215 protein-coding genes, 6 tRNA genes and 7 pseudogenes (2 of these 228 only partly in view) are annotated in these 223549 nt (G+C 67.7%); 127 read left to right on the top strand and 101 right to left on the bottom strand.

Features of this window, described 5'->3' with window-relative positions; translation table 11 throughout:
- The 3 genes in view from PARN5_RS21510 to PARN5_RS0103065 are tightly spaced (at most 21 nt apart) and all read left to right on the top strand, a layout consistent with a single transcriptional unit that may run on beyond the window.
- Positions 1-860, top strand: partial view of an ATP-binding cassette domain-containing protein gene (locus PARN5_RS21510; RefSeq protein WP_017998331.1) — the end only. The gene continues 1036 nt to the left of window position 1, outside the view; 860 of the gene's 1896 nt are visible here — the last part of the coding sequence; its start codon lies beyond the left edge, outside the window; it ends in the stop codon at positions 858-860.
- 21 nt (positions 861-881) lie between these two features.
- Positions 882-3119 (top strand): glycoside hydrolase family 3 N-terminal domain-containing protein, encoded by a 2238-nt coding sequence (locus tag PARN5_RS21505; RefSeq protein WP_017998330.1) that lies wholly within the window; start codon positions 882-884, stop codon positions 3117-3119.
- Positions 3107-4369, top strand: a complete 1263-nt coding sequence (locus PARN5_RS0103065; RefSeq protein ID WP_017998329.1) for a glucoamylase family protein — start codon at positions 3107-3109, stop codon at positions 4367-4369. Before PARN5_RS21505 ends, PARN5_RS0103065 begins: the two co-directional genes overlap by 13 nt.
- Here the strand turns inward: PARN5_RS0103065 and PARN5_RS0103060 are convergent.
- Complete coding sequence (locus tag PARN5_RS0103060) at positions 4351-5613, bottom strand: glycoside hydrolase family 15 protein (RefSeq protein ID WP_017998328.1); 1263 nt, start codon at positions 5611-5613, stop codon at positions 4351-4353. The genes PARN5_RS0103065 and PARN5_RS0103060 overlap by 19 nt on opposite strands.
- Position 5614: 1 nt before the next feature.
- Positions 5615-6358 (bottom strand): alpha/beta fold hydrolase, encoded by a 744-nt coding sequence (locus tag PARN5_RS0103055; RefSeq protein WP_017998327.1) that lies wholly within the window; start codon positions 6356-6358, stop codon positions 5615-5617.
- Positions 6359-6442: 84 nt separating this feature from the next.
- Between PARN5_RS0103055 and rnr the strand changes: the two genes are divergently transcribed.
- The gene (rnr, locus tag PARN5_RS0103050) at positions 6443-8707 is read left to right on the top strand and encodes a ribonuclease R (protein WP_026155135.1); all 2265 of its coding nucleotides are present in this window, start codon (positions 6443-6445) and stop codon (positions 8705-8707) included.
- 9 nt (positions 8708-8716) lie between these two features.
- On the top strand, positions 8717-9280 hold the full coding sequence (locus PARN5_RS0103045) for a DUF2585 domain-containing protein (protein WP_017998325.1): 564 nt from the start codon (positions 8717-8719) through the stop codon (positions 9278-9280).
- A gap of 87 nt (positions 9281-9367) precedes the next feature.
- Here the strand turns inward: PARN5_RS0103045 and PARN5_RS0103040 are convergent, their stop codons facing one another.
- On the bottom strand, positions 9368-10966 hold the full coding sequence (locus PARN5_RS0103040) for a phosphoenolpyruvate carboxykinase (protein WP_017998324.1): 1599 nt from the start codon (positions 10964-10966) through the stop codon (positions 9368-9370).
- Between the two features lie 227 nt (positions 10967-11193).
- Here PARN5_RS0103040 and PARN5_RS0103035 point away from each other — a divergent pair, with 227 nt between their 5' ends.
- The 6 genes from PARN5_RS0103035 (at position 11194) to PARN5_RS0103010 (ending at position 14461) form a co-directional block, all read left to right on the top strand.
- A complete protein-coding gene (locus tag PARN5_RS0103035; protein WP_017998323.1) occupies positions 11194-11622 on the top strand; it encodes an HPr kinase/phosphatase C-terminal domain-containing protein in 429 nt (142 codons plus the stop codon).
- A gap of 17 nt (positions 11623-11639) precedes the next feature.
- Positions 11640-12608 carry an RNase adapter RapZ gene (gene rapZ / locus PARN5_RS0103030; protein ID WP_017998322.1) on the top strand — a complete coding sequence of 323 codons (969 nt, stop codon included), beginning with the start codon at positions 11640-11642 and terminating at the stop codon, positions 12606-12608.
- Positions 12609-12624: 16 nt separating this feature from the next.
- Positions 12625-13050, top strand: coding sequence for a PTS fructose transporter subunit IIA (locus PARN5_RS0103025; RefSeq protein WP_017998321.1), 426 nt, complete (start codon positions 12625-12627; stop codon positions 13048-13050).
- The gene (locus PARN5_RS0103020) at positions 13047-13337 is read left to right on the top strand and encodes an HPr family phosphocarrier protein (RefSeq protein WP_017998320.1); all 291 of its coding nucleotides are present in this window, start codon (positions 13047-13049) and stop codon (positions 13335-13337) included. Before PARN5_RS0103025 ends, PARN5_RS0103020 begins: the two co-directional genes overlap by 4 nt.
- Positions 13338-13346: 9 nt before the next feature.
- The gene (locus tag PARN5_RS0103015; RefSeq protein WP_017998319.1) at positions 13347-13955 is read left to right on the top strand and encodes a TetR/AcrR family transcriptional regulator; all 609 of its coding nucleotides are present in this window, start codon (positions 13347-13349) and stop codon (positions 13953-13955) included.
- 86 nt (positions 13956-14041) lie between these two features.
- On the top strand, positions 14042-14461 hold the full coding sequence (locus tag PARN5_RS0103010; RefSeq protein ID WP_017998318.1) for a DUF2852 domain-containing protein: 420 nt from the start codon (positions 14042-14044) through the stop codon (positions 14459-14461).
- Positions 14462-14502: 41 nt separating this feature from the next.
- Here the strand turns inward: PARN5_RS0103010 and PARN5_RS0103005 are convergent, their stop codons facing one another.
- The 5 genes from PARN5_RS0103005 to PARN5_RS0102985 are packed head-to-tail and all read right to left on the bottom strand — an operon-like array spanning position 14503 to position 18800.
- Positions 14503-15882, bottom strand: a complete 1380-nt coding sequence (locus tag PARN5_RS0103005) for a glutamate--cysteine ligase (RefSeq protein WP_017998317.1) — start codon at positions 15880-15882, stop codon at positions 14503-14505.
- A 49-nt stretch (positions 15883-15931) separates the two neighbouring features.
- The gene (locus tag PARN5_RS0103000) at positions 15932-16447 is read right to left on the bottom strand and encodes a hypothetical protein (RefSeq protein WP_017998316.1); all 516 of its coding nucleotides are present in this window, start codon (positions 16445-16447) and stop codon (positions 15932-15934) included.
- Positions 16447-16863, bottom strand: a complete 417-nt coding sequence (locus PARN5_RS0102995; protein ID WP_017998315.1) for a GNAT family N-acetyltransferase — start codon at positions 16861-16863, stop codon at positions 16447-16449. Before PARN5_RS0102995 ends, PARN5_RS0103000 begins: the two co-directional genes overlap by 1 nt.
- Positions 16860-17999: a succinyl-diaminopimelate desuccinylase gene (gene dapE, locus PARN5_RS0102990; protein WP_017998314.1), complete on the bottom strand. Its 1140-nt coding sequence runs from the start codon at positions 17997-17999 to the stop codon at positions 16860-16862. The genes PARN5_RS0102995 and dapE overlap by 4 nt, the downstream gene beginning before the upstream one ends.
- A 27-nt stretch (positions 18000-18026) precedes the next feature.
- The gene (locus PARN5_RS0102985; protein ID WP_017998313.1) at positions 18027-18800 is read right to left on the bottom strand and encodes a sulfite exporter TauE/SafE family protein; all 774 of its coding nucleotides are present in this window, start codon (positions 18798-18800) and stop codon (positions 18027-18029) included.
- 210 nt (positions 18801-19010) lie between these two features.
- On the opposite strand from PARN5_RS0102985, the gene PARN5_RS0102980 reads away from it, so the two are divergent.
- From PARN5_RS0102980 to PARN5_RS0102970, 3 genes are all read left to right on the top strand, one after another.
- The gene (locus tag PARN5_RS0102980) at positions 19011-20666 is read left to right on the top strand and encodes an acyl-CoA dehydrogenase family protein (RefSeq protein ID WP_017998312.1); all 1656 of its coding nucleotides are present in this window, start codon (positions 19011-19013) and stop codon (positions 20664-20666) included.
- A gap of 76 nt (positions 20667-20742) precedes the next feature.
- Positions 20743-21165 (top strand): META domain-containing protein, encoded by a 423-nt coding sequence (locus tag PARN5_RS0102975; RefSeq protein ID WP_017998311.1) that lies wholly within the window; start codon positions 20743-20745, stop codon positions 21163-21165.
- A gap of 31 nt (positions 21166-21196) precedes the next feature.
- Entirely contained in the window at positions 21197-21580 is a 384-nt protein-coding gene (locus PARN5_RS0102970) for an META domain-containing protein (RefSeq protein ID WP_017998310.1), read from the top strand.
- On the opposite strand, the gene recO is transcribed toward PARN5_RS0102970, so the two are convergent.
- Positions 21549-22277: a DNA repair protein RecO gene (gene recO, locus PARN5_RS0102965; protein WP_017998309.1), complete on the bottom strand. Its 729-nt coding sequence runs from the start codon at positions 22275-22277 to the stop codon at positions 21549-21551. The genes PARN5_RS0102970 and recO overlap by 32 nt on opposite strands.
- 63 nt (positions 22278-22340) lie before the next feature.
- Here recO and ade point away from each other — a divergent pair, with 63 nt between their 5' ends.
- Positions 22341-24122: an adenine deaminase gene (ade, locus tag PARN5_RS0102960; RefSeq protein ID WP_017998308.1), complete on the top strand. Its 1782-nt coding sequence runs from the start codon at positions 22341-22343 to the stop codon at positions 24120-24122.
- Between the two features lie 53 nt (positions 24123-24175).
- On the opposite strand, the gene recF is transcribed toward ade, so the two are convergent.
- The 6 genes from recF to mutM form a co-directional block, all read right to left on the bottom strand.
- A complete protein-coding gene (gene recF / locus PARN5_RS0102955) occupies positions 24176-25255 on the bottom strand; it encodes a DNA replication/repair protein RecF (protein ID WP_017998307.1) in 1080 nt (359 codons plus the stop codon).
- On the bottom strand, positions 25252-26370 hold the full coding sequence (dnaN, locus tag PARN5_RS0102950) for a DNA polymerase III subunit beta (RefSeq protein ID WP_017998306.1): 1119 nt from the start codon (positions 26368-26370) through the stop codon (positions 25252-25254). The genes recF and dnaN overlap by 4 nt, the downstream gene beginning before the upstream one ends.
- 79 nt (positions 26371-26449) lie before the next feature.
- Positions 26450-27796, bottom strand: a complete 1347-nt coding sequence (gene dnaA, locus PARN5_RS0102945) for a chromosomal replication initiator protein DnaA (RefSeq protein WP_017998305.1) — start codon at positions 27794-27796, stop codon at positions 26450-26452.
- A 528-nt stretch (positions 27797-28324) separates the two neighbouring features.
- The gene (rpsT, locus tag PARN5_RS0102940; RefSeq protein WP_017998304.1) at positions 28325-28594 is read right to left on the bottom strand and encodes a 30S ribosomal protein S20; all 270 of its coding nucleotides are present in this window, start codon (positions 28592-28594) and stop codon (positions 28325-28327) included.
- A 148-nt stretch (positions 28595-28742) separates the two neighbouring features.
- On the bottom strand, positions 28743-29519 hold the full coding sequence (locus PARN5_RS0102935; protein WP_026155133.1) for an enoyl-CoA hydratase: 777 nt from the start codon (positions 29517-29519) through the stop codon (positions 28743-28745).
- A gap of 114 nt (positions 29520-29633) precedes the next feature.
- On the bottom strand, positions 29634-30476 hold the full coding sequence (mutM, locus tag PARN5_RS0102930; RefSeq protein WP_017998302.1) for a bifunctional DNA-formamidopyrimidine glycosylase/DNA-(apurinic or apyrimidinic site) lyase: 843 nt from the start codon (positions 30474-30476) through the stop codon (positions 29634-29636).
- Between the two features lie 76 nt (positions 30477-30552).
- On the opposite strand from mutM, the gene ubiE reads away from it, so the two are divergent.
- The 4 genes from ubiE (at position 30553) to PARN5_RS0102910 (ending at position 35593) form a co-directional block, all read left to right on the top strand.
- Positions 30553-31305 (top strand): bifunctional demethylmenaquinone methyltransferase/2-methoxy-6-polyprenyl-1,4-benzoquinol methylase UbiE, encoded by a 753-nt coding sequence (gene ubiE / locus PARN5_RS0102925; protein WP_017998301.1) that lies wholly within the window; start codon positions 30553-30555, stop codon positions 31303-31305.
- A gap of 2 nt (positions 31306-31307) precedes the next feature.
- Positions 31308-32846 carry a 2-polyprenylphenol 6-hydroxylase gene (ubiB, locus tag PARN5_RS0102920; RefSeq protein WP_017998300.1) on the top strand — a complete coding sequence of 513 codons (1539 nt, stop codon included), beginning with the start codon at positions 31308-31310 and terminating at the stop codon, positions 32844-32846.
- Positions 32847-32896: 50 nt separating this feature from the next.
- Positions 32897-33715: a TIGR00282 family metallophosphoesterase gene (locus tag PARN5_RS0102915; RefSeq protein ID WP_036744548.1), complete on the top strand. Its 819-nt coding sequence runs from the start codon at positions 32897-32899 to the stop codon at positions 33713-33715.
- 99 nt (positions 33716-33814) lie between these two features.
- Positions 33815-35593 carry an SLC13 family permease gene (locus PARN5_RS0102910; RefSeq protein WP_017998298.1) on the top strand — a complete coding sequence of 593 codons (1779 nt, stop codon included), beginning with the start codon at positions 33815-33817 and terminating at the stop codon, positions 35591-35593.
- Between the two features lie 144 nt (positions 35594-35737).
- Here the strand turns inward: PARN5_RS0102910 and PARN5_RS0102905 are convergent, their stop codons facing one another.
- The 3 genes from PARN5_RS0102905 to PARN5_RS0102895 form a co-directional block, all read right to left on the bottom strand.
- Positions 35738-36571: a lysophospholipid acyltransferase family protein gene (locus PARN5_RS0102905; RefSeq protein WP_017998297.1), complete on the bottom strand. Its 834-nt coding sequence runs from the start codon at positions 36569-36571 to the stop codon at positions 35738-35740.
- Positions 36568-37347, bottom strand: coding sequence for a GNAT family N-acyltransferase (locus PARN5_RS0102900; RefSeq protein ID WP_017998296.1), 780 nt, complete (start codon positions 37345-37347; stop codon positions 36568-36570). Before PARN5_RS0102900 ends, PARN5_RS0102905 begins: the two co-directional genes overlap by 4 nt.
- 135 nt (positions 37348-37482) lie before the next feature.
- Positions 37483-37662, bottom strand: a complete 180-nt coding sequence (locus PARN5_RS0102895; RefSeq protein WP_017998295.1) for a DUF3553 domain-containing protein — start codon at positions 37660-37662, stop codon at positions 37483-37485.
- 40 nt (positions 37663-37702) lie between these two features.
- On the opposite strand from PARN5_RS0102895, the gene PARN5_RS0102890 reads away from it, so the two are divergent.
- Complete coding sequence (locus PARN5_RS0102890; RefSeq protein ID WP_017998294.1) at positions 37703-38359, top strand: histidine phosphotransferase family protein; 657 nt, start codon at positions 37703-37705, stop codon at positions 38357-38359.
- Here the strand turns inward: PARN5_RS0102890 and PARN5_RS22790 are convergent.
- Together PARN5_RS22790 and PARN5_RS0102880 are read right to left on the bottom strand one after the other, a co-directional pair.
- Positions 38356-39288, bottom strand: coding sequence for a hypothetical protein (locus PARN5_RS22790; RefSeq protein ID WP_017998293.1), 933 nt, complete (start codon positions 39286-39288; stop codon positions 38356-38358). The genes PARN5_RS0102890 and PARN5_RS22790 overlap by 4 nt on opposite strands.
- Complete coding sequence (locus PARN5_RS0102880; RefSeq protein ID WP_017998292.1) at positions 39288-40559, bottom strand: glutamate-5-semialdehyde dehydrogenase; 1272 nt, start codon at positions 40557-40559, stop codon at positions 39288-39290. Before PARN5_RS0102880 ends, PARN5_RS22790 begins: the two co-directional genes overlap by 1 nt.
- Positions 40560-40689: 130 nt before the next feature.
- On the opposite strand from PARN5_RS0102880, the gene PARN5_RS21495 reads away from it, so the two are divergent.
- The 10 genes from PARN5_RS21495 to PARN5_RS21475 all read left to right on the top strand — a co-directional run bounded on the left by PARN5_RS21495 (position 40690) and on the right by PARN5_RS21475 (position 49179).
- Positions 40690-40941 (top strand): hypothetical protein, encoded by a 252-nt coding sequence (locus tag PARN5_RS21495; RefSeq protein ID WP_017998291.1) that lies wholly within the window; start codon positions 40690-40692, stop codon positions 40939-40941.
- The gene (locus PARN5_RS0102870; RefSeq protein ID WP_017998290.1) at positions 40938-41903 is read left to right on the top strand and encodes a hypothetical protein; all 966 of its coding nucleotides are present in this window, start codon (positions 40938-40940) and stop codon (positions 41901-41903) included. Before PARN5_RS21495 ends, PARN5_RS0102870 begins: the two co-directional genes overlap by 4 nt.
- Positions 41903-42418, top strand: coding sequence for a hypothetical protein (locus PARN5_RS0102865; protein WP_017998289.1), 516 nt, complete (start codon positions 41903-41905; stop codon positions 42416-42418). The genes PARN5_RS0102870 and PARN5_RS0102865 overlap by 1 nt, the downstream gene beginning before the upstream one ends.
- Before the next feature lie 292 nt (positions 42419-42710).
- Positions 42711-43025, top strand: a complete 315-nt coding sequence (locus PARN5_RS22785; protein ID WP_017998288.1) for a head-tail connector protein — start codon at positions 42711-42713, stop codon at positions 43023-43025.
- Positions 43026-43379: 354 nt separating this feature from the next.
- The gene (locus PARN5_RS0102855) at positions 43380-44987 is read left to right on the top strand and encodes a terminase TerL endonuclease subunit (RefSeq protein WP_017998287.1); all 1608 of its coding nucleotides are present in this window, start codon (positions 43380-43382) and stop codon (positions 44985-44987) included.
- A 91-nt stretch (positions 44988-45078) separates the two neighbouring features.
- Complete coding sequence (locus tag PARN5_RS0102850) at positions 45079-46323, top strand: phage major capsid protein (protein WP_017998286.1); 1245 nt, start codon at positions 45079-45081, stop codon at positions 46321-46323.
- A 1-nt stretch (position 46324) separates the two neighbouring features.
- Positions 46325-46837 carry an HK97 family phage prohead protease gene (locus tag PARN5_RS0102845; RefSeq protein ID WP_017998285.1) on the top strand — a complete coding sequence of 171 codons (513 nt, stop codon included), beginning with the start codon at positions 46325-46327 and terminating at the stop codon, positions 46835-46837.
- Positions 46834-48039: a phage portal protein gene (locus PARN5_RS0102840; protein ID WP_017998284.1), complete on the top strand. Its 1206-nt coding sequence runs from the start codon at positions 46834-46836 to the stop codon at positions 48037-48039. Before PARN5_RS0102845 ends, PARN5_RS0102840 begins: the two co-directional genes overlap by 4 nt.
- A 13-nt stretch (positions 48040-48052) precedes the next feature.
- Positions 48053-48565, top strand: coding sequence for a hypothetical protein (locus PARN5_RS0102835; RefSeq protein ID WP_036744678.1), 513 nt, complete (start codon positions 48053-48055; stop codon positions 48563-48565).
- Positions 48566-48834: 269 nt separating this feature from the next.
- Entirely contained in the window at positions 48835-49179 is a 345-nt protein-coding gene (locus PARN5_RS21475) for a head-tail adaptor protein (RefSeq protein WP_017998282.1), read from the top strand.
- Here the strand turns inward: PARN5_RS21475 and PARN5_RS23175 are convergent.
- From PARN5_RS23175 to lysM, 3 genes are all read right to left on the bottom strand, one after another.
- Positions 49098-49879, bottom strand: a protein-coding gene (locus tag PARN5_RS23175) for an IS5 family transposase (protein WP_085999836.1) whose coding sequence is annotated in 2 segments (ribosomal slippage) — positions 49098-49537 and positions 49537-49879 — 783 coding nt in all. Because the reading frame shifts where the segments join, the coding sequence is not laid out codon by codon here. The genes PARN5_RS21475 and PARN5_RS23175 overlap by 82 nt on opposite strands.
- 79 nt (positions 49880-49958) lie before the next feature.
- Positions 49959-51845, bottom strand: coding sequence for an acyl-CoA synthetase (locus tag PARN5_RS0102825; RefSeq protein WP_017998281.1), 1887 nt, complete (start codon positions 51843-51845; stop codon positions 49959-49961).
- Between the two features lie 130 nt (positions 51846-51975).
- Positions 51976-52485, bottom strand: coding sequence for a peptidoglycan-binding protein LysM (gene lysM, locus PARN5_RS0102820; protein WP_017998280.1), 510 nt, complete (start codon positions 52483-52485; stop codon positions 51976-51978).
- Positions 52486-52619: 134 nt separating this feature from the next.
- On the opposite strand from lysM, the gene PARN5_RS0102815 reads away from it, so the two are divergent.
- Positions 52620-53162: a CAP domain-containing protein gene (locus PARN5_RS0102815; RefSeq protein ID WP_232419290.1), complete on the top strand. Its 543-nt coding sequence runs from the start codon at positions 52620-52622 to the stop codon at positions 53160-53162.
- 24 nt (positions 53163-53186) lie between these two features.
- Here the strand turns inward: PARN5_RS0102815 and PARN5_RS0102810 are convergent, their stop codons facing one another.
- From PARN5_RS0102810 to tsaD, 5 genes are read right to left on the bottom strand one after another with little or no spacing between them, the layout of a single operon-like run.
- Positions 53187-54995, bottom strand: a complete 1809-nt coding sequence (locus tag PARN5_RS0102810) for an ABC transporter transmembrane domain-containing protein (RefSeq protein WP_017998279.1) — start codon at positions 54993-54995, stop codon at positions 53187-53189.
- Between the two features lie 57 nt (positions 54996-55052).
- Entirely contained in the window at positions 55053-55478 is a 426-nt protein-coding gene (locus tag PARN5_RS0102805; protein WP_017998278.1) for an EVE domain-containing protein, read from the bottom strand.
- The gene (locus PARN5_RS0102800) at positions 55478-55750 is read right to left on the bottom strand and encodes a YciI family protein (protein ID WP_026155130.1); all 273 of its coding nucleotides are present in this window, start codon (positions 55748-55750) and stop codon (positions 55478-55480) included. The genes PARN5_RS0102805 and PARN5_RS0102800 overlap by 1 nt, the downstream gene beginning before the upstream one ends.
- Positions 55750-56691: an NAD(P)H-dependent glycerol-3-phosphate dehydrogenase gene (locus PARN5_RS0102795; RefSeq protein ID WP_017998276.1), complete on the bottom strand. Its 942-nt coding sequence runs from the start codon at positions 56689-56691 to the stop codon at positions 55750-55752. Before PARN5_RS0102795 ends, PARN5_RS0102800 begins: the two co-directional genes overlap by 1 nt.
- Entirely contained in the window at positions 56688-57752 is a 1065-nt protein-coding gene (gene tsaD / locus PARN5_RS0102790; RefSeq protein WP_017998275.1) for a tRNA (adenosine(37)-N6)-threonylcarbamoyltransferase complex transferase subunit TsaD, read from the bottom strand. The genes PARN5_RS0102795 and tsaD overlap by 4 nt, the downstream gene beginning before the upstream one ends.
- Before the next feature lie 71 nt (positions 57753-57823).
- On the opposite strand from tsaD, the gene PARN5_RS0102785 reads away from it, so the two are divergent.
- The 5 genes from PARN5_RS0102785 (at position 57824) to PARN5_RS0102765 (ending at position 63074) form a co-directional block, all read left to right on the top strand.
- The gene (locus PARN5_RS0102785; protein ID WP_017998274.1) at positions 57824-58510 is read left to right on the top strand and encodes a uroporphyrinogen-III synthase; all 687 of its coding nucleotides are present in this window, start codon (positions 57824-57826) and stop codon (positions 58508-58510) included.
- Positions 58511-58627: 117 nt separating this feature from the next.
- Positions 58628-60055 (top strand): hypothetical protein, encoded by a 1428-nt coding sequence (locus PARN5_RS0102780; protein ID WP_017998273.1) that lies wholly within the window; start codon positions 58628-58630, stop codon positions 60053-60055.
- Positions 60056-60067: 12 nt separating this feature from the next.
- A complete protein-coding gene (locus PARN5_RS0102775) occupies positions 60068-61846 on the top strand; it encodes a heme biosynthesis HemY N-terminal domain-containing protein (RefSeq protein WP_017998272.1) in 1779 nt (592 codons plus the stop codon).
- Between the two features lie 51 nt (positions 61847-61897).
- Positions 61898-61973: transfer RNA gene (locus PARN5_RS0102770), tRNA-Thr, on the top strand.
- Between the two features lie 168 nt (positions 61974-62141).
- The gene (locus PARN5_RS0102765; RefSeq protein WP_081614911.1) at positions 62142-63074 is read left to right on the top strand and encodes a glycosyltransferase; all 933 of its coding nucleotides are present in this window, start codon (positions 62142-62144) and stop codon (positions 63072-63074) included.
- Here the strand turns inward: PARN5_RS0102765 and PARN5_RS0102760 are convergent.
- Entirely contained in the window at positions 63071-63985 is a 915-nt protein-coding gene (locus PARN5_RS0102760; protein ID WP_017998270.1) for a hypothetical protein, read from the bottom strand. The two genes, PARN5_RS0102765 and PARN5_RS0102760, sit on opposite strands and share 4 nt — an antisense overlap.
- Positions 63986-64237: 252 nt before the next feature.
- Here PARN5_RS0102760 and PARN5_RS24460 point away from each other — a divergent pair, with 252 nt between their 5' ends.
- The 7 genes and pseudogenes from PARN5_RS24460 to PARN5_RS0102725 all read left to right on the top strand — a co-directional run bounded on the left by PARN5_RS24460 (position 64238) and on the right by PARN5_RS0102725 (position 71174).
- On the top strand, positions 64238-65701 hold the full coding sequence (locus PARN5_RS24460; protein WP_017998269.1) for a hypothetical protein: 1464 nt from the start codon (positions 64238-64240) through the stop codon (positions 65699-65701).
- 26 nt (positions 65702-65727) lie between these two features.
- Positions 65728-66957 (top strand): hypothetical protein, encoded by a 1230-nt coding sequence (locus PARN5_RS0102750; RefSeq protein WP_017998268.1) that lies wholly within the window; start codon positions 65728-65730, stop codon positions 66955-66957.
- 122 nt (positions 66958-67079) lie between these two features.
- Positions 67080-68393 (top strand): MFS transporter, encoded by a 1314-nt coding sequence (locus PARN5_RS0102745; RefSeq protein ID WP_017998267.1) that lies wholly within the window; start codon positions 67080-67082, stop codon positions 68391-68393.
- A 199-nt stretch (positions 68394-68592) separates the two neighbouring features.
- Positions 68593-69201 carry a DUF6778 family protein gene (locus PARN5_RS0102740; protein WP_017998266.1) on the top strand — a complete coding sequence of 203 codons (609 nt, stop codon included), beginning with the start codon at positions 68593-68595 and terminating at the stop codon, positions 69199-69201.
- 72 nt (positions 69202-69273) lie between these two features.
- Positions 69274-70374: a cell division protein ZapE gene (zapE, locus tag PARN5_RS0102735; protein WP_026155129.1), complete on the top strand. Its 1101-nt coding sequence runs from the start codon at positions 69274-69276 to the stop codon at positions 70372-70374.
- A gap of 194 nt (positions 70375-70568) precedes the next feature.
- Positions 70569-70928: pseudogene (locus tag PARN5_RS23170) on the top strand (IS5/IS1182 family transposase); the annotation flags it as partial.
- Positions 70929-70985: 57 nt separating this feature from the next.
- Positions 70986-71174 carry a hypothetical protein gene (locus PARN5_RS0102725; RefSeq protein WP_017998263.1) on the top strand — a complete coding sequence of 63 codons (189 nt, stop codon included), beginning with the start codon at positions 70986-70988 and terminating at the stop codon, positions 71172-71174.
- An 18-nt stretch (positions 71175-71192) separates the two neighbouring features.
- Here PARN5_RS0102725 and PARN5_RS0102720 read toward each other — a convergent pair whose 3' ends face one another.
- A complete protein-coding gene (locus PARN5_RS0102720) occupies positions 71193-72461 on the bottom strand; it encodes a folylpolyglutamate synthase/dihydrofolate synthase family protein (protein ID WP_017998262.1) in 1269 nt (422 codons plus the stop codon).
- A 10-nt stretch (positions 72462-72471) separates the two neighbouring features.
- Positions 72472-73407 carry an acetyl-CoA carboxylase, carboxyltransferase subunit beta gene (gene accD, locus PARN5_RS0102715; protein ID WP_017998261.1) on the bottom strand — a complete coding sequence of 312 codons (936 nt, stop codon included), beginning with the start codon at positions 73405-73407 and terminating at the stop codon, positions 72472-72474.
- 82 nt (positions 73408-73489) lie between these two features.
- Here accD and cls point away from each other — a divergent pair, with 82 nt between their 5' ends.
- From cls to PARN5_RS0102695, 4 genes are all read left to right on the top strand, one after another.
- Positions 73490-74926 (top strand): cardiolipin synthase, encoded by a 1437-nt coding sequence (cls, locus tag PARN5_RS0102710; RefSeq protein WP_232419289.1) that lies wholly within the window; start codon positions 73490-73492, stop codon positions 74924-74926.
- Positions 74927-74936: 10 nt separating this feature from the next.
- The gene (locus tag PARN5_RS0102705; protein WP_017998259.1) at positions 74937-75260 is read left to right on the top strand and encodes a 4a-hydroxytetrahydrobiopterin dehydratase; all 324 of its coding nucleotides are present in this window, start codon (positions 74937-74939) and stop codon (positions 75258-75260) included.
- Positions 75261-75369: 109 nt separating this feature from the next.
- Entirely contained in the window at positions 75370-76155 is a 786-nt protein-coding gene (locus PARN5_RS0102700; protein ID WP_017998258.1) for a DUF6478 family protein, read from the top strand.
- A gap of 14 nt (positions 76156-76169) precedes the next feature.
- A complete protein-coding gene (locus tag PARN5_RS0102695; RefSeq protein ID WP_017998257.1) occupies positions 76170-76559 on the top strand; it encodes a hypothetical protein in 390 nt (129 codons plus the stop codon).
- Between the two features lie 4 nt (positions 76560-76563).
- On the opposite strand, the gene PARN5_RS0102690 is transcribed toward PARN5_RS0102695, so the two are convergent.
- Both PARN5_RS0102690 and PARN5_RS0102685 read right to left on the bottom strand, forming a co-directional pair.
- Complete coding sequence (locus PARN5_RS0102690) at positions 76564-77283, bottom strand: GNAT family N-acetyltransferase (protein WP_017998256.1); 720 nt, start codon at positions 77281-77283, stop codon at positions 76564-76566.
- Positions 77280-78020: a molybdopterin-binding protein gene (locus PARN5_RS0102685; protein WP_017998255.1), complete on the bottom strand. Its 741-nt coding sequence runs from the start codon at positions 78018-78020 to the stop codon at positions 77280-77282. The genes PARN5_RS0102690 and PARN5_RS0102685 overlap by 4 nt, the downstream gene beginning before the upstream one ends.
- A 108-nt stretch (positions 78021-78128) precedes the next feature.
- On the opposite strand from PARN5_RS0102685, the gene map reads away from it, so the two are divergent.
- Positions 78129-78932: a type I methionyl aminopeptidase gene (gene map, locus PARN5_RS0102680; protein WP_017998254.1), complete on the top strand. Its 804-nt coding sequence runs from the start codon at positions 78129-78131 to the stop codon at positions 78930-78932.
- 186 nt (positions 78933-79118) lie between these two features.
- Here map and PARN5_RS0102675 read toward each other — a convergent pair whose 3' ends face one another.
- Complete coding sequence (locus PARN5_RS0102675; protein ID WP_017998253.1) at positions 79119-80138, bottom strand: LacI family DNA-binding transcriptional regulator; 1020 nt, start codon at positions 80136-80138, stop codon at positions 79119-79121.
- 97 nt (positions 80139-80235) lie between these two features.
- Between PARN5_RS0102675 and PARN5_RS0102670 the strand changes: the two genes are divergently transcribed.
- The 7 genes from PARN5_RS0102670 (at position 80236) to PARN5_RS0102640 (ending at position 84951) form a co-directional block, all read left to right on the top strand.
- Positions 80236-80312: transfer RNA gene (locus PARN5_RS0102670), tRNA-Arg, on the top strand.
- Positions 80283-80816 carry a hypothetical protein gene (locus tag PARN5_RS0102665; RefSeq protein ID WP_232419286.1) on the top strand — a complete coding sequence of 178 codons (534 nt, stop codon included), beginning with the start codon at positions 80283-80285 and terminating at the stop codon, positions 80814-80816. The genes PARN5_RS0102670 and PARN5_RS0102665 overlap by 30 nt, the downstream gene beginning before the upstream one ends.
- Positions 80809-81984, top strand: a complete 1176-nt coding sequence (locus tag PARN5_RS0102660; RefSeq protein ID WP_232419284.1) for an AAA family ATPase — start codon at positions 80809-80811, stop codon at positions 81982-81984. The genes PARN5_RS0102665 and PARN5_RS0102660 overlap by 8 nt, the downstream gene beginning before the upstream one ends.
- Positions 81985-82157: 173 nt before the next feature.
- Positions 82158-82298 (top strand): hypothetical protein, encoded by a 141-nt coding sequence (locus tag PARN5_RS24010; RefSeq protein WP_017998250.1) that lies wholly within the window; start codon positions 82158-82160, stop codon positions 82296-82298.
- Positions 82299-82326: 28 nt separating this feature from the next.
- On the top strand, positions 82327-82590 hold the full coding sequence (locus PARN5_RS0102650) for a hypothetical protein (protein ID WP_017998249.1): 264 nt from the start codon (positions 82327-82329) through the stop codon (positions 82588-82590).
- Positions 82591-82685: 95 nt separating this feature from the next.
- Positions 82686-83180, top strand: a complete 495-nt coding sequence (locus tag PARN5_RS0102645; RefSeq protein ID WP_017998248.1) for a hypothetical protein — start codon at positions 82686-82688, stop codon at positions 83178-83180.
- Entirely contained in the window at positions 83167-84951 is a 1785-nt protein-coding gene (locus PARN5_RS0102640; protein ID WP_017998247.1) for a phage terminase large subunit family protein, read from the top strand. Before PARN5_RS0102645 ends, PARN5_RS0102640 begins: the two co-directional genes overlap by 14 nt.
- On the opposite strand, the gene PARN5_RS24005 is transcribed toward PARN5_RS0102640, so the two are convergent.
- Together PARN5_RS24005 and PARN5_RS23165 are read right to left on the bottom strand one after the other, a co-directional pair.
- Positions 84899-85318 carry a hypothetical protein gene (locus tag PARN5_RS24005; RefSeq protein ID WP_157403908.1) on the bottom strand — a complete coding sequence of 140 codons (420 nt, stop codon included), beginning with the start codon at positions 85316-85318 and terminating at the stop codon, positions 84899-84901. The genes PARN5_RS0102640 and PARN5_RS24005 overlap by 53 nt on opposite strands.
- The gene (locus tag PARN5_RS23165; RefSeq protein WP_232419282.1) at positions 85311-85562 is read right to left on the bottom strand and encodes a helix-turn-helix transcriptional regulator; all 252 of its coding nucleotides are present in this window, start codon (positions 85560-85562) and stop codon (positions 85311-85313) included. The genes PARN5_RS24005 and PARN5_RS23165 overlap by 8 nt, the downstream gene beginning before the upstream one ends.
- 58 nt (positions 85563-85620) lie before the next feature.
- Between PARN5_RS23165 and PARN5_RS0102635 the strand changes: the two genes are divergently transcribed.
- The 8 genes from PARN5_RS0102635 to PARN5_RS0102600 all read left to right on the top strand — a co-directional run bounded on the left by PARN5_RS0102635 (position 85621) and on the right by PARN5_RS0102600 (position 91594).
- Positions 85621-85815 carry a hypothetical protein gene (locus PARN5_RS0102635; protein WP_017998246.1) on the top strand — a complete coding sequence of 65 codons (195 nt, stop codon included), beginning with the start codon at positions 85621-85623 and terminating at the stop codon, positions 85813-85815.
- A complete protein-coding gene (locus PARN5_RS24000; RefSeq protein ID WP_157403907.1) occupies positions 85812-86138 on the top strand; it encodes a hypothetical protein in 327 nt (108 codons plus the stop codon). The genes PARN5_RS0102635 and PARN5_RS24000 overlap by 4 nt, the downstream gene beginning before the upstream one ends.
- The gene (locus PARN5_RS23995; protein WP_017998244.1) at positions 86129-86329 is read left to right on the top strand and encodes a hypothetical protein; all 201 of its coding nucleotides are present in this window, start codon (positions 86129-86131) and stop codon (positions 86327-86329) included. The genes PARN5_RS24000 and PARN5_RS23995 overlap by 10 nt, the downstream gene beginning before the upstream one ends.
- Positions 86330-86395: 66 nt before the next feature.
- Positions 86396-87001 carry a hypothetical protein gene (locus tag PARN5_RS0102620; RefSeq protein ID WP_017998243.1) on the top strand — a complete coding sequence of 202 codons (606 nt, stop codon included), beginning with the start codon at positions 86396-86398 and terminating at the stop codon, positions 86999-87001.
- On the top strand, positions 87001-88335 hold the full coding sequence (locus tag PARN5_RS0102615) for a phage portal protein (protein WP_017998242.1): 1335 nt from the start codon (positions 87001-87003) through the stop codon (positions 88333-88335). Before PARN5_RS0102620 ends, PARN5_RS0102615 begins: the two co-directional genes overlap by 1 nt.
- A complete protein-coding gene (locus PARN5_RS0102610; protein ID WP_017998241.1) occupies positions 88332-90065 on the top strand; it encodes a prohead protease/major capsid protein fusion protein in 1734 nt (577 codons plus the stop codon). Before PARN5_RS0102615 ends, PARN5_RS0102610 begins: the two co-directional genes overlap by 4 nt.
- Position 90066: 1 nt before the next feature.
- On the top strand, positions 90067-90285 hold the full coding sequence (locus PARN5_RS0102605) for a hypothetical protein (RefSeq protein WP_017998240.1): 219 nt from the start codon (positions 90067-90069) through the stop codon (positions 90283-90285).
- Positions 90286-90499: 214 nt separating this feature from the next.
- Entirely contained in the window at positions 90500-91594 is a 1095-nt protein-coding gene (locus tag PARN5_RS0102600) for a tyrosine-type recombinase/integrase (RefSeq protein WP_026155127.1), read from the top strand.
- 24 nt (positions 91595-91618) lie between these two features.
- Here PARN5_RS0102600 and PARN5_RS23160 read toward each other — a convergent pair.
- Both PARN5_RS23160 and PARN5_RS0102590 read right to left on the bottom strand, forming a co-directional pair.
- A protein-coding gene (locus PARN5_RS23160; protein ID WP_085999836.1) for an IS5 family transposase occupies positions 91619-92400 on the bottom strand; the annotation gives its coding sequence in 2 pieces (ribosomal slippage) (positions 91619-92058 and positions 92058-92400; 783 coding nt in all).
- Between the two features lie 206 nt (positions 92401-92606).
- Complete coding sequence (locus tag PARN5_RS0102590; protein ID WP_017998238.1) at positions 92607-92870, bottom strand: hypothetical protein; 264 nt, start codon at positions 92868-92870, stop codon at positions 92607-92609.
- Positions 92871-92991: 121 nt separating this feature from the next.
- Here PARN5_RS0102590 and PARN5_RS23990 point away from each other — a divergent pair, with 121 nt between their 5' ends.
- Together PARN5_RS23990 and PARN5_RS23985 are read left to right on the top strand one after the other, a co-directional pair.
- Positions 92992-93531 carry a hypothetical protein gene (locus tag PARN5_RS23990; RefSeq protein WP_157403906.1) on the top strand — a complete coding sequence of 180 codons (540 nt, stop codon included), beginning with the start codon at positions 92992-92994 and terminating at the stop codon, positions 93529-93531.
- Between the two features lie 3 nt (positions 93532-93534).
- Positions 93535-93705, top strand: a complete 171-nt coding sequence (locus PARN5_RS23985; RefSeq protein ID WP_017998235.1) for a hypothetical protein — start codon at positions 93535-93537, stop codon at positions 93703-93705.
- A gap of 143 nt (positions 93706-93848) precedes the next feature.
- Here the strand turns inward: PARN5_RS23985 and PARN5_RS0102570 are convergent.
- Together PARN5_RS0102570 and PARN5_RS0102565 are read right to left on the bottom strand one after the other, a co-directional pair.
- Positions 93849-93925, bottom strand: a tRNA-Arg gene (locus PARN5_RS0102570).
- 98 nt (positions 93926-94023) lie between these two features.
- Positions 94024-95448 carry a HAMP domain-containing sensor histidine kinase gene (locus PARN5_RS0102565; RefSeq protein WP_017998234.1) on the bottom strand — a complete coding sequence of 475 codons (1425 nt, stop codon included), beginning with the start codon at positions 95446-95448 and terminating at the stop codon, positions 94024-94026.
- A 250-nt stretch (positions 95449-95698) separates the two neighbouring features.
- On the opposite strand from PARN5_RS0102565, the gene rpmH reads away from it, so the two are divergent.
- The 10 genes from rpmH (at position 95699) to PARN5_RS0102510 (ending at position 104719) form a co-directional block, all read left to right on the top strand.
- Positions 95699-95836: a 50S ribosomal protein L34 gene (gene rpmH / locus PARN5_RS0102560; protein ID WP_017998233.1), complete on the top strand. Its 138-nt coding sequence runs from the start codon at positions 95699-95701 to the stop codon at positions 95834-95836.
- A gap of 32 nt (positions 95837-95868) precedes the next feature.
- Positions 95869-96291, top strand: a complete 423-nt coding sequence (rnpA, locus tag PARN5_RS0102555) for a ribonuclease P protein component (protein WP_017998232.1) — start codon at positions 95869-95871, stop codon at positions 96289-96291.
- The gene (gene yidD, locus PARN5_RS0102550; RefSeq protein WP_017998231.1) at positions 96288-96542 is read left to right on the top strand and encodes a membrane protein insertion efficiency factor YidD; all 255 of its coding nucleotides are present in this window, start codon (positions 96288-96290) and stop codon (positions 96540-96542) included. Before rnpA ends, yidD begins: the two co-directional genes overlap by 4 nt.
- Before the next feature lie 51 nt (positions 96543-96593).
- Positions 96594-97493, top strand: a complete 900-nt coding sequence (gene ttcA, locus PARN5_RS0102545) for a tRNA 2-thiocytidine(32) synthetase TtcA (protein WP_051070999.1) — start codon at positions 96594-96596, stop codon at positions 97491-97493.
- 60 nt (positions 97494-97553) lie between these two features.
- Positions 97554-98843, top strand: a complete 1290-nt coding sequence (locus PARN5_RS0102540; RefSeq protein ID WP_017998229.1) for an EAL domain-containing protein — start codon at positions 97554-97556, stop codon at positions 98841-98843.
- A 955-nt stretch (positions 98844-99798) separates the two neighbouring features.
- On the top strand, positions 99799-101718 hold the full coding sequence (yidC, locus tag PARN5_RS0102530) for a membrane protein insertase YidC (protein WP_017998227.1): 1920 nt from the start codon (positions 99799-99801) through the stop codon (positions 101716-101718).
- Positions 101715-102479: an MOSC domain-containing protein gene (locus PARN5_RS0102525; protein ID WP_017998226.1), complete on the top strand. Its 765-nt coding sequence runs from the start codon at positions 101715-101717 to the stop codon at positions 102477-102479. The genes yidC and PARN5_RS0102525 overlap by 4 nt, the downstream gene beginning before the upstream one ends.
- Complete coding sequence (gene yihA / locus PARN5_RS0102520; RefSeq protein WP_017998225.1) at positions 102476-103126, top strand: ribosome biogenesis GTP-binding protein YihA/YsxC; 651 nt, start codon at positions 102476-102478, stop codon at positions 103124-103126. Before PARN5_RS0102525 ends, yihA begins: the two co-directional genes overlap by 4 nt.
- A gap of 74 nt (positions 103127-103200) precedes the next feature.
- Entirely contained in the window at positions 103201-104100 is a 900-nt protein-coding gene (gene argB, locus PARN5_RS0102515) for an acetylglutamate kinase (RefSeq protein WP_017998224.1), read from the top strand.
- A 100-nt stretch (positions 104101-104200) separates the two neighbouring features.
- Positions 104201-104719 (top strand): histidine phosphatase family protein, encoded by a 519-nt coding sequence (locus PARN5_RS0102510; RefSeq protein ID WP_017998223.1) that lies wholly within the window; start codon positions 104201-104203, stop codon positions 104717-104719.
- A 96-nt stretch (positions 104720-104815) separates the two neighbouring features.
- Here the strand turns inward: PARN5_RS0102510 and PARN5_RS0102505 are convergent, their stop codons facing one another.
- Genes PARN5_RS0102505 through PARN5_RS0102465 form a run of 9 tightly spaced genes read right to left on the bottom strand, consistent with a single transcriptional unit; the run spans position 104816 to position 109453 of the window.
- A complete protein-coding gene (locus tag PARN5_RS0102505; RefSeq protein WP_157403905.1) occupies positions 104816-105385 on the bottom strand; it encodes a hypothetical protein in 570 nt (189 codons plus the stop codon).
- Between the two features lie 11 nt (positions 105386-105396).
- Positions 105397-106149, bottom strand: coding sequence for a flagellar basal body L-ring protein FlgH (flgH, locus tag PARN5_RS0102500; protein WP_017998221.1), 753 nt, complete (start codon positions 106147-106149; stop codon positions 105397-105399).
- 11 nt (positions 106150-106160) lie between these two features.
- Positions 106161-106577, bottom strand: coding sequence for a flagellar basal body P-ring formation chaperone FlgA (gene flgA / locus PARN5_RS0102495; RefSeq protein WP_017998220.1), 417 nt, complete (start codon positions 106575-106577; stop codon positions 106161-106163).
- Complete coding sequence (gene flgG / locus PARN5_RS0102490) at positions 106577-107362, bottom strand: flagellar basal-body rod protein FlgG (RefSeq protein WP_026155124.1); 786 nt, start codon at positions 107360-107362, stop codon at positions 106577-106579. The genes flgA and flgG overlap by 1 nt, the downstream gene beginning before the upstream one ends.
- A gap of 11 nt (positions 107363-107373) precedes the next feature.
- The gene (locus PARN5_RS0102485) at positions 107374-108090 is read right to left on the bottom strand and encodes a flagellar hook-basal body complex protein (RefSeq protein WP_017998218.1); all 717 of its coding nucleotides are present in this window, start codon (positions 108088-108090) and stop codon (positions 107374-107376) included.
- A 3-nt stretch (positions 108091-108093) separates the two neighbouring features.
- Positions 108094-108360 carry a flagellar biosynthetic protein FliQ gene (locus PARN5_RS0102480; RefSeq protein WP_017998217.1) on the bottom strand — a complete coding sequence of 89 codons (267 nt, stop codon included), beginning with the start codon at positions 108358-108360 and terminating at the stop codon, positions 108094-108096.
- A gap of 9 nt (positions 108361-108369) precedes the next feature.
- The gene (locus tag PARN5_RS0102475; RefSeq protein ID WP_017998216.1) at positions 108370-108648 is read right to left on the bottom strand and encodes a flagellar hook-basal body complex protein FliE; all 279 of its coding nucleotides are present in this window, start codon (positions 108646-108648) and stop codon (positions 108370-108372) included.
- Between the two features lie 11 nt (positions 108649-108659).
- Positions 108660-109052 carry a flagellar basal body rod protein FlgC gene (flgC, locus tag PARN5_RS0102470; RefSeq protein WP_017998215.1) on the bottom strand — a complete coding sequence of 131 codons (393 nt, stop codon included), beginning with the start codon at positions 109050-109052 and terminating at the stop codon, positions 108660-108662.
- Between the two features lie 11 nt (positions 109053-109063).
- On the bottom strand, positions 109064-109453 hold the full coding sequence (locus tag PARN5_RS0102465; RefSeq protein WP_017998214.1) for a FlgB family protein: 390 nt from the start codon (positions 109451-109453) through the stop codon (positions 109064-109066).
- Positions 109454-109561: 108 nt separating this feature from the next.
- On the opposite strand from PARN5_RS0102465, the gene PARN5_RS0102460 reads away from it, so the two are divergent.
- Positions 109562-110878, top strand: a complete 1317-nt coding sequence (locus PARN5_RS0102460; RefSeq protein WP_017998213.1) for a FliI/YscN family ATPase — start codon at positions 109562-109564, stop codon at positions 110876-110878.
- Positions 110879-111002: 124 nt separating this feature from the next.
- Entirely contained in the window at positions 111003-111734 is a 732-nt protein-coding gene (locus PARN5_RS0102455) for a Crp/Fnr family transcriptional regulator (RefSeq protein ID WP_017998212.1), read from the top strand.
- Here PARN5_RS0102455 and PARN5_RS0102450 read toward each other — a convergent pair whose 3' ends face one another.
- The 3 genes from PARN5_RS0102450 to PARN5_RS0102440 all read right to left on the bottom strand — a co-directional run bounded on the left by PARN5_RS0102450 (position 111735) and on the right by PARN5_RS0102440 (position 114854).
- Positions 111735-112553, bottom strand: coding sequence for an extensin family protein (locus PARN5_RS0102450; RefSeq protein ID WP_017998211.1), 819 nt, complete (start codon positions 112551-112553; stop codon positions 111735-111737).
- Position 112554: 1 nt separating this feature from the next.
- Positions 112555-114000: a L,D-transpeptidase gene (locus PARN5_RS0102445; protein ID WP_017998210.1), complete on the bottom strand. Its 1446-nt coding sequence runs from the start codon at positions 113998-114000 to the stop codon at positions 112555-112557.
- 104 nt (positions 114001-114104) lie between these two features.
- Positions 114105-114854, bottom strand: coding sequence for a GntR family transcriptional regulator (locus PARN5_RS0102440; RefSeq protein ID WP_017998209.1), 750 nt, complete (start codon positions 114852-114854; stop codon positions 114105-114107).
- A 250-nt stretch (positions 114855-115104) separates the two neighbouring features.
- Between PARN5_RS0102440 and PARN5_RS0102435 the strand changes: the two genes are divergently transcribed.
- The 4 genes from PARN5_RS0102435 (at position 115105) to PARN5_RS0102420 (ending at position 118687) form a co-directional block, all read left to right on the top strand.
- Entirely contained in the window at positions 115105-116295 is a 1191-nt protein-coding gene (locus PARN5_RS0102435) for an MFS transporter (protein ID WP_232419280.1), read from the top strand.
- 65 nt (positions 116296-116360) lie between these two features.
- Positions 116361-116840 carry an ureidoglycolate lyase gene (locus PARN5_RS0102430; protein WP_017998207.1) on the top strand — a complete coding sequence of 160 codons (480 nt, stop codon included), beginning with the start codon at positions 116361-116363 and terminating at the stop codon, positions 116838-116840.
- Positions 116837-117469, top strand: a complete 633-nt coding sequence (locus PARN5_RS0102425) for a ribonuclease HII (protein ID WP_017998206.1) — start codon at positions 116837-116839, stop codon at positions 117467-117469. Before PARN5_RS0102430 ends, PARN5_RS0102425 begins: the two co-directional genes overlap by 4 nt.
- Before the next feature lie 87 nt (positions 117470-117556).
- Positions 117557-118687, top strand: a complete 1131-nt coding sequence (locus PARN5_RS0102420; protein WP_017998205.1) for a site-specific DNA-methyltransferase — start codon at positions 117557-117559, stop codon at positions 118685-118687.
- A gap of 97 nt (positions 118688-118784) precedes the next feature.
- On the opposite strand, the gene PARN5_RS0102415 is transcribed toward PARN5_RS0102420, so the two are convergent.
- Together PARN5_RS0102415 and mutY are read right to left on the bottom strand one after the other, a co-directional pair.
- Positions 118785-119921 (bottom strand): alkane 1-monooxygenase, encoded by a 1137-nt coding sequence (locus tag PARN5_RS0102415; RefSeq protein WP_017998204.1) that lies wholly within the window; start codon positions 119919-119921, stop codon positions 118785-118787.
- An 8-nt stretch (positions 119922-119929) separates the two neighbouring features.
- The gene (gene mutY, locus PARN5_RS21460; RefSeq protein ID WP_017998203.1) at positions 119930-120994 is read right to left on the bottom strand and encodes an A/G-specific adenine glycosylase; all 1065 of its coding nucleotides are present in this window, start codon (positions 120992-120994) and stop codon (positions 119930-119932) included.
- An 84-nt stretch (positions 120995-121078) separates the two neighbouring features.
- Between mutY and PARN5_RS0102405 the strand changes: the two genes are divergently transcribed.
- Both PARN5_RS0102405 and PARN5_RS0102400 read left to right on the top strand, forming a co-directional pair.
- On the top strand, positions 121079-121618 hold the full coding sequence (locus PARN5_RS0102405; RefSeq protein WP_026155122.1) for a DUF721 domain-containing protein: 540 nt from the start codon (positions 121079-121081) through the stop codon (positions 121616-121618).
- Complete coding sequence (locus PARN5_RS0102400) at positions 121615-122283, top strand: DsbA family protein (protein ID WP_017998201.1); 669 nt, start codon at positions 121615-121617, stop codon at positions 122281-122283. Before PARN5_RS0102405 ends, PARN5_RS0102400 begins: the two co-directional genes overlap by 4 nt.
- 82 nt (positions 122284-122365) lie before the next feature.
- On the opposite strand, the gene lpxK is transcribed toward PARN5_RS0102400, so the two are convergent.
- The 15 genes and pseudogenes from lpxK to PARN5_RS23155 all read right to left on the bottom strand — a co-directional run bounded on the left by lpxK (position 122366) and on the right by PARN5_RS23155 (position 137067).
- Entirely contained in the window at positions 122366-123349 is a 984-nt protein-coding gene (gene lpxK, locus PARN5_RS0102395; RefSeq protein ID WP_017998200.1) for a tetraacyldisaccharide 4'-kinase, read from the bottom strand.
- Complete coding sequence (locus PARN5_RS0102390; RefSeq protein WP_017998199.1) at positions 123346-124578, bottom strand: glycosyltransferase N-terminal domain-containing protein; 1233 nt, start codon at positions 124576-124578, stop codon at positions 123346-123348. Before PARN5_RS0102390 ends, lpxK begins: the two co-directional genes overlap by 4 nt.
- A 21-nt stretch (positions 124579-124599) precedes the next feature.
- Positions 124600-124845 carry a DUF4170 domain-containing protein gene (locus PARN5_RS0102385; RefSeq protein WP_017998198.1) on the bottom strand — a complete coding sequence of 82 codons (246 nt, stop codon included), beginning with the start codon at positions 124843-124845 and terminating at the stop codon, positions 124600-124602.
- A gap of 297 nt (positions 124846-125142) precedes the next feature.
- Positions 125143-125228: transfer RNA gene (locus PARN5_RS0102380), tRNA-Leu, on the bottom strand.
- A gap of 45 nt (positions 125229-125273) precedes the next feature.
- Entirely contained in the window at positions 125274-125399 is a 126-nt protein-coding gene (locus tag PARN5_RS25055) for a hypothetical protein (protein ID WP_017998197.1), read from the bottom strand.
- Positions 125372-125644: a hypothetical protein gene (locus PARN5_RS23980; RefSeq protein WP_157403904.1), complete on the bottom strand. Its 273-nt coding sequence runs from the start codon at positions 125642-125644 to the stop codon at positions 125372-125374. Before PARN5_RS23980 ends, PARN5_RS25055 begins: the two co-directional genes overlap by 28 nt.
- A 1608-nt stretch (positions 125645-127252) precedes the next feature.
- Complete coding sequence (locus PARN5_RS0102365; protein WP_276269664.1) at positions 127253-127720, bottom strand: IS5 family transposase; 468 nt, start codon at positions 127718-127720, stop codon at positions 127253-127255.
- 56 nt (positions 127721-127776) lie between these two features.
- Positions 127777-128976 (bottom strand): IS256 family transposase, encoded by a 1200-nt coding sequence (locus tag PARN5_RS0102360; RefSeq protein WP_017998081.1) that lies wholly within the window; start codon positions 128974-128976, stop codon positions 127777-127779.
- A gap of 103 nt (positions 128977-129079) precedes the next feature.
- Positions 129080-129421, bottom strand: a pseudogene (locus tag PARN5_RS0102355) (IS5-like element ISPme2 family transposase); the annotation flags it as partial.
- A 337-nt stretch (positions 129422-129758) separates the two neighbouring features.
- Positions 129759-130166 carry a hypothetical protein gene (locus tag PARN5_RS0102350; protein ID WP_017998194.1) on the bottom strand — a complete coding sequence of 136 codons (408 nt, stop codon included), beginning with the start codon at positions 130164-130166 and terminating at the stop codon, positions 129759-129761.
- Positions 130157-132028: a hypothetical protein gene (locus tag PARN5_RS0102345; RefSeq protein ID WP_017998193.1), complete on the bottom strand. Its 1872-nt coding sequence runs from the start codon at positions 132026-132028 to the stop codon at positions 130157-130159. Before PARN5_RS0102345 ends, PARN5_RS0102350 begins: the two co-directional genes overlap by 10 nt.
- 1106 nt (positions 132029-133134) lie before the next feature.
- Positions 133135-133887 carry a phage antirepressor KilAC domain-containing protein gene (locus PARN5_RS0102330; RefSeq protein ID WP_017998190.1) on the bottom strand — a complete coding sequence of 251 codons (753 nt, stop codon included), beginning with the start codon at positions 133885-133887 and terminating at the stop codon, positions 133135-133137.
- A gap of 166 nt (positions 133888-134053) precedes the next feature.
- Positions 134054-134329, bottom strand: a complete 276-nt coding sequence (locus PARN5_RS0102325) for a hypothetical protein (protein WP_017998189.1) — start codon at positions 134327-134329, stop codon at positions 134054-134056.
- A gap of 149 nt (positions 134330-134478) precedes the next feature.
- Complete coding sequence (locus PARN5_RS0102320) at positions 134479-135417, bottom strand: hypothetical protein (RefSeq protein ID WP_017998188.1); 939 nt, start codon at positions 135415-135417, stop codon at positions 134479-134481.
- A gap of 889 nt (positions 135418-136306) precedes the next feature.
- Positions 136307-137067, bottom strand: a pseudogene (locus PARN5_RS23155) (IS5 family transposase).
- Positions 137068-137220: 153 nt separating this feature from the next.
- Between PARN5_RS23155 and PARN5_RS0102305 the strand changes: the two are divergent.
- The 3 genes from PARN5_RS0102305 to PARN5_RS0102290 all read left to right on the top strand — a co-directional run bounded on the left by PARN5_RS0102305 (position 137221) and on the right by PARN5_RS0102290 (position 139745).
- Positions 137221-138420: an IS256 family transposase gene (locus PARN5_RS0102305; RefSeq protein WP_017998081.1), complete on the top strand. Its 1200-nt coding sequence runs from the start codon at positions 137221-137223 to the stop codon at positions 138418-138420.
- 784 nt (positions 138421-139204) lie between these two features.
- Positions 139205-139462 (top strand): type II toxin-antitoxin system ParD family antitoxin, encoded by a 258-nt coding sequence (locus PARN5_RS0102295; protein ID WP_017998186.1) that lies wholly within the window; start codon positions 139205-139207, stop codon positions 139460-139462.
- Positions 139452-139745: a type II toxin-antitoxin system RelE/ParE family toxin gene (locus PARN5_RS0102290; protein ID WP_017998185.1), complete on the top strand. Its 294-nt coding sequence runs from the start codon at positions 139452-139454 to the stop codon at positions 139743-139745. Before PARN5_RS0102295 ends, PARN5_RS0102290 begins: the two co-directional genes overlap by 11 nt.
- A 212-nt stretch (positions 139746-139957) precedes the next feature.
- On the opposite strand, the gene PARN5_RS0102285 is transcribed toward PARN5_RS0102290, so the two are convergent.
- From PARN5_RS0102285 to PARN5_RS0102265, 5 genes are all read right to left on the bottom strand, one after another.
- Positions 139958-140524, bottom strand: coding sequence for a recombinase family protein (locus tag PARN5_RS0102285; RefSeq protein WP_017998184.1), 567 nt, complete (start codon positions 140522-140524; stop codon positions 139958-139960).
- A 1208-nt stretch (positions 140525-141732) separates the two neighbouring features.
- The gene (locus PARN5_RS21450) at positions 141733-143250 is read right to left on the bottom strand and encodes a DUF6538 domain-containing protein (protein WP_346420634.1); all 1518 of its coding nucleotides are present in this window, start codon (positions 143248-143250) and stop codon (positions 141733-141735) included.
- A gap of 406 nt (positions 143251-143656) precedes the next feature.
- Positions 143657-144502, bottom strand: coding sequence for a ParB/RepB/Spo0J family partition protein (locus PARN5_RS0102275; protein ID WP_017998182.1), 846 nt, complete (start codon positions 144500-144502; stop codon positions 143657-143659).
- Between the two features lie 94 nt (positions 144503-144596).
- Complete coding sequence (locus PARN5_RS0102270) at positions 144597-144860, bottom strand: hypothetical protein (RefSeq protein WP_017998181.1); 264 nt, start codon at positions 144858-144860, stop codon at positions 144597-144599.
- 697 nt (positions 144861-145557) lie between these two features.
- Complete coding sequence (locus PARN5_RS0102265; RefSeq protein WP_026155121.1) at positions 145558-146166, bottom strand: recombinase family protein; 609 nt, start codon at positions 146164-146166, stop codon at positions 145558-145560.
- 168 nt (positions 146167-146334) lie between these two features.
- Between PARN5_RS0102265 and PARN5_RS0102260 the strand changes: the two genes are divergently transcribed.
- Positions 146335-146580: a hypothetical protein gene (locus PARN5_RS0102260; RefSeq protein ID WP_017998179.1), complete on the top strand. Its 246-nt coding sequence runs from the start codon at positions 146335-146337 to the stop codon at positions 146578-146580.
- A gap of 95 nt (positions 146581-146675) precedes the next feature.
- On the opposite strand, the gene PARN5_RS23150 is transcribed toward PARN5_RS0102260, so the two are convergent.
- Both PARN5_RS23150 and PARN5_RS0102250 read right to left on the bottom strand, forming a co-directional pair.
- Entirely contained in the window at positions 146676-148325 is a 1650-nt protein-coding gene (locus tag PARN5_RS23150) for a site-specific integrase (protein WP_157403901.1), read from the bottom strand.
- Between the two features lie 79 nt (positions 148326-148404).
- Positions 148405-148479: transfer RNA gene (locus PARN5_RS0102250), tRNA-Thr, on the bottom strand.
- Between the two features lie 135 nt (positions 148480-148614).
- Between PARN5_RS0102250 and PARN5_RS0102245 the strand changes: the two genes are divergently transcribed.
- The 7 genes from PARN5_RS0102245 (at position 148615) to PARN5_RS21440 (ending at position 153639) form a co-directional block, all read left to right on the top strand.
- Positions 148615-148794 carry a hypothetical protein gene (locus PARN5_RS0102245; RefSeq protein WP_017998177.1) on the top strand — a complete coding sequence of 60 codons (180 nt, stop codon included), beginning with the start codon at positions 148615-148617 and terminating at the stop codon, positions 148792-148794.
- Complete coding sequence (gene murA / locus PARN5_RS0102240) at positions 148795-150078, top strand: UDP-N-acetylglucosamine 1-carboxyvinyltransferase (RefSeq protein ID WP_017998176.1); 1284 nt, start codon at positions 148795-148797, stop codon at positions 150076-150078.
- Positions 150071-150550, top strand: coding sequence for a DUF2948 family protein (locus PARN5_RS0102235; protein WP_017998175.1), 480 nt, complete (start codon positions 150071-150073; stop codon positions 150548-150550). Before murA ends, PARN5_RS0102235 begins: the two co-directional genes overlap by 8 nt.
- Before the next feature lie 218 nt (positions 150551-150768).
- Positions 150769-152079 carry a histidinol dehydrogenase gene (hisD, locus tag PARN5_RS0102230; RefSeq protein WP_017998174.1) on the top strand — a complete coding sequence of 437 codons (1311 nt, stop codon included), beginning with the start codon at positions 150769-150771 and terminating at the stop codon, positions 152077-152079.
- Positions 152076-152567, top strand: a complete 492-nt coding sequence (locus tag PARN5_RS0102225) for a UPF0262 family protein (RefSeq protein ID WP_017998173.1) — start codon at positions 152076-152078, stop codon at positions 152565-152567. The genes hisD and PARN5_RS0102225 overlap by 4 nt, the downstream gene beginning before the upstream one ends.
- A gap of 3 nt (positions 152568-152570) precedes the next feature.
- Complete coding sequence (locus tag PARN5_RS0102220) at positions 152571-153029, top strand: low molecular weight phosphatase family protein (protein ID WP_026155119.1); 459 nt, start codon at positions 152571-152573, stop codon at positions 153027-153029.
- A 79-nt stretch (positions 153030-153108) separates the two neighbouring features.
- Complete coding sequence (locus PARN5_RS21440) at positions 153109-153639, top strand: PAS domain-containing protein (RefSeq protein ID WP_081614908.1); 531 nt, start codon at positions 153109-153111, stop codon at positions 153637-153639.
- 31 nt (positions 153640-153670) lie between these two features.
- On the opposite strand, the gene edd is transcribed toward PARN5_RS21440, so the two are convergent.
- The gene (gene edd / locus PARN5_RS0102210; RefSeq protein WP_017998171.1) at positions 153671-155473 is read right to left on the bottom strand and encodes a phosphogluconate dehydratase; all 1803 of its coding nucleotides are present in this window, start codon (positions 155471-155473) and stop codon (positions 153671-153673) included.
- Between the two features lie 115 nt (positions 155474-155588).
- On the opposite strand from edd, the gene PARN5_RS0102205 reads away from it, so the two are divergent.
- The 5 genes from PARN5_RS0102205 (at position 155589) to pgi (ending at position 161173) form a co-directional block, all read left to right on the top strand.
- Entirely contained in the window at positions 155589-156785 is a 1197-nt protein-coding gene (locus tag PARN5_RS0102205) for a class I SAM-dependent rRNA methyltransferase (RefSeq protein WP_026155118.1), read from the top strand.
- Positions 156782-157369 (top strand): PIN domain-containing protein, encoded by a 588-nt coding sequence (locus tag PARN5_RS0102200; protein ID WP_017998169.1) that lies wholly within the window; start codon positions 156782-156784, stop codon positions 157367-157369. The genes PARN5_RS0102205 and PARN5_RS0102200 overlap by 4 nt, the downstream gene beginning before the upstream one ends.
- A 75-nt stretch (positions 157370-157444) precedes the next feature.
- On the top strand, positions 157445-158896 hold the full coding sequence (gene zwf / locus PARN5_RS0102195; protein WP_017998168.1) for a glucose-6-phosphate dehydrogenase: 1452 nt from the start codon (positions 157445-157447) through the stop codon (positions 158894-158896).
- On the top strand, positions 158893-159567 hold the full coding sequence (gene pgl / locus PARN5_RS0102190) for a 6-phosphogluconolactonase (RefSeq protein ID WP_017998167.1): 675 nt from the start codon (positions 158893-158895) through the stop codon (positions 159565-159567). The genes zwf and pgl overlap by 4 nt, the downstream gene beginning before the upstream one ends.
- A 1-nt stretch (position 159568) precedes the next feature.
- Complete coding sequence (gene pgi, locus PARN5_RS0102185; protein ID WP_017998166.1) at positions 159569-161173, top strand: glucose-6-phosphate isomerase; 1605 nt, start codon at positions 159569-159571, stop codon at positions 161171-161173.
- A 129-nt stretch (positions 161174-161302) separates the two neighbouring features.
- On the opposite strand, the gene PARN5_RS0102180 is transcribed toward pgi, so the two are convergent.
- Positions 161303-162364: an alkane 1-monooxygenase gene (locus tag PARN5_RS0102180; RefSeq protein WP_017998165.1), complete on the bottom strand. Its 1062-nt coding sequence runs from the start codon at positions 162362-162364 to the stop codon at positions 161303-161305.
- Between the two features lie 128 nt (positions 162365-162492).
- Here PARN5_RS0102180 and PARN5_RS0102175 point away from each other — a divergent pair, with 128 nt between their 5' ends.
- A complete protein-coding gene (locus PARN5_RS0102175; RefSeq protein ID WP_017998164.1) occupies positions 162493-163782 on the top strand; it encodes a sorbosone dehydrogenase family protein in 1290 nt (429 codons plus the stop codon).
- Here PARN5_RS0102175 and PARN5_RS0102170 read toward each other — a convergent pair.
- The 3 genes from PARN5_RS0102170 to PARN5_RS0102160 are packed head-to-tail and all read right to left on the bottom strand — an operon-like array spanning position 163779 to position 166548.
- Positions 163779-165062: an anti-phage deoxyguanosine triphosphatase gene (locus PARN5_RS0102170; RefSeq protein ID WP_017998163.1), complete on the bottom strand. Its 1284-nt coding sequence runs from the start codon at positions 165060-165062 to the stop codon at positions 163779-163781. The genes PARN5_RS0102175 and PARN5_RS0102170 overlap by 4 nt on opposite strands.
- Positions 165053-165928, bottom strand: coding sequence for a glycosyltransferase family 2 protein (locus PARN5_RS0102165; RefSeq protein ID WP_017998162.1), 876 nt, complete (start codon positions 165926-165928; stop codon positions 165053-165055). The genes PARN5_RS0102170 and PARN5_RS0102165 overlap by 10 nt, the downstream gene beginning before the upstream one ends.
- Positions 165925-166548 carry a hypothetical protein gene (locus PARN5_RS0102160; protein ID WP_017998161.1) on the bottom strand — a complete coding sequence of 208 codons (624 nt, stop codon included), beginning with the start codon at positions 166546-166548 and terminating at the stop codon, positions 165925-165927. The genes PARN5_RS0102165 and PARN5_RS0102160 overlap by 4 nt, the downstream gene beginning before the upstream one ends.
- A 197-nt stretch (positions 166549-166745) precedes the next feature.
- Between PARN5_RS0102160 and infC the strand changes: the two genes are divergently transcribed.
- The 6 genes from infC (at position 166746) to PARN5_RS22780 (ending at position 172409) form a co-directional block, all read left to right on the top strand.
- Positions 166746-167285 (top strand): translation initiation factor IF-3, encoded by a 540-nt coding sequence (infC, locus tag PARN5_RS0102155; RefSeq protein WP_026155116.1) that lies wholly within the window; start codon positions 166746-166748, stop codon positions 167283-167285.
- A gap of 2 nt (positions 167286-167287) precedes the next feature.
- Positions 167288-167749 (top strand): dUTP diphosphatase, encoded by a 462-nt coding sequence (gene dut / locus PARN5_RS0102150; protein WP_026155115.1) that lies wholly within the window; start codon positions 167288-167290, stop codon positions 167747-167749.
- A gap of 9 nt (positions 167750-167758) precedes the next feature.
- Entirely contained in the window at positions 167759-168883 is a 1125-nt protein-coding gene (moeB, locus tag PARN5_RS0102145) for a molybdopterin-synthase adenylyltransferase MoeB (protein ID WP_017998158.1), read from the top strand.
- Positions 168884-168913: 30 nt separating this feature from the next.
- On the top strand, positions 168914-170950 hold the full coding sequence (locus tag PARN5_RS0102140; protein WP_017998157.1) for a M3 family metallopeptidase: 2037 nt from the start codon (positions 168914-168916) through the stop codon (positions 170948-170950).
- 26 nt (positions 170951-170976) lie between these two features.
- On the top strand, positions 170977-171402 hold the full coding sequence (locus PARN5_RS0102135; RefSeq protein WP_017998156.1) for a hypothetical protein: 426 nt from the start codon (positions 170977-170979) through the stop codon (positions 171400-171402).
- Positions 171403-171599: 197 nt separating this feature from the next.
- Positions 171600-172409: a class I SAM-dependent methyltransferase gene (locus tag PARN5_RS22780; protein ID WP_017998155.1), complete on the top strand. Its 810-nt coding sequence runs from the start codon at positions 171600-171602 to the stop codon at positions 172407-172409.
- Here PARN5_RS22780 and PARN5_RS0102125 read toward each other — a convergent pair.
- Positions 172406-173011, bottom strand: a complete 606-nt coding sequence (locus tag PARN5_RS0102125; protein ID WP_026155113.1) for an SH3 domain-containing protein — start codon at positions 173009-173011, stop codon at positions 172406-172408. The two genes, PARN5_RS22780 and PARN5_RS0102125, sit on opposite strands and share 4 nt — an antisense overlap.
- Before the next feature lie 91 nt (positions 173012-173102).
- On the opposite strand from PARN5_RS0102125, the gene PARN5_RS0102120 reads away from it, so the two are divergent.
- Both PARN5_RS0102120 and PARN5_RS0102115 read left to right on the top strand, forming a co-directional pair.
- Positions 173103-174113 (top strand): D-glycerate dehydrogenase, encoded by a 1011-nt coding sequence (locus PARN5_RS0102120; RefSeq protein ID WP_017998153.1) that lies wholly within the window; start codon positions 173103-173105, stop codon positions 174111-174113.
- A 159-nt stretch (positions 174114-174272) separates the two neighbouring features.
- The gene (locus PARN5_RS0102115; RefSeq protein WP_017998152.1) at positions 174273-176768 is read left to right on the top strand and encodes an FAD-dependent oxidoreductase; all 2496 of its coding nucleotides are present in this window, start codon (positions 174273-174275) and stop codon (positions 176766-176768) included.
- A gap of 72 nt (positions 176769-176840) precedes the next feature.
- Here the strand turns inward: PARN5_RS0102115 and PARN5_RS22775 are convergent, their stop codons facing one another.
- The 5 genes from PARN5_RS22775 to lipB all read right to left on the bottom strand — a co-directional run bounded on the left by PARN5_RS22775 (position 176841) and on the right by lipB (position 183126).
- Positions 176841-179231, bottom strand: a complete 2391-nt coding sequence (locus PARN5_RS22775) for a calcium-binding protein (protein ID WP_157403899.1) — start codon at positions 179229-179231, stop codon at positions 176841-176843.
- Positions 179232-179464: 233 nt separating this feature from the next.
- Positions 179465-179959 carry a DUF2244 domain-containing protein gene (locus tag PARN5_RS0102105; protein WP_017998150.1) on the bottom strand — a complete coding sequence of 165 codons (495 nt, stop codon included), beginning with the start codon at positions 179957-179959 and terminating at the stop codon, positions 179465-179467.
- A gap of 4 nt (positions 179960-179963) precedes the next feature.
- Positions 179964-181640 (bottom strand): cytochrome c oxidase subunit I, encoded by a 1677-nt coding sequence (gene ctaD, locus PARN5_RS0102100; protein WP_017998149.1) that lies wholly within the window; start codon positions 181638-181640, stop codon positions 179964-179966.
- A 172-nt stretch (positions 181641-181812) separates the two neighbouring features.
- Positions 181813-182325 carry a cytochrome c550 gene (locus PARN5_RS0102095; RefSeq protein WP_017998148.1) on the bottom strand — a complete coding sequence of 171 codons (513 nt, stop codon included), beginning with the start codon at positions 182323-182325 and terminating at the stop codon, positions 181813-181815.
- A gap of 144 nt (positions 182326-182469) precedes the next feature.
- Positions 182470-183126: a lipoyl(octanoyl) transferase LipB gene (lipB, locus tag PARN5_RS0102090; RefSeq protein ID WP_017998147.1), complete on the bottom strand. Its 657-nt coding sequence runs from the start codon at positions 183124-183126 to the stop codon at positions 182470-182472.
- A 214-nt stretch (positions 183127-183340) separates the two neighbouring features.
- On the opposite strand from lipB, the gene metH reads away from it, so the two are divergent.
- The 3 genes from metH (at position 183341) to PARN5_RS0102075 (ending at position 188755) form a co-directional block, all read left to right on the top strand.
- Entirely contained in the window at positions 183341-187102 is a 3762-nt protein-coding gene (metH, locus tag PARN5_RS0102085; RefSeq protein WP_026155111.1) for a methionine synthase, read from the top strand.
- A gap of 92 nt (positions 187103-187194) precedes the next feature.
- Positions 187195-187281 (top strand) — tRNA-Leu (locus PARN5_RS0102080).
- A gap of 175 nt (positions 187282-187456) precedes the next feature.
- Entirely contained in the window at positions 187457-188755 is a 1299-nt protein-coding gene (locus tag PARN5_RS0102075) for an O-acetylhomoserine aminocarboxypropyltransferase/cysteine synthase family protein (protein WP_017998145.1), read from the top strand.
- A gap of 52 nt (positions 188756-188807) precedes the next feature.
- On the opposite strand, the gene PARN5_RS0102070 is transcribed toward PARN5_RS0102075, so the two are convergent.
- The gene (locus PARN5_RS0102070) at positions 188808-189671 is read right to left on the bottom strand and encodes an SIMPL domain-containing protein (RefSeq protein WP_017998144.1); all 864 of its coding nucleotides are present in this window, start codon (positions 189669-189671) and stop codon (positions 188808-188810) included.
- Between the two features lie 201 nt (positions 189672-189872).
- Between PARN5_RS0102070 and PARN5_RS0102065 the strand changes: the two genes are divergently transcribed.
- The 3 genes from PARN5_RS0102065 (at position 189873) to gatB (ending at position 196510) form a co-directional block, all read left to right on the top strand.
- On the top strand, positions 189873-192830 hold the full coding sequence (locus PARN5_RS0102065; protein ID WP_017998143.1) for a hypothetical protein: 2958 nt from the start codon (positions 189873-189875) through the stop codon (positions 192828-192830).
- On the top strand, positions 192830-194740 hold the full coding sequence (locus PARN5_RS0102060; protein WP_017998142.1) for a monovalent cation:proton antiporter-2 (CPA2) family protein: 1911 nt from the start codon (positions 192830-192832) through the stop codon (positions 194738-194740). Before PARN5_RS0102065 ends, PARN5_RS0102060 begins: the two co-directional genes overlap by 1 nt.
- Positions 194741-194995: 255 nt before the next feature.
- The gene (gene gatB, locus PARN5_RS0102055) at positions 194996-196510 is read left to right on the top strand and encodes an Asp-tRNA(Asn)/Glu-tRNA(Gln) amidotransferase subunit GatB (RefSeq protein WP_017998141.1); all 1515 of its coding nucleotides are present in this window, start codon (positions 194996-194998) and stop codon (positions 196508-196510) included.
- Between the two features lie 271 nt (positions 196511-196781).
- Here gatB and PARN5_RS23145 read toward each other — a convergent pair.
- Both PARN5_RS23145 and thyX read right to left on the bottom strand, forming a co-directional pair.
- A pseudogene (locus PARN5_RS23145) lies at positions 196782-197532 on the bottom strand (IS5 family transposase); the annotation flags it as partial.
- Positions 197533-197642: 110 nt separating this feature from the next.
- Positions 197643-198557, bottom strand: a complete 915-nt coding sequence (gene thyX, locus PARN5_RS0102045; RefSeq protein ID WP_017998139.1) for an FAD-dependent thymidylate synthase — start codon at positions 198555-198557, stop codon at positions 197643-197645.
- Between the two features lie 134 nt (positions 198558-198691).
- Between thyX and PARN5_RS0102040 the strand changes: the two genes are divergently transcribed.
- Positions 198692-199120 (top strand): VOC family protein, encoded by a 429-nt coding sequence (locus PARN5_RS0102040; RefSeq protein ID WP_020487198.1) that lies wholly within the window; start codon positions 198692-198694, stop codon positions 199118-199120.
- 172 nt (positions 199121-199292) lie between these two features.
- On the opposite strand, the gene PARN5_RS0102035 is transcribed toward PARN5_RS0102040, so the two are convergent.
- Both PARN5_RS0102035 and PARN5_RS0102030 read right to left on the bottom strand, forming a co-directional pair.
- Entirely contained in the window at positions 199293-199808 is a 516-nt protein-coding gene (locus tag PARN5_RS0102035; protein ID WP_017998136.1) for a winged helix DNA-binding protein, read from the bottom strand.
- A 60-nt stretch (positions 199809-199868) separates the two neighbouring features.
- Positions 199869-200180, bottom strand: a complete 312-nt coding sequence (locus PARN5_RS0102030) for a succinate dehydrogenase assembly factor 2 (protein WP_017998135.1) — start codon at positions 200178-200180, stop codon at positions 199869-199871.
- A gap of 84 nt (positions 200181-200264) precedes the next feature.
- Between PARN5_RS0102030 and PARN5_RS0102025 the strand changes: the two genes are divergently transcribed.
- Positions 200265-201467 (top strand): pyridoxal phosphate-dependent aminotransferase, encoded by a 1203-nt coding sequence (locus PARN5_RS0102025; protein WP_026155109.1) that lies wholly within the window; start codon positions 200265-200267, stop codon positions 201465-201467.
- A gap of 38 nt (positions 201468-201505) precedes the next feature.
- On the opposite strand, the gene PARN5_RS0102020 is transcribed toward PARN5_RS0102025, so the two are convergent.
- The 7 genes from PARN5_RS0102020 to PARN5_RS0101990 all read right to left on the bottom strand — a co-directional run bounded on the left by PARN5_RS0102020 (position 201506) and on the right by PARN5_RS0101990 (position 209652).
- Entirely contained in the window at positions 201506-202396 is an 891-nt protein-coding gene (locus tag PARN5_RS0102020; protein WP_017998133.1) for a LysR family transcriptional regulator, read from the bottom strand.
- Positions 202397-202452: 56 nt separating this feature from the next.
- Positions 202453-204261, bottom strand: coding sequence for an FG-GAP-like repeat-containing protein (locus tag PARN5_RS22770; RefSeq protein WP_081614907.1), 1809 nt, complete (start codon positions 204259-204261; stop codon positions 202453-202455).
- 161 nt (positions 204262-204422) lie between these two features.
- Positions 204423-205250, bottom strand: coding sequence for an alpha/beta hydrolase (locus PARN5_RS0102010; protein ID WP_017998131.1), 828 nt, complete (start codon positions 205248-205250; stop codon positions 204423-204425).
- Positions 205250-206038, bottom strand: coding sequence for an enoyl-ACP reductase (locus PARN5_RS0102005; protein ID WP_017998130.1), 789 nt, complete (start codon positions 206036-206038; stop codon positions 205250-205252). The genes PARN5_RS0102010 and PARN5_RS0102005 overlap by 1 nt, the downstream gene beginning before the upstream one ends.
- Before the next feature lie 19 nt (positions 206039-206057).
- A complete protein-coding gene (gene fabB, locus PARN5_RS0102000) occupies positions 206058-207287 on the bottom strand; it encodes a beta-ketoacyl-ACP synthase I (RefSeq protein ID WP_026155108.1) in 1230 nt (409 codons plus the stop codon).
- 21 nt (positions 207288-207308) lie between these two features.
- On the bottom strand, positions 207309-207818 hold the full coding sequence (fabA, locus tag PARN5_RS0101995) for a bifunctional 3-hydroxydecanoyl-ACP dehydratase/trans-2-decenoyl-ACP isomerase (RefSeq protein ID WP_017998128.1): 510 nt from the start codon (positions 207816-207818) through the stop codon (positions 207309-207311).
- Positions 207819-208161: 343 nt separating this feature from the next.
- A complete protein-coding gene (locus PARN5_RS0101990; RefSeq protein WP_017998127.1) occupies positions 208162-209652 on the bottom strand; it encodes a PLP-dependent aminotransferase family protein in 1491 nt (496 codons plus the stop codon).
- 210 nt (positions 209653-209862) lie between these two features.
- Here PARN5_RS0101990 and tauA point away from each other — a divergent pair, with 210 nt between their 5' ends.
- The 9 genes and pseudogenes from tauA to PARN5_RS24720 all read left to right on the top strand — a co-directional run.
- Positions 209863-210876, top strand: coding sequence for a taurine ABC transporter substrate-binding protein (gene tauA / locus PARN5_RS0101985; protein ID WP_017998126.1), 1014 nt, complete (start codon positions 209863-209865; stop codon positions 210874-210876).
- Between the two features lie 77 nt (positions 210877-210953).
- Positions 210954-211763, top strand: coding sequence for a taurine ABC transporter ATP-binding protein (locus tag PARN5_RS0101980; RefSeq protein WP_017998125.1), 810 nt, complete (start codon positions 210954-210956; stop codon positions 211761-211763).
- Positions 211756-212583 carry an ABC transporter permease subunit gene (locus tag PARN5_RS0101975; RefSeq protein ID WP_017998124.1) on the top strand — a complete coding sequence of 276 codons (828 nt, stop codon included), beginning with the start codon at positions 211756-211758 and terminating at the stop codon, positions 212581-212583. Before PARN5_RS0101980 ends, PARN5_RS0101975 begins: the two co-directional genes overlap by 8 nt.
- A gap of 91 nt (positions 212584-212674) precedes the next feature.
- Positions 212675-213070, top strand: coding sequence for a nuclear transport factor 2 family protein (locus PARN5_RS0101970; RefSeq protein WP_017998123.1), 396 nt, complete (start codon positions 212675-212677; stop codon positions 213068-213070).
- Positions 213071-213078: 8 nt separating this feature from the next.
- Positions 213079-214470, top strand: coding sequence for an FAD-binding oxidoreductase (locus PARN5_RS0101965; RefSeq protein WP_017998122.1), 1392 nt, complete (start codon positions 213079-213081; stop codon positions 214468-214470).
- A 12-nt stretch (positions 214471-214482) separates the two neighbouring features.
- Positions 214483-216264 (top strand): sulfoacetaldehyde acetyltransferase, encoded by a 1782-nt coding sequence (gene xsc, locus PARN5_RS0101960; protein WP_026155106.1) that lies wholly within the window; start codon positions 214483-214485, stop codon positions 216262-216264.
- 230 nt (positions 216265-216494) lie between these two features.
- Complete coding sequence (locus PARN5_RS0101955; RefSeq protein WP_017998120.1) at positions 216495-217511, top strand: putative sulfate exporter family transporter; 1017 nt, start codon at positions 216495-216497, stop codon at positions 217509-217511.
- Between the two features lie 3 nt (positions 217512-217514).
- Complete coding sequence (gene pta, locus PARN5_RS0101950) at positions 217515-218471, top strand: phosphate acetyltransferase (protein WP_017998119.1); 957 nt, start codon at positions 217515-217517, stop codon at positions 218469-218471.
- A 605-nt stretch (positions 218472-219076) separates the two neighbouring features.
- Positions 219077-219339, top strand: a pseudogene (locus tag PARN5_RS24720) (IS3 family transposase); the annotation flags it as partial.
- 18 nt (positions 219340-219357) lie between these two features.
- Here the strand turns inward: PARN5_RS24720 and PARN5_RS23140 are convergent.
- Together PARN5_RS23140 and PARN5_RS24715 are read right to left on the bottom strand one after the other, a co-directional pair.
- A pseudogene (locus PARN5_RS23140) lies at positions 219358-220118 on the bottom strand (IS5 family transposase).
- A gap of 97 nt (positions 220119-220215) precedes the next feature.
- Positions 220216-220415, bottom strand: a pseudogene (locus PARN5_RS24715) (IS3 family transposase); the annotation flags it as partial.
- A gap of 583 nt (positions 220416-220998) precedes the next feature.
- Between PARN5_RS24715 and tssI the strand changes: the two are divergent.
- Entirely contained in the window at positions 220999-223065 is a 2067-nt protein-coding gene (gene tssI, locus PARN5_RS21420) for a type VI secretion system tip protein TssI/VgrG (RefSeq protein WP_017998116.1), read from the top strand.
- Between the two features lie 14 nt (positions 223066-223079).
- Positions 223080-223549, top strand: the beginning of a protein-coding gene (locus PARN5_RS0101930; RefSeq protein ID WP_157403898.1) for a hypothetical protein. Its footprint extends 916 nt past the window's final position; 470 of the gene's 1386 nt are visible here — the first part of the coding sequence; it begins with the start codon at positions 223080-223082; the stop codon falls past the right edge of the window.

Here is a 223549-nt window from a genome sequence, read left to right as displayed (position 1 = left end):
TTTCCTGGTTCATCAACGTCATGCCGGCCATCGCCACGCTCAAGGCCAATGCCGGCCGGCTGACCGAACTGGCCCAGGCCATCGAGCGGGTGCGCGACCGCCAGGCCTTCTATGCCGAAACCGGCGTCAGCGCCTTCCAGCGCCGGCGCAGCGCGAAGGGTCCGGTCCTGGCGCTGGACGGGCTGCGGCTGCACCACCGCGGCCATATGACCGCGGCCTTCCTGACCGTGCCGGCGCTGCGGCTCTACCCGGGCGAGCGGGTCTATCTGGACGGCCAGAACGGCTGCGGCAAGAGCAGCCTGCTGAAGGCGGTGGCCGGGCTCTGGCCCTATGGCGCCGGCCGCATCATCCTGCGCGAGGGCGCGCGGCTTTTCTTTGCCGGGCAGGAGCCGGACCTGCCCGACCGGCTGTCGCTGAAGGCGCTCTTGACCTATCCCGACCACCCCGAGCAGCAGACCGACATCGCCGCCGCCTCGGTCCTGTCGCTGGTCGGCCTGGGCGAGTTCATCGCCTGTCTGGAGGATGAGCTCTACCAGGGCAAGAACTGGCGCAACGTCCTCTCGGGCGGGCAGAAGCAGCGGCTGGTGCTGGCGCGCATCCTGCTGGCCAAGCCCGATATCCTGCTGCTGGACGAGGCGACGGCGGCGCTGGATGCGGGGGCGGCGATCGACTTCCACCTGACGCTGGCCCTCTATCTGCCCGATGCGGCGGTGCTGTCGGTCCTGCATGGCGACAGCCTGCCCTATGGCCCGGACGGCGCGCCGTTCTATGGCGCGGTGCTGGAGATCCGCAATGGCCAGGGCCGCTTGTCGCCCGTCGATCCGCCGGATTACGATCTGGCCCGACACGCCGCCGAATGACGGCAGGGCAACGGGGGACGCATGGGACAGGGGGCTGCCGTCGACCGGCTGATGGCCGGGATGACGCTTCAGGAAAAGATCGGCCAGCTGAACCTCTTGCCGGCCGGGCAGGGGCTGGTCACCGGGGCGCAGGCCCCGACCACGCTGTCGCAGCGGCTGGACGCGGGGCAGGTCGGCGCGATCTTCGGCACCAAGTCGCTGGAATCGGCCCGGGCGATGCAGAAGCGCGCGCTGGCGGGCTCGCGCCTGGGCATCCCGCTGTTCTTTGCCGAGGACGTGATCCACGGCCATCGCACGGTCTTTCCACTGAACATCGCGCTGGCCTGCAGCTGGGACATGGCGCTGATCGAGGCAACCTCGGCCCATGCCGCGGCCGAGGCCTCTGCCGAGGGGCTGCACCAGGTCTATGCGCCGATGCTGGACATCAGCCGCGATCCGCGCTGGGGCCGGGTGGCCGAGGGGCCGGGCGAGGATCCGCTGCTGGCCTCGCGCATCGCCGCCGCCGCGACGCGGGGTTTCCAGGGCGCGGGGCTTGGCACGCCGGGACGGGTCGCGGCCTGCCTGAAGCATTTCGTGGCTTACGGCGCGCCGCAAAGCGGGCGCGACTATGACAATGTCTCGATGGCCTGGGAAGATCTGGTCGAGACCTATCTGCCGCCCTTTGCCGCCGGGATCGAGGCGGGCGCGGCCAGCATCATGGTCGCCTTCAACGCGGTGAACCGGCTGCCGATGCACGCCAACGCGCCGCTGGTCGAGGGCTGGTTGCGCGGGACATGCGGCTTCGACGGGCTGGTCGTCTCGGACTATACCGGCGTCAAGGAGCTGGTCGCGCATGGGCTGGGGCCGGCGCCGGTCGCGGTGGCGCGCGCGCTGCACGCCGGCATCGACATGGACATGGTAGGCGAGGACTACCTGCACGAATTGCCGGCGCTGGCCCACGCGGGGCTCGATGCGCCCGAGGCCGGGCTGGCGCTCTCGGCTGCGGATGTGGTGCGCCTGATCGACCGCGCCTGCCGCCGGGTGCTGTTGTTCAAGGCCCGGCTGGGACTGCTCGATGACCCGTTCCGGGGCATGGCGGACAGCGCGCCGCCGCGCGCCGAGGGCCGGGCCCTGGCGCGCAAGGCGGCGGCGCAATCGGCGGTGCTGCTCAAGAACGACGGGCTGCTGCCGCTGGCGCCGGGCAGCCGGGTGGCGCTGATCGGACCCTTCGCGGCGGATCGGGCGAACATGCTGGGCACCTGGGCGGTCTCGGGCCGGGCCGAGGACGTGGAGCCGCTGGACCGGGCCATCGCCGCGTTGACCGGACGGGCGCCGACCGTCTGCTGGGGCGCGAATATCGTCGACGAGCCCTGGCTCGAGGCGCGGCTGAACTGCCACGGCGTCACCGTGACCCGCGACCCGCGCGACGAAACCGAACTGCTGGCCGAGGCGGTCGCGGCGGCGCTGGCGGCCGACGTGGTCGTGGCGGCGGTGGGCGAGGCCAAGGAACACGCGGGCGAGTCCTCCTCGCGCCTGTCGGTGGACCTGCCCGCACCGCAGCGCCGGCTGATCGCGGCCTTGGCCGGGACCGGCAAGCCGCTGCTGGTCGTGGTCTTTGCCGGCCGGCCGCTGGCCCTGGGCGAGGTCGCGACCCAAGCCGACGCGCTGCTCTATGCCTGGCACGGCGGCATTGCGGGCCCCGAGGGCGTGGCCGACCTGATCTTCGGCGCGGCCGAGCCCTCGGGCCGGCTGGCGGTCACGCTGCCCGCGCATCCGGGCGAGGTGCCGCTGACCTATGCCTGCGACACCACCGGCCGGCCCTGGCCGGGCCGCTTCGGCAAGTTCCTGACCGGCTGGCTCGACCTGCCCGACGACGCGCCGCGCTTTCCCTTCGGCTTCGGCTTGGGCTATGGCGCGGTGCGCTATGGCGCGCCAATCCTGTCGCGGGATACGGCCCGTGCCGGCGAGACCGTCACCCTGCTTCTGGGGATCGAGAACACCGGCAACCGCCCCGCTTTCGAGACCGTGCAGCTTTACGCCAGCGACCCGGTTGCCCGCACCACGCGCCCCGGTCGCAAGCTGATCGACTTCCAGCAGGTCGCGCTGGCCCCGGGCGAGACCCGCGAGGTCAGGTTCACCATCACCGCCGACCAGTTCCGCTATCCGCTGGCCCCGACGCTGCAAACGGTGGAATGGGTGCGCGACCCCGGGCTGATCCGGCTGCATGTCGGCCCGAACAGCCGCGACACGCAGGAGGTGGAACTGGCATGGCTCGACTGACGGGGGCTCGACGGACCGGCCTCGACGATGCCGCCCTGCGCGACCGCGTGGCGCAGGCGACGGCGCTGTATTTCCTCGACTGGAGCCATCCGGTCAGCGGCATGGCGCGCGAGCGCAGCGCCGGCGCCTTCGGCTATGACATGGAGGAAACCTGCTGCACCGGCGGCACCGGCTTCGGCCTGCTTGCGCAGATCGTCGCGGCCGAGCGCGGCTGGCGTCCGCGGCGGCAGATCCTCGACCGTGTCGAGCGGCTGGTCGGTTTCCTGGAAGATGCCGACCGCTTCGACGGCGTCTTCCCGCATTTCCTGCATGGCACGACCGGCCGCGTGCTGCCCTTCATGGCCGGCGACGACGGCGGCGACCTGGTCGAAACCGCCTTCCTGATGCTGGGCCTCTTGGGCGCCGGGGCCTATTTCCACGAGGCGCCGGAGCTGGCCGCCCGCATCCAGGCGCTCTATGACGCGGTGAACTGGGCCGCGCATCTGCGCGAGGATGGCGCGGTCATGTGGCACCGCCACCCCGACCGGCCCTGGCCCGCCAATGCCCTGCCGATCCGCGGCTGGAACGAGGCGATGCCGGTCTTCGTCCTCGGTGCCGGCTCGGCCACGCATCCGATTCCGGCGCGGTCCTATCATGACAGTTGGGCGCAGACGCCGACCTTCCTGAACGGCCGCGATTACGGCGGCGTGACGCTGCCCCTGGGGCCGGATTGGGGCGGGCCGCTGTTCCTGTCGCAATATCCCTTCCTGGGCATCGACCCGCGCGGCTTGCGCGACGCCTATGCCGATTACGGCGTGCAGGCCCGGGCGCATGCGCTGGTCAACCGCGCGCACTGCCTGGCGAACCCGCAGGGCTGGGCGGGCTATGGCGAGAGCCTGTGGGGCCTGACCGCCAGCGACGACCCCTCGGGCTATGTTGCGCATTCGCCGGTCGAGGATACCGGGACGATCACCCCCACCGCCGCGCTGGCGTCGCTCCCCTTTGCGCCGGATGAGGCGATGCCGGTGCTGCGCCACATGCACGACGATTGGGGCGACCGGATCTGGGGCGAGGCAGGCTTTGTCGACGCCTTCTGCCCGGCCCGGGACTGGGTGGCCGAGAGCCGGCTGGCGATCGACCAGGCGCCGATCGTGATCGGCCTTGAAAACCACCGCTCGGGGCTGATCTGGCGGCTGGTCTCGGGCCGGGCCGAGGTGCGGCGCGGCCTGCGCGCCCTGGGCTTTTCGGCGCCCTATCTCGGCATGGCCTGAAGCGTGCTGTCACGCGCGGCGGCGGCTTCCAGGAAGGCCGCCGCCGACCAGGTCAGGTCCAGGCAGCCGGTCGGGGCGCCGGTCCGGCGGTCGAATTGCTCGGGCAGCGGGCCGGGGGTGGGCGCGACCTGCTGGATCAAGGCAAGCCAGCCCTCGGCCTTGACAAAGGCCTCGGTGTCGCCGGTCAGCGCGGCGATGCGGTAATGCAGCTCGGCAAGGCCCAGCGTGGTCGGATACCAGGGGTTGCCGCCGAAATAGACATCGCGGGCATTGCGGCCGATGGCCGGCGGGTTGCGGCCCCGGTTGATCGGGTAGAGCGCGGCGAATAGCGCCTCCAGCCCCGCCACGGTGGCACGGCTGCGCGGCGCGGTCAGGGCAAAGGGGCCGGCGCTGCGCCGGGCATGCAGGATGGCAAGGCAGGTCGCGGCATCGAGCGCGCCCGGCGCCGCCTCGATGCTGTCGCGCCAGCCGCCCGAGACCGGATCCTCCGCCTGTTCGATCAGCGCGGCCAGCCGGTCGGCCTCGGCACGGTGGCCGGCCCGGTCCAAGGCGTCCCACTGCACGATCAGGGTGAAACTGCTGCGGCGGGGCGGCGCTTCTTCCCAAGGGCCGATGCAGGGGCGGCCGGCGACGCGCAGCAGATGCGCGAGGTCGCGGGCGATCAGGGCGCGGGCCTGGGCGCTGTCGGCCTGCGGCAGGGCCTCGAGCACCGCCATCAGGCTGGATGCGCGCAGGGCGGGGCCGTCGTCCTGCGGCCGGCTCCATTGCTCAAGGTCCGGGCTGCCGTCGGGGCCGAAGCGGGGCTCCTCGAGCCAGGCCGTGCCCGACAGCGCCGCCAGTTCCGCATCGGGGCGCAGGAATTTCTTCAGCCCCGGCCGGGTGGTGGCGCGCAAGGGGTTCATCGGCGGTCCCCGGCGGCCCGGGTCCGACAGCGCCAGCGAGAAGCCGACGAAATCCGCGACGAAGCGCAGCCAGAAACCGCGCGCCTGCGGATCGGCCGCCATGGCCAGCGGCACGGCGCGCAAGACGATGGCGGAATCGCGGATCCAGTGGTGGAAGTAATCCGGCTCGGGATCCCAGCTGGCCATGCGGGGCGAGGCCAGCACCGAGCCGGGCGCCGGCCGCATCTCGCCGCCGAAGCCCTCGCGCCGCCGGATGAGATGCGTGGCCGAGCAAGCGCCGCGCATCGCCTGGGCCGAGGCGAGCCGCTGCGCCGCGATCCAGCCCGCGTCGGGGGCCTGCATGTCAGGCGCCAAGCGCGGCCAGCGCCACCGCCAGCATCGCTGCGCAGGCCGGTCCGGCCGGGCAATGATGCTGATCCGGCAGCGCGGCGAAGAAGCGCCCGTTCGGCGCGGCGGCGAAATAGGCCCGCGCATCGGCCAGCGGCACCAGCCCGTCGCAGGCGCCCGTCACCACCGCCAGCGGCGCCGTGACCCGGCGCAGCGCCGGCTCGGCATCGGCGGTCTGCATCTCGGTGAAATAGGCGGGCGCCTCGCGCCGCACCTCCTCGATGGCGGCGGCGCCCATCGCCTCGCGCGCGCGCATCAGCACCATCCCGGACATCGGCGGCGAAACGGCGAGGACGTGGTGGATCTCGGCCCTGTCGGCCGCCAGATGCGCCACGGCATAGCCGCCGATGCTGTGCCCGGCCAGCGCCAGCGTGCCCCCGGGCCATGCCCCGGCCAGCCAGTCGCGCACCCCCGCCGCCGCCCGGACATGGCGGGCAAAGCTGACCTCGGAGGCCGGGCCCGATCCGGGCGAGGCCGAGGAATTCGGCAGCGCCGGCGCCGCCACCCGCCAGCCGCGCGCCAGATAGGCCAGCGCGATCTCGGCGATCTGCGGCTGGGCCGGCGCGCCATTGCGGCCATGCGCCAGCAGGACCGTGCCCCGCGCATCCTCGGGGCCGGCGATCAGCACGGGAATGGTGCCCTCGGCCGTAGCGGCCTGAAGGCAAAGGGTGGTGTCGGTCCAGGCGGGCATCGTGTCCATGCCCCGATTCCTAGCCCAGCGGCCGCGCCGCTCCAACAGCTTTTGCCCCTGCCGCAGGGCGAGAGGCCGTGCTAGCGTGGTGTCATGGCACAGCTACCTTCCCGAACCGAAATTCTCGACTGGGTGAACGCCCATCCCGACGCCACCGCCAAGCGCGACATCGCCAAGGCCTTCGGCATCAAGGGCGCGGCCCGCATCGAACTGAAGCGCATCCTGAAAGAGCTCGAGACCGAAGGGCTGCTGGAGCGCCGCCGCCGGCATTACCACGATGCGGAACGGCTGCCGCCGGTCACGGTGCTGCAACTGCTGCCGCCCGACCGCGACGGCGACATCTTCGCCAAGCCGATGGAATGGCAGGGCGACGGTCCGGTGCCGCGCATCCTTTATGCCGCGCTGAAATCCGACCCGGCGCTGGCGCCCGGCGACCGCATCCTGGCCCGGCTGATCGAGACCAGGGGCGAGGATCACGACTACCAGGCCCGGCTGATCCGCCGCATCGGCACGGTCAGCCACAAGATCGTCGGCATCTACCGCGCCAGCTCCGGCGGTCCCGAGGCCGGCGGCCGCATCCTGCCGATCGACAAGGGCAATGACAAGGAATGGGTCGTCCCCGCGCGCGAAGTGCATGGCGCGCAAAGCGGCGAGTTGGTCGAGGCCGAGCAGACCGGCCCGCGCGGCCGCCTGGGCCTGCCGATGGCGCGGATCACCGAGCGGCTGGGCGACCCTTCGGCGCCGCGCGCCGTCAGCCTGATCGCCATCCACCAGCACGGCATCCCCGACGATTTCCCCGACGAGGTCATGGCCGAGGCCGATGCCGCGAAACCCGCGACCATGAAGGGCCGCGAGGATCTGCGCCGGCTGCCGCTCATCACCATCGACCCCTCGGACGCCCGCGACCGCGACGATGCCGTGGCGGCCGAGATCCGCGAGGACGGCGGCGCCGACATCTGGGTCGCCATCGCCGACGTGGCGCATTACGTCACCCCCGGCTCGGCGCTGGACCGCGAGGCGCGGAAGCGCGGCAACTCGACCTATTTCCCCGACCGGGTGGTGCCGATGCTGCCCGACATCCTGTCGGGCGACCTGTGTTCGCTGCACGAGGGCGTCGACCGGCCGGTGCTTGCCGTCCGGATGCGGCTGGACGCGCAGGGCAACAAGGTCTCGCACAGTTTCCGCCGCGCGATGATTCATTCCGCGGCGAGCCTCAGCTATGAACAGGCCCAGGCGGCCGCCGACGGCAACCCGGACGAAGTCACGGCGCCGCTTCTGGATGCGGCGATCCGGCCCCTGTGGCACGCCTATGGCCTGCTGAAAACCGCCCGCGCGCGGCGCCAGCCGCTGGAACTGGACCTGCCCGAGCGCAAGATCGTGCTGACCCCGGACGGCAGGGTGAAGTCGGTCAATTTCCGCGACCGCTTCGACGCGCACCGGCTGATCGAGGAATTCATGGTCCTGGCCAATGTCGCCGCCGCCGAGGAACTGGAACGCCTGCGCCGGCCGCTGCTCTATCGCGTGCACGAGGAGCCGACGGTGGAAAAGCTCGATGCGCTGCGCGAGGTGGCGGCGGCCTCGGGCTTCACCCTGGCCAAGGGCCAGGTGCTGCAGACCCGCCACCTGAACCGGCTGCTGGAACAGGCCCAGGGCTCGGATTTCGACGAGCTGATCAACATGACTGCGCTGCGCTCGATGCAGCAGGCCTATTACCACCCGGAAAACCTGGGCCATTTCGGGCTGGCGCTGCGCAGCTATGCGCATTTCACCTCGCCGATCCGGCGCTATTCCGATCTGATCGTGCATCGCGCGCTGATCCTCGGCCACAAATGGGGCAAGGACGGGCTGTCGGGATGGGACATCGAAAACCTGTCCGAGACCGCGCAGCAGATCTCGGAAACCGAGCGCCGCTCGATGGCGGCCGAGCGCGACACCACCGACCGCTATCTTGCCGCCTATCTCGCCGACCGGGTCGGGGCCGAGTTCTCGGGCCGCATCTCGGGCGTGCAGAAATTCGGCGCCTTCGTGCGGCTGGACGAGACCGGCGCCGACGGGCTGATCCCGATCCGCGAGATCGGCCGCGAATATTTCCACTACGATCCGGATGCGCAGATCCTGATGGGCGCGGAAACCGGGCTGGAAATCGGCATCGGCCGGCGCGTCACCGTGCGCCTGTCCGAGGCGGTGCCGCTGACCGGCGGGCTGCTGCTGGAGCTGCTCGAGGTCGAGGGCCGGCCGCTGCCGCAGGGCTTGGGCCAGCGCGGCAAGGGCAAGGGCCCGATGCGCAAGCGCGCCACCCAGGCCCGGCTGGCCGAGGTCAAGCGCGCCCAGAAGCGCCGCCGCATCCGCCGGAAATAGGATCCCGACATGCGAAACTCGCGCGCGCTGCCCCATGCGCTGACGGCGCTGATCGTGCTTGCCGCTGCGGCCTGGCTCCTGTGGATCGGGCGCGAGCCGATCTGCACCTGCGGCCATGTCAAGCTCTGGCACGGCCAGACCGTCAGCTCGGAAAACTCGCAGCATATTTCGGACTGGTATACGCCCTCGCACCTGATCCACGGCTTCCTGTTCTATGCCGCGCTGTGGCTCTTCGCCCGGCGCCTGTCCTTCGGCTGGCGCCTGACCATCGCCACGCTGGTCGAGTCGCTGTGGGAAATCGTCGAAAACTCCGATGCAATCATCGAGCGCTACCGCGCCGTGACCATCTCGCTCGACTATTACGGCGACAGCGTGCTGAACTCGGTCAGCGACATCCTGGTGATGATCCTGGGCTTTCTCCTGGCCAGCCGCCTGCCGGTCTGGGCCTCGATCGCCCTCGCCCTGGGATTCGAGATCCTGACCACCTGGCTGATCCGCGACGGGCTTGCGCTGAACGTGCTGATGCTGATCTGGCCGCTGCAAGCCGTCCGCGACTGGCAAGCCGCGCTATGAAAGACGGGCGGCCTAGCGACCGCCCGTGCTTCTTTGTTTCAGAAATACCCCGGGGGAGCCCCGCAGGGGCGGGGGCAGCGCCCCCATTCAGCCGATGGCCGCAGCCCGGACGTCCTCGTCGATCTTGTCGGCATATTGCGCGAAATTGTCGCTGAACATGCCGACCAGCTTCTGGGCCTGGGCGTCATAGGCGGCCGGATCGGACCAGGTCTGGCGCGGATCCAGCAGCTTGTCCTCGACGCCGGGGACCGAGACCGGGACCTCGAAGCCGAAGTTCGGGTCCTTGCGGAACTGCACGCCGTTCAGCGAACCGTCCAGCGCCGCGGTCAGCAGGGCACGGGTCGCCTTGATCGGCATGCGCTTGCCGGTGCCGAAGGCGCCGCCGGTCCAGCCGGTATTGACCAGCCAGCAATGCGCGCCGGTGGCGGCGATCTTTTCCTGCAAGAGCTTGCCATAGACTTCCGGCCGGCGCGGCATGAAGGGCGCGCCGAAGCAGGTCGAGAAGGTCGGGGTCGGCTCGGTCACGCCGACCTCCGTGCCCGGCGTCTTCGAGGTAAAGCCCGACAGGAAGTGATACATCGCCTGCGCCGGGGTCAGCCGCGCGATCGGCGGCAGCACGCCATAGGCGTCGCAGGTCAGCATGATGACGTTCTTCGGCATCCCGCCCAGCGAGGTCGGCGAGGCGTTCGAGATCTGCTCCAGCGGATAGGCGCAGCGCATGTTGTCGGTGATCGAGTTGTCCTCGAAATCCAGCTCCAGCGTGTCGGGATCGAAGACCATGTTCTCGATCACGGTGCCGAACTTGTAGCAGGTGGCGTGGATTTCCGGTTCGGCCTCGGCCGACAGGTTGATGGTCTTGGCGTAGCAGCCGCCCTCGAAGTTGAAGATGCCCTGGTTCGACCAGCCATGCTCGTCATCGCCGATCAGCATGCGCGAGGGATCGGCCGACAGCGTGGTCTTGCCGGTGCCCGACAGGCCGAAGAAGATCGCGGCGTCGTCCGGGTTGCCGATGGCGTGGTTGGCCGAGCAGTGCATCGGCATCACGCCCTTTTCCGGCAGGATGTAGTTCAGCAGCGTGAAGACCGACTTCTTGTTCTCGCCGGCATAGGCGGTGTTGCCGATCAGGATCAGCTTCTTCTCGAAGTTCAGCGCGATCACGGTTTCCGAACGGCAGCCGTGGCGTTCCGGGTCGGCCTTGAAGCTCGGGCAGTTGATGATGGTGAACTCGGGCGCGAAGCTGGCCAGTTCGGCCGCCTCGGGACGGCGCAGCAGGTTGCGGATGAAAAGCCCGTGCCAGGCCAGTTCCGTCACCACGCGCACGTCCAGCCGCAGCGCCGGGTCCGCGCCGCCGTAGAGGTCCTGCACGAAATAGTCGCGGCCCTTCATATGGGCCAGCATGTCGGCATGCAGGCGGTCGAAGGCCTCGGGGTCCATCGGCCGGTTGTTTTCCCACCAGATGGTGTTTTCCACGCCGGGCGTGCGCACGACATGCTTGTCCTTGGGCGAGCGGCCGGTATGGGCGCCGGTGGTGGTCAGGAAGGTGCCGCCCAGGCCCAGCTTGCCTTCGCCGCGCTGGATGGCGGCCTCGATCAGCGCCGGTTCGAGCAGGTTGTAGTAAACTTGGCCGAGCCCGGTGATTCCCTGGTCTTCCAGACGGCAGTTCGGATTGACGCGCGGTTCGCTCATGACAGCTTGGCTCCTGCAAGATTCCGGGCCGACAACCGGCCGTTGCGCGTCCTATAACACGCCCTTTTCCCGGGGAAAGCGCACATATCGTCAGGTTTAGCGCTACCAGGATGGTTTATCGCTATCAGTCGCCCGGACATGGCTTTGCCGTCGGGATTTCGTCACAAAGAGCGGCGGCCTCAACCTTTTGGCGGAATGATTCGAGGCCGTATCAGGAGGAAGTGACCATGATCCTGCACGCATCCTGCGTCGCGCATCGGGGCCGGGGACTGCTGATCCTCGGTGCCTCCGGTGCAGGCAAATCCGGCTTGGCGCTTGAAATGATGGCGCTGGGCGCGGCATTGGTCGCGGATGACCGCACGGCGCTGCGGTGCGAGGCGGGGGCGATCATCGCCGATGCACCCGATTCGCTGCGCGGGCTGATCGAGGCGCGCGGCGTCGGCATCCTGCGCGCCCGCGCGCATGGGCCGGTCGAACTGGCGCTGGCCGTCGATCTGGACCGGGCCGAGCCCGAGCGGCTGCCGCCCGACCGCCGCTTTGGCCTTTTCGACGGCGACCTGCCCCTTGTCCTTGGCGCCGGGCGCGTTCATCTTGCGTCAATGCTCTTGCAATATCTTGATTCCGGTAGGGCGGACACGGAGTTGCGCGACAGCTGAATCAAGGGCCGGAGGCGATGGACGATCTCGACAGCCAAGAAAAGGATGGCCGCGACGAAGGCGCGCAGCGGCTGGTCCTGATCACCGGGCCGTCCGGGGCAGGGCGCTCGACCGCGATCAACGTGCTCGAGGACCTGGGGTATGAGGCCATCGACAACCTGCCGCTGTCGCTGATCCCGCGGCTCCTGGACGGGCCGCCGCGCCCGGTGCCGCTGGCGCTGGGGCTGGACGTGCGCAACCGCGACTTTTCCGTCGCGAACCTGATCGAGCTGATCGACAAGCTGACCCGGCTGCCGGCATACGCGCCCGAGGTGCTGTTCCTGGACTGCACCACCGAGCAGCTTTTGCGACGTTTCAATGAAACCCGCAGGCGGCATCCCTTGCGGGGCGAGGCCTCGCCCCTGGACGCCATCCGGGCCGAGCGCGACATGCTGGCGCCGATCCGTGCCCGGGCCGACGTGCTGGTCGATACCTCGGAACTCTCGCCGCATGATCTGAAGGCGGAACTGTCGCGTTGGTTCGATGCCGAGCAGGGGCGGCGGCTGGCGGTCTCGGTGCAGTCCTTTTCCTATAAGCGCGGGGTCCCGCGCGGGGTTGACGTGATGTTCGACTGCCGCTTCCTCGCCAACCCGCATTGGGAGCCGGCGCTGCGCCCATTGGATGGCCGCGACAGCGCCGTTCAGGACTACGTTGCGTCGGATCCGCGATTCGCGCCCTTCTTCGAGCGGGTGCTGGATCTTGTGCTTTTCACCCTTCCGGCCCATCTAGAAGAGGGTAAGGCCCATCTGGCCATCGGCTTCGGTTGTACCGGAGGGCAACACCGTTCCGTCACAATGGCGGAAAAAATGGCTGATGCGCTTGCGAAAGCAGGTTGGCAAGTGTCAATTAGACATCGGGAACTTGAACGCCGCGAGAAGGCGCCGGCACCTGGTGATGATGGCCTCATTGGCCTCTCGCACAGCACGGGCGCGGGTTTTGGCGGCTGATGCGTGGTGGAGCGAATTGATCGGGATTGTCATCGTGGCGCATGGCGGCCTTGCGCGGGAATATCTCTCGGCGGTCGAGCATGTGGTGGGACCGCAGACCGGCATCCGGGCCGTGACGATCGAGGAAAACCACGATCGCGGCCAGAAGCAGGCTGAAATCTGCGCGGCCGCCGATTCGGTGGATGCGGGCGACGGCGTGGTGGTAGTGACGGACCTGTTCGGCGGCTCGCCCTCGAACCTGTCGCTGATGGCCTGTGCGGCGCGCAACCGCTCGATCCTTTACGGCGCGAACCTGCCGATGCTGGTCAAGCTGGCCAAGTCGCGCAAATTGCCGGTGGCGGATGCGGTAACGCTGGCCAAGGACGCCGGGCGCAAGTACATCAACAGCTATGATGTCCTGCCTGCCGATGTGATCCCTGTGCCGAGCCGCGCCGCCTCATGAATGACCTGACCAACGGGGCCGTCACCCGAGACCTGGCGATCATCAACGAAAAGGGCCTGCACGCGCGGGCCAGCGCCAAGTTCGTCGAGACGGTCGAGCGTTTCGATGCCCAGGCCACCGTCGAAAAGGACGGGCTGAGCGTTTCGGGCGATTCGATCATGGGCCTGCTGATGCTGACTGCGCCGCGCGGCAGCACCATCCGCGTCACCACCAAGGGGGCGGAGGCGGCCGAACTGGCCGATGCGCTGACTGCGCTGGTCGGAGACTATTTCGGCGAAGGCATGTAAGGGCCGGTCATGGCCCGATCCTCCTATCACCACGGCAATCTGCGGCAGGCGCTGGTCGAGGCCACGGTCAAGCTGATCGAGGACAGCGGCCCGCAGGCCTTTACCCTGGCCGAGGCCGCCCGCCTGGCCGGCGTCAGCGCCGCCGCGCCCTATCGCCATTTCGCCGGGCGCGAGGAATTGCTGGAGGAGGTCGCCCGCCAGGGTTTCGACGAATTCGCCGACCGGCTCGAGGCCGCCTTCGACGACGGCCGGCCGCGGCCGCTGACTGCCTTCCTGCGCATGGGCCAGGCCTATCTGGGTTTCGCGGCCGAGCGGCGCGGCTTCTACATCGCCATGTTCGAATCCGGCATCTCGATCACCGGCAATTCCGCCTTGCAGCAGGCCTCCGAGCGGGCGCGCGGCGTTCTCGTGCGCGGCGCCGAGTCGCTTTTCGTCGCCCGCTCCGGCCCGCGCCCGCCCGCCGGCATGATCGCCGACCACATCTGGGCGCTGAGCCATGGCGTGGTGGAACTCTTCGGCCGCGGCAAGCCCGGCGCGCGCTCGCCCATCGCCCCCGCCGACATGCTGGAAAGCGGCGCGCTGATCTATCTGCGCGGGCTGGGCGTCATCCCCGACTGATTTTTTTCCCGACGCGGCCTTGAACCCGGCTTGCGGCGCTCCATTTATGTAAATGTGATTAACATTCACATCGGAAAGGGACCGCAATGAACACTGAAATCGCCCCGCGCCCCTCCGTCGTGGACCGGGTCGGCGCTGCGCTGGCAGGCATCCGGGACTGGCTGGACGAACGCGGAAAGGGGGCCTGGATCGCCGCCATGATCCTGGGCTTCATCGCCTGCTGGCCCGTGGGCCTCGCCATCCTCGGCTACATGATCTGGAGCAAACGCATGTTTTCCTGCCGCCACCGCCATCATCATCAGCACCGCCGCGGCTTCGGGCGCGATTTCGCGCAGCCGACCGGCAACTATGCCTTCGACGCCTATCGCGAGGAAACGCTGAAGCGGCTCGAGGACGAGCACCGGGAGTTCCTGGACTTCCTGCAGAAGCTGCGCGAGGCCAAGGACAAGGCCGAGTTCGACCAGTTCATGGCCGGCCGCAACCAGCCGCCCGCCACCCAGAACTGACATCGGAAAAAGGGCCGGGGATCGCCCCGGCCCTTTGCTTTTCAATAGGAATATTCGGCGTAGATCCGCGACAGGTCGCCCTGCCATTCGCCGTGGTATTTCTCCAGCATCTCGTCGGCCGGCACCTTGCCGGTCTCGACGCTTTCCTTGAGCGCGTTCAGGAAATGCGTCTCGTCCGGGACCAGCCCGCCATTGCCGGGTCGCGCGCGGGCCTTGAGCCCGGCTTCGGAAATCGCCAGCACCTCGCGCGCCAGGTCGCGCATCCGGGTGCCGCCGACCGCGCCGTCCAGCGCCTTCAGCCCGGCCTCGCGCCGCCAGCTTTCGCGCGTCTCGGCGTCCCAGCCCTTGACCAGATCCCAGGCCGCGTCCAGCGCCGCGTCGTCATAAACCAGCCCGACCCAGAAGGCCGGCAGGGCGCAGAGCCGCCGCCAGGGCCCGCCGTCGGCGCCGCGCATCTCGATGAATTTCTTGACCCGCGCCTCGGGGAAGACCGTGGTCAGGTGGTCGGCCCAGTCGGACAGCGTCGGCACCTCGCCCGGCAGCGCCGGCAGCTTGCCCTTCAGGAAATCGCGGAAGCTCTGCCCCAGCGCGTCGATGTATTTGCCGTCGCGATAGACGAAATACATCGGCACATCGAGCACGTAGTCGACCCACCGCTCATAGCCCATGCCGTCCTCGAAGGCGAAGGGCAGCATGCCGGTGCGCGCCGCGTCGAGGTTCTGCCAGATATGCGCGCGCCAGCTTTTCCAGCCGTTCGGCTTGCCGTCGAGGAAGGGCGAGTTCGCGAACAGCGCATTCGCCACCGGCTGCAGGGCCAGCGCCACGCGCAGCTTCTTCACCATGTCGGCTTCGCTGGCGAAGTCGAGATTCACCTGCACCGTGCAGGTGCGATACATCATCTGCGTGCCCAGCGTGCCGACCCGGCCCATGTAATCGGTCATCAGCCGATAGCGACCTTTCGGCATCATCGGCATCTGGTCCTGGGTCCAGATCGGCGCCGCGCCCAGGCCGATGAAGCCCGCGCCCAGCCTGTCGGCGATCTCGCGCACCTCGGCCAGATGGCTGTTCACCTCGTCGCAGGTCTGGTGGATGGTCTCCAGCGGCGCGCCGGAAAGCTCCAGCTGCCCGCCCGGCTCCAGGCTGACATTGGCGCCGTCGCGCTCCAGCCCGATGATATGGCCGGCCTCCAGCACCGGGGTCCAGCCGAAGCGGTCGCGCAACCCCTCCAGCATGGCCTTGACCGAGGGCTGGCCCGCGGGCGCGTCATAGGGCAGGGGCATCAGGTCGGCATGGCGATAGCCGAATTTCTCGTGCTCGGTGCCGATGCGCCAGGCGTCGCGCGGCTTCTCGCCGGAGGCGAGATATTCGGCCAGCTGTTCGGGACGCTCGATCGGGCCGCCGCCCTGTTGGGGAATGGACATCGGTGGCCTTTCTTCTGCCTTGCTCGCCACAGGTGGCAAGGCCCGGGGCTCAAGTCAAGGCGGCGCGCGCGGGCCTGGTCCAAACGGTCTGGATCGTCGGCGCGCCGGGCGCCAGCGCGGCGGCGACGCGGCCCATGTCGATGCCGGGCAGGGTGGCAAAGGCGCCGGCCAGGAATTCCGCGCCGCGCGCATCGACGGGAACCAGCAGCGCCTCGCCCGCGATGCTTTTCAGCCGCCAGTGGCTGCGGCCGTTGAGGCGCATCAGCCGGATCTCGGTCAGCTCGCGCAGGCCGATCTCGCCGCCCAGCAGCCGGTTCGGCGACAGGTAGCGAATCGCGCCCTCGTCCAGTTCGACCATGCCGGGACCCAGGCCGTCGTGGCGAAAGCGCATGCGCCGGCGCGCATCCAGCGCCCAGGCGGCCGAGGCGGCGGCGATCAGCCCGCCCAGCGGCCAGAACAGCCAGCCGCCCAGCGAGAACACCCAGAGCCCGAAGCCCACCGCGGCCAGTGCCGCGCCGGTCTCGGCCCAGGGGCGCAGCTTTTCGGCCAGCTCCGGGCGGATCATCAGAATTCCAGCGCCATGTCGCGATGCGGGATGCCGGCGTCGTCATATTCCGGGCCATAGGCGACGAAGCCCAGCTTTTCATAGAAACCGATGGCATGGGTCTGCGCGCCCAGCTTGGCGCGGCTGATGCCGGGCGTGGCGCGCAGCCGCGCGAGCGCCGCGCGGATCAGCGCCGCGCCCGCCCCGGTGCCGCGCGCGGCTTGCAGCACGGCGACGCGGCCGATCTTGCCGGTCTGCCCTTCGGTCAGGATGCGGGCGGTGCCGATAGCCGCGCCGGCTGCGTCGCGGGCCAGCAGGTGGATCGCCTCGCCGTCGCGGCCGTCCCATTCCTCGGCCTCGGGCACGGCCTGCTCGACGATGAAGACCGCGCGGCGGATGGCGCGGCAGGTTTCCAGGTCGGTGGTCTCTTCGATCATGCGAAATACTGCTCCAGGATGCGGCGATAGATGCGCGCCAGCTGGCGCACCTGCTCGGCCGGGACGCGCTCGTCGACCTGATGCATGAAATGGCCGACCAGGCCGAATTCAAGCACCGGGCAGTGATCCTTGACGAAACGCGCATCCGAGGTGCCGCCCGAGGTCGAGAGCACCGGGTCGAGCCCGGTTTCCGCGCGCACCACGCCCGCGACCAGTTCGACGAAGGGGCCGGGCGCGGTCAGGAAGCTTTCGCCCGAGACATCGGTCGCGATGCCGAAGCCGACGCCGGTCGCTTGGGCGATCGCCTCGGCCTTGGCGCGGATCATCGCATCGAGGCTGGCCGCGCTATGCGCATCGTTGAAGCGGATGTTGATCGTCGCCCGGGCCTTTTCCGGGATCACGTTCGAGGCCGGGTTGCCGACGTCGATGGTCGTCACTTGCAGGCCCGAGGGGTCGAAATGCGCCGTGCCCTGGTCCAGCGGCTGGCTGGTCAGGTCGTAGAGCAGCCCGAGCAGGGCGTGGACCGGGTTCCTGGCGCGATGCGGATAGGCGGCATGGCCCTGCACGCCCCGGGCCTCGATCTGCAAGGTCATTGAGCCGCGCCGGCCGATCTTGATCATCTCGCCCATGCGGTCGGGGTTCGAGGGCTCGCCGACGATGCAGACATCCATGCGCTCGCCGTTGGCGGCCATCCAGTCGAGTAGCGCCAGCGTGCCGTCGCGGCCGGGGCCTTCCTCGTCGCCGGTGATGGCCAGGATCACGGCGCCGTCCGGCGGTGTCTCGGTCACGAAGCCGATGGCGGCGGCGGCAAAGGCCGCGACCCCGGATTTCATGTCGGTGGCGCCGCGGCCCCAGATCCAGCCGTCGATCTCGGCCCCGGAAAACGGCGGATGCGTCCAGCTGGCCGGGTCGCCCGGCGGCACCACGTCGGTATGGCCGTTGAAGCCGAAGGTCCGGGCGCCCCTGGCCCCCCAGCGCGCGAACAGGTTCGGCACGCCGTTGCGATCGACGCGGCGGCATTCGAAACCCGCCTCGGCCAGCACGCGCGCCAGCAACTCCAGCGCGCCGCCCTCCTCGGGCGTGACCGAGGGGCAGCGGATCAGTTCGGCGGTCAGTCGGGCGGGGTCTGGCGTCATCGGCACTCTCCTGTCTTGGCGGCAGGGTTACACCGGCGGCCCCAGCAGTTCCAGCGCCCGGCGGATCAGGTTCAGCCCGGTCAGAACCAGCAGCAAGAGCGTCCAGCGCCGGAACTGCGCCACGTCCAGCCGGTCATGCGCCAGATAGCCCAGTCCCATGCCGATGATCGCCGGAATGACCAGCGCGGCGGAAAAGGGCAGCGTCTGCGCGTTCAGCAGCCCCGATTGCAGATGCGCCGCCGTCAGCACCACGGCGCCGATGAAGAACACCACGCCTTGCACCCGCATCTGTTCGGCCTTGGGCGCATGCAGCGACAGCAGGAGCACGATCAGCGGCGGCCCCCAGATGCCCGAGATGCCGCCGATCAGCCCGCCGATGATGCCGGTGGCGATCTCGGCCCGGCGGCGGTGGTGGATCGGCAGCGCCAGGCTGCGGCCGGCCAGCTGCCAGCCCGCGTAAAGCGTGATCGGCACGCCGATCAGCGCATACATCAGCCATTGCGGCACCCGGGTCGCGAAAAAGGCGCTGACCGGGATGAACAGCACCACCATGCCGATATGCCAGCGATAAGCCCAGCTCGCCCGCGCGGCCGGCCGCCAGCCCTGGCGCAGCGCCTGGCGGATGTTGGTCAGCAGCACCGGCAGGATCACCGCCGCCACCGCCTGCTGCGCCGGCAGGAACGATCCCAGCGCGGAAAGCATGATCATCGGCATGGCAAAGCCGATCGCGCCCTTCACGAAGCCGGAAAACAGCGTGATGGCGATGGCGAGTGCCAGGTGGAAAGGGTCCAGTCCGAACATGAGGCAGCCATAATGCAGGGGGCGGCGGATGCAAGCGGGTCGGGGGCTCTGCCCCCACGCCTGCGGCGTTCCCCCGGGATATTTGGGCAAGAAAGAAAGGCCGAGTTCGGTGGGTCATTTTCGTTCGCTGAGATGCCGCCCCGCGCATGATAGTTGCGCTGCGGCCGCGAAACGGCTAGTCATGCTGCGACGCCGCAAAAGGATTCCGCCATGAAGGACATGCCCGCGATGCCAGCCGACACGCCCGCCGCCCTGCTGGAGCTTGCCGCCAAGACCGTGCCCGAGCTTCAGGCCCTGCAATCCCGCGCGACCGAGGCCCTGCGCGCGCTGGTCGCCCCCGCCGGCAAGCCGCAGGCGGAGCTGCTGGAGGAACACCAGCACGCCGCCCATACGCTGTCCTGGCTGACCACCTATGTCGAATCGATCCGCCAGCTGGCCGGCTGGGCCGGCCGTCTGTCCGAGACCGGCACGCTCGGCCGGGCCGAGGCGCTGATCCTGCAGATCGGCCTGGGCGAATACCTGACCCAGATCGCCGGCGGCATCCCGATGAGCCAGACCGAATTCGCCCGGCTTTCGGACCTCGGCCTCGACTGGACACCGGGGGACGCGGCGCGGGCGCTGATGCGCGGCAATACCCCTGCCGCCCGGGCCGAGCTGGTGCGGCTGATGCAGGACAACCACGGCCGTGCCACCTTCGGCGCCTCGGGCCTGGACGAGGATCTGGAGATGATCCGCGACCAGTTCCGCCGCTATGCCGAGGATCGCGTCATCCCGAACGCCCATGAATGGCACCTGAAGGATGAGCTGATCCCGATGGAGATCATCGAGGAGCTGGCGGAGCTCGGCGTCTTCGGCCTGACCATCCCCGAGGAATTCGGCGGGCTCGGCCTGTCCAAGGCCTCGATGGTGGTGGTGACCGAAGAGCTGTCGCGCGGCTATATCGGCGTCGGCTCGCTGGGCACGCGCAGCGAGATCGCGGCCGAGCTGATTCTCTGCGGCGGCACCGATGCGCAGAAGGCGAAATGGCTGCCGAAGCTCGCCTCGGGAGAAATCCTGTCCACGGCGGTCTTCACCGAGCCGAACACCGGCAGCGACCTCGGGTCGCTGCGCACCCGCGCGGCGAAGGACGGCGACGATTGGGTCGTCACCGGCAACAAGACCTGGATCACCCATGCGCAGCGCACCCATGTGATGACGCTGCTGGCGCGCACCGATCCGAACAGCACCGACTGGCGCGGGTTGTCGATGTTCCTGGCGGAAAAGATTCCGGGCACCGACGACGACCCCTTCCCGACCCCCGGCATGACCGGCGGCGAGATCGAGGTGCTGGGCTATCGCGGCATGAAGGAATACGAGCTGGGCTTCGACGGCTTCCGCGTGAAGGGCGAGAACCTGCTGGGCGGCGAGCCGGGGCGCGGCTTCAAGCAGCTGATGGAAACCTTTGAATCGGCACGGATTCAGACCGCGGCCCGCGCCGTCGGCGTGGCGCAATGCGCGGCCGAGATCGGCCTGCGCTATGCCATCGACCGCAAGCAGTTCGGCAAGTCGCTGATCGAGTTCCCCCGCGTCGCCGACAAGCTGGCGATGATGGCGGTCGAGATCATGATCGCCCGCCAGCTGACCTATTTCAGCGCCTGGGAAAAGGACCACGGCCGCCGCTGCGACCTGGAAGCCGGCATGGCCAAGCTCTTGGGCGCCCGCGTCGCCTGGGCGGCCGCCGACAACGCCTTGCAGATCCATGGCGGCAACGGTTTCGCGCTGGAATACACCATCAGCCGGGTGCTGTGCGACGCGCGCATCCTCAACATCTTCGAGGGCGCGGCCGAGATCCAGGCCCAGGTTATTGCACGCAGGTTACTGGACTAGGATGAAATTCCGGCCCCTGCTGGACAGCGGGGGCCGTTCAGGCATTATGGCGGCAACAACAGAACCGGAGCTGCCAATGACCCGCATCCCCCTGATTTCCGCGGCGATTGCCGCCACGCTGGGCCTTGCCGCCTGCGAGCCGAACGCGCCCTCGACCCCCGGCTCGAACGTGCCGACCGGCCCCTATGTGCTGGTCGGCATCGGCTCGGACACCGTGCCGCAGCGCAATGTCGGCATGACCATCGAGGCCGACGGCTCGATCTCGGGCCAGGCGCCCTGCAACCACTATTCCGCGCCGCAGACCGCCGAGCCGCCGGGCTTTGCCCTGGGCGCGCTGACCAGGACGGAAGCGGCCTGTTCGGGCAAGGCCGGCCAGCTGGAATCGCGCTACTTCCAGGCGCTCTCGGGCGCCAATGGCATCAGCTACGAAGGCGGCGTGCTGACCATCAAGGGGCCGACCTACCTGACCTATGAGCCGGGCTATCGCAAGGAGAAATGACCAGGGGCGCGCCCTCGCAAAGGAGCGGACGATGCGGAAAATCCTGCTCGCCCTGCCGCTGGCCCTGGCGGCCTGCGTGACGGAAGCCGAAACCGATGCGGCCATCCCCGGCGATTACGCGCTGATCGCGGTCGAGGGGGTCGCGGTCTCGGGGGAGCCGAGGCTGCGCATTGCCGAGGACGGCGCGGTTTCGGGGCAGGGCCCCTGCAACAGTTTCACCGGCCGCAACCGGGCCACGCTGCCGGCGCTGGACCTGGGCGCGCTGGCGACCACCCGGCGCGCCTGCCTGCAGGAGGGCGGCGAGCACGCCTTTTTCCAGGCGCTCGCCGCGGTGCGCGAGGCGCGGCGCGAAGGCGACGCCCTGGTCATGACCGGACCCGATGTCACCATTCGCTGGAAGGTTGTGACCCCGTAAGCCGCGCCACCAGCCGGGCGCGGGCGGCGGGCAGCGGCCTGCCGGCATGGATCTCGGCCAGCCGGGCATGCAGGAAATGCCCGGTCAGCGCCAGGGCATCCGCCAGCCCGCCATTGCCGCGCCCGCCCAGCATCGCCGGCAGCGGCAACAGCCGCGGCGCCCAGTCCCCCGCCGCCTGTGCCGACACCGCCCGGCCCGAGCGCGGGCTGACATAGGCCAGCCCCTCGCGCGTGCCGGTGACGGCACAACGGGTCAGGTCCAGGCCGAATCCCAATTCGTCGAGCAGCCGCATTTCCCAGCGCAGATAGGCCTCGGACCAGTCGGCGCCGGCATCCATCAGGTCCAGCAGCACCTCGGTCGCGTCCGCAAGCCGCGGATGCGGGTCGCGCTCGGGCAGGGCCCAGGCCAGCAGCGCCGTCACCGCATTGACCCCGGCCAGCGCATCCGCCCCGGCGATGAGCCCGGGCCGCGCCCGGCCCGGCTCGACCACAAAGGTGCCCAGCTGATCCTCGAGCCGCGCCCGCCAGCGCAGGCTGACCCTGTTGCCGGGTTGCAGCATGGCCGCGCGCCTGGCGCTGGCGCCGCCGGGCACCAGCCCGCGCATCAGTCCTGCCTCGCGCGTCAGCACGGTCAGGATCACGGCATTCTCGCCATGCCTCGCGCCGGTCATCACGCTGGCCTCGCCGCTCCATTCCATCACGCCGCCTTTCCTTCCGCGCCACCCTGCCGCAATCTGGGGGCCAGGAACAAGGAGACAGCGATGCTGAAGCAATGGACGGAATCCCAGCCGCGCCTGGTCGAGGTGGCGGCCGGCCGCGCCCCGGCCGATCTGGTGATCCGGGGCGGGCAATGGGTGAACGTCCACACGCGCGAGGTGATCCCCGGCATCGACGTGGCGGTGGCCGACGGCCGCGTCGCCTATGTCGGCCCCGATGCCGGCCCCGCGATCGGCCCTGACACGCAGCTGGTCGAGGCGGCGGGCCGCTTCATGGTCCCGGGGCTGATCGATGCGCATATGCATGTCGAATCGGGGATGCTGACGCCGGCCGGCTTCGCGGCGGCGGTGATCCCGCATGGCACCACGACGATCTTCCACGACCCGCACGAGATCGCCAATGTGCTGGGTCTGGAAGGCGTGCGGCTGATGCGCGACGAATCGCTGATCCAGCCGATCAGCATGTTCACCCAGATGCCCAGCTGCGCGCCCTCGGCCCCTGGCCTGGAAACCACCGGCGCGCCGATCACCGAGGGCGAGGTCGCCCAGGCCATGGGCTGGGAGGGCATCGTGGCCTTGGGCGAGATGATGAACTTCCCCGGCGTCGCCGCGGGCGACCGCCAGATGCTGGCCGAGATCGCCGCGACCCGCGCGGCGGGCAAGACCGTCGGCGGCCATTACGCCAGCCTCGACTTGGGCCGCCCCTTTCACGCCTATGTCGCCGGCGGCGCCAATGACGACCACGAGACGACGACCGAGGCGCAGGGCATCGCCCGCGTCCGCCAGGGCATGGGCTGCATGATGCGGCTGGGCTCGGCCTGGTATGACGTGGCAAGCCAGATCACCGCGATCACCGAAAAGGGGCTCGACCCGCGCTTCTTCATCCTCTGCACCGACGACAGCCATTCCGGCACGCTGGTCCATGACGGCCACATGAACCGGGTGGTGCGCCACGCCATCGCCTGCGGCTGCGATCCGCTGGTGGCGATCCAGATGGCGACGATCAATACCGCGAGCCACTTCGGCCTGGAACGCGAACTGGGCAGCATCACCCCGGGGCGCCGTGCCGACCTGATCCTGAGCAGCGACCTCACGATCCTGCCCATCGAGACGGTGATCGCCCAAGGCGCTGTGGTGGCGGAAGGCGGCAAGCTGCTGGTCGATTGCCCGCGCATCGCCTGGCCCGAGGCGGCGCGCAACTCCGTGCATCTGGGCAAGACCCTCACCGCCGGCGACTTCGAAATCCGCGCCGCCGGCGACAGCGCCCGCGTCCGCGTCATCGGCGTGGTCGAGAACCAGGCTCCGACCCGGGCGCTGGAGGCCAGCTTGCCGATCCGCGACGGCGTGATCGAGGGCCAGGGCGAGACCTGCCAGATCGCGCTGGTCGAACGCCACCGCGGCACGGGCGGCGTGGTCAACGGCTTCGTCTCGGGCTTCGGTTACCGGGGCCGAATGGCGGTCGCCTCGACCGTCGCGCATGACAGCCACCACATGATCGTCGTCGGCACCGACCGCCAGACCATGGCCGCGGCCGCGAACCACCTTGGTGCGCTCGGTGGCGGCGTCACCGTCTTCCGGGACGGGGAAGAGCTCGCCAGCGTCGCCCTGCCCATCGCCGGGCTGATGTCCGACCGTCCCGCCACCGAAGTCGCCGAGGCCGCCCAGGCCATCGTCCAGGCGATGCAGGATTGCGGCTGCACGCTCAACAACGCCTATATGCAGCATTCGCTGCTGGCGCTGGTGGTGATCCCGGAACTGCGGATCTCGGACCTGGGCCTGGTCGATGTCACCCGCTTCGAACGGGTGGAACTGATGCTCGACCCCTGAGCTTCACCGTTTCCCAAATACCCGAATCGATGCGAAGCCGGCTTCTTTGCTCCTCAAATACCCATGGCGAGGCTCGACGTCTCGCCCTGCCGCTCGACCGCCAGGAACTGCGCCCGGCCCCGCAGGGCCTCGAACAGATCGGGCCCGGTGCCGGTCAGCAGGCTCTGCGCGCCCAAGCCGCAGATCTCGTCGTAAAGCGCGGCGCGGCGGTCCGCATCCAGATGCGCCGCCACCTCATCGAGCAGCAGCACCACGCTTTCCCCCGCCAGCGCCCGGGCATTGGCGAGGATCAGCGACAGCAGCAGCGCCTTCTGCTCGCCGGTCGAGGACAGCGCGGCGGGCATCGCCTGCGGCCCCCAATGCGCGCCCAGGTCGGCGCGATGCGGGCCGGTCAGCGTGCGTCCGGCGGCCATGTCGCGGCTGCGGCCCTCGGCCAGCCGGGCGGCGATGCGCGCGGCGTCGGGATCATCCGCGAAACCCTCGCCCGGCAGCAGCGCCAGGCTGGCCGAGGGGAAGGCGGTCCCGGCCCCGTCCTGCGCCGCGGTGATTCGGGCGATGGCGTCCAGCCGGTTGCGCGTGATCGCCGCGCCCATCTCGGCCATCTGCGCCTCCAGCGCCCGATACCAGCCGGGGTCGCGGATATCGTCCCTCAGCAGCCGGTTGCGCTCGCGCATCGCCTTTTCGTAACCCAACGCATCCTCGGCATGGCTCGGCGTGAAGCTCAGCGTCACCCGGTCCAGGAAGCGCCGCCGCTGTTCCGGCGCGTCGGTCCACAGCCGGTCCATGGCCGGGGTCAGCCAGATCACCCGCATCAGCCGGCCAAGCGCGATCTGCGTCGCGGGCTTGTCGTCGATCGCCACCTCGCGCGGCTGGCCGGGCAGGGCGCGGGTCGCGACCTCATGCTCGCCGATCCGGGCGCGGATCTGCCAGCCGACCTCCGGCCCCTTGCGGGCCTGGTCGCCGGGCGCCGCGCCGCGCATGCCGCGGCCGGGCGACAGCATCGAGATCGCTTCCAGGATATTGGTCTTGCCCGCGCCGTTCGGCCCATGGATGGCGACGGGCCGGTCGTCCAATTCGATGTCGAGCCGGGCCCAGCTGCGGAACTGGACCAGGTGCAGCCGGGAAAGCGTCACACGCGCATCGGCATCACGACATAGACCGCGCTGGTGTCGCCGCCCTCGCGGATCAGCGCCGCGTCGCCCGAGCCGTTGAACAGGAAGACCGCGTTCTCGCGCTCGATCTGGCTGGCGATCTCGTGCAGGTATTTGGCGTTGAAGCCGATCTCCAGCGGCTCGTCGGCATAGGCCACGGGCAGTTCCTCATCGGCCGCGCCGGCATCGGGGGCATTCACCGACAGGACCAGCCGATCCTCGTCGAGCGACAGCTTGACGGCGCGCGAGCGTTCGCTGCTGACCGTCGCCACCCGGTCCACCGCCTTGGCGAAATCGCCGGCGTCCACCTCCAGCTTGCGGGCATTGCCCGAGGGGATCACGCGGCTGTAATCCGGGAAGGTGCCGTCGATCACCTTCGAGGTGAGCGTGATGGTCGGCGTCGCGAAACGCACCTTGGTCTCGCTGACCGAAACCGCGATCTCGGCCTCGTCGTCGTCCAGAAGCTTCTTCAGCTCACCCACGGTCTTGCGCGGCACGATCACGCCGGGCATGGCCTCGGCCCCCTTGGGCAGGGGCGCGTCGATGCGGGCCAGCCGGTGGCCGTCGGTCGCGACGCAGCGCAGGCTGGGGCCGTCCTCGCCTTCGGCCACATGCATATAGACGCCGTTCAGGTAATAGCGGGTCTCTTCGTTCGAGATGGCGAATTTCGACTTGTCGAACAGCCGGCGCAGCACCGCCGCCGGAGCCGAGAAATTCGCCGAATATTCTGACGAGGACATGACCGGGAAATCCTCGCGCGGCAGGGTCGCGAGGCTGAAGTTCGACCGCCCCGCCTGCACCGAAAGCCGCTGCGAGGCCGCGTCCAGGCTGAGCTGCACCAGCGCGCCGTCCGGCAGCTTGCGGGCAATGTCGTTCAGCATCGAGGCCGAGACCGTGGTCGCGCCCGGCCGCTCGACCTGCGCCTGCGCGCGGTCCACGATCTCGGTGTCCAGGTCGGTGGCGCGCAGGCTGACGCCTTCCGGCGTGGCCTCGATCAGCACGTTGGCCAGGATCGGGATGGTGTTGCGACGCTCGACGACGGACTGGGCCTGAGAGACCGCCTTCACCAGATCGGCACGTTCAATCGAAAATTTCATGGTCGGTCCTCAAGTCGATCTTGCGCGGCGGCGCGGGGCGCCAATTTGGCACAATTCCGCACAAGGTCAAGCGGATGGATCAGGCTTCCAGCAGGCGGCGCAGCAGGTCGATGTCCTCGGCCAGGCTGCGGTCCGCGCCGCGCAATTCCTCGATCTTCTTCACGCCATGCATGATGGTGGTGTGATCCCGCCCGCCGAAGCGGCGCCCGATCTCGGGCAGGCTGCGCGAGGTCATCTGCTTGGACAGATACATGGCGATCTGCCGCGGCCGGGCGACGGTGCGCACGCGCTTCGGCCCGATCATGTCGGCCAGGCGGATGTTGTAATGCTCGGCCACCTTGCGCTGGATCTCCTCGATGGACACCTTGCGGTCGTTGGCGCGCAGGATGTCGGCCAGGCATTCCTGGGTCATGTCCAGGGTGATCTCGCGGCCCATCAGGCTGGCAAAGGCGAACAGCCGCTGCAACGCGCCTTCCAGCACCCGGACATTCGAGGTGATGCGATGCGCGAGGAACTCCAGCACGCCCGGCGCGATCAGCAACCCGGGATATTGCGCGCGGAAGCTGTCGGTCTTGCTTTGCAGGATGCCCAGGCGCAGCTCGTAATCGGTCGGGTGCAGGTCCACGACCAACCCGCATTGCAGGCGCGACTTGATGCGCTCTTCCATGTCCTTGATCTCGCCCGGCGCGCGGTCGGCCGAGATGACGATCTGCTTGCCCTGATCGACCAGGGTGTTGAAGGTGTGGAAGAATTCCTCTTGCGTGCTGTCCTTGCCGGCGATGAACTGCACGTCATCGACCATCAGCACCGAGACGGTGCGGAACAGCTCCTTGAAATCCATCACGGTGCGGTCGCGCAGCGCCTGGACAAAGCGATACATGAACTGCTCGGCGGACAGATACAGCACCCGCGCCTCGGGCTGGCGGATCTGGATCTCGCGCGCGATGGCATGCATCAGGTGGGTCTTGCCCAGGCCGACGCCGCCGTAAAGGAACAGCGGGTTGAAGGTCACCGGCCCGCCCTCGGCCACCCGGCGCGCGGCGGCATGGGCCAGCTCGTTCGGCTTGCCGACGACGAAATTCTCGAAGGTGAAGCGGCTGTCCAGCGGCGCGGCCAGATCCTCGTCCACCGCGGCGCGGGGCGCCGGGCGCTTCACCGCGGGGGCGGCGGCCGGCGGGCGGGCCGAGGCGCTGCGGGTCTCGAAGCTCAGCCGCTGCACCGGGCCGCCGACGCGGTCCAGCACCTTCAGGATGTCGTCGCTGTAATGGCGCGAGACCCAGTCGGACAGGAAGCGCGTCGGGCAGGCGATGGTCGCGGTGCCCTCGGCGACGCCGGTCAGGCGCAGCGGTTCGATCCAGGTCGAGAAACTGTCGGCTCCGACGATCTTCTGAAGTTCCGCACGCGCCTGTCCCCAAACTGTGTCCATTGTCTCGCCCAAGTCCGTCTCTTGTCCCCGATCTCTGCCGGATTCCCGGCATGAGGCGCCTTGCACCGGCCCGACGGACAAATTTCGGCAACAGGACATCCGGCGCCGCCGAAGCGTCGCGCAGAGCCGTCCTGCGGCCGAAACGTTCAGACACGAAACGCAGGCCGGTGGCAGCCGGCTTGCGCGTCATCGGTAGCGGATCCAAAAATTGATCCTGCTGCCGCTTCAGCGGGTGGCGGTCGTGCTGACCGCTGAAGCATGTCCCCCAGGCGCGATGGTGAATCGCAGGGACGAAGCTAGCAAGAACCGCCGCCGCCCAGCAACCGATCTTCGCGCTTGACAGTCACTTTGCCGCATCGAATCTGGCCGGCGCCGCGGCTGCACCGCGCGATCCTGCAAATCCCTGATTTTCCTGGGGAAAGCTGGTGCCTCTTCATGCGAAAGGGCGCGCTCCAGAGGAGTGCGCCCCTAAATCTTGCACCCGACAGTTGCGCAAATGCCGCATCCGCCGGGTGGTCCGGTGGCCGATCAGGCCGTGGCCAGCGCCTTTACCCGGGCCGCCAGGCGCGAGATCTTGCGCGAGGCGGTGTTCTTGTGGACGACGCCCTTGGTGACACCGCGCATCAGTTCCGGCTGGGCGCTTTTCAGGGCTTCGGCGGCCGCGGCGGCATCGCCCGAGGCCAGCGCCTCTTCGACCTTGCGCAGATAGGTGCGGATGCGCGAGCGGCGCGCCTTGTTGACGGCGGTGACCCGCTCGATCTGGCGGGCGCGTTTCTTGGATTGGGGCGTGTTGGCCATGGGTTCTGTCTTTCTCTCGTAATCTCTGTCACGCAAAAGCCCCACGGCACCGTCCCCGAAAAGGACGGTCATGATTCTTGCCTTAAGCGGGCCCACGCGCATGTAAGCCCGGGCCTATACAGCGCCCCGGGCCGAAAGCCAAGCCAAATCAGCGGTCGCGGAACTGCGGCTCGCGCTTTTCCAGGAAGGCGGCCATGCCCTCCTTCTGGTCCTCGGTCGAAAACAGCGCCTGGAAGCTGCGGCGCTCGAACAGCACGCCCTCGCGCAGCGTGGTCTCATAGCTGCGGTTCACGGCCTCCTTGGCGGCGACGGTGGCGATCTGCGACTTCTCGGCGATCTTCTTGGCCACCGCCATCACCTCGGCCAACAGCTTCGCGGCCGGCACCACGCGGCTGACCAGGCCCGAGCGTTCCGCCTCGGCCGCATCCATGAAGCGGCCGGTCAGGTGCATGTCCATCGACTTCGACTTGCCGACAAAGCGGGTCAGGCGCTGGGTGCCGCCGATGCCGGCGATAACGCCCAGGTTGATCTCGGGCTGGCCGAATTTCGCATTGTCGGCGCAGATGATGAAGTCGCAGGCCATGGCCAGCTCGCAGCCGCCCCCCAGCGCATAGCCCGACACCGCGGCGATGATCGGCTTGCGGGCCGCGGTGATGCGGTCGATCTCGTCGCCGAAGATATTGCCGGTATAGACGTCGACGAAGCTCTTGCCGGACATCTCCTTGATGTCGGCGCCGGCGGCGAAGGCCTTCTCGCTGCCGGTCAGCACGATGCAGCGCACCTTTTCGTTGCGGTCGGCCTCGGTCACGGCATCGGCCAGCTCGCCCATCAGCTGCGAGTTCAGCGCGTTCAGCGCCTCGGGCCGGTTCAGCCGGATCAGGGCCACATAGTCGTCGATCTCGACGGTCAGGGTCTGGTAAGCCATCATCTCATCGCCTTTCGAACCAAATTGGCCGCGACTCGTAACAAAAGCGCGACCGCAAGGCCAGCGCGCTTCTTTGCTCGGAAAATACCCCCGCCGGAGGCAGGCGGGCCGGGCTCAGCGCTGGCAATGCGGGCAGAAATAGCTCGACCGGCCGGATTGCACGATGCGTTCGACGGTGCCGCCGCAGCCATTGGGGCAGGGCGCGCCCTCGCGGCCATAGACGCGGAAGGAATGCTGGAAATAGCCCAACTCGCCCGTCGCCTGCCGGTGGTCGCGCAAGGACGAGCCGCCGGCGGCGATGGCTTCCTCGAGCACGGCGCGGATATGGCCGACCAGCGCCGCGAGGTCCGCGGCCGTGACCTGCCCCGCCAGCCGGCGCGGGTCGATGCCGGCGCGAAACAGCGCCTCGGAGACATAGATATTGCCCAGGCCCGCGACGATGCGCTGGTCCAGCAGCGCCGCCTTGACCGGGGTGCGCCGCCCGGCGAAGGCCGCCGCCAGGACCGCGGGGGTGAATTCCGGCGACAGCGGCTCGGGGCCCAGCTGCGCCAGCAGCGGATGCGCGGCGCCGGGCGCGACCAGGTCCACCATGCCGAATCGGCGCGCGTCGTTGAAGGTGATGCGGGTGCCCTGGTCGGTCCAGAACACCACATGGTCGTGGCGCGGCAGGATCGCCGGGTCGCGGTGGAAATCGCCCTGCGACTCGCCCTCGATCAGCATCCTGCCCGACATGCCCAGATGCAGCAGCAGGCTGCCGCGATCCTGAAGGTCGGCAAGGATATACTTCGACCGCCGCCGCAGCCCCGTCACCCGCGCGCCCGTCAGCACCTGCACCAGGTCCGGCGGCAGCGGCCAGCGCAGGTCGGGGCGGCGCGCCTCGGCCCGGGCGATGACATGGCCCTCGAGATGCGGGGCAAGGCCACGGCGGACGGTTTCGACCTCGGGCAGTTCTGGCATTTCTTTTCCATTCGTCGCATGGTGCGCCGCGCGCTTTCGGACTATCTGGGCGCGAAACGACGGATGGACAAGCGCGATGACCGACGACCCCAGCAAGCAGACCCATTTCGGCTTTCGCACCGTGGCCGAAAAGGACAAGGCCGGGCTGGTCCATGGCGTCTTCTCGCGCGTGGCCTCGCGCTATGACGTGATGAACGACCTGATGAGCATGGGGATCCACCGCGTCTGGAAAACCGCGATGATGGACTGGCTGGCGCCGCGCGACGGCCAGCACCTGCTGGACGTGGCCGGCGGCACCGGCGACATCGCCTTCCGCTTCCTGGAACGCGCCCGGGACGCCCGCGTCACGGTCTGCGACATGACCGAGTCGATGCTGGTCGAGGGCAGGAAGCGCGCCAAGGCCGGCAAGCTGGCGGACCGCCTGGCCTGGGTCACCGGCGACGCGATGGCGCTGCCCTTCGCCGACGACAGCTTCGACCGCTACACGATCAGCTTCGGCATCCGCAACGTCACCCGCATCCCCGATGCGCTGGCCGAGGCGCGCCGCGTGCTCAAGCCCGGCGGCCGGCTGATGGTGCTGGAGTTCAGCCAGATCCCGGTGCCGATGCTGCAATGGGCCTATGACCGCTATTCCTTCAACGTCATCCCGGTGATGGGCCAGGTCGTCGCGAACGACCGCGACAGCTATCAATACCTGGTCGAATCGATCCGCAAATTCCCCGATCAGGAGACCTTTGCCGAGATGATCCGCGCCGCCGGCTTCGGCCGGGTGCAATGGCGCAACCTGTCCATGGGCATCGCCGCGCTGCATTCCGGCTGGAAGCTGTAACGATGCGCGGCCCGCACAACATCTGGCGGCTGGTCCGCACCGGCGCCACGTTCGAGCGCACCGGCGCGATGAAGGTGGCGCTGGACGCGGCCGAGGCTCCGGCCCGCCTCCGCGTCGCCGCGCGCATCCTGGGCTGGCCCTTCGCCTGGCTGGGCTACAAGGGCGATCCGTCCCTGCCGCCCGTGACCCGCGCCATCACTGCGCTGGGGCCGGCCTATATCAAGTTCGGCCAGATCCTTTCCACCCGCCCGGACGTGGTCGGGCCCGAGCTTGCCGACCAGCTCGCTATGCTGCAGGACCGGCTGCCGCCCTTTCCGCAGGACCAGGCCCGGCGCATGGTCGAGGCCGACCTCGGCCGTCCGATCGAGGCGCTGTTCAGCGAATTCGCCGAGCCGGTTGCGGCGGCCTCGATCGCGCAGGTCCATCGCGGCCGCCGCGCCGACACCGGGCGCGAGGTCGCGGTCAAGGTGCTGCGCCCGGGCATCGAGGGCGCCTTCCGCCGCGACATCGACGCCTTCCACTTCGCCGCCGGCATGATCGAGCGGCTGTCGCCCGCGACCCGCCGCCTGCGCCCGCGCGACGTGGTGGCGCATTTCGAATCCGTGGTCATGGGCGAACTGGACCTGCGGCTCGAGGCCGCCTCGGCCTCGGAATTCGCCGAGAATACCGCGGGCGACGCCGGCATGCAGGTGCCGAAGCCGCATTGGCATCTCTCGGCGCGGCGCGTGCTGACCAGCGACTGGGCCGAGGGCCTGCCGATGGGCGACGTCGAGGGGCTGCGCGCCGCCGGCCACGACCTGCCGACCATCGCCGCCCGGGTGCTGCAACTGTTCCTGCAGCACGCGCTGCGCGACGGCTATTTCCACGCCGACATGCACCAGGGCAACCTGAAGGTCGCGGCGAATGGCGATGTCATCATCTATGATTTCGGCATCATGGGCGAGATCGACGAATACACCCGCCGCGTCTATGCCGAGATCCTGATGGGCTTCATCCGCCGCGATTACGAGCGCGTGGCGCGGGTGCATTTCGAGGCGGGTTATGTCCCGCGCGACCGAGACATCAAGGAATTTTCCCGCGCGCTGCGTGCGGTGGGCGAGCCGATCTTCGGCGCCGACGCCAGCCAGATCTCCATGGCGAATCTTCTGGCCTATCTCTTCGAGGTCACGGAACGATTCGGCATGGCGACGCGGACCGAGCTGATCCTGCTGCAGCGCACCATGGTGGTGGTCGAGGGCGTGGCGCGCAGCCTCGACCCGCAGATCAACATCTGGCAGGTCGCGCGGCCGGTGGTCGAAAGCTATATCCGCGACAACCTCGGTCCCAAGGCCGCGGCGCGCGACCTGGGCCGCGCCGTCCAGGTGCTGGGCCGCTTCGCGCCGCTGCTGCCGGAATTCCTGGAACGCCGCATGCCCGAACTGCTGCGCGAGCCGCAGATCGTCGCGGTGCCGGTCCGCCGGGGCAGGGGGATGGCCCTTGGCGTGGTCCTGGGGGCTGTGCTGGCGCTTTCGGGCGTAGCGCTGGGGCTGTGGCTGGGCTGAAGCGGCGAACCGGGGTTGAGCGTCCCGGGGCTTTGGCCTAACGCTGTCTCATGCGAATCCTCTACCTCGGTGATGTTGTGGGGCGCGCCGGTCGGCGCGCCATTTCGGAAGGGCTCGAACCGCTGAAGCAGCGGCTGGGGGTCGATTTCACCATCGTGAACGGCGAGAACGCCAGCGGCGGCATGGGCCTGACGGGGGGGCACGCCAAGCTCATACTCGATTCGGGTGCCGATTGCGTGACACTGGGCGACCATGCCTTCGACCAGAAGGAAATGCTGTCCTTCATCGAGACCGAGCCGCGCATCATCCGGCCGCTGAACTATTCCAAGGTGGCGCCCGGCCGCGGCGCGCGGGTGTTCGAGGCGACGCGCGGCCGCAAGGTGCTGGTGGCGCAGGCGCTGGGCCAGGTCTTCATGAAGCGACCCTTCGACGACCCGTTCTCGGCGCTCGACACGGTGCTGAAGACGCATCCGCTGGGCGGGCTGGTGCAGGCGACGGTGGTCGACATCCATGCCGAGGCCACCAGCGAGAAGATGGCCGTCGGGCATTTCTGCGACGGCCGCGCCAGCCTGGTCATCGGCACCCATACCCATGTGCCGACCGCGGACACGATGATCCTGAACCGCGGCACCGCCTATCAGTCCGACGCCGGCATGTGCGGCGACTATGACAGCGTCATCGGCATGGAAAAGACCGAGCCGCTGCGCCGCTTCCTGACCGGCATGTCCAGCGAGCGCTTCACCCCGGCCGAGGGCGAGGCGACGCTCTGCGGCGTGCTGGTGACCACCGACGACCACACCGGCAAGGCCAGCGCTGTGCAGGCGTTGCGCATGGGCGGCCGGCTGGATCCCGCGCCCGCCGGTGCCTGAGCGGGAAAGCCATGCTGTTTCGCTTGCGGCGGTGGAGAAAATAATTCTAATACCCCACCGAAAGGGCCGTGATTAACAGCGCCTCTGGACAGGATCTTCATGCTGGGTTTCGAACTGACCGGGACGAATGCGGCCATCGCCATGCTGGCCATCATCGTCGTGATGTTCATCGAATTCGTCCGCGAGCGGAACCCGCCCGAGGTGGTGGCGATCGGCACCGCGGCGGTGCTGATGCTGCTGGGCCTGCTGCCGGTCAAGGACGCGGCCTCGGTGCTGTCGAACGCGGCGCCCTGGACCATCGCCTTCATGTTCCTGATCATGGGCGGCCTCTTGCGCACCGGCGCGCTGGAAATGATGTCGCAGCTTGTCACGGCCCATGCGGGCGACCATCCCCGGTTGACGCTGGCCGGGCTGTTCGGCTTCGTCATCCTGGCCTCGGCGATCATGAACAACACGCCGGTGGTGGCGGTGATGATCCCGATCTTCATCCAACTGGCGCTGCGGCTGGGCACCTCGCCGTCGAAATTCCTGATGCCGCTCAGCTATTTCACCATCCTGGGCGGCATGATGACGCTGATCGGCACCTCGACCAACCTGCTGGTCGACGGGGTGGCGCGCGAGGCGGGCATGGTGCCGTTCTCCATCTTCGAGATCGCGCCGGTCGGCATCGCCATCACCCTGGCCGGCATCGCCTATTTCGCGCTGATCGGCTGGAGGCTCTTGCCCGAGCGCACCTCGCTGGCCGGTTTCCTCGGCACTCGGCGCGGCATGAAATATTTCACCGAGGTCGCCGTGCCCGCCGATTCCAGCCTGGTCGGCATGAACGTGAACGAGGTGCCGCTGTTCAAGCGCGACGCCGTGCGGGTGATCGACGTGCTGCGCGGCGACCTGTCGCTGCGCCGCAACCTGGCCGAGGTGGTGCTGGAGCCGGGCGACCGCGTGGTGCTGCGCTCGGAAATGGCGGAACTGCTCGAGATGCAGGCCAACAAGAACTTCCAGATGGTCGACAAGCTGAGCTCGGTTGCGACCGAGACGGTCGAGGTGCTGATCTCGCCCGGCGCGCGGCTGGTGGGCCGGCGGCTGGGCGACATGCGCCTGCGCCGCCGCTATGGCGTCTATGTCCTGGCCGCGCATCGCCGCAGCCAGAACATCGGCCGCCAGCTCGACGACCTGGTGGTGCAGGTCGGCGACACGCTGCTGCTCGAAGGCGCGCCCGAGGACATCGGCCGCCTTGCCGCCGACATGGAGCTGGTCGATGTCTCGCGGCCCTCGGCGCGGCCCTACCGCCGCTCCAAGGCGCCGATCGCGGTGCTCTGCCTTTTGGCGGTGGTGTCGCTGGCGGCGCTGGACGTGGCGCCGATCATGGCGCTGTCCTTCGTCGCGGCGGCGATCATCCTGATCACGCGCTGCGTCGATGCCGAGGAGGCCTTCGAATTCGTCGATGCCCGGCTGATGGCGATGATCTTCGCCATGCTGGCGGTGGGCGAGGCGCTGGAACATACCGGCACGGTGACCCTGGTGGTGGATTTCGTCGCGCCCTGGCTGCGCGGCCTGCCGCCCTTCGCCACGCTGATCGCGGTCTATTTCCTGGGCCTGGTGATGACCGAGATCCTGTCGAACAATGCCGTCGCGGTGCTGCTGACGCCGGTGGCCATCGCGCTGGCCAAGTCGCTGGGCCACGATCCGCGCGCCTATGTCGTGGCGGTGATGTTCTCGGCCACCGTCGCCTTCGCGACGCCCATCGGCTACCAGACGCATCTGATGGTCTATGGCCCCGGCGGCTACCGGTTCAGCGATTTCGTCAAGGTCGGCGTGCCCCTGGACATCATCTGCGGCATCGTCGCCTGCCTGACCATCCCGCTGTTCTGGCCGCTCTAGGCGGCAACGCGGTCGGGGCGTCGCGGCTGCTGGGGTATTTGAGAAACAAAGAAGGCGATCCTCTGGCTTCCCCGGGATGCGTGCTTCCTTGTGGCCTTCTTTGTTTTGCAAATACCCCGACAACGGCGCCACCGGCGCGGCGCGTCAATCCTGGCCGAAACCTTGCCGCACCGCCGCTTCCGCCTTGGCGGACAGCGTCTTGCGGGTTTCTTTCGCCACCGGGACCGGCGGCAGCAGCCGCACCGTGACCGAGCCCTGGCGCGGCTCGGCCAGGACCGCCAGCAGATGCGGACCCAGCGCCATGCTGCCCCACCAGCCATAGAAGCGCGGGTCGCGGCCCGGGGGGGCGTGGTAATGCGCGCTCATCGGCTGGATCGCGAGGCCCTGGGGCAGGGCGGGGTCGAGGAAGCCCTGGAACAGGGTCGGCTTGAAGGGCAGCACGCGGCGCCCGTCGCTGCTGGTGCCCTCGGGAAAGAACAGCAGCCGGTGGCCGGCGCGGGTGCGGGCGGCGAATTCCTCGGCCTGCCGGCGCGCGAGGCGCGGATCACGGGTGACGAAATGCGTGTCGGTCACGCGGGTCAGGATATTGATGCCGGGCCAGCCGGCCACTTCGGATTTCGACACGAAGAACACCGGCATCGCCGCGTTCAGCACGAAGATGTCGAGCCAGCTCGAATGATTCGCGACCACGGCGCCCGGGCCGCGCAGCGGCGTGCCCTCGCAGCGCCAGCGCAGGCCCAGGATCCACAGGCAGAGCCGGCAGACCAGCTGGACATGCGGCCCGGTGACCGGACGGCGCGGCCCGGCGAAAAGCCGCTCGATCCAGCGCATCGGCAGGATCAGGATCACGCCGATCAGCAGCACCGAGACGATGCCCACGCCCCGCGTCGCCACCAGCAGCCAGCCCAGGGCCGAGGGGCGGGGGATGGCGGGCGGCGTGGCCTCGCCGTGCCAGGTGCCCGGGGACGACTCGCTCATTGGCCCTGCCGGGTCTCGTAGAACTTGCGGTGCTTTTGCGACATGGCCCGGGTGTCGACCATCAGGAAGACGTCGGTGGTGTTGAAGGGGCGGTCGAGATAGGCGCCTTCGCCGACCAGCCCGCCCAGCCGCAGATAGGCCTTGATCAGCGCCGGCATGCCGGTCATGGCCGCGCGGCGATCGAGCTCGGCCTCCGGGATCAGGTCCATCGCCTGGAAACCCTCGGGCCGGGCGCGGGGCCGCAGCGTGGCGGGGGCCAGGTGGTAATGGTGCAGCCAGCTCAGCGGCTGCGCCAGGGCCTGCGCGTCGGTGCCGTGGAACGAGGCGACGCCGAACAGGATCTCGATCTGGCGGCTCAGCACGTATTCCGCCAGCGCGCTCCACATCAGGAACATGCCCGAGCCGCCGCGAAACGCCGGGTCGACGCAGGACCGGCCCAGTTCCAGCAGCGAGCGGCCGGCGGCGCGCAGCGCCGTCAGGTCATATTCGCTGTCGCAATAGAAGCGGCCGAAACGCTCGGCCCGGTCGCCCGGCAGCAGCCGGTAGACGCCCACGACATGATCCAGCGCCTGGCGCGAGCGGCGGTTGTCCACCAGCACCAGGTGATCGACCACCGGGTCGAATTCGTCGCGCTCCAGCCGGTCGGCGTGATCGACCAGGGCGCCGTCGCCGCCCAGTTCCTCGACGAAGACGCGATAGCGCAGGCGCTGCGCCGCCAGAAGGTCGGTCTCATCCGTGGCGAGACGGGTTTCGAAGAAGGAGGTTTCGGGCGTCATCGTCCGGGCATGGCCTGCCTGTTGGGGATCCGGCCCCGTGTCTAGGCGCGGCCGGACGACATTGCAACCGCGTCCGCACCAAGGGCGCCAAGACCGATTGACTCGCCCAAAAGTTGAATTACTCTGCCCGATGCGTCAGAAAGGATCGCCTGTGACCAGTTCAAGACTGACATGTCTGCCGTCGACCACCTGCTTTCCGGCATGGGTGAAATTGACGGTGATGCGATCCCCGATGCGCGACTGGACCTGGCCGGTGCCCCATTCCGGCGCGCCCGGGTGGCGCACGATCATGCCCGGCTCCAGGATCTCATTCATCTCACGCCCTTTCCTTCGGCGCTTTGCAGGCTAATTCCTCATGGACGATCTGACAATCCATCGCGACCCCCGGCTGCCCTTCGGAACCGAGCCAGAGCGGCTGGCGGCGCTGGTCAGCTCGCGACTGTGCCACGATCTCGTCTCGCCGCTTGGCGCCATCGGCAACGGGTTGGAGCTGCTGGACCTGTCGGGCGAGTTTCCCGGCATCGCCCGCAGCCCCGAGATGCAGCTGATCGCCGAAAGCGTCGAGGCGGCGCGGGCGCGGATCCGCTGGTTCCGCGTCGCCTTCGGCCATGCCTCGGCCGACCAGCGGCTGAGCCTTCCCGAGCTCTCGGCGCTGCTGGCCGATGTCGAGAAGGGCGGCCGCGTCAAGCTGCGGCTCGAGGCCGAGGGCGACCTGCCGCGGGCCGAGGCGCGGATGATCCTCTTGGCGCTGATGTGCTTGGAAACCGCCTTGCCCTGGGGCGGGCGGGTCCTGGTCTGCCGCGGCGCCTCGGGCTGGCGGCTGGTGGCGGAATCCAGCCGCACCAAGCCCGACCCGGCGCTGTGGTCCTGGCTCGACCCGGACGCGACCCGGGCCCGGCCCGAGCCGGCCTCTTCCGAGGTGCATTTCCTGCTGCTGGCCGGCTTCGCCCGCGCCGCCGGGCGGCGGCTGAGCTGGGAGCTGGACGAGAGCGGCGGCGAGATCGCGTTCTAGGCGGTGTCGAGCGCGCGCGTGAGCCGGCGCAGCAGGCGGGGCGGCAGATCAGGCTCTTCGGCCAGCCGCGCGGCAAGCAGGGCCTCGGCGCGTCCATCGCCCTGTTCCAAGAGCAAAAGCGCCGCCTCGATGGCCGGCCCGGGCGGGGCCTCGGCGGCCAGCGCGCGCAACTCTTGCACGGCGCGCCGCGGGTGGCGGGGCAGGGCAGCCTCGGCCAGGCGCAGCCGATAGGCGGGGCTGCCGCGCCGCGCCGCGCGATGCAGCTCGCGGATGGCCTGCGGGTCGACGCGGTCCCGAACCAGCATCTCGGCGACCTGGCCGGTGCCGCCGGCAATCACCCCGGTCGCCGGATGGCCGCCATGCGGCAGCGCCACGACGGTCAGCCCGGGAAAACCCGCCCGGACCAGCGTCGCATGGGCACGGTCGGCGGCGATGGAGGGATCATAGAGCAGCAGCCCGCCGATGCCGGTGTCGCCCTGCGCTTCCGGCCGCGGCATGGGCCGGCCGATGCGGGCGAATTTTTCGTGCCGTCCGGGATCGAAGGGCGCGACCGCCGGGTCGATCGAATATTGCGGCGAGACCGCCATCACCCGCCGCGCCCGGCAGGCGGCGGAATAAAGCAGCGCCGCATAGCCGCCCATCGAAAAGCCGGTGGCGGTGACCTCGGTATAGGCTTCGGTGGCAAGGGACAGCGCCTCGGCCAGCGCGGCGCTTTGCGGCGACAGGAACCAATCGCGCCGCGCGGTCTGCACCACCAGCGCGTCGATGCCCAGCCGCCGGGCAAAGCGCGGGCAAGACGGTGGGGTGAAGCCACGCATCGCCTGGTCGCGGCCGTGTTCGAAGGTGACGACGGCCCGCCGGCCCTCGCCCGCGCCGCGATAGAGCGTGATGCGATGGCGCCTGTCCTGGTGCAGCCTTTCGGGCCGCATCAGGGCCGGATGGTCCCGTCTCCGGTGACCAGATACTTGAAGCTGGTCAGTTGCTCGGCGCCGACCGGGCCGCGGGCGTGCATCTTGCCGGTGGCGATGCCGATCTCGCCGCCCATGCCGAACTCGCCGCCATCGGCAAACTGGGTCGAGGCGTTGCGCATCAGGATGGCGCTGTCGAGGCCCTTGAAGAAGCGTTCGGCGGTGGCGTCATTCTCGGTCAGGATCGATTCGGTATGGCCCGAGCCGTAGCGGCGGATATGCGCGATCGCCTCCTCGACGCCATCGACCAGCCTGACGGCGATGATCCTGTCCAGGAACTCCTGCCCGAAATCCGAGGGCTCGGCCGGCACCGTGCCGGGGATCCTGGCCAATTCGCCCTCGGCCCGCACCTCGACGCCCGCATCCAGCAGGTCCTGCACCAGCACTGCGCCGTGCTTCGTGTAGAACTGCCAGTCGATCAGCAGGCATTCGGCGGCACCGCAGATGCCGGTGCGCCGGGTCTTGGCGTTCAGCACCACGCGGCGCGCCTTCTTCAGATCGGCGTCGCGGTCGGCATAGACGTGGCAGATGCCTTCCAGATGGGCAAAGACCGGCACGCGGGCCTCCCTCTGCACCAGCCCGACCAGGCCCTTGCCGCCGCGCGGCACGATCACGTCGATGAACTCCTGCGCCCGCAGCATGGCGGCCACCGCCTCGCGGTCGCGGGTCGGCACCATCTGGATCGCCGCCTCGGGCAGCCCGGCCTGCTTCAGCCCCGCCACCAGCGCCTCATGGATGGCGGTCGAGCTTTCCAGGCTTTCCGAGCCGCCGCGCAGGATCACCGCATTGCCGGCCTTCAGCGCCAGCGCCGCGGCATCGGCGGTGACATTGGGCCGGCTTTCGTAGATCACGCCGATGACGCCCAAGGGCGTGGCCACGCGCCGGATGTTGAGCCCGTTCGGCCGGTCCCATTCCGCCAGCACCTTGCCCACCGGATCCGCCTGGGCCGCGACCGAGCGCAGCCCCTCGGCCATGGCGCGGATGCGCGCCGGGTCCAGCTTCAGCCGGTCGAGCATGGCCGGGCTCAGGCCCTTTTCCTCGGCATGGTGCATGTCGAGGACATTGGCGTCGAGGATCGCATCCTCGGCCTTGCGGATCGCCTCGGCGGCACCGATCAGCGCGGCATGTTTGCGCTCGGCCGTGGTCTCGGCCAGCACGGCCGCGGCCTCGCGCGCCTTGCGGCCCATCTCGGCAATCAGCGCATCGGCCTCGGAAGTGGTCAGGTCTTTCATGGCGGCATTCCCTTGCATCGGCCCGAGATAGGACGCTGCGCCACGGATTTCCAGAAGAAAGGGAAGGTGCAGGATTTCATCGGAAACAGGTCATCCGCTTGAGGCGGAAGCGAAACTGTTTTCCAAGGACTTGCGCGAAAAGCAGGGGCAAAGCCAGAACACCGGACCCAGCTGTAAAACGCTGACGCTGGCCGATCACCTGGCCGCGCGCAAAGGCGGCTGGTTCCATATCGAGCGGATCGACGGGCGCACGGTCGTCACGGTTCATCGCCCCGGCGCCCCGACGGAAGTCATCTTCTGCCTGTCGCCGGGCCACGCAAATCAGGTGCGGCAGGCGCTCACCGACGCTGGCTTGGCCGGGCTGGTGGAGGGCTCGTTATGAGCGTGGTTTCCATTTCTGCGGCAAGCCGTAATTCCTTCTCGGATGAAATTGCGGCAAGCCGTAAAACGCGACCGCGCGGCTACATCGACGACTATCGGCCGCAGGCCAGCACCCGGAAGCTGCTGGATCAGGTCGAAGCGGTCCTGAACGAATATCGGCAGTATTGGCCGCTGACCTGCCGCCAGATCTTCTATCGGCTGGTCGGCGCGCACGGCTATGACAAGACGGAAGCGGCCTATGGGCGGCTGTGTCATCACCTTGCAAATGCCCGGCGCGCACGTTGGATTCCGTTCCATGCCATCCGCGACGACGGCGTCACCACATGGAGCTTGGACCATTTCGATGACCGGGACGCGTTCATGCGGCACATTCGGGAATTGGGCCAGTCCTATACCCGGAACAAGCTGACCGGGCAGAGCTATCACATAGAAGTCTGGTGCGAGGCCGCAGGGATGCTGCCGCAGCTCTACAGCGTTGCCGAGCCCTATTCGGTGCCGGTCTACTCGTCGGGGGGCTTCGACAGCCTGACAGCCAAGAAGCGGCTGTCGGCGCGTATCTGCGACATTGGGAAGCCCGCCATCATCCTGCATCTTGGCGACTACGACCCGAGCGGCGTTTCCATCTTCGACAGCGTGGCCGAGGATGTCGAGGCTTTCGTCATGGCTGACAGACCTCATGGTTATGTCGACGTGACCTTCGAGCGTGTCGCGCTGACCGGGGAACAGGTGCAGGCATACAGCCTGCCGACCGCACCACCGAAGGCCACCGACAGCCGTTCCAGGGGCTGGGAGGGCGGGACATGCCAACTAGAGGCGCTGCCGCCCGACGTCATTGCATCAATCCTCGACAAAGCCATCGACCGGCGTTTCGACTATGACCAGCTTGCCGTGGACCGGGGCGAAGAAGAGGACGAACGGCAGGCTATCCAGCGGCTCTTGCTGCCTTCGCCGGGGAGGTCGTAATGGGACGCGACAGGAAGGCCGAAAAGCGGGGCGAGCACTTCGCCCCCATGATCCGCACGACGATGGACACGCCCGCGTGGCGCGCGCTGTCGTCGGCTGCGCAGGCGCTGTATCCTTGGCTCAGGCTGGAATGGCATGGGCCGAAATTCAACAATAACGGCAGGCTTCAATTCTCGGTCCGGCAGGCGGCACTGGCCATGGGCGTCACCAAGGACACGGCAAACAAGGCTTTTATCGACCTGCAACGGAAGGGCTTTGTCGTCGTCACGCAGGAGGCGCGGCTGGGCGTCGGCGGGGCTGCGCGGTCATCGTCTTATGAATTGACCGAGGTCGCGCTGGTTGGCGAGACGGAAGGCCGCAAGCTCTACCGCCAATGGGAAGACGGTAAAGACTTCGCCGTGCGCAAGGTCATGGCGAACAACCCGAGCGGCACCAATGGAAAAACGAAACCCTGTCATAAAAATCAGGACGACACTGTCATAAATTTTAGGACGAAGCCGAAGGGCACGTCATAATTCCTATGACAGCACGTCATAAAAACTAGGACGAACAGCACCATTCAGACCCGTTGTTCGTCATAACTTCTATGACATCCTTAATATACCACCTACCTACTGTTTTCTTGCGCAGCCTCTACCGGCGTTTTCCGGCTCGAAATGACGGCGAAAACATGGCGAGGTCATCGGCGGTCGTCGTCAGCATCAGCGCCATCGCGGGACGTAATACGACAATGTTGCTGACCTAAACGGCGTCTGGTATATTCATCCTGCCCGCTGTGAAGCGCGCCTAGCCCATGGATGGACCCCGATGCCCTTGCCTTCTCTTGGCGACCTCAAGCTGTTCGCGCGTGTCGATTTCGACGACGAGGACTTCACGCTTGCCACGCTGCTGAATGCGGCATCCGAGTATGTCCAAACCGCAACCGGGCAGGACTACACCGAGGACGCACCCGAGCGGGCTTGCGTGGCCATCATCGCGCTTGCGACCCATTGGTATCAGAACAGGGAACTGACCAGCGGCGGCGACCGCGTTGTCCCGTTCCATGTGCGCAGTCTCATTCATCAGCTGCGGGACTGGAAAGACCCCGAGGTCGCGGAAGCCGAGGACATCGACGAGTCGTGACCCGGTTCTATGACACAAGCCGGTGGCAGAAGTGCAGGCGGACGAAGCTGTCGCGCGATCCCATCTGTCAGGCATGTGACAAGCGACCGGCCGAGCATGTCGACCATATCGTCCCGGTGAAGCGTGGCGGGCTGGTGTGGAGCCCGTCCAACTGGATGTCGGTTTGCCAACCCTGTCACAATCAAAAGACCCATGCGGAACGGCAGGGCAAGGCATGGGTGCTGCCCAAGCATCGGGGCTGCGACGCCGACGGGCTGCCGCTCGACCCGGACCACCCATGGCACCCGGGGGGCGTTCAATCACTGGCATCTGGGCCGTCACACCCGCGTCCCCCATCGGAAAAGGATTAGTTGCATGGGTTTGCGTGGTCCTGGGGCAAAAAAACGCAAGGGCGTCGAGCCTGCGCCCAAGCGTCGCCTGCCTTGGAACAGGCGCGGGCTGTCCCGTGTCGACCGCGTCCTGGCGTTCATGGAATTCCTGCCGATCACCAAGGGCATCTTGGCCGGGAGGAAGATGAAGCTGCTGCCGAACCAGCGCGAATTCATCGAGGCGATTTATGGCAATGTCGACGACGACGGCAGGCGGGTCATCAGGACCGCCATCAAGTCGGAGCCGCGTGGGAACGGCAAGACCGGGCTCATTGCCGGGCTGTGCTTGTGCCACCTGATCGGCCCCGAGGCGGAACAGCGGGGCGAGATCTATTCGGCGGCGGTCGACAAGAAGCAGGCGTCGCTGCTGTTCAATGAGATGTCCGCGATCATCGAGGCGGTTCCCGAATTCGACGAGCGGTGCAACATCCAGCGGTTTCACAAGATTATCGAGGTGCTGGACGGCGACGGCAAAGGCTCGACCTATGAGGCGCTTTCGGCTGATGTGCGGCGCGGTCACGGTCTGGCCCCGTCGCTGTGGGTCTATGACGAATATGCGCAGGTCCGCACCGACGAACTCTTCGACAACCTGCAAACGGCTCAGGGCAAACGCAAGGAGTCGCTGGGCATCGTCATCTCGACGCAGGCGGCGACCGATCAGCACCCGCTGTCGATCCTGATCGACGACGCGAAGAAGGGCGAAGATCCGACGGTGTATCTGCAAATGACGGCGGCGCCCGAGGATGCGGACCCCTTCGACGAATTTCTCTGGCAGGCCGTAAATCCTGCATGGGGCATCTTCCTCGACGAGAAGGAATTCCGCAGTCAGGCCGAGCGGGCCAAGCGGGCGCCGTCGTTTCTGCCGCGCTTCATGAACCTGCGGCTGAACATGCGCGTGGAGTCGGAAGCCCGATTCCTGGCGGCGACAGACTGGCGGGCCTGCGCGGCGGACATCGACATCGAGGCATTGAAAGGGCGGCGCTGTTATCTGGGGCTCGACCTGTCTTCGACCGTCGACCTGACGGCGCTGGCGGCGTTCTTCCCCGATACTGGCGATCTGCTGGCTTGGTTCTGGAAGCCGAAGGACGGGCTCGACGAGGCCGAGCGCATGGACCATGTGCCCTATAAGACCTGGGTGCGGCAGGGCTTCATTGAGGCGACGCCGGGCCGGGCCATCGACAAGGGTTTCGTCGTCTGCCGTCTGGCCGAGATTGCGGCGCTGTATGACGTGCAGGGCGTGGCGTTCGACCGCTGGGGCATGAAGGAGGTCGAACGGATCATGGCCGACGAGGGCGTCAAGCTGCCTATGGAAGCATGGGGGCAGGGCTTTCAGGACATGGCCCCGGCGCTGGATGCTGTCGAGAAGCTGGTGCTGCAAGGCGAACTCCGGCACCCGAATAATCCGGTGCTGACCATGTGCGTCGCCAATGCCATCGCCACCATGAATCCGGCAGGCGGTCGCAAGCTGGACAAGGCCAAGGCGACCGGGCGCATCGACGGATTGCAGGCGGCAGCAATGGCTATTGGGCTGGCCGCGCGGACCCCGGCGCCGAAGCGTTCAGTCTATGCGCAACGCGGTGTATTTGTGGCGTGAAAACGGTTGATAGGTCAGTTACACTGACGTATTATTGAACCGTTCGAACAGGCCCGTCGTGAGACGCGCCATGCCCTTAGAAGGACACGACATGAAGCTTCATGAACTGCAAGAGCAGCGCAGTCAGGCGGTCGCGGAAATGCGTCGTCTGGCTGACGCTGTTGAAACCCGTGGCGATGATTACACCGCCGACGAGGAAAAGCGTCACGCTGACCTCAAGAAAGACATTACCAGCCTTGATGCGAAGATCCAGCGCGCCAAGGATATTGCCGAGATGGAGCGCAGCGCGCCTGCTGTCGTCTCGGGCCGTGGCGATGGGGTCTATGAAGACCGCGCCCGCGAATTCAGCCTGACCACCGCCATCCGCGCCGCAATGGGCGAGCGTGTCGACGACGGCCGGGAGCGGGAACTGTCGGCTGAACTGCAACGCCGGTCGGGCCGCGCCTTCACCGGCATCGCGGTCCCCGACGAGGTTTTCCTCGAAAAGCGCACCCTGCTGACCTCTGGCGCCGCCGCCGATCTGGTCCCGAACGTGCATCGCGGCGACCTGTTCATCGACATGCGCCGCAGCGCCATCATGACCGCCCGCTTGGGCGCGACCGTGCTGGACGGGCTGGTCGGCACCATCGACATTCCCAAGCAGACGGCATCGTCGGCAGCGCAATGGCTGGCCGAGGATGCGGCGCTGACCGAGACGGACGCCAATTTCACCGATGTGAACCTGTCGCCCAAGACCGTCGGCGCCCTGACCAGCTATTCGCGCCGGACCATGATTAACGCGGTCCCGGCTGTCGAGCAGCTGGTGCGCCGCGATCTGGCTGCGGTCGTGGCCCGTGCCATCGACTACCAGGCGATCTTCGGCACCGGCGCCGGCAACACCCCGGTGGGCGTGGTGAACGCGACCGGCGTGGCTTCCTCGACGCTGGCGACGCCCAGCTGGTCGGAAGTGCTGGCGATGATTGCCGACATCCAGAACGAGGATGCAGACATCGGTTCCCTGAATTGGGCGATGAACCCGGCCGCTGTCGCCACCCTGCGCGGCACGAACAAGGTTGCTGCATCTGCTGAGCATGGCTTCCTGATGACCGAGCCGGGCAGTCTGGCCGGTTATGGCGTCGGCACGTCCACCGCGATGACCGACGGGACCGTCATCTTCGGCGCATGGTCGCAACTGCTGATCGGCCGCTGGTCGGGGCTGGATCTTCTGGTCAACCCGTATGGCGATAGCGCCTATGCGCGGGGCCGGGTGCAGGTCCGGGCGATGCAGGACGTCGATGTCGCCGTCCGCCATGGCGAAAGCTTCGCGGTCGCAACCGATCTGGGCGCGGGCAGCTGAGATGGAGCGCCGGGCGTCGATTGAACTTCGGGCTGCTGGTCGGAAGCTGGAAGGCTATGCCGCCGTCTTCGGTCAGGACACCCGCATCAGGGACTTCACGGAAGTCATCATCCCCGGCGCGTTCAAGGCCACGCTGGCAGAGGGCAGGGACATCCTTGCCCTTGCCGACCATGACCAGCGTGCTGTTCTGGCCCGCACCCGCTCAGGGACGCTGCGGCTGGCCGAGGACACGCGCGGTCTGCACTTCGAGCTGGACGTGCCGAATACCAGCATCGGCCGCGACATCCTCGAACTGGCGGAACGTGGCGACGTGGGCGGCGCATCCTTCGGCTTCACGGTCAAGGATGAACGCTGGCACGACACGCGCCGCGAGCTTCGTAGCATCAACCTTCACGAAATCAGCATTGTCTCGGCGTTCCCTGCCTACGACGGGACAATAGTGCAGGCGAGGCGGCGACTGGCCGCGTCTGGCAAATTGGTCGCCGCCCGCCGCTTTCTGGATACCTGCCTATGAGCATTATCGACCGCATCTTCGGCCGGAAGCCCGAGACCCGCGCATCGTCCTGGGACTTGCTGGCGACCATGGGCTTGCCATCGCTGGCCGGGGGCTACATCGCGCCCGCCGTCATCGAGGGCAATGCCGCTGCCTTCAATGCGATCACGGTCATCTCTGAGGCCGTGGCGGCGCTGCCGGTCAGCGTCTACCGCACCGAGGGCGAGGGCGTCCGCAAGGCCGAGACATCGCACCCCGTGGCCCGGCTGTTCAAGAGCCCGAACGATTTGCAGACTGCGACGGAAATGGTCGCCATGATGCAGGCGAACTGCCTCATTCACGGCGCCGCCTACGCCGAGATCGAGCGTGACGGCAATGGGCGTCCCGTGGCGCTGTGGCCGATCCATCCGGGGCAGATCACCATCGAGCGTATCCCCGGCACCCGCCGCATCCGCTATCAGGTCAGCGACGAGGTCGGCACCAGGCGCCTGCTGCCCGACGAGGTTTTCACGATCCGCGACCGCTGGGACGATCCCTTCACGCCCCGGTCACGGCTGGACCGTTGCCGCGAGGCGCTGGGCGGCGCGGTGGCGACCGAACGCTTCGCGCAATCCATCTGGCGCAACGGCGCCCGCCTCAGCGGCTTTGTGAAGCATCCCGAGCAGATCGGCCCTGACGCTGCCCGCACCCTGCGCGACAGCCTGAATGCGCTGTATGGCGGTGCAGAGAACGCGGGCAAGATCGGTGTTCTGGAAGAGGGCAGCGATTGGGTGCCGGTATCCTCGACCGCCCACGATGCTGAACTTTCGGAAGCCCGTCGGCTGGCGGTGCTGGAAGTTGCCCGGATCTTCAACGTCCCGCCGCCGCTGCTGCAAGAACTGTCGGGGGCGAACTATTCGAACGTCGTCGAACTGCGCCGCCAATTCGCGGCCGGGACCGTGCAGCCGTGGCTGGTGCGCTGGGAAGAGGCCATCATGCGCGACCTTTTCAGCGATGCCGGGCGCCGCAGCCATGAGGTCGAATTCGACACCGATCTTCTTGTCCGGGCTGACTTTCTGACCCGCCTGCAAGGCTATCGGATCGGCCGGGAAACAGGGCTTTACAGTGCCAATGACCTGCGCCGCTTCGAGCATCTGAACCTGCGTTCCGATCCTGATGCCGACGTCTTCCTCAGTCCCATGAACATGCAGTCCGAACAGAAGGCCGCACCCAAAGAGGAATAAGCCCGTGTTGCAGATGCCCGCCCATCTCATCAACCGGAAAGAGCGGCGGGCACGGGATGCTCGACGCGGGCGTCTTGGTGAGGGGCGCTATAACCTGTTGGTCCGCGAACTGGCCCGCGTCATCCGCATGGCGTTCGAGGCTGGCGACACCGGCAGCCTCTTCGGCTTGGAAGGCCCCCTTCGCGCTGGCATCCGGTCTGACCTGTGTCGGCAGGGCTGGGGCTGGCTGACCGCCGATCTTTGTGCCCGTGACCTGCTGGACGACGCTTTCCGCGTGGTGCGAGCCGTGCGGCCGACATGGGACCAGGGTCAGCCGGAATGGACCATCGAGGCCGGGACGCTGATCGAGCGGACGCATTGTGTCAGGTGCCGAAAGCCTTTGCCGGAAGGATATTTCCGGTTTTGCAGCGCCCTATGTCGAGGCGCGCATCACAAGATGGTCACAGCGATCCGTGAGGCAAACGAGGCGGATGCTTATGACAAGGTCGTCAATTTTGGCGGTGGAGTCGGCGGCTATGAACATTGACCTGAATGATTATTGCCGGTTCTGCGGCGGCGTCATACCGGTGACGAAGATGATAAACATCCGCAAGTATTGCAGCCCAAAATGTTGCGGTGCGGATGAATACCGGCTTAGGCGGGCGGCGGCGCTGGAAGCCCGTGCCGGTCGGGGCTGTGACTGGTGTCGTAAGCCGATCCCGCCCGAGGTTCACGGGCTGGTGCGATATTGCACCCCGCGATGTGCGGCACTGATGGAAAACCGACGGAAACGCGAGCGACGCAAGAGGAAGTCAGATGCAGGCCAGTGACCTGAAAAGCCGGGCGCGGTTTTATGAGCCCTACGAGGCCGTCGACGAGGACGGGCAGGTCGTGCAGGACTGCCTGTTGCGCTTCGCCTGCGCGGCGCATGTCCGCTATCTGCGCGGGTCTGAGGCGGTGATGCAGGCCCGGCTACAGTCTAAGGCCCCGGCCGTCGTCACCATCCGCGACAGCGCCGATGCCCGGCAGGTGACATCCGAATGGCGCGTCCATGTCGACGGCCGGATGTTCGAACTAGGTCATGTTGACAAATGGCGGAGCCAGAGCCTGATGCAGGCGACGTCGACGAAGCCAAGGAAGCTTTCGGCGGTTTTGTCGTAGCGGGTTGCAAGGCGGCGGCTATTTTTCAGCTTGTTGAAGCAGCGCTCGACCATGTTGCGCAGGGTGTAGATGGTCATGTCGACAGCCTTGCGCACCCTTCGGTTCCTTCGCATCGGTATCATGGGCAGGGCGTTGCGGCTCTCGATGTCTTCCCGAATTTTATCAGAGTCATAGCCCCTGTCGGCGACCAGAACTGCTGGTTGCGGCAGGTTGTCGGCCATCACCATATCATAGCCGGTGTAGTCGGAATCCTGCCCCGGCGTGATCTCGGTCCTCATCGGGAGGCCTGCGCCGTTGACGCGGAGATGGATCTTGGTCGAGAAGCCGCCTCTCGAACGGCCAAGAGCCTCTTTCGGAGTCCCCCTTTTGCGCCCGCCGCATGATGATGGGCGCGGATCACAGTGCTATCAACCATCTGGAGCTTGTCTGGCGCGATCCCAGCGTGGTTCAGCGCATCCAGGATATCCTCCCACAGTCCCGCCAAAGTCCAGCGGCGGAACTGACGGTAGACCGAGGACCACTTGCCAAACTCTTCGGGCAGATCGCGCCATGGCGCACCAGTCCTTGCGATCCAGAATATACCATTCAGAACAAGACGATGGTCCGCAGGTTTCCGCCCGTTAGGGTGCCGGACGGCACGAATGAAGCCCTCGAAGAAGGTCCACTCATCGTCGGATATCAGGTTGCGTGCCAAGTTCATCTCCCACGTAGAGATGAGCTTGAATCATAGGACGACTGCCAGAGGAATCCCTTTTGTCAACACGACCTAGAAAGATTCCTCACCCCCATTCCCAAGGCCGGGTGAATTGCCCCAGGCAATCCGACAGCGCCTTTTCGTCCACCGTGCCCTTGCGCTTCAGCCTTGCCACCAGCCCGCGCTTCTTGTCCTCGACCACCTCGGCCACCGTGACCGGCAGCCCGGCCTCGGCCATGGCCTCGTCATAAACGCGCTTGATCGCCAGCTTGCGCAGGTCGGGCTTGAAGATCTTGCCCACCGCCGTCTTCGGCAACTCGGGCAGCACCTCGATATATTTCGGCACCGCCGCGCGTTCGGGAATGTGCTCGCGGGCATGCTCCATCAGCGCCTCGACCGAGACCTCGGCGCCCGCGACCAGCTCGACATAGGCGCAGGGCAGTTCGCCCGCGAAGGCGTCGGGCTGGCCGATGGCGCCGGCGAAGGCGACGGCCGGATGCGACAGCAGCGCATCCTCGATCATCGCCGGGTCGATGTTGTGGCCGCCGCGGATGACCAGGTCCTTGGCCCGGCCGGTGATCCACAGATAGCCGTCCGCGTCCAGCCGGCCCAGGTCGCCGGTGCGCAGGAAGCGGTCCTCGGCGAAAAGGTCGTGGTTCTTGTCGGCCTCGGTATAGGTCGAGCCCTCGTAGACGCCGGGGTTGGCGACGCAGATCTCGCCGATCTCGTCCACGGCGCATTCCTGGAAGGTGCCGTCGACGCGGCGCAGGATGCGGACATGGGTATAGGGCAGCGGGATGCCGACCGAGCCGACCTTCTTCAGCCCGTCCACCGGGTTCACCGACACCAGGCAGGTCGCTTCGGTCAGGCCGTAGCCCTCGGCGATCTCGACGCCGGTGGCCGAGCGGAAGCGGTTGTAAAGCTCCATCGGCAGCGGCGCCGAGCCCGAGATCGCCGTGCGCAGCGAGGAGACATCCGCATCGACCGGCCGCTGCATCAGCGCGGCGATGGCGGTCGGGACGGTGATCAGGAAGGTGGCCTGCCAGCGCTCGATCAGCTTCCAGAAATTGTCGAAGACGCCCTCGCCGCGATAGCCGGCGGGGGTCGGCATGACCAGCTGCGCCCCCGACATCAGGCAGGACATCAGGATCGGGTAGGCGGCGAAGACGTGGAACATCGGCAGCGGGCACATCAGCACGTCGCGTTCGTTGAACAGCAATTCGGCGCCCAGCCAGCCGTTGTAGATCATGCCCGACAGCTTGTGCTGCGCCACTTTGGGCGTGCCGGTGGTGCCGCCGGTGTGGAAATAGGCGGCGACGCGGTCTTCGGGCGCCGGGTCGAACAGCAGCCGGTCGTGGCGCTGGGCGCTGGCGGCGGCCTCGAAATCCAGCACCCGGGCGTGGTGGCGGGTCGGCACCTTGGGCCGCATCAGCGGCACCAGCAGGCGCTTCACCCCGGTCAGGTAGCCGCGCAGGTCGACCTCGAGCACGGTCTGGACGCCGGGGGCCTGCGACACGGCCGCCGCGGCCTTTTGCGCGATATCGGTCTTCGGGAAACTCTTCAGCGTCACCAGAACCTTGGCGCCGGTTTCGCGCAGGATGGCCGCAATCTGCTCGGGGTCGAGAAGCGGGTTGATCGGGTTCACAATGCCGGCGGTGGCGCCCGCCAGCAGCACGATCGGCGCCTCGAGGCAGTTCGGCAGCAGATAGGCCACGACATCGCGCGGGCCGATGCCCAGGCTGTGGAACAGGTTCGCAGTCTCGGTCACCCGCTCGTGCAGGTCGGACCAGGTCAGGCTGCGCGCCGGCGCCCTGGGGTCCGAGAAAAGCTGGAAGCTGATCGCCGGGCGCTGGGGATGGCGGTCGCGGGTCAGCGTCAGGGCCTGATGGATCGTCGCGGGCAGCTGCCGCTGCGCATAGGGCATTTCCGCCTCGACCGCGTTGCGGTCTGCGACGTTCGCGAACCTGACCATTGAATCCTCCCAGAAATTCCCTCCGGGGCGCGCCTTGGCCCCGCCTTGGAAAGAATGGTCCGAAAAGCGGCGCCGGGGCAAGTCGGGCCTTGCCCGCGGCGCGTGGAAACGCAGCGTCAGAGACGCCGCGTCAGGCCTGCGGAATGCGCAGCGTCTGGCCGGGATAGATCTTGTCCGGGTCGGTCAGCATCGGCTTGTTGGCCTCGAAGATTTCCTGGTAACGGCCGGCCTTGCCAAGATATTTCTGCGCAATGGCGGAAAGCGTCTCGCCCTTTTGCACGGTATGGAACACGGGCTTGGCGCCGGCGGGCGCGGGGGTTTCGGTGCTGGCGCCCTCCAGCTCGACATGGGCGATGCCCTTGATGTTGCCGACGGCGAGGATCAGCTTTTCCAGCGTTTCCTGGTCGCGGGCCTGGCCCGAGATCACCACGGTATCGCCGCGCAGCTTCAGGTGGACATCCTTGCCGGTCAGGCCAAGCGTCTTCAGCTCGGCCTTGAGCGCGGCGACCTTACGGTCGGTGTCGCTTTCCGCGGCCTGCGCCGCGGGCTGCCCTGCCGGTTGTGCCGGAGCCTCTTTCGCCTCGGCCTCGCTGCCGAACAGCGATTTTCCGGCGTCCTTCACGAAATCCCAAATGGCCATGACCACTCCTTTGGCTCGGATTGCATCACAACGGCAACGATCCGCGCAAGCGGCGGTTCCATACAATTTTCAGCAATCGGAAGTTGTGAAACTGAACCGTCCTTCCTATTTTCCCCATGAAACAAGGGGTTCTCATGCTGAACAAATTGGCCAAATCATTGGTTTTCATGGCCTTAATGGGCCTGCTCGCCTCGCCGGCCCTGGCCGAGATCCAGGTGCGAGTCTCGACCAAATCCGTCGCCTTCAACCTGGCGCGGCAGGGCGCGGTTTCCTGCTACCAGACGTCGGTGCGCGAAAACAAGGCAGCCACCGCCGCCACCAATGCCACGCGCCAGGCGCGTGGGCTGGCGCCGCTGCGCGCCAATGCCGAGCTGGCCGAGGTCGCCGCCCGCCATGCCTGCGACATGGCCCGGCGCGGGGTGATGTCCCATAGCGGCAGCAGCACGAAGGGGCCGATGCAGCGGCTGAAGAAGGAAGGCTATCGGCCCAGCATCGCGGCCGAGAACATCGCCGCCGGCCCCTTCACGCAAGAGCGGGTGCTGCAGGAATGGAGCCGCTCCAGCGGGCATCTGGCGAATATCCTGATCCCGCAGGTCCGCCATTACGGCATCGGCAAGGCCGTCGGCAGCGACGGCAAGACGGTGTTCTGGGCGGCAGTCTACAGCGCGCCGCGCTGAACCGGCGCTGCCGCCAGGGGGCGCTCAGCCCTGCGGCGGCAGCGGGGGCGGCTCTTCGGCGCCTTCGGTGAATTGCAGCCGCGCCAGCCGGGCGTAAAGCCCGCCCTGCGCGACCAGCGTGTCGTGCCGGCCCTGCGCCACGATCCGGCCATGGTCGAAGACGACGATGCGGTCAGCCTTCTTCACCGTCGCCAGCCGGTGCGCGATGATGATCGTGGTGCGGGTGCGCGCCAGTTCATCCACCGCCTGCTGCACCAGCCGTTCGGATTCGGCGTCGAGCGCGCTGGTCGCCTCGTCCAGAAGCAGGATGGGCGCGTCGCGCAGGATGGCGCGGGCGATGGCGATGCGCTGCTTCTGCCCGCCGGACAGCATCACCCCGCGCTCGCCGACATAACTGTCATATCCGTCGGGCAGGAGCGCCAGGAATTCGTCGGCATGGGCGGCGCGGGCGGCGGCCTCGACCTCGGCGTCGCTGGCCTCGGGACGGCCGAAGCGGATGTTCTCGCGCGCGGTGGCGGCAAAGATCACCGGGTCCTGCGGCACCAGCGCGATGGCCTGGCGGAAATCGGCGCGCGCCATGTCGCGCAGGTCGATGCCGTCGATGCTGACCGTGCCGGCGTCGGGATCCCAGAAGCGCAGCAGCAGCTGGATCACCGTGGTCTTGCCGGCGCCCGAGGGACCGACCAGCGCCACCGTCTCGCCCGGCGCAATGTCGAGCGTGATGCCCTCGAGCGCCGAGCGGTCCGGGCGCGAGGGGTAGTGGAAGGTCACGTCGTCAAAGCCGATGGCGCCCTTGACCGGACGGGGCAGGGCCACCGGCGCGACGGGATCGGTCAGGCTGTCCTGGGCGGTCAGCAGCTCGGTCAGCCGCTCGGTCGCGCCGGCGGCGCGCTGCAATTCGCCCCAGATTTCCGACAGCGCGCCGACGGCGCCGGCGACCATCACCGCGTAGATGACGAATTGCACCAGCTGGCCCACGGTCATCACGTCCGTCCGCACGTCGCGCGCGCCGATCCACAGCACGCCCAGCACACCCGAGAAGATCAGGAAGATCACGATCACCGTCATCACCGTGCGGGTCCGCACCCGGTCCAGCGCCGAGACATAGGAGCGTTCGGTCACCTCGTCGAAGCGCGCCCGGGTCGGGCCTTCGTGGGTGAAGGCCTGCACCGTCTGGGCCGAGAGCAGGCTTTCCGAGGCCGCGCCCGAGGACAGCGCGATCCAGTCCTGGTTCTCGCGCGAGAGCTTGCGCAGCCGCCGGCCCAGCACGACGATCGGCACCACCACCAGCGGCACCAGAAGCAGGACCAGCCCCGAGAGCTTGGGCGAGGTCCAGACCAGAAGCGCCATGCCGCCGACCAGGATCATGAAATTGCGCAGCGCGATCGAGACCGAGGAGCCGATCACCGACTGGATCAGCGTGGTGTCGGTGGTGATGCGGCTGATGATCTCGCCGGTCAGCACGCGCTCGTAGAAGGCCGGGCTCATGGCGATGACGCGGTCGAACACCGCCTTGCGGATGTCGGCCACGACGCGCTCGCCCAGCCGGGTGACGAAGTAATAGCGCAGCCCGGTCCCCAGCGCGAGCAGCCCGACGATGGCCAGCGCCGCGCCGAAATACTGGTCCAGCAGATGCGCGCCGGCGTCGAAGCCATCGACCACGCGGCGCACCGCCAGCGGCAGGACCAGGCTGATCCCGGCCGTCGCCACCAGCGCCAGCACCGCCACTGCCAGGAGACCGCGATAGGGCCGGATGAAGGGCCAGAGCGCGCCGAGCGCGCCGATGCGTTTCGTGGTCGGACGGTCCACGATGACTTTCGGTCCGCGTGCCATGTCACCCCTCCTGGGCTTTTGCGCCTTGGTGCGTTGCGGGATTGCCGGACGGGCCGGTCACAGCGGCTGCGGGCCGCCCGCCAGCTCCAGGATCACGTCCCATTCCGCATCAGAGACCGGCTGCACCGACAGCCGCGAATTGTTGACCAGGATCATGTCCTTCAGCCGCGGCTCGGCCTTGGCCTCGTCCAGCGTCACCGGCCGCCGGACGCGGGCCACCGCCTTCACGTCCACGCATTCCCATTTCGGGTCGTCGGCGGTCGAGTCGGGATGGGCCAGCGCCACCACCTCGCAGATGCCCACGACCTCCTTGCCGATGTTCGAGTGATAGAAGAAGCCGCGCTCGCCCAGCTTCATGGCGCGCATGTTGTTGCGGGCCTGGTAGTTGCGCACGCCGTCCCATTGCTCGCCCCGCTCGCCCCTGGCGATCAGGTCGTCGAAGCTGAAGACGTCGGGCTCGGACTTGAACAGCCAATGCGCCATCAGCCGATCACCTTGCGCCATTCCACCACCTCGACCGCGCCGAAGACGCCGGCCTCGGCATAGGGGTCGTGCGCGGCCCAGTCGCGCACCTCGTCGAGGCTTTCGCCCTCGACCACGACCAGCGAGCCGCAGGGCTGGCCGTTCTCGATGAAGGGGCCGGCCAGTTGCACACCGGGGCGCTGGCCCAGCCAGTCCAGGTGCTGCGGGCGCACGGCAAGGCGGGTTTCCAGCATGCCAGGGGCATCGCGGCAGATCAGGGCGAACAGGGGCATCATTCCTCCTTCAGCGGGCGGTTCAGCAAGATATCCAGCGCATGTTCCATGGCGACGCGGCCCTCGGCAAGCCCCGCGACCAGTTGCGAGACCGGCAGCTCGACCCCCAGCTTCGGGGCCAGGGCGGCGACGGCGCGGGCGGTGGCGGCGCCCTCGACCGTGGTGCCGGCGGCGAAATCGCGGCCCGCCCCCAGCGCCAGGCCATAGCGGAAATTGCGCGACTGTTCCGAGGTGCAGGTCAGCACCAGATCGCCCAGACCCGAGAGGCCGGCCAGCGTTTCCGGCCGCGCGCCAAGAGCCGCGGCCAGCCGCGTCATCTCGGCAAAGCCGCGTGTCACCACGCTGGCGCGGGCGCTGTCGCCATAGCCCGCGCCGATGGCGGCGCCGGCGGCGATGGCGATGACGTTCTTCAGCGCCCCGCCCAGCTCGGCGCCGGTGACATCGGTGGTGCGATAGAGCCGCAGCGCGCCGGTGGAAAGCTGGCGTTGCAGCGCCTCGGCCGCGCCCGGGTCGGCGCAGGCGAGCGTCAGCGCGGTCGGCAGGCCGCGGGCGATGTCGGCGGCGAAGCTGGGCCCGGTCAGCACCGCGACGGTGGCCCGCGGACAGGCCGCCGCGATCAGCGCCGAGGGGCCGGTCAGGGTGGCGAGGTCGATGCCCTTGGCGCAGCTGACCAGGCGGCGGCCGTCGAGGCGCGGCGCCTCGGCGGCCAGGAAGCCGCCCAGCACCTGCGCGGGCAGGGCCAGCAGCACGGTTTCGGCGGTGCAATCCGCCAGCCGGTCGGTCAGGCGCAGGCTGTCGGGCAGGGCGATTCCGGGCAGGCGCGGGTTCTCGCGCGCGCTCCAGGCCACGTCGCGGCCCCAGAGCGTGACCGGCCCCTTGGCGGCCAGCACCACCGCCAGCGCCGTGCCGAAGGCGCCCGCGCCGATCACCGCGACGCTCATGCCTTGGCCCCCCGCTTGCCGGCGCCGAGCATCGGCGCGGCGGCCCGGTCCAGCGGCCAGCGCGGCCTTGCGGCCAGCTCCATGCCGTCGCGCTGGCCGGCGTCATGCGCCTCGATCCCCGCCCAGGCGATCATCGCGGCATTGTCGGTGCAAAGCCGCAGCGGCGGGGCCAGGAAGCGCGCGCCCGCCTCTGCCGCCACGGCCTGCAATGCCGCCCGCAGGGTCTGGTTCGCGGCAACGCCGCCTGCCACTGCCAGCACCGGCGCGGGCGAGACCGCCAGCGCCCGGCGGGTCTTTTCGGCCAGCACATCGGCCACGGCGGCTTGAAAGCCGGCGCAGATGTCGGCGCGGTCCTGTTCGTGCAACCCGCCTTGCGCCGCGACCAGGGTGTCGCGCTGGCGCAGCACGGCGGTCTTCAGCCCCGAGAAGCTGAGGTCGCAGCCGGGCCGGTCCAGCAGCGGCCGCGGAAAGGCAAAGCGGCGCGGGTCGCCCTGGGTGGCGGCGGCCTCGACCGCCGGGCCGCCCGGCTGCGGCAGGCCCAGGAGCTTCGCCACCTTGTCGAAAGCCTCGCCCGGGGCGTCGTCGATGGTGCCGCCGAGCCGGGTGAAATCCTGCGGCCCGTCCACGCACAGGAACTGGCAATGCCCGCCCGAGACCAGCAGCATGAGGTAAGGATAGGCGATGCCGTCGGTCAGCCGCGGCGTCAGCGCATGGCCGGCAAGGTGGTTCACCCCGATCAGCGGCAGGCCCGAACCCGCCGCCAGCCCCTTGGCCAGCATCACCCCGGCAAGCACGCCGCCGATCAGCCCCGGCCCGGCGGTGACGGCGATGCCGTCCAGCTGGTCGAGCCGCAGCCCGGCCTGCGCCAGCGCCTGTTCGACGCAGCCGTCCAGCTTTTCGGCATGGGCGCGGGCGGCGATCTCGGGCACCACGCCGCCGAAATCGGCATGAAGCGCCGTCTGGCCGGCGACCACCGAGGCCAGGATGGTGCGGTCGTCGCGCACCACGGCGGCGGCGGTGTCGTCGCAGCTGCTTTCGATGCCGAGAAAGATCCGTGCCATGCTTGTCCTTGTTCCTGCGCCGCCCGGGGCATAGGCAAGGGGGGACGTAACATCTTGCCCGGCCGAATGCCATGTCCCTTGCCGCCCCTGCCATACCGCCGCCCACGCTGCTTCTGACCCGGCCCGAGCCGGCGGCGCGGCGTTTTGCCGCAGCCGCCGCGCCGCTGGGGTTGCCGGTGCTGATCTCGCCGGTGCTGCGCATCGTTCCGGTGCCGCATGATGCCGGCCGGCTGGCGGCGGCCAGGGGGCTGGTCTTCACCTCGGTCCATGCGGTGCCGGCGGCGGGGGCCGGGCGCGGGCGACCGGCGATCTGCGTCGGGCCGGCCACCGCCCGGGCGGCGCGGGAGGCGGGCTTCGCCGTGACCGAGGGGCCGGGCGATGCCGCGCGCATGCTGCCGATGCTTCAGGGGCTCGGCCCGGGCTGGCTGCATCCGCATGGCGCCCATGTCGCCAAGGTTTTGCCGGTGCCGGGCGTCGTGGTCTATGACCAGCTGCCGCAGGAGCTGAGCCCGGCGGCGCGGGCCTTGCTGGCGGGTCCGGGGCCGGTGATCCTGCCGCTGTTCTCGCCCCGCTCGGCGCGGCTGCTGGCGGGGCAGGCGGGCGAGGCGCGGGCGGCGCTGTGGCTGGTGCCGATCAGCGCGGCGGCTGCGGCGGCCTGGCGCGGGCCCTTTGCGCGGGTTGCGGTGGCGGCCGATCCGGATGCCGGGGGCGTGCTTGCGGCCATCGAAACCCTGCTCGGCGCGGAACAAAGCATGTGAGGGCGGGTTGAGGCGCCACGCGCTGCCCACTAGACTTGTGGCGGGAGCCAGTGATGATAGCGGGTCCGGGCAGCGTCGCTTGCCCGTGTTCCGGCGCAGAAGGGAACGGGGAAGATCGTGAAACAGCCAGATGCCAATTCCAGCGAAAACAAGGCGAGCCCCGACAAGGACTTGAAGAAAAAGGCCGTTTCCGGCCCGGTGATCGACAGCCACCCGGTCAGCGCCGGCGAGGCCACAGCCGCCGCCAAGCCCGAGCCGAAGCCGGCCGTCGAATCGAAGCTGGTCGGCTCGGGCGAGGGGCCGGGGGGCGCCGCGCCGAAGCCCCGCCCGGCCGAGGCTGCGCCTGCCGCGGCCGCCCCCGCGGCGACCAAGCCCGCGCCCGCCAGGCCCGAAATCGCGAAACCCGAGCCGGCCCGCGTCGAGACCCGCGTGGTCGAGGTGCGCAAGGCCGGCTTCATGCCCACGCTTCTGGGCGGGGTGATCGCCGCCGGGCTGGGCGCCGCCGCGACCTGGTCGGCGATCCCGCATCTGCCCGAAGCCTGGCGTTCCCCGGCCGGGCAGGCCCCGAACGAGGCCGCGCTGGCCGCCGCCCGCGATGCCGCGACCGAAGCTGCGCGCAGCGAGATCCAGGCCCAGGCCGACGCCTTTGCCAAGCGCGCCGGTGAGGCCGGGGCCGATGCCGCCCGCCAGGCCCTGGCCGATGCCGGCCCCGATCCCGAGGCGTTGAAGGCGCAGGCCGAGAAGCTCGCGGCGCTGGAAAAGACCGTCTCGGAGCTGGAGGCGCGTCCCGCCGTGGCCCCGGTGGTCTCGGGCGAGGACAGCGCCGGCTTGCAGCAATTGCTCGACGACGTGAACGGCCGGCTGGCCGCGCAGCAGGCCCGCATCGACGAACTGGCCGCGCGCAGCGCCGTCGACCCGGCCTTGGCCGAGCGCATGCAGGGCTTTGCCGCCCAGGCCGAGGCGCTGCAGGGCCAGATCGCCAGCGCCGCCGCCGAGGCCGAAAAGCGCATCAGCGCCGCGCAATCCCAGGCCAGCGCCTTGCAGGAAAGCGCCGACGCCGCCAATCGCCGCGCCCAGGCCGCCACCGCTGCCGCCGCCTTGCAGGCCGCCATCGAAACCGGCGGGCCCCGCGACCAGGCGCTGGCCGATCTGCAGGCCGCCGGCATCGAAGCCCCGGCCGTGCTGACCGGCGACGTGCCGACGCTGGAACAGCTGCGCGCCGATTTCCCGGCCGCCGCGCGCGAGGGTCTGGCCGCCTCGATCAAGCAGGTGCCGCAGGATGGCGGCGCGCTGGGGGCGATCGGGGACTTCCTGCGCGTGCAGACCGGCGCCCGCTCGGTCGAGCCGCGCGCCGGCGACGATCCCGACGCCATCCTGTCGCGTGCCGATGCCGCGGTGAAGGCCGGCGACGTCAAGGGCGCGCTGGCCGAGATCGCCGCGCTGCCGCAGGCCGGGCAGGAGGCCATGTCGGCCTGGACCGCCAAGGCGCAGGTCTGGGTCGAAGCCAATGCCGCGCTGGCCGCCCTGGCCGCCGGCAGCTTGTAAGGAGTCCCTGGCATGCTGCTGTCGGCGCTGAAAATACTGATCTTCTTCGCCATCATCCTGGCGATCACCCTGGGCGCGATCCAGCTTTCGGAAAGCGGCCAGGGTCTGAGCATGGTCTATGGCGGCACCGAATACACGCTGGGCCCGGTCCAGTTGCTGATCGCGGTGCTGGTCGTGGTCGTGCTGGGCTGGCTCGCGGTCAAGATCCTGGGCATGTTCCTGGCCTTCGTGCGGTTCCTGCTGGGCGACGAGACGGCGATCAACCGCTATTTCGCCCGCTCGCGCCAGCGCAAGGGCTATGAGGCGCTGTCCGAGGGCATGCTGGCCGTCGCCTCGGGCGAGGGGCGGCTGGCGCAGGACAAGGCCGCCAAGGCCGCGAAGCTGCTGGACCAGCCGCATGTCACCGACCTGCTGGCCGCGCAGGCGGCCGAGGTCGCCGGCGACGATGCCAAGGCGGCCGAGATCTATCGCCGCCTGCTGTCGGACCAGCGCACCCGCTTCGTCGGCGTGCGCGGGCTGATGCGGCAGAAGCTGGCCGAGGGCGACACCGCCACCGCGCTGAAGCTGGCCGAGAAGGCCTATGCGCTGAAGCCGAAACATGCCGAGGTGCAGGACACGCTGCTGCAGCTGCAGACCCGCGAGGGCGACTGGAAGGGCGCGCGCGCCGTGCTGAAGGACAAGCGCCAGCAGGGGCAGCTGCCCAAGGACGTGCATCTGCGCCGCGACGCGGTGCTGGCGCTGAAGGAGGCGTCCGAGGTGCTGGCCGAGGGCAATTCGATCAGCGCGCGCGAGGCCGCGATCTCGGCCAACCGGGCCAGCCCCGACCTGATCCCGGCCGCGGTGCTGGCTGCGCGCAGCTATATCGCGCAGAACGACGCCCGAAACGCCAGCCGCGTGCTGCAAAAGACCTGGAGCGTACGGCCGCATCCCTCGATCGCCGCCGCCTTTGCCGAGATCGTGCCGGACGAAAAGCCCTCGGCCCGGCTGCGCCGCTTCGAGGAGCTGATGCGGCAGAACCCGGATCACGAGGAAACCCGGCTCTTGCGTGCCGAGCTGCTGCTGGCGGCCGAGGACTTTCCCGGTGCCCGCCGGGCGCTGGGCGACCTGGCGACGAAGCACCCGACGGTGCGTTCGCTGTCGATCCTGGCCGCGGTCGAGCGCGGCGAGGGCTCGGACGACGCCGTGGTGCGCGGCATCCTGGCCCGGGCGCTGGTCGCCAGCCGCGGGCCGCAATGGGTCTGCGACAAGTGCCATAATGTCATGGCGGAATGGTCGCCGACCTGCGACAGCTGCGGCGGTTTCGACACGCTGACCTGGCGCGAGCCGGACAGCGCAGTCTGGACGGCGCCTGCCGCCGGCGGGGCCGAGATGCTGCCGCTGCTGGTCGGCGGCAAGGCGTCCGAGGCGCCGGTGCCGACGCCAGCCATCGTGCCGACGCCCGCGCCGGCCGCTGCGCCGGGCATGGTCGATGCCGCGCCCGCAGCCGATCCCGGCCGGTCGGTCGTGGTCGAGCCGCCGCCCGAAGTCGCCGATGTCCAGCCCGGCATGGTGCCGCGCGAATCGGACTATCGCCGCCCGCCGCTGGTCGCGGCCGGGGCCGAGCCCGCGATGACCGTCACCGATCCCGAGCCGGAACCCGAGCCCGCGGCGCCGCCGATCCCCTTGCACCGCCCCGAACCCGAGGCGCCGCGCAAGCCGGTGATCGCGAGCCAGGGCGACATCCTGCCCGTCAGGCCGGATGTCGAGCCGCCCGAGGAGAATATCGCGCAGGTGGCCGGGAAAAAACTCTGATCCCCCCTTTTCGCCTGCGACGGAACCTGCTATCCGGCGCGGCACAAAGATGCCGGTGTAGCTCAGCTGGTAGAGCACGTCATTCGTAATGATGGGGTCGGGGGTTCGAGTCCCTTCACCGGCACCATAGATCCAGCCAAAAGCCCCGCGACCCGAACCGGTCGCGGGGCTTTTGCATGACACGTTGCGGAGATCCCGCGCTTGCTAGTTCGGACGAAACTGTATCGTTTAGGTTGTGGCGTGGGGCGAAGCTCTCTGCTAAGGCTTAAGAGGATTTTCAGCTGATGAGCGAGTGATGCGGGAACAGGATATCGCGATCCTTGGTGTGTGTCGGTTTTCCATGCTCGGGCGCGGTGACTGGAAAGCCTATCGCAACAAGAGCGACGACGAGCTCGAGGCGATCTATGAGGATAAGGCCGCCGAGCTGTTTGCCGCCGAGCGGATGGAGGCGCGGCTGGCGACCTTCGAGCATCTCACGCTGGCCTCGATGCGGGCGCAGTCCGATCCGAACTTCCGCTTCCTGGTGCTGTCCTCGGACCGCATGCCCGAGGCTTATCGGACCCGGCTCGAGCAGATCTGCGCCGTGGCGCCGCAGGTCGAGCTGCGCTTCGTCGCGCCGATGCATGTCTCGGAGGCGATCACCATGCTGGCGCCGGAACTGGCGCTGAACCTGCCCGACACGGTGCAGTTCCGCTTGGACGACGACGATTGCGTGTCCAAGGATTTCATTCGCCGGTTGCGTCGCCATGCCGCCTGCCTGTGGCGCAACGCGCATTTCGCGGTCAGCTTCTCGTCGCTGTATTATTGCGTCACCGATGGACCGACCGAGGGCATCTACAACTGGTACAGCCCCTTCTTCAGCGCCGGCGCGGCGGTGCGGCACAGCACGCGCACGGTCTTCGACTATGGGCATTACAAGATTCCGCAGCACCTAGTTTCGGTGACGGATCCGCATTTCCCCTGCATCGTCACCCATCGCGGCGACAACGACACCCCCCGGCATGAGGCGCAGACGCTGCGCAAGCGCGGCATGACGCGGGCCTCGGAGGACGATGTGCGCCGGGTGCGCGAGCGGCATTTCGGCTATCTGAGCGCCGAGGGCATGGCGCTGTGCACCTTTGACAAATTCGTCGATACGGCGACGGGCTTTGCCGAATTCGTGACACCCGACGAGCAGGAGGCGGACGAGGCCCAGCAGGCTCGCACCAGGACCAGGCGCCGGGCCTAGGCCAGCAGCCCGGCGGCGGCCAGCTGGCGCTGCACGGCCGGGACAGGCACCAGCAGCTTGTTGCCCGAGGCGCTGCCCTCGGCCAGCAGGCGGCGCAGTTCGTCGGTGCGGCTTTCGCCCAGAAGCGCGCTCGCCAGCATGCTGAAGGCCTGTTTCGACGGTTTGATCTCCAGGCTGGCGCGCAGGTGGCGGATCGCCCGGTCGCGGTCGGCGCGCATCTGCTTGCGGGCGTTCTCGACATGCCAGACCGAGTGGCGGGGGCTGGGCGGGTCGAAGGCGATGATCTCGTCGCGCTCGACGATGCCCTTGATGAGGGGCTTGAGACAGCGCAGCTCGGCCAGCGTCATCAGCACGGTATGGCCGGCGAAGGGGATGCGGACCAGCCGCGCCTGCGGATAGGCCGGCTGCACCATATGCGTGACCAGGAACTGGTCGGGGACGCGCTCGGGGTCGAAGATCACCACCGGGGCGCGGCTGGCGCGCGGCGTCTCGGACAGCGGTTGGTGGGCGACGGCCAGGTCGGCATAGCGGCGGATCTTCAAGGGCTTCCAGGCCGGCAGCATCGGCGCCGCGGCCAGGATCCGGGCGTCGATGGCCCCGCCATAATAGAGCGCGCAATAGCCGCCCAGGCTGGCGCCATAGGTCACGCAATCACGGCCCGTAACCACCGGCAGCACGGCGTCGCGAAAGGCCTCGAGCGGCAGGCCCTGGTATTGCGTGCCGTGCCTTTGCGCGACGAAGACATTGTCCCAACCATTCTCCAGCGCGAACCTGCTGCCGAAACCCACGTCCGACAGGTCCGAGGGCTGGCCGCCGAAACTGACGATCACCCGCTGGGCCGGCCGGTCGCCGGCTTGCAGCAAGGTGATGCGATAATCGGCGTGATCGACCAGAATCTGCTTCTTGCTCATGCGGCCCTCGCAGCGTGCTCGCGTTAAGGTTGTGTCAACGGCAGACTGCTAGGGTATTTATACAAATGCAATCTATAATTGCATTATGACTGTATCGCTCGCGCGAAGGATGGGCGCCCCGGCTTCGGCTGCGGCGGGGGCGTTGCTTTGCCCGGCCCGGCAACTGCCGCAAAAGGCCCGGATAATGGCCGCGCCTTTCGGAATGAGCAGAGGACCAACATGCCGAACAAAGCCACAGTCAGGGGTGTCCTGATGGATGCCACCCTCGCCCCGATTTCCCAGGGCAAGATCGTCGCCACGCTGAGCGGATCGGACGTGTTCGGGGCCACGCGAATCGTCACGCAGCGGGTCGAGGCGACCACGAATGCGCAGGGCGAATGGTCGCTGGCGCTGCTGGTCAATGCCGAGGGCGACACCGCCGGCACCAGCTGGACGGTCGAGGGTTACAACCAATATGTCTCGAAGGTGTTCGAGGTGAAGGGCCTGTTCATCGCCTCGGCCCAGGACATCACGCTGGGCGATCTGGAGCGGACCAGCGCGCAGAACATGAAGGCGGCGAAGGAGGGCGGCGTGACCCGGCTGATCGTCGCGCAGGATTTCGCGGGCTATGAGGCGCTGCCCTTTGGCCAGAAGCGCGACAGCGACCTGGTGCTGGTCGATGCGCGCGATACGCCGCTGGCGATCCACAACGGGCTGAACGGCGCGCTGTTCCGCGGCGTGCAGCGGATCTATCTGGCCGACCGCGCGGTGCCGCTGCTGGATGCGCGCGGCGCCACGCTGGTCGAGGGGCAGGGGGCGAGCGTGGCGCCCGCCGTGACGCGCCCGCCGTCGATGCTGCCGGCCGAGGCGGTGCTGGGCGCCACGGTGACGCTGGACATCGGTGCGGGTTCGGGCACGCCGGTGCCGGTGGCGGAATGGGACGTGACGCTGAACGGCAGCAGCGTCAAGGCGCAGGTCGACGCGCAGATGCGGCTGCAACTGGCCGAGGCCGGGGAATATGCGCTGAGCGTGCGCTGGGTGAACGAGGCCGGCGCGGCCGAGGCCACGACCGCCTCGCTGATCGTGACGCCTCCGGTGCAGGTGGTGCCGGACATGACGCTGGCGGCGGGCTATTTCGACGCGGGTTCGACCGTGACCGGGACCGCGGCGGCGGTGACCGGGCTCGCCAACAAGGGGAACGGCGGCTGGGCGCTGGCCGCCACCGCCTCGGGCACGGCGGTCGCCATGGCGGCCGAGGGCATCGTCTTTGCCGACGGCCGCAGCCTGCAGGCGACCAATCTCAGCAATCCGAACATCGACGGGGTGTTCATCGTCGTGCGGGCGGTGCTGGACGCCTATGGCTCGGGCGTGGCGCAGATCCTGGCGGCGAACCCCTCGGGCGGGACCATCGCGATTCAGAACAACAACGGCGCCTTGCAGGCGCGCTATCACGACGGGGTGGCGCGCAGCATCGCCCTGGGCAGCGTGACCTATGGCCAGGAATTCGTCGTCGGGCTGGAGATCGACAATGCTGCGCGGAGCGTGCGCGCCTTCACGCTGGCCGGCACGATGCTGTCCGAAACCCCGGTCGGCACGCCGGGCGTGAACTATGCCCAGGTGCGCACCGGCCAATATGTGCGCGGCACGGTCAAGCAGATCGCGGTCTGCGCCAAGCCGGTCGGCGGGGTCTTCCCGCTGGACTTCGAGGAGGTGATCGCGCATTTTCGGGCGGCGTAACGGCGCCCGTCAATACCGTCGATCTGATGATGGCGCGCGGCCAGTCGCTGTCGCTGGGCGCGAATTTCGGGGCCGAGCTGGCGCCCGACGGGCGGCGCTGGCGCGATGTCTTCGGCGGCGCGGCCAATCCCGGCGCGCTGATGCTGACCGGGCTGAAGCGCGTGGACGGGGTGACGGTGGCCAATGTCGCCAACCCCTTGCTGAACGGCTATGATACCTCGGTCCAGGCCAGCGGCGCCGGGCCGATGGTGGTGCAGACCTCGATCCCCGAGGGCGCGGTCCTGGCCTGCGGGCTGTTGCGCGAGGGACTGGCCCCGCAGGGCGTTGCCTTCCAGTTCCACGATGCCGGCGGGCAGTCGATCGAGAACCTGGACGACGACGGTGTGACCGGCAGCTCGGGGCTGCTGGCGCCCTGGCAGAACGGCGAATGGTGGCTGTCCGAGGCCGCACGGGTCTTTGCCGCCCAGGGCAGCGCGGTGCGGGTGCCGCGCCTGTTCCTGAACCAGGGCGAGGCCGATGTGGCCCGGCCGCGCGGCTGGTGGCTGGCCGCCGCCCGCGCCACGCTGGCCGATTGGCACGGGCAGATCCAGCGGCTGACCGGGCAGGCGGCAGCACCGAAGCTGTTCCTGCAACAGACCGGCGGCTATATGCACGGCGCGGACAGCAACCTGCACGATTGCAAGCTGGACCAGCTGGACCTGGTGCGCGAGCAGGGCGGCGTGCTGATCGGGCCGCTCTATCCCTACAAGATCGACAATGCCGATGGCAAAGGCGTGCACAAGCTGTGGTCGGACTATGTCCGCGCCTATGAGGTCGGGGTCTGGGCCGCGGCCGAGGATGCCGCCGGCCGGGCCTGGAACCTGCTGCCGGGCACGCCGGTGCGGGAGGGCGACCGGATCACCATCCCGGTCTCGGTCCGCGGCGACGAAAGCCTGACCACGGTCGGCGGCCTTTATGCCGGTTATGGCGGCGATCCGGCGAACCTGGGGCTCGAGGCAGTCGGCGGCGGTGCGATCACGGCGGCCTCGGTGTCGGGCGGCGAGATCGTCGTCGATGTGACGGGCACGGTGACGGGGCTGCGCTATGCCATGCAGCGCAGCGCCACCGATTACCGGACGCTGACCGATGCCTCGGGCTGCGGCTATGGTGCGCATCGCGGGCTGATCCGCAGCACGCTGACCCGCAGCGTGACCTGGGGCGGGCAGGACTTCGTCCTGGAACGCTGGCTGCCCAGTTTCGAGGTGGCGCTGGCCTGACCGGCCGGTCGCAGGGGCCGCCTGTCGGGGCGGCCCTTTTTTCGTGCCGGAACGGCGGTTTGGACTGGACATGGCGGCGATGGTCGCAAGACTGCGCCTGACGCATCAGCGAAAGGCGAGCCATGCAACTGACCATCGACGAGGCCTTGGCGCAAGGCGGCGCCGGCCGCTTCCAGCAGCGATTGCTGGCCATCTTCGGCCTGGTCTGGGCGGCGGATGCGATGCAGGTCATCGCCATCGGCTTCACCGCCGCCGGGATTGCGGCGAGCTTCGGGCTGACGGTGCCCGAGGCCTTGCAGACCGGCACGCTGTTCTTCCTGGGCATGTTCGTCGGCGCGACGCTGTTCGGCCGCATCGCCGACCGCATCGGGCGGCGCAACGTGCTGCTGCTGACGGTCAGCTGCGATGCGGTCTTCGGCATCGCCTCGGTCTTTGCGCCGGATTTCTGGTCGCTTCTGGCGCTGCGCTTCCTGACCGGCATGGCGGTGGGCGGCACGCTGCCGGTCGATTACGCGATGATGGCCGAGTTCCTGCCGCCGCGCAATCGCGGCCGCTGGCTGGTCTGGCTGGAGGGGTTCTGGGCGCTTGGCACCATCGTCATCGCGCTGACCGCCTGGATCGCGCATCTGGCCGGCGCGGACGAGCCCTGGCGCTGGATCTTTGCGATCGCGGCGATCCCGGCGCTGATCGGCATCTGGCTGCGGCTCTGGGTGCCGGAATCGCCGATGTATCTGCTGCGCCGGGGCGACGAGGCTGGCGCGCACAAGGTGGTCGACCGCGTGCTGACCGCCAATGGCGCCCGCGCGCTGCCGCCCGATGTGGCGCTGACCGCGCCCGTGGCCGAGGGCGCGGGGCAGGGGCTGTTCGGTCCCGAGCTGCGCGACCGCAGCCTGGGCATCTTCGCCGCCTGGTTCCTGGTCTCGCTGTCCTATTACGGCGTCTTCGTCTGGCTGCCGGCGGAACTGGCCAAGGGCGGTTTCGGCTTCGTGCGCGGCTATGGCTTCCTGGTGCTGATGGCGCTGGCGCAGCTGCCGGGCTATGCCCTTGCCGCGCATGGCGTCGAGGCCTGGGGCCGCAAGCCGACGCTGCAGGTGTTCCTGCTGCTCAGCGCCGCCGGCTGCTTCCTGTTCACCATCGCCGCCAGCCCCTGGCTGGTCGCGGGGTCGCTGCTGATGATGAGCTTTGCGCTGCTGGGCACCTGGGGGGCGCTTTATGCCTTCACGCCCGAGCTTTACCCGACCGGACTGCGCGGCACCGGCATGGGCACGGCCAGCGCGGTGGCGCGGCTGGGCGGGCTGCTGGCGCCTTCGCTGATGGGCTATGTGGTGGCGCGCGGCTTCGGCTTGGCCATCGGGGTCTTTGCGGCGCTGCTGCTGCTGGCCGCCCTCGCCACGCTCTTCATTCGCACCGAGACGCGCAACCGCGCCATCGGCTGAAGCGGCCGGGGCGCGAAAGCGGTTGCGCATTGGAAAACATGGCTTAATCTGCGCCGCAACCACGGGGTGAATCGCCTTGTGGTGATACCCGTCCGCCACGCCCCGCAGCAGGAGGCCCGATTCGTCCAATCTCGACCCGGGTTCCGCGTCTGCGTGGCGGCGGATGCACGACTCTCTCAGTTCCTAACGAGGATCCATCATGTTGAAACCCGCCCTTCTGGCGCTGGGTCTGGCGCTTGGCCTGGCCGGCTGCGCCGGCCAGACCTGGGAAACCAGATACGACCAGCTTGACCGCGCCCAGACCGCGACCTGGCGCGTCGCCTCGGTCGAAGTCGCCGTGCCCGAGACGCTGACCACCAGCGAGGAGAACAGCTACACCCCCGATTTCGACATCGTCTGGCATGGCGAGCCGGCCGGCGACCGCCGCGCCCAGGCCGCGGCCATCGCCCGGGAGGGCATCCAGAAGGGCGCGGCCGGGCTGCATGGCAAGACCCGGGTGCGGATCGTCGCGACGCTGAGCCAGTTCCACGCCATCACCCCCAAGGTGCGCGAGAGGCTGCAGAATGCCGGCGTGCACAATATCCAGTATACCGTGCAGGTCTTCGACGCCCGCAGCGGCGCTGCCTTGACCGAGCCGCAGACCATCAAGGCGGAATTCCCGGCCCTGGTCGGCAAGGCCGGGGACGAGGCCGACGCCAAGGGCCTGACCCAGCGGGTGCAGATCGTGAACCAGATCGCGGCGGTGACGCAGAACTGGCTGGGCAATGGCGCCGATCCGCGCGGCAGCTTCACCCGCCTCGGCCGCTGATCCCGCCGAAAAACGTCGGGAATGATGGAGCCGGCCCTTGCGGGCCGGTTCTTTCTTTGGCAGGGGGCGAATATGGCAAACGTATCCGAACTCTACGAGGCCCGGGTGGCCGCGGGGCAATTGCAGCCCGATGCCGCGCAGCGCGGCGTGTTGCCGGTGCTGGACCGGCTGGTGCGCGAGCTGGGCGCCGTCCCGGCCCCCGCGCCGCAACGGAACGGCTGGCTGTCGCGGCTGCGCGGCGCCGCGCCGGCGGCGGCGCCTGCGGTCAAGGGGCTTTACCTTTGGGGCGGCGTCGGGCGCGGCAAGTCCATGCTGATGGATCTGGTCATGGAGGCGGCGCCGACGCCCGCCAAGCGCCGGGTGCATTTCCACGAGTTCATGCAAGAGATCCAGGCGGGTCTCGAGGCGGTGCGCAAGACCGGCCAGCAGGATGCCGTGCGCCCGGTCGCGTTGGAGGTGGCGCGGCAGGTGCGACTGCTGTGCTTCGACGAGATGCAGATCACCGACATCGCCGATGCGATGATCGTCGGCCGGCTGTTCCAGATCCTGTTCGAGGAGGGGGTGACGGTGGTCACCACCTCGAACCGGGTGCCCGAGGATCTGTACAAGAACGGGCTGAACCGCCAGCTTTTCCTGCCCTTCATCGCGCTTCTGCGCGAACGGCTGGAGGTTGTTGAGTTGGTCAGCGCCACCGACCACCGCCAGAACCGCGACGAGGGCGGGCAGGTCTGGTTCGTCCCCGCCGATGCCGAGGCGCATGCGCGCATGGACGCGCTGTGGCAGGCCGAGACGGGCGGGCGGCCGTCCCCGGCGCTGGTGCTGGAGATCAAGGGCCGCAAGGTCGAGATCCCGCAGCATGTCGGCCGCATCGGCCGCGCCAGCTTCTGGGAGCTCTGCGGCCGGCCGCTGGGCCCGGGCGACTACCTGGCCATCGCCGAGGCGCTGGATATGCTCTTCATCGATGGGGTCCCGCGGCTGTCGCAGTCGAACTACAACGAGGCCAAGCGCTTCGTCACCCTGATCGACGCGCTTTACGAGGCCAGGGTGCGGCTGATCGCCAGCGCGGCGGACGAGCCGGAACGGCTTTACGCGGAAGGCGAGGGCGCCTTCGAATTCGAGCGCACGGCCAGCCGGCTGCGCGAGATGCGCGACGCGGATTGGGGACGGGGGTAAGCGGGCTCTGCCCCGGTGACGGGGGCAGAAGGTTTGATTTTTCGGGCGTGTGAAAATCAACGGGTTTGATACTTTCGGCGCGAGGCTACGCGGAAACCGGCCATCAGGAAAAATCAAAGGGTGTGGCGCTACGGACCAGCACGATTGGAACTGGCCAGCGTATAACGAAGCGACTTCGACCAGATCTGCCCCAACAGGAGATCGCGAGCGTCACCGCCGGCGGCGCATTCGACACGCACGCGTGCCATGATGCCATCTTCGCCCGCAGTGCCGTTCCACCGCGCGAGAACGCCAACCCTGGAAACCTGACACCGCCGCGGCAATCGCCCGCAATGAAATCCTGCGCATGTCGAAGCGCGTCGACCGGCCCCTCTGGCGAATGACGGAGCGGGTATCACCGTTTTGCAGAAACCAAGATGCGCTGTGTGAAACGGCCCGGCCAGGGACTGTCCGCGCGGGACTTCGACCCTCAGGCCGCGAAGTTCCAGGTCCGCGTCGCCATGCTGAACGGTTTCACCGTGCCCGGCACACCAATCACTGAGGCCGCAGGATAGCTCAGCCACTGTCCAACCCAGAGTCCGTGCCGGGGACAATAGCAGACGGATACCGCATTGCGCGTCGTCAGCTTCCTGGTCGCGGATGCAGCCGAGCGGGCCGACCGCATCGAACAGCTGGATTTTGCGCCCGAGCATTACACGCTGTTGCCGCGGAAGGGGCGAGTTGCCCTTCTCCGGCTTGCGATTGCCTTTCAAGACGCGACGAAAGGGCCCGCGGGGATCGCAATCATCGGTTCAGGCTGACCCGAGCGCGAAGCCGCGTCAGCCGTTTTCGCGCAGCACCTGGCCCGCGAGATAGAGCGAGCCGCAGATCAGGATGCGCGCGCCGGGGTGGGCGGCGGCAAGGTCGCGCACCGCTGCAAGCGCATCGGCGGCGGTGCGGGCCGGGAGGCCGACGGATTGCGCGGCGGCGGCGGTTTCCTCGGCCGGCAGCGTGTTCGGCTCGCCCGGGATGGCCACGGCGGTCAGGCTTTGCGCGGCGCCGGCCAGCGGGCGCATGTAGCCGGCCACGTCCTTGGTGTTCAGCATGCCGCAAACCAGATGCGTGGGCTTCTTTGCCATGGCCGAGAGCGTCGCCGCCACCGCCTCGCCGCCGGCGGGGTTGTGGCCGCCGTCGAGCCAGAGCTCGCAAGTCCCGGCCGCCTCGACCAGCGGGCCGTGCGCCAGGCGCTGCATGCGGGCCGGCCATTCGGCCTCGGTCACCGCGGCGCGGGCCTCGATGCGGCCGAAGCCCAGCTCGCGCAGCGCGGCGATGGCGGTGCCGGCGTTCACGATCTGATGCGGCCCCGGCAGCACCGGCAGCGGCAGGTCCATCAGCCCGTGGTCGTCCTGGTAGATCAGCGCATCGCCCTCGCGCCGGCTGTCCCAGTCCTGGCGGGCGATGCGCAGCGGCGCGAAAAGCCGCTCGGCCTTCTGCTCGATCACGGCGCGGGCGGCGGGTTCCTGCGGCGCGACGATGCAGGGCACGCGGCGCTTGAGGATGCCGGCCTTTTCGCCGGCGATCAGCTCCAGCGTCTCGCCCAGGTATTGCGTATGGTCGATGCTGATCGGGGTGATGACGGTCAGGGCCGGGCTGTCGATCACGTTGGTCGCGTCCAGCCGGCCGCCGAGGCCGACTTCCAGCAGCGTGTAGTCGGCGGGCGTGCGCGAAAAGGCCAGGAAGGCCGCCGCGGTGGTGATCTCGAAGAAGGTGATCGGCGCGCCGCCGTTCGCGGCCTCGCATTCCTCGAGCACTGCCGCCAGCTCGGCCTCGGGGATCAGCTCGCCCGCCAGCCGGATGCGTTCGTGGAACTGCGCCAGATGCGGCGAGGTATAGGCGTGGACGCGCAGGCCCGCCGATTCCAGCCCGGCGCGGATCATCGCCTGGGTCGAGCCCTTGCCATTGGTGCCGGCGATGTGGATCGCGGGCGGGATGCGGCGTTCCGGGTTGCCGAGCGCCGCCAGGATGCGGTGCATCCGGTCCAGCGACAGGTCGATGACCTTGGGGTGCAGCTGCATCAGCCGCGCGAGGATGGCGTCCGAACCGGTCATGGCGCCGCGCTCAGGCCGGAGTCGCGGCGGGGGCGGGCTTTTCGGCATGCGCGGTCGCGATCTGGCCCGGGGCGGGCAGGTCGCCCACCACCGGCGCCGGCAAGCCGCCCAGCATGCGCAGGATCGAGATCAGTTCCTCGCGCAGCTTCTTGCGATGTGTCACCCGGTCCAGCATGCCGTGCTCCAGCAGGTATTCGGCGCGCTGGAAGCCCTCGGGCAGCTTTTCGCGGATGGTCTGCTCGATCACCCGGGGCCCGGCGAAGCAGATCAGCGCGTTCGGCTCGGCGATCTGGATGTCGCCCAACATGGCATAGCTGGCGGTGACGCCGCCGGTCGTGGGATGGGTCAGCACGACGACATAGGGCAGCTTCGCCTCTTTCAGCATCTCGACCGCGACGGTGGTGCGCGGCATCTGCATCAGCGACAGGATGCCCTCTTGCATCCGCGCGCCGCCGGCGGCCGAGAACAGCACCAAGGGCCGCTTCAGCTTCACGGCGCGTTCGGCGGCGGCGATGATGGCATTGCCGACATACATGCCCATCGAGCCGCCCATGAAGGAAAAGTCCTGCGCGGCGGCGACGATCGGGGTGCGGCCCATCTCGCCCTCGGCGACCAGCATCGCCTCTTTTTCGCCGGTTGATTTCTGCGCCGCCTTCATGCGCTCGGGGTATTTCTTCTGGTCGCGGAATTGCAGCGGGTCGGCGATGGGTTCGGGGACCTTGACCTCGTTGAAGACGCCGCCGTCGAACAGCGCGGCGAAGCGCGCGCGCGGGCTGATCGCCAGGTGGTGGTCGCAATTCGTGCAGACGTTCAGGTTGTCGGCCAGTTCGCGGTGAAACAGCATGGTGCCGCATTCCGGGCACTTGGTCCAAAGATTCTCGGGCACTTCGCGGCGCGAGAACAGCGAATTGATGCGCGGACGCACATAATTGGTGATCCAGTTCATCGGCGGCCCCCTTGGTGCTGCGGTCTGGGGCTGACTTAGGCAAAACCGGGCGGAATTGCAATTCCGCGCAGGCCGGGGTTTCATGCGCCGCATGTGGACGCAGTTCGCCGTGTTTCTTCATTACGCAGTCGCGCTGGCGGTGTCGGTGCGGGTGCTTCTGCGCCCCCGGCTGGAGCCGACGGTGCGCCTGTCCTGGATCCTGGTGATCGAGCTGGTGCCCCTGGTCGGCATCGTCGCCTATATCCTGTTTGGCGAGATCCGCCTGCGCGGCGCCGAGGTCGAGACCATGGCCAGCGTGCGCTCGCGCCTGTCGGGCCTGTGGCAGCCCAGTCCCGAGGCGGTGCGCCAGCCGCCGAAATTCGCCGCGCCGGTGATCGCGGCGAATCGCGCCACCACCGGCTTCGGCGCCGTCGCCGGCAACCGCGCCACGCTGCTGGCCGAGGACGACAGCGCCATCGCCGATCTGGTCGCGGCCATCGACGGCGCGCGCGAGCATCTGCACATGCTGTTCTACATCTGGCTCGACGATGCCGCCGGCCGCTCGGTGGCCGAGGCGGCGATCCGCGCCGCCGGGCGCGGCGTCAAGGTGCGCGCGGTGATCGACGCCTTCGGCTCGCGCGCCTTCGGCCGGTCCGAGGCCTGGGCGGCGATGCGGGCGGCGGGCTGCGAATGCGTCGAGGCGCTGCCCATGGGCCTGCCGCTGCTTGGCGCGCTGTTCCAGCGCATGGACCTGCGCAACCACCGCAAGATCGTGGTCATCGACCACCTGCTGGGCTTTACCGGCAGCCGCAACTGCTCGGACAGGGCCTTTGCCATCAAGCCGCGATTCGCGCCCTGGATCGACGTGTTCCTGCGCATCGAGGGGCCGGTGGTGCGCCAGATGCAGGCGGTCTTCCTGCAGGACTGGATGAGCTATACCGGCGAGGACCTGGGCGACATGCTGCGCATGGTGCCGCCGGTGATGGCGCCGGGCGTGATCGGCCAGGTGGTGGCGACCGGACCGGACGACCGCCAGGGCTCGCTGTCGGATTGCATGGCGACGATGATCTATGCCGCGCGCAAGCGGCTGGTCATCACCACGCCCTATTACGTGCCCGATGCCTCGCTTGATTCGGCAATCCGCACGGCGGCGCGGCGCGGGGTGGACGTGACCATGATCGTGCCGGCGATCAACGATTCGCTGGTGGTGCAGGCCACCTCGGAAGGGTTCTATTACGGCCTGGTGTCGGCCGGGGTGAAGCTGATGCTGTTCCAGGGCGGGCTTCTGCATGCCAAGATCATCACCGCCGACGGCGAGATGGCGATGATCGGCAGCGCCAACATGGACCGCCGCAGCTTCCAGCTGAACTATGAGATGAACATGCTGCTGGTCGGCCCCGAGGTGACCGGGATGCTGGACGAGCGCCAGGAAAGCTATATCGCCCGCGCCACGCCGATCACCCTGGCCGAGATCCGCGCCTGGCCGCTGCGTCGGCGGCTGCGCAACAACCTGCTGGCGCTGGCCGCGCCGATCCTGTGAGGAGGATGCCATGACCGCACTGGCCGAGGGAAAGATCGTCGACGGCGCCCCGGCGCTGCCGCAGGCGGAGCTGCGCGCGGCGCTGGCCGGGTTGCCCGGCTGGGTGCTGGCCGAGGACGGGCGCTCGATTCGCCGCGAATGGCGCTTCAAGTCGTTCAAGGCGGCGGCGCAGCTTGCCAACCTGGCCGCCTGGCAGGCCGAGGCGGCCAACCACCACCCCGACATCGCCTTCGGCTGGGGCTTTGCCAGCGTCAGCTTCTCGACCCATTCGGCGGGGGGCGTGACCATGAACGACCTGGTCATGGCGGCGCGGCTGGACGCGGTGGCGGGCTGATCCGCAACCGCCGCGTGTTTCGTCCGCAGCCGGCCTTGCCCCCGCCGCGGTCCGGCCCTATCCAGTTCCTGCGGCGCCAAGGGGCGCGGGCGGGCAACAGGGACACGGCATGGCGATGCGTCCTCGCAAGTGGATCGAACGGAAAACCCGCGAGGGTGCCCTGCGGCAATGGACGGCGCTGGCCGACCAGGCCGAGAACCTGGGCCCGAGCCGGCTGCGCAACCTGCGCGACGAGGCGCTGGGCCTGCGCGCCAGCCTCGACCGTTTCCTGATCCGCGCCGACCGCCGCGCGGCGCGCTCGCGCGCGGCGCTGGATGCGCTGCACCTGCCGGGCGGCACCGACTGGCGCTGGCGCCCCGCCTTCATGGCCGGGCAGATCTCGCCCCGCGGCGTCGCCGGCCCCGAGCCGGGCGGCATGCTGGGCGAGGGTGCCGCGCTGTGGCACGATTGCGCCGAGCGGGCGCTGATCCTCGAGCAGGTCGGCAATGCCGCCGCGACCGACCTGTCGCCCTTCGGCATCAGGCTCGAGGTCTTCGGCTTTTCCGGCAGCTTCCTGTCGCTGTCGATCGACCTGCCGACCAGCGCGCTCTCCGGCCTGACCCGCAGCCATGTGCTGCGCTTGGAAACCGGCATCCTGGCCGAGCGCGCGATCAATGTCTATGCCCGGCTCAACATCGGCCATGGCCCGAACATCGACGAGATGACCCTGGCGCTGCAGGGCTTCCAGCCCGGCCAGCCCAGCCAGCAGGTGACGGAATTCGACCTGGCCTATACCCAGATGAACGAGAAGCGGCTGGAAAAGATCTGGCTCGACCTGATCTTCGAGCAGCCGCGCATGAACGCGGTCCAGATCCGCGAGCTGTTCCTGTCGCGCCACCTGCGGGCAGAGCTGTGATGCAAGGAAGCAAGATGAGCGATTTCGAATCCCTGGGCCTGCGCAGCGGCATCTGGCAGGGCGTGCTGCGCCGCGACGCGGCTCCCGGACGGCTGGTGCTGGTGCATATGGGCAACCGCCTGGCCGAGGCCCATGCCACCGAGGAGCCGGGCGGCGGCTGGCGCATCGCCGCCGCCATCCCGCCCGAGCGCCTGTCGGACGGGGTGCAAAGCTTCCTGCTGGTCGAGGATCAGGGCGCCGAGGGCGAGGCCCCGCAGCCCGGCGCAGAACGCCTGGGCAGCCTGACGCTGATCGCCGGCGACTTGCTGGACGACGACCTGCACGCCGAGCTGGCCCTGATGCGGGCCGAACTGGAGCTGGTCAAGAAAGAGCTGCGCCGGCTCGCCGCCGCGGTGGCGGGCTGAGGGTTCAGTCCCGGCTCCAATAGCCGTAGCCGCCCAGTTCGGCGAAACCCAGCCGGTCGTAAAGCGCGCAGGCTGGGGTGTTCGCGCGGCTGACCGCCAGGGCCAGCCGGGTCGCGCCCTGCGCCTGCGCCCATTCCGCCGCCCGCCCGATCAGCCAGCCCGCGACGCCCTGGCGGCGCAGCGCCGGCACCACCTCGATGGCATGGATCATGGCGACCGCCCCGTCCGCGGCCACGAAGGCGGCGCCGGCGGCGCGGTCCTGCACCCGGCCCAGAAGCGCGGTATGGGGCAGGGTGACGCGCCGCATGGCCGCCTGCCGGCTTTCCGGGATGGCGCCGGCGGCCCAGATGTCGGCCTGAATCGCCAGCGGCGGCCAGATGTCGAAGGAACTCAGTCGCGGCCGCGCCGCCTGGGCCAGCACGGCGCAATCGGCGGCCATGACCGCGGTGGGGTTGCCGTGGCGAAAGCCCTCGGCCGCCAGCGCCTGCTCCAGCGCCGCATCGCCGTCGGTGACGCGGAACAGCGGCCGCTCGCCCCAGCCGCGTTGAAGATCGGCGATGCGGGCGATGGCGGATGCGTCCCAACCCGGTCCCAGCGCCCGGGCCGAGCTGACCCGGCCGCCGCCGCCCTGGCCGCGCCCGACGCGAAAGCCGCCGGCCTCGGCATATTCGGCGGCGGGCCAACTCGTCTCGAAGACGCGGGCGATCTCGGTATCGGCGATCACAGCGCGAGCCTTTCGCGCAGTGCGGTCATGGCATCGGTGACGCGCTTGCCGTCCAGCCCGCGGATCACCAGGCTGGTGCCGTAACGCTGGCCGCGCTGGAACGGATAGGAGCCCAGCGACAGGTCCGGAAAGGACTCGGCCACCTCGCGTAGCCCGTCGGCCACGTCGGATTCCGGCCGCAGCACCTCCAGCGCCTCGCTGACCGAGGGGCGGCCGGTCGGCAGCCCGTCCACGATGGCCTCGACCATGGCGCGAAACACCTCGGGGACGCCGGCCATGACATAGGTATTGCCGATGTGGAAGCCGGGCGCGGCGGAATGGGCGTTGGGGATCAGCGCCGCGCCCAGCGGGATGCGGGCCATGCGCAGCCGGTTGCCGGTGACCTCGACGCCGCGCGCCTCCCAGCGCTCGACCATGACGCGGCGCGCCTCCTCGTTGATCTCGATGCCCACGCCAAAGGCGTCGGCCACCGCGTCGGCGGTGATGTCGTCATGCGTCGGGCCGATGCCGCCACTGGTGAAGAGCATGTCCCAGGCCCCGCCCAGCGACTTGTCCAGCGCGCGGATCGAGGCCACGATCTGGCCGTGGTCGTCGCCGACGATGCGCACCTCGCGCAGGTCGACGCCGATGCTGTTCAGCACTTGCGACAGATGATGGGCATTGCCCTCGCGCGTGCGGCCGGACAGGATCTCGTCCCCGATGACCAGGATGGCGGCGGTGGGATTGTCGGATTGCATCGGCGCTCCTCGCGTTTTCGGCTGTCGGCCAATGTATAGGTCCGCGCACGGGGCTGGAACAAGTGGCGCCATGGGACTATCTGTGGGAGACAGGAACACGAGGACGCCATGAACGACGCACGCCAGACCCGCGAGGGGATCCGCATCCACGACCCGCAGGACTTTGCCGGCATGCGCGCGGCGGGCCGGATCGCGGCGCAGATCCTCGACGAGGTCGGCCCGCTGGTCCAGCCCGGCACCACCACCGGGGCACTGGACGATTTCATCCGCAACCGCGTGACCGAGCTCGGCACCATCAGCGCCACCATCGGCTATCGCGGCTACCAGCACGCCAGCTGCATCAGCGTGAACCACGTCGTCTGCCATGGCATCCCCGGCGACAAGATCCTGGCCGATGGCGACATCCTGAACATCGACGTGACGGTGATCCTGGACGGCTGGTACGGCGACAGCTCGCGCATGTATGTCGCGGGCAAGCCCAGCGTGAAGGCCAAGCGCCTGATCCAGGTCACCCATGACAGCCTGATGAAGGGCATCGAGGCGGTCCGCCCCGGCGCCACCTTCGGCGACATCGGCTGGGCGATCCAGAGCTATGTCGAATCGAACCGCATGTCGGTGGTGCGCGACTTCTGCGGCCACGGTCTGGGCCGCACCTTCCACGCGCCGCCGAACGTGCTGCACTTCGGCCGCCCCGGCAAGGGCCCGGTGCTGGAAGAGGGCATGTTCTTCACCATCGAGCCCATGGTGAACCTGGGTCGGCCCGAGACCAAGATCCTGGCCGACGACTGGACCGCGGTCACCCGCGACAAGTCGCTCTCGGCCCAGTTCGAGCATTCCATCGGCGTCACCGCCATCGGGGCCGAGATCTTTACCCTGTCCCCGGGCGAACTGTTCTTCCCCAGCTTCGACTAAGGCGAAGCGGCGGCGTTGCCCGGCCCGGGCTTCTTTGCTCCTCAAATACCCATGCGGCAGCGCAACCGTCGCTGTCGCATGGGTATTTGCAAAACAGTGAAGGCGCAGCACATCGCGCCGCATCCAGGCCGGTGCCCGTTTTCACCGTTTTCCAAATACCCCGGCAAGGCGGCGCGGGCAGCAGCCTCAACGCTTGCGGATGGTCTCGCCCGGCATGATCGTCGGCGCCAGGGCGATGACACCGCTCTCGGGCGCCGGTTCCTTGCCCGCGACGATGCGCGCCGCGCGCCGGCCGATGTCGATGCGCCGGGCATCGGTGGTGGTCAACCGCATCGGCAGCCCGTCCAGCAGCTCGACGCCGTTGAAACCCGCGAGCCCCAGCTTGCCCGGGATGTCGTAACCCTTCTCCATGCACCACAAGAGCCCGCCGGCCCCGATCATGTCATTGGAGAAATACAGGAAATCCAGGTCGGGTTCGCGCGCCAGGATGCGCTCGGTCAGCTCGCGGCCCTTGTGCAGCGACGAGCCACCCTGGTAATATTCCCGCGCTGCCAGCTGCAGCCCCTCTTCGGCCAGCCGGGCCTCGAAGCCGGCCAGGCGTTTGCGGGCGCGGTGATCCTCGGGCATATGCGTGCCGATGAAGCCGATGCGGCGATAGCCGGCGGCGAGGATCTCCTCGGCCATCTCGGCGCCGGCGCGGCGATGGCTGATGCCGACCGCGGTGTCGATCGGATCGCCGTCCACGTCCATGATCTCGACCACCGGCAGGCCGGCATTGTCCAGCATCGCCCGCGCCGCCTTGCTATGCTCGAGCCCGGCCAGGATCACCCCCGAGGGCCGCCAGCTCAGCATGTCGTAAAGCACCGCATCCTCGCGCGAGGGGCTGTAGTTCGTCACCCCCACCACCGGCTGCAGCCCGGTATCGTCGAGTTCGGCCGAGATCCCGCCCAGGACATCGGGAAACACCATGTTCGACAGCGAGGGGATGATGACCGCGACCAGGTTCACCCGCTGGCTGGCCAGCCCGCCGGCGATCTTGTTCGGGACATAGCCCAAGGTGCGCGCGGCGGTCAGCACCTTCTCGCGCGTCGCGGCCGAGACGTCGCCGCGGTTGCGCAGCACGCGGCTGACGGTCATCTCGGACACGCCCGAGGCTTCCGAAACGTCGCGCAGGGTCAGGGGGCGGCGGGGTCTTTTCGTATTCATGACAACTACCGGAACGCAATCATGTTACCGTTATCGCGTCCGGCGCATGACGGCAACCTTGCCATTTCCGAGATCTGCGGGCAAAAGAGGCGGCGGCGGCCCCGTGGCTCAACTGGATAGAGCAGCCCCCTCCTAAGGGGCAGGTTGCAGGTTCAAATCCTGCCGGGGTCACCAGAAAACCATGCAAATGCTGGGGAAAGCGACGCTGCGGCCTTCGGGCTTTGCGACGCTATGCAGAAAAATGCGGGCGATTACGCGGAACATCGCCGGAACGCCCGTACAAATCCCGTACACGCGCTGTCCGCAAGTTCCACTGACGTTCCTGACGAAAAAGAAAATCCCGGCGCGCTGGCGGGCGCAACCGGGACCGATCTGAAAAGCTTTTGGAGCTGGTTTGACCATAACCTGAAACGGCAGATCGCGGCAAGCGAACTTGTGTCGGCGCTGCTGAATTGCGCGCCGGAGGATCGCGTTCCGTTCCTCGAACTCCTGCTGGACCATCTGCGCCCCGGCTGGCCGCAGTCCTTGCTGATCGACCTCATGCGGGAGGCGCGCTGGTGGGTGACGAATGCCAGCCGGGCCGAGCGCAAGGCATATTGCCTCGCATGCTATGAGAGCATGACCGAGGACGACAAGCGATCCTTCGTGGCCTACATCACGGGGGCGCGCCATGGCTGACGACAACACCCCTTGGGACGAAATGTCGAATGCACCGGGTGGCCCGCCGAAGGAAGGGCCGACCGTGGTGAACTTCGCGGCCGAGAAGGCCAAGCGCGCCGATCCGAAAGCCCGCAAGAGCCAATTCTTCACCGCGACCATGCTGGACGGCAAGGACGTGCCCGTGCGCAACTGGCTGGTGGCTGGCCTCATCCCCTCGGGCACGGTCACGTTGATGACCGGCGACGGCGGCACCGGCAAATCGCTGCTGGCGTTGCAACTCGCCACCGCCTGCGCCCTCGGCAAGCGGTGGCTCGGCAAGACCGTGGCCGGGGGCCGTGCGCTGTTCGTCTCGGCCGAGGATGATGAGGACGAGTTGCACCGTCGCTTGGCCGATGTGCTGGACGCCGAGGGCGCGGGCTTTGACGACCTCGACCAGCTTGCCCTGCGCAGTCTGGCAGGCGAGGACGCGCTGCTGACGGAACTGGACACCCGCACCGGGAAACAGAAGGCCACCGACCTGTTCAGTGAACTCGACGCCTTCCTGACCGATCTGGCGCCCGCGCTGGTGGTGCTGGATACGCTGGCCGACCTGTTCCCCGGCAACGAGAACGACCGGGCGCAGGCGCGGCAGTTCATCGGCATGCTGCGCGGGCTTGCGATCCGGCACGATTGTGCCGTGGTGCTGCTGGCGCATCCGTCCCTGTCAGGCATCCAGAACGGCACGGGCATGTCGGGCAGCACCGGCTGGCACAATTCGGTGCGGTCACGGCTGTATCTGGAACGGGTGATCCAGGGCGACGACGAACCGAACCCCGATGCGCGGGTGCTGCGCACCATGAAGGCGAACTACGGCCCCACGGGCGCGGAAATCGCCCTGACGTGGCGCAATGGCGTCTTTGTGGCGGACGAGCCGGAAACCGGGCTGGACCGGGGCGCCCGGCGATCCAAGGCCATGCGCAAGTTCATGGAGCTGCTGCGGCTGTTCACTGAACAGGGCCGCGACGTGAACAGCCGCGCCGGGCGCTATTACGCCCCGACCATCTTTGCCGCGCATCCCGAGGCCGAGGGTATCACGAAGAACGCCTTCGCCGACGCCATGGAATGCCTGTTCTCACAGGGCGCGATCCGCGATGCAGAAGTTGACCGTCATCGCCGGAAAACGACCATCATTCAGGAGGTGGAATGATGTGCGCAAACCCCCGCGATCTCCCCGCGAACTCCAAAAATCGGCTGTGTAAACCCCCGCGATCTCCCCGCACAAACCTCGCACAAACCCCCGCGATCTCGGCTGCGCAAACCCCCTCCCTTCCTAAAGGAAGGGAATATAGCGTGCCGCCCTCGGGCGAGCGGCACACGCCTATGCCGGTCTCCGCCCAGATCGAGGCGCTGGCGTCTCGGGTGCTTCGTCTGACGGTCTCGCGCCGTGACCCGGAACAGTTCTTCGTCGAGCGCAGCGACATTGCTGGGGAGATGCGCGGGCTGGCCCGCCGTCTTCGCTGATCTTCACACTTCACCGAAAGGAAACATCATGACGGAACCGACACGCCAGGACATTGCCGATGAAGCGGCCGAGATTGTCCGCGATGCGCTGATCGCCATCCAGGATGCGACCGGCACCCCAACAGACCTGCTGCTGGCGGGCGCTATGGCTCAAGTCACGGCGATGATGGCGGCGCATCTGGGCGGGCCTTTCACCGCCGCGCACCTGACCCACATCGCCAGCTGCATCCGCGACAAGCCGTCGCTGCGCGCCTGTTCCCTCGCCCATGCCGTCCCGGCAGGTCAGGCCTGATCCCCTCGGGGGTCCTTCCGGCAGGGGGCCGGGTGGGGGTCATTCGCGCCCCGACATATCAGGCTGTGAAGAAATAAAATCAAAGGGTTAAAATCGTGAAGGTGACGGAAGAACTGGAATTGAACGGCAGGAAGGTGACCCGCATCGGCGGGGCGGACCTTTGCGAGTTGCTGGACATTTCCCCCGCTGCGCTGACCGATCTGAAGAAACGCGGCATCGCGGTTCACCTGACCCATGACAGCTACGACATGGGCGCGACCGTCCGGGCCTATACCGGCCATCTTCGTGGCATGGCGGCGCGCTGGGGCAGCGAGGGCGAGGCCGAGGGGCTGACTGCCGCCCGCGCCCGCCTGGCGCGCGAGAAAGCCGACGAAGCCGCCCGCCGCAACGCCGTGGCGCGCGGAGAGCTTGTTCTGGCGGCCGATGTGCTTCGCGGGTGGTCGGATACCCTGAGGGGTCTTCGTGCCCGCCTGCTGGCCGTCCCATCGCGGCTGCGGGCCTCTTTGCCGCACCTGTCCGCCTCGGACGTGGCGCTGATCGACCGGGAAATCCGAAACACGCTGGAAGGGCTGGCCCATGGCGACGATTGAAACCATCCGGGCCGAGGCCCTGCGCGCGCTGCTGCCGCCACCCCGCCTGCGGCTGTCGGAGTGGATCGAGCGCGAGGTTCACCTGCCCGAGGGCGTCAGCGCCCAGCCGGGCCAGGTGCGGCTCTGGCCGTTCCAGCGCGAGATTGCCGACGCCATCGGGGATCCGTTCCTCGAGCGCGTGACGCTGGTCAAGCCGGTGCGCGTCGGCTTCACCACGCTCTTGACCTCGGCCGTCGCCAGCTTCGTGGCAAACGACCCCGCGCCGATTCTCTGCCTGTTGCCGGCCGAGGCCGACTGCCGGGATTACATGGTTTCGGACGTGGAACCGATCTTCTCGGCCTCGCCCGCCGTCGCGGCCGTGCTGTCGGACGAGCGCGACGAATCGGGCCGCAACACGCTGCTGTCGCGGCGCTTCCCCGGCGGCTCGCTCAAGGTTGTGGCCGCGAAGGCCCCGCGCAACCTGCGTCGCCACAACGTCCGCCTGCTGTTCATAGACGAAGCGGATGGCATGGAGGCCACCGCCGAAGGTTCGCCCATCGTGCTGGCCGAGCGCCGCACCCTGTCCTTCCCGGATCGCAAGATCGTGCTGGGCAGCACCCCGGTTCACGAGGATACAAGCCACGTCCTGCGCGCCTATGCGCAGTCCGATCAGCGCATCTTCGAGGTGCCATGCCCGGCCTGCGGCACGTTCGCGGAAATCACCTGGGACGCGATCACCTGGGACGAGGGCGCGCCGGAAACCGCCCGCTGGCGCTGCCCGCATTGCACCGAGGAGATCGAGGAGCGCCACAAGCCCGCCATGGTCGAGGAAGGCCGCTGGCGGGCGCTGCGCCCCGAGGTGCAGGGCCATGCCGGTTTTCGGCTCAATGCCCTGGTCTCGCTGCATGCCAACGCTGCCTGGTCGAAGCTGGCGACCGAGTTCCTTGCCGCCAAGGACGATCCGACCACCTTGCAGACCTTCGTCAACACCATCCTCGGCCAGGGCTGGCGCAACGACGGCGAGGAACTGGACGAAACCGGCATGCAGGCGCGCGCCGAGCCGTTCAGCCTCGACCTGGTGCCCGCCGAGGTGCTGGCGCTGACGGTGGGCTGCGACGTGCAGCATGACCGCTTGGAGTTGACCTATATCGGCTGGACGGAAAGCGGCTGCATGCTGGTCCTCGGCCATCGCGTGATCTGGGGCGCATGGGACGCAGCCGAGACATGGGCCGAGCTGGACACGATGCTTGCGGAACGCTTCCCCCACGAGTTGGGCGGCAAGATTGCCATCGACGCCACCGCAATCGACGCGGGCGACGGCACATCGATGAACCGGGTGACGGATTTCTGCCGCGCCCGCACCCGGCGCAAGATCGTCGCCATCAAGGGCGCGCCCGGCTTCGCCCGGCCGGTGATCGAGCGGGCCGGATCAAAGACCAAGACCGGCGCGCGGCTGTGGATCGTCGGCGTGGACACGGTGAAGCAACAGATCTTCGCCCGCTTCCCGCGCCCGTCCTCGGCCCGGTTCTCGGCCAGCCTACCGGCGGTCTGGTATGAGCAGGCGACCAGCGAGCGCGCCCAGGTGCGCTATGTGCGCGGCCAGCCATCGCGCCAGTTCATCCGTATCCCCGGCCGGCGAGCAGAGGCGCTGGATTGCACGGTTTACGCGGTGGCGGTGCGCAGCCTGGTCAACATCGTGCCCGAGGTGCGGCGCGCCGAACTGGCGCAGGCCGAGCCGGTCAAGGTCGCGGCGCGGCCGGTGTTGCAGTCGGAGTGGATGGCGCGGCGCTAATATCGCCCAAACTTGAAGAAAGTGCGCAAGCGCCCCACACGAAAAATCCCACGGAAACGCAGAACAAGAGCAGGCCGATCAGCATGTATCGGTCTGACGTCACCAGTTCATAGTCCCTATTTCTTCCTCGTTCCTCGGAGCGATCAACGTGACGAGTTGATAAAAAAGCGATGATCCAAGTTACTGCGCTGGCTGTCACACCGGCCGCCCATAGTTCCAAGCTATTGGCGACATGCTGGCCATACCCTTTTTCCAGAAGATCGGCCGTCTGGGTCAGCAGGGCGATTGCCGCACCCCCATTTAGGACCGCGGCGGCTTTAATACCGCCCTGCGCGTATTGTTGAGAAATTTCTCGATAGTCAGCCATTTTTCTTCAACCTCACGCCCGGCCCTTCTCCGTTCTCATCGATGAAGATCACCCCAGCGGCTTCGAGGGCGGCGCGGATTGCGGCAATGGCGTTGTCGCTTGGATAGGGCTGTCCTGACCCTTCAGCGCGCTTCACGGTCATTGAGGACACCCCCGCAGCCTCGGCCAGCGCAGCTTGTGACATTGCGCACAATGCCCGCGCTGCACGGATTTGGGCTGCCAGTGAAATTTGCTCTTGTTCCAAAATAGAACATTCCTTATGTTCTCTTTTAGAACATTACCATCGTAACGGAGCGATCACAATGCGCCTCAACCCGATTTCCGGGACCGCCCCCGGCTTGCCTGCCGCCCGCCTCTTCGAAATCCACGACTGCCTGACCTTGGCGCTGGACGCGACAGAACGCCCCTCGGGCTATTCGGAGTCCGAGCGCGAGGCGCGCAGCTACGTCCGCGCCGCCCTGCGCCGCGTCGGCAAACTGCTGGAGGGCGTGGCATGAAAAGACGCTTCTTCCTTGGCCTTGCGCCAGACGTCCTTGCCGCTCGTGCCGCCCCAGCTTCTTCTGTCAGCCTGCCCACCATCCAAGAGCGGATCGACCACCACGCCGCCGAAATCCTCGGGATAGTGCGTGAGATGGCGCCCCCGGAACTGGGCGCAGTTTCGGTGAGCCTTTCCGAAAACTGGCATGAACAAGGCACAATCGGCCGATGGTGGCACGGCACGGGCGCCAGCTTCAAATGGCGCGAATATGACCGTGCCGCCGCGATGTGGGTGCAGGATCGGACCTTCTACCTCAACCCGGAGCGCCTGACATGGACGTGACCCCGAAAGAGGACAAATTCCTGAAAATCATCTTCAACGCGTCCCCTGCGGAGGTTCGGGCGATATGCGCGCGGGTGGAAGCCGATCCGGCAGCAACACCAGCCTGCCTCAACCTGGTGCGAGTGCTGCGGGACTATGCCGACAAGTTCCAGGCCGATCTGGAGCGCGCGGGGGTGGACTGCGGAAGATGATAAGGGGTTTGTAAAATCCCTTTTCTATGTTAGTGGTTCATAAAAACCCGATATGGAGAATGAACCATGACCACCGGAACAGTTCGCCTGGAAGGCCTGCATCACGTTACCGGCAGGCCGAAGGAGGCGCTGAAAAACGTGATCAAAACCGGCAATGCCCCATGGGATGACAGCGAGTTTCCCGAGGGGCAGCGTCGTCAGTATTCTACCGTCCACGCCCTGGGGCTGGTCATCGCCGAAGCCCTGATGGCGCAGGGCTGCACCATCCAGCTTGCAGGGGAGTTCGTCCGCGCCCATGCGCTCGCGATCAAGCTGTTCCTGGACGAGGTGAGCGCGGGCCAGAGCATCACGCCCCGCTTCGTGCTGGCGATGCAGCGCGCCGTTTGGGATAGCTGGACCGGTTCGACCTGGGAGCCGGTCATTCTGGTCGGCACGGGCACCGCCCAAGAGGTCGCGGACGCCTATGCCGGCGCGCTGAATGCCGTGGGGTCCGAGCGCGAAACCCGTGGCGGCCGTTCCGACCGTCGCATCATTGGCGGCCCGTGGGCTGCGACGGTTTCCATCCCGGAAATGTATCGCCTGCTGCGCCAGCGCGCCGAGGCGAAAGGCTACATCGTGGACGGCCGGAACATTCATAAGATCGCCGCCGAGGACGGGGACGAGGCCGAGTAATGAGCTTCGTTTCCCGCCTGCTCCACCGCATCACCGCCCCGACCGGCAAGCGCCGGATCGAGGCGGGCGCGGGCGGCCCGCGCTGGCAGGGGGCGGGCCATCTGCATGCGCCGCAGCAAGCCACGCTGGCGGCGCGCGGCCCGGCGCAGCTGCGCGCCTCGGCCAGCTATCTGAACACGCCCCAAGGCAACCGCATCGTGGAAGCCTGGGCGGCGGCGCTGGTCGGCAAGGGCTGGCAGGCCCGCGCCCAGCATCCCGACGCCGAACAACGCAAAGGCCTGTCGCAGGACTTCGAGGCCATGCTGCGTCCGATCCTGCTGCCCCTCGCCCGCGCCCTGGTGCGCGATGGCGAGGCTTTCGTGCATCTGCGCCTCGGCTCCGACGGCGAGTTGCGCCCGAAGCTGATCCCCACCGACCAGGTGGACCCGAGCCTGACCCGCGACCTCGGCAACGGCGCGCGGATCGTCGCCGGCATCGAGTTCGACGCAGCCGACCAGGTGGTGGCCTATCACGTCCTGAAGGAATCGCCCGGCTCGCCCTTCGCCTTCTACGGCGAAGCCGTCCGCGTCCCGGCCGTGGACATGCTGCATGTCTTCGACCAGCTTTTCCCCGGCCAGGTGCGCGGCCTGTCGTGGCTGGCCCCGGTGATGCTGAAGATGCGTGACCGCGACGAGGCATCGGACGCGCTGCTGATGCAGTTGAAAACCGCCTCGCTGCTGACCGGCTTCATCAAGTCGGTGGACGGCGGCGCTGGCGGCTTCGAGGGTGCTACCGAGGGCAACACCCTGAACGTGGCGCTGGAACCGGGTGCGATGCGGCTGCTGCCCGAGGGCACGGAAGTGTCGTTCTCGCAGCCCGGCCAGGGCCATTCCCAGGCGGTGGATTTCCTGCGCGCCCAAGACCGCGAGATTGCCACGGGCGCGGGCCTGACCTTCGAGATGCTGACCGGCGATCTGGGCGAGGCGAACTATTCCAGTGCCCGAGTCGGGCTGATCGACTTCCGCCGTCGCGCGGAAATGCTGCAACTCAACCTGATCGAGGGCCAGTTCCTGCGGCCGCTCTGGCATCGCTGGATCGCGGTGCAGGAGCTGGCGGGCGTCATCCCGGCGGCCGAACTGGCGGATTATCTTCCCGTCCGTTTCGTGCCGCCGGGATGGCAATGGGTCGATCCCCAGAACGAAGTCACCGCCGATGTGGCGGCGATCGAGGCGGGCCTGAAATCCCGCGAGGAAGTCGTGGCCGGTCGCGGCCGCGACATTGACGAACTGGACGAGGAACGCGCCCGCGATGCGGCCCGCGCGCCCGCCCGCCAAGCCGGAGGCAATCAGAAATGACCATCCATCAGCGCGGCTTCACGCCGCGCGTTTCCACTGTGGACCATGAAGCCCGCACGGTCGAAGCCATCGCCTCGACCTTCGCGGACGTGCAGCGCGCGGGCTTCATCGAGCGGCTGGCCCGCGACGGCATGGACCCGGCCCGCCTGGTCGGGGCGCCCGTGCTGGACGGCCACCGCAACGGCTCGACCCGCGACCAGTTGGGCGTGATCGAGGCCGCCGAGATGCGGGCCGAGGGCCTCTGGGTCCGCATCAAGCTGCGCAGCACCGATGCGGCCCGCGCGATCCTTACCGACATTGCCGAGGGCACCCTGCGGGGCCTGTCCATCGGCTATCGCGTGGCCGAGTGGAAGGAAGAGCGCGAAGGCGCCCGCCGCGTCCGCACCGCCGTCAAATGGGAAGCCATCGAGGTTTCCATTGTCCCGATCCCGGCCGACGCCGGGGCACATTTTCGCAACGGAGAACACGACATGCCGGGCACCAACCCCGAGGCGCTGAACCGCGCCACCATCAACGCGGAGATCCGCAGCATCGCCGCGACGGCCGGCCTCGACCAGGGCTGGATCGACGCCCAGATTGACGCCGAGGCGACGGCCAACACCGCCCGCGAGGCGGCTTTCACCGCCATGCGCGAGCGCAGCGCCCAGTCCGGCACCCGCAGCACCCGCGCCGACATCACCATGGATCACAATGACCCCCAGGTGATCGCGACCCGCGCCGGCGAAGCCCTCTATGCACGCTCGCATCCCGAGCATGAAATCAGCGCCCCGGCCCGCGCCTTCGCCTACATGACGCCGATGGACCATGCCCGCGAGGCCCTGCGCCGCAGCGGTATGAGCACGAGCGGCCTGTCGGGCGACACGATCCTGACGCGCGCCCTGCATACGACCTCGGATTTCCCCCTGATCCTGGGCGATGCGGTGAACCGCGAACTGCGCGCCGCCTACAATGCCGCCCCCTCGGGTGCGCGCCAATTGGCCCGCCAGTCCACCGCGCGGGATTTCCGGCTCAAGCGCAAGCTGCAGCTGGGCGACGCCCCCGCGCTGGAAAAGGTCAACGAGGCCGGCGAGTTCAAGCACGGCACGATTGACGAGGCGCAGGAAACCTATCGCATCGCCACCTTCGGCAAGATCATCGGCATCACGCGCCAGGCGCTGATCAACGACGATCTGGGGGCCTTCACCGATCTGCCGCGCAAGATGGGCATCGCGGCCCGCGCCTTCGAGAATGATTTCATCGTCAACATGATCCTGTCGAACCCCGCCATGTCGGACGGCAATGCGGTGTTCTCGGCCGCGCATGCCAATATCACCGCCGCCTATGCCTTCGACACGCTGACGCTCAGCGCGGCCCGCACGGCCATGCGCCGCCAAAAGGGCCTGGGCGGCATGCTGATCGACGTGACGCCCCGCTACCTGCTGGTGCCGCCGGAGCTGGAAACCGCCGGCGAGAAGCTGATCGCGGAGATTACCGCCACCACCACCGACGATGTGAACCCGTTCTCGAAGCTGTCGCTGCTGGTCGAGCCGCGCCTGACCGACGACGAGCAGTTCTACATCGCCGCCGATCCCGCCAGCGTGGACGGGCTGGAATACGCCTACTTGGAAGGCGCGCCCGGCCCGCAGACCGAAACCCGCGCCGGCTTCGAGGTCGACGGGGTGCAGACCAAGATCCGCCTGGACTTCGGCGCCGGCTGGATCGACCACCGCGGCTGGTATCGGGTGGGCTGACATGGCGGTTTCGGTCGATGAGCTGATCGAGATGCGGGACACCCTCATTCGCCAGCGCGCGAAGGGTGCCCGCGTCCTTCAGGTGGCGGGGGAGCGGGTCGAGTTCCAGACCTTCGCCGACATGGACCGGACCCTGGCCGACCTTGAGGCGCGCATCCAGCGCGCCTCGGGCACGTCCCGGCCTGGGGCCGTCCGGTTCAAGAGCAGCAAGGGATTCTGATAGCGATGCCCGCCCTGGCTTCCATCGGCTCAACTGTGCTGGACACTGGCAAGACGCCGGCCCAGTGGGTTGAATTGCTGGCTGCGCGAGGGCTGGCTATTTCCGAACGCACCCTGCGCCAGAGGGCAAATAGGATCGGGGCTTGCTACAAGCTTGGTGGTGCGATGATCCTGACCCCCGAGCATATCGACATGATTTTTATGGAGGGCAAACCGTGCCGCTCGAAATCTATCGACGGGGAAAAATCTGGTGGGTCCGGGGCCGCGTCGAACTGCACGGGGCGCCGATCACCGGCTACTACCGCGAAAGCACTGGATCGACTGACGAAGCTGGCGCGCGGGACTGGATTGCCGCCGAAACAGATCGGCAAAGGCGTCGTCACATCGTTGGCGACGAAGCGGCCCTGACCTTTGCGGATGCCGTGATGCTGTATCCCGCCACACCCAAGGCCGCAAAACAGCTCATCCCGATCACGGAGGAAATCGGGGATCGGTCGCTGTCGGAGATTACGGGGCAAATGCTCAAGGACCTCGGGCCGAAGCTCAAGCCGCTGGCGGCGACGGATACCTGGTGGCGCGAGATTGTCACCCCGGCCCGTGCGGTCATCAACCACGCCCACGAGGTGCGCAAGACGCCCTATCTGCGCGTGAAGCGTTACGACAAGTTTGAGCGGGTCGCACAGGATCAGCGCCGGGGCAAGCCAAGCCGGATCGAGCGCCGGCCGGGGAGCCGCGAGTGGGTTGCGGCGTTCTGCGCTGCGGCCGATCCTTACAACGCCGCCATGGCCCGGTTCATGTTCGAAACGGCGGCGCGGATAGATCAGGCTGTTTCGCTGGAACCTGGCGATCTGGATCTGATGAACAGGCGCGTCATGGTCAAAGCGCAGAAGGGGCATGATGCGACCTGGGTGACCATCTCGCATGAAATGATGATCGAATTGGCGAACCTGCCGCCGAAGCGGCCGAAGAACCGCAAGACGGGCGAGGTAGGCGCGCCGCGCGTGTTCGGGTATGCGACCCCGACCGGCTATCGGAAACGCTGGCGGACAATTTGCAAGCTTGCTGGCATTGCGCCGCTGGGGGCGCATGAGGCCGGGCGGCACGGGTTCTTCACCGAATTGACGGTGCGCCAGGGCGTGGACCCGGTGACGGCTGCCAAGGCCGGCCGCTGGGCGGACGTGACATTGCCGCTGCGGACCTATGGCCATGCCGAGGCGGACGAGGCTGAAATCCGGGCGCGGTTTCGTACAAGTTCAGTACAGCCGCCGGCTAGAATTATTGGCATCAACATGAAAAATAAGGGGAAATAGGAATATGGCCGATACCCTCCTAGGTCATGTTGACAAATGGCGGAGCCAGAGCCTGATGCAGGCGACGTCGACGAAGCCAAGGAAGCTTTCGGCGGTTTTGTCGTAGCGGGTTGCAAGGCGGCGGCTATTTTTCAGCTTGTTGAAGCAGCGCTCGACCATGTTGCGCAGGGTGTAGATGGTCATGTCGACAGCCTTGCGCACCCTTCGGTTCCTTCGCATCGGTATCATGGGCAGGGCGTTGCGGCTCTCGATGTCTTCCCGAATTTTATCAGAGTCATAGCCCCTGTCGGCGACCAGAACTGCTGGTTGCGGCAGGTTGTCGGCCATCACCATATCATAGCCGGTGTAGTCGGAATCCTGCCCCGGCGTGATCTCGGTCCTCATCGGGAGGCCTGCGCCGTTGACGCGGAGATGGATCTTGGTCGAGAAGCCGCCTCTCGAACGGCCAAGAGCCTCTTTCGGAGTCCCCCTTTTGCGCCCGCCGCATGATGATGGGCGCGGATCACAGTGCTATCAACCATCTGGAGCTTGTCTGGCGCGATCCCAGCGTGGTTCAGCGCATCCAGGATATCCTCCCACAGTCCCGCCAAAGTCCAGCGGCGGAACTGACGGTAGACCGAGGACCACTTGCCAAACTCTTCGGGCAGATCGCGCCATGGCGCACCAGTCCTTGCGATCCAGAATATACCATTCAGAACAAGACGATGGTCCGCAGGTTTCCGCCCGTTAGGGTGCCGGACGGCACGAATGAAGCCCTCGAAGAAGGTCCACTCATCGTCGGATATCAGGTTGCGTGCCAAGTTCATCTCCCACGTAGAGATGAGCTTGAATCATAGGACGACTGCCAGAGGAATCCCTTTTGTCAACACGACCTAAGGGGCAGGTTACAGGTTCAAATCCTGTCGGGGTCACCATTCACAAGAATCTGAAAATGAACTATAAAGTTCCCTGATGATGCGGCCTTTTCTGGCGTCTGACATACAGCATTTGGGCGCTGTTTTGGGCGCAGCCATCAAACGACGCTCAGGAGGGCGGGGGCGCCATAAGACACGGCCACGAACCAAAAGAGCTTTTGCGCGTCCATCGGGACGCAAAGAAAACCGAACGTGACGGCCCCGATTCCAGCACCTTGGCGATCTTCCACAGCGGCACGCCGGCGCGGGCCATGTGCGTTGCGGCGGTTGTGCCGCAGGAAGTTCGGTGTCACGCCGGCCACCCCCGCCGCTTTCGCGATGCGCAGGATGGGGTTATAGGCGCGATGCTTCATTGCGGCCATCCCTGATTCCAGCATGGTGAGGGCCTGATAATGGTCTACCGCCTTTACGCGGCTTTACCGCAGCAATTTCTGCCGCCATTCGCATTCCCTCGCGCTTGCCCTTAAGCCCTACGGCTGCGAGATGGGCTTCAAGAGCGGCTTTTGCATCGGCGGGGCTCAGGGCACGGATGCCCGCATCGCCCCGACGCGCCTTCAGCCGCGTCCAGAAATGTCTGCATCGGTTCCAGAGGCGCCACAGGTATCAAACCAAATGCCTGAGCTAGGCGTGGAAGCCGGACCGCGAAGCCTCCGGAACCTCGCCAGCCAGCTGACCGGCCGATGTGGCGTGTTCGGCGATGAGGGCGAACCTCATATCGCCTTGCGCGCGGGAAAAGCCGCAGCTTCTTCAGGATGTCACGCTTCGCACGCAGCCCGCCACGCTGCTGGGCTATCCGGTCGAGATCGCCGAAGAAAGGCCGCTGTAGAAGCCGGCAACACGCCGATTGCCTTCGGGAATTTCCGTCGCGGCGGTCCGATCGCGGATCTGCAAACGCTCTATGCCGTGCGCGACGAAGTGGCCAAGCCGGGCTGGATCAAGCTCTATCGCTTCCGCCGCCTGGGCGCTGCCCCGACCGACACCAAGGCAATCCGCCTGATCGAGCGGGGCGATGGCGAGAGTTGACGCATGGAACGCGAGTGGCACCGGCGGATCGAGATGGAGGACCGGATGATGGAAATGCCCAGCGAAAGCCCCCGCGACTCCATCGCCAAAGTGATCGCTTATATGGCGCGCGGGGACAGTGAGCTTTCTCGCCCTGACCACCCCTTCTGGCCGAGGCCCGCGCTCGTCGCCTGATACCACCGAGCCGGCTTCGGTCGGGCGTCAGATCCTGTCGCTATCAGTGCCTTCCAGGTATTCTGAAGATGTGGGGTTGTTGTGCGGGTGAATTTCAACCGCTTCCAGAAAGATAAATAACAACAATGATTTATCTGGATAAATGGCGGACCCGGAGCGATTCGAACGCCCGACCCCCAGATTCGTAGTCTGGTGCTCTATCCAGCTGAGCTACGGGTCCGCTGTGAGGCGGTTATCTAGAGATAGCTCCGGGGGGGTGCAAGGCCAAAATCGCCTTTTCGGAAATCTTTTTCCGCACCCCCGCGAATGCCCGTGTTTTCAGGCGATTTCCGCCCGCGACACCGGAATCGCCAGCTCGCGCGGCAGGTGCAGGATGAACTGGGTGCCGTCCTCGTCGCTGCGCAGAAGTTCCAGCCGGCCGCCGTGGTTGCGCACCAGATCGGCGGCGATGGCCAGCCCCAGCCCGGTGCCGCCCTTGCGCGAGCCGCCCGAGAAGGGCTGGAACAGGAAGTCGCGCGCCTTCTTCGGCAGGCCGGGGCCGGTGTCGCCGATGCGGATCCACCATTCCTGTTCGTCCTCGCCGGCGCCGATCTCGATGGTGCCGGGCTGGCGCGTCGCCTCGATGGCCTGGCGGGCGTTGCGCACCAGGTTCGACAGCACCCGGAACAGCTGGTCGCGGTCGGCCCTGACCGACAGGCCGGGCGGCACGTCGGTCAGGAACTCGATCGGCTCGGCCCCGTCCAGCCGGTCGGCGGCCAGCGCCTCGCCCTCGGTCACCTCGGTCACCAGCGCGGAAAGGTTGAAGCGCGACAGCGATGGCGCCGGCTCCTCGGCCTTGCCGAAGGCCAGCGTGGTCTCGCACAGGTTCACGGCGCGGCTGATCGAGTTGACCAGCTTGGGTGCCGCGCGGCGCACGGCGGGGTCGGCGCTGGTCTCCAGCCGGTCGGCAAAGATCTGCGCCGTGGTCAGGATGTTGCGCAGGTCGTGGCTGATGCGCGCCACCGCCTGGCCCAGCTGCGCCAGCCGGTCCTTCTGCTTCAGGGCCGAGGTCACGGTGCGCTGCATGGCGGCCAGCGCCGTCTCGGCCTCGTTCAGCTCGGCCAGGCGGGCGGTGGGGGTGATGATGGCGCGGGCGTCCTCGGGCGCGCCGGCATAGGCGGTCATGTGGCTGATGACGCGCCGGATCGGCACCAGAAGCAGCCGCTGCGCCGCGATGTTCAGAAGCAGCGCCGTCAGGATCGAGAAGGCGGCCGAGATCGCCAGCAGCCGCAACCCGTAATCGATCATCTCGGTGCGCAGCCGGGCCGTGTCCATGGTGATCTCGATCAGCTGGCCGGCCTGGTTGACCGGGGCGCCGATGATGCGGATCACCTTGTTCTGCGGATCGAAGAGCTGGGCCAGCGCATCGCGCGCCGAGTTCCAGAACGGCTGTTCGCGCAGGTCGTAGGTGGCCGAGATCGGCCCCGGGATCGGCGAGGACAGTACCAGCTGGCGCACGTCGTTCCGGCGCAGCACCACGTTGAAGACGCCGGCGTTTTCCAGCAGCTCGGATTCCAGGTCCGAGGCCAGCGATTCGTCGGTCGCCAGCAGCGCGAGGCTGGCGATCTGCGCCCGCTCCAGGCGCGATTCCAGGAAATCCAGCCGGTAGTTCGCAAGCGAGGGCAGCAGGATCAGCAATTCGGCCAGCAGCACGAAAATGCCCGTCAGCAGGGCGAATCGGCCGGAAAGCGTGTTCAGGGCCATGGCAGGTTTCGCGTTTCCCCTCGTCTCGGCGCTCGCTGCTTCACATAATGGCAAAGGCCGTGCAGTTCAAACATGCGTGACATTGCCCGGGTTCCATCGGCCGGTGCCCGCGGCGGGAGCGCGCCGAAAATGCCGCTATTGTGGTTGACTTGGCGGGCGGGGGCGACTATCCAGCGGGCCTCGAATGACCGGCGCGTCCTGCGTGGGCCGGCTGCCCATACCCTGACACGCCCTGACCCGGAGTTGAAAGATGTCGAAACGCACCTACCAGCCGTCGAACCTGGTTCGCGCCCGTCGCCACGGCTTCCGCGCGCGCATGGCGACCAAAGGCGGCCGCCGCGTGCTTAACGCCCGCCGCGCCAAGGGCCGCAAGTCGCTCAGCGCGTAAGCCCTGACGCCGCAAGGCGCAGGCTTTCCCTGATGGACAGCACCCACGAAGTCGCCGCCGCTGGCCGGACCGTCGCCGATGCGACCCCGGACAGGGCGGCTTCTGGTGTTTTCGCGATCGAGGTGCTGCGCAAGCGGGCGGATTTCCTGCGCGCGGCCTCGGCCCGCCGCCAGGGCATGTCGGGCTTCCTGCTGCAGGCCCGCCGCCGCGAGGTGGACGAGGCGGGGCAGGGGGTCCGCATCGGCTTCACCTGTTCCAAGAAGATCGGCAATGCCGTGACCCGCAACCGCGCCAAGCGTCGGCTGCGGGCGCTGGCGCGCGAGGTCATGCCGGGCGTCGCCCGTCCGGGTTGGGATTACGTGCTGGTCGGGCGTCCCGGCGCCACGGTCAGCCGCGATTTCGCCGAGCTGCGCGCCGATCTGGCCTCCGCGCTGGCGCGGGTGCACGGCAAATGACCCCGCTGGCGCGGCTGCTGGCGCTGCCGGTGCGCGGCTATCGCCTGGTCGCCAGCCCTTGGGTCGGGCATGGCTGCCGCTTCCAGCCCACCTGCTCGGCCTATGCGCTCGAGGCGCTGGAGCGGCACGGCGGCATCAAGGGCGGCTTCCTGGCCGCGCGGCGCATCTGCCGCTGCCATCCTTGGGGCGGGCACGGCTTCGACCCGGTGCCGGGGGCGCAACCGCGGGCGGGGGCGCAACCGCGGGACTGACCCCGCGGCGGTTTCATGCTATTCAAGGCGCCAAGGCGCGACGAGGACATCATGCGGGACCAGATCTCCGACGAGACCGAGGCTTTCGACGGCCCCGAGGACATCCACCCGCTGTTTCGCGGCGCCCCGTCCTCGACCGAGTTCCGCAAGCTGAGAAAGCGCCTGGTGCGCGAAACCCGCGCCGCCATCGAGACCTATGACATGATCCGCCCCGGCGACCGCTGGCTGGTCTGCCTTTCGGGCGGCAAGGACAGCTATACGCTGCTTGCGGTGCTGCACGAGCTGAAATGGCGCGGGCTTTTGCCGGTCGAACTGCTGGCCTGCAACCTCGACCAGGGCCAGCCCGGCTTTCCGGCCACGGTGCTGCCCGAATTCCTAACCGACCGCCAGGTCGCGCATCGCATCGAATACCAGGACACCTATTCCATCGTGAAGGAAAAGGTGCCGGCGGGGCGGACCTATTGCGCGCTTTGCTCGCGGCTGCGGCGCGGCAATCTGTATCGGATTGCGCGCGAAGAGGGCTGCCAGGCCGTGGTGCTGGGCCATCACCGCGACGACATCCTCGAGACCTTCTTCATGAACCTGTTCCACGGCGGAAGGCTGGCCTCGATGCCGCCGAAACTTCTGAACGAAGAGGGCGACCTGAACGTGCTGCGCCCGCTAGCCTTCGTGGCCGAGGCCGATTGCGAGCGTTTCGCCCGCGCCATGAACTATCCGGTGATCCCCTGCGACCTTTGCGGCAGCCAGGAGGGGCTGCAGCGCATGCAGGTGAAGAAGCTGCTGGATGAATGGGAGACGCGCAGCCCCGGCCGGCGGCAGGTGATGTTCCGGGCGCTGATGAACGTGCGCCCCTCGCATCTGCCGGATCCGGCGCTGTTCGATTTCACCGCGCTGAGCCCCGATATATCGGATTTTAATGAAAAAGACGTGCCGCGGCTGCGCGAACATTAACCGAACGAAAAACTTCGCGGCCTAGACTGCTCCCTGGAGAACAAGATTCGGGACTGGCGAATGGCTTACGGAATCGGGGCGGCGGCGGCGCGTCTGGCACGGTTGGTCAAGGGCGAGGGCGGGACACCGCATCGGACCCGGCTGGCCCTGGTGCTGCGGCTCGAGAATGTCGATACGCTGCGCGGCGGCCTTGGCCCGCAGGTCATGGAGCAACTGCTGGACCAGCTGACCCGCCGGCTGGTGGCCGAGATGCGGCTGCTGCCGCAGCTGCGCAGCCCCGGCTCGGCCGAGGTGCTGGGCCTGTTCGCCATCGGTCGCCAGCAGGCCGTGCCCGGGCTTCTGGCCCGGTTGCAGGCGATCTGCGGCCGGGGGGTCGAACTGCCCGACCTGCGCATCTGCCCGGTGGTGAATGCGGTCATCGTCGGTGACGAGACCGGCGAGGCCGATCCGGCGGCGCTTTACGCCCATGGCCGCGCGGCGTTGCAGGGCTGCGACCCGCTGTCGCCGGCCGGCCAGCTGCGGTTCGTCGAGATGCCGGTGCCGGGCGCCGAGCCCGCGCCACCCTCCGCGCCGGCGCTGACGCTGGACCGCATCGGCCTGCTGTTCCAGCCGCAGATCTGCTGCGACACCGGCGCGGTGCTGGGGCTGCGCGTGCTGACGCGGCTGCGCATGGACAATGCGGAAAGCCGCGACCTCGACGAGATCGAGCCCCGGCTCGACGACGAGACACTGAGCCATGTCGCGACCCATGTCCTGCGCCAGGCGCTGGATTGCCTGAAGGGCTGGGACCGCATGGGCGCGGGGGTGCCGCGCCTGACGCTGCCGTTTTCGGACCGGATGCTGGCCGATCCGCTGCTGGCCGACTCGATCCTGTGGGAGCTGGACCGCCACGACCTGTTGCCCGGCCGGCTGGAAATCGAGCTTTGCGAACCGATCGGCCGCAGCGGCGGCCGGGTGCCGGTGACGGCCTGCCTGCACCGGCTGGCAGCGGCGGGCTGCGCGCTGGCGCTGGGGGAGTTCGGCACCGGCAGCGCCGGTCTTGGCGACCTGCGCCGCTTCGGTGTCGGCCGCGTTCGCATCGGCCGCGAATTCGTCGCCGATTGCGACCGCCGCGCCGACCAGCAGCGCATGATCCTGGCCATCCTGGCCCTGGCCGAGCATCTGCGGCTGGCGACCCTGGCCGACGGGGTGGCGACGCAGGACGAGAAGGCCTTCCTGGCCCAGATCGGCTTTGCCGCCGTGCAGGGACCGGCGGTGGCGCCGCCGATGCCGGCAGCTGAGGTCGATGATTTCCTGCTGGAGCACGGCCGCTCGCTGCCGCTGGCCTTCGACCTGCGCCGCAGGGGCTGAATGCCTCTTTTCGTCGCGTTGCTCCGGCCCGCTCAGGTCGGCACGCCAGCCGGAGCGTTTGCCTGCCGCGCCGGCCCGAAGTTCGGCCGTTCGGGCCGATTCGATCATCGCCTGCAGCCACCGGCTCAGGGGCGGATCTTTCCTGTAACCCCGGAATACGCTGCGGGATCAGCCGGGACGCGCAGATCTCGCTGCTTGGGGTGCAGCAGAAAAGTCCCTGTGCCTCAAGGAAGGTGGTCATGCTCGTTGACCAAAGAGTCACGCTCCCTCGCATCTTTTCCTGCGTGCCGCTGCCGACCAGCGGTGGCAGGCGCTCTCTCGCCGGCCTCGGCCGCCGGGACCCCCACCTCTGCGCCGCCGCGCTCGTTCAGTCGATCCGGCGTCGCGATCCGATGCACGCGATCCGGGCCGGAGTTGACCTCCTATCGCCATGCGGTCAGGTGCCGTCCGCTGGATTTGCCGATGGCTCGCGTTCCGGTGCATCTTTCTTGCGCGTGCCGCGGATCGAGCATCCGGCGGCAAACGCTCTCGCCGGCTTCGCCCCCACCTTCCGCGTTGCCATGCTCGCTTGAGCGATCCGATGAACGCGACCCGGGCCGGAGTGGCCCCCTATCGCCATGCGGTCGGGGCCGTCCGCTGGATCTGCGGATGGGTCGCGTTCCGATGCATCTTTCTTGCGCGTGCCGCGCCTTGGAGCATCCGGCGGCAAGTGCTCTCGCCGGCTTCGCCCCACCTTCCGCGTTGCCACGCTCGCTCAGCCGGTCCGGCGTCCCATCCGACGCAAGCGATCCAGGCCAAGGCCGACCCTGTCGCGTGCGTCCGGGCGCCGCCCGCGGGCTCTGCCCAAGGGCCGCGTTCCGGCGGTTTCGGGCAAATTCCCTTGACCTTTGCCGGTCGCTTCTGTTGAAGCGGCCCGAACCCTCTGGCTGGGGTCAAGACGAAGGGCTGGTCCGGAATGCAAGACAACAATCGCAACCTCATCCTGGCGATGGTGCTTTCGGCCCTCGTCATGCTCGTCTGGTCGATCTTTTTCGCCCCCGAGCCCGCGCCCCCGGCGCAGGAGCCGGCGCAAAGCTCGGCCCAGAGCGGTGCGGCCCAGGATGGCGCGGCGCAGCCCGGCGCCCCGGCCGCGCCGGCCGGCAGCACCCAAGGCGCCGCCCCGGCGCTGGCCGCCGACGCGGCCAGCAGCGATCCCTCGGCCCAGGCCCAGCGGCTCAGGATCGAATCCCCCTCGCTCGCCGGCTCGATCTCGCTGGCCGGGGGCCGGATCGACGATCTGGAGCTGACCGGCTATCACGAGACGCTGGACCCGAATTCCCCCTTCGTCCGGCTGCTGTCGCCCACGACCATGCCCGCGCTGAAGGCCGAGGGCAGCCCGGTCGCCCCCGGCGGCGACCTGCAACCGGCGGTGCAGAAGCCCTATTACGCGGTCTATGGCTGGATGCCCGGCCCCGGTACCGACCCCGCCTTGGTGCCCGGACCGGCGACGCTGTGGCAGGTCGAAAGCGGCACCACCCTGGCGCCGGGCCGGCCGGTCACGCTGGCTTGGGACAATGGCGCCGGGCAGATCTTCCGCCGCGTCTATGAGCTTGACGACAAGTTCCTGTTCACCGTGACCCAATCGGTCGAGAACACCGGCACCGCGCCCTTCGCCGCCGCGCCCTATGGCATTCTCGCCCGCCACGGCAAGCCCGACACCCAGAACTTCTTCGTCCTGCACGAGGGCGTCGTCGGCATGACCGACGGCAAGCTGCTCGAAGAGAAATACAAGAACCTGCCCGACCTGGCGCCCATGGCCGGCGAAGGCCCGGCGCAGCTGATCGAGGTCCAGGAGAACGGCTGGGTCGGCTTCACCGACAAATACTGGATGACCACGCTGGCGCCCGCGCCGGGCAACGCCTTCACCGCCGTGGTGAAATACGCCCCCGGCGCCGACATCTACCAGACCGAGACCCGGATGCCGATGCAGACCGTGGCACCGGGCGCGACCGGCACCTCGTCCAGCTATCTCTTCGCCGGCGCCAAGGTCTGGGAGACGATCAACGGCTACCAGCAGGCCCCCGGCATCGACCGTTTCGTCGATTCCATCGACTGGGGCTGGTTCTATTTCCTGACCAAGCCGATCTTCCGCCTGCTGCACTGGCTGCACGGCTTCATCGGCAACATGGGCTGGTCGATCATCGGCCTGACGTTCATCCTCAAGCTGCTGGTCTTTCCGCTGGCGCGCAAATCCTACATCTCGATGGCCAAGATGAAGGAGCTGCAGCCGCAGATGGAGGCGTTGAAAGAGCGCACCGGCGACGACCGGATGAAATACCAGAAAGAGGTGATGGAGCTCTACAAGCGCGAGAAGGTGAACCCCGCCGCGGGCTGTTTGCCGGTGCTGTTGCAGATCCCGATCTTCTTCTCGCTCTACAAGGTGATCTTCGTCACCATCGAGCTGCGGCACGCGCCCTGGCTGGGCTGGATCCGCGACCTGTCGGCGCCGGACCCGTCCAGCCTGTGGAACCTGTTCGGCCTTCTGCCCTGGGCGACGCCGGGCCAGGGCAGCTTCCTGCACAGCTTCACCCTGCCGGCGCTGGCCATCGTGCTGGGCATCTCGATGTGGATGCAGCAGCGGCTGAACCCGGCCCCGGCCGATCCGGCGCAGAAGATGATCTTCGCCTGGATGCCCTGGATCTTCATGTTCATGCTGGGCGGCTTCGCCTCGGGCCTGGTGCTGTACTGGATCACCAACAACACCATCACCATCATCCAGCAGTACACGATCATGTCGATGCACGGCCACCGGCCCGACCTGTTCGGCAACATCCGCTCCAGCCTGCCCGCGCGCGGCAAGGCCGAGGCCAAGCCCAAGGAAAAAGGCGGCAAATGATCGCCCGCATCGCCCGGATCCGGCGTCACCCGATCAAGTCGATCGGCGGCGAGGACATCGCCCGCACCCGTCTGGATGCAGCGCGGCGCCTGCCGGGCGATCGGCTCTGGGCGCTGCTGACCGAGGGCGGCGAACGCCACGCCGGCGGGGGCGCACGCCCCGAACGCTGGCTGCCGAAGTCCTGCTTCCTGCGCGGCGCGGCCGCTGCCGGGCTGCAGGCGGTGCAGGGTGGCTGGGGCGAGGGCGCGCCGGGCGGACCGATCCGCCTGCGCCATCCCGACCTGCCCGACCTGGCCTTCGACCCGGAAACCGAGGGCCAGCGGCTGGTGGACTGGATCCGTCCGCTCTGGCCCGGGGACAGGCCGTCGCCGACCCGGCTGGTGCAGGGCCCGACCGGCTGGACCGATGTCAGCCAGCCCTGGATCTCGATCCTGTCGCTCTCGAGCCTGGCCGACCTGGAATCGCGGCTGGGCCAGCCGCTGGGCGTCGAGCGCTGGCGCGCGAACCTGTGGCTCGACGGCTGGGCGCCTTACGCCGAACGCGAGCTGATCGGCCATGTCCTGACCGTCGGCGGCCTGGAGCTGCGGGTGACCGAGACCATCGGCCGCTGCGCCGCGACCAGCGCCGACACGGCCACCGGCCGGATCGACCTGGACATGCCCGAGGCGCTGGCCGCGCAGTTCGGCCATTCCGATTTCGGCATCTATGCCGAGGTGGTCACCGGCGGCGAGATCGCCCTGGGCGATGAGGTGCGCGCATGAAGGTCGCCTTTCCCGTCGCCCCCGAGCCCGATCCCGAGGTGGCCGAGGCCGCCCGCAAGCTGTTCGCCGGCCCGGTCGATTTCCTCAAGGGCGTCGTCGCCATGGACGGATTGCCGCCCGCCGACCGGCCCGAGGTCTGCTTCGCTGGCCGCTCGAATGTCGGAAAATCCAGCCTGATCAACGCCCTGACCGGGCGAAACGGCCTGGCACGCGCCTCGAACACCCCGGGACGCACGCAGGAAATCAACTATTTCACCCTGGGCGATCAGGCCTATCTGGTCGACCTGCCGGGCTATGGCTTCGCCAAGGCGCCGGTCGCGGTGGTGGCGAAATGGCAGGCGCTGCTGAAAGCCTATCTCTCGGGCCGGCCGACGCTGCGCCGCGCCTTCGCGCTGATCGATTCGCGCCATGGCGTGAAGGATGTCGATCACGAGATCATGAAGCTGCTCGACCGCTCGGCCGTGCCCTTCCAGGTGGTGCTGACCAAGGGCGACAAGATCGGCCCGCAGGCCATGCAGGCCACCGTCGCCCAGGTGCAGGAAGCGCTGCAGAAGCATCCGGCCGCCTATCCCGAGCTTGTGATCACAAGTTCGGACAAGGGGCAGGGCATCGCCACGCTGCGCAGCATCATCGCCGGTCTGGACTAGCGGTCTGGACGGGGCGGCGCCGGCGCCCTAGGCTGCGCCCGACGAACAGGGGCCTTTGGATGAGAACGCAGAACATGAACCGTGACTGGATCGCCACCGCCCGCACCCTTTCGGAAGCGCTGCCCTATATGCAGCGCTATTCTGGCGCGGTGGTGGTGGTGAAATTCGGCGGCAATGCCATGGGCGACGACGAGGCCATGGCCGAATTCGCCCGCGACATGGTGCTGATGAAACAGGTGGGCATCCATCCGGTCGTCTGCCACGGCGGCGGCCCGATGATCAACGAGCTGCTCAAGAAGCTGGGCATCGAGAGCCATTTCGTGCGCGGCAAGCGCGTCACCACCCGCGAGACGGTCGAGGTGGTCGAGATGGTGCTGTCGGGCCTCGTGAACAAGCGCATCGTGCAGGCGATCAACGACGCCGGCGGCCGCGCGGTCGGCATCTCGGGCAAGGACGACGACCTGATGGTCTGCGAGCCGGACGACCCCGAGCTGGGCTTCGTCGGCCGCCCGGTCGAGATGAACGTGCAGATCATCCGCGACCTCTACAACGCCGGGCTGATCCCGGTCATCGCCCCGGTGGCGACCGGGATGGAGGATAACGAGACCTTCAACGTCAACGGCGACACCGCCGCCGGCGCCATCGCCGGCGCCCTGAAGGCCGACCGGCTGCTGCTCTTGACCGATGTCTCGGGCGTCAAGGATGCCTCGGGCGAGGTTCTGACCCAGATCCACCCCGACCAGGTCCGCGCCATGATCGCCGACGGCACCATCGCCGGCGGCATGATCCCCAAGACCGAGACGGCGCTGAAGGCGCTCGACGAGGGGGTGCGCGCCGTGGTGATCCTGGACGGGCGGGTGCCCAATGCCTCGCTTCTGGAGCTTTTCACCGAACATGGCGCCGGTTCGCTGATCCGCTCGACCGAACCGCGGGTCAAGCCCCGCGGCTTGCGTCAGGGCGACAGCGAACTCTAGGCGCGGGCGGGCCAAGAGAGTGCTTGCCGGCGCGCCGGCAGCTGTGGCAGGCTCGGGGTCCGTTGCGCAAACTTAACCGCATGGCCGAAAAGGCAATTCGATGACCCCTCTCGGACACTGTCGCCTGATCCTGACCCGGCACGCGAAATCCTCCTGGGATGATCCGGCGCAGCCGGACCACGACCGGCCGCTGAACGACCGCGGCTGCCGCTCGGCCCGCGAGCTGGGCGACTGGCTGGCCAGCCGCGGCTACGAGCCCGAGGAAGTGCTGTGCTCGACCGCCGAGCGCACGCGCGAGACCTGGTCGCGCATCGCGCTGGCGCCGCTGGAGGTGCGGCCGCATATCCGCTACGAGCCGGGGCTTTATCAGGCGACGCCCGAGAAGATGCTGGCGATCCTGCGCACGGCTTCGGCGCCGACGGTGATGATGATCGGCCACAACCCCGGCATCGCCGAATTCGCCGCCACCCTGCCGGCGCGGGCGCCGCTGGACCCGGACTTTCGCCGCTATCCGACCGCCGCGACGCTGGTGGTGGATTTCCAGATCGATGACTGGTCGCAATTGCGCCCGGGCGAGGGCAGCGTGATGGATTTCACCCGCATGGACGGCCGGCGCTAGACCGTCGGCGAAGGGCCTGCCGCCTGTTGGCGAGAGCCCGGGCAGCCTGCGGGGGGGCGGCGGCGCGCCGCGGGTGAACCGGCTTGCCACGTCCGGCTATTGTTCTTGCCGGCCGATGTCCTCGATCAGAATGCGCTGCACGTCGCTGCCGGCCGCCGCCTGGGCGGCCGCCAGAAGCGCCCCGCGCAGTCGCTGCTGCGCCGGGTCGGCGGTGAAGTTGCCGTCGAAGCCGCCGGTGTTGGCCTCGATCAGCAAGGCATTCAGCAGCGCATCGCGCAGGCGGTGTTCCTGCGCCTCGATGCGCGGGCGCGCCGAGGAGGGCATCTCGACCGTCAGTGTCAGGACCATGATCGCCGTGGGCGTGCCGTTGCGCAGGATCGGGACGAAGAACTCGCTGGGGAATTTGAACCAGTCGAGCTGGCCCTCGCCCTCGCCCTCGGCGGCCTCGCCGTGGCCGGCGTCGCCATGGCCTGCATCGGCCGCGGGCGCGTCATGGCTCTCTGCGGCGAGCTCGGGTTCGGCCTTGGCCGGCTCGGCGGTTTCATGGTTCTCGTCGCCGGCGGCCTGGGCGCTGTCGGGTTTCCTGCCGGCCTGCAGCATGTCGCCGCCGAAGGCGCCGGCGATGAAGGCCAGCAGGGGAACAAGCAAAAGAACGATCTTCTTCACGAGCGACAGCCTCAATAGGGAAGCACGATATCGGCGATCTGCTGGCCATAGCGCGGCTGCTGCACGTCGCTGATCTGGCCGCGCCCGCCATAGGAGATCCGCGCCCCGGCGATCCGGTCATACGAGATCTCGTTGCGCCGGCCGATGTCCGAGGGGCGCACGAAGCCGCTGACCGTCAGCTCGCGGATCTCGTAGTTCACCCGCACCTCTTGCGTGCCCTGGATGCGCAGGACGCCGTTCGGCAGGCGCTCGACGACCGTGGCGGCGACGCGCAGCGTCATCTTGTCCCGGCGCGAGATATTGCCGCTGCCCTTGTAGCTGGACGAGGCCTTGGCTTCGGCAAGCTCGTCCATGCTGGCGCCCTCGGGCAGGATCTTGTCGATGCGCTGCGGCAGGCCGGCCATGCCGGGAATGCTGACCTTGTCGGCCGAGCTGCGGCTGCGACCCGAGCTGTTCTGGATCTCGGCCCGGTCGTCGATCTCGATCACCACGGTCAGGATGTCGCCGCGGTTGGCGGCGCGCCGGTCCGCCACCAGCGAGTTCTGCGAGGTGGTCCACAGCGATGCGCTGCTGTCCATGCGGTCGGGCAGCTCCTGCGAGCCATAGCCCTGCGAGGTCATGGCCTGGAATTCGACGCTGCTTTCGGGCTGGGTCATGTCCGGCACCTGGCCGACCTGCGCGACCCGGCCGCAGGCCGTCAGCGAAAGGGCGATGCTGGCCGCGCCAAGCAACAGGACGGGGCGCGATGGCATGGAGGTGGTCATGGCTGGATCCTTCAGTTCTGCATGACGATCACGGTGCCGTCCGGGGCGACGCGCCCGGAAACGGTGACGCGCGATGCGCTGTTCATGACGCGGATGACCTGCCCGGCGCTGCCGGCGGACAGGGCGCGGCCCTCGGCCTCGATCCGCAGGGCAGAGCGTTCATAGGCAAGGGTGACGATCTGGTTGCGGTCGACCAGGGTCGGGGCGGACAGCTGCGAGGGGTCGATCCTGCGCCCCTGATAGACCATCGCCCGCAATTGCAGGCCGACCACCTGCGAGACATCCGGCGCGATGCCCTCGGCCTCGGTCGAAAGCGTGACATCCTCGGCCGAGATCACCGTGCCGGCGGGCAGGGTGCGGGTCGCGAGCAGCGCGCCGGCAAGGCCGGGCTGCGGCAGGGCCAGAAGCAACAGGGCAAGGTATCGCATCACCGCACCTGCACCGTGGTGCCCAGCATCTGGTCGGCGGCGGTGATGACCTTGGAGTTCAGCTCGTAACCACGCTGCGCCTTGATCAGCTCGGCGATCTCGCGCACCGGATCCACGGCGCTTTCCTCCAGGAAGCCGCCGCGCAGCGTGCCAAGCCCCTCTTGCCCCGGCGTGGCGACGCGCGGCGGACCCGAGGCGACGGTTTCCAGGAACAGGTTCGAGCCGCTGGCCTCGAGACCCTTTTCGTTGATGAAGCTCGCCAGGGTGATCTGGCCCAGGTTCTCGGGTTCGACGCGGTCGTCGAAATAGGCGAAGACCTCGCCATTGGTGTTGATCGAGATGCTGCGCGCATCCTCGGGGATGGTGATGTCGGGGACCAGCGGATAGCCCTCGGAGGTCACGACCTGGCCTTCGGCCGAGCGTTTCAGGCTGCCGTCGCGGGTATAGGCCGAGATGCCCGAGGGCAGCGTCACCTCGAGATAGCCGGTGCCGTCCACGGCCACGTCCAGGTCGCCATTGGTCTGGCTCAGCGGACCCTGGCCCAGCATCACCGTGACGCTGGCCGGGCGCACGCCCAGGCCCAGCTGCACCCCGGCCGGGACCATGGCGCCATTGGTGGCGGTCAGGGTGCCGGGGCGGGTGGCCTGCTGGTATTGCAGGTCGGCGAATTCCGCCCGGCGCGGGTTGTAGCCGGTCGTCGACATATTCGCGAGGTTGTTCGAGATGACCTCGACGCGCATCTGCTGCGCGCTCATCCCGGTTGCCGCGATCTGAAGTGCTCTCATGGTCTGTCCTTTCAGCGGGTCAGCGAGGTGATGGTCAGGCGGATGCGCTGGTCTTCCTGGTCGAGGAAGCTCTGGCCCAGCTCATAGGCGCGCTGGACCTCGATCATGCGCGACAGCTCCAGCACCGGATCGACGTTGGAATCCTCGAGGAAGCCCTGGCGCAGCCTGGCTTCCTCCAGCGGCTCGACGGCGCCGCCGGGGTCGAAGAGCGTGCCGGCCTCGTGCTGCAGCTTCGCGGGGTCGGGGCTGGCGAAGATGCCGACGCGGCCGACCGGGTTGCCGTCGGCCGAGACGGTGCCGTCCGTGCCGATGCCGACGCTGCGCACCCCGGCCGGGATCACGATCGGCGCCTGGCCGTCGTCCAGCAGCTGGTAGCCGTCGCCGTTCACCAGCTCGCCCTCGGCATTGGTCATGAAGGCGCCGGCCCGGGTCAGGCGGTTGCCCTGCGGCGTCTGCACCATCAGGAAGCCGTCGCCCTCCAATGCCAGGTCGTATTGGCCGTTGGTCTGGGTCATGCCGCCCGGGCGCAGGTCGACCATGCGGCCGCGGCCATTGGCCATGGCCAGGGTCTCGCCCTGCCGGTCCAGCGGCACCATGTATTCCGAGAACACCACGCCCTCGCGCCGGAAGCCGGTGGTGTTGGCATTGGCGATGTTGTTGGCCACGCTGCGCATTTCGCGCATCAGGCCGGACTGGCGGGTCAGGGCGGCATAGATCGCGTTGTCCATGGCCTATGACCCCGCGATCTGCGGCAGGATCTGGTCGGTGAAGAAGCTCGCCAGGGTTGCCGTCATGAAGCTCATGCTGACCCAGAACACCACCAGCATCAGCCCGATCTTCGGCACGAAGGTCAGCGTCATCTCCTGGATCGAGGTCAGCGCCTGGAACAGGCCGATCACCACCCCGGCGACCAGCGCCACGATCAGCAGGGGCGCCGACATGCGCACCGCGATCCACAGCGCCTGCCGGGTCAGGTCGAAGATCAGGTTCTCGTCCATCGCTCGACCTCAGACCGGCATCCGCAGGATTTCCTGGTAGGCCTCGACCACCTTGTCGCGGATGGCGACCACTGTTTCCAGCGCGATCTCGGCCTGGGCGATGCTTTGCACCAGCTCATGCGTGTCGGTCTTGCCGGTCATGGTGCCGGTGGCGGCGATGTCCACCTGATCCATGACCTTGGCGAAATCCGCGGCGGCATTGGTCACGCCCTGCGGCAGGCCCTCGGCCGGGGCCACGGCATTGCGGGCGCGGTCATAGGCGGTGGCGGCAATTGTCGAAGAAATCATGGCGATACCCCTTAACGGCGGATCAGATCCAGCAGCGAGCTGCCCATCTGCCGGGATTGTTCAAAGACACGAAGGTTGGCCTCATAGCTGCGGCTGGCCTCCTTGGAATCGGCGATCTCGACCACCAGGTCGACGTTCGAGCCGGCGTAATAGCCTTCGTCATTGGCCATCGGATGTGCGGGATCATAGATCTCGGGCAGGTCGCGCCGGTCCAGCCGCGTCGGGCCCGGGGCCACGGCGCCGGTCGGACGGCCGAAATCCATCTGCTCCTGGAAGGCCACCGTCTTGCGGCGATAGCCGGGCGTGTCGGCATTGGCGATGTTTTCCGAGATATGGCGCAGCCGCACGGATTGCGATTTCATCCCCGAGACGGCCAGTTCGACGGCGGAAAGCGGTTCGGTCATCGCTCGTCCCCCTAGCCGCGCCGGCCGATGCTGGTGCGCAAGAGCGACAGCGAGGATTTCGTCACCGCCAGCGAGATGTCGAATTCCCGCTTGGCCGCGGCGCTGCGGAACATCTCGTCCTCGATCGAGACGGTATTGCCGTTCGGCGCCGGCTCGCCGCCGGCGTCCAGCGCCCGCTCGGCGCCGCTGCCCCAGCTGACCCCGGTGACATGGCCCGGACGCGAGGCGCGCATTTCGGCCGCGGGCTGCGAGCGATAGGTTTCGGCGAATCCGGCCAGATCGCGCGAGCGAAAGCCGGGCGTGTCCGCATTGGCCACGTTCCGGGCGATCAGCTTCTGCCGTTCCGCCGCATGTGCGGTCAGCGCGCCGGCCATCCGCAGGGTTTCGATCCGGTCAAACATCGAGGCATCTCCTCTGTTCCGATAAACCCGGTCTTAACCCCAATAGGTTTAGAAACCCTTTCGAGGCGCAGGCCCTGCGCGAAAAAAGCGGAGCTCGGAATGGATAAAATGCAGGCCATCGCGGCGCGGATGCGCGGGCTGGGCATGACGCGGCATTACGGCCAGGTCAGCGCCATCCAGGGCGGGGTGATCCTGGCGGTCGGGCTGAACAGCCATGCGTCCCTTGGGGATCGCGCCGTGTTTTCAAGGCGTTCCGGGGACAACCTCAGCGGCGAGATCGTGGCCCTGCACAGCGATCAGGCGGCGATCCTGCCCGAGGGGCCGATGGACGGGCTGTCGATCGGCGCCCGGGTCGAGCTGGTCTTTGCGCCCTCGCTGGCGCCGGCGAATTCCTGGATCGGGCGAATCATCGACCCCTTCGGCCAGCCGCTGGACGGTCGCCCCATCCTGGCCGGGGGCGAGGAGCGCGGCTTTAGACCGGCCCCGCCGCCCGCCGCCTCGCGCAACCGGCTGGGCGGACGGCTGGACACCGGGCTTGCGGTCTTCGACACCATCCTGCCCCTGGTCCGCGGCCAGCGCATGGGGCTGTTCGCGGGCTCGGGCGTCGGGAAATCGACGCTGCTTTCGGCCTTGGCCAAGGGGGTCTCCGCCGATGTGGTGGTGATCGCGCTGGTGGGCGAGCGCGGCCGCGAGCTGCGCGAATTCGTCGAGGAAACCCTGGGCGAGGAGGGCATGGCGCGCGCCGTCGTCGTCGCCGCGACATCGGACCAGTCGCCGCTGATGCGCCGGCGCTGCGCCTGGGCCGCGATGACCGTGGCCGAGCATTTCCGCGACCAGGGCCGGCATGTGCTGTTCCTGGCCGATTCAATCACCCGCTTCGCCGAGGCGCATCGCGAGATCGCGCTCGCCGCCGGCGAAAGCCCCAGCTACCGCGGCTTTCCGCCCTCGGTCTCGCAGCTGATCATGGCGCTGGCGGAACGCTCGGGGCCCGGGCCGCAGGGGGCGGGCGACATCACCGCGATCTTCAGCGTGCTGGTCGCCGGCTCGGACATGGAAGAGCCGGTGGCCGACATCCTGCGCGGCACGCTGGACGGCCATGTCGTGCTGGACCGCGCCATTGCCGAGCGCGGGCGCTATCCGGCGGTCGATGTGCTGCGCTCGGTCTCGCGCTCGCTGCCGCAGGCGGCCAGCGCGCCGGAAAACCTGCTGATCGCGCGGGCCCGGGCGCTGCTGGGCACCTATGCCGAATCCGAGCTGATGATTCGCGCCGGGCTTTATTCGCAGGGCTCGGATGCGCGGCTGGACGAGGCGGTGCGGCTTTATCCGGCGCTGGAGCAGTTCTTCACCCGGCAAAGCCCCCATGCCCGGCAAAGTTTCGCGCTTCTGGCCGAGGCGCTGGGCGCCGCGCCGGCAAGGGCGGCCTGATCGCCGGGAAGTCTATGAATCCCGCGGATTTATGGCAAGATTGATGAAAGTTAATCCGGCTTTCCGGGTCATTGCACGCCCCGGGCAGAGTTGACAATCTCCCGCGGACTTCCCGAGGAGCATCATGGCCATAACCGAGTATTTCGTTCGCTATCTGCAACGACGGGATCTGCTGTCCGCCGGCGACATCGACCGCCTGCGCGCGGTGCGCACCTGCCATGTCGCCTTTCGTTCCGGCGAGGTCATCGTGCCGCGCGGCCGGCTGGCCAGCCGCAGCTGCATGATGCTGCGCGGCATGTCGGCGCGCCAGCATCCCATCGTCGGGCGCCCGGCCGAGCGGGCGATCACGGCCCTGCATGTCCCCGGCGATTTCGTCGACCTGCACGGCTTCGTGCTGGCGGGACTGGAGCATGACGTGGTCGCCGTGGGCGAGGCCGAGGTCGAATTCGTCGATCATGACGAGCTGCGCGAGATCACCGCCAATTTCCCGCATCTGACCCGGCTGCTGTGGATGTCGACGGCGATCGACGCCTCGATCCACCGGCAATGGCTGGTGGCGGCGGCCTCGCTGCGCTCCAGCGCGCATCTGGCGCATCTGCTGTGCGAGCTCTACACCCGGCTGGCCAGCGTCGGCGCGGCCCAGGGCTATCGTTTCACCCTGCCGCTGCTGCAAAAGGAGCTGGCGGATATCCTGGGCTATACGCCGATCCATGTGAACCGCGCGGTGCGCGACCTGCGCGCCGGCGGGCTAATCCGCTGGCAGGGCAGCGAGGTCGAGATCCTGGACTGGCAGGGGTTGGCCCGCCTGGCGCGCTTCAACCCGGAATATCTGGAACTGGACCGGGTGCGGCGCTGATCACTGGCACAGCCGCCAGCCGCCGCGCCGCGCCTTGATGTCCAGGTGCAGGTGGTTGTCATGCGCCGCATTGGCACCCGGCCCCAGCACGGTGGTGAAATAGAGGCAGGCCGCGCCGCGCACGGCGCGCTGGAAGGCCTCGGCCAGGTCGCCCTGGTCCTCGCGCGGCTCGATGGCGATGCGGCTGCCGTCCTCGAAGCGGAAGGCGGCGATGTCGAAGGCATTGCCGAAGGCGTGCTCCGACAGGTTGGCGCTGTCATTGCCGACCGTCGCCCGGCACTGATAGGTCGAGCTCGGCTCCAGCGCCACCAGCCGCGGCTGGCCCGGCAGCCGCGCCGAGGCGGGGCGCACGAAATCCCGTAGCCAATGCGCGAGTTGCCGCGCCATGTCGCAGCGCATCGGCGCGCCGCCCGGGATCTCGATGCCGGGCAGGGGCGCATGCAGCAGGATCGGCCGGTCGATGCCGCAATCGGGCTGGTCGGGGTCGGTGAGCGGCGCTTGCGGCGCATAATCCGCGCCGAGCAGGGTCAGTTCCAACAGGCAGGCGGAATGGTCGAAGTCGCTTTCCCGCAGCCTGGTATGGACCGGAGGACCGGCGGGTTCCTCGGGCTCGGGTTTCTTGGGCTCGGGCTGGTCCAGCTGTGGCTTTGGCTCCTCGGGCCTGGGCTTCTCGTCCTGCGGCTCGGGCTTTGTGGCGGGCTCGGCGGCGGGACGCGGGGCGGGGCGTTCCTCGGCTGGCGCCACGGGGCGCGGGGCAGGGGGATCCTGCGCCAGCGCCAGCCCGGGCCAGAGCAGCAGCGCCAGCAGCGGGGCGCGCATCTCAGGGCTGCGCCGTCGGGGCATAAAGCGTCACGCTGCCCGCGGGATTGCCCGGCAGGGTTTCGGGCAGCGCCACGTCCGAGGGATATTCGGGCTCGTCCATCGCGCCTGCCGGATGCGGGGTTGCCGGGACCAGGGGCTCGGTCGAGGGCACCTCGGGCGTCACCACCAGCGGTGCCGGGCTTGCGACCGTGCTGGCGACAGCCGCGGCGGTGCCGGTCGAGGCGGCCTGGGTCACGGCTCCCATCACGTTGTCCGTCACCGCGTCGGTCACCGCTTCGGCGGCCACGACCGGCGGCAGGCGGTCGCCGCGGGCCGGCGGACGGGTCGCGGCCAGCGTCACCGCCGCGGCCTGGGTCGCCGTCGCCACCGCCGAAATGCCGGTCACATCGGCGATGCTGACGCCCGGGTCCAGGAATTCCACCGTCGTCACCTTGGCCTTGACCATATGCGCCAGCTCCCACGCGTCCCAGTTGGTCAGCCGCACGCAGCCATGCGACTGGTTGACGAACAGCTGCGAGGGCGTCGCGGTTCCGTGGATGCCGTAGCTGGGCTCGGACAGGTCGATCCAGACATTGCCCACCGGGGCGTTCGGTCCCGGCGGCACGATCAGCACGCGGTCGTTCTCGCCCTGCTTGAAGTTGCGCATCGGGTTGTAGGTATAGGTCGGGTTCAGCGCCACCGCGTCGACCAGGTGATTGCCATGCGGCGAGGGCGTGTCGGACGAGCCGACCGTGGCCGGGTAATCCGCGACCATATTGCCCTTGGCGTCATAGGCGGCGACGCGGCGGGTGGCCTTGTCGACGATGATGCGGGTCACGGTGGCGCGGATCGGCTGCGCCGGCACGGTGACATGGATCGTCTCGCCGGGCTGGAACGCCGCGCCGGGGTTCATCTTGGCCAGGAATTTCTCGTCCATGTGAAAGCGCTCGGCCAGCTTTTCCAGCACGCTGGTATAGCCTTGCGAGGTCATCGCCGCCTTTTCGGCATAGTCCGAGGGGATGCGGTCGACGAGCCCGGTCGCGTCCTCCTCGGTGATGGTGTAATCCATGGTCAAGGGCGCCGCGGCATAGCCTTGCAGCAGGTCCCAGACGGCATGGTCCATGCGCCCGGTCATCGGCAGTCCGGCGCGGCGCTGGAAGGCCCTGATCGCGCTTTCGCTCATGCCGCCGCGCCAGCCGTCCACCACGCCGGGCGAGATGCCCGAGCGGTCCAGCAGGATCTGCGCCTTGACCGTCAGCGCCGACTGCCCGGCCGGCAGGTCGGTGCCGTCGAATTGCGCGGCCTCGATCTGGTCGCGGCTGATCGAGGTCAGCGCCTTGGGCTTGGGCGGTGCGGTGGGGGCGACGGCTGCGGTCTGGGCCTGCGCCGGCACGGGGCCGAGGGCCGGGAAAAGCGCGGCGGCGGCCAGCGCCAGGGACGCCAGGTTCGGGCGGGTCGGGAACATGCTCGGGTCCGGTCTGTTTGCCAGTTGTCTTGTCGTTTTGCCGGCATGTTTGGCCAAATGCGCAGGCCTTGGCAAGCAATCAGCGGTCAACTCGGCTTGATCCGTCAGATGGTCGCGGTCATCCGATGCTCTTGGGGATAATAGCTGCGGGTCAGCGAGATGGGCATGTTGTCGAGCCAGTCCATCCGCTCCATCATCAGCACCGGCGCCTCGGGCGCGAGGCCCATCGCCTCGGAGACGAAGCCCTCGGAGGCTAGGGTGGCCGCCATCGCCATGCTGCCGCGATTGACCGGGACATGGCCCAGCAGCCATTCGCAGGGGCTGAGATGTTGCAGCGCCTCGCGGGTCAGGCCCGGGGCGGCGAAATCGTTCACCCAGCGCTCCTCGCAGCAATAAAGGGCGCCATCGGCGGTGAAGCGCGAACGGATGCGCAAGAGCAGTTCCTCGCTGTGCAGCAGCATCGCCTGGGCGATGTCGGAGGGCGGGCGTTGCTGGCGATAGTCGAGCAGCGTGTAGCCATAGACCTTGCCCGCCGCCTCGATCTCGCGGCGCAGCAGGAAGCGGACCGCCTGCACGCGCGGATGGGCCGCGACCCGGGTGCCGACCTTGCGGCGCCGTTCCAGCACGCCGCTTTGCGCCAGGGCTTGCAGCGCCCGGTTGACGGTGGCGCGGGCGCAGCTGAATTCCGAGGCCAGCTCGGCCTCGGTCGGGATCAGCTCGCCCTCGGGCCAGGTGCCGTTGCGAATGCGGTTGAGCACCTCTTCCTGCACGCTCTGCCAGGTCATGTTGCGCCGCTTGCGGCCCTGTTCTTCTGCGGCGAGGGCCTGGGCCACGGGTTTGGGAAGTTCCATCATATCAATAATCGGGCCCTCTTTATCGAGGGGAGGTTGAATTGGGCACTCGATAACGGCGGCTTGCCGCGATGCCGCGATGTGCCGGTCGGGCGGAGGTGGAACCGGACACTCAAGTAAACTCGTCAGTTCAGGTTTGAGAGGAAATTCGCACTGCGGTCAAGCCCCTTCGTTCCGCGGGCTGCGGCGGCGGATGTTGACAAAGCCGGGCGCGGGCGGGACAACGCTCGGCAATGCGCAAGAGGTGATGCCCGTGTCGGAAGCGACGTCAATCCGCGGTCCCGCCATCCCGGCCACCGCCTGGACGGTGCTGATCGCGATCAGCCTGTGTCATATGGTCAATGACATCATGCAATCCATGCTGGCGGCGATCTATCCGCTGCTTCAGCAGGAGTTCACCCTGTCCTATTGGCAGATCGGGCTGATGACCTTCGCCTTCCAGGTCACGGCCTCGCTGTTGCAGCCGCTGGTGGGGATGGTGACGGACAGAAAGCCGATGCCGCGCTCGCTGTCGGTCGGCATGGCGTCCACGGTCTGCGGCGTGCTGCTGCTGGCCCTGGCGCATGAATATTGGGTGCTGCTGGCCGGGGCCATGCTGATCGGCGTCGGCTCGGCGGTGTTCCACCCCGAAAGCTCGCGCGTGGCGCGCATCGCCTCGGGCGGCCGCTTCGGCACCGCGCAATCGCTGTTCCAGCTGGGCGGGAACTTCGGCCAGGCGCTGGGCCCGCTGCTGGCGGCCTTCATCGTCGTGCCGCTGGGCCGGCCCTCGGTCGCGATCTTTTCCATCATGGCGATGATCGGCTCGGCCGCGCTCTGGCAGGTCGGCAGCTGGGCCGAGGGCCGGCGCAAGGCGGCGGGTGCGCGCGCCGTGCCGGCCTCGCCCTATTCGCGGCAGAGGGTGATAGTGGCGATCGTGGTGCTTGCGCTGCTGACCTTTACCAAGAACATCTATACCGCCAGCCTGTCGAGCTATTACACCTTCTTCCTGATCGAGAAGTTCGGGCTGAACACCCAGCAGGCGCAGCTGATGCTGTTCCTGTTCCTGGGCGGCATGGCCGGCGGCGTCATGCTGGGCGGGCTGATCGGCGACCGGGTCGGGCCGCTGAAGGTGATCTGGTTCTCGATCCTGGGCATCCTGCCCTTCACTTTGGCGCTGCCCTATGTCGGGCTGGCTGCGACCGGGGTGCTGACGGTGGTGATCGGCCTGATCCTCGCCTCGGCCTTTCCGGCCATCGTGGTCTTTGCCCAGGAGCTGGTGCCCGGGCGGACCGGCATGATCGCCGGCATCTTCTTCGGCTTCGCCTTCGGCATGGGCGGCATCGCCGCCGCCGTGCTGGGGGTGATCGCCGATGCGCGGGGCATTGAATATGTTTATAGAATCTGTGCCTACCTGCCGCTGATGGGGCTGCTTACGATCTTTCTGCCGCGGATGCGGCGGATGTGACCGCCGTGGGCGGGGGCTTTGCCCCCACACCCCCAGGATATTTCGACAAGAAAGAAGCAGGGAAGATGAGCAAGATCAGGATGCAGCCGATCACACCCGAGGCTTTTGCGCCCTTCGGCGAGGTGCTGACCCCGCGCGAGCGGCCCTCGAAGATGATCAACGCCGGCCGCTGCGAGCGGCATCATGCGCTGGCCACCGTCGAGCGCGGCGGCGGCGAGGCGATCATCTCGATCTTCCGCTCGGAGCCGGTCAGCCTGCCCTATGACTGCACGCTGCTGGAGCGTCATCCCCTGGGTTCGCAGGCCTTCGTGCCGCTGGGGCCGGACCCGTGGCTGTCCATCGTCGCTCCGGACGAGGGCGGCAGGCCCGGTGCGCCGCTGGCCTTTCTGGTGCCCGCGGGCATGGGGGTGAACCTGCGCGCCGGGGTCTGGCATGGCGTGCTGACGCCCTTGGATCGGGCCGCGGATTTCCTGGTCGTGGACCGCGAAGGCGGCGGCGTGAACCTGGAAGAGGTCGCCATCGCCCCGGTGACCGTCGAGGCATGAGCCTGCCGGACTACAGTTTCGAGACCGCGGCGCTGCGGGCCGGTGCGCGCATCGTCGCCGGGGTGGACGAGGTCGGGCGCGGGCCCTTGGCCGGGCCGGTGACGGCGGCGGCCGTGGTGCTGGATGTGACCTGCATCCCCGAGGGGCTGGACGATTCGAAGAAGCTGGGCGCGAAGCGGCGCGAAGGGCTGGCGGCCGAGATCATGGCGCGCTGCGACTGGGCCGTGGGCCATGCCAGTGTCGAGGAGATCGACCGGCTGAACATCCTGCGCGCCTCGCATCTGGCGATGTGCCGGGCGCTGGCCGGGCTGCGGCACCGGCCCTGCCTGGCGCTGGTCGATGGCAACATGCTGCCGCGCGAGCTGGACCTGCCGGGGCAGGCGGTGATCGGCGGCGATGCGCGCTGCCTTTCCATCGCCGCGGCCTCGATCGTGGCGAAACTGTTGCGCGATCGCATCATGGTGGATTTGGCGCAACAACACCCCGGCTATGGCTGGGAAGTGAATGCAGGCTATCCGACTCCGGCGCATCGCCAAGCGCTGCTAGATCTGGGGATAACCCCACATCATAGGCGCAGCTTTGCCCCCATCCACAATATCTTGTGTAAAGATCAAACCGCAAGCTGTTGATTCGAAAAAGAATTTGACGGCGAATCGGGTCTGAATCATTATCGCCTCAATCAATCGGCGACCAAACGGCCGAAACCCGAGGCAGTGATGAGCAAGCAAGACACCAAATCCCGCGCTTCGGCGCGACCCCTTCCGCTGAACCAGATTCTCGCCGGCGACTGCGTCGAGGTGATGAACGCGCTGCCGGAAAACAGCGTCGATCTGATCTTTGCCGACCCGCCCTATAACCTGCAGCTGAAGGGCGAGCTGCACCGGCCCGACAACAGCCGCGTCGATGCCGTGGACGATCACTGGGACCAGTTTTCGGGCTTTGCCGCCTATGACCAGTTCACCCGCGACTGGCTGGCCGCCGCGCGCCGCATCCTGAAGCCGGACGGGGCGATCTGGGTGATCGGCAGCTATCACAACATCTTCCGGGTCGGCGCCGAGCTGCAGAACCAGGGCTATTGGATCCTGAACGACGTGGTCTGGCGCAAGGCCAACCCGATGCCGAACTTTCGCGGCAAGCGGCTGACCAATGCACATGAGACGATGATCTGGGCCAGCAAGTCCGAGGGCGCGAAATACACCTTCAACTACGAGGCGCTGAAATCGCTGAACGAGGGCGTGCAGATGCGCAGCGACTGGGTGCTGCCGATCTGCACCGGCGGCGAGCGGCTGAAGGATGCCGGCGGCGCCAAGGCGCATCCGACGCAGAAGCCGGAATCGCTGCTGCACCGCATCCTGGTCGGCTCGACCAATCCCGGCGACGTGGTGCTGGACCCGTTCTTCGGCACCGGCACCACCGGCGCCGTGGCCAAGATGCTGGGCCGCGACTTCATCGGCATCGAGCGCGAGGCGGGTTATCGCGAGGTGGCCGAGAGGCGGCTGGCGCGCGTGCGCCGCTTCGACAGCGAGGCCATCGCCACCACCAAGCCCAAGCGCGCCGAGCCGCGCGTGCCCTTCGGCCAAGTCATCGAGCGCGGCATGCTGCGCCCGGGCGAGGAGCTTTTCTCGATGAACAGCCGGCACAAGGCCAAGGTGCGCGCCGACGGCAGCCTGATCGGCAATGACGTCAAGGGCTCGATCCACCAGGTCGGCGCGGCGCTGGAGGGCGCGCCCAGCTGCAACGGCTGGACCTATTGGCATTTCCGCCGCGAGGGCAAGATGATCCCCATCGACATCCTGCGCCAGCAGATCCGCGCCGAGATGGAGGGCGACGAGACCCGCCCGCACTGAGTTTCCCGGTTCGCCAAGTCCCGATGTTCCGCGAGCTCTGGCGCGGCCGGGACCGCCTTGCCCCGTTCGGCCATGTGCCGGGCGGGGCCTTTTGGCTTCAAAGCGCGCCGCGCGGGGGTGGGTTCTGACCCTTGGTATAGGGCTGCCAGTCGGTGATCTCGGGGTAGAACTGCTTGCGCCAGGCCCGCACGCGCGGGTTCATCCGCCGCCGCCACAGCGGCGGGACCATGGCCAGGAAGGTCATGGCCGGATAGCCCATCGGCAACTGCGGCGCCTCTTCCTGCGAATAGGTTTGCAGCAGCGGAAAGCGCCGGTCGGGCTTGTAGTGGTGGTCGGAATGGCGCTGCAGGTTGATCAGCAGCCAGTTCGTCGCGGTATGCGAGGAATTCCAGCTGTGGCGCGGCAGGACGTGTTCATAGCGGCCATTGCCCAGGTATTTCCGGGTCAGCCCGTAATGTTCGACGTAATTGGTCAGCTCCAGCTGCCAGATGGCGACGAAGGCCTGCCAGACGAAGAGCAGGAGTCCCTGCCAGCCGCCCAGGGCCGCGGCCGCCGCCAGCATCGCCAGTTGCAGCGCGCCATAGCGCCAGAACGGGTTGCGGCGGTCGAATTTCGAGCGGCCCGAGCGGGTCAGCCGCCGCGTCTCGGCCGCCCAGGCGCTGGCCGGGCATTCGACCAGCACGCGCAGGAAGAAGCGGAAGAAGCCCTCGTTATAGCGGGCCGAGACGGCGTCGCGCGGCGTCGCCACCCAGGAGTGATGCACCAGCAGGTGCTCGGTGCGGAAATGCGAATACAGCGTCGAGGCCAGCAGCAGGTCGCCCAGCCAGCGCTCCAGCTTGTTTCTCTGGTGCAGCAGCTCATGGGCATAGACGATGCCGATGGTGCCCGAGGCGACGCCGATGCCGAAGAACAGACCGGCCTTTTCCCAGCCCGAAAGCCCGCCGCGCGTGGCGAACCAGATGCCGCCGAAGATCATCGCCGCCTGGATCGGGAACCAGATCACGGTGATGGCGCGATACCAGATCAGCTGCGATTCGGGCGTCTCGGTGTCGGGGTTTTCCTCGTTCAGGCCCAGCACCGTGTCCAGCATGGTCATCAGATACCAGGCATAGAGCGGCATCAGCGCGAACCACCAGCCGCCCCAGCGCAGCGCGACCAGGAACAGCGGCACCATGCCCAGGGACAGCCAGAAGGGCAGGGCGTCGATCAGGCGGGAACGAAAGGCGGTCTGCATGGGCTCAACTATCGCGGGTTTGCGGGGGTTTGCCATGGCGGCGCGTTGTCGCGGGCTGTGGCCGGGAACGGGTTCTGGGCGAGGGCCCAGGCCTTGCGCATCAGGCCGGGCAGGGCGCTGGGGTCGAACTGGCCGAGCGGCACCAGATTGCCGCGTTGCGGCGGTGCGGTCAACCGGCCGGTCGCGACGGTCAGGTCCAGCGCGAAATGGGTAAAGACATGGCGCACCAGCCCCAGTTCCTGCCAGTCCGCCGGCGCGGGCGGCGGCAGGTCGGAGCCGTCCCAGCCGGTCGAGGGGAAGGCCAGCGTGCCGCCCAAGAGGCCCTTGTCGGGCCGGGTCTCGACCAGCACGGCATCCTCGGTCAGGCCGATCCAGACCGTGCCCCGGCGTTGCGGCTTGGCCTTCTTCGGTGCCTTGCGCGGCAGTTCCGCGGCGATGCCCCGGGCGCGGGCCTGGCAATGCGGGATCACCGGGCAGATGCCGCAGGCCGGGCTGCGCGGCGTGCAAATGGTGGCGCCCAGGTCCATCATGGCCTGGGCGAAGTCGCCGGGACGCAGCTGCGGGGTCAGGCGGGCGGCCAGGGCGGTGAGTTCCGGCTTGGCGGCGGGCAACGGGGTCTCGACCGCGAAAAGCCGGGCGACGACGCGCTCGACATTGCCGTCGACCACGGTCTCGGGGCGGTCGAAGGCGATGGCGGCGATGGCGGCCGAGGTATAGGCGCCAATGCCGGGCAGCGCCGCCAATCCTTCGCGGGTGTCCGGGAATGCGCCCAGTTCCGCCACCGCGCGGGCGCAGGCCACCAGGTTGCGGGCGCGGGCGTAATAGCCCAGGCCCGCCCATTCCGCCATGACCTGCGCATCCTCGGCCGCGGCGAGGTCGTGGACCGTGGGCCAGAGCGTGGTGAAGCGTTCGAAATAGGCCTTCACCGCCGCCACGGTGGTCTGTTGCAGCATGACCTCGGACAGCCAGACGCGATAGGGGTCGGCGCCGGCGCCGCCGGGCGGCGTGCGCCAAGGCAGCACGCGGGCATGGCGGTCGTACCAGGCCAGCAGCTCCTGCGGGATCACCGCCATGTCACGCAATTTTCAGCCTCATCTCTCTGGCGTCCGGGCGCGTCGCAGGTCAGACTGCGCCGAAGTTGAACCAAGCGTCGCAAGATGGCCCAGAGCAGACCCGACAGCAAGCCCAAGCGCCGGATGCGCGGCTTCGAGCCCGCAGCCCAGCTGGTCGCCGCCCGCGTGAAGAACGTGGGCGAAAGCCGCGGCTTTGCCGTGGCGCGGCTGCTGACGCATTGGGCCGAGGTGGTCGGCCCCGAGATCGCCGCCCACAGCCGCCCGGTCCGCATCAGCCATGGCAAGGGCTTCGGCGCCACGCTGACGCTGCTGGTGGCCGGGGCGCGCGCGCCGCTGGTGCAGATGCAGCTGGAACAGATTCGCGACAAGGTGAATGCCTGCTACGGCTTCAACGCCGTCGCACGCATCGTGCTGACCCAGACCGCGCCGACGGGCTTCGCCGAGGGCCAGGCCGAATTCACCCCCGCGCCGCGCCGTGCCGCCCCGCCCGACCCGGCCCGGGTCGCGCAGGCCGAGGGCATCGCCGAAGGTTTCGACAATCCCGCGCTTTCCGCCGCCATGCGGCAGCTCGCGCTGAACATCCTGTCCCGCCGGGACATCAACGACCGAAAGGCCAATCCATGACGCTGTTCCGCCGCTCTTTCATCGCTGCCGCCACGGCCGCGCTGACCGTCTCCGCGCTGCCCGCGCTGGCGCAGGAGGCGACACCCGCCCCGGCGGAGAACGCCCAGTCCGCCGAGCAGATGCCGCAGGGCAAGGTGCTGCCCGACATCGTGCTGGGCCAGGCCGATGCGCCGGTCACCATCGTCGAATATGCGAGCTTCACCTGTCCGCATTGCGCCGCCTTCCATGACGAGAACCTGCCCAAGCTCAAGGCCGACTATATCGACACCGGCAAGGTGAAGTTCATCCAGCGCGACGTCTATTTCGACGCCGTGGGCCTTTGGGCCGGGATCCTGGCGCGCTGCGGCGGTGACGACAAGTATTACGCCGTCTCGGATCTCTTGATGAGCGAGCAGAAGACCTGGCTGGACGGCAAGACCATGGACGACATCTCGGCCAACCTGCGCAAGGTCGGCGCCAAGGCCGGCATGACGCCCGAGCAGATGGACACCTGCTGGAACGACAAGCAGAAGGTCGCGGACCTGGTGACGACCTTCCAGACCCATGCCACCGCCGACAAGGTCGAGGGCACGCCGAGCTTCGTCATCGACGGCGAGAAGGTCTCGAACCAGCCCTGGGACGAGATGAAGAAGATCATCGACGCCAAGCTGGCCGCCAAGGGCTGAGCGCCTGGCGGCAGCGCCGCAGGGGTATTTGAAAAACAGAGAAAGCCGAAGGCTCCGGGGCGTTGTCGCCTTCGGGGCCTTCTTACAGGCCGAGGCTTGCCAGCCGGTCGAGCAGCGGCGCAGGGTCGTCCAGTTGCAGCCGCACCGGCAGCGCCAGCACCTTGGGCCGGAAGCTGCGCGGCAGACGGGCGGCGTCCTTTTCCGTCGTCACCATCTGCGCCCCGGCCAGCCGCGATTCGGTCTCGAGCCGCATCAGCAGTTGCGGGGTGAAGGGCTGGTGATCCTCCAGCGCCTCGGCGCGGACCAGATCGGCGCCAAGGTCGCGCAGGGTGGCGAAGAACTTCTCGGGGTGGCCGATGCCGGCGAAGGCCATGACGCGCTGGCCCTGCCAGTCCATGCCGGTCTGCAGCGGCGCGAGCGCGCCGGTCAGATGCGGGACCCGAGCGTGCAGCCGGGCGGCGAAACCGGCCTGCGCGGCGGGCGGGCCGATCGACAGAAGCAGGTCGGCCCGGGCGAGGCCGCGCGCGACCGGCTCGCGCAGCGGGCCGGCCGGCAGGCACAGCCCGTTGCCGAAGCCCTTGGCCGCATCGACCACCACCAGCGCCAGGTCATGCGCCAGCGCCGGATCCTGGAAGCCGTCGTCCAGCAGGATCGCCTGTGCCCCCGCCGCCACGGCCGCCCGCGCGCCCTCGCGGCGGTCTGCCGCGACCCAGACCGGCGCAAAGGCCGCCATCAGCAGCGGCTCGTCGCCGACCTGGGCGGCGCTGTGGCGGCTTTCCTCGACCTGCAGCGGGCCTTTCTCGGTCCCGCCATAGCCGCGCGAGACGACATGCACCGCCACGCCGCGCGATTGCAGCAGCTGGGCCAGCATGATCGTGGTCGGGGTCTTGCCGGTGCCGCCGGCGTTCAGATTGCCGACGCAGATCACCGGCACGGGCAGGCGTTCGCGGGGCCCGCGCGCCAGCCTTCGCGCGGTGGCGGCGGCATAGAGCGCGCCGAGCGGCGCCAGCGCCCGGGCCAGCGCGCCCGGCGGGCGGAACCAGAAATCGGGTGCGCGACGGCTCATGCCCCGTTCTCCATCGCTTCGATGACGGTGTCGGCGATGCGGCGCAGCACGGCGGCGCCGCCGGTGCTGACCGACCAGGCGTTGCCGGCCAGCATCGCCGCCTGGTCCGGGGCCGAGAGATCGGCCACCGCCCGCGACAGCGCGGGCGCATCGGTGACGAGCCGCGCCGCCGAGGCGCCGTCCAGCTGCACCCATTCCGGCCCGTGCGGATCGGTGATCGGGCCGTGGATGATGGCCGAACCCAGCGCCGCCGGCTCGAACGGGTGCCGCGGCGGGCTGCCGGGGCCGTTGAGCAGCGTGCCGCCCATGAAGCAGACCGGCGCCAGCCGATACCACAGGCCCATCTCGTGGTCGTCCTCGGCGATCAGCACATGGTCGTCGGGCGAGGGGTCGTCATCCTCGGAGCGCAGGATGGCGGCGAGGCCGAGCGCCTCGACCTCGGCCAGGATCTCGGGGATCGTCGCCGCCGGCAGGCCGGCGAGGATCAGCAAGGCGCGGTGGTTGTGGTGCAGCGTCGCCTGGTGCGCGGCCAGCGCGGCCTTGGCCTCGGGCAGGGTCGGGCAGGCGGCAAGCCAGATCGGCCGGCCGGCCAGGATATGCGCCAGCGCCCGGCGCTCGGCCTCGTTGGCGGCCAGCGGCGGGCGGGTTTCGGTTACCGGGCCGGTCAGTTCGATCCGGTCCGGGGGCGCGCCCAGCTGCCGGGCGGCGGCGCCGGCGGTCAGGTCAGGCGCCAGGATGCGGGTCACGCGCCGCATCAGCCCGCGATTGATCGCGCCGCGCCACGAGCCGCGCCGCGTATAGGCGACCAGCCGCGCCTCGGCCAGGATCACCGGCAGCCGGGCCTCGGCCATGGCGGTGATCAGCGAGGCCGGCAGCTGGTCGCCCAGGATCAGCAGCGCGCGCGGCGCCAGCGTCTCGACCAGGTGCTGGGCGCTGGCCGGATCGGCGGGGCGGGGCAGGTGGATGGCCGGCAGGTCCGGCGGCAGCGTCCCGGGCGCCGGCGCCGCGCCGGTAAAGGCCAGCCGCAGTCCCGGGCGGCGCGCCAGGATGGCACGGATCATGGCAGCGACCGGCGCCGGCTCCTCGGCGCGCTCGGACAGGTGGACGATCAGCAGCGGCCCCTGGCCCGGGGGCGGTTCCAGCGCCGGGGCCGGCCCGGTGCCAAGCGCGGCGCGGCGGCGCAGATGCAGCCACAACGCCAGCGAGGCGGTCGCCTGCGAGGGCAGCATCAGCCGCGCGCGCCCCGGGCCTCAGGCACCCAGTTCCTCGGTCGGACTGACCTCGCGTTCCTCATCGCGCAGCCGGTGCAGGTGGGCGATGAAATAGCGCGTATGGGCGCTGTCGACGGTGCGCTGCGCCTCGGCCTTCCAGGCGGCATGGGCCTGGGCATAGTCGGGGAAGACGCCGACGATATGGATGTCCTTGGTGTCGCGGAATTCGGTGCGGGCCGGATCGACGAGCTCGCCGCCGAAGACGAGGTGCAGGCGCTGCGCCATGACATTCTCCTGGGTTCGATTTCGGCGCGAACCTAGCCGAGCCCGGCGGGTGAACCAAGGAGATTTGTTTAAAAACGCGGGCGGTTGATATTTGCGGCGAATCGCGCGCCGAGATAAGCAGTTCTGGCCGTGAAAGGCAGCAGCTCCCGGATGGCCCAAGCGTGGTGGTGAGGGCGTTCCGGGTGAAAGGAAGGGTGAACCGGTGCACCTTTCCTTGCCCTTTCTCAGCGGTCGCGGGTGGCCATTCCCCGGGAATGGCTGCCTGCGGTCCCGGCGTGTCGGTATCTGCGGAATGGCTGGTGCGGGCGGCGGGACTCGAACCCGCACAGGCTTGCGCCCCAGGGAGTTTAAGTCCCATGCGTCTACCATTCCGCCACGCCCGCGCTGCCCGATTGGCTAGCGGGCGGTGCGGCGATTGGCAAGGCTTGTCAAGTCGGCAGCTGCGCATCGACCTTGCGCTCCATCGCCGAGCCGACCAAGTCCACCATCAGCCGCGCCGTGCGGCTGCGCTCGTCCATGAAGGGGTTCAGGCCGTCCCCAGGCGGTCGGTCCATGTCACGATGCCTTGCAGGGTCATATCCCCGATCTGGTCATGGCCGACGAAGGCGGTGAAGTCTCCCAGCTTCTGCCGGAAGTCCCGGATGGTCTTGGCGGCAACGCCCTTGGCCCTGGCATCCTTCTCCCACGCCTCGAACAGGCCGGTCAGGGTCGGCCGGTGGCGTCTGCGCTGGGCTTGGCTGTGCCGGTCGCCCCATCCTCGAAAGCCGGGAACCTGTCCGCCCTGGCATCCGGGGACCAATCCCCCGAGCCTCGCCGAACCTGCTGTTCCCCGAACTGGACAAAGGCCCGGTGCATGGATTGCAGCAGCTTGGCCCGGCTTTCCTCATCCACCACCAGCCCCCGGCCCATCAGCAACCGGTCGGCGTCCTCGCCGTGCATCCGGTCCAGCCCGGCAGGGTCGGGTTCCTGAACGGCTGCCAGCCCTGCGTCCCCATTCCTTCGGGCTGCCGGGTTCATTGCCGTGCTGGCTGGTCAGGAACCGGTAGTAGTCCCCCGCAATGGCCTCTGCCTGCCGCTGGGTGAGTCGCACAGGCCCATCCTCGGCGGTCTGCTGATCGCCCGCAGATGCTCTTGCAGGGCAGCTGAGGCGTCCTGTATCGTTCCTTGGCCGTGGCGATGTCCTTGGTCCGTAGGGGCAGCTTGGCATGGGTGCCCAGCTTGACCGGGTGGGGCTTGCCGTCCACCAGCAGCGCCACCACTTTGCCTTTGACGGCACCGATCAGCCGCTTGGGGATGCGCCCGAACAGATAGTAGGTTCCCGAGTCGGGATGCTTCCAAGTGTCGGCATGCGCAAGCCCATGTATACCACCTCTGTATACAAGTGAGGTGGCCCAGATCCCCGAATAATCGGGATATTCCCAGCATATCAACGGGATAGGATGGTGCTGTGAGAGAGGATTGAATTCGGCGCCCGAGGCTGTTGTGCTTTGTTTTTATTAAGTAAATTTTGCGCCATGTCAACGGCTGTGTGTAAGTAATGCGTGTGAGGTGGACCAAGGGGCGTAAGGAGGGGGAAGGGCTGCGTTCCCGACAAGAAGAACGTGACCCGCGCGGCGTACATAGCGAGGTCGTCAGGGGAGCAGATGCGGGTTTGTGTCGAGGCTGTTAGGTTGCCTCATTTATAATGTCGCCTTGCTGCGTCTCACCGTCCTTGTCACATTGTTATGAAATTTTTGCATAATAACGGAATATAGTCAGAATAGGTCGAAGGGTAACGCAAATACAGACCAAAGTTAAAATGGGAGCGGTCTTCTGAGGCCCCTTTCTTTTGGGCATTGACAGAATCGTTACCCTGTCACAACATCCTTCTTAAGGCTTTCGTTGCGAGGTAAACATCATGTTCCCTAAGATTTGCCTTGCGGCTCTCGCGGGGCTCGCGCTCTTTTCTCATGTTTTAACAGCGAAAGCGCAAGAAGGATTTTGCGAGCCTTTATTAAAAGACGGTGTATACGATCGAAGCCAAGTAATGGGGGCATCCTACACTCTCTCGAAGATGCGAACCATTGTATGTCAAAGCAAATATTCGACATTTCAAGGCGCATCTTCGAGCAGCAGTGACATCGGTATAAGTATCCCGGATTATTTTGACGGCTCATTTGGTGGAAAAACTACGGAAGAGAATTATTCGACTAGGCGCGAGGAGTACTGCAATGCAGCGAACAGTACGGCAATAAGCCAGGGTAGCTCATATTTCAATATTGTCACGGCAAATGAGGCCGTAGCTAAAGCTTACGTTAGTTGTGTCCAGAGCCTAAAAAAGGCATATGGATACGTTGAGCCCTCGTCGGATCTGAAAGTGTTTACAGTTACCTTCAGGAAGCCTGAAGGGGTCATAAATATATCTAGGTCATGTTGACAAATGGCGGAGCCAGAGGCGGATCGACGTGATGTCGATGAAGCCCAGGAAGCTTTCGGCGGTCTTGTCGTAGCGGGTGGCGACGCGACGGGCATTGTTGAGCTTGTTGAAGCACCGCTCAACGAGATTGCGCAGGCGGTAGAGCCTGCGGTCAACGGCGACCCGTAGCTTCCGGGTTTTGCGCATGGGGATGACCGGCACCACGTCGCGCACCTCCATGGTCTTGCGGATGTTGTCGGAGTCGTAGCCGCGGTCTGCGAGCAGAACGCTTGGCTCGGGCAGGTTGTCAGCCATGACCAGATCGAAGCCGAGGTAGTCCGATGTCTGCCCGGCCGTGATCTCGGTTCTCATGGGCAGGCCTGCCGCATTGACCCGCAGATGGATCTTGGTCGTGAAGCCACCTCGCGAGCGGCCGAAACCTTGGCGCGGAGTCCCCCTTTTGCGCCGATGCTGTCCCACGGAGTGGTGTAGCTGGCGCTGATCGTCACCGTTAGGTTCGGCGCTGGCCTGCTTGATCAGGATGCCGCTGCGGGCAGGCTGATGACGGGATCATCGCCCATTGACGCGATGGTTTCCAGCGTCATGTAGCGGGTGCGCTGAACGGTCCATTCATCGTTCTGTTCGAGGAGCAGAGCCCCGACGAGGCGGACGATGGCGTCGTCATTCGGGAATATTCCGACGACGTCGGTGCGGCGCTTGATCTCGCCGTTCAGCCTTTCGATCGGGTTGGTCGAGTGCAGCTTGGCCCGGTGTTCCTTGGGGAAGGACATGTAGGCCAGGACGTCATGCTCCGCGTCATCCATGAGGGTGGCCAGCTTCGGCACCTTGGGCCTGATCTGGTCGGCCACGGCGCGCCACTGGGTGCTGGCGGCCTTGGCGGTGTCTTGGGCGAAGGCGGTGGCGATGAAGGCCGAGACGACGCGCCGCCCGCTCTTCCCGGCATGCGCCAGGGCATTGCGCTGGAAGTGGACGCGACAGCGCTGCCAGGTGGCGCTGAGCACCTTCGAGACCGCGGCCTTGATGCCTTCGTGGGCATCGCTGATGACGAGCTTCACCCCGCGCAGTCCGCGGCGGGTCAGCTTGCGAAGGAACTCCGTCCAGATCGGCTCGGCCTCGGATGTGCCGATCTCGAGACCAAGAACCTCGCGCCGCCCATCGGTGTTGACGCCGATGGCGATGATGACGGCGACCGAGACGATCCGCCCGCCTCGACGGACCTTGAGGTAGGTGGCGTCGATCCAGAGATAGGGCCAGTCACCTTCGAGGGGGCGGTTCAGAAACGCCTTCACCTTGCCGTCGATCTCTTCGCAGAGCCGCGAGACTTGGCTCTTGCTGATCCCCGACATGCCCATGGCCTTGACCAGATCGTCCACGGACCGCGTCGAGATACCCTGAACGTAGGCCTCCTGGATGACCGCCGTTAGCGCCTTCTCGGCCATCCGCCGGGGCTCGAGAAAGCCCGGAAAGTAGCTGCCCTTCCGAAGCTTCGGAATACGCAGTTCGACCGTCCCGGCGCGCGTCTCCCAGTCCCTGTCGCGGTAGCCGTTGCGCTGCGCCCGCCGTGCAGGGTCCTTCTCGCCATAGGCCGCGCCCGTCACAGCGCCGACCTCCAGCTCCATCAGCCGTTCGGCCGCAAAGCCGATCATCTCGCGCAGCAGGTCCGCATCAGGGGCCTTCTCCACAAGGTCGCGGAAGTTCATCATGTCGGTGGTCATCGGTGGTCCTCTCGGTTCTGGGTTGGCGTAAGCAACCAGACCTTAACCGAACATCGCCGGTGACCACCTCACCCAGAACCTACACCACGCTCAGGGACAGCATCTTTGCGCCCGCTGCCTGATGATGAGCGCGAACCACGGTGCTGTCGATCATCTGCAGCGCATCCGGCACGATCCGGCTCTCGTTCAGCGCCTCCAGGATCTGTTCCCACAGCCCCGCCAACGTCCAGCGCCGGAACTGCCGATAGACAGACGACCATTTGCCGAACTCTTCCGGCAGGTCGCGCCAGGGCGACCCCGTTCGGGCGATCCAGAAAATCCCATCCAGAACAAGCCGATGGTTCGTGGGCTTGCGGCCGTTCGGAGAACGGACAGCCAGGATGAAGCGTTCAAAGAACGCCCACTCGTCGTTCGACATCAGGTTTCGTGCCACGCTGGTCTCCATTGCAGATACCAGCTTGAATCACGATCACCGCGCCCGGTGAATCCCTTTTGTCAACACGCCCTAAATAGCCTCCTAGGCACAGCCACTCCGAGTTACCCCCTGAGTCCTTCGGGCGGAGGCGATCCAACTTATCATCCCCTGCTTCATCTATAAAAAGCGTATAATGGTAGTCCACGCCGTCCCCACTCAGAAAGGTAACTGATTCACGATTTGGTGATTCCCTCCTCAAGGTCAAGAGGCTCTGAGAGAGGCTCTTGTTCATTTGTTAAAACTATAAAGGGTTGAAGCTATGTCCTGTGTCGAAGCAGTAGACCCCGCCGAAGCGGGGCCTGTTGCGTCACTCTTGACCAAACCTCTGGTCCAGCGCCTCTTGGGTCTCCCTGCGCAGTTGCGCGGCTTGATCCTGTTCAGCCTTGTACCTACGCCCCCGTTCGGCCCGCTTGGCATCAGCCTTCCGGGTGACCTCTACAGCCCCCTGCGTCTTCTCCTGCTGGAACTTCTGGCGGACTTCCGCGAGTTGCTCGTTGCCCAGAGTACCAAGCGGCGTGTCCATCGTCTTGGACCAGATGAACCAGCGCCCCCCGGATGGGGTGGGGACAAGGAAGAGATCCCCATCCGCCTCATCTTCAAGGCCCCATTCCTTGGCGTTCCTGTTTTGAAGGTCGCTAAGATACTTCTCCGCCACCTCCTTGAAGTCGGCCGGGGTGCGGCCCTTGGTTTCGACAAGGACCCCGTTCACGTCCAATGTGGAGGACTTGAGCCAGCCCTCGGTGCGTTGCCGGATGACGCCGGCAGGGTGCCCCATGCGGGCAAGCTGTTCGACCCTGCCGCGCACAAGGATCTGGTTTGCACGTTCATCGTCAAGGCTGCTGAACCAGCCGCCCCGGGGGACTGGGCAACAATCTCCTCCCGTTCCTCGTTATTGATGCGGTCGCGGGCCTTCTCTGTCTCGGGCTTGGCAACCCAGGAAGCGGCGGAAAGGGCGGCCTGTTCGGGAGGCAGTCGGGAGACATTCCGCCCCACATCGTAGACCTCGAAGAACTCCCGCGCCCTGGCGTTCTTCACCGTCCCCTCCGCGTAGGCAGGGCTCACAGCGCGGACCTGAAGATAGAGCTCGGCAATGTCCGTCACCTGCTTGGCAGGAGCTCCACCCTTGGCGAGGGCGTCAATCCCGACCATGCCGGCAATGTTGTTGAACTGCATATCCCAGGTGGTGTTATCCAGCCCGTTTGCGGCATAGTAGGTGGCCCTGTCGCGGTTCACGACCAGGTCCGCGTCGTCCTCCGAAGCGCCCCCTTGGATCAGCTTCGCCCGCTTGTCCTGAAGCTCTTGCTCCTTGCGGCCGATGGCGGCGTCCATGATCTCCTTCTTGGTGATCTTCTGGGTTCCCTCTCCGGTCTTGCTGATGACCTCCACGTCCTGGATGTTCGTCACCCCGGCGTAGGTCTCCAGCTGATGTGCGGCAGACGCCAGCACCTCGGCCCTCTGGCGCTCGTGGGCCTGGGCATAGGCGAGCTTCTGTTGCTTCTTCGCTTCGGCGGCCTGGATCTGGGCGCGGTTCGCGTCGGACTGCTTGACGTGCGCCGCAGCCGCCTTGGCCGTGAGGGTCCCGTTTGCGATCAATGGTTGCACATCGGCGTCCGTCAGAGAGCCTTCCGTCACCTTCTGGTTCAGGCCGAGGTAGGTGGGGTAGCTCTCCCGCTCGATCTTCTCCGTTTGGCGGGACCGGGCAATGTCCATCAAGCGGGCGGCCTTGGAGGAGTTGCCGGGGATCTTTGCGAGGGACGGGAGGGCCTCCCCTCCGGCCGCCTTGCGCTCCCCGTTCAAGATGGCGTCTAGGAGGTCCACGTCCCCGCGTTGGGCGACTTCCTCAGCAATCCCCAAAAGGGTCTCGTTCTGTTCCTGTCCGCTCAGCCCCCGAAACGTCCTGTTACCGGCCGAAGCCTCGAACAGAAGCCCTGCGACCTCCACGCCGCTTTTGCCTTCAGCCTGGGCTGCGTCAATGGTGTTGCGGAAGCCGTCAACAATAGCCGAAGCGACTTGCTGCTTGATGTCCGCGATTTTGACCTCATTCGCCTTGTCTACCCAAGCCTGTTTGAAGCCGGCCATGTTCTTGTAGAACGCGGCCTTGGCAACATCGCTCGGAAGCCTCTCCGAGATTTCAGCCTGAATGCGCTCGGCATCCTCAGCGGCATTGCCTTTTTGATAGTCAAATCCGGTATTGAAGTGTTCTGTCAGGGCGGCCCGTCCGTCCGTGACGGCTTTATCCGCAAGCAGGACTTCAACGGCATCCCGTTGGATGTTGCTCATGTTCGGGCCGTTATTCTCCATTTCGGAGATGAGCTCCTCCTGGGACATGAGTTGCCGCTTGGCGAACCACTCCCGATAGGAGCGGCTGTTGGGGTCTTCCTCGATTGCCCTGTCGGTTTCCACGTACCGCGTCAGGGCACCATTCAGGCTCCCAAGCGCATCCGCCAGAGCTCTCGCATTGGACCCGGCTTGCTTCTGAACGGGGCGCAGCGCTGCTGTCTGGGCCACAGGGGCGACGGTCAGGCGTACCGGGGCCGGGTCCTGGATCTGTTTGCCGGTGTTGAATATACCCGCCATGTGTTTTCCTCTCATGTAATGGCGTTGCGACGGCGGCTCGGGCCGCTGTCCTTAGGTTGTCGTGATCCGTCCCGCCCCGACGCTCTGGGGCAGGAGGGTTTGTGTTGCTGTTGCTGTGAAGATTTCGGCTGAGGGAGAGCGGCAGGGATCGGCGTTGAAACGTGACCCCCTCGCTACCGTCCCCCGTCATCCCGCAAGGACCACCTTTCACGCTCCCTTAGCGAACTCAGGCAATCCGCCTGCATGACCGCGTGAAGCAATCGCTTGCGCAGCCTGTGGGGCTCCTTCCGGGGCTTGGCGAAGGGTTCCCGCGTGGTGCCCATAAGAAGGAACTCGTCAACGGGCTGGGGCATGTGGCGGCTCATAGCGCCTCCCTCTCCGCAAGCGCTGCGGCGATCTCCTGCCAAACCCCCGGCCGTTCCGACGCCCGAGGCCACCAAGAGACCCCAAGCGTCTGGGCGTGGAGGTCTATGGGTTGCCACAGGTCCACGTTCGGGATCTTGGTCCAGCGTTCCCCGATCCAGCCGGCCCGCCGCCATTCCCTCAGCCGGCCGCCCATGTCGATCCCCTGAGGTCCTCGGAACAGGTTCACCGCAACGGGCACCTTTGGTGCAGCCTCAGCGAGCCCCGAGAGAGCCGCCAGGAGGGCCAGGGCGTCCAGCCGGTCGAGAGTGCGGGCATCGGGGTCGAAGCCCCGCCACACCAGGACAGGACCACAGAGGGTCTCTATCTGGCCCGGTCCCGCTTCCGTTGCGGCCCACCCGGCGCCCCTGAGGTCCTCGCAAGGCAACGGCTGGCGATAGGCAACGCCGGCAACGACAGCGGCCCATCCGCCGCCCAAACCGTGCTCGGCAAGGTGCCCCGCAACGTGGACATGAAGGCGGGCGGGGGGTTCCTCGGAAGGCTGGGGCAGTTGATGAGCCGTGCCGCTGATGCCCAGGAAATACCGGGAGCCCTGTTCGGGGGCATGTCCCGCCTCGGCCAAGAGCACGGGAAGAGAGTAGAGATGAGCGGTATGGTTCACTTTCCGGGTTCCTCGGGAGACTGTGAAGGTGTCGGACGGGGGCGGCGAAGGATGCGGAGGGGATATGTCTTGCGGGCGGCGCTCATGCCGATTTCCCGCGTTGCTTTGCCAACCGTTCGGCAAGTTTCGTGATGCCTTTCGCGGTGACGCGGGCCTGTGCCGTGACGAATCCACCAAGGGACGGGCCTACGGAACGCGGAACGTCTTCCATAAGACCGGCGGTCACTTTGTCCGCATGAGGGACCCAGCGTTCGCTTCGACCCCGGGAGCGATAGATCCACCCGGAGCGGCGCAACCAGTCGGTGAACTTCCGGGGCGCGGCGCCAAGACACTTAGCCGCCTCTGTCAGGCTGAGCGAACCGGGGGTAGCCGCAAGGATCTTATGAGCCTCGACGGTGGGAGCCTGTGCCGCCAGCAATGCGCGGTTTTCCTGCTGTTCCCTTTCGAGAAGTTGGACGGCCTCCACCTGATCGGCCCAGGCCCTCGCGGCTTCGGCCGGATTGGTGAAGTCGGGCAGCGCCAACGTGCCGGCCTTCTTCTCCTCCTCTAGCTCTTGCCACCTGTCCACCACGCGGGCGGTGAACTCGGGCGATAGCTGGGCAACCACAATGAAGCTGCTACGCTTGTCGAGGTGATAGACCGTTGTCGGCTTGGTCGCTGTGGGGATTTCCTCAATCTGAGGGAATTCAAACACGCCGCGCTCTACCAGCGTTTCAATGGTACGCTTGACGTTATCATGGCGCTTCTCCACCAGTTCCGCAATTTCCCGGCTGGACATGGTGGGTGGCGCCAGGACAGGACGGATCTGCGGCCGGAAAGGGACGATGTTGCTCATCGCTGCACCCCCTCCCGGCTCATCAGGACCCTCAGCCGGGCGCCGCTGGGTTTCCCGTTGACGCGGGCAAGGCGCCTGTCGGACTCTGCTGTGACCCGTTCAAGCTCCTCACGGGCCTCCCGGCTGAATTTGCGAAGGGCGCCCTTGTTGTTGCGGCTGGGCGCTTTCATTTCCGCACCTCCGCCCGGCGCATGGCTCGCCTGCGGTCCTTCTGCCAGTCGCCCGAGGGCCGCTCTCCCCGGCTCCTAAGGGTGCGGTCGAATTCGCGCATGGTGTCCACGGTGCGGCGGCTGATGCCACAGGCCCCGGCGATCTGGTCCGCCGTATGGGCATAGCGTTGGCTTCCCGTGGGCTGGGTCTGGACCATTTCCCAGGCTCGGGCGCAGCGGGCGCGGCTGGTCGTAAGAGGAGGCGCGGGGGTGGTATCGTGGTCTGTGTTCATTCTTCATGGTTTCCTTGAAGTTCACCGGGCAAGCCCCTCCCGAGGCCCGGAGCGAGTCGCTGGCGGGCTGGGAGAGGGTGCCGGTAGGTGTGTGGAGGGGCGGCCCTTAGGTGGGCCTGAGAAGGGCGCTTAGGCTGCGCCCGATGCGATCAGAAGCGGACGAGGCGTTGCTTGACCGCCGCCGCGAAGGACATTTCCGGTTTGCCGGGGATGCGGACAGTCCAGCGGCCGTTCTCATGGTGCAGGCAGTCGCGTTCCGCCGGGGCCATGTCTGCGACCAGCGCAGCGAAAGCCTCGGGGTTCTTCTCGGGCAACCGAGCAAGCCGCTGAGAGGCAAGCTGGCCGATCTCCCTCAGGGTGCCCGCATCGTGCCGTATGGTGGCCTGCCGGGCGGCCCTGAGGTGGTCGTCGTCAAGCATCTCCTCAAGCAAGGCGACGCTGGCCCCGACCTCGGACAGGGTGGCCTCGCATTGCGCGACGAAGCCCGCATAGATCTGCTGGGCGGCATCGGCAGAGACCCCTTCGGGCAGACCCTCCGTTGGGATTTCTCCCGTGGTCGCGGCCTCGCTCAGGTACCTGTCGGTAACATCGGCGCCGTGGATTTGGTCCACCTGGACGAGGATCTTGCCCGCCGCGTCCACCGCCGCCTTCATGGCAGGGGTCACGTCCGGGTCCTCTTCCGGGGCCTCTTCGGTGTCGCTCCGGGTGGCGTTCTGCTGGCCCGCGAGGTTCCCGGCTTGCTTCCCGGCGGGCTGTTCAAAACCCCGTTCGGGCGTCCAGCCTTCGGGCAGAAGGCCGGCGGCGATTGCGGCCTTGATGGGAAACTCGCCTTGACCTTCGATCTTCACATGACCGGGGCGCGTAGGGGAGACGGCGGTGGCCGTGTTGCCGCCCAGAGGCTTGGTGCGGTCAATCAAGGTCTCCTTGCCGTCCTTGACGGTGATCTCAAGGGAGCGGGCGACGGAGCCCGAAGCGGTGGAAGCGGAAGGGGGCGGGGCCTTCTCCTTGCCAAGAGCCTTTGAAAGCTGCTGTTCGAGGGCTTGAAGGTCCGCATTGCGGGACGCGGGGGCTTCATTGAAGTTTGACATAGGGGTTCCTTATGGTGTGGTTGGGGTGGGATCAGGCGGCGGGGTGCGGGTTGTCGGGCGAATAAGGCGAGACGTATTGGCTGGTCACAGGTGTTCTCCTTGGGTGATTATGTTGCTTGCAGGGCGCGGAAACGTGACTCCGCGACATGCTTTCTCGATCCGGGAAGAGGGCTGGTCCTCCCGGTTGCGCATGACTCCCGTGTGAGCTGGTTCCGCTTACGCGGCGCTCATTCCGGCCTCGGGTCTACCCATCTCGGGTTCTCTCCCCCCGGTCATCCGACCGTCTGTGGCGCTGATAGGGGGAAGATGGGGCATCGCATTTTGCGAGGCAAGAGATAAAGCTGTTATTTGTCAGTGTGTTATGGCGCGATCGGTCCCAATTTTGGTCTTTGGTTTTTTGACGCAAACCGCTGAAAGTTAATGCGAAAACCACGCACTTTCGCCCGTCTCGGTTGCCTTTGGTCCCTGAGGGCTTGTTTTCTTAAATAATTTCAATCGAGACAGCAGATATATAATCCGCTGCGTCTGACAATTGTTGTTACACTCTCAATTTTCAGTAATTGCAGGGCTGCGGCGCAGTTTGGCACCACAATCCGCCGCCAGAAAATAGGTCAATTGTACTGACCAGAAAGTTTCGCCACCTTGTACTCACCGCTACGCTCAGGAACGGAGACAGGTCGCCGGCTCAGCTTTGGCGGCCGCTAAAAGTTCCAAGGCCCATGCCAGTGGCATTTGAATATCAGCATCCTCTGGAGGAAGCCCAAGAAGAACCGCGCGTTGTGCTTGCGCAATGTGACCAAGGGCACGGCATAGCTGGGCTGCTAGGTCTTGACGGGGGGCTTGCTCGAAGAGGCGCGGCAGCGTGACAGGCTGAGTATCCATTTTTAGGTCATGTTGACAAATGGCGGAGCCAGAGGCGGATCGACGTGATGTCGATGAAGCCCAGGAAGCTTTCGGCGGTCTTGTCGTAGCGGGTGGCGACGCGACGGGCATTGTTGAGCTTGTTGAAGCACCGCTCAACGAGATTGCGCAGGCGGTAGAGCCTGCGGTCAACGGCGACCCGTAGCTTCCGGGTTTTGCGCATGGGGATGACCGGCACCACGTCGCGCACCTCCATGGTCTTGCGGATGTTGTCGGAGTCGTAGCCGCGGTCTGCGAGCAGAACGCTTGGCTCGGGCAGGTTGTCAGCCATGACCAGATCGAAGCCGAGGTAGTCCGATGTCTGCCCGGCCGTGATCTCGGTTCTCATGGGCAGGCCTGCCGCATTGACCCGCAGATGGATCTTGGTCGTGAAGCCACCTCGCGAGCGGCCGAAACCTTGGCGCGGAGTCCCCCTTTTGCGCCCGCTGCCTGATGATGAGCGCGAACCACGGTGCTGTCGATCATCTGCAGCGCATCCGGCACGATCCGGCTCTCGTTCAGCGCCTCCAGGATCTGTTCCCACAGCCCCGCCAACGTCCAGCGCCGGAACTGCCGATAGACAGACGACCATTTGCCGAACTCTTCCGGCAGGTCGCGCCAGGGCGACCCCGTTCGGGCGATCCAGAAAATCCCATCCAGAACAAGCCGATGGTTCGTGGGCTTGCGGCCGTTCGGAGAACGGACAGCCAGGATGAAGCGTTCAAAGAACGCCCACTCGTCGTTCGACATCAGGTTTCGTGCCACGCTGGTCTCCATTGCAGATACCAGCTTGAATCACGATGCTGTCCCTGAGCGTGGTGTAGGTTCTGGGTGAGGTGGTCACCGGCGATGTTCGGTTAAGGTCTGGTTGCTTACGCCAACCCAGAACCGAGAGGACCACCGATGACCACCGACATGATGAACTTCCGCGACCTTGTGGAGAAGGCCCCTGATGCGGACCTGCTGCGCGAGATGATCGGCTTTGCGGCCGAACGGCTGATGGAGCTGGAGGTCGGCGCTGTGACGGGCGCGGCCTATGGCGAGAAGGACCCTGCACGGCGGGCGCAGCGCAACGGCTACCGCGACAGGGACTGGGAGACGCGCGCCGGGACGGTCGAACTGCGTATTCCGAAGCTTCGGAAGGGCAGCTACTTTCCGGGCTTTCTCGAGCCCCGGCGGATGGCCGAGAAGGCGCTAACGGCGGTCATCCAGGAGGCCTACGTTCAGGGTATCTCGACGCGGTCCGTGGACGATCTGGTCAAGGCCATGGGCATGTCGGGGATCAGCAAGAGCCAAGTCTCGCGGCTCTGCGAAGAGATCGACGGCAAGGTGAAGGCGTTTCTGAACCGCCCCCTCGAAGGTGACTGGCCCTATCTCTGGATCGACGCCACCTACCTCAAGGTCCGTCGAGGCGGGCGGATCGTCTCGGTCGCCGTCATCATCGCCATCGGCGTCAACACCGATGGGCGGCGCGAGGTTCTTGGTCTCGAGATCGGCACATCCGAGGCCGAGCCGATCTGGACGGAGTTCCTTCGCAAGCTGACCCGCCGCGGACTGCGCGGGGTGAAGCTCGTCATCAGCGATGCCCACGAAGGCATCAAGGCCGCGGTCTCGAAGGTGCTCAGCGCCACCTGGCAGCGCTGTCGCGTCCACTTCCAGCGCAATGCCCTGGCGCATGCCGGGAAGAGCGGGCGGCGCGTCGTCTCGGCCTTCATCGCCACCGCCTTCGCCCAAGACACCGCCAAGGCCGCCAGCACCCAGTGGCGCGCCGTGGCCGACCAGATCAGGCCCAAGGTGCCGAAGCTGGCCACCCTCATGGATGACGCGGAGCATGACGTCCTGGCCTACATGTCCTTCCCCAAGGAACACCGGGCCAAGCTGCACTCGACCAACCCGATCGAAAGGCTGAACGGCGAGATCAAGCGCCGCACCGACGTCGTCGGAATATTCCCGAATGACGACGCCATCGTCCGCCTCGTCGGGGCTCTGCTCCTCGAACAGAACGATGAATGGACCGTTCAGCGCACCCGCTACATGACGCTGGAAACCATCGCGTCAATGGGCGATGATCCCGTCATCAGCCTGCCCGCAGCGGCATCCTGATCAAGCAGGCCAGCGCCGAACCTAACGGTGACGATCAGCGCCAGCTACACCACTCCGTGGGACAGCATCTGAATCACGATCACCGCGCCCGGTGAATCCCTTTTGTCAACACGCCCTAATCTCCTGGTGTGTCCCAGGTGAAAAAAGCTGGCGCCGGCGGCGTTGTAAACTATTAAGTTTTTGATAATTAATGATTTATTACCCTATAGGGCGAGGAGTGCGGACGGTGCTACGTCTAAGCATATGAAGTAACGGCTTTGCCGTGTGCCCTACAGGGCGCCACATTGCTATCATCACGTTTCTGTGATGAACTTTCGCCCGTCTTCCTGACCCCTCCACCGCCCCCGCAGGACCCTTCATGCGCCCCACGCTCCCCCTTTGGCCTCATCCTAGGCTCTCCTACGGGGTGCGGCGCGGTGCTGGTGTCGGGCTCAAGCTGCCAACTTGCGGGCGCCAGACAGGGGCAACGGCCTAGGCGCGGCTCTTCAACATCCCTCAGCATCTTGCGGGGCCGGCTGTGCTGTATCAGCCTGTGGCAATCGAATGGTGGCGGGGCAAAGGGGGCGGGAATGATGGAACTATGTGCGCGGCTTTGGGCTGGCCTCCTGTTCTCTCCGTTCTCCCTAGAGATCTGGATAGGTGAAGAGGAGGACGGGAGAGACCTCTGACCACCTCAGGCGGATCTCGGATCAGGCACCCCCTGACCTGTCGCCTACCAAAAGTTGCCCCCTAATACATATTGGTATAACCTCGCCAGAGTACCGACGCAGGAGACCTCAGAAGGATGCCCCGCAATACCTCCGTCACGCTTGGCGAACACTTCACGGGCTTCATAGCCGAGCAAGTTCAGGCAGGCCGCTACGGTTCTGCAAGCGATGTCGTGCGGGCGGGGCTAAGGCTCTTGGAGGAGCATGAGGCGCGGGTGAAGGCGCTGCGGGATGCGCTGATCGCGGGGGAGGCGTCGGGGGAGCCTAGACCCTTCGACAGCGAAGCATTCCTTGCCCGGATGAACCGGACCCATGCGGCCCGGAATGACGGGTAAGCCCTACAGGCTCTCTCCGCTGGCCGAACAGGATCTTGAGGGCATCTGGTTGTACACCTTCGAGCGGTGGAACGCGGCGCAGGCAGATGCCTATCTGCGCAGCATCATGGGAGCTTTCGAGGAGCTCGCCTCGGGGAACCGCAGAGGGCAACCTGTCGAGGCCCGGAAAGGATACCTGAAAGCGTTCGTGGGGTCGCATGTGGTCTATTTCCGGGACCAGGACCGGCACCTGGACGTGATCCGGGTTCTTCACCAAAAGCAGGATGCAACGCGGCACCTTTGAGGCTCTGAGAGGTGGCTTGGACGGGCTCTCTTGGGGGCGGCTAGGGCTTGGCCGGGGATGCCGGAAAGGGCGCCAGAAGGGGTCTTGAAGGTGCGGGAAAGGGGTTTGTCGGGGTGCTGTTGGGGTACTGAGGTGGCTGCAAACAGATAGGCCAGGGCAGAAGCGGAGGGCTTCGGCATATATGGCAGCATTGCTGACCTATTGAAACACCCTCACTCCACCCCGCCGGCACCATTCAGCACCCGATACACACTCGCGCGGCCGATCCCGAGGCGCTTGGCGATCTCAGTCCCGCCGATGCCCTCCCTGCGCAGCCTCAGCACCTCCTCTGCCTTCGCCTGTGCGGTCGGCTTGCGGCCCTTGTACTTCCCTTCGGCCTTGGCCTTGGCGATGCCCTCGCGTTGCCGTTCCAGCATGATCTCCCGTTCAAACTCGGCCACGCCGCCCAGGATGGTGAGCATGAGCTTTCCGGTCGGGGTGGCGGTATCAATGCCCATGGAGAGAATGCGCAGGGCCACGCCCTGATCCTCAAGCTGGGCAGTGAGGGCCATCAGGTGGGCCACAGAGCGGGCCAGACGGTCCAGCTTGGTGACGACAAGGGTGTCCCCAGGGCGGGCATGGGAAAGGGCTTCGCTGAGCTTCTCCCGCCGTGCCAAGTCCACGGAGGAGACCTCCTCTTGGAAGATCCGACTGCACCCTGCCTCGGCAAGGTCGCGGGTCTGGGCTTCAAGGCCGGCCTTCTGGTCGAGGGTCGAGGTGCGGGCATAGCCGATGAGCATGGCGGGGCTCCAAGGTGTCTCAATGGGTTCTTAGATGTTAATGCTGGATCTGTCTCAAAATGTCAACTGCATTCTTATGAGACAATCCGAAGGTGCTGAGCCGGGTTAACTGAGACGCCTCGTTAGACCAAGCCCCATTGAGACGCACGGCGCGGATGAAGGGGATGGGCGGCGGGCAGCCAGGCGCGGGCAGGAGCCATTCTGTGGGCGCCCAGGCGATGCGCGGGAGCCATGACCGCGCGGGGGCACGGGGGGTGCGCGTGGGTTCAATCCTGTCGAGGCGGGACCTCGGATTTTTCCGTCAAATATCCTGAGACCCCTTGATGGGGCCGAGGCGCAGCCGAGGTCCTGTCAAGGGGTGGTCAAGGATCCACATGACATTGAACAGCATGAAGAGGTTCCTGGGAGGGAGGGGGTCGGTGGGAGGTCTCCCTGAGGAACCCTTCCACATCACATCGAACAGCCTTACGATACACCCTATAAGTATCTTTAGGGGAACCCTGTGCTATAGTGAGGGGTAATTAGCTGATCCCCTCCTACCCCCCTCCATCCTCCCTAGTGAACCCTTAGGTGCTCCTCATGTCCCCCTCATGGTTCACCCTCTCCCTCAGTCCTCCCCGTAGTACTCCTGATACAGCCTCTCCAGTCCAGCCTTGTCAGGATGCTTATGCACCCACTGGCCTGTGTTGGGATCGAAGTGCTTGGCGAAGAACTCATCCAGCGTCTTGTTCCCTGTCGGGATGGCTGAACCCTTGGATGTCCTATAGGGTGCCCTAATTCATGGGAGCCAATCAGGCTGGGCTATAGAGCAACCTAATCAGCCTGTCGGGGCCATACGGGAAGGAAACCCTGGGCTCGGCCTGATCTCTGGTTGAACCGCGTGTCTGTCCTATAGGACGGGGTAATTGCTCCGCCCCGGATACCCTCTCCGGCCTGCACTGGTGAGCCGTACAGGGCGATGAGAGGGTTTCAGGCACCAGCCCAGCCAAGAACCGAAGATGCCGCTCTACGGGGCTCTCTGGGGCTCCTGTGGCCTGCACGTTGTTACCGCCTTCCCCCTGCTGAACCCTGGCCGGACCTATAGCAGGCCCTAACTGCGACAGCCCCGCAGCGCCACGGAGAGGGCCGTACAGGGGCGTGAAGGATCTCGGCTAGGGTGGGGTAAGGGGAAGCGAAGGGGGCGCTGGAGGAGGTGCTGAGAGGCTCTGTCATGCGTCATAATCAGGCAGCTTGCAGACCTCACGATAGAGGGCCGCGACCTCCCATTCGCCATATCCGCCCGATGCACGGGGATTGGCATGGCCTTGCAGATGATCGGCCCATTCCCCGTCTATGCCCACCCGGCGGCAAACCGTCTTCATGCGGTGCCGCCAAGCGTGGTTCGGCTGCAATGCAGGATCGGTGATCTTGGCATGTTCGCGTACCCAGCCCGCCAGCCTGCCTCCCGTGCCTTTGGCTGACTTGCCAGCGACGTGAAACACGGGGCCACGGGGCAGGGCCTTCATCTCCTCAACCAGCCCATCGCGGACAAGCTGGGGGTGCAGGGGGACAATCCTGTGCTGACCTGTTTTCACGGCACCGGCATCCGGGGTGATGCACAGGCATGGGATGCCGTCCACGGTCAGAAGGTCCTCCCGTCTGATCTGGGTAATCTCATTCACCCGCGCACCTGTATGGGCGCAGATCCACGGCACCCATCGGTAGGCCCTGCGCATGTGATCGGCCATCCTTTCGGAAATGCCTGCCCCTCGTCGCGCGGCTGCAAGGATCTGCCTTGCCTCTTGATCGGTGAATCCTTTGTCCCGCGTAGTCTGCCGCTTGGGGATCTTGACCTTGAGGCCCTCGGTGGGGTCGGGGAGACCCATGGCGCGGCTCTTGGCGAAGCTGAACATGAGGCGGACGGCTGCAAGGTATTTCTGGCCGATGGTCTTGCCGCTAAGTTTCTTTTCGTCCCTCAGGTAGTCCAGCCATCGCACAATGTCCGCCGGCCTTATGTCGGGGATACGCTCATGTTTGAGGAAGGCCCGCAGCTCTTCGACCTTATGGCGGAAGTCACGAATGGTTTTCTCAGGCTTGCCATCCGCCCGCGCCTGCTTCTCCCATTCAGCGAAGAGGCCCGAGAGGGACGCTCCGGGCTTTCGTCGGGGTGCCTGCGGAGGGGGCGAAGGGACCACCACAGAGGCAGGGAATCGGTTCTCGTGGGGGTCTGGCCCATAGTCTCCTTCCGCCCGCCGGGAGAGCGTCTCCGTGGCCCTCGTGACGGTATCGTGCAGGTGATCCAGAAGGCGGCGGTAGCTGAACTCGTCGGGGACAAGTCCGTGCCTCAGCAAGAGCCCGTCTGCGGTGAGGCCGTACCAGTCTGCCAAGGCTTGCTGTCGCTCCTCCCCTTCCAAGCCGGAAAGCCTTTTGTTGATCTCGGAAATTCCCGTCCAGACTCCCGCCGGTCCTGGCTCGGCCGTGAGCGACTGCACCCATTCCCTGTAAAACTCCCCGCAAAGCGCCGTAATGGTCTGTAGGGGGATCGGCTGGGGGCCCTTGCGGAGAGCTTCCCAGTGGGCAAGGTGCTTTGCCATCTCGGCCGCAAAGAGCCGTTTCGCCTCCGCCTCCTCATTGGTTTGGAGCGAATAGGACAATTCCCTCCGTCCTACGCTGTCCACCAGATCGGCAGGAACACGGACACGAAAGTAGAAGGGGGCACCGGGCTTGCGCTGAGTTGGACGGGGCATTTTCAAGACCATGTGTGTGTGACCCCTGTGTGTAAGTCGGGCCACTCCAAGTCTCTGATAAAGCGTATCTTCTTGGGATCTTGCAAGAAAAAATGGTGCTGTGAGAGAGGATTGAATTCCCCAAACTTCCGCACTATCCCTTGTTTTTGCTGGATTATTTTCCGTCCTGCATCCTGCGTGTGTACCAGTTCTGTGCGCCTGGTCAAGATGCCGATATCGGCGCGGGCGCTGGGTGGGGGCGCCGGGGGAAGCTGTCTGAAAGCCTCCCCCAAGAACTGGCCTCTTGGATTTCCTGCTGTGGGCCTTCTGGTCAGCCCAAAGCCCCGTCCGCGATAGGCCAGACTGTCGATCCACAAGCGGGCTTGCCTATGCAATTTGCACATCCATGAATTGCACAGGTGCGGGGTCAGAACTCGGGTTCCGGCTCGGGTCCGATGCGGCGTTGCGGGTCGCCTTCAATGCCCGTCACCGGGGCATCTTCATCCCCATCTCTGCCTCCGAGCCACTCCACAAGCCCCCCGGCCCGCGCTCCAAGGACACGGCCAATCGCCTCATAGAACAGCCATGACGCCTCTTCCGGGGCATGACCCACGGCCTTGCGAATGGCCTGTGCCATCTTCTCAATCTCGGCTTCCTGTTTGCGCATGACCTCCTCCTCGTCAATTTCTTCGGGTGGTCCGTTGCGGTCCTTCATGTCCCGCTGCCAATCCCCGGACGGTTCCTGACCCTCGGGCCACGCCTTCCATCTGGCCCGCATGGTCGCCACGGTCCTTGCGGAAGTGGCACAGGCTCTGGCGATCTGGGCCTTGGACAGGCTGTAGGGTGCCGCCCCGCCCGGCTCTGCATCCAGCCTGACCACCGCCCAAGCAGCATTGGTGGCCTGCCATCGGGTCAGCGGCAAGGTTGCCTTGGTGTTTCTTGCTGCGGCCCGCATCAGTGCCTCGGCCTTGCTGCCTTGGACCACCTCGGCCAGAACCTTGGCGGGCCTCCGTTTCTCTGCCTGCAATGCTGCAAGGCGGTGCCGCCCGTCCAGAAGGACGAACTTCCCGGTCGGCATCCCATTCTCGCCCATCTCTTGCCAGACCAGCAGGGGACCGAACTTGTCGCCTCTGCGGATCGCCTGCCGCAATTCGTGGACGTGCTGCGGGGACAGATAGCCCCTGACATCCAGGTCAGCCCCGCCGATGATCTCGGACAGGGCAATGCTCGTCGCCCCAGCGGCACGGGCCGGGGTCTTGGTGGTGGTGTCCATAGTTATTCCTGGGTTTGTTCCATGCGGCACCGCCCGGCTACCTCCTGGGCAACCGGGGCTGTGATCCGCTGATGTGTCTGCCGGGTTGCTGGGCCTATCCGGCGAGGGTCTCGGCCATCTCGTTCAGTTCCTTGACCAGATGCGTCAGGCCCCGCAGCGCGGTATGGGTGCGTTCATCCGCCAGTTCCCGCAGCGTCTCGGCAGTTTCCTTCCGGCCCGCTACCTCCTGCATCCATGCCTCGCTGTGCAGGGCTTGGGCAGTTTCGACCTGAGCCACCATCTGCGCAGCCAGGTCGGCCAAGTCGCATACGGAATAGGTGATCAGGTCCGTGTCCGTGCTGGTGCTTGTCATTTTCATTTGTCAACTTCCTTTCAATCTAGGCCCGGAAAAACCGTCTGATTTTGTCCAATAGGGGGTGGTAAATCGGACGTTATGAAGCTGGAATTATTTTATAATTTTCCCTTATGAACCGTGCTGGTCGCCCGCTGCAATCGACAAGGGGACCGCCCGCGCGATCCCCTCTGGTGCCTTGCTGAATGTCTGGGGGTGCTGCCACCAGCCTTGGCTTCACCACCCCCGGATCAGGAACTTCCGAGAGATTGAGAAATAGACGCAGCCCAGCCAAACCTCCCACGACCCAGCTTCGCGCAACGTCGCCAGTCGCGGCCCCTCGTGCCGAGACCATCTGGATGCCCTGAGATAGGCGTCAAAGAAACCAGCGTTCACATAGAACCAGCGCATATAATCCTCGCATCTGATGGGTTGTTCATCGCGCTGTTGATGCCGTCCGCAGGGGCTATCTGTCAATAACTATTTGAAAACATTGAATTAGTCACATAAGTGGGAACATCTCGCCCCCGCCATTCCCCGATAGATCAGCAGCTTGTCGCCCAGCCATGAGCGGATGCGCCCGTATGTGGGAACGGTGTCACCTGCCACGCTGTCCACTTCCCGAAACGCCAGAAGGACCACCCGAAGCGATCCCATGGTGCCTTGCTGGTGCCGGTCAAAACCCATTATCCCATGACAGGCACCCGGGCTGGCATCCTTGCTGTCAACCATCCTTCGCCAGTCTCGCCAGCGTAGACCGCGAACAGCCTGTGGCGCTGATGATGCTGGACCAGCTTTGCCCACCCCTCAGCATGTCCTTGATCGCCGCGTTCCGCTTCTCATCCGCAGGGCGCCCGCGATAGACACCACTGGCCTTGGCCTTCTCGATGCCCTGCTGCTGCCGCCTGCGCCGGTCCTCGTAATCCTTGCGGGCAATCGCTGCCAGCATGTCCAGCATCATCCCGTTAATGGCATCCAGCATCCTTGCGGTGAACTCATCCGCCCCGGTCTGGATCAGCTGGTGAGACGTGGGCAGGTCCAGCGCCACCACCCGAACCCGCTTGGCGGTGATCTGGGCCTTGAGCCTGTTCCAATCCTCTGCGTTCAGCCGGCTTAGCCGGTCCACCTGCTCCACCAGCAACACGTCCCCCGGCTCACAGTCGGCCAGCAGCCGGAACAGTTCAGGGCGATCCAGCTTGGCCCCGCTTTCATTCTCGACATAGCGGGCCGCAATCCGCAGGCCCTTCTCTGCGGCAAAGCGTTCGAGGTCGGCACGGGCGCGGTCTGCGTCCTGGTCCTTGGTGGATGCCCGAAGGTAAGCGCGGATGAACACGGGAGACTCCATCGGTTCGGTTAGGATGGTTCTCATACTACTGGTTCGCTATGGGTTGTCAAATCGTATTTATCGGACCACCCCACAAACGGTTCTCTTGAGGTATACCCTGCGGGACAGGTGGTCTTGCTGTGTAGGGTTTGCTAAGCAGGCTGAAAGGAAGCGGAGTTGCATGTGTTCTTTATTCATCTTGCCCAAGCTGTTGCTTGGATTGGTTTCGTCCTCGGCTCCATGCGTGTTGTCATGGGTTTCGCTCTGGCCGAGTTCCCGGAACTTTGGAGCCGTTACTTGGGAAACGGCACCTCTGGGGAAGTCATCGACAAGGGCATTTTGACGGTCCTCGTTGCCATAGGGTTCGGGGTGCTTGCCCAGATAGGTTCATCCGTGGCGAAGATGACCGCCAGCCGAGACTGAACACGCCACGGTGCCCCCCATTTACCCAGCGCCCGGTCTCGGCCCCTCATAAGCGAGCCGCAGGGGCCACCCGGGGGAAGCTGCGGAATTCCTTATTATGATTTGCCGTCACGGATTTTCTTCTGAAACATCCGGGGGTGCTTCCCATCCTGCCCATCCCCGCCGATCCTGTAGAACGGGAGCTTGCAGATTTCCCGGTGCTTGGCCTTCGCCTTCCGGTCGCCGTAGTTCTCCGCAGCCCTCGCGTTGGCATGGCCCTGGATCGCATCGGCCCATTCCTGCGCTATGTCGTGGTCGTGGCAAAGCGTCTTGAACCTGTGTCGCCATGCGTGGTTCGGCTGCAAGTCCTTGTCGGAAACCTTCGCGTGTTCCTTGACCCACCAGCCAATCCGCCCGCTGGTGCCCTGCGGGCCTGTCCCCGGGGCATAGAAGATGGGGCCGGGGGGCAGGGTCTCGACCATCTCAAGCAGGCCCTCTTGGACAAGCTGGGGGTGCAGGGGCACGGTGCGGAACTGCTTGGTCTTGACCGAGCCAGCCTCTGGCGTGATCCTGATGCATGGGATGCCGTCGATGGTCTGGAAGTCTTCCCGCCTAAGCTGGACAATCTCCGTCACCCTTGCCCCGGTATGGGCGCATATCCACGGCACCCAGCGGATTGCCCGCTTGGTGTGGTCGGCCCACCTGTCCGAGATGCCTGCGCCGGCCTTGGCCGCTGCCAGCACCTTCCGGGCCTCGTCATCGGTATAGCCCTTTTCCCGGTTCACCACGCGCTTGGCGGTCTCGACCACGATACCGTCTGTCGGATCATTCAGGCCCATTGCCCGAGACTTGGCATAGCTGAACATGCGCTTGGCCACCGCCAGATACTTCTGCCCGATGGTCTTGCCGGTCAGCCCCCGGTCGTCCCGCAGGTGGTCGGTCCATGTCACGATGTCCTGCGGGGTTATGTCCCCGATCCGGTCATGGCCGATGAAGGCAATGAGGCTGTCCAGCTTCTGCCGGAAGTCCCGGATGGTCTTGTCCACAACGCCCTTGGTCCTGGCGTCCTTCTCCCACGCCTCGAACAGGTCGGTCAGGGTCGGGCCGGTGGCCTTGTCTGGCGCAACCGCGCTGGGCTTGCCTGTGCTGGTCGCCCCATCCTCGAAAGCCGGGAACCTGTCCGCCTTGGCATCCGGGGACCAATCCCCCGAGCCTCGCCGCACCTGCTGTTCTCCGAACTGGACAAAGGCCCGGTGCATGGATTGCAGCAGCCTTGCCCGGCTGTCGTCATCCACCGCCAGCCCTCGGCCCATCAGCAGCCGGTCGGCATCCTCGCCGTGCATCCGTTCCAGCCCGGCGGGGTCGGGTTCCTGAACGGCTGTCAGCCCCGCATCCCATTCCTTCGGGCTGCCGGGCTCATTGCCGTGCTGGCTGGTGAGGTCGCGGTAGTAGTCCCCCGCAATGGCCTCTGTCTGCCGCTGGGTGAGTCGCACAGGCCCGTCCTCGGCTGTCTGCTGGATCACCCGCAGATGTTCTTGCAGGGCGGCAGAGGCGTCCCTGTATCGTTCCTTGGCTGTGGCAATGTCCTTGGTTCGCAGGGACAGCTTGACGTGCTGGCCCAGCTTCACCCGACAGGGTTGGCCGACCAGCGTGACCACCGCTGTTCGGCCTTTGGCTGCATCCAGCAGCCGCGTGGCGATGCGTTCGCGCAGGTAGTAGATTCCCGACTCGGGATGCTTCCAAGGAGACGCCATTCTCAAGCCCATGTGTACCAGCCCTGTGTACCAGTAGGGCAGTCCAGGCCCCTGAATAATCAGGATATTCCAGCAAATCAACGGGATAAGATGGTGCTGTGAGAGAGGATTGAACTCTCGACCTCTCCCTTACCAAGGGAGTGCTCTACCACTGAGCTACCACAGCATCGTGGGCGGGGCTTTAGACCGAACCACCGGGTAGGCGCAAGGGGGGATTTCCAAAAAATCGCGCTGCGCCGACCGGCGCCGCCCTTTGCGCCGCCGCTGGACGCAAGCGGGCAAGGACGCTAACAGGGTGGGCATGACCAAACCACCCCGCGACCCCCGGAGCGACACGCGCGAGGCGCGGCTGAAGGCCGCGCTGCGGGCCAATCTGGCGCGGCGCAAGGCGCAGGGCCGCGCGCGGGCCGAGGCGGATTCGCAAGACGAGCAGCATGGGCAACAGACGCCGGATCAGGGCGCGCCCGGGAACGAGGAATAGATGGACCAGATCATTGTAAGGGGTAACGGGCCGCTCAAGGGCGAGATTCCCATCGCCGGCGCCAAGAACGCCTGCCTGACGCTGATGCCCGCGACGCTGTTGACCGACCAGCCGCTGACGCTGACCAATGCGCCGCGGCTCTCGGACATCCGCACCATGACCGCGCTGCTGCAATCGCTCGGAGCCGAGGTGGCCAGCCTGCAGGATGGCGAGGTGCTGGCGCTCTCGAGCCATGACCTGAACAACCACACCGCCGATTACGATATCGTGCGCAAGATGCGGGCCTCGATCCTGGTGCTGGGGCCGATGCTGGCGCGCGACGGTCATGCGGTCGTGTCGCTGCCCGGCGGCTGCGCCATCGGCGCGCGGCCGGTGGACCTGCACCTGAAGGCGCTCGAGGCGATGGGGGCGGAGCTCGACCTGCGCGAGGGCTATGTCCATGCCAAGGCGCCCGCGGGCGGGCTCAGGGGCGCGGTCATCGACTTCCCGCTGGTTTCGGTCGGCGCGACCGAGAATGCGCTGATGGCCGCGACGCTGGCGCGCGGCACCACGGTCATCAACAATGCCGCGCGCGAGCCCGAGATCGTCGACCTGGCCGAATGCCTGCGCCGCATGGGCGCGCAGATCGAGGGCGAGGGCACCTCGACCATCACCGTCGAGGGCGTGCAGGCGTTGCGCGGCGCCACCCATCCCGTGGTCACCGACCGGATCGAGCTTGGCACCTATATGCTCGCCCCGGCGATCTGCGGCGGCGAGGTCGAATGCCTCGGCGGCCGCATCGACCTTGTCGCGGCCTTCTGCGAAAAGCTCGACGCCGCCGGCATCGACGTGGTCGAGACCGAGCGCGGCCTCAAGGTCTCGCGCAAGAACGGCCGGGTGCGGGCGGTGGATGTGGTGACCGAGCCCTTCCCGGGCTTCCCGACCGACCTGCAGGCGCAGATGATGGCGCTCTTGTGCACGGCCGAGGGCACCTCGGTGCTGGAGGAGAAGATCTTCGAGAACCGCTTCATGCACGCCCCCGAGCTGACCCGCATGGGCGCCCGGATCGAGGTCCACGGCGGCCATGCCACCGTCCACGGCGTCGAGAAGCTGCGCGGCGCCCCGGTGATGGCGACCGACCTGCGTGCCTCGGTCAGCCTGATCCTGGCCGGGCTGGCGGCCGAGGGCGAGACCATCGTCAGCCGGGTCTACCACCTGGATCGCGGCTACGAGAAGGTCGTGCGCAAGCTGCGCGGCGTCGGCGCCCAGATCGAACGCATCAAGGAGGGGACGGCCGATGGCTGACGCGAGTTTCCAGGACGCCGATCCGGCGCCGCTGGCGTTGATGGCGAGCGATGCCGAGGATCTGGTGATCATCGCGACGCTGGCGCAGGACGCGATCCTGCCGGTGACCGAGATCGCCTATGATGCCCGCCACCGCCAGTTGGCGCTGCTGCTCAACCGCTTCCGCTGGGAGGATGCCGAGGCCGCCCGCCGCGAGAGCCGCCCCTATGAGCGGGTGCGCGCGGTGCTGCTGATCGGCGATGTGCAGCGGGTGCAGAGCGACGGCATCGACCGCAAGGATCGCGACCTGATCCTGGAGCTGCTGACGCTGCAATGGCTGCCGGGCCAGGACGGCGCCGGCCGGCTGCTGCTGGAATTCGCCGGCGATGGCACGCTGGCCGTGGATGCCGAATGCCTGAATGTCGAGCTGCGCGACGTGACGCGGCCCTACCTCGCGCCCTCGGGCAAGCTGCCGCGGCATCCGGATAGCTGAGCGTCCGCGCACAATGGCCTGCGGCTGCGCCTGTGGCACGGTTGCGATGGGTATTTGAAGAACGAAGAAGCGCAGGTCGCGTCCTGCTTCTTTGCTCCCAAAATACCCGATCCCGGCCGGGCAAGCTGGGATGGACGGGGCGGTTCAGGCGGCAGCATAGCCGCTTGAGCCCCATGGCGGCAGTCGCTAACAAGGGCGGGTCATTGAAGGCCCGAACCATGCCCATCCATCTTTCGACCGCCCAGCCCGATTTCGCCGAACGCTTCGCAGCGCTCCTGTCGATGAAGCGCGAGGATGCGGCGGATGTGAACGAGGCCGTGGCTGCGATCATCGCCGATGTGCGGGCGCGCGGCGACGCGGCGCTGGTCGACCTGACCACGCGCTTCGACCGGCTTTCCCTGACGCCGGAGACGCTGGCCTTCAGCGCCGGTGAGATCGCTGCCGAGACCGCGCGTGTCTCGGCCGAGGATCGCGCGGCGCTGGTCATGGCGGCGAACCGCATCCGCGCCTATCACGCCCGGCAGATGCCCGAGGACATGCGCTGGACCGACCCCGAGGGCGCGAGCCTGGGTTGGCGCTGGACGCCGGTCTCGGCGGCGGGGCTTTACGTTCCGGGCGGGCAGGCGAGCTATCCCTCGTCGGTGCTGATGAACGCGATTCCGGCGCGGGTGGCGGGGGTCGAGCGGCTGGTGATCTGCGTGCCGACGCCCGACGGCGTGGTCAATCCGTTGGTGCTGCTGGCCGCCGAACTGGCCGGCGTCGACGAGGTCTATCGCATCGGCGGTGCCCAGGCCGTCGCCGCCATGGCCTATGGCACCGCAACCATCCGGCCGGTGGACAAGATCACCGGCCCCGGCAATGCCTATGTCGCGGCGGCCAAGCGGCACGTTTTCGGCCGCGTCGGCATCGACATGATCGCCGGCCCCTCCGAGGTGCTGATCATCGCCGAAGGCGCGCAGAACCCGGAATGGCTGGCCTTGGACTTGCTGGCCCAGGCCGAGCATGACGCCGATGCCCAGTCGATCCTGATCACGCCCGACGCAGATCTGGCCCGCGCCGTGGTGGCGGAGGTCGAGCGCCTGCTGCCGATGCTGCCGCGCGCCGCCGTTGCCGGCGCCAGCTGGCGCGACTATGGCACGGTGATCGTGACCCGCGACCTTGCCGAGGCGGCGGCGCTGTCCGACCGGCTCGCGCCCGAGCATCTGGAGCTTTGCGTCGACGACCCCGAGGCGCTGGCCGGCCAGATCTGCCATGCCGGCGCCATTTTCCTGGGCGGCTGGACGCCGGAAGCGGTGGGCGATTACGTCAGCGGGCCGAATCACGTGCTGCCGACGGCGCGCTCGGCGCGGTTCTCTTCGGGCCTGTCGGTGATGGATTTTCTCAAGCGCACCACCATCGCCCGGCTGACCCCCGAGGCGCTGGCCGCCATCGGCCCGGCGGCGGTCAGGCTGGCCGAATCGGAAGGGTTGGGCGCGCATGGCCGGTCGGTCTCGGCCCGGCTTGCGGCATTGAACGGGGGGAATGGATGAGCCAGGCCAGCACCGACCGCATCTGCCGGATCGAGATCGACGACAGCGCCCTGCCGCCGCCGACCCCGGGCATGGAGCAGGACCGCCGCGTCGCCGTCTTCGACCTGCTCGAGGACAACAGCTTCGTGCTGCCGGGCCGCGAGGGCGCGCCGGTGCCGCAGGGCCCCTATGCCTTGGCGCTGGCGGTGCGCGAAAAGCGCCTGGTCTTCGACATCGCGACCGAGGCCGGCGACCGACTGGCCGAGTTCCACCTGTCGCTGGGTCCGTTCCGCCAGACCGTGAAGGACTATTTCCAGATCTGCGCCAGCTATTTCGACGCGGTCAAGCGCCTGCCGCCGGCGCAGATCGAGGCGATCGACATGGCGCGGCGCGGCATCCACAACGAGGGCGCCCGCACCTTGCAAGAGCGGCTGGAGGGCAAGGCGCAGATCGACATCGACACCGCCCGCCGCCTGTTCACCCTGATCTGCGCCCTGATCCCGGAGTGATTCGTGGCCGGACCGATTCCCCATTCGGTGCTTTTCTGCTGTGATCACAACGCGATTCGCTCGCCCATGGCCGAGGGAATGATGAAGAAGTTCTACGGCCGCGCCGCCTATGTGCAATCGGCCGGGGTCAAGAACGACATGGAGATCGACGGCTTCGCCATCGCCGTCTGCGACGAGATCGGGGTCGAGCTGTCGCGCCACCGCGCGCGGTCCTTCGAAGAGATGCAGGCCTGGGGCGACGACCTGGGCAGCTTCGACCTGATCGTGGCGCTGTCGCCGGCCAGCCAGAGGCAAGCCCTTGAATTGACGCGGGTTGCGCATCTGGATGTCGAGTATTGGCCGATCATGGATCCCAGCGGCCTGGCCGAGGGGCGCGAGGCCAAGCTGGCGCTTTACCGCGGCGTGCGCGACCAGATCCGCAGCCGGATGCTCGAGCGTTTCGGCCCTCCGATCGAAGCCTGAGGAAAAAAATCGCCGCCGCTAAGGGATTGTTAGCCTCTTGGCGCCATGCTGGCGGAAATTCCTGCATGAGGCTTTTCGCATGTCCCAAGTCCAGCGGCTGCACCACGATGTCGAATGGGCGATGCGCGCCATCTGCACGCATCGCGCGGTGCTGATCCTCGATCTTGCCGGGCGGATCCTGGCGGTGAACCAGTGCTGCCTCGGCATGTGCGGCTATCAGCGCGACGAGTTGATCGGTCGGCCGGTGGTCATGCTGCTGGACGATGCGGAAAAGGCGCCCGAACGGTTGCGCCAGATGCTGCAAGGCGGCGAGGGCGGAGAGGCGCGGCTTCACGGCCTGGCACAGGTGGCGAAATCGGGGCGCCGCTTCCGTGTCGATGCGCGGATCTGCCGGATCCGGGACGAAGACGGGCAGATCTGCCTCAATGTGCTGTTCCTCAGCGAATCGGCGGGCGAGCAGGAGCCGCTGCGCGCCCTGCTGCCGCGGATGCTGCCCGCGACTGGTCAGGTCATCCGCCTGCCGGGCCGGGGGCTCGAAAATCCATGGGCGCGGCCGTTGCCATGGGCGCCGCCCGCGCCGGAAAGCTGCGCCCGGCGCTGCGACGGCTAGCGGCCCGCGCCTGATGCGTTTGCCGGTCCTGTCAGACCACCACCGCCGCGCCTTCGGTCGCGGGGCCGACATGGGCGCGGAAGGCGGCGAAAAGCTCGCGCCCCAGCCCTTCGGCGCTGCGCGACGGATCGTGCTGGACGGCGGGGCGGTCCAGGAAATCCGGCTCGAGACAGGTCAGCGTGCCCTCGACCGCGTCCAGCCGCAGCAGGTCGCCGTCGCGCAGCCGGGCCAGCGGACCGCCATCCGTCGCCTCGGGCGAGATATGGATCGCCGCCGGCACCTTGCCCGAGGCGCCCGACATGCGGCCATCGGTGACCAGCGCCACCCGCAGCCCGCGATCCTGCAGAACGGCGAGCGTCGGGGTCAGCGAATGCAGTTCCGGCATGCCATTGGCCTTGGGGCCCTGGAAGCGCACGACGACGATGGTGTCCTGGGTGAACTCTCCGCGCTTGAAGGCGGCTTTCACGTCCTCCTGGTCGGAAAACACCCGGGCCGGGGCCTCGATGACATGACGCTCGGGCGCGACGGCCGAGACCTTGATGACGCCGCGGCCCAGGTTGCCCGACAGTTGCTTCAGCCCGCCGGTCGGCGCGAAGGGATCGGAGGCCGGGCGCAGGATGCGGTCATTCAGGCTGTCCCGCGCGCCCTCGACCCATTCGACGCGGCCGTCCCGTAGCTTCGGCTCGCTGGCATATTGCTCGAGCCCGCCGCCGGTGATGGTCTTGACGTCGGGATGCAGCAGCCCGGCCTCCAGCAACTGACCGATCATGAAGCCGAGGCCCCCCGCGGCATGGAAATGGTTCACGTCGGCCAGCCCGTTGGGATAGACCCGGGCCATCAGCGGCACGGTCTCGGACAGGTCGTGGAAATCCTCGAGGTCCAGGATCACCCCCGCCGCCCGCGCCATCGCCGGCAGGTGCAGCACCAGGTTGGTCGAGCCGCCGGTCGCCATCAGCCCGACGATGCCGTTGACGAAGGCGCGCTCGTCCAGCACCTCGCCCGCCGGCAGGTAGTCGTTGCCCAGGCGCGTGATCGCGGCCGCGCGCGCGACGGCGGCGCCGGTCAGCGCCTCGCGCAGCGGCGTGTTCGGGTTCACGAAGCTCGACCCCGGCAGGTGCAGGCCCATGAACTCCATCAGCATCTGGTTGGTGTTCGCGGTGCCGTAGAAGGTGCAGGTGCCCGGTGCGTGATAGCTGGCCATCTCGGCCGCCATCAGCGCCTCGCGCCCGACCTCGCCGGTGGCGAATTGCTGGCGGACCTTGGATTTCTCGTCGTTGGGCAGGCCCGAGGGCATCGGCCCGGCCGGGACAAAGACCGCCGGGATATGGCCGAAGGTGCCGGCGGCGATGATGAGCCCGGGCACGATCTTGTCGCAGACGCCCAGATAGAGTGCCGCGTCGAAGACGTCATGCGTCAGCGCCACGCCCGAGGCCAGCGCGATCACGTCGCGGGAAAACAGCGACAGCTCCATCCCCGGCCGGCCTTGCGTGACCCCGTCGCACATCGCCGGCACCCCGCCCGCGACCTGCGCCGTGGCGCCTGCGGCATGGGCCGCCTGCCGGATCAGGTCGGGGTAACGCTCATAGGGCTGATGCGCCGAGAGCATGTCGTTATAGGCGGTGACGATGCCGATGTTCGGCTTGCGGCTGGTCGCCAGGTCGTCCTTGTCGGGCATGGCGGCATAGGCATGGGCCTGGTTGCCGCAGGACAGATGCGCCCGGCGCGGGCCTTCCTCGGCGGCGCGGGCGATCTTGGCCAGATAGGCGCTTCGGCTGCTGGCCGAGCGGGCACGGATGCGGTCGGTCACCCGGTCGATGGTGGCGTGCAGGGTCATGGCTGGCTTCTCCTTCGCGCGCAGGGTATCATGTTAGCGGTAACAGCGCAACCGGCCGGCTCTTGCCCGCAGACGCGCATCGTGGCAATCCTGCCGCGTTTTGCACGAGGCCGCCATGACCGCCGATCTGCCCATCATCCGATTGCGCCCCAAGTCCAAGCCGCAGGCGATCCGCCACGGCTTCCCTTGGGTCTTTGCCGACGAGCTGGTCGTGGACCGCCGCACCCGGGCCATCGCGCCGGGCAGCTTCGCGGCGCTCGAGGATGCCGAGCGCCGGCCGATGGGCGTGGTCACGGTCAATGCCGAATCGAAGATCATCGCCCGGATGATGGACCCCGACCCGCAGGCGGTGATCGACAGCGGCTGGATCGCGGCGCGGCTGACCCGGGCGCTGGAACTGCGCGAGCGGCTGTTCGACGCGCCCTTCTATCGCCTGGTCCATGCCGAGGCCGACGGCCTGCCCGGCACCATCATCGACCGCTTCGGCGATGCCGCGGTGATCCAGCCCAATGCCGCCTGGGCCGAGCGCATGGTCGAGGAGATCGCCGCGGCGCTGCGCGCGGTCACCGGCGTCTCGACGGTGATCCTGAACGGGCAGGGCCGCGCCCGGGGTCTCGAGGGGCTGCCCGAGCGCATGGAGGTGCTGTCGGGCGGCGTTCCGGGCCCGGTCGAGGTGCCGATGAACGGCGCGATCTATCTTGCCGACCTGATGGGCGGGCAGAAGACCGGGCTGTTCTATGACCAGCGGCCGAACCACGCCTTTGCGCAGCGCCTCGCCAAGGGCGCGCGGGTGCTGGACGTGTTCTCGCATGTCGGCGGCTTCGGGCTGGCGGCACTGGCGGCGGGGGCCGGGCAGGCGACCTGCATCGACGGCTCGGCCGCGGCGCTGGAGCTGGCGCGGGGCGGGGCGCGGGCGATGGGCGCCGAATCGCGGCTGACGACGCGGCAGGGCGACGCCTTCGACCAGATGGAGGCGCTGGCGGCCGAGGGCGCGCGCTTCGACTTGGTGATCTGCGACCCGCCGGCCTTTGCGCCCTCGAAGCCGGCGCTGGAGGCGGGCCTGCGCGCCTATGAGCGGGTGGCGAAGCTGGCTGCGCCGCTGGTGGCGCCGGGCGGTTATCTGGGGCTGTGTTCGTGCAGCCACGCCGCCGACCTGACCGCCTTCCGCAACGCCTCGGCGCGGGGCATCGGGCGCGGCGGGCGGCGGATGCAGCTTCTGCACACCGGCCAGGCCGGCCCCGACCATCCGGTGCTGCCGCAACTGGCCGAAAGCGGCTATCTCAAGGCGCTGTTCTTCCGGCTGGACGGATGAAGGCCGTCCTGGACGCCTGCGTCCTGTTTCCGACCGTGCTGCGCGAGATCCTGGTCGATGCGGCGGGTGCCGGGCTTTATGCCCCGGTCTGGTCGCGGCGCATCCTGGACGAATGGCGCCATGCCGCCGACCGGCAGGGGCTGGCGGCCGGGGTCGAGATCGCGCTGCTGGAATCGCGCCTGCCGCAAGCACTGGTCGCCCCGTCGGGCGGCGCCGAGGGGCTGGACCTGCCCGATCCCGCCGACCGCCATGTCGTCGAGGCGGCGCTGGCGGCCGGCGCCCTCAGCATCGTCACCGCCAATCTGCGCGATTTTCCGCGCGGTGCGCTGGCGGCGGTCGGGTTGACGGCCGTCCATCCCGACGAATTCCTGCGCGATCTCTACCTGCGCGCGCCCGATGCCATTGCCGCCGCCGTCGCCGCGACCGAGGCGCGCGCCCTGGCCGCGGGCGGCGCGCTGACCCGCAAGGAACTGCTGCGCCGCGCCCGCCTGCCGCGCCTGGCCAAGGCGATGGCGCGGCATGAGGATTTCGACACCCGGCCGGCCGGTCCGGCCGCGGGCCAGGCCGGGCTGGAACAGGACTGAACGGGCATGGGTTTGCAGGACTTGATGTTACCGCTAACATCCGCTAATCGACAGGTCAGCGATGAGGAGGCAGCGATGGTTTCACGCGTGATTCCGGTCGAGGATTTCGACCTTGTGATCTTTGGCGCGACCGGCGACCTGGCGCGGCGCAAGATCGTGCCCGGCCTGTATCGGCGGTTCAAGGCCGGCCAGCTGCCGGCCAGCGCAAGGATCATCGGCGCCGCCCGCACCCGCCAGGACGACGCGGCCTTCCGCGCCGAGATGCGCGCCGCCATCGCCGAATTCGTCGGCAAGGCCGAGGATCCCGCCCGCGTCGCGGCCTTCCTGGACCTGCTCGGCTATGTCGCCATCGACGCCCGCGGCACCGAGGGCTGGGCCGAGCTCAAGGCACGGGTCCGCCCGGGCGTCGTGCATGCCTTCTATTTCTCGGTGGCGCCGGCGCTTTTCGGCGATATCGCCGAGCGGCTGGCCGAGCATGGCATCGCCGATGCCGACAGCCGCATCGTGGTGGAAAAGCCCTTTGGCCGCGACTTGGCCACGGCCCGGGCGCTGAACGACACCCTGGCCCGGCATTTCGCCGAAAAGCAGATCTACCGCATCGACCACTACCTGGGCAAGGAAACCGTCCAGAACCTGATGGCGGTGCGCTTCGCCAATATCCTGTTCGAGCCCTTGTGGAACGCGCAATATGTCGACCACGTCCAGATCACCGTCGCCGAGACGGTGGGCGTCGGCGGGCGCGGCGAATATTACGACCATTCCGGCGCCATGCGGGACATGGTGCAGAACCACCTGATGCAGCTTTTGTGCCTGATCGCCATGGAGCCGCCCTATCACATCGACTCGGACGCCGTGCGCGACGAGAAGCTGAAGGTGATCCGTGCGCTGGAGCCGGTCGCGGCCGAAGAGATCGTGCGCGGGCAATATGTCGCCGGCCCCGATGGCCCGGGCTATCTGGAAGATGCCGAGAACCGCGATTCCCGCACCGAGAGCTTCGTCGCGCTGAAGGTGTGCATCGCCAACTGGCGCTGGACCGGCACGCCCTTCTACCTGCGCACCGGCAAGCGGCTGCGCGCCCGGACGAGCGAGATCGTCATCACCTTCAAGGAGCCGCCGCATTCGCTCTTCGACGACAGCGGCACGCACAAGGCCAACCAGCTGGTCATCAAGTTGCAGCCGAACGAGGGCATGGACCTGACCGTGATGATCAAGGAGCCGGGGCCGGGCGGCATGCGCCTGGTGCAGGTGCCGCTGGACATGAGCTTTGCCGACGCGCTGGGCGCCGAGGGCTCCGACATGCCCGACGCCTATGAGCGGCTGATCATGGACGTGATCCGCGGCAACCAGACCCTGTTCATGCGCGGCGACGAGGTCGAGGCCGCCTGGGCCTGGACCGACCCGATCATCAGCGCCTGGGAGCACGGCTCGAAACGCCCCGAGCCCTATGATCCGGGATCCAGCGGCCCCGAGGAAGCGTTGCGCCTGCTGCACCGCGACAACCGCCGGTGGAGGGAGATACGATCATGAGCCTGGATTTCGTCGAATACCCCGACCGCGAGATGCTGTTCCTGTCCCTGGCCGACCGCATCGCCGGCCAGCTAGCGCAGCACCTGCGGGTGAACGACAGCGCCAGCCTCTGCGTGCCGGGCGGCACCACGCCGGCGCCGGTCTACGACTATCTCTCGGGCAGCGAGATCGACTGGCCGCGCGTCACCGTGCTGCTGAACGACGAACGCTGGGTCGATGGCGAGCATCTGCGCTCGAACAGCCGGCTGCTGCATCGCCATCTGCTCAAGGACAAGGCGCAGGCGGCGCGCTACATCGACCTCTATACCGGCGATGCCCGCCCCGAGGATGCGGCCGAGGCGCTGGGTGCCCAGGTCGCGCCGCTCTTGCCGCTGACCGTGCTCCTGCTGGGCATGGGCACCGACATGCATACGGCGAGCCTGTTCCCGGCGGCCTCGGAAACCATGCTGGCGCTGGCCCCGGATGCCGCCCCGGTGATGGCGGTGGGCAGCATCAAGGACGAGCCGCGCATCACCCTGACCGCCGCGGCGCTGAAGGGCGCGATCAACACCCATCTTCTGATCACCGGGGCCGACAAGCGTGCCGCACTTGAGCGTGCGCAGGGCCTCGACCCGACCGAGGCGCCGATCAAGGCCTTCCTCGGCGACATCACCGTGCATTGGGCAGAGTGACATGAGCGAGATCTGGACCAGACTGACCGACCATCGCAAGGCCCAGGGGGCGCTGCGCATCGAGAGCCTGTTTGCAAGCGCGCCCGGCCGGGCCGCCGCCTATACCGTGCAGGCCGAGGGGCTGGCGCTCGACTGGTCCAAGACCAGCATCGACGACACCGCCCGGGCGCTGCTCCTGCAACTGGCGCAGCCGGTTGCCGAACGGCGCGAGGCGATGTTTTCCGGCCAGCGCATCAACGAGACCGAGGACCGCGCCGTGCTGCATACCGCGCTGCGCAACCTCGATGCCAGCGTCACGGTCGATGGCCAGGACATTATGCCCGCGGTGCGCGCCACCCATGCCCGGATGCGCGCCTTTGCCGAAGCGGTCCGCGACGGCAGCTTCGCGGGGCAGGGCGGCAAGATCACCGACGTCATCAACATCGGCATCGGCGGCTCGGACCTGGGCCCGGCCATGGCCACGCGGGCGCTGTCGCCCTGGCACGACGGCCCGCGGCTGCATTTCGTCTCGAACGTCGACGGCGCCGACATCGCCGACACCATCGCCGGGCTCGATCCGGCGACCACGCTGGTCATCGTCGCCTCCAAGACCTTCACCACCATCGAGACCATGACCAACGCCAGGACCGCGCTGGACTGGATGGCGGCCAGCGTCGCCGCGCCGGCGCAGCAATTCGCCGCGCTCTCCTCGGCCACGGCCAGGACGGCGGAATGGGGCATCGACGCCGCCCGCGTCTTCGGCTTCGAGGATTGGGTCGGCGGCCGCTATTCCATGTGGGGGCCGATCGGTCTGTCGCTGATGATCGCCATCGGCCCGGATGACTTCGACCGCTTCCTGGCCGGCGGCGCGGCGATGGACCGGCATTTCCGCGAGGCGCCGCTGGCGGAAAACCTGCCGGTGATCCTGGCGCTGGTCGGGCTGTGGAACCACCAGGTCTGCGGCTACGGCACCCGGGCGGTGCTGCCCTATGACAACCGCCTCGGCCGCCTGCCGGCCTATCTGCAGCAACTGGAAATGGAATCGAACGGCAAGCGCGTGGCGATGGACGGCAGCGACCTGACCCTGCCCTCGGGCCCGGTGGTCTGGGGCGAGCCGGGCACCAACGGCCAGCATGCCTTCTACCAGCTGATCCACCAGGGCACCGCCATCGTGCCATGCGAATTCATCGTCGCCGCCCGCGGCCACGAGCCCGCGCTGACGCATCACCACCTGCTCCTGACCGCCAACTGCCTCGCGCAATCCGAGGCGCTGATGCGCGGCCGCTCGCTCGACGAGGCCCGCGTCTTGATGCAGGCCAAGGGGCTCTCGGGCGCCGAACTCGACCGCCAGGCCCGCCACCGCGTCTTTCCGGGCAACCGCCCCTCGACCACGCTGCTGATCCCCGAACTGACCCCCTATAGCCTGGGCCAGATCGTCGCGCTCTACGAGCACCGGGTCTTCGTCGAGGGCGTGATCCTGGGCATCAACAGCTTCGACCAATGGGGCGTCGAACTGGGCAAGGAACTGGCGCTGAAGGTCGCCCCGCTGCTGGAAGGCAAGCCCGCCCCCGGCCACGACCCTTCGACCGAGCACCTGGCGCAGCTGATCCGGGACGCGCAGGCCTGACGGCTTCTTTGCTCTATAAATACCCATGCGGCGGCACCCCAAGGCGCCGCCGTTCCCATGTCGCCCGCCCCGCATCCGCATCCCTCACGCAGCGCATCGGCCCCTAATCGGCGCGCATCCGCAGGTTCGCTAATCGGCGCGCATCCGCGCGACGCGCCGGTCCATGACTCGCCGCCAGACCCGCGGCAGCATGGCAAGCGACGCCATCACCGGCAGCGAATAGGGCAGCATCGGCCGCGCCGCCTCGGCCTCCTTCAGCCGCAGCCCGGGATAGGCCCGGCCCGGATGGGCGTGATGGTCGGAATGGCGCGGCGCGTTCACCATCATCAGCGAGGACAGGAAATGCGGTGCGTCCCAGCTGTGGCGCGGCCCGACCGGCTCGGGCCGGCCATCCGCGCGCAGGCGCCGCTCCAGCCCGTAATGCTGCACGTAATCGGCCAGCATCATCTGCACCTGCGCGTAAAGGCACAGCCCCAGATACCAGCCAAAGCCCGCCCATCCCAGCGCCAGCCCGACCAGCAGGCAGCAGGCCAGGCCGCCGCCGACCCAGACGAGGTAGGGGTTGAGGCGCCCCGGCCGCCGTGCGGACAACTCGCGCTCGGCCGCCAGCCCGGCCCGGAACGACCCGAGCAGCGCGCGCGGCAGGAAATGCCAGAAGCTCTCGCCCAACCGGGCCGAGTTCGGGTCCTGCGCCGTGGCGACATGGCGGTGATGCACCAGCCGGTGCGCCGAGGTGTGATGCCCCAACAGCAGCGTCACATAGACCGCCGCCCCCAGCCGGAACAGCCCGCGCGCGCCGCGATGGATCAGCTCATGCGCGTTGGAATTCGACACCTGGCCGAAGAACAGCCCCAGCCCCAGGAACAGCGCCAGCCGCGCGGCCGGACCCATCCCGGGCCCCATCGCCTGTCCGCTCAGCGCGACCAGCCCCAGGGCCAGCAGCAGGAAATGCAGCCCCGCCAGCACCACCGACAGAAGATCGGTCGCCGGCGGCACCCGGTCACCCTGCGGATCGGCGAAGCCGCGCGCGATCACCGTGTCGACGATCTGGCTGGCCCCGCCCATCCAGATCAGCGCCGCCCAGGTCCAGCCGCCGCCCCAAAGGCAGGCCGCCAGCAGCAGCAGCCCCGGCAGCAGCGCGAAAAGCGCGAAGGCGGGAATCGAGGCGGGCCGGTCGAAGGGATCGGGCATGATCGCTCCAGTTTTTTCCGCCTATAGCCGGTTTGCGGCGGCAGGGCTACCGGGGGACGCATTCGGTGATTGACGCTCGCGCGCGCTCGTTTAGCCTCGGGTCGCAAATTCGCAGAAAGGAAACGCGCATGGATCTGATGGCCAAGGCGACCGCGCTGGTGGGCGGGGCGATGGTGCTGATGCGCCGGATGGGGGCGCCCCGCACCCCCGCCTTCGGTCGCGACCCGCAGATCCCGCAGGCGAAATCGCAGGCCATCATGACGCTGAAGATGCCGACCGCGCGCGGCTGGCGCGGCGACGAGGCGCCGGTGCCCGCGCCCGGCCTGCGCGTCAACGCCTTCGCCCGCGACCTGCTGCACCCGCGCTGGATCGAGGTGCTGCCCAACGGCGACGTGCTGGTGGCCGAGGCGCTGCAAGAGGCGAGCCCGCCGAAGACCCTGCTCGACCGCGCCACGCAGGCCACCATGCGCCGGGCCCGGGCGCTGGGTGTCAGCGCGAACCGCATCAGCCTGTGGCGCGATGCCGATGGCGACGGCGTGGCCGAAACCCGCGAACCGTTCCTGGAGAACCAGCGCCAGCCCTTCGGCATGGCGCTGGTGGGCGACACCTTCTATGTCGGCAATACCGACGGCATCGTCGCCTTTCCCTATCGGCCGGGCGCATCCCGCATCGAGGGTCAGGGCCGGCGGCTGGTCGCGTTCCAGCCCGGCGGGCACTGGACGCGCAGCCTGATCGCCTCGGCCGACGGCAAGCGGCTCTATTGCGGCGTCGGCTCGCTTTCGAACATCGGCGACCACGGCATGGAGGCCGAGGAGGGCCGCGCCGCGATCTGGGAGCTGGACCTGGACACCGGCCATGCGCGGATCTTCGCCTCGGGCCTGCGCAACCCGGTCGGGCTGGCCTGGGAGCCGGTGACCGGCGCGCTCTGGACGGTGGTGAACGAACGCGACGGCCTGGGCGACGAGACCCCGCCCGACTACCTGACCTCGGTCAGGGAAGGCGGCTTCTACGGCTGGCCCTTCTGCTATTGGGGCCAGACCGTGGACGACCGCGTGCCGCAGGATGCCGGCATGGTCGCCCGCGCCCTGACCCCGGATTACGCCCTGGGCGGGCATACCGCCTCGCTGGGCCTGTGCTGGATGCCCGCGGGCACCTTGCCCGGCTTCCCGGACGGCATGGTGATCGGCCAGCACGGCTCGTGGAACCGCTCGACGCTGTCGGGCTACAAGCTGATCTTCGTGCCCTTCGAGGGCGGCCGGCCCTCGGGTCCGGCGCGCGACATCCTGACCGGCTTCCTGTCGCCGGACGAGAAATTCTCCTATGGCCGGCCGGTCGGCGTCGCCATCGGCCCGGATCGCCGCTCGCTTCTGATGGCGGACGACGTGGGCGACGTGATCTGGCGCGTCAGCGCCGCCTAGAGCCGGTCGAAGACCGAGCCCATGCGCGGCGCGAACAGCCGCTCGTAGCTGCGCAGCAGGCTCGCGTCGGTCATGGCCGCGACATGGTCGCAGATCGCCCGCAGCCCGTCCTCGGCATGGCGCCGGCGCCATTCCTCGGGCAAAAGCCGCTCGGGGTCCGAACGCAGCGCCTCGAACAGCGCGACCACCATGGTCTGGCCCTTGAACTCCAGCTGCTGCACCCCGGCGCTGCGGATCACATGCCGGAAGATGAAGCCCTTGAGCAGGTCCAGGACATGCCGCTGCTCGGGCGGCAGCTCGACGCCATGGCGCAGCAGCGGCTCGGCAAAGCCGGGCTCCTCGCGAAAGCGGACGCTGGCGATGAAGTGATGCACCAGCGCGCCGATGCATTGCTTGCGCGCCGCCGGCGGTCCGAAAAGCGGCGCGACCAGATCGCCGGGCGCCTCGCCCGCCACCTCGTCCCGGAAGGCCTCGGCCGAGACCAGCCCCAGCGCGATGGCATCCTCGAGGTCATGCACGCCATAGGCGATGTCGTCGGCCAGGTCCATGATGCTGCAATCCAGGGATTTATGCAGCGTGGACGCATGTTTGCCCGGGTTTTCTCGAATCCGGGCGAAGTTGTCGCGGTCCTCGTTCGACAGCGGCGCCAGGATCCAGTCGACCAGCCCGGCCTCGCTGTCGAGATGGCATTTCGGCGGCGCCGAGGCCTCGGTGTCGATGCAGCGCAGCAGCGAAAGCCCGTCCCGCAGGCGCGGCGCGCAGGCCGGATTGGCCAGCCGCGACCAGGGCGCCGGGTATTTCAGCACGCCCAGAAGGCTGCGCCGGGTCAGGTTCACCCCCGGTTCGGGCAGGGCGCCGGGCGGGCGCGACAGCAGCCGCAGGGTCTGGCCATTGCCCTCGAACCCGCCGTCCTCGCGCATGCACCAGTTCAGCGCCACCTCGCCGCCATGGCCAAAGGGCGGATGGCCCAGGTCATGCGCGCAGGCGATGGCCTGGATCATGCTACGGCCGGGCAGGGCGGCGGTGCCGGCATGGCCGGCCGCCGTGCCGCGCAGTTGCTGCACCAGCCCGCCGGCGATCTGCGCCACCTCCAGCGAATGTGTCAGCCGGGTGCGGTAGAAATCGCTGTCGCCCAGGTTCAGGATCTGGGTCTTGCCCTGCAGGCGCCGGAAGGCGGCGGAATGGATGACGCGGGCATAATCCACCTCGCCCTCGCTGCGGAAATCGTCGGCGCGGGGGGTGCGCGGCTGGCGGCGCTCCTGCCAGGGATCTAGAACCACTGTCCCGGCTCCATCAGGCCGAAATCCATCAGCTGCTGCGAGTTCCACAGGAAGGGATGCGAGTTGCGCCAGCGGAAGCTGCCGATGGCCCCGCGCGAGCCGGGGTTCTTCGCCAAGGCCTTGGCGACCCGGAACGAGGCCACCGCCGCCGTCAGGTTGTGGTGCCAGGGGCAGGAATAGGTGTTGTATTCCTCGACGTTGAAGCGGTGGTCGGGCAGCAGCTTCAGCCCGGGCTGGGTGCGGAACAGCGCGATGCGGTCGATGCGGCGGCGGTCCTTGGGGATGTGCTCCTCGAAGCGCCAGCGCAAGCCGCCGTGGAAATCCAGCTGCCGCTCCTTGTGCCGGCCGTCGCGGTCGGCGCGGCCAAGCGCGAAATAGCCGGTGCGGTCGAACAGCGCCTGGTCCAGGCTGACCGCATCGGGAAAGCGGTCGAGGTCCGGGGCATAGAGGTCCACGACATAGCTCAGCATGGCCCGGCGCCGCTCCTCGGCGTGGAAGCCCAGCATCTCGCCCACGGTGCGGTGTTCCGAGAAGGGATAGAACAGGAATTCCGCATTATAGCCGTAATAGAGCCAGGTGTCGTTCGGCACCGCCTCGATGGCGGCATTGACCGCCTCGACATGGGCGCGGCCGCGGCGGGAATCGTGGCGCAGGTTGACGATCCTGCTGGCGCCGGCGGCGGGGATCGCGTCGGCGGGCAAGGGCTCGGGCGACAGCGCCAGGATCAGCCTGAAGCCGGCGCGCAGGTGATGCTCCAGCGTCTGGGCGACGGCGGCCTCGTCCTCGACCAGGATCAGCGCGATCGGGCCCTTGGCCAGCCGGTCAGGGGCCTCGGCCAGGAAGCGGGACAGGCTCGGGAAGCTCATGGCAGCGCCGCCCGGATCTGTTCCAGCAGCGCGGGCCGGGCGGCGGTCTCGGCCTCGGCGCGTGCGACCAGCGCCGCCAGTTCGGCCTTGCGTGCCTCGGGCAGGGCGGCTGCCTCGACGATCCGGCGCAGCCGGGCGGCGTCGAAGCCCTGCGGCGTCAGGGCCGAGTCGATCTCGACCGCCTCGCCCGCGGCGCTGCCGGCGGCACGGGTGGCGCTGGCCGCATCCCGCGCGGCGGTTCCGGCGGCCAGGGCGGCGGCCTCGGCCTGCGTGGGCGCGGCGCTGGCCTGGGCCGCGGCCTCGGCGGCGCGGTCCGCCGCGGCGATGGCTTCCTCGGCCGCGACCTCGGCCTGGTCGGCGGCGGAACCGGCCGGGGCCACCGCGGCCGAGGTGGCCGAGCCCGCGGCCTCTGCCGCCACATCTGCCGCGATGGCGGCGGCGTCGGCGGCCGCATCGGCGGCGGCATTGGCCTTGTCCTGGGCGGCGGTCGCCGTGGCATCGGGCGCGGCGTTCTGCCCGGGGATCAGGCCCGCGAGCCGGGAAAGGTCGCCGCCGCTCCACAGCCAGGCCCCGCCAAGGGCCAGCGCCAGGATCACGATCAGGGCGAGAAGTCTGGACATGGGTCGCTCCGGCAATCTGCGTTTCGGCTTCTATGCCATGGCGCGGCGGGCGGGAAAAGCGCCCCGGCCCCGTGCCCGTGCCAAGCCGGGCGCGAAACCGGCAAATGCGCGGCAAACCCGCCGAATCCGGTTGAAAATGCGGCTCCGCGCGACTATCTAGCCGCCAGAAAACCCCCGGCCATGTAAGGAAGACAGCCATAGCCCGCAGACCGCATAACGCTCCGCCCACCCGTGACACCGGCCCCCGCGTCAACGAACGCATCCGAGTCGCCGAGATCCGCCTGATCGGTGCGGATGGCGAAAACGTCGGCGTCGTGACCCCTGCCAAGGGGCTGGAGCTTGCGCAGGAGGCCGGGCTGGACCTGGTCGAGATCTCGCCCAATGCCGTGCCGCCGGTCTGCAAGATCATGGACCTCGGCAAGTTCAAATATGAACAGCAAAAGCGCGAGGCCGAGGCCCGCAAGAAGCAAAAGATCATCGAGATCAAGGAGATCAAGTTCCGCCCCGGGACCGATACCCATGATTACGACGTCAAGATGCGCTCGGTGATGAAATTCCTGGGCGAGGGCGACAAGGTCAAGGTCACCCTGCGCTTCCGCGGCCGCGAGATGGCGCACCAGTCGCTGGGCCTGGAACTGCTGAACCGGGTCGCCGCCGACGTGGGCGAGGCCGGCAAGGTCGAATCGATGCCCAAGCTGGAAGGGCGTCAGATGGTCATGATGATCGCGCCGAAGTGACGATGGCGGGCGCGGTCACGATTCTGGTTCTGCGCGAACCGGGCGCGGATGCCGCGCTGCCCCTGCCGGAATACCAGACCGCGGGCTCGGCCGGTGCCGACCTGCGGGCCGATCTGGGCGGCGGCAGCCTGGTGCTGGCGCCGGGCCAGATCAAGCTGGTGCCCACGGGCCTGCGCGTGCAGATCCCCGAGGGCCATGAGATGCAGATCCGCCCCCGCTCCAGCCTGGCCTTGAAGCATGGCGTGACCCTGCCGAACACGCCGGGCACCATCGACAGCGATTATCGCGGCCCGTTGGGGGTGATCATGATCAACCTTGGCGCCGAAGCCTATACCATCCATCACGGCGAGCGTATCGCCCAGGCCGTCGTCGCCCCGGTGACGCGCGCGACTTATGTCATGGCCGAGGCGCTGGACAATACCGCGCGCGGCGCGGGCGGCTTCGGCTCGACCGGGCGCGGCTGAGGCAAGGCCGTGCCCATCGTCATCGCCGGCGTGTTCCTGTGGCTGACGAAGGGCTGGTGGCTCTTGGGCCTGGCCGCCGTGCTGGGCTGGGCGCATTGGCTGGGCCTGCGCGGCTGGAAACTGCTGGCGCTGGGGGTGATCCTGTGGCTCGCCGTGGCCGCCGGCGTGCATCACGCGCCGGCAAGCCGCTTTGCCTGGGCCGTGCAATGGTCGGCCAATGGCATGATCTGGATGCTGGTCATCGGCCTGATGGCGCTGGGCGCCGGGCAGATGCTGGCCTTTCTGCATCGCCGCAATGCCGCGCCTGGCCATGACGCGCCGGGCCTGGTGCCGCTGCGGCGCCCGGCGCCGGCCGTCGCGCCCGGGGGCCCGGTCTCGGACCCCGAGCTCGACCGCTATGCCCGCCACATCATCCTGCGCGAGATCGGCGGGCCGGGGCAGGCGGCCTTGAAGCGCGCCAAGGTGCTGGTGGTCGGCGCGGGGGGCTTGGGCGCGCCGGTCTGCCTCTATCTCGCCGCCGCCGGGGTGGGGCGGATCACCGTGGCCGACGACGACCGGGTGAGCCTGTCGAACCTGCAACGCCAGGTGATCTTTCGCAGCAGCGACGATGGCCGGCCCAAGGCGGATGCGGCGCGCGACGCCATGCGGGCGCTGAATCCGTTGGTCGAGATCACGCCGCTGAACCGCCGCGTGACCGAAGCCGACACGGCGCTGATCGCCGGGCACGACCTGGTGATCGACGGCAGCGACAGCTTTGCCTCGCGCCAGGCGGTGAACGTCGCTTGCGCCCGCGCCGGCGTGCCGCTGGTCGCCGGCGCCATCGCGCAATGGGAGGGGCAGCTGACCGTCTGGGATCCGGCCCGCGGCGCGCCCTGCATGGCCTGTCTCTTTCCCGAGGCCCCGGCCCAGGGCCTTGCCCCGGCCTGCGCCGAGGCCGGCGTGGTCGGCCCGCTGCCCGGCGTCATCGGCTCCATGATGGCGCTCGAGGCGATCAAGCTGATCGCCGGCGCGGGCGAGCCGCTGCGCGGGCGGATGCTGATCTTTGACGGGCTCTATTCCGAAAACCGGCTGATGAAAATTTCGCGACGCGCCGATTGCCCGGTCTGCGGCTCTGGACATTTGCCGCCGGGGTGAAAACATGCAGGGCAACCGAAAGGATGCCGCATGAACCCCGAGTTGACCGAATGGACCGGGCCGCTGGGCCTGCCGCGCTTCGACCTGATCCGCGACGCGGATTTCGCCCCCGCCTTCGATGCCTGCCTGAAGCTGGCCGAGGAGGCCGTCGAGGCCGTCGCCGCCAATCCCGAGCCGCCGACCTTCCAGAACACCGTCGCCGCGCTGGAAACCGCCGAGGAGCCGCTGAACCGGCTTTGCGCGGTGTTCTACACCCTGGCCGGCGTCGATTCGAACCCCGCGCGCGAGGAATTGCAGCGCCAGATCGCGCCGCGCCTGGCCGCGCATGGCGCCAGGACCAGCATGGACCCGCGGCTGTTCGACCGGGTCGAGGCGATCCATCAGGACCGCGACGAGCTGGCGCCGCAGGACCAGCGCCTGACCGAGCTGACCCTGCGGGGCCTGCGCCGCGCGGGTGCCGGGCTGACCGGCGCGGCGCGCGCGCGCATGGCGCAACTCCGCGAAAGGCTGGCGGTGCTCTCGACCGAATTCGCCCAGAACGTGCTGGCGGATGAGCGCGACTTTACCATGGCCGTGCCCGACGACCGGCTTTCCGGCCTGCCGGACTGGCTGATCCGTGCCATGCGGGCGGCGGCGCGCGAACGCGGGCTGCCGGGCCAGATCGTGACGCTGAACCGCTCGCTGATCGTGCCCTTCCTGGAATATGCCGAGGACCGCGCCCTGCGCGAGACCGCCTGGCGCGCCTGGACCGCGCGCGGCGACGGCTCGGGGGCAGGCGGCGCCAAGACCGACAACCGCCCCATCGCCGCCGAGATCCTGGCGCTGCGGCATGAACGCGCCACGCTGCTGGGCTATGCCGATTTCGCCAGCTACAAGCTGGAGCCCGAGATGGCCGGCAATGCCGGCAATGTCGAGGCGCTGCTGAAACAGGTCTGGACCCCGGCCAAGGCCCGCGCCGAGGCCGATGCCGCGCGCTTCACCCAGATGCTGCACGCGGATGGCGTGAACGGCGCGCTGGAGCCCTGGGACTGGCGCTTCTACGCCGAGCGCCGCCGCAAGGCCGAGCACGACCTGGATGAGGCGGCGGTCAAGCCCTACCTGACGCTGGACGCGATGATCGGCGCGGTCTTCGACACCGCGCAGCGGCTGTTCGGGCTGGAGTTCCGGCCCTTCGACGCCCCGCTCTGGTCCCCCGATGTCCGGGCGTGGGAGATCACGCGGAACGGCCGGCAGATGGCCGTGTTTCTGGGCGATTACTACGCCCGGCCCAGCAAGCGCTCGGGCGCCTGGTGCTCGTCCTTGCAGCAGCAGCACCGGATCGGCGCCGGCCAGCGGCCCATCGTGGTCAATGTCTGCAACTTCACCCCGCCCGAGGCGCCCGGCGCCCCGGCCTATCTGTCCTGGGACGACGCGCATACGCTCTTCCACGAATTCGGCCATGCGCTGCACCATATCCTGTCGGACGTGGACTGGCCCTCGATCTCGGGCACCTCGGTCGCGCGCGATTTCGTCGAACTGCCCAGCCAGCTGTTCGAGCATTGGCTGGAGCAGCCCGAGGTGCTGGACCGCCACGCCCGCCATGCCGAGACCGGCGCGCCGATGCCGGCCGAGCTGCGCGACCGCATCCTGGCCGCGCGCAATGCCGACCAGGGCTTCGCCACCACCGAATACCTGGAAAGCGCGCTGGTCGACCTGGCCTTCCACACCGGCGCGCCGCCCGCCGATCCGATGGCGCGCCAGGCCGAGGTGCTGGCGGAACTCGGCGCCCCGGCCGCGATCCCGATGCGCCACGCCACGCCGCATTTCACGCATGTGTTTTCCGGCGACGGCTACAGCGCCGGCTATTACAGCTATATGTGGTCCGAGGTCATGGATGCCGACGCCTTCGAGGCCTTCCTGGAAAAGGGCAGCGCCTTCGACCCGGAAACCGCCGCCCGGCTCGAGGATTGGATCCTCTCCAGGGGCGATTCTTTGCCGGCCGACGAACTTTGGTTGAAATTCAGGGAACGAAAACCGGGGGTTCACGCTTTGTTGAAAGGACGCGGCCTGTTGACCGACGTTTCCTGATACAACGGGAGATTGAAATGACTGTGATGAAACCCCTGCTTGCCCTTGCCGCCGTGGCCACGCTTGGCATCGCCGCCTGCGACCAGGTCGCCCCGGCCGCACCCGAGCCGACCCCCGGCCCCCTGGCGCAGTCCAGCGCGCTGAACGGCACCTACAACCTGCTGGAATCGAACTGCGGCGATCCGACCAGCGACAAGCGCCTGGTCATCGACGGCAACAAGTTCATGTTCCCGGCCTCGACCTGCACCGTCGCCAGCACCGAGCCGCAGGTGAACCGCACCCGCGTCACCCTGGCCTGCGAAGGCTCGCCCGCCGCCGGCAACCGCGTCGTGGACCTGCAGACCCGGCCCGACGGCACGCTGCGCATGACCGAGGATTCGATCACGCTGACCTATCACCAATGCATGAAGGCCAGCGCCAGCACCGACTCGCTGGTCGGCCAGACCATGTGACGCGGGCGGACCCGCAACCACCTCAAGGCCGTCCCCCGGGGGCGGCCTTTGCAATTCCAAGGGGTGTCCCGCCCGTGCGTCACACGCCGCGCTGGTATCCTGGGCGCCAAAGCGGCCGCGCGGACGCAAGGCGCTTGCCGCCGGCCCGTCCCCGGCCTTACGCTTTTCCCATCCGGTGTTTCGGGGAGAGTGAAGCGATGACTTCGGCCAATCCCGTCAGGACGATCAGCGACATCCCGATCGACAAGATGGGGCTTGCGCATTACTTCCAGAACTACGCCACCTTCCTGGGGCCGCGGCGGCACGAGCCGCTGGACCTGCTGGAACTGGGCGTGGCGCGCGGCGATTCCCTGAAATACTGGGAGGAATGGCTGCCCAAGGCCCGCATCACCGGGCTGGACATCAACCCCTGCGACGCGCGCTTCGGCGACCGGGTGCGCTGCTATGTCGGCGAGCAGCAGGACAGGGCGCTCCTGGACCGCATCGCCGCTGAACGCGCGCCGCAGGGTTTCGATGTCATCATCGACGACGCCGCTCATGTCGGGCAGCTGGCGCGGATCTCGTTCTGGCACCTGCTCGAGCATCACCTGAAACCGGGCGGCCTGTATTTCATCGAGGATTGGGGCACCGGCTATTGGCCGCAATATCCCGACGGCAAGCATTACCGCCCGCCCGCGCCGGAGCTGTCCTGGCACGAGCGGATGCTGGACCGCGCCCACAAGAATCGCGTGGTGCGCGCGCTCTGGCCGCTGCGCAAGCTGACCGGCTGGCTGCGCTGGCACCTGGTCCGGCGGCGCTTTCACGGCCATGACCGCGGCATGGTCGGCTTCGTCAAGGAACTGATCGACGAATGCGGGGCCGAGGACATGACCCACCCGACGCTGGGCACCGGCGGCGCCCGCTGCTCGCGCATCGCCTGGATGCGGGTGTCATTGGGGCATGTCGTGGTCTGCAAGGCGGGGGCCGGGACGGGGGCCGGAATGGGGGCCGAGGCCCCGCCGGCCTAGTCGCGGATCTCGGCCGCGTCGACGCCCCAGATCGCGGTCTTGGGCACCCAGCCCTTTTCCCCGGCACCCGAGACGCGGCACCAGTCGGGATTGCATTCGTGCAGCCGCACGATGGCGCCGGCCTCGGCGCGGGCGACGACATTGGCGCGCGGCTCGGGCCGGGCCAGCAGGTCCAGCATGTCCTTGGTGACGATGGCGGTGCGCACGCCCGACAGCAGCGAATAATGCACCCAGCCGCCGGCGCCGTCCTGGTCCTCGACCCGGCGCCACTGGCCGAATTCGGCCACCACGCGCAAGGGCATGCCGGCGTGGCGGAACACCCAGTCGATGCGATGCGACAGGCTGGGGCCGCGCCTGGCGTTGCCCTCGCCGCCCTTCAGGCTGACATAGCGCGGCAGCGGCAGGTTGGTGACCGGCCCGCGGTTGGGATCGGCTTGGCCGTCCGGGTTGCGGCTGATGGCCGCGTCGGCGGAAACGCCGGGCACGGGCTTGGCGTCCAGCGCCTCGCCGGGATCGCTTGCCTGCGCCAGCGCGGCGCTGCCGCCGCCCGCAAGCCCCAGCACCATCGCCGCGGCACAGAGCCAGGCCTGTCCTTGCTTCATCTGCTCGTCCTGCATCTTCGGGGTCTTGTGCGCGCCCCGCATCGCGGGCACTTTGCCAAAAGCCGCCCGGCTTTGGAAGAGAGGAGCGACCATGCCCGCCGTTCAAGCGACCGATCCGACCCGCTCGCGCCTTAAAGTTACCGTGACCCGGCGCCTGCCCGAGGCGGTCGAGACCCGCATGTCCGAGCTTTTCGACGTGTCGCTGAACGCCGACGACCACAAGATGAGTCGCGAGGAACTGGTCGCCGCCATGCGCGTCTCGGACGTGCTGGTGCCGACGGTGACCGACCTGATCGACGCCAACATGCTGGCCCAGGCCGGCGAGAAGCTGAAGCTGATCGCGAATTACGGCGCCGGCGTCGACCATATCGACGTGCATTCCGCCCGCCAGCGCGGCATCCTGGTCAGCAACACCCCGGGCGTGGTGACCGAGGACACCGCCGACATGGCGCTGGCGCTGATCCTCGCCGTGACCCGGCGCATGCCCGAGGGCATGGCCGAGATGCAGGCCGGGCGCTGGCAGGGCTGGTCGCCGACCTCGCATCTGGGCGGGCGGCTGGGCGGGCGCCGGCTGGGCATCCTGGGCATGGGCCGCATCGGCCAGGCGGTGGCGCGTCGCGCCAATGTCTTCGGCATGCAGGTGCATTACCACAACCGCCGCCGCCTGCGCCCGGAAACCGAGGCCGAGTTGCAGGCGACCTATTGGGAGAGCCTGGACCAGATGCTGGCGCGCATGGACATCATCAGCGTGAACGCGCCGCACACGCCCTCGACCTTCCACCTGCTGAACGCGCGGCGGCTGAAGCTGATGAAGCCCTCGGCGGTGGTCATCAACACCTCGCGCGGCGAGGTGATCGACGAGAACGCCCTGACCCGGATGCTGCGCGCGGGCGAGATCGCCGGCGCCGGGCTTGACGTTTTCGAGCATGGGCACGAGATCAACCCGCGGCTGCGCGAGCTGCCCAATGTCGTGCTGCTGCCGCATATGGGCTCGGCCACCATCGAGGGCCGGGTCGAGATGGGCGAGAAAGTTCTCATCAACATCAAGACCTTCGCCGACGGCCACCGGCCGCCGGACCAGGTGGTGCCCTCGATGCTGTAAATGCTGCGCCCCGGTTTCCGGGGCGTTTTGCCCTTGTCCGGGCCAGGCCGGCCATGTCGCTTTTTGCCGGGAATATGTCGCGCAGTGGACATGATTCCGCGCCGGCTGTGGCAGAGATGCTTCCAGCATAGCTCACGCGCGAAAAAGGAGTCGCTCGCCATGAAAACCCATGTGAAGGCCCTGGTGGTCGGCGGCGGCGCCGTCGGTTGCGGCATCGCCCTGCATCTGGCGCGCGCCGGCTGGGACACGCTGCTGGTCGAGCGCGACGAGCTGACCGCCGGCTCGACCTGGCACGCGGCCGGCCTTCTGCCGCTGTTCAACATGGGCTATGCGACCAGCCACATCCACGACTATTCGGTCAAGCTCTATGCCGGGCTCGAGGCCGAGACCGGGCTGAACGCCGGCTTCACCCGCTGCGGCAACCTGCGCATGGCGCAGACCCAGGACCGGATGGACGAATACGAGCTGTATTCCTCGATCGCCGAGACCGTGGGCGTCGAGCATGAATTCATGACCCCGGCCCAGATCAAGGACCGCTGGCCGCTGGTCAATACCCAGGGCCTCAAGGGCGCGCTGTTCCACCCGACCGACGGCTATATCAACCCGGCCGACGTGACCCAGGCCATGGCTCGCGCCGCCCGCATGGCCGGCGCCAGCATCGAGCGCAAGATCCAGGTCAACGGCTATCGCTGGACCGGCGACGAATGGGTCGTCACCTGCGAGAAGATGGTCGAAAGGGGCGGCAACCTGGTCGGCTCGGGCGAGGAATTCGAGATCCACGCCGAGCATGTGGTGACCGCAACCGGCAACCACGCGCAGCGCACCGCGCGCCTGCTGGGCATCAAGATCCCGGCGATCCCGGTCGAGCACCAGTTCATCGTCACCGAGCCCGACCCGGCCCTGCTGGCCTGGCGCGAGGCCGGCAACCCCGAGCATCCGGTGCTGCGCGACGCCGATGCGAAATGGTATGTGCGCGAAGAGCGCGGCGGCTGGATCCTCGGCCCCTACGAGGCCGGCGCGCCCGCCCGCTTCAAATACGACGTGCCGGAAACCTTCCGCGCCGACCTGTTCCCGCTGGACCTGGAACGGATCGAGGAAGAATATATGTCGATGATCCACCGGCTGCCCAGCTCGGAAACCGTGGGTCTCAAGGACGATTTCAACGGCCCGATCTGCTATACCCCCGACGGCAACCCGCTGGTCGGCCCGGCGCCCGGCCTGCGCAATATGTGGCTGGCCGAGGGCTTTTCGTTCGGCATCACCGCCGCCGGCGGCGTCGGCTACTACCTGGCGCAGATGATGACCCAGGGCGAGGCGGAAATCGACATGGCCAGCCTCGACCCGCGCCGTTACGGCCAGTGGATGACCACCGAATACGCCGTGCAGAAGAACGAGGAATGCTACGAGCACGTCTTCATCCTGCACCACCCGGACGAGGAACGCGAATCCGCCCGGCCCCTGCGCACCGCCCCGGCCTATGACCGCCAGGTCGCGGCCGGCGCCCAGATGGGCCAGGTGAACGGCTGGGAGCGCCCGAACTACTATGCCCCCCTCGGCTTCGACGACCACGCCTCGCGCAGCTTCCGCCGCGGCGGCTGGTGGCAATATGCCAAGGCCGAGGCCGAGGCCGTCCGCAACACCGCCGGGCTGATCGACGCCTCGGCCTTCACCAAGCACCGGGTCCACGGCCCCGGCGCGACCGCCTTCCTCGACTGGTTCACCACCAACAAGCTGCCCAAGGTCGGCCGCATCAACCTGACCTATGCCCTGACCGAGACCGGCACCACCCGCACCGAATACACCATCGTGCGGTTGGCCGAGGACGACTATTACCTGATCTCGGCCGGTGCCTGGACCGATTACGACGCCGACTACCTGCGCAAGACCGCCGAGGAGATGGAGGGCGAATTCGGCCAGGTCATCATCCAGGACGTGACCACGCAATGGGGCGTCTTCGCCATCGCCGGGCCGAAGTCGCGCGACATCCTGAACGAGCTGGTGCGCGACGCGAACCCGGAAACCGTGCTTGGCAACAAGCGCTTCCCGTGGCTGTCGATGCGCAATATCGAGCTGGGCATGTGCCCGGTGCGCGCCATCCGCGTCGCCTATACCGGCGAGTTGGGCTGGGAGCTGCACCACCCGATCGAATTCGGCCGCTATCTCTGGGACCAGCTGGTCGCGGCGGGCGAAAAGCACGGCATGAAGCTGGTCGGCGCCCGCGCCCAGAACTGGCTCCGGCAGGAGAAATCCTATCGCGCCTTCGGCACCGAGCTCGGCCGCGACGCGACGCCGCTCGAGGCCGCGCTGGACCGCTTCGTCGATCTGGGCAAGGAATTCAACGGCAAGCAGGCCATGCTCGACAAGGGCCTGCGCTCGCTCTGCTGCACGCTCTTGATCGACGGCCCGGCCGATGCCGACCCCTGGGGCCGCGAGGCGCTCTATACCGAGGATGGCGCGACCAAGATCGGCCGGCTGACCTCGGGCGGCTGGTCGGCGGCCTTCGGCAAATCCATCGGCATGGGCTATGTCCGCCCCGACCTGGCCAAGCCGGGCACGCGGCTGAAAGTGCGGATGCAGCGCCAGCTCTGGGACGCGGTGGTGACCGAGGACAGCCCCTATGACCCGGAAAACAAGGTGATCCGCATCGACGGCTGACCCTCCTCCCCAGCCGCAGATGCAGGAAAGGCCCGGCGCGCTGCCGGGCCTTTTTATCGCCGGACCAGCCGGTTACAGCAGGAAATCCGCCCCGACCAGGCTGTGGCTGCCGTTCAGCGCCACCGAGAAATCCGCCCGGCCGTCGCCATTGCTATCGGCCAGGATCGTGGTCACGTTGCCGGCCCGCTCATAGCGCAGCTCGCCCGCCGTGCCGGTAAAGGCGCGCTCGCCGATCAGCCGGAAGGCCTGGTCGCCGGCCAGCCCGGCATTCGCGTCGATGCCGCGCAAATCGATGCGGTCGCCCTGGGCGTGGCTAAAATCCTGGATCAGGTCGCGCCCCGCCGCCGCGACGCCCGACTCGCCCAAGGTCAGGAAGACGAACTGGTCGGCGCCCAGCCCGCCGTTCAGCCGATCCGCGCCCGCGCCGCCGGTCAGCACGTCATTGCCGGCCCCGCCCAGCAGGCTGTCGGCCCCGGCGCCGCCCAGCAGCCTGTCATTGCCGCCCCGGCCATCCAGCTGGTCATTGCCGGCGCCGCCGTTCAGCAGGTTCGCCGCAAGGTTGCCCCAGAGCCGGTCCGCAAAGCCCGAGCCGTCCAGGTTCTCGATGCCCAGCAGCATGTCGCTGCCCTGGCCGCCGCCGATCGCCTGCGCGCCGGCCGTCGCCAGGTCCACCCGCACGCCGCCCGAGGCCGCGCCATAGCGCGCCGTATCGGTGCCGAGCCCGCCGCTCAGCGTGTCGTTGCCGGCCCCGCCGATCAGCGTGTCATTGCCCGCGGCCCCGAACAGCAGGTTCGCGGCAGCATTGCCGGTCAGCACGTCGGCGAAGCCCGAGCCGTTGACGTTCTCGATCCAGCTCAGCGTGTCGCTGCCCTGGCCGCCGCCGATCGCCTGTGCCGTGTTCAGCGACAGGTTCACCCGCACGCCGCCCGTGGCCGCGCCATAGGCGACCAGGTCCACGCCCGCGCCGCCGTCCAGCCGGTCGTTTCCGGCCCCGCCGTTCAGCGTGTCGTTGCCGGCGCCGCCCAGCAGCGTATCGTTGCCCAGACCGCCCAGCAGCATGTTGGCGCCGGCATTGCCGCTGATCCGGTTCGCCAGCGCATTGCCGGTGCCGTTGATATTGCCCGGCCCGAGCAGGGTCAGGTTCTCTACATTGGCCTCGATCCCGCGCGAGAAATCGGTGAACACCGTGTCATTCCCGGCGTTTGCCCCCTCGATCACCCGGTCACCGGCCGTGACGTAATAGCTGTCGTTGCCGGCCTGGCCGACCAGATCCTCGGCCGCGCTGGTGCCGCGCAGCACGTTGGCCCGGCCGTCGCCGATGGACCAGTTGTCGTCGGCGATGCGGATCTCGACGATTTGGGTGGTGCCGCCGTCGGCAAATCTCATCTGTCCTGTCAGTTCTACGACAAGGTAGGCGACCTCGCCGGGATCCTGCTCGCCGTCGCGCAGTGCATAGACCGACATGCCGCGGCTAGTGTTGTAGGGCGAGGTCGAGGAGATACTGATCCAGCCGCTGCCTGACGAGGCGCCGATGTCGCTGAAATCCGCAGTGCCACCGCTGGTCGAGACGTGGTAGCTATAATTGACATAGTGATTGGTCATGCCAATGAAGTTCAGCGCCAGATCGACGCTTTGGCCTTCGCGGATGGTGATGGTCTCGGGCAGGTCGGCCACATAGGTCGTCGGCGTTGGGGCTGCTGTGCCGATGATCTCGAACGAGGTGTCGAAACCCAACGCGCGCAGATCGTCATTCGTATAGACGCGTTGGTTGCCGTAGATGTCGGTGATCCAAATCCTCTCCAGTTCCACCGGCCCGGAAAAGGTGCTGCCACCAATGCTGCGCGTTTGTGTCGAGCTTCCGTCTAACCAATCGTCGCTATCACCAAAAATAATCAACAGGTCCCAGTCGTTGAAAGAGCCGCTACCGAAAGAATAGGAAATCTCACGATCGAACCAGAGGGATACACTTTCGATTTCTGTTGTGTCTATCCCGCTTGCCGTGAAATCCGCCGCGACGTTTCCCCCCCTCAAGTCGATCACATCCGGCAGATCAAGCGATGTGAGAACCGGTGCGGTGGTATCGGCGCTGGTGCTGGTGATGTTGATCGAGGTGTCGATGCCAAGCGCACGCAGTTCCGCATTCGTCACATCGGTCTGGTTGCCCAGATTGTCGATGATCTGAACCCGCGTGATGTTCAGCGGCCCGGAGACATTATGCGGCAGCACGCCGGTTGTGTAGCTGTGCGTGCCGTCCGACCAGTCGCTGCCATAGCCGTGGATGATCTGAAACTCATAGGCGCCTTGAGTCGTGGCCAGCGGCCGGTCATAATAAACCGTGACTTGACGGATGCCGTCTGGATCCTCGACCGTCGCCGCAAACAGCGCGGAAACGGTGTTCTGGTCCAGATCGAGCGTGGTGGGCGTGGTAAGCGAAAGCAGGCGCGAGGGGCCGGTGTCGGGCATGATCAACCAATGGTAAACAATACGTGATCCTCGTGCCTTACCCTGTCCCGGAAGGCCGCAGAAGCTGACGATTTAGACAGGTTTGCCGGCGCCGTCCTTGCGATTTCAAGGTGCACCGCCGGTGCACGCATGGTGTACGGCCGGTGTACGCAGGTCACAGGCGGTCTTTCTTTGATATCAAAAGGTTGCCGGAACCGTTGCGCGCCCTGCGCACGCCCCGTTGCGCGTCCGCCTCAGCCGCGCAACGCGCCCAGCCGCCGGGTCAGCTCATCCCGCAGCGCCACCCGCTCCTCGGGGGCCAGGAAGGCGCCCAGCTCGACCGTGCGCTTGCCGTCGGTCAGCACCAGGTAATCCTCGACCGGCCCGCCGGGGCGCAGGCTCGCGCGCACCCAATAGGGGTTGGTCCGCCAGACCCGGTCCGCGCGCCCCGGATCCCTGCGGGTCAGGATCAGCCGGTGGCGGTCCAGCAGCATCACCTCATGCGCGGCGCCATAGCTGCGCTGGATGGCGTGCCACAACCCCCAGACCGCCAAGGCCGCAAAGGGCAGCAGCCCCCACAATACCGCCGAGCCGACCACCGCCAGCAAGGGCAGCGCCAGCCCCGCGGCGGTCAAGCCGATCACCCAGACGAAGCCCCGCCGCGGCAGCGAGCGATGCGGCCAGATCTCGAGCCGAAAGCAGACGGCCCCGGAATCCTCCGGGGCCGTCTCGTGCCATGCATAGGGCATCGGCTCAATGCGCGTGGGCGCGATCCCAGTCCTCGCGCTTGGGCAGCTGCTCGAACGTGTGCTCGGGCGGGGGCGAGGGCAGGGTCCATTCCAGCGTGTCGGCGTGCTCGTTCCAGTAGTTCGGCACGTTCACCCGGCGCCCGGCGAAGAGCGTGTAGAACACGATGCCGATGAACAGCAGGAAGGACGCGAAGCTGATATAGGCGCCGATCGACGAGATGTTGTTCCAATAGGCGAACTCGACCGGATAGTCGATGTAGCGGCGCGGCATGCCCTGGCGGCCCAGGAAGTGCTGCGGGAAGAAGATCATGTTCGAACCCAGGAACATCATCCAGAAATGCAGCTTGCCGGCCCATTCCGGGTATTGCCGGCCGGACATCTTGCCGATCCAGTAATAGACCCCGGCGAAGATGCCGAAGACCGCGCCCAGGCTCATCACATAGTGGAAATGCGCCACGACGTAATAGGTGTCGTGATAGACCCGGTCGAGCGGCGCCTGGCTCAGCACCACGCCGGTCACGCCGCCGACGGTGAACAGGAACAGGAAGCCGAAGGCCCAGAGCATCGGCGTCTTGAACTCGATCGAGCCGCCCCACATGGTGGCGATCCAGGAGAAGACCTTGATGCCGGTCGGCACGGCGATGGTCATGGTCGCCAGCATGAAATAGGCCTGCTGGGTCAGCGACATGCCGGCGGTATACATATGGTGCGCCCAGACCACGAAGCCCAGGATGCCGATGGCCGCCATGGCCAGGACCATCGGCAGGTAGCCGAAGATCGGCTTGCGCGCGAAGGTCGAGATCACGTGGCTGATGATGCCGAAGCCGGGCAGGATGATGATATAGACCTCGGGGTGGCCGAAGAACCACAGGATGTGCTGGTAGAGCACCGGGTCGCCGCCGCCGGCCGGGTCGAAGAAATGCGTGCCGAAGTTGCGGTCCATCAGCAGCATGGTGATCGCGCCCGCCAGGACCGGCAGCGACAGCAGGATCAGCCAGGCGGTGATGAAGACCGACCACGCGAACAGCGGCACCTTGAACAGCGTCATGCCGGGGGCGCGCATGTTCAGGAAGGTGGTGATGATGTTGATCGCGCCCAGGATCGACGAGGCGCCCGAGACGTGGACGGCAAAGATCGCCAGGTCCATCGAATAGCCGCCTTCGGTGGTCGAGAGCGGCGGGTAGAGCACCCAGCCCACGCCCGAGCCGGGCTGGTCCGAGCCGCCGGGCGCCAGCAGCGAGGCGATGCCGAGCGCGACGCCGCAGACATACATCCAGTAGCTGAGGTTGTTCAGCCGCGGGAAGGCCATGTCCGGGGCGCCGATATGCAGCGGCATGAAATAGTTGCCGAAACCGCCGAACAGCGCCGGGATGACGACGAAGAACATCATCAGCACGCCGTGATAGGTGATCATGACGTTCCACAGATGCCCGTTCGGGGTGCATTCCGCCGAGGCGTCGGCGATCAGCCGCGCGCCTTCCAGGCACATGAGCTGCACGCCGGGATGCTGCAGTTCCATCCGCATGTAGACGGTAAAGCAGACCGAGATCAGGCCGACGACGCCGGCCGTGAACAGGTAAAGGATACCGATATCCTTGTGGTTGGTTGACATGAACCAGCGGGTGAAGAACCCGCGGGTGTCATGATGGCCACCGTGGCCGTGAACGGCTGCGTCTGCCATGCGTGGACTCCCTCAGATGCGGCTGGCCGGCCTCGGGGGCCAGCGGACTCACTATCGGTTCTAGAACAGGATGATGGGCTGAGGCAATCCGCCACAGGTCCCAAATGACACGCCCCCGGACGCTTTCGGCGTGCCGGGGGCGCGAATGTTGCCGCTTGGCGACAGGATCGGCTCAGTTCGACGCCGGCGCGGCGGGAGTCTCGGCAGGGGCCTCGGCGGGAGCATCAGCCGCGGGTGCATCGCCGGCCGCGGGCGCGTCGCCCGCCTCGGGCGAGTGCTGCGCCAGGAAGGCCACCACGTCGGCCTGGTTCTTGGCCATCTTGAAGGTCATCTTGGTCTTCAGCGACTTGTCGCCGACCTTTTCCTCGACGTATTTGTTCGGGTCGGTGATGTAATGCTCCAGATCCTCGGTGGTCCAGACCTCGCCGGCCTCGCCGAGCTTGATCAGCGCGTCGGAATACTTGAAGCCCTCCTCGGTGCCGGCCTTGCGCCCGACCACGCCATAGAGGTTCGGGCCGGTCTTGCCACCCTTGACCACATCCGAGCCGTCCGGCGACTGGATCATGTGGCAGGCCTTGCACTTCCTGAATTCCTTCTCGCCCTTGGCCGGGTCTCCGGCGTCCTGGGCCAAGGCGGGCAGGGCGAGAAACGTGGCGGCGAGAGTGGCGTAGATGCTGGTCTTCATCGCGAATCCTCTGGGTTCTTTCCTTGAGTCGACGAGAGGACCCTCGTCCTCCTCCGAAGTACAGGGGTAGCATGCCGGGTTGGGGTGCAACACCGTCAAAAAGTCGCAGAAAGCTTTGAGGCTGCTTTTCCGTGCGGGTGAAAATCAGCCGGCCAGCGGCGGGAAATGCCGCGCGAACCCGGCCCGCAGCGCCAAGTCGAGGTCGTCCATCCCGACCGGCAGGCCGAGGTCGACCAGGCTGGTCACGCCATGGCCCTGGATGCCGCAGGGCACGATGCCGGCGTAATGGGAGAGGTCGGGCTCGACATTGATCGAGATGCCGTGGAAGCTGACCCAGCGCCGCAGCTTGACGCCGATGGCGGCGATCTTGTCCTCGCGCATGCTGCCGTCGGGCAGCGGCGCCTTGTCGGGCCGGGCGATCCAGACGCCGACGCGGCCGTCGCGGATCTCGCCCTTCAGGTTGAACTCGGCCAAGGCGTCGATGACCCAGGATTCGAGCGCCTTGACGAAGGCGCGCACGTCGCGGCCGCGCCGGTTCAGGTCCAGCATGGCATAGACCACGCGCTGTCCGGGCCCGTGATAGGTATATTGCCCGCCGCGGCCGGTCTCGTGCACCGGGAAGCGGGCGCTGAGCAGGTCTTCGGCCCTGGCCGAGGTGCCGGCGGTATAGAGCGGCGGGTGCTCGACCAGCCAGATCAGCTCCTCGGCGCGGCCCTCGTGGATCGCGGCGGCGCGCGCCTCCATGAAGGCCACGGCTTGCGCATAATCGGTCAGTCCGGGGGCGGTGATCCATTCGGTCATGGCCGGCAGATATTCCTGCGGACGGGCTGTCGCAAGAGGGCGCCGTCGGCGGTGGGGGCGCTGCCCCACACCCCCGGGGTATTTCCGCAACAAAGAAGGCGCGTCGGGCCCCGGGATCATGAATCTGGCGCAAGATCATTGTGCGGATGTTGAATTTCACTAAATGACGGTCTGCCTGTATAGGTTGCTCTTCGAACCAAGCCCGGATGCCGCCATGACCCTGCCCAAGTCCCCCGTCTTCGAAGCCCTGCGCGAGGCCGCGCGCCAGCGCATCCTGATCCTGGACGGCGCCATGGGGACGCAGATCCAGCAGCTGGGCCTGAAGGAGGACGATTTCCGCGGCCATGGCAACGGCTGCAGCTGCGGCTGCCATCCGCCGGCGGCGGGCGAGCATCCGCAGCAGGGCAACAACGACCTGCTGATCCTGACCCAGCCCGCGGCGATCGAGGAGATCCACTACCGCTATGCCAAGGCGGGCGCGGATATCGTCGAGACCAACACCTTTTCCTCGACCACCATCGCCCAGGCCGATTACGGCATGGAGGCGGCGGTCCATGACCTGAACTTCCACGGCGCCCGCATCGCGCGCCGGGCGCTGGACCGCGCCACGGCCGAGGATGGCCGCCCGCGCTGGGTGGCGGGGGCCGTCGGGCCGACCAACCGGACGGCCTCGATCAGCCCGGACGTGAACAATCCGGGCTATCGTGCCGTAAGCTTTGACGATCTGCGCATCGCCTATGCCCAGCAGATCCGCGGGCTGGTCGACGGCGGCGCCGATCTGATCCTGATCGAGACCATCTTCGACACGCTGAACGCCAAGGCGGCGATCTTTGCCTGCGAGGAGGTCTTTGCCGAGGTGGGGCTGCGGCTGCCGGTGATGATCTCGGGCACGATCACCGACCTGTCGGGGCGCACGCTGTCGGGACAGACGCCGACCGCCTTCTGGTATTCGGTCAGCCACGCCCGGCCCGCCACCATCGGGCTGAACTGCGCGCTGGGGGCCGCCGCCATGCGCCCGCATCTGGCCGAGCTTTCCTCGGTCGCGGATACGCTGATCTGCGCCTATCCCAATGCCGGCCTGCCGAACGAGATGGGCCAATACGACGAATCGCCCGAGGAGATGGCGGCGCAGGTCGCCGAATTCGCCCGCGAGGGGCTGGTGAACGTGGTCGGCGGCTGCTGCGGCTCGACGCCTGCGCATATCGCCGCCATCGCCCGCGCCGTGGCCGACCTGCCGCCGCGCGCGATCCCGGAAATCGAGCCGCGCCTGCGCCTTTCGGGGCTGGAGCCCTTTGTCAAGACCGACGACATTCCCTTCGTCAACGTGGGCGAGCGCACGAATGTCACCGGCTCGGCCAAGTTCCGCAAGCTGATCACCAATGGCGATTACGCCGCCGCGCTGGACGTGGCCCGCGACCAGGTCGAGAACGGCGCCCAGATCATCGACGTGAACATGGACGAGGGGCTGATCGATTCCAGGCAGGCGATGATCGACTATCTGAACCTGATCGCGGCCGAGCCCGACATCGCCCGCGTGCCGGTGATGATCGACAGCTCGAAATGGGAGGTGATCGAGGCCGGGCTGAAATGCGTGCAGGGCAAGGCGGTGGTGAACTCGATCAGCCTGAAGGAGGGCGAAGAGGCCTTCCTGCATCATGCGGACCTCTGCCGCCGCTATGGCGCCGCGGTGGTGGTCATGGCCTTCGACGAGAAGGGCCAGGCCGATACCGAGAACCGCAAGGTCGAGATCTGCGCCCGGGCCTATGACATCCTGGTCAACCGCGTCGGCTTCCCGGCCGAGGACATCATCTTCGACCCGAACATCTTCGCCATCGCCACTGGGATCGAGGAACATGACAATTACGGGTTGGACTTCATCGGCGCGACCCGGCGGATCATGCAGCAGTTGCCGCATGTGCATGTCTCGGGCGGGGTGTCGAACCTGAGCTTCAGCTTCCGCGGCAATGAGCCGGTGCGCGAGGCGATGCATGCGGTGTTCCTGTATCACGCGATCCAGGCCGGCATGGACATGGGCATCGTCAATGCCGGCCAGCTGGCCGTCTATGACCAGATCGAGCCCGCGCTGCGCGAGGCCTGCGAGGATGTGGTGCTGAACCGCAAGCCGAAGGCCGGCGGCACGGCGACCGAGAACATGCTGGAGATCGCCGAGCGTTTCCGTGGCGAGGGCGGGGCCAAGGCGCGCGAAAAGGACCTGACCTGGCGCAGCTGGCCGGTGGACAAGCGGCTGGAGCATGCCCTGGTCAACGGCATCACCGAATATATCGACGAGGACACCGAGGAGGCCCGCCTGGCCGCCGAACGTCCGCTGCATGTGATCGAGGGCCCGCTGATGGCGGGGATGAACGTGGTCGGAGACCTGTTCGGCTCGGGCAAGATGTTCCTGCCGCAGGTGGTGAAATCGGCCCGGGTCATGAAGCAGGCCGTGGCGCATCTGCTGCCCTATATGGAGGCCGAGAAGGCCGCGGCGGGCGGCGGTGGCGGCGCCTCCAGCGCCGGCAAGATCCTGATGGCGACGGTCAAGGGCGACGTGCATGACATCGGCAAGAACATCGTCGGCGTCGTGCTGGCCTGCAACAATTACGAGATCATCGACCTGGGCGTGATGGTGCCGGCGACCAGGATCCTGGAAACCGCCAAGGCCGAGAAGGTGGACATCATCGGCCTGTCGGGCCTCATCACGCCGTCGCTGGACGAGATGGCGCATGTCGCCGCGGAACTGGAGCGCGAGGGTTTCGACATTCCGCTGCTGATCGGCGGCGCGACCACGAGCCGGGTGCATACGGCGGTCAAGATCCATCCGCGCTATGCCAAGGGCCAGGCGGTCTATGTCACCGATGCCAGCCGCGCCGTGGGCGTGGTGGGCAGCCTGCTCTCGGGCCAGAAATCGGCCTATGTCGACACGGTTCGCGCCGAATACCTGGACGTGGCGAACCGGCATGCCCGCGCCGAGGCGGACAAGAAGCGGCTGTCGCTGGCCTCGGCCCGCGACAATGCCGTGCGCATCGACTGGACCGGCTTCGAGGCCAAGACGCCCGAGTTCCTAGGCGCGCGCGTCATCGACGATTTCGACCTGGCCGAGATCGCGCGCTACATCGACTGGACGCCGTTCTTCCAGACCTGGGAGCTGAAGGGGGTCTATCCCCGCATCCTCGAGGATGAAAAGCAGGGCGAGGTGGCGCGCCAGCTTTTTGCCGATGCGCAGGCCATGCTGAAGCGCATCATCGACGAGTCCTGGTTCAAGCCGCGCGCCGTCATCGGTTTCTGGCCGGCGAATCGCAGCGGCGACGACATCCGCCTGTTCACCGCCGACGACCGCGCGCATGAGCTGGCGACGCTGCACACCCTGCGCCAGCAGGTCAGCAAGCGCGACGGCCGCCCGAACGTGGCCCTGGCCGATTTCGTCGCGCCCGAGGGCCATCGCGACTATGTCGGCGGCTTCGTGGTCACGGCGGGGGGCGAGGAGCAGCAGATCGCCGAACGGTTCAAGGCGGCGCATGACGATTTCTCGGCGATCCTGGTGCAGGCCCTGGCCGACCGCTTCGCCGAGGCGCTGGCCGAGATGATGCACGAGCGGGTGCGCAAGCAATACTGGGGCTATTCCGACGAAGCCTTCAGCCCCGAGGAACTGGCCGCCGAGCCCTACAAGGGCATCCGCCCGGCGCCCGGCTATCCCGCCCAGCCCGACCACACCGAAAAGACCACGCTGTTCCGGCTGCTGGACGCGACGGCGGCGACCGGGGTCGAACTGACCGAGTCCATGGCGATGTGGCCGGGCTCGTCGGTCTCGGGCCTCTATATCGGTCACCCCGAGGCCTATTATTTCGGCGTCGCCAAGGTCGAGCACGACCAGGTTCTGGACTATGCCCATCGCAAGGGCATGTCGCTGCGCGAGGCCGAGCGCTGGCTGGCGCCGATCCTGAACTATACCCCGCAAGGCGCCGTGGCGGCGGAGTGAAAAACAGGCCCATGCTGTAATTGGCGCGGCGGGTGAAAATCACTCTTTTCATCCGCCGCGCAACCGTCTAGAACGCGCGGGCCTGACGACGTGCGGTCGTGGCGGAATTGGTAGACGCGCAGCGTTGAGGTCGCTGTTCCTTAACCGGAGTGGAAGTTCGAGTCTTCTCGACCGCACCAACATCCCTTCCCTGAAGCGATGCCATGCTCTTTCCCGCCCCGGCGGAGAAGGCGCGTTCTCCTGGACGGCTGCGCGGCGCCATGCCGCGCCTTTCCCGGCGCCATCCCCCGGATTTCGATGGATTTCCGTCGCGAAACCCGCCTAGTCTCGCGCCCGCAGCTAGGGAGAGTTTCCATGTCCGACAGCATGTCCCCCGATTGGGGCTTCGACACCAGCGCCGTCCATGCCGGCAGCGCGCCCGACCCGGCGACCGGTTCGCGCCAGGTGCCGATCTATCAGACCACCGCCTATGTGTTCCAGGACGCGGGCCATGCCGCGCGGCTCTTCGGCCTGCAGGAGGTCGGCTATATCTATTCCCGCCTGACCAACCCGACCGTCGCCGCGCTGCAGACCCGCATCGCGGCGCTGGAGGGCGGCGCGGGCGCGGTCTGCTGTTCGTCGGGCCATGCGGCGCAGATCATGGCGCTGTTCCCGCTGATGGGGCCGGGCAGGAACATCATCGCCTCGACCCGGCTCTATGGCGGCACCATCACCCAGTTCAGCCAGACCATCAAGCGCTTCGGCTGGTCGTGCAAATTCGTCGACCTGGACGATCTCGAGGCGCTGCGGGCGGCGGCGGACGAGGATACCCGCGCCATCTTCTGCGAATCGATCTCCAACCCCGGCGGCTATGTCACCGACATTCCGGCGGTGGCCAAGGTGGCGGACGAGCTCGGCCTGCCGCTGATCGTCGACAACACGCTGGCGACGCCCTGGCTTTGCAAGCCGCTGGAGCTGGGCGCCACGCTGGTCGTGCACAGCCTGACGAAATACATCACCGGCAATGGCACCGTGACCGGCGGCGTGATCGTGGACAGCGGCAAGTTCGACTGGTCGGCCTCGGACAAGTTCCCCAGCCTGTCGCAGCCCGAGCCGGCCTATCACGGGCTGAAGTTCCACGAGACCTTCGGCAGCCTCGCCTTCACCTTCCACGGCATCGCCATCGGGCTGCGCGACCTGGGCATGACCATGAACCCGCAGGCCGCGCATTACACGCTGATGGGGGTCGAGACCCTGGGCCTGCGCATGCAGCGCCATGTTGAGAACGCCCAAAAGGTCGCGGAATGGCTGGAGAAGGACCCGCGCGTCACCTCGGTCACCTATGCCGGCCTTGCGTCCTCGCCCTGGAACGCCACGGCGCGGCGGGTCTATCCCAAAGGGGCGGGGGCGCTTTTCACCTTCTCGATCAAGGGCGGCTACGACGCGGCGGTGAAGCTGGTCGACAGCCTGAAGCTCTTCAGCCATGTCGCGAACCTGGGCGATGCGCGTTCGCTGGTGATCCATTCCGCCTCGACCACGCACAGCCAGCTCAGCGACGCGCAGAAGATCGCGGCCGGGGCCGGGCCTGACGTGGTGCGGCTGTCGATCGGCATCGAGGACGCGCAGGACATCATCGCCGATCTCGACCAGGCGCTGGCGGCGGCGACGGCCTGAACCAAGCGGGCGGCGGAATGGCCCGCCGCCCGCTCTGCTGCATTCGTGGCGCTCAGTTCGCCAGCGCCTCGCCTTCGGGGGCGTCTGGCGCCGGAGCATCGGGGGCAGGGGCGTCGGGGGCAGGGGCCGCGTCCGGTGCGGGGCCGTCCTCGTGCATGGCGAAGACGGCGGTCACATGGGCCGTCACCGCCAGCTCGCCCGCCTCGACGGGGGTGTCGGCCTGCTTGGCCGCAGCCGCCATCATCATCGGGCGCGGCCCGCCGCCGGCCTGGGCCTCGGAGAGCGAGATCAGCGGCCCGAGCTTCATCCCGGCCGCCTCGGCCATGACCTCGGCGCGGTGGCGCGCATCGGCGATGGCATCGGCGCGGGCCTGGTCCAGCGCCTCGGTCATGTCCTCGCGCGAGAAGCTGATGCCGCTGATCTCATTGGCGCCCGAGGCGACCAGCTTGTCCAGCACCCCGCCAAGCGCCGCGATGTCGCGCACGCGCAGCGTCACCATGTTCTGCGCGGCATAGCCGGTCAGCTTGGGCGCCTGGCCGTCCTGATAGTCGATCACCGGCGACAGGTTCAGCCCCGAGGTCTGGATGTCGCGGGCCTCGATCCCCTCGGCCTTCAGCGCCTCGATGACCTTACCTTGCTGCTCGGCAGTCTGCGCCATCGCCTCGGCGGCGGTGGCGGCGCGCGAGCTGACCCCCAGCGAGATCGTCGCCATGTCGGGCTGGGCCGCGGACTGGCCCTCGCCGGTCACGGTCAGCTTGGCCATGGGCCCGTGATGCTTGCCGGAGTGTTTCATGGCGTGCTGTCCGATCTGCGGCGGGGGCGGCGGCGGGGCGTCCGGGGCGGTCTGCGCCAGCAGCGGGCCGGTGCCGATGGCGATCAGCGTCGCCGCGGTCAGCAGGGGGCGGAATGGGGCCATGATTTCTGTCTCCTTGGCACGGCCTTGGGGAAGGGTTCTGGCCGCGCGATTGTCGTTCCCGCCCCATAACACCGGAAATCGCGGTTTGGATGCCTCACAATCCGGTGTTCCGCTTTTCACGGATCGCGTTCTGCGGTAGTCCATTCAAAAAGATCACAAGAACGCGCGCAGGCGCCCGGGACCGCAGAGCAAAGCCTATTCATGTCGCTTGATTCCGTTACCGAATACGCCCTTTCCTTCAGCGAGGATGCCGTGCATCTTCAACGCCGCGAGACGGCGGCCGAGGGGCAGGCGCCGGCCGCATGGCGCCATCTCGGCTCGGTCGAGTTCGACTCGGCGGGCTTTCGCGACGAATTGACCGCGCTGCGCGCCATGACCGGAGACGCGGTTCCGCTGCCGGTGACGCTGGTCATCCCCGACGACCAGATCCTTTACACCACCCTGACCGTCGCCCCCGGCGCCGACCGCGAGCGGTCGGTGGGCCGGGCGCTGGACGGGCTGACGCCCTATACCATCGACGACCTGGCCTTCGACTGGGAGGGCGACGGCGACAGCGTCCGCGTCGCCGCCGTGGCGCGCCAGACCCTGCGCGAGGCACGCGATTTCGCCGCGCAATACGGCTTCGACGGCCAGGGCTTCCGCGCCGCGCCGGCCGAGGGCGCCTATCCGGGCGAGCCGGTCTTCGTGCTGGATCCCCCGGCCCGCGCAAGGCCCGCCGTCGATCCGGCCCAGGCCGGCGTGACCTCGGCCGGGCTGCAATTCGCCGAGGACAGCGCGCCCACGGATCTGGACCTGGGTGGCGATGCCGAGGAACTGGCCGAACCCGCTACCGAGACGGCGGCCGAGCCTGCCGGCACGGCCGATCCGGCCCAACCCGAGACGGCCGAACCCGAAACGCCCGAGGCTGCCGAACGGTCGGAGCCCGTGCCGGTCGCCGATGCCGCGCCGGCAGAGAGCGAACCGGCCAAGCCCGAGGATGCGCCGGAGGAATCCGCCGCCGTCCCGCTGGCCGAGACTGCCGCTGCAGCGCCGGAGGCCGAGCCCGAAGCTGCGCCGGTGACCGAGGCCGCCGCCGCCACGGTGGTGCGCCACACCCCGGCTGCGGAACCTGGCGCCGCCGGTCCGGCCTTGAACCCGCGCGCCCGCGCCATCCATGAACGCGCCGCCGGGGCCCGCAAGACGCGCGAGACCGTGGCCGCGCCGCCTTCCGGCCGCCGCCCGGGCGAGCGGGGCGGGCTGGTCGGTCTCGTCGGCATGCTGGCGGCGCTGGTCGCCGGGCTGATCCTGATCTGGGCCTTCGTGGTGCCGCGCGACGGCGGCGACAGCCTGGCCGAATCCGCCCCCGCGGTCGAGCGCCCGGCCGATCCGGCGCCGCAAGCCGCCGCAACGGCGCCCGCCCCCGAAGCCGCGCCAGAGTCCCTCGCGGCAGCCGCCCCCGAACCTTCGGTGGTTGCCTCGCAAACCGCGGCGCCTGCTCGGCCAGCGCCGGCGCAGCCCGCGCCGCAACTGGCCGCGCCCACCGCGCCGATCTCGGCCCTGACCGAAGAGGAGCGGCGGCGCGTCATCGTGGCGGCCGCCGCCGTCGCCGCCGCCGTGGTGCCGCCCTCGGCCCATGCCGCCGCGCCTGCGGCCCCGGATGCGCCGGCCGCTGCGGCCGCGGTCCCGCTGCAAGCGCCCGCCGTCGCCGCCGCCGCCCCGGCGGCCAGCGTCGCCGCCACCCGCCCCGCTGCCGCGCCGCAGCAGCCGGCCCGGACCACGCCCTCGGCCGCGCGGCCGACCAGTGCGGCGCCGGCGGCGGTGCGTCTCAGCAGTTCGGCGCGGCCGCAGCTGGCGCCGCGGCGCAGCACGCCGCAGACCAGCGCGCCGCGCGCCGACAGCGCGCCGCGCCTGCCGGCCGATCCCTTGCCCTATGCGGCAAGCCAGAAGGCGGCGCAGCCGATCCGCGCCACTCGTCCGCCGGAGCGCGCCCGCCGCGCCACCGCCCCGGCTGCGGCGCCGGCCGCCAGCCCGGCCGCGGCGCCCGCCGGCCCGGTCGCCAAGGATGCGGCGCTGCGCGGCTCGTCCCGGCCACCGCTGCGCCCCGAGGGCTCGGCCCCCGACCTGATCGAGGACGAGGCGCTGGCCCCCGCCGATGACCGGCAGTTGCGCGACCTGATCCGCGATCTGGGCCGGCACGGCCTGGTCGAGGCCCGGATCGCGCCTGCGGCCGAGGGCGCGCGGCTGGCCCAGGCCCGGCCGTTGCGCAAGCCGGGCAGGGCCGCGACTGCCAGCGATGCGGTCAGCGCCTCGGCCGTCGATGCCGCGCTGCGCGCCGCCACGACGCCACCACCGGACAAGCCCGGCCGCAGCGCGGAAGCCGCGACGCCCGCCCGGGATTCGGGCGGGCTTTTGCGTGGCTCGTCCCGACCGCAGCCGCGTCCCGGCAAAGGCGGCGCCACGCCCTCGGCCGGTGCCATCGACGCGGCGCTGACGGCTGCCGCCGCGGCCCCGGCGGCGACGCCCGGCGCGGTGCAGCTTTCGGCGCTCGCCTCGTCGCCATTGCCGCCCCGGCGCGGCGATGCGCCCGAGGCCGCCGCCGACCCGGCACCCGGCCCCGACCCGGCGCCCGGCCCCGATCCGGCCGCGGCGGCCCCGGCAGCGGCCGCGCCGGCTGCGGGCCCCAGCGAGGCCGAGATCGCCGCCCGCCGTGCGCTCGACGAGCAATTGCAGGCCCAGGCCGAGGCCCGCATCCGCGCCCGCGCCCAGGCCGACGCCGCCGCCGAGGCCCAGGCCCGCGCCCAGGCCGAGGCCCGTGCCCGCGCCCAGGCCGCGGCCGAGGAGCGCGCCGCGCGCGCCCGCAAGCAGGATTACAAGCCCCCGGAAATCGACAACGAGCCCGAGATCGCCGCCTCCGCCCTGTCGAAAGGCGTGTCCTCGGCCGGCGTGGCCAAGGCCGCGACCCAGGCGCGCGGCATGGACACCGGCCGCACCACCATCATCGGCATCATCGGCGCCGGCCAGGCCAGCCGGGCGCTGATCCGGCTGCGCAGCGGCAAGGTGGTGACGGTGCGGCTGGGCGACCGCATCGACGGCGGCACCATCAACTCGATCGGCAACGGCCGGCTGACCTATGTGAAGTCGGGCCGCACCCACGAACTGCGGATGCTGGACGGGCGCTGATGGAATCCTTCCTGCTGATCGCCACCGTCTACCTGCTGACGATGGTGATCGCCGTGCCGCTGTCGGCGCGCCTGGGCCTGGGCTCGGTGCTGGGCTACCTGGTTTCCGGCATCGTGATCGGGCCGGTTCTGGGCATCGCGGGCTCCGCCGGCGCCATGGCCGACTTGCAGCATTTCGCCGAATTCGGCGTGGTGATGATGCTGTTCCTGATCGGGCTTGAACTGGAGCCCGAGGCGCTGTGGCAGATGCGCAAGAAGCTTCTGGGCCTGGCCGGGATGCAGATCCTGGGCACCGTGGCGCTGCTGGCGCTGCTGGCGATGGCGCTGAACCAGGACTGGCATGTCGCGGTGACGCTGGGCATGATCCTGTCGCTGAGCTCGACCGCCATCGTCTTGCAGACCTTGTCGGAAAAATCGCTGATGCAGACCCCGGGCGGGCGCAGCGCCTTTGCCGTGCTCTTGACCCAGGACATCGCGGTGATCCCGATGCTGGCGCTGATGCCGCTGCTGGCGACGCGGGCGCCGCTGCCCACCTCCGAGGAGCATATCGGCGAGGCCTTCATGCATTCGCTGCCCGGCTGGGCGGCGGCGCTGGTGACGCTGGGCGCGGTGGCGGCGGTGATCCTGATCGGGCAATACCTGATCCGGCCGATGTTCCGCTATGTCTATTCGGCGCGGCTGAACGAGCTCGACACCGCGCTTGCGCTGCTGATCGTGGTGGGCATCGCCTCGCTGATGGAATTCGTCGGCCTGTCGCCGGCGCTCGGCACCTTCCTTGCCGGGGTCATGCTGGCCGGATCCGAGTTCCGCCACGAGCTCGAGGGCCAGATCGCGCCCTTCAAGGGGCTGCTGCTGGGGCTGTTCTTCATCACCGTCGGCGCCGGCATGGACTTCGGCATCCTGTTCCAGCAGCCGGCGACCGTGCTGGGCGTGACGGTGGCGCTGATCGCGATCAAGGCGGTCGTCCTGCACCTGATCGCCCGGCTGACCGGGCTGCGCGGCCGCGACCGCACGCTGTTCACCCTGTCGCTGGCGCAGGCCGGCGAATTCGGCTTCGTGCTGATCTCCTATGCCGTTTCGCTGGCGATCCTGCCGCGTGCCCTGGCGCAGGGCATCCTGCTGGTCATCGCGCTGTCGATGCTGGCGACGCCGCTTCTCTTCATCCTGTCGGACTTCATCTCGCGCCGCATCGCCGAGGAACGCGCCAGCGACCTTGCCGACGAGATCGAGGAGCAGCAGCCGATCATCATCGCCGGGGTCGGCCGCTTCGGCCAGGTGCTGAACCGGCTGGTGACCATGTCGGGCTTCAAGACCACGGTGCTGGACCACGACCTCGCGGTGATCCAGCTGATGCGCCGCTTCGGCTTCAAGGGCTATTTCGGCGACCCGACCCGGCCCGAGATCCTGACGGCGGCCGGGCTCGACAAGGCCCGGGTGCTGGTCGCGGCGCTGGACGACCCCGAGGCGAACCTGCGCCTGGTGCGCTATGCCAAGGAAAAGCGCCCCGACATCGTGGTGATCGCCCGCGCCCGCGACCGGGTGAACGTGTTCCAGCTCTATGCCGCCAAGGCCGACCATATCGTGCGCGAGACCTTCGACAGCTCGCTGCGCGCCGGGCGCTATGCGCTGGAGCATGTCGGCCTCTCGCCCTATGAGGCGGCCGAACTGGAGCGCATCTTCTACCGCATGGATCGCGCCCATCTGCGCGAGCTGGCCGAGGTCTGGAAGCCCGGCGTCCCGGTCGAGGAAAACCCCGAGTACATGGCACTGAGCCGCGACCTGAACCGGCAGCTGGAAAACGCCCTGATCGAGCGTTTCTCGCACGGTCCCAGCGCCGCGCCCATCGGGTCCGAGGGCGACGAGGCGCCCGAGCACGGGCTGACCCGTCCCGGTCGTCCCGGCGGGCGCTGAGGCCGATGTCCGGCCTTTCCGGCTGTTGGCCGGTCGGGTCCGGGTATTTGGAAAACGGTGAATGCGGGGTTGGCGAGAGCCTGGCGCGGCCCGTTCTGGTGGCGCCGCGGCGGTTGGGTATTTGAGGAGCAAAGAAGCGCGCAAGAGCTTGTCTTCACTGTTTTCCAAATATCCCTGCGGCGCTGCCACGGCCCGGGCCTTGCCGGGCGGGCGCCGAGACCCTAAAAGGCGGGCAGCCTTGCCAAGGGGAATGCCATGCTTGACCATCTGACCTATACCGCGCCGGAACCGAAAGTCATCCAGGGCGCGAAGCAGGATTGGGAACTGGTCATCGGGCTGGAGGTCCACGCCCAGGTCGCCTCGAACGCCAAGCTGTTTTCCGGCGCCTCGACCGGCTTCGGGGCCGAGCCGAACAGCCATGTCGCCTTCGTCGACGCGGCCATGCCGGGCATGCTGCCGGTCATCAACGAATTCTGCGTGGCGCAGGCGGTCAAGACCGGGCTGGGGCTGAAGGCCGAGATCAACTTGGTCAGCGCCTTCGACCGCAAGAACTATTTCTATCCCGACCTGCCGCAGGGCTACCAGATCAGCCAGCTCTACCACCCGATCGTGGGCGAGGGCGAGGTGATCGTGGACATGGGTCCCGGCGTGGCCCGCCGCGTCCGCATCGAGCGCATCCACCTGGAGCAGGACGCGGGCAAGTCGATCCATGACATGGACCCGAACATGAGTTTCGTGGACCTGAACCGTACCGGCGTCGCGCTGATGGAGATCGTCAGCCGCCCCGACATCCGCGGGCCGGAGGAAGCCGCGGCCTATGTCGCCAAGCTGCGCCAGATCATGCGCTATCTCGGCACCTGCGACGGCAACATGCAGAACGGCAACCTGCGCGCCGACGTGAACGTCTCGGTCTGTCCGCCGGGCGCCTATGAGCGCTACCAGGAGACCCAGGATTTCAGCCATCTCGGCACCCGCTGCGAGATCAAGAACATGAACTCGCTGCGCTTCATCCAGGCCGCCATCGACTACGAGGCGCGCCGCCAGATCGCCATCCTGGAAGACGGCGGCAAGGTGGTGCAGGAAACCCGGCTCTATGACCCCGACAAGGGCGAGACCCGCTCGATGCGGTCCAAGGAAGAAGCCCACGATTACCGCTATTTCCCCGATCCCGACCTGCTGCCTCTGGAGATCGAGCAGGCCTGGGTGGACGGCATCGCCGCCGCGATGCCCGAGCTGCCGGACCAGAAGAAGGCCCGTTTCGTGGCTGATCTGGGGCTCTCCGAATATGACGCGGGCGTACTGACCGCCGAGGTCGAGAATGCCGATTACTTCGAGGCCGTGGCCCGGGGCCGCGACGGCAAGATGGCTGCGAACTGGGTCATCAACGAGTTGTTCGGCCGGCTGAACAAGGAAGGCCTGACGGTCGAGACCTCGCCGGTTTCCGCCGCGCAGCTGGGCGGGGTGATCGACCTGATCGGTTCGGGGGCGATCTCGGGCAAGATCGCCAAGGATCTGTTCGAGATCCTATGGACCGAAGGCGGCGACCCGGCCGAGATCGTGGAAGCGCGCGGGATGAAGCAGGTCACCGACCTTGGCGCCATCGAGGCGGCCGTGGACGAGATCATCGCCGCCAATCCGGCGCAGGTGGAGAAGGCCAAGGCCAATCCGAAGCTCGCCGGCTGGTTCGTGGGGCAGGTGCTGAAGGCGACCGGCGGCAAGGCCAATCCGGCCGCGGTGCAGGAACTGGTGGCGCGGAAGCTGGGGCAATAGACGGGGGGCTGGGGCGCAGGCCCTGGTCTTCCGGGGCTGTCCTTGCGGGATGAGGCTTGGGCGAGGGTCTTGCCGCTCTGTCGTTGCTGGTACGACCCTGTTGGTCGATGGGGCGCTCGCAGGATGCGCAATTCGACTGGTGGATTCATTGCCAGACTTTGTTGAGCAGAATTCAGCTTGCCCGCGATGATATGTTCGGGCACCGACTCTGCTGCATAAATCGGCTGATGGACGGACTGCGCCTTTCCCTGGCCAGCCCTATCCTGCGACCATCGGTGATGGGTGTTCCGAGCGGTGAATCCGTTCAGGATGGCGACACGGAGCTGGAACTCCGCAACCTGACGGTCGAAGTCCCGCGCGGATAGGCGCTGGCCCGGCAACTTGGCGCAGTGCATCCGATCGTCGGGAATCTTGCGGGGCGATGGTTGCGGCGGCACCGCGGGCGGCGATGGCGTCGTGGCACCTGCGGGTGTCGAAGGCGCCGTCGGCGGTGACGGTGGCGATCTCCTGCCCGGGCGGGATCTGGTCGAGAAGTTCGGGCAGCATGGGCGCATCGCCTATATCGCCGGTGGTGAACTCGGCCGCCCGGATTTCCAGGGTATGCTCGTCGATCCCGATATGGATCTTGCGCCAGACCCTGCAGTTGGCGCCGCCATGCTCGGGCGCTCCACTCGCGCTCGTCCTCGACCTTGATGCCGAACGGACCGGCCGAGCCGCGGTCGGGAATGTTCACCTTCAGCGTCTTCCGATGGCGCGACACCTGCTGAAGTCCGGCACCGTCCCGTCCAGGCCGATCAGCCGCGAGCCGGGCTCTCGACGAAGCCGCCTCGCCATGGTCTCGAACCAGTGGCGATCCCATGGCTCGATCTGCCTCACGGCCATGCCGAACAGCGCTTTCATGGTCAGGCAGGTCTGGACCGCGGCATCACTGCAGGCTGGCTGGCGCCCGCGCCGCCGGTGGGGGCGGCCTCCCAGGTCATGGCGGGATCGAACCAGATCGTCAGCGAGCCACGACGCTTCAGCGCTTCGTTGTAAGCGGCCCAGTTCCGGGTCTTGCAGGTCGGAGGGGGCGGGTCTTCTCATGGGGACCAGCTAGCAAGCTGGATTCACGAGATGAATCCCCTCAACCGATTCATGCAACAGAACCCCAGACCTCCTCGAACTCGCGCCATTCGCCCTTGCTCATGCCGCTGCTCTCCTGCGTGACGGTTTCGCCGGCCAGACGACGGCGCAGGGCCTCGACGGCCTTGGCGGAAAGCTGCAGTCCGCCCAGGCGGTAATCCTCGAAGGCGGCATAGGCCAGCGGCACCCAGTCGCGGACGATGCCGCACATCGTCTCGGCATAGGCGCGGATCTCGTATTGCGCATGGGCATCGGCGCGCAGGCGCAGGAAATGGAACAGGTTGTGCAGGTCCACCTTCCAGTACCATTGCGTATAGACATTGGCCGGCAGGTTCATCCGCGCCAGCTCGCGCGCCAGACCCTGCTGGCCGTCCTGGCTCAGCATCGCCTCGTAATGGTCATAGCTGCGCATCGCATCCTCGCGCAGCAGGTCCAGGACGCGCGCGGCCTCGTCACCCTGCAAGAGCTGGCCGCGGCCCTGGTTGTTCACGGTCGATTGCGCGGCCAGGTGCTCGGGCGCCGGGATGTAGAATTCGCGGTCGAGGATGGAATAGCGCGCCGAATATTCGTTCACGTTGGCGGTGCGGTGGCGGATCCATTGCCGGGCGACGAAGACCGGCAGCTTGACGTGGAACTTGACCTCGCACATCTCGAAGGGGGTCGAGTGCCAGTGCCGCATCAGATAGCGGATCAGCCCCTCGTCATTGCTGACCGACTTGGTGCCGCGGCCATAGCTGACCCGTGCCGCCTGGGTGATGGCGCTGTCGTCGCCCATGTAGTCGATGACCCGCACCAGCCCGTGGTCCAGCACCGGATGCGCCTGGTAGAGATGCCGCTCCATCCCCTCGGCCACGGCGCGCAGGGTGGGGCGCGGGGTGGCGCGCAGCTCGTCGATCTCGGCCTGTTGTTCGGGGGTCAGCGGCATGTCTGGAATCCTTCCTTCTGCTGCCCGTCTTGTCGCGCATGTCCGCGCCGCGATCAACGAGGAAACCCGGCGCCGCCGGTTGCCGTTATGCCGCGGCAATGCCAGTCTGGCGGCCGCAAAGGAAAGGAAAGCCGATGAAGATCCGTTATCTGCACACCATGGTGCGCGTGCTCGACCTCGACAAGACGATGGCATTCTTCCGCCTGCTGGGGCTCGAGGAGACCCGGCGCATCGAGAACGACAAGGGCCGCTTCACCCTGGTCTTCATGGCCCCGCCCGAACAGCCGGAATGTCCGGTCGAATTGACCTGGAACTGGGATGGCGACGACGGGCTGCCCTCGGACAGCCGGCATTTCGGGCATCTGGCCTATCGTGTCGAGAATATCTATGACCTGTGCCAAAGGCTGATGGATGCGGGCGTGACCATCAACCGTCCGCCCCGCGACGGGCACATGGCCTTCGTGCGCAGCCCCGACAATGTCTCGATCGAACTGCTGCAAGAGGGCGAGAGCCTGCCGCCGCAGGAGCCCTGGGCCAGCATGGAGAACAGCGGCCACTGGTGATCCGGGCGGCGGCGCGCCCCGCATTTCTGCATATGCCCGGCCCGTCACCCCCAGATCGCCGGCGGCGAGAGAGACCGACCCGCCCGCGATACATGCCGGGCCGGGCATATCCGGGACCGCCAGGAATGCCCTTGGCGGCCGCGATTCCGCGCCGGAGGGCCGGCGCCTTGCCTCAATAGATGTAGCGGATCTGTTCGGCCCAGAAGCGTTCGACCCGGCGCCATTGCAGGTTCACCCCCTCGATGGGCGGGTCGTCCAGCACGCCGGAAAGCTCCAGCCCCTCGGCATGGCGGGTGAAAAGCGCGGCCACGCAGTCGCGCACCTCCTGCCCGTCGGGGGTCAGCCGCACCCGCACCGAGCGGCGGTCCATCTCGCAGCGTTCGTGGTGGACATAGCCCAGCTCGACCAGCTTCTTGAGATTGTAGGACACGTTCGAGCCCTGATACATCCCGCGCGAGCGCAATTCCCCAGCCGTCACCTCGGCCGTGCCGAGGTTATAGATCAGCATGGCCTGGATCGGCGTCAGATCCGTCCGGCCCAGCCGTTCGAATTCGTCCTTGACCAGGTCCAGCAGGAGCCGGTGCAGCCGTTCCAGGATCTGGAGGCTTTCAAGATAGGCCTCGCTTCGGCTGCTGCGTGGCAGGGGCCGCAGGGCGGGCACCGTCTGGGCAGGGCTGCGCTGTTGCATATGCAGTTTCCGTTCATGGCGTCGTTTCGGCCATGGTGCAGCATATTCCCCAATCTTCGGTTAATCCCGGCGCAGTTCGCTAAAATTGTGCCTATTCGGCCCCAGCCTGCCCTGGGCATGGCGCGCGATACGGTCCAGCAGCGGTGACAGCGCCGCGGGGCCGGGGCGGGCATCGCCCAGCCGCGCGGTGATCCAGGGATAGAGATCCTGGTCGTTTTCCTCCAGCAACGCCTCGTAAAGATCCAGCTCCGCGGGCGAAAGCCCCGCCAGGTCGCTGTCCGAGAACGGGCCCAAGATCAGGTCCATTTCCTTAGTGCCGCGCCGCCAGCTGCGCATCCGCAGCCGCTTCAGCCTTGCCTCATGCTCGTCCATGCCCGTCCCGTCCCAGCCGTCCCCGGCTTGCCTGTCCGCGGGGGGATGCCTATGACAAGGCGACCCAGCCGCAGGATGAATATGATGCGCTTTCTGTCCCAGACGCTCGCCCGCGTCAAACCCTCGCCGACCATCGCCATCACCGGCCGCGCCCGGGAGCTGGCCGCCGAGGGGCGCGACATCATCAGCCTGTCGGCCGGCGAGCCCGATTTCGACACGCCCGCCCATATCCGCGAGGCCGCCAAGGCCGCCATCGACCAGGGGCACACCCGTTACACCGCCGTTGACGGCATCCCCGAGTTGAAACGCGCCATCTGCGACAAGTTCGCGCGGGAAAACGGCCTCGACTATAGCCCGGCCGAGATTAGCGTCGGCACCGGCGGCAAGCAGATCCTCTACAATGCGCTGATGGCGACGCTGAACCCGGGCGACGAGGTGATCATTCCGGCGCCCTATTGGGTCAGCTATCCCGACATGGTGCTGCTGGCCGGCGGCACCCCGGTCATCGTCCCGGCCGAGATGGACAGCGGCTATCGCATCACGCCCGAGCAGCTGGAAGCCGCGATCACGCCGAAGACGAAATGGCTGATCCTGAACTCGCCCTCGAACCCGACCGGGGCCGGCTACGCCGAGGATCACATGCGCGCCCTGACCCGGGTGCTGCTGCGCCATCCGCAGGTCTGGGTGCTGGCCGACGACATCTATGAGCACCTGGTCTTCGACGATTTCCGCTTTGTCACCCCGGCCCAGGTCGAGCCGGCGCTGAAATCGCGCACGCTGACCATGAACGGCGTCAGCAAGGCCTATGCTATGACCGGCTGGCGCATCGGCTATGGCGCCGGGCCGCGCGAGCTGATCGGCGCCATGGCCAAGCTGCAATCGCAATCGACCTCGAATCCCTGCTCGATCAGCCAATATGCGGCGCTGGCGGCGCTGCAGGGGCCGCAGGATTACATCGCGCAAAGCCGCGCCGTGTTCCAGCGCCGCCGCGACCTGGTGGTCGCCGGGCTGAACGCCTGCCCGGGGATCGAATGTCCGGTGCCCGAGGGGGCGTTCTACGTCTATCCCTCGATCAAGGCGCTGATCGGCAAGACCTCGGCCGGCGGCACGCTCATCGCCGATGACGAGGCCTTCGCGACCGCGTTGCTGGACGAGACCGGCGTCGCCGTGGTGTTCGGCGCGGCCTTCGGCCTCAGCCCGCATTTCCGCATCTCCTACGCGACCTCGGATGCGGTGCTGGAGGATGCCTGCGCGCGGATCAGGCGGTTCTGCGAAGGGCTGCGCTGAAGGCAAGCGGTGTGCAGCGCGCGGGCGGCGAGACAGCCCTAGCGCGCCTCGCCCTCGCCCGACTGCCGGGCAGCCTGCCAGACCCGGCCGGTGATGCCGCGGCCGCGCGCGGCATTGCGATAGAGCCGGATCTGCATCGGCAGCTCGGGCGCGACGATTTCCAGCCGCCGGGCGGAAAGCTCGGCCTCGACCAGCCGGCGCGGGATCCAGACCATGCCATGCCCGGCCACGGCCATGCTTTTCAGCGCCTCGGCCATGCTCGATTCGTCGGTATGGGCGACATAGACCAGCGGCGCGCCGGGCTGGGCCAGCGCGATGCGGGCCATGGCGTTCAGGAACGAGCCGCGCGAATATTTCAGCATCGGCATGCCCTCGGTCAGCCATTCGCGCGGCCAGCCGGGACGGGCTACGGCGACCAGGCTGTCCTGGCCCACCAGCAGATGCGGATAGTCGCCCGGATCCAGCGGGATGTTCACCTGCGGATGGGCATAGGTCAGGAAGAAATCATAGCCGCCCTCGGTCAGCGCCTCGATGCAGCGGTCGAAATTCTCGGGCTTCACGCGGCTGGTCATCTGGCCGGCGGCGGATTTCAGCCGCATCAACCAGCCCGGCAGGAAGGTCACCGTCAGGCTGTGCAGCGCCAGGAAGCTGATCTCGCCGCCGCGGTTGCGCGCCTGGTCGCGGAATTCGGCGCGGCGGGCCTGGATCATCCGCACCGCCTCCTCGGCCGTCTCGCGAAAGGCGACGCCCTCGGGCGTCAGCGTCACCGGATAGCTGTCGCGGTTCAACAGATCCGTGCCCAGCCATTCCTCGAGCGCGCGGATGCGGCGGGAAAAGGCGCTTTGCGTGACGCCGCGCAACTCGGCCGAGCGCGAGAAGCTGTGCGTCTCGGCCAGCGACAGGAAATCCTCGAGCCACTTGAAATCCATGGCACCCCCTTCCGCCGGCTTTAGCCGAGGCGGCTGGGGGTCGCCAAGGGGCATTCTCAGACGGAGAAGTCGTCGGCCAGCACCGGGGCGGCGAAGCCGGTGCCGGTCGACAGCGCCACCTCGACGAATTCCTCGCCGAAGCCGACGATATCGGCGCACCCGTCGCCGTTCACATCGGCCAGCATGCGCTCGTGCCGGTCGGTGCGCCAGCCGTCGTCAAAGGCGAACTCGTCCGACCAGATCTCGGCCACGGCAAAGCCCGCGCCGGTGGAAAGCGCCACCGCGACGCCGGTTTCGCCGAAGGCGACGATATCGGCGCGGCCGTCGCCGTCCACATCGGCCAGCACGCGCTCGTGCCGGGTCACGTCCCAGCCGCCGGCGCGGGCGAACTCGGTGCTCCAGACCGTGCTGGCGGCAAAGCGGGTGCCGGCAGAGAGCGCGACCGCGACGCCGGTCTCGCCGAAAGCCACGATATCGGTGCGGCCGTCGCCGTCCACATCGGCCAGGGCGCGGACGTGAAGCTCGTTGCGCCAGCCGGCGGCATAGGTGAACTCGCGCGCGAAGACCCGGGCCGGCCCCAGCCCCGTGCCCGAGGACAGGCCGACCAGCACGCCGCCATTGCCGAAGCCGATCACGTCGTCGCGCCCGTCGCCGTCGACATCCGCCACCGCGCGCTCGTGCCGGGCGACGCGCCAGTTGCCGGCAAGCTGGCCCATGTCGGCAAGCCACAGCCCGGCATCGGTGAAGCCCTGGCCGTTCGACAGCGCCACCGTGACGCCATTGTCGCCGAAGCCCACGATATCGGCGCGGCCGTCGCCGTCCAGGTCGCCCATCTCGCGCTCGTGCCGGTCGATGCGCCAGCCGCTGCGGCTGGCGAAGGCCTCGGACCAGGCGGTGGCCTCGGCAAAGCAATAGTCGCCGGCCAGCGCGGTCAGCACCCGGCCCGTGCCGAAGCCCACCACGTCGGCCTGGCCGTCGCCGTCCACATCGGCCAGCGTGCGGACATGGTTCTGCACCCGCCAGCCGCCGCGCACCTGGGTAAAGTCCAGCGCCCAGAGGTCCAGCACGCCGGCGACCAGGTGGTCGCGCTGCAGCCAGGCCTCGAAATGCGCCTCGAAGATCAGCTCGCCCTCGGGCGTATGACCGCTTTGCGTCAGGGGGTCATGCGCGGCATAGGCGCGGAAGATGTCGCGGAAATGCTCCAGCAACTCGGGCGGGACATTGGCGGGCAGGGCGCGGCTGCCATAGTCGACATGGCCGACCAGTTCCCGCCCGGGGTCCGAGCCCTGGAAGGCCAGCGTGGCCAGCCAGGCCGTGGCGCGGTGATCGCTGTGGTCATCATGCGAAAACACGCTGACATGGTCCTGGATCAGCACATTCGTCGCCTGGTGCGTGTCCATCAGCAGCCGCATCAGCTCGACCAGCTGGGCGCGGTCGTAGCTGGCGGCGCCGTCGACGCTGTGCAGCCGCTCCAGATCGCCCTCGACCAGCTGCTCCAGGCTCTCGCGGCCATAGCGGTCCGAGCCGGTGCCATGCAGCATGCCGTCGGGCAGGCGCAGGAAATACAGCCGGACGTCGGGCTGGTCGGCCAGGTAGCTGGTGACGACCTGGTAACCGCTGTCGCCCAGCGTGACGGTTTCGGTCACCCATTGCGTCGAGCCGGTCATCTCGGACATGGCGGCGCGGGCGCCCTCCTCGCGCCCCAGCCAATAGGCGGCGCCTCGGCCGGCGTCGCCGGCGGTGAGAAAGACGGTGGTGATGGGCTCGCCGCGGGTCAGGGCGGCGTGCAGGGCCTGTTCCATGAACAGGATGCTGTCGTCCTGATGGGCGACAAACACGACATTGGATGTCGTTGGGCCAGACATGGCGATACTCGTGAAAAACCGGAGTGGAACACCACCAGCCTATGCCCGGAAAACCTTTGCGGCAATCCGGGAAATGGCGCATAAACAAAGGTTTGCCATGCCTTGCGGTTGCATTCACGGCCCGGTGCGAAACCCTGCGTGGAACGCCCGGGGCGCGCCGGTCAGCGCATCAGCGCCAGCCAGTCCGTGATCGCCCGCAATGCCTCGGGCTCGTCGAGGAAGGGGATATGCGCGCGGTCGGGCACTTCGGCCAGGATCATGTCGGGGCGGCGGCGCTGCATCTCGGCCGCCGTCTCCTGCGCCAGCAGGTCCGAATTCGCGCCCCGGATCAGCGCCAGCGGCAGGCCCTGCGCGGCGTCGAACAGCGGCCAGAGATCGACTTCGGGCGCGTCGAAACCGGCCAGGAAGGCATCGCGCAGCGCCGGGTCATAGTTGATCCGCAGCCCCGCGGGCGTTTCCTGATAGTGCCGGCGCGCCTCTTGCAGCCAGCGCTCGGCGGAGACATGGGCAAAGCCCGGCATCACCGCCGGCAGGCGCGCGGCCAGTTCCTCATGCGTGGCGGCCGAGGGGTTGCGGCCGATGTAATCCTTGATCCGGTCCAGCCCGCCGCGTTGCAGGACCGGGCCGACGTCGTTCAGGCACAGGCCCAGCAGCCGCTCATGCGCCACCGCCGCCAGCAGCATGCCGATCAGCCCCCCGCGCGAGGTGCCGAGCAGCGCCGCCCTGTCCAGCCCGAGGTGATCCAGCAGCAGCAGCGCGTCGCGGCCCTCTTGCGCGACGGTATAGCTGTCGGCGCCCGACCAGCCCGATGCGCCGCGGCCGCGATAGTCCAGCCGGATCAGCCGAACGCCGGTCAGGTGCGGCGCCAGATAGTCGAAGTCGCTGCCGTTGCGGGTCAGCCCGGACAGCGCCAGCACCGGCAGGCCGGCGCCCTCGTCGCGATAGGCAAGGCGGGTGCCGTCCTCGGCCTGGAAATGCGCCAGCGCCATCACAGGTTGTCCGACTGCGGCATTCCCAGCACGTGATAGCCGCCGTCGACCAGCACGATCTCGCCGGTGGTGCAGGCGCCCCAGTCCGAGCAGAGCCAGACCGCGGTGCCGCCGATGGCCTCCAGCGTGGCATTGGCGCGCAGGGGCGCATTCGCCTCGGTATGGCGATAGGTCTTGCGCGCGCCGCCGATGGCTGCGCCGGCCAGGGTCTTCATCGGCCCGGGGCTGATCGCATTGACGCGGATCCCGTCGGGACCGAGGTCGTTGGCAAGATAACGGACGGATGATTCCAGCGCAGCCTTGGCCACCCCCATGACATTGTAGAACGGCGTGACCCGGTTCGAGCCGGCATAGGTCAGCGTGATGATCGAGCCGCCATTCGTCATCAGGGGCTGCGCCCGCCGGGCCAGGTCGATCAGCGAATAGCAGGAAATCGTCAAGGAATTCTTAAAGTTGTCGCGCGTGGTGTTGATGAATCGCCCGGTCAGCTCGTTCTTGTCGGAAAAGGCCACGGCATGGACCAGGAAATCCAGCCCGCCCCAGCGCGATTCGATCTGGGCAAAGGCCGCGTCCAGCGATTCGTCGTTCAGCACGTCGACATCCATCAGGAAGTCCGAGCCCAGCGACTGCGCCAGCGGCTCGACCCGCTTGCCGAAAGCCTCGCCCTGATAGGAAAAGGCCAGCTCGGCGCCTTGGTCGGCCAGCGCCTTCGCGATGCCCCAGGCGATCGAGCGGTCATTCGCGACCCCCATCACCAGGCCGCGTTTCCCCTTCATCAAATCGCCCATCGCTTAACCTTTTCTTGGCTTATTCGCGGTATTTCGACAGGACCAGCGTCGCGTTGGTGCCGCCGAAACCGAAACTGTTGGAAAGGACCGTATCGAAATCGACATTGTCGACGCGCTCGCGCGCGATTTCCTCGGGCCGGATCTCGGGATCCAGCTCGGTGATATTGGCCGAGGCGGCGATGAAGCCGTTCTGCATCATCAAGAGCGAATAGATCGCCTCATGCACGCCGGTCGCGCCCAGCGAATGGCCGGTCAGCGACTTGGTCGAGGAGACGGGCGGCACGGCGCCCTCGCCGAAGACCCGGCGCAGGGCCTTGATCTCGCCCACGTCGCCGACCGGGGTCGAGGTGCCATGCGCATTGACATAGCTGACGCGGCGGCCTTCGGGCAGGGTCGAGAGCGCCAGCCGCATCGAACGCTCGCCGCCTTCGCCCGACGGCGCCACCATGTCGTAGCCGTCGCTTGTCGCGCCATAGCCGGTGACTTCGGCATAGATCCTGGCGCCGCGCGCCAGCGCATGGCCCAGTTCCTCGAGCACGACCACGCCGCCGCCGCCGGCGATGACGAAGCCGTCGCGGGTGGTGTCGAAGGGGCGCGAGGCGGTCTGCGGCGTGTCGTTGTATTTCGAGGACATCGCGCCCATGGCGTCGAACAGACAGCTGAGCGTCCAGTCCAGTTCCTCGCCGCCGCCGGCGAAGACGATGTCCTGCTTGCCCATCTGGATCAGCTCGGTGCCGTTGCCGACGCAATGCGCGCTGGTCGAACAGGCCGAGGTGATGGAATAGTTCACGCCCTTGATCTTGAAGGGCGTGGCCAGGCAGGCCGAATTGGTCGAGGACATGCAGCGCGTGACCATGAACGGGCCCATGCGCTTCGGCGCGCCTTTCTCGATCACGATGCGATGCGCGTCGAACAGGTTCGAGGTCGAGGGCCCGCCCGAGCCCATGACCAGCCCGGTGCGTTCGTTCGAGACATCCTCCGGCGTCAGCCCGGCATCGGCGATGGCCTGCTCCATGGCCAGGAAGTTATAGGCCGCGCCTTCGCCCATGAAGCGCAGGTTGCGCTTGTCGATATGGTCCTCGAGCACGATCTGCGGCATGCCGTGAACCTGGCTGCGAAAGCCGTGCTCGGCATATTCGGGGGCGAAGACGATGCCCGAACGGCCCGCGCGCAGGCTGTCGGTGACCTCGGTGGCATTGTTGCCGATGGGAGAGACGATGCCCAGCCCGGTGATGACGACACGGCGCATGGCGTGCTCCTTGTTCATGGGTCAGGCGGCCGACAGGGCCACCTTCATGTCCTTGACCTCGTAGATGGTTTCGCCATCGGCCTCGACCCGGCCGTCGGCGACGCCCATGGTCAGGCGACGGGTCTGCACCGCCTTGGTGAAGTCGACGAAATAGCGCAAGAGCTTGCGGTCGGGGCGGACCATGCCGGTCAGCTTGACCTCGCCCACGCCGAGCGCATAGCCGCGGCCCTGCCAGCCGCGCCAGCCCAGGTTGAAGCCGGTCAGCTGCCACAGCCCGTCAAGGCCCAGGCAGCCCGGCATGATCGGGTTGCCGGGAAAGTGGCAGGCAAAGAACCACAGGTCGGGAGTGATGTCGAACTCCGCGACGACATGGCCCTTGCCATGCGCGCCGCGGTCGGCCGAGATGTCGGTGATGCGGTCCATCATCAGCATGGGCGGCTCGGGCAGCTGGGCATTGCCGGGACCGAACAGCTCGCCACGGGCGCAGGCCAGCAGATCGTCCTTGTCAAAGCTGGTCCGTGTCATCGTCATGCCTGTGTTTTCCCCTTGGTCGGACGTTGCGTCATCACTTCTGGTCACGGCAGGCCGCGCCCTCCGTCGAACTTTTCCCGGTCTATCATTCCGCCCCGTCAAGGCGCAAGGGCGCAGCTTTTACCCGAATTTGCGCCGGCTTGGCCAGCTTGGCCGCGGCAGCGTTGCCGATGCCTTCACCCGCGCTGCCGGGGGCTTTGCGCCCCCGGACCCCCGCAGGATATTTCCACAAAAGAGAAACCCGACGGGTGTCTCAGACGGCTTCTTTCTTGTCCAAATATCCTGGGGGAGCGCGGAACGCGCGGGGGCAAAGCCCCCTGGTCCTGCGCGATCCCCACCCCGGTCAGGCCGCCCGGGTTTGCTGGGCAAGCTCCATGGCGCGGCGGGCGATCAGGGCGATTCCGGGCTGGATGTCGGCTTCGCGGATCGAGGAATAGCCCAGGCGGAAGAAGGGGCAGGGGGCCGGCGGCGTCTCGAAGAAGACCTCGCCCGGCTCGATCAGCACACTGTCCTGCTGCAGGCGCTCGGCCAGCAGGCTGCTGTCGATACCGCCCGGAGCCTCGATCCACAGGCTGGAGCCGCCCGAACGCGCGGCGCCGGCGATGCGCAGCGGCGTCTCGCCCAGCGCCTGTTCCATCAGCGCCCGGCGTCGCTTCAGCGCGCCGCGCAGCCGCACGATATGGGCGTCGTAATGTCCCAGCGCCAGGAAATAGGCGGTGATGCGTTGCAGGTGGTTCGGCGGGTGGCGCAGCATGATGGCCCGCAGCGCCCGGGCCCGCGCGATCAGCGGGGCAGGGGCGACCATATAGCCGATGCGCAGCCCCGGAAACAGCGATTTCGAGAAGCTGCCGATGTAGATCACCCGACCGGCCCGGTCGAGCGATTTCAGCGCCGGGGCCGGCGGGGCCAGGTAGGACATCTCGAAATCGTAGTCGTCCTCGACGATCAGGAAGTCATGGGCGGCGGCGCGGGCCAGCAGTTCGCGGCGCCGCGACAGCGGCATGGTGGCGCCGGTCGGGATGTTGTGGCTGGGCGTCACGATCACCAGCCGCGTGCCCTGCGGCAGCATCTGCGGGTCGAGCCCGCCTTCGTCCACGTCGAGGAAGGTGGTCGGGCTGTGCGCGCGGCGCAGGGTCTCGGCGAAATCGGGATAGCCCGGATCCTCGGTCACCGCGAGCCGGTCGCCGCGCGCCAGCAGTTCCACGGTGATGAACAGCGCATTCTGTGCCCCGAGCGTCACCAGCACTTCGTCCGGCTGCGCATGGATGCCGCGCCGCGGCAGCGAATGCGAGCAGATGTAGTCGATCAGCATCGGATCGTCGGCGCCGTAGAAATCCGAGGCCAACTCGCCGAAGTCGCGCGTCCCCCAGGCCCGGCGGGCACAATCGCGCCAGGCGTTGTGGTCGAAGAGCCCCGGATCGCTTTGCCCGTAGATGAAGGGATAGCGGAAGTCGCGCCAGTTCGCCGGCTTGCGGATCACCCGCTGCCGGGGCAGGTGGTCCGACAGCCAGCTGTCCCAGTCCAGCGCGGTTTCGCGCGGCAGGGGCTCCTGCACCCGCAGCCGGCGATGCGGCACCGTCGCCGCCACCATGATGCCCGAGCGCGCCCGCGTCTCGAGATAGCCCTGGCTGATCAACTCCTGGTAGACCAGCGTCACCGTCATGCGCGAGATGCCGAGCGACTCGGCCAGCCCCCGCGACGAGGGCAGCCGCGTCCCCGGCCGGGCCCTTGTTTCCAGGATTGCCTGCACGATGGCCGCGGCAAGCCGGCCTTGCAGCGTGCCTGCCTCGCTGTCGCGCAGGAAGAACATCTCGACGGGAATCCGGCCGCTCATCTGGACCTATCTTTGCTTTCATCTGGTCATATCCTTGCGGCGCCGCACCTGCAACATTTTGTCGCAGAAGCGGTCGAACAGAACCGCGAGACAGAGGCGGGCCCGACGACCAACCTGACCAGCGATGCGCAGGGGCGACGGACCGCCAGCACAGCAGGAGCCGGCCGGCAGGGCCAGTTCCGCCAACGACAACGAACAGGGAGTCCCAGAATGACCAACTTCAGCCGGGCCGGAGTCTATCTGGCCGCGATGATCTTCGGTGCCGGCCTGACCGGCCAGGCCCTGGCCGAGACCACGGTGGTGGTCGGCTATCAGCAGATCGTCGGCCCCTTCATCAATGCCATCGCCGACGGCAGCATCGACGCCGCCGCGGAAAAGGCGGGCTACAAGATCGACTGGCGCCAGTTCTCCTCGGGCGGCGACATCTCGACCGCGCTGGCCTCGGGCAATGTGCCGGTCGGCGTCATCGGCTCGACCGGGATCGCCGCCGCCGCCACGCGCGGCGTCGACATGCAGCTGTTCTGGATCCTCGACAACATCGGCAAGTCCGAGGCGCTGGTGGCCCGCTCGGGCTCGGGCATCGAAAGCCCGGCGGACCTAGCCGGCAAGAACGTCGCCGTGCCCTTCGTCTCGACCTCGCATTTCCACCTGCTGGTGGGCATGGACCAGGTCTGGAAGATCGACCCGCGCTCGGTCAACATCCTGAACATGAAGCCGCCGCAGATCCTGGCCGCCTGGCAGCGCGGCGACATCGACGCCGCCTATGTCTGGCCGCCGGTGCTGAGCGAGCTGATGAAGGACGGCAAGGTCATCGCCGACAGCGAACAGATCGGCGCGGCCTCGGTGCCGACCTTCGACGGGCTGGTGGTCTCGACCGATTTCGCCAGCGAGAATCCGGAATTCATGCAGGCCTTCACCGACGCGCTGGCGGCATCCTATGCCGATTACAACGCCAACAAGGCCGCCTGGACCGCCGACTCGGCCCAGGTCGCGAATATCGTCAAGCTGATCGGCGGCGAAGCGGCCGGCGTGGTCGAGGCGTTGGGCATGCTGTCCTTCCCCGACGCCGCCGAGCAGGCCTCCGCGACCTGGCTCGGCGGCGGCGCGCTGAAGGCCGTCAGCGAAAGCGCCAGGTTCCTGGTCGAGCAGAAGCAGATCGACAAGGCGCTGGACGACTATGCGCCCTTCGTCAACGCAAGTTTCGCCCAGGCTGCCGCGAAGTGATGCCCCGCATGCCCCGGGGGACCATCCCCGGGGCCTCATCCCAAGCCTTTCACCCCCTTCCCTGAAAGACCGCTGAGATGCAGACCCTGAAAGTCTCGAATGTCGACCTGATCTATCCGGGCCACCACAAGGGCGCCCCGGTCACGGCGCTGAAGGGCGTCAACCTCGAGGTCAAGAGCGGCGATTTCGTCGTCGCGCTGGGCGCCTCGGGCTGCGGCAAGACCACGCTGCTGAACCTGATGGCGGGCTTCATGGCCCCCTCGGCCGGCGAGATCACGCTGGGCGGCCGCCCCGTCGCCGGCCCCGGCCCCGAACGCGGCGTGGTGTTCCAGAAACACGCGCTGCTGCCCTGGCTGAACGTCATCGACAATGTCGAATTCGGCCTGAAGCTGCAGGGCGTCGATGCCAGGACTCGGCGCGAGCGCGCGGTCAAGAACCTGGCGCTGGTCGGGTTGCAGGACTTCCACAAGCACATGATCTATCACCTGTCGGGCGGCATGCAGCAGCGCGTCGGCATCGCCCGCGCCCTGACCTGCGACCCGGCCATGCTGCTGATGGACGAGCCGATGGCGGCGCTGGACGCGCTGACCCGCGAGACGGTGCAGGAGCTTTTGCTGCACATCTGGCAAAAGACCGAGAAGATGTATTTCTTCATCACCCACTCGGTCGAGGAGGCGCTGTTCCTCGGCTCGCGGCTGATCGTCATGTCGCCGCGCCCCGGCCGCATCACCCACACCTACGAGCTGGACTTCAACCGCCGCTTCCTGGCCGAGGGCGACTCGCGCGCCATCAAGTCCAGCCGCGACTTCATCGAAATGAGGGAGCAGATCCTTGGCATCATCTATGGCGACGAACGCGCCGGCGAAAAGGAAGCGGCCCATGCTTGAACGTCTGACCCGCGCCCGGCCGGCCCGCCCCGGCGTATCCTATGGCGCACCCGGCGACGGCAACAGCGCCGTCATCAGCCTGGTCACCGCCATCGCGCTGATCGGGCTGTGGTTCCTGGTCACCGGCATGGGCTGGGTGAAGCCCCTGTTCCTGCCGTCCCCCGCCGCGGTCTGGGGCAAGTTCGTGCTGGCCGTGACCGAGGGCGTGTCGAACTCGACCCTGCTCCAGCACACGCTCGCCAGCCTCGGCCGGGTGCTGGGCGCTTTCTTCCTGGCGCTGGTCGTCGCGGTGCCGCTGGGCATCCTGATGGGGGTCAACCGCTGGGTGCGCGGCATCCTGGACCCGATCATCGAATTCTATCGCCCGCTGCCGCCGCTGGCCTATCTGCCGCTGATCATCATCTGGCTCGGCATCGGCGAATTCCCCAAGGTCTTCCTGATCTTCCTGGCGATCTTCGCGCCGATGGCCATCGCGGCCCGGGCCGGCGTGCGCTCGGTCTCGACCGAACAGATCCACGCCGCCTATGCCATGGGCGCCAGCAAGTTGCAGGTGATCTTCCACGTCATCCTCAAGGCCGCGCTGCCCGAGATCTTCACCGGCATGCGCATCGGCATCGGCGTGGGCTGGACCACGCTGGTCGCGGCCGAGATGGTCGCCGCCTCGCGCGGGCTTGGCTTCATGGTGCTGAACTCGGCCGAATACCTGGCCTCGGACACCGTGATCATGGGTATCATCGTGATCGGCATCCTGGCCTTTGCCTTCGACATGCTGATCCGGCGCATCGAAAAGGCGCTGATCCCCTGGAAGGGCAAGATCTGACCCGGCCCCTCTGACCCGACCCCGATTTCCAAGCAAGACAGTCCCGGAGGCGCGATCCCGCGCCACCGCCCGGGAAAGGAGCATCCGAACCATGACCCGCAAGCTGACCGCCGACGACCTGAAAGCGACCTTCGACGCCTTCAACCGCCATGACATCGAGGGTGTGATGACGCATTTCGCCGATGACTGCGTGTTCTACACCGTCGCCGGCGACCACGAATACGGCAACCGGATCGAGGGCAAGCCCGCCATCGCCAAAGCCTTCGAGACGGTCTGGACCACGATGCCGGACGTCGAATGGGCCGACCACAGCCATTTCCTGTCCGAGGACGGCACCCGCGGCGTCAGCCAATGGACCTTCCGCGCCACCAACCCCGACGGCACCCGGACCGAGGTCCAGGGCGTCGACCTGTTCCGCATCCGTGACGGCCAGCTGGTGGAAAAGCAGGCCATCCGCAAGCAGCGCCCGGCCATTCCGGCGAAATGAGGTCCGCCATGCAGGTCATCGAAAAACGCCCGGGCTCGGTCCCCTTCGACCCGTTCTACGATCCGATGACGGCCCCGGGCCTGGGACCGCGCAGCGACTACGCGCCGACCTACTGGATCGGCACCGCGGGCACGCCGCCCGCCGACGACGGCCCGATCCGCGGCGATCTCGACGCCGATGTGGTGGTGATCGGCTCGGGCTACACCGGCCTTTCCTGTGCCCTGCACCTGGCCAAGGAGCACGGCATCAAGCCGGTGGTGCTGGAAGCCAATGGCGTGGCCTATGGCTGCTCGACCCGCAACGGCGGCCAGGCCCAGGTCAGCTCGGGCCGGCTCAAGCGCAGCCAGTGGATCGAGCGCTGGGGCCTCGACGTGGCGAAGCGGCTGCATGCCGAGGTCTGCGAGGGGTTCGATCTGTTCCGCGCCCTGATCCGCGACCATGCGATCGACTGCGATCCCCAGGACGGCGGACATTACTACATCGCCCACAAGGCCGGGGTGATGCCGGGCCTGGAGGCCGAGGCGGCGCTCTTGCGCGACACCTTCGGCTATGACGCCCGGATGCTGACGCGCGACCAGCTCCATGCCGAGGTGGTGCGCGACCACGAGGCGCATGGCGCCATGTGGGAGGCCGACGGCGTCGGCATCCATGCCGCGAAACTGGCCTTCGGCTATCTGCGCGCGGCGCGCGAACTGGGCGCCCGGGTGCATGTCGACAGCCCGGTGCAGAGCTGGGATTATCGCGGGGGTGTGCACAGCCTGTGTACGCCCGGAGGCACGGTCCGTGCACGCCGCGTGGCGGTCGCGACCGCGGCCTATGCGCCCCGCGGGTTGCATCCCCGGCTCAAGGACCGGCTGATGCCGATCATGTCCAACAGCATCGTGACGCGCGTGCTGACGCCGGGCGAACTCGAGGCCGTGGGCATCCGCACCGGCTCGCCGCTGACCGATACCAGGACGCTGCGCCACTACTACCGCCTGCTGCCCGACAACCGGCTGCAGATCGGCTCGCGCGCCGCGATCACCGGCCGGGACGCGGCGAATCCTGCGCATCTTCAGGCGCTTAAGGAGGGGATGTATCGCAAGTTCCCGGTCCTGCGCGGCATCGAGCTCGATTACAGCTGGTGGGGCTGGGTGGATGTCAGCCATGACATGATGCCCCGCATCACCGGCATGCCCGACCTGCCCGGCGCCTATTATGCCCTGGGCTACGGCGGCAACGGCGTGATGTATTCCGCCCAGGCCGGGCGCCGCATGGCGCAGCTGGTGGCGGGCCAGGCCGTGCCCGAGCTGCCGATCTTCAACTCCGAACTGCCCCACGAAGGCTGGAAGACGCCGTTCCGCCGGCTCGGCCAATGGGGCCTCTACAAACTCTATCATTACCGCGACGAACGCGCATAAGGAGCCATCGCCATGAGAATGACCACTGAGGAAGCCTTTATCAAGGTTTTGCAACTGCATGGTATTGAGCATGCGTTCGGGATCATCGGTTCGGCGATGATGCCGGTGTCGGATCTGTTCCCGAAGGCGGGGATCACCTTCTGGGACTGCGCGCATGAGACGAATGCCGGGCTGATGGCGGACGGGTTCACGCGCTCGACGGGCAAGATGTCGATGGCGATCGCGCAGAACGGGCCCGGGGTGACCGGCTTCGTGACGCCGGTCAAGACCGCCTACTGGAACCACACGCCGCTTCTCCTGGTCACGCCGCAGGCGGCGAACAGGACCATCGGCCAGGGCGGCTTCCAGGAGATGGAGCAGATGCGGCTCTTCGCCGATTGCGTGTGTTATCAAGAGGAAGTGCGCGATCCCTCGCGCATCCCCGAGGTCCTGAACCGGGTGATCATGCAGGCCTGGCGCAACTCGGCGCCGGCGCAGATGAACATCCCGCGCGACATGTGGACCCAGGTCATCGACGTCGAACTGCCGCAGGTGGTCCGCTTCGAGCGGCCGGCGGGCGGCGAGGCGGCGGTGGCCGAGGCGGCGCGGCTGCTCAGCGAGGCGCGGTTCCCGGTCATCCTGTCGGGCGCCGGCGTGGTCTTGTCGGGCGCGATCCCGGACCTGGCGAAGCTCGCCGAGCGGCTGGATGCGCCGGTGGCCTCGAACTACCAGCACAATGACAGCTTCCCGGGCAGCCACCCGCTGGCGGTGGGGCCCTTGGGCTACAACGGCTCGAAGGCGGCGATGGAGCTGATCGCCAAGGCCGACGTGGTGCTGGCGCTGGGGACGCGGCTCAACCCGTTCTCGACCCTGCCGGGCTACGGCATCGACTACTGGCCGAAGGAGGCGAAGATCATCCAGGTCGACATCAACGCCGACCGCATCGGGCTGACCAAGAAGGTCACCGTGGGCATCCAGGGCGACGCGGCCAAGGTGGCGCGCGCCGTCCTGGCGCAGCTCGCCCCCACGGCGGGCGACGCCGGCCGGGCCGAGCGCAAGGCGCTGATCGCGCAGACGAAATCCCGCTGGGCGCAGGAGCTTTCGAGCCTCGACCACGAGGATGACGATCCCGGCACGGAATGGAACGCCGAGGCGCGGGCGCGCGACGCCGGGCTGATGTCGCCCCGCCAGGCCTGGCGGGCGATCATGCAGGCGGTGCCGAAGGAGGCGATCGTCAGCTCGGACATCGGCAACAACTGCGCCATCGGCAATGCCTATCCGAGCTTCGAGGCCGGGCGCAAATACCTGGCGCCGGGCCTGTTCGGGCCCTGCGGCTACGGCTTCCCGGCGATCCTGGGCGCCAAGATCGGCAATCCGGACGTGCCGGTGATCGGCTTTGCCGGCGACGGCGCCTTCGGCATCTCGATGAACGAGATGACCGCCTGCGGCCGCGCGGACTGGCCGGCGATCACCATGGTGATCTTCCGCAACTACCAATGGGGCGCGGAAAAGCGCAACACGACGCTGTGGTACGCCAACAACTTCGTCGGCACCGAGCTCGACCGCGACACCTCCTATGCCGGCATCGCCCGGGCCTGCGGGCTCCTCGGCGTGCAGGTGAAGTCGCAGGAGGAGCTGACGGCGGCCCTGCACGAGGCGGTCGAGCGGCAGATGCAGAACCGCGAGACCACCTTCATCGAGGTGCTCTTGAACCAGGAGCTGGGCGAGCCCTTCCGCCGCGACGCGATGAAGAAGCCGGTGGTGGTGGCGGGCATCGACCCGGCCGACATGCGCCCGCAGCAGGGCGCGGCCTGACGCGGGAAGGCCTGACGCAGAAAGGCCGGCCCCGGCTTTCACCGTTGGGCAAATACCCCGGGGGGTGCGCTTGCCGGGCCCCATCGAGGGGCCAGGCAAGCGCGAGGGGGGCGGCGCCCCCCTCGGGGGCCCGGCCTCGCCGATCCCGCCCGAGGCCGCGCGCCCCTTCCGACGACGACCCGGCGCGACCCCCCTCGCGCCGGCCCCATCCCCGCATCCCGGTGACGACGATGACAACCACCCTGATCCCCTCGCGCAGCCTCATCTCGGAGGCCTTCCCGGGCTTCGCCGTCTCGGCGCTGGTGGCGGCGACGGCGCAGTTCCTGTCGGACCATTACGGTGCCCCGGCCATGCTGCTGGCGCTGCTTCTGGGCCTGGCGCTGAACTTCCTGGCCGAGGACGGCACCCGCACCGCGCCGGGCGTCGCCCTGACCGCGCGCAGCGTGCTGCGGCTCGGGGTGGCGCTTTTGGGCGCGCGGATCTCGGTCGACATGCTGGCGGCGCTCGGGCCGCGCGCCATCGGGCTGGTGGCCGCCGGGGTGGTGCTGACCATCCTCTGCGGCCTCGCGCTCGCCCGGCTCGGCGGCCGGGACTGGCGCTTCGGGCTGCTCACTGGCGGCTCGGTCGCGATCTGCGGCGCCTCGGCGGCCATGGCCATCGCCGCCGTGCTGCCGCGCCACGAGAAATCCGAGCGCGACCTGGTCTTCACCGTGCTCTCGGTCACCGTGCTCTCGACCCTGGCCATGGTGCTCTACCCGATGCTGGCCGCGCTCTTCGGCTTCACGGCGCGCGACAGCGGCGTCTTCCTGGGCGGCACCATCCATGACGTGGCCCAGGTGGTCGGCGCCGGCTTCTCGGTCGGCCCCGAGACCGGCGAGACCGCCACCCTGGTCAAGCTGATCCGGGTCTCGATGCTGGCGCCGGTGGTGCTGGCGATCTCGCTGATCATCCGGGCGCGCGGGCTGGCCGACAGCGACGGCGGCACGGCGCCGCCGCTGCTGCCGGGCTTCGTGCTGGGCTTCCTGGCGCTGGCGGCGCTGAACAGCGCCGGCGCGATCCCGCAGGCGCTCTCGGACCTCGCCGGGCAGCTGTCCCGCTGGGCGCTGCTGATCGCCATCGCGGCGGTCGGCATCAAGACCTCGCTCAAGCGCATGCTCGAGGTCGGCACCGGCGCCATCGCGCTGATCGTGGCGGAAACCGTGTTCCTCGGCGTCTTCGTGGTCGCCGGCCTGCATCTTCTGGGATAGCCGATGAAACCGCTCGACCGCATCCATGCCGAAGCCCGCGCCCGCGCCCGCCACATCATCCTGCCCGAGGGCGCGGATCCGCGCGTGGCCGAGGCGGCGCGGCGCATCACCGAACAGGGCCTGGCCCGCGTCACGCTGATGAACGGGCCCGCGATCCCCGGCGTCACCGCCCTGGACCCGGCCGAGGCGCCGGACCTGGCGGAACTTGCCGATCACTGGCACCGGCTGCGCGCCGCGCGCGGCATGACCGCGGAACGCGCGCTCGACGACATGCGCGACCCCATCCGCCAGGCGGCGATGCGGGTGCGGCTGGGCCAGGCCGACGGCACGGTCGGCGGCGCCGTCGCCACCACCGCCGACACGGTGCGGGCGGCGCTGCAGATCATCGGCAAGGCGCCGGATGCCGGGATCGTCTCGAGCTTCTTCCTGATGCTCGCTTGCGGGCCCGAGGCGCCGGTCCAGGGCGGGATGATCTTTTCCGATTGCGGGCTGGTGATCCAGCCCGACGCGGCCGAGCTTGCCGCCATCGCGCGCGCGGCCGCGGCGAGCTGCCGCCAGCTCCTGGCCGAGAAGCCGCGGGTGGCGCTTCTGTCCTTCTCGACCGCGGGCTCGGCCGAGCATCCGAGCCTCGGGCGGCTGCGCGAGGCCCTGGCGCTGATCCGCGCCGCCGAGCCGGATCTCGAGGTCGATGGCGAACTGCAGTTCGACGCCGCGCTCGACGAGGCGATCCGGGCCAGGAAGGCGCCGCAGAGCCGGCTGACCGGGCGGCCGAACGTCTTCATCTTCCCGGACCTGGCGGCGGGCAACATCGGCTACAAGATCGCGCAGCGCCTGGGCGGGCTGACGGCGATCGGCCCGATCCTGCAGGGCCTCGCCCGCCCCGCCAACGACCTCTCCCGCGGATGCTCCGTCGAGGACATCGTCAACGCAACCGCAATAACCGCAATCCAGGCAGGATAGCCCAGCACCACCCTCGGTTATCGCCGGTCCAACGGTGTCGCCGCCAAAGACAGACGCCCGGGCCGGACCCAATCGCCGTGCATCGAAGATCGCGGCAGGAAACCCGGCGGCACGCAAACAGACGAGGTGACTTCGCTAGCCTGCCCCGAGCCCCGCATCGACTGGTTCGCCAGAGGGCGTCCTGAAACATCACCGGCCGCTGGCAATCACGTTCACACACTGACCGGCGCGGGGTTCAACCCTGCATCGCGCAGACCCCGCAAAACCCTCACCGTTTCGGAAATGCCTCGATCGAGGCGATCTTCCTGGCCAGATCCTCATCCCGGTCCGAACACAACGCCGTTCCGCAGCGTTCTGCGCACTCCTGCAGCGATACCGGTGTCCGGCGCGGATCTATCGGGAGACCATCTCGCGTAAAAAGCTCGGCTGTCAATCGGCCCTTTAATTGCGTGGATTGGTCAAGCCTGATTTCGCTCCGGCGATCGAGCGTGGAAAGATCAGGCCGCACTCCTTCAGCATCGACCGAACCTGGTTTTCCAGATCGCGTCGGACGGCAACCAGCCGTGACCGCGCGCCACAAGGAGGGATAGCACCTGCTGACTGGCCGCGCCCTGATCGAATGCGTGGCCGACCCGATGCTGGAAACCGGCTGCTCGAAAAAGCATCGCGGGTGGGGGCGAAGAAGAATGCGCTATTCCGCATCCGGGAAGCTCGAGATCATCCGGATCATCTAACAGTCGCACCTGGCTGCCAACGCACGCTGGACCACCTCGGCATTCGCCCGCCGGACGTTCTGCCGCTGGTATGATCGCTACATCGAAGGCGGGAAGTGCTGGAGGATCGGCCGCCGGTGCCTGGCCGCGTCTGGACAGCAGGTTAAACTAGGTCATGTTGACAAATGGCGGAGCCAGAGGCGGATCGACGTGATGTCGATGAAGCCCAGGAAGCTTTCGGCGGTCTTGTCGTAGCGGGTGGCGACGCGACGGGCATTGTTGAGCTTGTTGAAGCACCGCTCAACGAGATTGCGCAGGCGGTAGAGCCTGCGGTCAACGGCGACCCGTAGCTTCCGGGTTTTGCGCATGGGGATGACCGGCACCACGTCGCGCACCTCCATGGTCTTGCGGATGTTGTCGGAGTCGTAGCCGCGGTCTGCGAGCAGAACGCTTGGCTCGGGCAGGTTGTCAGCCATGACCAGATCGAAGCCGAGGTAGTCCGATGTCTGCCCGGCCGTGATCTCGGTTCTCATGGGCAGGCCTGCCGCATTGACCCGCAGATGGATCTTGGTCGTGAAGCCACCTCGCGAGCGGCCGAAACCTTGGCGCGGAGTCCCCCTTTTGCGCCCGCTGCCTGATGATGAGCGCGAACCACGGTGCTGTCGATCATCTGCAGCGCATCCGGCACGATCCGGCTCTCGTTCAGCGCCTCCAGGATCTGTTCCCACAGCCCCGCCAACGTCCAGCGCCGGAACTGCCGATAGACAGACGACCATTTGCCGAACTCTTCCGGCAGGTCGCGCCAGGGCGACCCCGTTCGGGCGATCCAGAAAATCCCATCCAGAACAAGCCGATGGTTCGTGGGCTTGCGGCCGTTCGGAGAACGGACAGCCAGGATGAAGCGTTCAAAGAACGCCCACTCGTCGTTCGACATCAGGTTTCGTGCCACGCTGGTCTCCATTGCAGATACCAGCTTGAATCACGATCACCGCGCCCGGTGAATCCCTTTTGTCAACACGCCCTAGCATAGCGCGGGTTTCGAACCCCATGGGACGGATGTAGCCCAGTTTCGAGTGCCGCCGACGCGGATAGTAGAGGCGCTCGATGTAATCGAAGTCCTCAGCACGTGCTTCATTGCGGGTTAGACCTTGCTGGCTGTCCGTTCGGTCTTCGGCGTTGAGAAAAAGCTCTCTATTGCCGAATTGTGCCAGACGACGCCCGCACGGCTCATCACAGGCGATCCGCCACCCGAGCGATTATGCCGGCGTGACCGGGGCATTCAGGGGAGGTATTTCGTAAAACTTGCCTGCTGCAAATCCTGCTGTCACGCCGTGAGGGAATTCGTGTCACGCTCCTATCCGGGTGGGTTCGCGCCGTATCCGGAGACATCGTCGTCCAAATTCCGGTGACCGCGGAAATGGTGGCAAGATGTCGGGAGGAGGATGAAAAGGCGCCAAGCGGTTGTCAAACCTGCCTTAGCGCCTTCGGAATAGTGGTGAGCGATAACGGATTTGAACCGCTGACATCTTCGATGTGAAGCCAGCAATTGGTCTGTCACCCCATTGCAGCAGATGACACGAGACTGCGCGAAAGTGCAAGACTCGAGGTGTCGGGGAAGCGGGCCTCTGGGCGATGCGAATGTGCAGGTCAGTCGTGGATCGTGCAGTCTGGTCGAATCCGGCGCTGGTGACCGCATGGTGACCGCGCACCCCCGCTTGCTGGCTCGGTAATTTTGCAGCTTGGCATCACCGTTCCGGTCATGCACACTCCGCCGCAGTTTTATATGACCCATTTCCCCTCGCGGAGGCCTTTTCATGAACGCCCCCCTGCGCCAGTCCGAGCGTCTGGGTCGGCTGACGACCGCGCTTGGCCCCGACACGCTGGCGCTCCTGCGTTTCGACGGCACCGATCACCTGAACGACCTGTTCGAATATCGCGTCGAGGCGCTGGCCACGCGCTCCGACCTCGATTTCGATGCCCTCATCGGCACCCATGCCACGGCCGAGATCGAGACCCGCGATGGCACCCAGCCCTTCGACGGCATCGTCACCCAGGCGCGATGGGCCGGGGTGGGCGAGAACGGGCATCGCTACGACCTGACCCTGCGGCCCTGGTTCTGGCTCGCCTCCCGCCGCCGCAACCAGCGGATCTTCCACGACAAGACCGTCACCCAGATCCTGTCCGAACTGCTTGCCGACTACGCCCAGCTCGGCGATCCGGCGGTCGAGTTCCAGCTCTCGCAGGACTACCCGACCCTCGAATACACCGTGCAGTATCGCGAATCCGACCTGGATTTCGCCCGCCGGCAGATGGAGCGGCACGGCATCAGCTTCCATTTCCGCCACGCCATGGGCAGCCATACGCTGGTGCTGACCGACGACGTGCTGGCGCATGAGACGATCGGCGCCCGGCCCTACAAGAGCTACGACGGCCACCACCAGGCGGATGGCGAGCATTTCTGGGACTGGGCGCCCGAGCGCAACCTGACCACTGGCCGGGTGCGGCTCACCGATTACAATTTCAAGACCCCCGACGCGGCGATGGAGGTCGACCGGCTCGGCGACGCCGCCCATGCGCAAGGCGCCATCGAAAGCTTCGACTGGCCGGGCGACTACCCGGCGCAGGACGTGGGCAAGATCGTCGCCGGGCTGCGCACCTCGCAGGAGCGCGGCGCGGATCGCAGGAACCGGGCGGTGGGCGATTGCGCCTCGCTGCGGGCGGGCAAGCGGGTGACGCTCTCGGGCGACCCGGTGCCGGGGACGGGCGAGACCTACCTGTGCCTCTCGGCCTCGCATCATTTCGTCAGCGAAGCCTATGGGTCGGGTGGCCAGGGCAGCGACGGCTATGCCTTCACCGGCAGCTATGCGCTGATGTCCGACACCGCACCGATGGTGCCGCCGCGCCGCACGGCGGTGCCGGTGGTGCACGGGCCCCAGACGGCGATGGTGGTGGGCGAGGGCGAGATCGACTGCGACGAATATGGCCGCATCCTGGTGCGGTTCCACTGGGACCTGGCGGGGGCGTTCTCGATGCGCTGCCGGGTGTCGCAGAACTGGGCCGGGGCGGGCTGGGGCGGCATGGTGATCCCCAGGATCGGCATGGAGGTGGTGGTCGAGTTCCTCGAAGGGGACCCGGACAAGCCGATCGTCACGGGGAACGTGTTCAACGGCAAGAATGGCGTTCCTTACGAACTGGCCAAGCACAAGACGCGATCCACCTTCCGAACCAACACCCATGACGGCAAGGGCACCGGGCGCGGCTTCAACGAGCTTCGCTTCGAAGATCAGGCGGGTGCCGAAGAGATCTTCATGCATGCCCAGAAGGACATGAGCGTCGAGGTGTTGAACGATCGCGCCAAGCGCGTAGGTCGTGATCAGGCGGAAGAGGTCGGCAACGACAAGTCGATCCAGGTGATGGGCGATCACGACGAGCTTGTGGCGGGCAACATGTCCATTGCGGTCGGCAACAACCCGCTGTCCGAAATGGTGCGCCAGAAGACCAGGGTGCTGTTCGACGGTGTCGCGACTGCGATGAAGCGCATGAAAATCCCGGACCCGTTCAACTTCGGCAAGGGAAATTTCCAGCTATTCGTAGAAAAGAACCGCTCCGAGATCGTGAACGGTGCATCCTCCGAAATCGTGGGTATCGCGCGTTCGGTCGCAGTGGGGCATACGCATCAGACCACGGTTGGAAATGCCATGTCGGTCATCGTACGCAAGCGCTATGACAGCGATGTAGGATCGGTTCACAACATACGGGTGGGCGACCAGTTCACGATCAAGGTCGGCGAAAATTCCACGCTGACCATGTCGAAGGAAGGTGACATCGTCCTGACCGGCAAACGCATCCGCTTCAAGGCCGACAAGATCGACTATAATTGAGGGGGCTGATCGCGATGGCCGAGGAAGACAAGGCACCCCAACAGCCCCCGGCGTGGTTGCTGGCCTATCCGCCCTTTCAGCGACAGGACAGCCTGGCAACCCGAATGGTGATTTCGGATACCAAACTGCAGCAATGCCGCCGCTGTATCCGTTTCGAACCGATGCCTCCGGGATCGGCGCTGGTGCTCGGCGATCCGAGCTGTGTCCCGGCCAATGCAATCGGTTCGCAATCGGTTATTCCGTCGCTGATGGACTATGCCAGCCAGCGTCCTGCGAACATCCTGATCCCGCCGGCCGAGAAGCCGTCGGATGACGCCGTGGAGGAACAGCAAAAGGGCTTCTGGGAAACCTCCGGCAAGGTCGAGAGGCCGGGCGCCAAGACCTCGGCCAACCACTGGAGCGATCACACAACTTGGGAAAGCTCGTCCTCGCACACCGATCTGGGTTCTGCCGGTGATCTGTTTGAAAGCCGTCAGAGCATCAA

Source organism: Paracoccus sp. N5 (assembly GCF_000371965.1).
Classification (GTDB): domain Bacteria; phylum Pseudomonadota; class Alphaproteobacteria; order Rhodobacterales; family Rhodobacteraceae; genus Paracoccus.
Note: the sequence above shows the minus strand (reverse complement) of the source record. Positions and strands in the feature narration are given on the sequence as shown.

Coding starts and splice junctions, on each gene's coding strand:
- PARN5_RS24460 (WP_017998269.1), top strand. CDS start 64,238: ATGGATGCCACCCTCGCCCCGATTTCCCAGGGCAAGATCGTCGCCACG.
- pgi (WP_017998166.1), top strand. CDS start 159,569: ATGAGCGAGATCTGGACCAGACTGACCGACCATCGCAAGGCCCAGGGG.
- PARN5_RS0101990 (WP_017998127.1), bottom strand. CDS start 209,652: ATGAGCGGCCGGATTCCCGTCGAGATGTTCTTCCTGCGCGACAGCGAG.
- PARN5_RS22785 (WP_017998288.1), top strand. CDS start 42,711: ATGCCCTTGCCTTCTCTTGGCGACCTCAAGCTGTTCGCGCGTGTCGAT.
- PARN5_RS0102460 (WP_017998213.1), top strand. CDS start 109,562: ATGCAGGCCATCGCGGCGCGGATGCGCGGGCTGGGCATGACGCGGCAT.
- PARN5_RS0102330 (WP_017998190.1), bottom strand. CDS start 133,887: ATGAGCAACATCGTCCCTTTCCGGCCGCAGATCCGTCCTGTCCTGGCG.
- tauA (WP_017998126.1), top strand. CDS start 209,863: ATGACCAACTTCAGCCGGGCCGGAGTCTATCTGGCCGCGATGATCTTC.
- PARN5_RS0102705 (WP_017998259.1), top strand. CDS start 74,937: ATGACCGCACTGGCCGAGGGAAAGATCGTCGACGGCGCCCCGGCGCTG.
- PARN5_RS0102040 (WP_020487198.1), top strand. CDS start 198,692: ATGAAGATCCGTTATCTGCACACCATGGTGCGCGTGCTCGACCTCGAC.
- fabB (WP_026155108.1), bottom strand. CDS start 207,287: ATGCGCCGTGTCGTCATCACCGGGCTGGGCATCGTCTCTCCCATCGGC.
- PARN5_RS0102475 (WP_017998216.1), bottom strand. CDS start 108,648: ATGATTTCTTCGACAATTGCCGCCACCGCCTATGACCGCGCCCGCAAT.
- PARN5_RS0102905 (WP_017998297.1), bottom strand. CDS start 36,571: ATGAGCGAGTCGTCCCCGGGCACCTGGCACGGCGAGGCCACGCCGCCC.
- ade (WP_017998308.1), top strand. CDS start 22,341: ATGCTGAAGCAATGGACGGAATCCCAGCCGCGCCTGGTCGAGGTGGCG.
- PARN5_RS21450 (WP_346420634.1), bottom strand. CDS start 143,250: ATGCCCCGTCCAACTCAGCGCAAGCCCGGTGCCCCCTTCTACTTTCGT.
- PARN5_RS22790 (WP_017998293.1), bottom strand. CDS start 39,288: ATGCGGCCCGAAAGGCTGCACCAGGACAGGCGCCATCGCATCACGCTC.
- yihA (WP_017998225.1), top strand. CDS start 102,476: ATGAAGGTCGCCTTTCCCGTCGCCCCCGAGCCCGATCCCGAGGTGGCC.
- PARN5_RS0102010 (WP_017998131.1), bottom strand. CDS start 205,250: ATGGCGCTGGCGCATTTCCAGGCCGAGGACGGCACCCGCCTTGCCTAT.
- PARN5_RS0102400 (WP_017998201.1), top strand. CDS start 121,615: ATGACGCTGTTCCGCCGCTCTTTCATCGCTGCCGCCACGGCCGCGCTG.
- ctaD (WP_017998149.1), bottom strand. CDS start 181,640: ATGGCAGACGCAGCCGTTCACGGCCACGGTGGCCATCATGACACCCGC.
- PARN5_RS0102175 (WP_017998164.1), top strand. CDS start 162,493: ATGGATCTGATGGCCAAGGCGACCGCGCTGGTGGGCGGGGCGATGGTG.
- PARN5_RS0102510 (WP_017998223.1), top strand. CDS start 104,201: ATGACCCCTCTCGGACACTGTCGCCTGATCCTGACCCGGCACGCGAAA.
- PARN5_RS0102825 (WP_017998281.1), bottom strand. CDS start 51,845: ATGGTCAGGTTCGCGAACGTCGCAGACCGCAACGCGGTCGAGGCGGAA.
- recO (WP_017998309.1), bottom strand. CDS start 22,277: ATGGAATGGAGCGGCGAGGCCAGCGTGATGACCGGCGCGAGGCATGGC.
- PARN5_RS0101965 (WP_017998122.1), top strand. CDS start 213,079: ATGCAGGTCATCGAAAAACGCCCGGGCTCGGTCCCCTTCGACCCGTTC.
- PARN5_RS0102005 (WP_017998130.1), bottom strand. CDS start 206,038: ATGGGCGATTTGATGAAGGGGAAACGCGGCCTGGTGATGGGGGTCGCG.
- PARN5_RS23985 (WP_017998235.1), top strand. CDS start 93,535: ATGGAACGCGAGTGGCACCGGCGGATCGAGATGGAGGACCGGATGATG.
- PARN5_RS0102775 (WP_017998272.1), top strand. CDS start 60,068: ATGCTGCTGTCGGCGCTGAAAATACTGATCTTCTTCGCCATCATCCTG.
- yidC (WP_017998227.1), top strand. CDS start 99,799: ATGCAAGACAACAATCGCAACCTCATCCTGGCGATGGTGCTTTCGGCC.
- PARN5_RS0102295 (WP_017998186.1), top strand. CDS start 139,205: ATGCCCCGCAATACCTCCGTCACGCTTGGCGAACACTTCACGGGCTTC.
- PARN5_RS22780 (WP_017998155.1), top strand. CDS start 171,600: ATGACTTCGGCCAATCCCGTCAGGACGATCAGCGACATCCCGATCGAC.
- PARN5_RS0102320 (WP_017998188.1), bottom strand. CDS start 135,417: ATGTCAAACTTCAATGAAGCCCCCGCGTCCCGCAATGCGGACCTTCAA.
- PARN5_RS0102880 (WP_017998292.1), bottom strand. CDS start 40,559: ATGAAAGACCTGACCACTTCCGAGGCCGATGCGCTGATTGCCGAGATG.
- PARN5_RS0102640 (WP_017998247.1), top strand. CDS start 83,167: ATGGCGACGATTGAAACCATCCGGGCCGAGGCCCTGCGCGCGCTGCTG.
- PARN5_RS0101970 (WP_017998123.1), top strand. CDS start 212,675: ATGACCCGCAAGCTGACCGCCGACGACCTGAAAGCGACCTTCGACGCC.
- ubiE (WP_017998301.1), top strand. CDS start 30,553: ATGACCGACGACCCCAGCAAGCAGACCCATTTCGGCTTTCGCACCGTG.
- PARN5_RS0103010 (WP_017998318.1), top strand. CDS start 14,042: ATGAACACTGAAATCGCCCCGCGCCCCTCCGTCGTGGACCGGGTCGGC.
- ttcA (WP_051070999.1), top strand. CDS start 96,594: ATGCGGGACCAGATCTCCGACGAGACCGAGGCTTTCGACGGCCCCGAG.
- PARN5_RS0103065 (WP_017998329.1), top strand. CDS start 3,107: ATGGCTCGACTGACGGGGGCTCGACGGACCGGCCTCGACGATGCCGCC.
- PARN5_RS0103055 (WP_017998327.1), bottom strand. CDS start 6,358: ATGGACACGATGCCCGCCTGGACCGACACCACCCTTTGCCTTCAGGCC.
- gatB (WP_017998141.1), top strand. CDS start 194,996: ATGCTTGACCATCTGACCTATACCGCGCCGGAACCGAAAGTCATCCAG.
- PARN5_RS0102445 (WP_017998210.1), bottom strand. CDS start 114,000: ATGTTCCCGACCCGCCCGAACCTGGCGTCCCTGGCGCTGGCCGCCGCC.
- PARN5_RS0102065 (WP_017998143.1), top strand. CDS start 189,873: ATGTCGCTTGATTCCGTTACCGAATACGCCCTTTCCTTCAGCGAGGAT.
- PARN5_RS0102745 (WP_017998267.1), top strand. CDS start 67,080: ATGCAACTGACCATCGACGAGGCCTTGGCGCAAGGCGGCGCCGGCCGC.
- PARN5_RS0101975 (WP_017998124.1), top strand. CDS start 211,756: ATGCTTGAACGTCTGACCCGCGCCCGGCCGGCCCGCCCCGGCGTATCC.
- PARN5_RS0102805 (WP_017998278.1), bottom strand. CDS start 55,478: ATGGCGCATTGGCTGTTCAAGTCCGAGCCCGACGTCTTCAGCTTCGAC.
- flgG (WP_026155124.1), bottom strand. CDS start 107,362: ATGAGAGCACTTCAGATCGCGGCAACCGGGATGAGCGCGCAGCAGATG.
- PARN5_RS0102870 (WP_017998290.1), top strand. CDS start 40,938: ATGAGCGTGGTTTCCATTTCTGCGGCAAGCCGTAATTCCTTCTCGGAT.
- PARN5_RS21505 (WP_017998330.1), top strand. CDS start 882: ATGGGACAGGGGGCTGCCGTCGACCGGCTGATGGCCGGGATGACGCTT.
- yidD (WP_017998231.1), top strand. CDS start 96,288: ATGACCCCGCTGGCGCGGCTGCTGGCGCTGCCGGTGCGCGGCTATCGC.
- PARN5_RS0102200 (WP_017998169.1), top strand. CDS start 156,782: ATGAAGGCCGTCCTGGACGCCTGCGTCCTGTTTCCGACCGTGCTGCGC.
- PARN5_RS0102115 (WP_017998152.1), top strand. CDS start 174,273: ATGAAAACCCATGTGAAGGCCCTGGTGGTCGGCGGCGGCGCCGTCGGT.
- PARN5_RS0102020 (WP_017998133.1), bottom strand. CDS start 202,396: ATGGATTTCAAGTGGCTCGAGGATTTCCTGTCGCTGGCCGAGACGCAC.
- PARN5_RS0102125 (WP_026155113.1), bottom strand. CDS start 173,011: ATGAAGCAAGGACAGGCCTGGCTCTGTGCCGCGGCGATGGTGCTGGGG.
- PARN5_RS21440 (WP_081614908.1), top strand. CDS start 153,109: ATGTCCCAAGTCCAGCGGCTGCACCACGATGTCGAATGGGCGATGCGC.
- dapE (WP_017998314.1), bottom strand. CDS start 17,999: ATGACGCCAGACCCCGCCCGACTGACCGCCGAACTGATCCGCTGCCCC.
- PARN5_RS0102275 (WP_017998182.1), bottom strand. CDS start 144,502: ATGGACACCACCACCAAGACCCCGGCCCGTGCCGCTGGGGCGACGAGC.
- PARN5_RS21475 (WP_017998282.1), top strand. CDS start 48,835: ATGCAGGCCAGTGACCTGAAAAGCCGGGCGCGGTTTTATGAGCCCTAC.
- flgC (WP_017998215.1), bottom strand. CDS start 109,052: ATGACCGAACCGCTTTCCGCCGTCGAACTGGCCGTCTCGGGGATGAAA.
- PARN5_RS0102980 (WP_017998312.1), top strand. CDS start 19,011: ATGAAGGACATGCCCGCGATGCCAGCCGACACGCCCGCCGCCCTGCTG.
- PARN5_RS0103040 (WP_017998324.1), bottom strand. CDS start 10,966: ATGAGCGAACCGCGCGTCAATCCGAACTGCCGTCTGGAAGACCAGGGA.
- PARN5_RS0102890 (WP_017998294.1), top strand. CDS start 37,703: ATGGACGATCTGACAATCCATCGCGACCCCCGGCTGCCCTTCGGAACC.
- PARN5_RS0102915 (WP_036744548.1), top strand. CDS start 32,897: ATGCGAATCCTCTACCTCGGTGATGTTGTGGGGCGCGCCGGTCGGCGC.
- PARN5_RS0102815 (WP_232419290.1), top strand. CDS start 52,620: ATGCTGAACAAATTGGCCAAATCATTGGTTTTCATGGCCTTAATGGGC.
- PARN5_RS0102810 (WP_017998279.1), bottom strand. CDS start 54,995: ATGGCACGCGGACCGAAAGTCATCGTGGACCGTCCGACCACGAAACGC.
- xsc (WP_026155106.1), top strand. CDS start 214,483: ATGAGAATGACCACTGAGGAAGCCTTTATCAAGGTTTTGCAACTGCAT.
- PARN5_RS0102455 (WP_017998212.1), top strand. CDS start 111,003: ATGGCCATAACCGAGTATTTCGTTCGCTATCTGCAACGACGGGATCTG.
- flgH (WP_017998221.1), bottom strand. CDS start 106,149: ATGACCACCTCCATGCCATCGCGCCCCGTCCTGTTGCTTGGCGCGGCC.
- PARN5_RS0102900 (WP_017998296.1), bottom strand. CDS start 37,347: ATGACGCCCGAAACCTCCTTCTTCGAAACCCGTCTCGCCACGGATGAG.
- PARN5_RS0102700 (WP_017998258.1), top strand. CDS start 75,370: ATGGCGATGCGTCCTCGCAAGTGGATCGAACGGAAAACCCGCGAGGGT.
- PARN5_RS0102800 (WP_026155130.1), bottom strand. CDS start 55,750: ATGCCCCTGTTCGCCCTGATCTGCCGCGATGCCCCTGGCATGCTGGAA.
- PARN5_RS0102135 (WP_017998156.1), top strand. CDS start 170,977: ATGAAACCCCTGCTTGCCCTTGCCGCCGTGGCCACGCTTGGCATCGCC.
- PARN5_RS0102105 (WP_017998150.1), bottom strand. CDS start 179,959: ATGCCCTATGCATGGCACGAGACGGCCCCGGAGGATTCCGGGGCCGTC.
- PARN5_RS0102270 (WP_017998181.1), bottom strand. CDS start 144,860: ATGAAAATGACAAGCACCAGCACGGACACGGACCTGATCACCTATTCC.
- lpxK (WP_017998200.1), bottom strand. CDS start 123,349: ATGAGCCGTCGCGCACCCGATTTCTGGTTCCGCCCGCCGGGCGCGCTG.
- PARN5_RS0102910 (WP_017998298.1), top strand. CDS start 33,815: ATGCTGGGTTTCGAACTGACCGGGACGAATGCGGCCATCGCCATGCTG.
- metH (WP_026155111.1), top strand. CDS start 183,341: ATGACCCTGCCCAAGTCCCCCGTCTTCGAAGCCCTGCGCGAGGCCGCG.
- pta (WP_017998119.1), top strand. CDS start 217,515: ATGAAACCGCTCGACCGCATCCATGCCGAAGCCCGCGCCCGCGCCCGC.
- rapZ (WP_017998322.1), top strand. CDS start 11,640: ATGGACGATCTCGACAGCCAAGAAAAGGATGGCCGCGACGAAGGCGCG.
- mutY (WP_017998203.1), bottom strand. CDS start 120,994: ATGGCGGTGATCCCGCAGGAGCTGCTGGCCTGGTACGACCGCCATGCC.
- PARN5_RS0102565 (WP_017998234.1), bottom strand. CDS start 95,448: ATGGCCCTGAACACGCTTTCCGGCCGATTCGCCCTGCTGACGGGCATT.
- PARN5_RS24005 (WP_157403908.1), bottom strand. CDS start 85,318: ATGGCTGACTATCGAGAAATTTCTCAACAATACGCGCAGGGCGGTATT.
- PARN5_RS0102970 (WP_017998310.1), top strand. CDS start 21,197: ATGCGGAAAATCCTGCTCGCCCTGCCGCTGGCCCTGGCGGCCTGCGTG.
- PARN5_RS0102225 (WP_017998173.1), top strand. CDS start 152,076: ATGAGCCAGGCCAGCACCGACCGCATCTGCCGGATCGAGATCGACGAC.
- PARN5_RS0102425 (WP_017998206.1), top strand. CDS start 116,837: ATGAGCCTGCCGGACTACAGTTTCGAGACCGCGGCGCTGCGGGCCGGT.
- accD (WP_017998261.1), bottom strand. CDS start 73,407: ATGAACTGGATCACCAATTATGTGCGTCCGCGCATCAATTCGCTGTTC.
- PARN5_RS0102095 (WP_017998148.1), bottom strand. CDS start 182,325: ATGAAGACCAGCATCTACGCCACTCTCGCCGCCACGTTTCTCGCCCTG.
- PARN5_RS24000 (WP_157403907.1), top strand. CDS start 85,812: ATGAAAAGACGCTTCTTCCTTGGCCTTGCGCCAGACGTCCTTGCCGCT.
- murA (WP_017998176.1), top strand. CDS start 148,795: ATGGACCAGATCATTGTAAGGGGTAACGGGCCGCTCAAGGGCGAGATT.
- PARN5_RS0102305 (WP_017998081.1), top strand. CDS start 137,221: ATGACCACCGACATGATGAACTTCCGCGACCTTGTGGAGAAGGCCCCT.
- PARN5_RS0102760 (WP_017998270.1), bottom strand. CDS start 63,985: ATGAGCAAGAAGCAGATTCTGGTCGATCACGCCGATTATCGCATCACC.
- PARN5_RS0102740 (WP_017998266.1), top strand. CDS start 68,593: ATGTTGAAACCCGCCCTTCTGGCGCTGGGTCTGGCGCTTGGCCTGGCC.
- rnr (WP_026155135.1), top strand. CDS start 6,443: ATGGCACAGCTACCTTCCCGAACCGAAATTCTCGACTGGGTGAACGCC.
- PARN5_RS0102615 (WP_017998242.1), top strand. CDS start 87,001: ATGAGCTTCGTTTCCCGCCTGCTCCACCGCATCACCGCCCCGACCGGC.
- PARN5_RS0102480 (WP_017998217.1), bottom strand. CDS start 108,360: ATGGACGAGAACCTGATCTTCGACCTGACCCGGCAGGCGCTGTGGATC.
- PARN5_RS0102430 (WP_017998207.1), top strand. CDS start 116,361: ATGAGCAAGATCAGGATGCAGCCGATCACACCCGAGGCTTTTGCGCCC.
- rpsT (WP_017998304.1), bottom strand. CDS start 28,594: ATGGCCAACACGCCCCAATCCAAGAAACGCGCCCGCCAGATCGAGCGG.
- PARN5_RS22775 (WP_157403899.1), bottom strand. CDS start 179,231: ATGCCCGACACCGGCCCCTCGCGCCTGCTTTCGCTTACCACGCCCACC.
- dnaN (WP_017998306.1), bottom strand. CDS start 26,370: ATGAAATTTTCGATTGAACGTGCCGATCTGGTGAAGGCGGTCTCTCAG.
- PARN5_RS23990 (WP_157403906.1), top strand. CDS start 92,992: ATGGGCTTCAAGAGCGGCTTTTGCATCGGCGGGGCTCAGGGCACGGAT.
- PARN5_RS0102165 (WP_017998162.1), bottom strand. CDS start 165,928: ATGAGCTTCCCGAGCCTGTCCCGCTTCCTGGCCGAGGCCCCTGACCGG.
- tsaD (WP_017998275.1), bottom strand. CDS start 57,752: ATGGCACGGATCTTTCTCGGCATCGAAAGCAGCTGCGACGACACCGCC.
- PARN5_RS0102675 (WP_017998253.1), bottom strand. CDS start 80,138: ATGAATACGAAAAGACCCCGCCGCCCCCTGACCCTGCGCGACGTTTCG.
- PARN5_RS0102025 (WP_026155109.1), top strand. CDS start 200,265: ATGCGCTTTCTGTCCCAGACGCTCGCCCGCGTCAAACCCTCGCCGACC.
- PARN5_RS0103005 (WP_017998317.1), bottom strand. CDS start 15,882: ATGTCCATTCCCCAACAGGGCGGCGGCCCGATCGAGCGTCCCGAACAG.
- PARN5_RS24010 (WP_017998250.1), top strand. CDS start 82,158: ATGCCGGTCTCCGCCCAGATCGAGGCGCTGGCGTCTCGGGTGCTTCGT.
- PARN5_RS0103020 (WP_017998320.1), top strand. CDS start 13,047: ATGAATGACCTGACCAACGGGGCCGTCACCCGAGACCTGGCGATCATC.
- rpmH (WP_017998233.1), top strand. CDS start 95,699: ATGTCGAAACGCACCTACCAGCCGTCGAACCTGGTTCGCGCCCGTCGC.
- PARN5_RS0102120 (WP_017998153.1), top strand. CDS start 173,103: ATGCCCGCCGTTCAAGCGACCGATCCGACCCGCTCGCGCCTTAAAGTT.
- PARN5_RS0102850 (WP_017998286.1), top strand. CDS start 45,079: ATGAAGCTTCATGAACTGCAAGAGCAGCGCAGTCAGGCGGTCGCGGAA.
- PARN5_RS0103000 (WP_017998316.1), bottom strand. CDS start 16,447: ATGATCCGCCCGGAGCTGGCCGAAAAGCTGCGCCCCTGGGCCGAGACC.
- PARN5_RS0103045 (WP_017998325.1), top strand. CDS start 8,717: ATGCGAAACTCGCGCGCGCTGCCCCATGCGCTGACGGCGCTGATCGTG.
- PARN5_RS0102685 (WP_017998255.1), bottom strand. CDS start 78,020: ATGCAATCCGACAATCCCACCGCCGCCATCCTGGTCATCGGGGACGAG.
- PARN5_RS0102070 (WP_017998144.1), bottom strand. CDS start 189,671: ATGGCCCCATTCCGCCCCCTGCTGACCGCGGCGACGCTGATCGCCATC.
- PARN5_RS0102985 (WP_017998313.1), bottom strand. CDS start 18,800: ATGTTCGGACTGGACCCTTTCCACCTGGCACTCGCCATCGCCATCACG.
- PARN5_RS0102840 (WP_017998284.1), top strand. CDS start 46,834: ATGAGCATTATCGACCGCATCTTCGGCCGGAAGCCCGAGACCCGCGCA.
- PARN5_RS0102620 (WP_017998243.1), top strand. CDS start 86,396: ATGACCACCGGAACAGTTCGCCTGGAAGGCCTGCATCACGTTACCGGC.
- fabA (WP_017998128.1), bottom strand. CDS start 207,818: ATGACGATGACACGGACCAGCTTTGACAAGGACGATCTGCTGGCCTGC.
- PARN5_RS0102660 (WP_232419284.1), top strand. CDS start 80,809: ATGGCTGACGACAACACCCCTTGGGACGAAATGTCGAATGCACCGGGT.
- edd (WP_017998171.1), bottom strand. CDS start 155,473: ATGACCCTGCACGCCACCATCGACCGGGTGACCGACCGCATCCGTGCC.
- PARN5_RS0102540 (WP_017998229.1), top strand. CDS start 97,554: ATGGCTTACGGAATCGGGGCGGCGGCGGCGCGTCTGGCACGGTTGGTC.
- PARN5_RS0102765 (WP_081614911.1), top strand. CDS start 62,142: ATGCGGGAACAGGATATCGCGATCCTTGGTGTGTGTCGGTTTTCCATG.
- PARN5_RS0102060 (WP_017998142.1), top strand. CDS start 192,830: ATGGAATCCTTCCTGCTGATCGCCACCGTCTACCTGCTGACGATGGTG.
- cls (WP_232419289.1), top strand. CDS start 73,490: ATGCGCCGCATGTGGACGCAGTTCGCCGTGTTTCTTCATTACGCAGTC.
- rnpA (WP_017998232.1), top strand. CDS start 95,869: ATGGACAGCACCCACGAAGTCGCCGCCGCTGGCCGGACCGTCGCCGAT.
- PARN5_RS0103035 (WP_017998323.1), top strand. CDS start 11,194: ATGATCCTGCACGCATCCTGCGTCGCGCATCGGGGCCGGGGACTGCTG.
- PARN5_RS0102635 (WP_017998246.1), top strand. CDS start 85,621: ATGCGCCTCAACCCGATTTCCGGGACCGCCCCCGGCTTGCCTGCCGCC.
- PARN5_RS0102290 (WP_017998185.1), top strand. CDS start 139,452: ATGACGGGTAAGCCCTACAGGCTCTCTCCGCTGGCCGAACAGGATCTT.
- dut (WP_026155115.1), top strand. CDS start 167,288: ATGGCGGGCGCGGTCACGATTCTGGTTCTGCGCGAACCGGGCGCGGAT.
- PARN5_RS0101980 (WP_017998125.1), top strand. CDS start 210,954: ATGCAGACCCTGAAAGTCTCGAATGTCGACCTGATCTATCCGGGCCAC.
- PARN5_RS0102325 (WP_017998189.1), bottom strand. CDS start 134,329: ATGAACACAGACCACGATACCACCCCCGCGCCTCCTCTTACGACCAGC.
- thyX (WP_017998139.1), bottom strand. CDS start 198,557: ATGCCGCTGACCCCCGAACAACAGGCCGAGATCGACGAGCTGCGCGCC.
- PARN5_RS0101955 (WP_017998120.1), top strand. CDS start 216,495: ATGACAACCACCCTGATCCCCTCGCGCAGCCTCATCTCGGAGGCCTTC.
- PARN5_RS0102975 (WP_017998311.1), top strand. CDS start 20,743: ATGACCCGCATCCCCCTGATTTCCGCGGCGATTGCCGCCACGCTGGGC.
- PARN5_RS0102610 (WP_017998241.1), top strand. CDS start 88,332: ATGACCATCCATCAGCGCGGCTTCACGCCGCGCGTTTCCACTGTGGAC.
- PARN5_RS0102855 (WP_017998287.1), top strand. CDS start 43,380: ATGGGTTTGCGTGGTCCTGGGGCAAAAAAACGCAAGGGCGTCGAGCCT.
- PARN5_RS0102285 (WP_017998184.1), bottom strand. CDS start 140,524: ATGCTCATCGGCTATGCCCGCACCTCGACCCTCGACCAGAAGGCCGGC.
- lipB (WP_017998147.1), bottom strand. CDS start 183,126: ATGACCGAATGGATCACCGCCCCCGGACTGACCGATTATGCGCAAGCC.
- PARN5_RS0102360 (WP_017998081.1), bottom strand. CDS start 128,976: ATGACCACCGACATGATGAACTTCCGCGACCTTGTGGAGAAGGCCCCT.
- ubiB (WP_017998300.1), top strand. CDS start 31,308: ATGCGCGGCCCGCACAACATCTGGCGGCTGGTCCGCACCGGCGCCACG.
- PARN5_RS0102440 (WP_017998209.1), bottom strand. CDS start 114,854: ATGATGGAACTTCCCAAACCCGTGGCCCAGGCCCTCGCCGCAGAAGAA.
- PARN5_RS0102795 (WP_017998276.1), bottom strand. CDS start 56,691: ATGAGCGTCGCGGTGATCGGCGCGGGCGCCTTCGGCACGGCGCTGGCG.
- PARN5_RS0102695 (WP_017998257.1), top strand. CDS start 76,170: ATGAGCGATTTCGAATCCCTGGGCCTGCGCAGCGGCATCTGGCAGGGC.
- PARN5_RS0103060 (WP_017998328.1), bottom strand. CDS start 5,613: ATGCAGGCCCCCGACGCGGGCTGGATCGCGGCGCAGCGGCTCGCCTCG.
- PARN5_RS0102845 (WP_017998285.1), top strand. CDS start 46,325: ATGGAGCGCCGGGCGTCGATTGAACTTCGGGCTGCTGGTCGGAAGCTG.
- PARN5_RS0102785 (WP_017998274.1), top strand. CDS start 57,824: ATGTCCCTTGCCGCCCCTGCCATACCGCCGCCCACGCTGCTTCTGACC.
- PARN5_RS0102720 (WP_017998262.1), bottom strand. CDS start 72,461: ATGACCGGTTCGGACGCCATCCTCGCGCGGCTGATGCAGCTGCACCCC.
- PARN5_RS0102935 (WP_026155133.1), bottom strand. CDS start 29,519: ATGGCTTACCAGACCCTGACCGTCGAGATCGACGACTATGTGGCCCTG.
- PARN5_RS0102650 (WP_017998249.1), top strand. CDS start 82,327: ATGACGGAACCGACACGCCAGGACATTGCCGATGAAGCGGCCGAGATT.
- PARN5_RS0102205 (WP_026155118.1), top strand. CDS start 155,589: ATGACCGCCGATCTGCCCATCATCCGATTGCGCCCCAAGTCCAAGCCG.
- PARN5_RS0102865 (WP_017998289.1), top strand. CDS start 41,903: ATGGGACGCGACAGGAAGGCCGAAAAGCGGGGCGAGCACTTCGCCCCC.
- PARN5_RS0102385 (WP_017998198.1), bottom strand. CDS start 124,845: ATGGCGCAGCGCCTGCACCTCGTCTTCGGCGGCGAGCTCGTCGATCCG.
- PARN5_RS0102525 (WP_017998226.1), top strand. CDS start 101,715: ATGATCGCCCGCATCGCCCGGATCCGGCGTCACCCGATCAAGTCGATC.
- pgl (WP_017998167.1), top strand. CDS start 158,893: ATGAGCCTGGATTTCGTCGAATACCCCGACCGCGAGATGCTGTTCCTG.
- PARN5_RS0102485 (WP_017998218.1), bottom strand. CDS start 108,090: ATGGACAACGCGATCTATGCCGCCCTGACCCGCCAGTCCGGCCTGATG.
- hisD (WP_017998174.1), top strand. CDS start 150,769: ATGCCCATCCATCTTTCGACCGCCCAGCCCGATTTCGCCGAACGCTTC.
- PARN5_RS0102160 (WP_017998161.1), bottom strand. CDS start 166,548: ATGTCCAGACTTCTCGCCCTGATCGTGATCCTGGCGCTGGCCCTTGGC.
- PARN5_RS22770 (WP_081614907.1), bottom strand. CDS start 204,261: ATGTCTGGCCCAACGACATCCAATGTCGTGTTTGTCGCCCATCAGGAC.
- PARN5_RS0102245 (WP_017998177.1), top strand. CDS start 148,615: ATGACCAAACCACCCCGCGACCCCCGGAGCGACACGCGCGAGGCGCGG.
- map (WP_017998254.1), top strand. CDS start 78,129: ATGAACGACGCACGCCAGACCCGCGAGGGGATCCGCATCCACGACCCG.
- PARN5_RS0102035 (WP_017998136.1), bottom strand. CDS start 199,808: ATGCAACAGCGCAGCCCTGCCCAGACGGTGCCCGCCCTGCGGCCCCTG.
- PARN5_RS25055 (WP_017998197.1), bottom strand. CDS start 125,399: ATGGACCGACCGCCTGGGGACGGCCTGAACCCCTTCATGGACGAGCGC.
- argB (WP_017998224.1), top strand. CDS start 103,201: ATGAACCGTGACTGGATCGCCACCGCCCGCACCCTTTCGGAAGCGCTG.
- tssI (WP_017998116.1), top strand. CDS start 220,999: ATGAACGCCCCCCTGCGCCAGTCCGAGCGTCTGGGTCGGCTGACGACC.
- PARN5_RS0102450 (WP_017998211.1), bottom strand. CDS start 112,553: ATGCGCGCCCCGCTGCTGGCGCTGCTGCTCTGGCCCGGGCTGGCGCTG.
- PARN5_RS0102835 (WP_036744678.1), top strand. CDS start 48,053: ATGCCCGCCCATCTCATCAACCGGAAAGAGCGGCGGGCACGGGATGCT.
- PARN5_RS0102345 (WP_017998193.1), bottom strand. CDS start 132,028: ATGGCGGGTATATTCAACACCGGCAAACAGATCCAGGACCCGGCCCCG.
- zapE (WP_026155129.1), top strand. CDS start 69,274: ATGGCAAACGTATCCGAACTCTACGAGGCCCGGGTGGCCGCGGGGCAA.
- flgA (WP_017998220.1), bottom strand. CDS start 106,577: ATGCGATACCTTGCCCTGTTGCTTCTGGCCCTGCCGCAGCCCGGCCTT.
- PARN5_RS0102420 (WP_017998205.1), top strand. CDS start 117,557: ATGAGCAAGCAAGACACCAAATCCCGCGCTTCGGCGCGACCCCTTCCG.
- PARN5_RS0102390 (WP_017998199.1), bottom strand. CDS start 124,578: ATGCTGCCCTCGCAGGCGACCGCCTCGCTGGCGTTGTGGCTGCATCTG.
- PARN5_RS0102075 (WP_017998145.1), top strand. CDS start 187,457: ATGTCCGACAGCATGTCCCCCGATTGGGGCTTCGACACCAGCGCCGTC.
- PARN5_RS0102140 (WP_017998157.1), top strand. CDS start 168,914: ATGAACCCCGAGTTGACCGAATGGACCGGGCCGCTGGGCCTGCCGCGC.
- PARN5_RS0102750 (WP_017998268.1), top strand. CDS start 65,728: ATGATGGCGCGCGGCCAGTCGCTGTCGCTGGGCGCGAATTTCGGGGCC.
- PARN5_RS0102895 (WP_017998295.1), bottom strand. CDS start 37,662: ATGAATGAGATCCTGGAGCCGGGCATGATCGTGCGCCACCCGGGCGCG.
- PARN5_RS0102590 (WP_017998238.1), bottom strand. CDS start 92,870: ATGGCCGCAATGAAGCATCGCGCCTATAACCCCATCCTGCGCATCGCG.
- PARN5_RS0102030 (WP_017998135.1), bottom strand. CDS start 200,180: ATGGACGAGCATGAGGCAAGGCTGAAGCGGCTGCGGATGCGCAGCTGG.
- PARN5_RS0103015 (WP_017998319.1), top strand. CDS start 13,347: ATGGCCCGATCCTCCTATCACCACGGCAATCTGCGGCAGGCGCTGGTC.
- PARN5_RS0102465 (WP_017998214.1), bottom strand. CDS start 109,453: ATGTTTGACCGGATCGAAACCCTGCGGATGGCCGGCGCGCTGACCGCA.
- PARN5_RS0102235 (WP_017998175.1), top strand. CDS start 150,071: ATGGCTGACGCGAGTTTCCAGGACGCCGATCCGGCGCCGCTGGCGTTG.
- dnaA (WP_017998305.1), bottom strand. CDS start 27,796: ATGGACACAGTTTGGGGACAGGCGCGTGCGGAACTTCAGAAGATCGTC.
- PARN5_RS0102415 (WP_017998204.1), bottom strand. CDS start 119,921: ATGCAGACCGCCTTTCGTTCCCGCCTGATCGACGCCCTGCCCTTCTGG.
- PARN5_RS0102180 (WP_017998165.1), bottom strand. CDS start 162,364: ATGCCCGATCCCTTCGACCGGCCCGCCTCGATTCCCGCCTTCGCGCTT.
- PARN5_RS0102605 (WP_017998240.1), top strand. CDS start 90,067: ATGGCGGTTTCGGTCGATGAGCTGATCGAGATGCGGGACACCCTCATT.
- lysM (WP_017998280.1), bottom strand. CDS start 52,485: ATGGCCATTTGGGATTTCGTGAAGGACGCCGGAAAATCGCTGTTCGGC.
- mutM (WP_017998302.1), bottom strand. CDS start 30,476: ATGCCAGAACTGCCCGAGGTCGAAACCGTCCGCCGTGGCCTTGCCCCG.
- PARN5_RS23150 (WP_157403901.1), bottom strand. CDS start 148,325: ATGGGCTTGAGAATGGCGTCTCCTTGGAAGCATCCCGAGTCGGGAATC.
- zwf (WP_017998168.1), top strand. CDS start 157,445: ATGGTTTCACGCGTGATTCCGGTCGAGGATTTCGACCTTGTGATCTTT.
- PARN5_RS23995 (WP_017998244.1), top strand. CDS start 86,129: ATGGACGTGACCCCGAAAGAGGACAAATTCCTGAAAATCATCTTCAAC.
- PARN5_RS0102405 (WP_026155122.1), top strand. CDS start 121,079: ATGGCCCAGAGCAGACCCGACAGCAAGCCCAAGCGCCGGATGCGCGGC.
- PARN5_RS0102995 (WP_017998315.1), bottom strand. CDS start 16,863: ATGATCGAAGAGACCACCGACCTGGAAACCTGCCGCGCCATCCGCCGC.